The organism is Novosphingobium sp. fls2-241-R2A-195 (genome assembly GCF_030209485.1).
Lineage (GTDB): Bacteria > Pseudomonadota > Alphaproteobacteria > Sphingomonadales > Sphingomonadaceae > Novosphingobium > Novosphingobium resinovorum.
Genome location: NZ_JARVRY010000023.1, coordinates 1 through 221482, shown reverse-complemented (window position 1 = coordinate 221482; position 221482 = coordinate 1). Strand labels below are relative to the sequence as shown.

Sequence of the window (221482 nt, the reverse complement as noted above, 5' to 3'; positions counted from 1 at the left end):
GGCTGCACCGTGAGTTACCCGGCCGCTCGCCAGAGCTTCACGGAAAACAAAACCCTGCGTCCCAGCTTGGACGCTCCCGACGCCGACCAGATGTTACCGGTCTTCGCGTTGACTTCCCCGGCGTAATGGCCCGCACTTGCCAGCGGGTACTTCCGCACATCCTCGTCATTGCGAGCCTAGCGAAGCAATCCAGGGCGGTTGATGCCGCCCTGGATTGCTTCGCTACGCTCGCAATGACGAACGGTGGATGCCAGTTCCTCCCCGGAACGGGGAAGAATGGGCCGAAGACGAAAACGGCCCGCTAGCGACTCGGCGGCGCTAGCGGACCGTTTTCAACCGGCGATCCCTCGAAGGGGCCGGATCGGCTTATTGCGCCGCCGCTTCGGAGGCTTCCGGTGCGGCTTCACCCGCCGCAGGCGCTGCCGCGGCGTCGGCTGCCGGAGCCACGTCTGCGGCAGGCAGCGGCAGGTTCGAGCCCTGCGAATTCAGATAGGCGATGACGTTGGCGCGGTCTTCCGGCTTGGACAGACCGGCGAAGGTCATCTTCGTGCCGGGCGCGAAGGCCTTGGGGCTCTTGAGCCAGTCGTTCAGGCTGTCGAAGCTCCAATTGCCGCCCTTGCTCTTGAGCGCATCGGAGAACGCGAAGCCGCCGACGCCCTGGCCGATCGCCTCGCCCACCACGCCGTGGAGGTTCGGGCCGATGCCGTTGGCGCCGCCTGCATTGATCGTGTGGCACGAGGTGCACTTGGCGAAAGTCGCCTCGCCCTTGGCCACGTCGGCGGCGGCGAGGAGCGTCGCGATCGGCGGATCGCCGCCGCCCGCGCCTTCCTCGGCCACGCCTTCGACGGCATAGCCCGCAGTCTCCGGCGCGTGATGCTTGTCAGCCTGAAAATACATCGAACTGGCGATCGTCAGTCCCAGGCCGACGATGCCCGAAAAAAGAGTCCAACCGGCGATAGTATTGAAACGATCGTCCATTCAGCATGCCCCGCGGTGATTATTCACTCATCCTGTTGGCTTCGGGCATTAATGTCCGCCTTGATCCAGCGCAAGTGCCGATACGGAATTCGGCCATTGCGCTTGTTCGCCGCGCCGCCTAATCGCGCGCACGTCATGCATGCTTATCCCCAGCCCGCCATCGCCCTCGTCGCCGAGATGGAAGCCGCCGCCCAGGCACAGCCGGCGCGCGCCGTCGCGTTTCAGGGCGCGCCGGGCTGCAACGGCCACCGCGCCGCGCTCGAATACGATGCCGGTTGCCTGCCGCTGCCGTGCTTTTCGTTCGAGGATGCGCTGGACGCGGTGAAGGAGGGGCGGGCCGACCGCGCGATCATCCCGATCGAGAATTCGCAGCACGGCCGCGTCGCCGACATCCACTTCCTGCTGCCCGAAAGCGGCTTGTCGATCGTGGGCGAGCATTTCACCCCGATCAGCCACGCACTGATGGCGCTGCCCGGCGCGAAAGGCCCGTTTTCGGCGGCCTACAGCCACCCGCAGGCGCTCGGCCAGTCGCGCCATTACCTGCGTGAGCGGGGCATCGTGCCGATGGCCTATGCCGACACCGCGGGCGCTGCGGCACTGGTGCGCGAGCAGGGCGACCCCGACGCCTGCGCCATCGCACCCCGGCTGGCGGCCGAACTCTACGGGCTCGACATCGTCGAGGACCGGGTGGAGGACGCCTCGGACAACACCACCCGCTTCGTGGTGCTGGCGCGCGAGCCGCTCGACCCGTTCGACCTCAAGGGCACGCAGGCGATGACGACCTTCATCTTCGAGGTGAAGAACATCGCGGCGGCGCTCTACAAGGCGCTGGGCGGTTTCGCGACCAACGGCGTCAACATGACCAAGCTGGAGAGCTACCAGATCGGCGCCAGCTTCGCGGCGACGACCTTCTACGCCGATATCGAAGGCGCCCCCGGCGAGGCGCGCATCGATTCGGCGCTGCAGGAGCTGGCGTTCCACTGCAAGTACGTGCGACCGCTGGGGACGTACGAGCAGGCGCGCAAGCGGGGCTGACCCCTCCACCACCCGCTACGCGTGCGGTCCCCCTCCCCATTCCTGCGGAACGGGGAGGATTTGCCTGATCCTCCCTGTCGCGCAGCGATGGGGAGGTGGCAGTCGCGCAGCGACTGACGGAGGGGGCCTTTCCCCGACACGACGAACGCTTTCAACCGCTTGCGCCGCACTTCCCGCCATGCAATCGTGCCAGGCGTGACGATTGGCGGGGGCACTGAAGCGGGTTCGGCCGCAGACGCGGCGCGGGACTGGAAGGCCGTGCGCGACGCGGCGGACATCCAGTTCACGCCGCTCCCGGACCCCAAGCCCGTTCCCCCCACCGACATTCCCGAATGGCTGAAAGCGCTCGGCCGGTTGCTGGAGGCGATCTTCACGCCGGTCGGCAAGCTGCTCGGCATGTCGTGGCCGGTGTTCCAGTGGATTCTCATCGCCGGAGCGGCAGCGCTGGCGCTGTTCATCCTCTGGCGCCTGCTGATCGAACCGAGCCTCGATGCCTGGCGTAGCCGCCGTCCGAAGCTGGAGGAGGTCCACTGGACTCCGACGCAGGCCGAGGCGGTGGCGCTTTTGGAAGACGCCGACACCCTCGCCGCGCAGGGCCGCTATGGAGAGGCCGCGCATCTGCTGCTCCGGCGCAGCGTGCGCCAGATTTCCGACGCGCGGCCCGACTGGCTCCATCCCGCCAGCACCGCGCGCGAGATCGCCGTGCTGCCGATGCTGCCCGAGAGCGGCCGCAGCGCCTTCGCCGTGATCGCCGGGCGGGTCGAGCGTGCCCTCTTCGCGCTCCGCGACCTCGACGCGCAGGACTGGACCGCCGCCCGCACCGCTTATGCGCAGTTCGCGCAAGTCGAGCTTCGGGCATGAACGTGAAGACGAAAGGCGTTGCCGTGGGCGCCAATCCGTTCTCGCTCTGGGCGGTGCTGGCGATCGTGGTGCTCGGCGCGCTGCTGTTCGTGGCGCTGCTGTGGATGATCGGCACCGGCATCGGCATGGGCACCGCCAACGACGGCAAGGCGCATGCGGAGGGCAAGGGCCTCAACGGCTATGCGGCGATGGCCGACTACCTCGAACGGCGCGGCTTCGCGGTCGAGGCGACGCGCAATCCTGCGGCACTCAAAAGGCCGGGACTTCTGGTGCTCACCCCGCCCGCGATCATCAAGGGCAAGGAGATCGATAAGATCGTCAGCGCCCGGCGCTCGATCGGGCCGACGCTGGTGATCGCGCCCAAGTGGCAGCCGATGCCGCCGATCCGCGAGCAGCGCGACAAGGCGAAGAAAGGCTGGGTGCGCCTCGGCGGCGAAAGCACGCTGGACTGGCCGGGCTTCCTCGACGAACTGACGCTGAGCGACGAGACCTTGCCGAAAGCGCAGGCGGGCTGGCGGGCCAACGGGATTTCCGGGACGCTGCCGACCGGCACCGTGCAGACGGGCAAGGGCGAGGGGCTGGTGCCGCTTGCCGTCAGCCGCGACGGCAAGCTGGTGCTGGCGGGCTTCATGGACGACGGTGGCCGCTACGACGGCCTCGACGCGATGGCGCAGGACGGCCAGCACTATATCGAGGGCGAGGACTACGACGAGGGCCGCTATCCGGTGGTCATGGTGTTCGAGCCGGACCTCCTCGACAACTACGGGATGGCCCGGATCGAGAGCGCGCAGCTGGCCGAGGCTCTGGTGCGCGCCACCGGGGTCAGGCCGGGCGGCGCTGTCGTGTTCGACATGACCCTGCCCGGCTACGGCCATGCGCAGAACCTGCTGACGCTCGCCTTCACGCCGCCGTTCCTTGCCGCGACGCTGTGCCTGTTGCTGGCGGCGGTGGCGGTGGGCTGGCGCGCGTTCCTGCGCTTCGGGCCGCCGCTGGTGCCCGAGCGGGCCATCGCCTTCGGCAAGCGCGCGCTGGTGAGCAATGCCGCCGGGCTGGTGCGCCGTACGCGCCGTTTCCACCTGCTCGGCCCGCCTTACGCCGACCGCGCGCGGGAACGGCTGGTCGCGGCGCTGGCCCTGCCGCGCGGCGTGGATGCCGAGCACACCGACGCCGCCATCGACCGGGCGCTTGCCACGCGCGGGGCTGATGGTGAGCCCTTCTCCGTGATCGCCGCCCGCCTCCATGCGGCCGGGCGTTCGCACGATCTCCTCAAGGCCGCGCGCGATCTCCACGCGCTCGAAAGGACGCTGACCCGATGACCGAGACTGCACCCGATATCGCACAAGTAGGCGCGCTCGCGCAGGCGATCCGCGCCGAAGTGGGCAAGGGCGTGATCGGGCAGGCCGAGACGATCGAGCACTTGCTGATCGCGCTGATGGCGCGCGGCCATGTGCTGCTGGAGGGACCTCCGGGGACCGCCAAGACATTCCTCGCGCAGTGCTTCGCCGCCACCCTCGGCCTTGATTTCGGGCGCATCCAGTTCACGCCGGACCTGATGCCGGGCGACATTCTCGGCTCCAACCTGTTCAACTTCCAGACCAGCCAGTTCACACTGACGCACGGCCCGATCTTCTGCGACCTGTTGCTGGCGGACGAGATCAACCGCACCCCGCCCAAGACGCAGGCGGCGCTGCTCGAAGCGATGCAGGAGCGCCGCGTGACGCTGGACGGCACCGCGCATCCGCTGCCGCCGCACTTCACCGTGGTCGCGACGCAGAACCCGATCGAGAGCCAGGGCGTCTACCCGCTGCCCGAGGCGCAGCTCGATCGCTTCCTGTTCAAGGTTCTGGTCGATTATCCCAGCGCCGAGGAGGAGCGCCGCATCGTCGCGCGCTATGGCGAGAATCGCGGTGCGCCGACACCGGCGGAGGTGGGCATCGTCACGGTCACGACCCCTGCGCAGCTGGAAGCGGTGACGCGGGCGGTGGCCTCGGTGAAGCTGGCGGACAGTGTCACCGACTACATCGTGCGCCTCGTTCGCGCGACGCGCGAGTCTGCGGACCTGTCGAGCGGTGCCTCCCCCCGCGCCGCCGTGCTGCTGGCCGGTGCCGCCCGCGCCCGCGCCGCGCTCGATGGGCGCGACTACGTGGTGCCCGATGATGTGAAGGCACTGGCGACTTCGGTGCTGCGCCATCGCCTGCTGCTCAGCCCGGCGGCCGAGATCGAGGGCAAGCAGGTCGAGGCGCTGGTCGCCCACCTGGTCGAGCAGACCGACGCGCCGCGCTGATCCGGTGAAGTTTGCCTTCGCCCCGATAGTCCCGACGGCCCGCGCGGCGGTGACGCTGGCGGCGATCGCCCCGGTCGCGCTGGTGATCGCGGCGGCGAGCCCGGACTTGTGGGTGATCGCGCCGGTCGCGGGGCTCGCCGTGCTGGTGCTGGTGGTGATCGATGCACTGCTTGGCGGCCGGGTCGCGGACCTTCGGGTTACGGTGCCCGGCGACGTCGAAGTCGGCGCCGAGGGCCGGATGGAGGCCGATGTCGCGCTGCGCTCCGGCAGCCCCTCGCGCGCGGAACTGGCGCTGGAGTGCGACCCGCGCCTCGCACCGGGCGGGCGGCTGGTGTTTCCGCTGATCGCCGGTGATGGCGGCTGTCGCGGCTCCGGCACTTTCACGCCCTCGCGTCGCGGCACCGGCAAGGTCACCCGCGCATGGCTGCGCTGGACCGGGCCGCTGGGCCTCGGCGCGCGGCAGTTGGCGGGGACTCTGGATGAGACGGTGCGGGTCTGGCCCAACGTCGCCGCCGTGCGCTCCCCCACGCTGCAGACGTTCCTCAAAGATGCTCAGTACGGCCTGCTCGCCCGCCGCATCCGGGGTGAGGGTACGCAGTTCGAATCGCTCGCCGAGTACCAGCCCGGCATGGATCGCCGCCGGATCGACTGGAAATCGTCGGCCCGCCACGTGCACCTCTATGCCAAGGAATACGAGGTCGAGCGCAACAACCAGATCGTCTTCGCCTTCGACTGCGGGCAGGCGATGTGCGAGCCGATCGCCGGGATGCCCCGCCTCGATCGCGCGGTCTCGGCGGCCCTGGCGACCGCTTTCGTGGCGCTCAAGGGCGGCGACCGGGTCTCGCTGTTCGGCTTCGCTTCGCGGCCCGAGGTGGCGACGCCCTTCGTCACCGCCAGCAGCGAGTTCCACCGCCTACAGCGCGCGGCGGCGGGGCTGGAGTACCGCATGGAAGAGCCCAACTTCACCCTTGCGCTGGCGACGCTCGCGGGAAGGCTGCAGCGCCGCTCGCTGATCGTGATCTTCTCCGACTTCTCCGACCCCACCAGCGCCGAACTGATGATCGAAAGCATCGGGCGGCTGGTGTCGCGCCATGTCGTCCTGTTCGTGACGATGGCGGACGAGGAACTGGAGACGCTGTCCACCGCCGAGCCCGACGACATGGAAGTGCTGTCGATGGCGGTCGCCGCCGATGGCCTGCTGCGCCAGCGCGCGCTCGTCACCCGGCGGCTGCGGCAGATCGGCGTCGATGTGATCGAGGCGCCGTGGCGGCAGGTCGGCACCCGGCTGATCGATGCCTACCTGGCCATCAAGCGTTCGGGAGCGATCGGATGAACGCGATATCGAATGCCGCCATCGAAAGCGCCGCGCTGCGCTCCGACCGCTTCCGGCTGGAGCGCGAGGCGGACTGGCAGCGCCTTGAAAACATCGTCGTGCGCATGGAGAAGGGGCGCCTGCGCGGCATCTCGGACGAGGACCTGCTGGCGCTGCCCGGCCTCTATCGCACCGTCGCCTCCAGCCTCTCCATCGCGCGCGAGACTTCGCTCGACGCGGCGACGCTGGGCTATCTGGAATCGCTGGTGCAGCGGGCGTGGTTCGTGGTCTACGGCCCGCGCTCGTCGTTGTGGGAGTGGTTGCGCGGGTTCCTCGGCGGCGGCTGGAGCCGGGCGGTGCGCGGCATCGGCTTCGAGATCGGGATCGCCCTGCTCGTCATGGTGGCGGGCGCGGTGGTCGGCTGGCTGCTCGTTTCGCACGATCCCGAATGGTACTTCGCCCTGATGGGCCGCGAGATGGCGGGCGAGCGCGTCCCCGGCGCCAGCGCCGAAGCGCTGCGCGGCACGATCTTCGGCAATACCGAGAAGACGGGCATGAGCATTTTCGCTGCCCAACTGTTCAGCAATAATGCGCAAGTCTCGATCCTCGCCTTTGCGCTCGGTTTCGCGCTCGGAATTCCGTCGCTGTTGCTGCTGGTTCACAATCTGGCCGGGCTGGGGGCGATGGGGTGGGTCTACTGGAAGGCGGGGCTGCTGCTCGACTTCGCGGGGTGGATCAGCATCCACGGCACGACCGAGCTGTTCGCGATCCTGCTCTCGGGCGCGGCGGGGCTGCATGTCGGGCGCGCGATCGCCTTTCCCGGGAACCGCCCGGTGCTGACCGCGACCGCCGAGGCTGGGCGCCGCGCGGCGGTGGTGATGGTCGGGGTGGTGCTGATGCTCGTCGTCGCCGCGCTGCTGGAAGGCTTCGCGCGCCAGCTGGTCGACCAGACGCCCGCGCGCCTTGCGGTCGGCGGGTTCATGCTGCTGGCGTGGAGCGCCTACTTCTTCGCCTATCGCGGGAGGGCCGGGCGATGAAGCGCCGGGTCAACCGTGCGCGCACCAGCAAGCAGCGCGTGCTCGTGACGCCGGAGGGCATCGCGTTGCCGGTCACCGTGGCGGGGCGCGGCGCGCGCGTGGGGGCGCTGATCCTCGACCTGCTCATCATCGTCATGCTGATAATCGGCACCTCGATCGCGCTGATGCAGATCGCGGGCGGGGCGGCGCAGATCGCGCAGGCGGTCGACGGCAAGGGCGCGGGCGCGCAGGCGCTGCAGTTCCTTATCGTCGTGTGGATCGTGGCGATGTTCCTGTTCCGCAACGCCTACTTCCTCTACTTCGAACTAGGGCCAAGGGGCGCGACGCCGGGCAAGCGCATGACCGGCATCCGCATCGCCGCGCGCGACGGCGGCCGCCTCACCGCCGAGATGGTGATCGCCCGCAACCTCCTGCGCGACATCGAGATGTTCCTGCCGATCCCGCTCATCGCCATGGCGGGGCCAGACAACGGCATGGCCTGGCTGGCGGCGGCGGGGTGGCTGGCGATCTTCCTGCTGTTCCCGCTGTTCAACCGCGACGCCCTGCGCGCGGGCGACGTGATTGCGGGAAGCTGGGTGCTCGAACGCCCGAAGCAGAAGCTGGAGGCGGCGATGACGACCTCCGAAGCGCCGGTGGCCGAGCGCTTTCAGTTCCGCTTCGAGGATCACGAACTGGCGGTCTACGGCGAATTCGAGCTGCAGGCGCTGGAGCGCGTGCTGCGCGAGGACCGGACCGACGCGGTCGAGACGGTCTACCAGACCATCGCCGAGAAGATCGGCCGCAACGACGGCTGGGGCGCGGAGCGGCGCTTCCTCTCGGACTACTACACCCAGTTGCGGGCGCGGCTGGAAGCAGGCATGCGCATGGGACGCCGCAAAGCCGACAAGCATTCTGGCGGATAGGGTTCTTGTCTCTCTTCCTTCGCCCCCATACGCCGTCATTGCGAGCGTAGCGAAGAAATCCAAGGCGGACTTGAACTGCCCTGGATTGCTTCGCTACGCTCGCAATGACGAATGAGAAGATGGAACCCGTGACAATCGACCTGCGCATCGTCCCCGACGACCTCAGCTCAGAGGCGGTGCTGGCGCTGCTCCAGTTCCACCTCGACGAGATGCACCGCTGGTCCCCGCCCGAGAGCGTCCACGCCATGCCCGCAGCGCGCCTGCGCCAGCCGGACGTCACGTTCTTCTCCGCATGGGACGGCGATGTGCTGGCGGGCTGCGGCGCGATCAAGCACCTTTCCGAAAGCCACGGCGAACTCAAGTCGATGCGCGCCGCGCCCGAGTATCGCGGCCGGGGCGTGGGCAAGGCGCTGCTGCTGAGGCTGCTGGAAGAGGCGAGAGCGCGCGGCTACGCCCGTGTCAGCCTCGAGACCGGGCGGCCCGAGCCGTTCCATCCGGCCCACGGCCTCTACCGCGCGCACGGCTTCGTCGAGTGCGCGCCTTTCGGGGACTACGTCTCCGATGATTTTTCGATCTGCATGACCAAGGAACTGTAATGGAGCTTCGTACCGCCACCCCCGCCGATGCCGCCGCGCTGGCGCGTCTGGGCACCGACAGCTTCGTCGCCAAGTTCGGCCACCTCTACGTGCCGGACGACCTGGCGAACTTCCTTGCCGGCTCGCACAGCGAGGCCAAGGTGGCGAAGGAGATCGCCGACCCCGCGATGCGGGTGATGCTGGCGGAGCGGGACGCGCACCTGCTCGGCTACTGCAAGCTGGTGATGGCCTGCGGCTGGCCCGAACATGCGCGGTCAGGGAACGTGATCGAACTCAAGCAACTCTACACCGCGCCCGAGGCGACCGGGCAGGGCATCGGCGCGGCGCTGATGGACTGGGCGCTGACGGAAGCGGCGGCCTTCGGGGCGGGCGAGGTCCAGCTCTCGGTCTATTCCGACAACCCCGGGGCGCAGAAATTCTACGCGCGCTACGGGTTCGAGAAAGTCGCCGACATTCATTTCATGGTCGGCGAGCAGCGGGACGAGGAGTTCCTGTTCGCGAAGGTTCTTTAAGGCTCCTCCCTGTCGCGAAGCGATGGGGAGGGGGACCGCCCGCGTAGCGGGTGGTGGAGGGGGCGAACCCCTCCGTCAGCGCTTCGCGCTGCCACCTCCCCATTCCTGCGGAACAGGGAGGATCAAAACCACTTCAACCGCCTGAGCAGCGCGATCTCCACGCCCAGGATCGCCGCGCAGATGCCGACGATGATCCAGAAGCCGTGCGATCCCTGCTCCGCCAGCGGAATGTCGCCGACGTTGATCCCCAGCAAGCCGGTGATGAAGGTCAGCGGCAGGAACACCCCAGCCACCACCGCCAGCACATACTGCGTGCGCTGGCTGTTCGCGGCGGCTCGGGCGCGGATGTCGTCCTGCAGCACGACCGCCGATTCCTTGCTGATGTCGAGGTCGTCGAGATAGCGGCGCAGGCGGGCGATCGATTCGGCGATCTCGCGCCGGTCGTGGTCCTCGAACCAGCCGGGCGCGCCGTTGGCGATGGCGGTCAGCGCCTCGTGCTGCGGCGACATGTGGCGCTTGAGGGCAAGGCTCTGGCGGCGGATCATGGCGATCTTGTCGAGGGTCTGGTCGGTATAAGTATCGGCCGTCTCGTCCTCGAGGTCGTCGATCATGGCGTTCATGTCGACGATGGCGTGGCTCATGCGGTCGATCAGGTGCTCGGTGAGCGCGGTGACGAGCGCGCCCGCGTCATGCGGCCCGCTGCCCGCGTCGAGATCGTCGGCGACGAGGCGGGGTGTCTGCAGCGGCGCGCGGCGCAGGGTGACGACGCGGCTGCCGTCGCTCCACAACTGCAGCGAGAGCATGTCCTCGGGCGCGGCGCCGGGGTTGAAGTTGATCCCGCGCAGCGTGGCCACCAGCGTCTGTCCTTCGCGGAAGGCGCGGGGGCGGTTGGCGTCGCTGGTGAGCAGTTCGGCGGTCGGCTCGGGGATCGCGCAGTGCGCCTCCAGCCACTCCTGCATGCCGGGATGGGTGCGCAGGAGATGGATCCACAGCACTTCGCCCTCGACGCCGGGCTTCCAGCGCTGTGCCTCTTTCCATCCGACCACGCGCGCACCGCCCCGGCCGTCGAGCACGCGCCCGAACAGCAGCGGGAGTTCGGAGGCCTCGTCGTCGGTGAGGGGTTTGTCGGAAGCATGCACAGTCATGGACGCGTGAATGCCCGAAATCGCGCGAAGTCGCCAGCACACCGGAATGCGTCTTCAATCCGCAAGGCAGAGCGCCTATAGAGGCTTCATGTCCTCCATCCGACCCTGGCGCGATATCGAGCGCCGCAAGAGCCGCCAGATCATGGTCGGCAGCGTCCCCGTAGGCGGCGATGCGCCGATCACGGTCCAGACCATGACCAACACCCTGACATCCGACGCGAAGGCGACGATCGAGCAGATCCGCCGCTGCGAGGATGCCGGGGCCGACCTCATCCGCGTCTCCTGCCCCGATGTCGAATCGACGGCGGCGTTCCGGGAGATCGTGCGCGGCGCGCGCGTGCCGCTGATCGCGGACATCCATTTCCACTACAAGCGCGCTCTGGAAGCCGCCGACGCGGGCGCGGCGTGCCTGCGCATCAACCCCGGCAACATCGGCTCGTCCGACCGCGTCGCGGAAGTGGTGCGCGCCGCCAAGGCCAACGGCTGCGCGATCCGCATCGGCGTGAACGCGGGCAGCCTCGAGAAGCACCTCCTCGAAAAGTACGGCGAGCCTTGCCCCGATGCCCTCGTCGAATCGGCGATGGACCACATCAAGCTGCTGCAGGACCACGACTTCCACGAGTACAAGGTGGCGGTGAAGGCCAGCGACGTGTTCCTCGCCGTCGCCGCCTATCAGGGGCTGGCGGACGCGGTGGACTGCCCGCTGCACCTCGGCATCACCGAGGCGGGCGGGCTGATCGGCGGCACCGTCAAGTCCTCGATCGGCATGGGCATGCTGCTGTGGTCGGGCATCGGCGACACTCTGCGCGTCTCGCTCTCGGCCGAGCCGGAAGAGGAAGTGCGCGTCGGTTTCGAAATGCTGAAGGCGCTCGGCCTGCGCACGCGCGGCGTTCGCGTGGTTTCGTGCCCCAGCTGCGCCCGGCAGGGCTTCGACGTGATCCGCACCGTCGAGGCGCTGGAAGAACGCCTGCAGCACATCAAGACGCCGCTCTCGCTCTCGGTGCTGGGCTGCGTCGTCAACGGCCCCGGCGAAGCGCGAGAGACCGACATCGGCCTGACCGGCGGCGGCAACGGCAAGCACATGGTCTACCTTTCGGGCGTGACCGACCACACCGTGCAGAGCGAATCCATGCTCGACCACATCGTCAGCCTGGTGGAAGCCAAGGCAGCGGAGATCGAGGCCGCCAACGCCGCACAGGAAGCCGTCGCGGCGGAGTGATCCTCCATTTCGTCATTGCGAGCGCAGCGAAGCAAGCCAGAGCGGTTTACGCGGCGCTGGATTGCTTCGCTGCGCTCGCAATGACGATCAGGTGGACGCCAGTTCCGCCAACAGCCACGTCTCGAACGCCCGGATGATCGGACGGTCCGCGTGGATTAGCGGATAGACCAGCGAATGCAGCGTCTCGCGAATCGTGCATCCCGGTAGCGGCGTGACCAGCCGCCCTTCCGCCAGTTCGCGCTGGGCGAGGCGGGTCGATTCGAGCGCTACGCCCAGCCCGTTGGCAGCAGTGGCGATCACCATGAAACTGCGGTCGAAGCGCATCGCGTAAGCCTTCGGCGCCGGGACGCCGGCAAGTTCCGCCCAGCGCGCCCAGGTCACGCGGTTGCGGTCGCCGTTGATCAGCGGCAGCGCCATGACGTCCGCCGCGCAGGTGATCGAGGCGGCCATCTGCGGTGTGCAGAGCACCGTCACCTCCTCCTCCCCCAGCGGGATTGCCTTGACCGGGCCGGGCAGCGGCGGGCCGTTGACGATGTCGGCATCGACCTCGTCGGCGGCGAAGCGCGAATAGTCGGTGCTGGCGGTGATGCGGATGTCCATGCCGGGGTGGCTTTCGAGGAACGCGGGCAGGCGCGGGGTCAGCCACAGGGCCGCGAAGCTGGGCGCGGCGTGCAGGCGCAGGAACCGGGCGCGGCGGGCCGAGACTTCCTCCAGCCCGCGCCGGATCTCCACGAACCCGGCGGCGACGTGGCGGTACAGGGCCTCGCCGTCCGCGCTCAGTTTTATCTGCCGGAGGGATCGGTCGAACAGGCGGGTGCCGAGGCTGTTCTCCAGCTTGGTGACCGCGTGGCTCACCGCGCTCGGCGTCAGGCCGAGTTCGTCGGCGGCCTGACGGAACGAGCCCTGACGGGCGGCGGCTTCGAAGACGCTGAGAGGCTGTAACGCGATCGGCATGGGTGAATATCAGTCACCATATAGTGAGAAACGTCCATTTGTCATAGATGCATGTGCAATTGATAAAGCGGCAACAGATCAGAAAAACTGACGCCGAGAGGATCGCACCAAACGCCCGCAGACCGGGCAGAAGGCCATCTCCTCGCGTCGTGAGGAGAATTGATGACCGTTTCCGCAACCAACATGCCGGTCGCCGAGCTTTCGCGCCGCGCCTACAATATCCGTCGCCATGCGCTGAAGATGGGTCAGGTTCAGGGTCAGGGCTATGTCGGACAGGCTCTCGGCGTGGCCGATGTGCTCGCCGTCTCGTACTTCCGCGCACTGACCTACCGTCCCGGTGAGCCAGAATGGGAAGGCCGCGACCGGTTCCTGCTTTCCATCGGCCACTACGCCATCGGGCTTTACGCCGCGCTGATTGAGGCGGGCGTGATCCCGCTCGAGGAACTGGAAACGTACGGTTCGGACGACAGCCGACTGCCGATGTCGGGCATGGCGTCGTACACGCCGGGCATGGAGATTTCGGGCGGTTCGCTGGGGCAGGGCCTCGGCATCGCCGTGGGCATGGGGCTTGGCCTCAAGCGCAAGGGCACCGGGCAGTTCGTCTACAACCTTATGTCGGACGGAGAACTGGGCGAAGGTTCGACCTGGGAAGCCGCCGCTTCGGCCGCGCACTGGAAGCTCGACAACCTCATCACGATCGTCGATTTCAACAACCAGCAGGCCGACGGTCCCTCCACGCAGGTACTGGGCATGGGCGACATCGCCGCCAAGTTCGCCGCCTTCGGCTGGCATGCGCAGTTCGTGGACGGCAACGACATGGAAGCGCTCGTCGAAGCCTTCGACAAGGCCCGCGAACTCGACGATCCGCGCCCCCGCGTGATCGTCGCCGACACCCTGATGGGCAGGGGCGTGCCGTTCCTGGAAGAGCGCGAGAAGACGCACTTCATCCGCGTCGACGAGGACGAGTGGGACAAGGCCATCGAAGTGCTCGACGCCGGCTACGCCGCCGCAGCCGCCTGACCTTCCCGATATTCGAAAGAGATTTCCATGTCCGTTGAAGCACCCGCTAAACCGCGCCTGAAGACGTCCGCGATGATCGCCTCGATCGCCGCCGAGGGCCAGCGCACCGTCGCTGCCCCGTTCGGCCACGCGCTCTCGAAGCTGGCCGAGACGAAACAGAACATCGTCGGCATGTCCGCCGACCTTGCCAAGTACACCGACCTGCACATCTTCCAGCAGAATCACCCCGATCGGTTCTACCAGATGGGCATGGCCGAACAGCTCCTCATGATGTCGGGCGCAGGCATGGCGCGCGAAGGCTTCCAGCCCTGGCTGACGACTTATGCCGTCTTCGCCGCCCGCCGCGCCTACGACTTCCTGTGCCTCGCCATCGCCGAGGAAGGGCTGGACGTGAAGGTGTGCTGCGCGCTGCCCGGCCTCACCACCGGCTACGGCCCCTCGCATCAGGCGACCGAGGATCTCGCGATCTTCCGCGGCATGCCCGACCTCACCATCGTCGATCCGTGCGACGCGATCGACATCGAGCAGGCCGTGCCGCAGATTTCCGACCACAAGGGCGCGGTCTACATGCGCCTGCTGCGCGGCAAGGTGCCCGCCGTCCTCGACGAATACGACTACAAATTCGAACTCGGCAAGGCGAAGATGCTGCGTGACGGCGCCGACGTGCTGTTCATCTCCTCGGGCCTGATGACCATGCGCACCCTCGAAGCCGCCGACCGCCTGCGCGCCGACAAGGTCGAGGCCGCCGTGCTCCACTGCCCGACGATCAAGCCGCTCGACGAGAAGACCATCATCGAGGCCGTCGCCGCAAAGCCCGGGCGCCTCGTCGTGGTGGCCGAGAACCATTCGGTGATCGGCGGCCTGGGCGAAGCGGTCGCGGCCTGCTTGCTGGGCAGCGGCACGGTGCCTTCGGGCTTCCGCCAGATCGGCCTGCCCGACAAGTTCCTCGACGCGGGCGCTCTGCCCACGCTGCACGACCGCTACGGCATCTCAACCGACCAGGTCGTTGCCCGCACGCTTTCCTGGCTGGGTTAACCCTTCCGGGTCGCAACGGGAGCGCTTCCCGGCCGTTCTCAACGGGCCCGTGAAGCGCTCCTTCGAAAACCGTATCAAAGAACATAAAAGGAGAGAGGCGTTGAGTCTCGCAACCGAGATGCCGCGCGACGTCGCCGCGCCCAAGGACGAACACCGCGAACGCCTGTACGCCAAGGTGACCTGGCGGCTGATGCCGTTCCTGTTCTTCTGCTTCTTCGCGGCCTACCTCGACCGCGTGAACGTCGGCTTCGCCAAGCTGCAGATGGCGAGCGAGCTGGGCCTCAGCGAATATGTCTACGGCCTTGGCGCGGGCATCTTCTTCATCGGCTACGCGCTGTTCGAGGTGCCCAGCAACCTCATCATGCACAAGGTCGGCGCGCGGCTGTGGATCGCGCGGATCATGATTACCTGGGGCATCATCTCAGGGCTTTTCGCCTTCGCGCAGACGCCGATGCACTTCTACATCCTGCGCTTCCTGCTGGGCCTTGCCGAAGCCGGGTTCGCGCCGGGCGTGCTGCTCTACATCACCTACTGGTTCCCCTCGGCCCGCCGGTCGCGCGCGATGTCGATCTTCTTCATCGCCATTCCGATCTCGGGCGTGCTCGGCTCGCCGCTGTCGGGCTGGATCATGGACACCTTCCACGGCTCGTCGGGCTGGGGCGGCTGGCGCTGGCTGTTCCTGCTCGAAGCGATCCCCGCGCTGATCGCCGGCATCGCCACCTTCTGGATGCTGCCCAACCGCCCGGCCGACGTCGACTGGCTGTCGGCTGACGACAAAAAGATGATCGAGGCCGATCTCGCCGAGGACAACCGCGAGAAGACCGCGCACATGTCGCTCCGCCAGTTCCTGGCCGACAAGCGCCTGTGGCTGCTCAGCCTGCTCTATTTCTGCATCGTCATGGGTCAGTACGCGATCTCGTTCTGGCTGCCGACGATGGTGAAGGCGGCGGGCGTCACCGATCCGCTGGAGAACGGCCTGATCAGCGCGATCCCCTTCCTGTTCGCGGTCGTCGTCATCCTCGTCCTTGCCCGCAGCGCCGACCTTCGCCGCGAGCGCCGCTTCCACCTGATGCTGCCGATGGCGATGGGTGCGATCGCCCTTGCGCTCTCGCCGCTGGCGATCGGCAACCTGCCACTCTCGGTGCTGATCCTCTCGTTCGCGACGGCGGGCCTGCTGACCCAGACCGCGCAGTTCTGGTCGATCCCGCCCGCCTTCCTCGGCGGCGTGTGGGCGGCGGCAGGCATCGGCGCGATCAACGCGATCGGCAATGTCGCGGGCTTCGTCTCGCCCTTCGTCATCGGCTGGGTGGTGGACGCCACCAAGTCGCTGTCGGCCGGGCTCTACACCATCACCGCGGTCGAACTGATCGGCGTGGCCCTCGTGCTGCTGATCCCCGCCCGCCAGGTCAATCGCTGATCCATGGGAATTTCTGAAATGAGCAAGGTAGCATTCGTCGGCCTGGGTGCCATGGGCATGCCGATGGCCCTCAATCTCCTGAAGGCGGGCCACGCCGTCACCGGTTTCGACCTTCGCACCGAGCCGATAGAGGCTCTGGTCAAGGCAGGCGGCTCCTCCGCCACCAGCGCCGCCGGCGCGGCCGAGGAAGCCGACGTGCTGATGCTGATGGTGGTCAACGCCGTGCAGGCCCGCTCGGTCCTGTTCGACGGCGGCGCGCTGGCGGCGTTGCCCGAGGGCGCCGTGGTGCTGCTGACCGCGACCTGCCCGCCGATGGAAGTCGCCGCGATCGCATCCGAGGTCGAGGCCGCAGGCCGCCGCTTCGTCGATGCGCCGGTTTCGGGCGGCACGGCAGGCGCCAAGGCAGGCTCGCTGTCGATGATGGTGGCCTGTTCGGATGCGCTGTTCGCCGAACTCAATCCGGTGCTGTCGGGCGTCGGCGGCAAGCTGTTCCATGTCGGCCAGAACGCCGGGCAGGGTTCGGCGGTGAAGGTCGTCAACCAGTTGCTGTGCGGCGTCCACATCGCCGCCGCCGCCGAAGCGCTGGCACTGGCGAAGCAGGTGGGCGTCGAACCCGCGATGGCGCTGGAGATCCTCGGCGGATCGGCGGCGGCGAGCTGGATGCTCAACGATCGCGGCCCGCGCATGCTGGAGGCCGAACCCGAGGTGACGAGCGCGATCGACATCTTCGTCAAGGACCTCGGCCTCGTGCTGGAGGCCGGGCGCGGCGCCAGGGCGGCGACCCCGCTGGCGGCGCTGGCGCACCAGTTCTTCCTGAGCACCTCGGGACGCGGCGACGGCACCGTCGACGACAGCCAGGTGATCCGCGCCTACGACCTGCTCAACGGGGCCTGACGCATATGCCCATTCGTCATTGCGAGCGAAGCGAAGCAATCCAGGGCGGCGTGGTGCTGCCCTGGATCGCCGCGGACCTTCGGTCCTCGCGATGGCGAGGCGAGTGAACACAAGCACTCGCTGACGACCAACCCACGCTGAGACGGGCTGCCGGACCCACCGGCACGCCGCCGGGCGCGCGCATGCGTCCCGGCGAGCGGCCCGCTGCGTCCATCCGAGAGGACACCGAAATGCCCGCAGCCACGCTTCCCCCGCCGCCGCCCTCGATCGAGGTCGTGCAGGTCGCCGCACGCGATACCAAGGACCAGACCTGGTCCACGGAGACCACGCCCAAGCAGTCGGAGCCGCTGGAGCGCTCTGGCCCGAAGACCACCGCCGCTTCCGCCCCGGCAGAACAGTCGCACCTGCTGGGCGACTGGGCGGGCATCCGCACTTCGCTGGAGGACATCGGCATCAAGCCGACCGTCAGCTACATCGGCTTCGTCGCGGGCAATCTCAATTCGGGCACCAGCAAGCAGGCGCAGTACGCCGGGCAGCTGGGCGCCAGCCTCGATTTCGACATGGGCAAGATCGCCGGGATCGAGGGCGGCACCTTCCGCGCCGCCGTCACCAACCGCCACGGCAACAATATCAACGACACCAACCACCTCGACCTGCTGCAGTACCCGCAGGGCGTGTTCGGCGCCGGGCAGATCTGGCGTCTGGCGGGGCTGTGGTATCAGCAGAAGATCGGCCCGGCCGAAATCAAGCTGGGCAAGATGTCGATGGGCGAGGACTTCGGCTCCACCACCTGCCACTTCCAGAGCCTGTATTTCTGCGGCGTCGTGCCGGGGCACACCAGCTTCAACTACTGGTACAACTTCCCCGTCACCACATGGGGCGGCCGGGTGAAGGTGAAGGACAAGCTGGGCTACACGATGGTCGGCGTCTACCAGCGTAACGACAATAACTTCCCGCAGAACAAGGGCTTCTACATGGGTTTCAAGGGCCAGGGCGCCTTCGTTGCCGTGGAGCGCGGGTTCGACGTGAAGCTGGGCGGCAACCCGAAGCTGGCGGGCGCCTACAAGGTCGGCGCGTTCTTCGACACCTCCAAGAGTGACAACCTGGTCTATGACGACAACGGCGGCTTCGCGCAGCTGACCGGTGATCCGCTCGCCCGGGAAAGGGGACGCGCCAGCATCTACGCCGTTGCGCGCCAGCAAGTTACTCCCGCCGATGCCGACGGCGCGGGCGCTCTGGAAGCCTTCTTCAACTTCGTGAGCGCCGACCACCGGACCAACAAGCTGGTCAATGTCATCACGGCGGGCGTCACGTATTCGGGCCTGATCCCGGGACGCCCGAAGGACCAGATCGGCCTCGCCGTCGGCCGCTCGCGCGTGAACCGCAACTTGCGAGACCTGCAGGCCGCCCGCAACGCCGCGCTGGGCGAGGACATCGAGCCACAGAGCGACGAATACGCGATCGAGGCGAACTATTCGATCGCCCTGATGCCGGGGCTCAGCCTGCGCCCGAACCTGCAGTGGTACATTAATCCGGACGGTCGTCAGGGCGCGAAGAACGTGCTCGTCGCGGGAACGGGCGTATTCGCCAACTTCTGACAGATGGCAAAGGCCCCGCCGGATCGCTCCGGCGGGGCCTTCTTCACGGTAAGGACGATGTCCTGTCCCGATGGATCAGAAGTGCGCGACGACACCGGCCATCGGGCGGATGCTGTCGAAGTCATACGTGTCGACTTCGAAGCGCAGGCGCAAACCGCTGTTGCCGGTCACGCCGCCCAGGCCGATGTCCTTGGGGCCGACTTCGACGCCGACGCCGTAGATCCAGTCCTTCTGGTCCGAATAGGCGCGCTTTCCGTTGACCCACTCGTGTCCGGCCGAGGCGTAGATCATGCCGCTGTCACCGGCGCGGGCACCGACGCGGCCCTTCACGCCGTATTCCCAGTCGATGTCGCCGAAGCCCTTGGCGACGTTGCCCTCAGCACCGACGAAGACCGGGCCGAGCGGCACGTTCACACCTGCGACGCCCTGGATCAGCGCGCCGTTCATCTTGCCCCCGCGCGGAGAGCCGAACTCGCTGCGCTTATCGTAGCTGTCGTAGCCGCCCATGATGCCGAAATAGGGCTCGATGCCGAAGGCGGGCGTGCCATCAGGCGCGGTGGCCTCGGTGGTCGGCGCCGTGTCGGCATCCTGCGCGAAGGCGGCGGCGGGGGCGACGGCGATCAGGGCGGCCGCGCAGAGTGCAATCTTCTTCATAACTCAAACTCCATCATGGCAGCCGGGGGGTAGGCGCCGCCAGTTTTGCGAGGGATCGAGGGGCGCGGCATCGCTGCCATGTCCGTGCAGGAACACGGCAAACGACACCGCCGTGCGGGGGTAACGAGGTCTGTTCGCGTGAGGGTGACGGGATGGACCGGCAGCTATTGCGCTGCGCCACCGCCGTGGCGGGTAAGGTCCATGTACCTGATCAACAACAGTTCGTGTGTCTTAGCTACCTTCGATCATCTCAGGAGGGGAAACTCGAGGGTGCACGGGGGGTTCCGCTCAACTCGTCGATGGCGACAGATGTGTGACATTCATGCAACGAGTATTTGGGCGATCGACTGGAGCGTGATCGACTTCAATTGTATCGTCGTCATACCGTCGACGGCGGGAACCCATTTCCTGACGGCGCCCGTTGCACGGTCATCGGATGGGTCCCCGCCTTCGCGGGGATGACTAGGGGCGGAGGCGAAATTCTCCCGTCCCGTCCTATCCCGAATGCAAAAAGCCCCGCCGGATCGCTCCAGCGGGGCTCTTCAATTTGCCCTTAGGGGAGAGGCTTATTCGGCCTCGTCGCCCTTGATCAGGTAATCGCCGGCATCGGCGTCGGTGCCGTGGGTTTCGCCCTCGACTGCCGCGAGCGGGCTGTCGCCCAGGTCGTCCGCCGCGTTGCGCAGCAGTTCGGCCTTGTGCTCTTCCTCGGCGGTGTTGGCGAGGATCATGGCTTCCTGCACGCGGCGGGTGGCCGCGCGGAGCGCTGCGTCACGGCTGGAGGCCGCCACGCGAACGCGGTTCATGCCCGCACCCGTACCGGCCGGGATCAGACGGCCGACGATGACGTTCTCCTTGAGACCGATCAGCGAGTCCTTCTTACCCTCGACCGCCGCCTGCGTCAGCACGCGGGTAGTTTCCTGGAACGACGCCGCCGAGATGAACGAGCGGGTCTGCAACGAGGCCTTGGTGATGCCCAGCAGCACCGGCTTGCCCACTGCAGGGCGCTTGCCCTCGGGAAGCTTGCTGTTGATCTCGGCCATTTCTTCGTAGTCGACCTGCTCGGCCGCCAGCAGCGTGGTGTCGCCCCCGTCGGTGATCTCGACCTTCTGCAGCATCTGGCGAACGATCACCTCGATGTGCTTGTCGTTGATCTTCACGCCCTGCAGTCGGTAGACTTCCTGGATTTCCGCAACCAGGTATTCCGCCAGCGCTTCCACGCCGAGGACTTCCAGGATGTCGTGCGGATCGGGCGAGCCCGAAACCAGGTTGTCGCCCTTCTTGACCCAGTCACCTTCCTGAACGTCGACGACCTTCGACTTCGGGATCAGGTACTCCACCGGTTCACCCTCTTCCGGGATGATCGCGATCTTGCGCTTGGCCTTGTAGTCGCGGACGAACTCGATGCGGCCGGAGACCTTGGCGATGACCGCGTTGTCCTTCGGCTTGCGGGCCTCGAACAGTTCGGCGACGCGCGGCAGACCACCGGTGATGTCGCGGGTCTTGGCGGCTTCGCGGCTGGCACGGGCGATGATGTCGCCCGCTTCGACCGTCTGGCCGTCCTCGACCGAGAGCGTGGTGCCCGGCGCCATCATGTAGCGGGCCGATTCGCCGCTCGCATCGTCGAGAAGGGTGATGCGCGGACGCAGATCTTCCTTCTTCTTGGCGCGGGCGGTCGAACGGTCCTCGGTGACGACGCGGCTGGTCATGCCGGTGGCGTCATCGACGTGCTCGGTCAGCGTGCGGGTGTCGATCAGGTCCTGATACTTGATGATACCCGACGTCTCGGTGATGATCGGCAGGGTGAACGGATCCCACTCGGCCAGGCGTTCGCCCTGCTCGACCTTGGCGCCGTTCTTGTGCAGCAGCACCGTACCGTAAGGCACGCGGTGCAGTGCGCGTTCACGGCCTTCGGTGTCGAACAGCACGATCTCGCCGTTACGGGCCAGCGACAGCATGCGGCCGCGCTTGTCCACGATCGTCGGGATGTCGCGATATTCGACATGGCCCGCGCTGATCGCTTCGAGGTGCGAGGTTTCGTTCAGCTGCGCCGCACCGCCGATGTGGAAGGTACGCATGGTCAGCTGCGTGCCCGGCTCACCGATCGACTGCGCCGCGATGACGCCGACGGCTTCACCGATGTTCACCGGCGTACCGCGAGCGAGGTCGCGCCCGTAGCAGGTGCCGCAGACACCCTGCGTCGCTTCGCAGATCAGCGGCGAGCGGATGCGCGCCGACTGCAGGCCGGTCACTTCGATGGCAGCCACGGCGGCTTCGTCGAGGAGCTGGCCCTTGGTCGCGATGACGTTGCCTTCCTTGTCGACGATGTCCTCGGCCAGGGTACGGCCCAGGATACGCTCGGCAAGCGAGGCGATCACCGAACCGCCCTGCACGATCGAACGCATTTCCAGCGCGCGCTCGGTGCCGCAGTCATCGACGACGACAACGCAGTCCTGCGAAACGTCGACCAGACGGCGGGTCAGGTAACCCGAGTTCGCCGTCTTGAGCGCCGTGTCCGCGAGGCCCTTACGAGCACCGTGGGTCGAGTTGAAGTATTCAAGAACGGTCAGACCTTCCTTGAAGTTCGAGATGATCGGCGTTTCGATGATCTCGCCCGACGGCTTGGCCATGAGGCCGCGCATACCGGCAAGCTGCTTCATCTGCGCCGGGCTACCACGCGCACCCGAGTGGCTCATCATGTAGATCGAGTTGATCTGTGCCATGCGGCCGGTTTCCGGGTCGATCGGCTGGGCCTTGATCTCGTCCATCATGGCGTTCGCCACCTGGTCGCCGCAGCGGCTCCAGGCGTCGATCACCTTGTTGTACTTCTCCTGCTGGGTGATGAGACCGTCCTGGTACTGCTGCTCGTAGTCGGCAACCAGTTCCTTGGTCTCGGCCACCAGCGCCACCTTCGAGTCCGGGATGATCATGTCATCCTTGCCGAAGGAGATGCCCGCCTTGAACGCGTTGCGGAAGCCGAGCGACATGATCGCGTCGGCGAACAGAACCGTGTCCTTCTGGCCGGTGTGACGGTAGACCTGATCGATGACGTCCCCGATTTCCTTCTTGGTGAGAAGGCGGTTGACGACGTCGAAGGGCACCGTGTGCGACTTCGGCAGGCATTCACCCAGGAGCATGCGGCCCGGCGTGGTCTGGAAGCGCTTCATGTACTGCTGACCGTTCTCGTCGGTCTGCGGCACGCGGGCCTCGATCTTCGAGTGCAGGGTCACGGCACCGATGTGCAGCGCTTGGTGCACTTCAGCCATATCGGCAAACTTCATGCCTTCGCCCGGCTCGCCGTCGCGGTCGAGCGACAGGTAGTACAGGCCGAGAATCATGTCCTGCGAAGGCACGATGATCGGCTTGCCGTTGGCGGGCGAGAGGATGTTGTTGGTCGACATCATCAGCACGCGCGCTTCGAGCTGGGCTTCCAGCGAGAGCGGCACGTGGACGGCCATCTGGTCACCGTCGAAGTCGGCGTTGAAGGCCGAGCAGACGAGCGGGTGCAGCTGGATCGCCTTGCCTTCGATGAGGACCGGCTCGAACGCCTGGATGCCCAGACGGTGGAGCGTCGGCGCGCGGTTCAGCATGACCGGGTGCTCGCGAATGACTTCGTCGAGGATGTCCCAGACTTCCTTGCGCTCCTTCTCGACCCACTTCTTGGCCTGCTTCAGGGTCATCGACAGACCCTTGGCGTCCAGACGGGCGTAGATGAACGGCTTGAACAGCTCGAGCGCCATCTTCTTGGGCAGGCCGCACTGGTGCAGCTTGAGTTCCGGCCCGGTCACGATGACCGAACGGCCCGAGTAGTCGACGCGCTTGCCGAGCAGGTTCTGACGGAAGCGGCCCTGCTTGCCCTTGAGCATGTCGGACAGCGACTTCAGCGGACGCTTGTTGGCGCCGGTGATCACGCGGCCGCGGCGGCCGTTGTCGAACAGGGCGTCGACCGCTTCCTGCAGCATGCGCTTTTCGTTGCGCACGATGATGTCCGGTGCGCGCAGTTCGATCAGGCGCTTCAGACGGTTGTTGCGGTTGATGACGCGGCGATACAGATCGTTGAGGTCCGAGGTCGCGAAGCGGCCACCGTCCAGCGGCACCAGCGGGCGCAGTTCGGGCGGGATGACCGGCACGACGTCGAGGATCATCCACTCTGGACGGTTGCCCGAATCGATGAACGATTCCACGACCTTGAGGCGCTTGATGATCTTCTTGGGCTTGAGTTCCGACTTGGTCGTCTCAAGCTCCTGCAGCAGATCCGCGCGCTCCTGCTCGAGGTCGAGGTTCATCAGCATGTGCTTAACGGCCTCGGCGCCGATGCCGGCCGAGAAGGCGTCTTCGCCATACTCGTCCTGGGCATCGAGCATCTCGTCTTCGGTCAGGAGCTGGTACTTCTCGAGCGGGGTCAGGCCCGGCTCGATGACGATGTAGCTTTCGAAGTACAGGACGCGCTCAAGCAGCTTGAGCTGCATGTCGAGCAGCAGGCCGATGCGCGAAGGCAGCGACTTGAGGAACCAGATGTGCGCGACCGGGGCGGCCAGCTCGATGTGGCCCATGCGCTCGCGGCGCACCTTGGTTACGGTGACTTCGACGCCGCACTTTTCGCAGACGACGCCCTTGTACTTCATGCGCTTGTACTTGCCGCACAGGCACTCGTAGTCCTTCACGGGACCGAAGATGCGGGCGCAGAACAGGCCGTCACGCTCGGGCTTGAACGTGCGGTAGTTGATGGTTTCCGGCTTCTTGATCTCGCCGAAAGACCAGGAGCGGATGCGCTCGGGGCTCGCCAGTCCGATCTGGATCTGGTCGAACGTCTCGGGCTTCGCCATCTGGTTCGTGAACTTGGTCAGGTCGTTCATAGTTTTATCCCTCTAGAGGGTGAAATCTTGTCTGGGCGGGAGAGGGTAGGGGCGAGGCCGAAGCCCCGCCCGAAATCCTTACTCCGCCGCCAGGGCGACGCCGTCGTCGTCTTCGGCATCGTCGTGGCTGGTCAGCTCGACGTTGAGACCCAGCGAGCGCATTTCCTTGACGAGAACGTTGAAGCTCTCGGGAATGCCGGCCTCGAAGGTGTCGTCGCCCTTGACGATCGCTTCGTAAACCTTGGTGCGGCCGACAACGTCGTCGGACTTCACCGTCAGCATTTCCTGCAGGGTATATGCGGCGCCGTAGGCCTGGAGAGCCCAGACCTCCATCTCACCGAAGCGCTGGCCGCCGAACTGCGCCTTACCGCCCAGCGGCTGCTGGGTGACGAGCGAGTAGGGACCGATCGAACGGGCGTGGATCTTGTCGTCGACAAGGTGGTGCAGCTTGAGCACGTACTTCATGCCCACGGTGACCTTGCGGTCGAAGCGGTCGCCGGTGCGGCCGTCGAACAGGTCCACCTGGCCGGACTCGTCCAGCCCGGCGAGACGGAGCATGTCGGTGACGTCCTTCTCGACCGCACCGTCGAACACCGGCGAGCCCATCGGCACGCCCTTGCGGACGGAGTCGGCGAACTCGACGATCTGGTCGTCCGTGCGCGTCGCGATGTCTTCTGCGTAGTTGTCGCCGTAGATTTCGGTCAGCAGTTCACGGACGGCCTCGGGCGGCTGCCCTGCGACCGGGTTGGGGTTAGCCACGCGCCATGCGTCCAGAGCATCGCCGATGCGCTTGCCCAGACCGCGTGCGGCCCAGCCAAGGTGCGTCTCGAAGATCTGGCCCACGTTCATGCGCGAAGGCACACCCAGCGGGTTCATGACGAAGTCGACGGGGGTGCCGTCTTCGAGGAAGGGCATGTCTTCCAGCGGCAGGATGCGGCTGATGATACCCTTGTTGCCGTGACGGCCGGCCATCTTGTCGCCCGGCTGCAGCTTGCGCTTCACCGCGACGAAGACCTTGACCATCTTCAGGACGCCCGGAGCCAGCTCGTCGCCGCGCTCCAGCTTTTCCTTGCGGTCCTCGAACTTCTCCTGGATCGCCTTGACGGTGAGGTCGTACTGGGTCTTGACCGCTTCGAGCTGCGACTGGACGTGGTCGTCGGCAACGCCGAACTTCCACCACTCGTGACGCTCGACTTCGGCCAGCACCTCGTCGGTGATGTCCACGCCCTTCTTGAGGCCCTTGGGCGCCGAAGTGGCGACCTGGCCGAGGAGCATGTCCTTCAGACGGTTGTAGGTGGCGCGGTTGAGGATCGCACGCTCGTCCTCGCGGTCCTTCGCGAGGCGTTCGATTTCCTCGTTTTGGATCGCGCGGGTACGGTCGTCGACCTCGATGCCGTGGCGGTTAAAGACGCGCACGTCGACGATGGTGCCCGAAACGCCGGGCGGCAGACGCAGCGAGGTGTCACGCACGTCCGAAGCCTTTTCACCGAAGATGGCGCGCAGGAGCTTTTCTTCCGGCGTCATCGGGCTTTCGCCCTTCGGGGTGATCTTGCCGACGAGGATGTCACCGGGATGCACTTCGGCGCCCACGTAGACGATGCCCGCTTCGTCGAGGTTGCGCAGGGCTTCCTCGCCGACGTTCGGGATATCGCGGGTGATGTCTTCCGGACCCAGCTTGGTGTCGCGGGCCATCACTTCGAACTCGTCGATGTGGATCGACGTGAACACGTCGTCCTTCACGATACGCTCGGAGATGAGGATGGAGTCCTCGTAGTTGTAGCCGTTCCAGGGCATGAACGCAACGAGCACGTTGCGGCCCAGCGCCAGCTCGCCGAACTCGGTCGACGGGCCGTCGGCGATGATCGTGCCGGTCTCGACCAGCTCGCCCACCTTCACCAGCGGGCGCTGGTTGATGCAGGTCGACTGGTTGGAACGCTCGAACTTCTGCAGGCGGTAGATGTCGACGCCCGACTTGCCGGCTTCGATGTCGCCCGAGACGCGGATGACGATACGGGTCGCATCGACCTGGTCAACGATGCCTGCACGTAGGGCCGAGATCGCGGCGCCCGAGTCACGGGCGACGGTCTCTTCCATGCCGGTGCCGACGTAAGGCGCATCGGCCTTCACGAGCGGCACGGCCTGACGCTGCATGTTCGAGCCCATGAGAGCGCGGTTGGCGTCGTCGTTTTCCAGGAACGGAATGAGCGAGGCGGCGACCGAAACAAGCTGCTTGGGCGAAACGTCCATCAGCGTGATCTGGTCGCGCGGGCTCATCACGAATTCGCCGTTCTGGCGAGCCGAGACGAGTTCCTCGACGAACGAGCCGTCACCGGTCAGTTCGGCCGAAGCCTGCGCGACGGTGTGCTTCTGCTCTTCCATCGCCGAGAGGTAGACGACGTCCTTGGTCACCTTGCCGTCGAGCACCTTGCGGTACGGCGTCTCGATGAAGCCGTACTTGTTGACGCGCGCGAAGGTCGACAGCGAGTTGATCAGACCGATGTTCGGGCCTTCCGGCGTTTCGATCGGGCAGATGCGGCCGTAGTGGGTCGGGTGAACGTCGCGGACTTCGAAGCCGGCGCGCTCACGGGTCAGACCGCCCGGGCCCAAGGCCGAAACACGGCGCTTGTGGGTGACTTCCGAAAGCGGGTTGGTCTGGTCCATGAACTGCGAGAGCTGCGAGGAACCGAAGAACTCGCGTACGGCGGCCACGGCGGGCTTGGCGTTGATGAGGTCGTTCGGCATGACCGTCGACACGTCCACCGACGACATGCGCTCCTTGACGGCGCGCTCCATGCGCAGCAGGCCGACGCGGTACTGGTTTTCCAGCAGCTCGCCCACCGAACGCACGCGGCGGTTGCCGAGGTTGTCGATGTCGTCGATCTCGCCCTTGCCGTCCTTCAGGCCGACAAGCTCCTTCACCACGGCGAGGATGTCCTCGACGCGCAGGGTGGTGACGGTGTCCTCGGCATCGAGGCCGAGGCGCATGTTCATCTTCACGCGGCCAACGGCCGAGAGGTCGTAGCGGTCGGCGTCGAAGAACAGGCCGTCGAAGAGGGCTTCGGCGGTTTCCTTCGTCGGCGGCTCGCCCGGACGCATGACCTTGTAGATCGCTTCCAGACCCATATCGCGATTCTCGGCCTTGTCGGCCTTCATCGTGTTGCGGATCCAGGGACCGGTATTGACTTCGTCGATGTCGAGCAGGTCGATCTGGTCGAAGCCCGCCGCGTCGAGCGCGTCGAGGTTTTCCGGCGTCACTTCGTCACCGGCTTCGATGTAGATGCGGCCGGTCGACTCGTCGATCAGGTCCTTGGCGGAATAGCGGCCAAAGATTTCCTCGGTCGGCAGCAGCAGCTCTTCCAGACCGTCCTTCTGCGCCTTGTTGGCGGCGCGCGGGGAGATCTTGGTGCCGGCGGCGAACACGACTTCGCCCGACTTCGCATCGACGATGTCGAAGGTCGGCTTCGCGCCGCGCCATGCCTCGGGAGTGTAGGGCAGCTGCCACCCGCCCGAGCCGCGCTTCCACGACATGGTGGCGTAGAAGTGGTTCAGCACTTGCTCGCCGTCGAGACCCAGTGCGTAGAGCAGCGAGGTGACGGGCAGCTTGCGCTTGCGGTCGATGCGGACGTTGACGATGTCCTTGGCGTCGAACTCGAAGTCGAGCCACGAACCGCGGTACGGGATCACGCGGGCGGCGAAGAGGAACTTGCCCGAAGCGTGGGTCTTGCCGCGGTCATGGTCGAACAGGACGCCCGGCGAACGGTGCATCTGCGAGACGATGACGCGCTCGGTGCCGTTGATGAAGAAGGTGCCGTTCTCCGTCATCAGGGGCATGTCGCCCATGTAGACGTCCTGCTCCTTGATATCGAGGACCGAGCGGGTCTCGGTCTCGGCGTCGACCTCGAACACGATGAGGCGCAGCGTGACCTTCATCGGCGCGGCGTAGGTGATGCCGCGCTGGCGGCACTCGGTCACGTCGTACTTGGGATCTTCCAGCTCGTAGTGGACGAAGTCCAGCTCGCTGGTGCCCGCGAAGTCGCGGATCGGGAACACCGAGCGCAGGGTCTTCTCGAGGCCCGAGACATACCCGACCGACGGGTCGGAGCGCAGGAACTGCTCGTAGCTCTCGCGCTGGACTTCGATCAGGTTGGGCATCTGGACGACTTCGTGGATGTCGCCGAAGATCTTGCGGATGCGCTTCTTCGCAGTGCGCACCAGCGGCGTGGTGTCGATGGGCTTGGTGGCCATGAGCTGGTCTTTGCCTCTTCGTGTGAGGACCGAGTCGCAAGGGACACGGCCTTCGTAAAAAATCGTCGTCGCGAGTGACGTCGCCTGCCCGCAAGCAGACCATCCGGAACGCAAGAAAGGCCGCTTGGCACGCGGATTCCCGGGGTTCGGGTCTCCATGCGGCCTGCAGCCTTCCACGTCGGATGAAATCCCGATCGCCTCCTTCCCGGGCATGTCCCCGCGCATGGACATGCCTTGCTCGAAGCGATCGAGCGAGGCCGTCCTATAGGAGCCGGGGTGCGGGGTGTCAAACGGCGTGAGAGGACGAATGCCATTAATCTGGCGTAAATCCGCAAAAAACCGTGTTCTCGCCGATAGCTTCAACTCATCGCAGGGTACGGGTCGGCCCGTCCCGTATTCCGCACTTGCGAAAGGACTTTTGCACAGGGCGCGCATTGTTTCTGGTATGATACACTTTGCCGTCCCCCGCTCGCCCAGCGCACTGACCGCGATCGCCGCTGTCCTCGCGCTTTCCGCAATCCCCGCCGCTGCGCAGGAAGTGCAGGCCCCCGTGACGACGCCTTCTCTGTCGCTGCCGCAGGAGGCTACTGCCACGCCGCCAGCCAGCGCACCGGCGACGGCGCCCACCGTCGCGCTGCCGCCCGAAGCGTCCGCGCCGCTCAATGTGCCCACCGACACGGCGACCACGGCGGGTACGGCACCGACCTCGGTGACGCCGCCCCAGCAGCAGACTGTCGTCTTGCCGGACGTGCCGCCGCCCGCCGCTCCCGATGAGGCGGCAGCCGAACCGTCGAGCGCGGCGGCGCAGACGCGCAGCACGAACCGCGCTTCCGCCGCCCCGCGCGCCGAACGTGCCGCGCCGGTGCAGCCAACTGTCCCGACCGCTCAGGATAACGGCACTGCAGGCGATGGCACGCTGGCTCAAGGTTCCGTTCCGCCTGCATCTCCGGCTCCCGCGCGCGCTGAAGTTCCGCCGCCTGCCGCCCAGCCAGCGTCGCCGACTACCGACGGCGATGGCTTCCCGGTGGCCGAAGTCGCCGGCATTCTTGCCGCGCTTGGCGTGGCGGGCGTGGGCATCGCCGCGATGCGCCGCCGTCGCTCCGATCCTATCTACGAGGAGGTTGAGAATGTGCCCGAGCCGCTTGAGCCGGTGGGCGCGCTCGAACCGGTTCCCGCCCCCGCGCCGGCGGTCGAAGCGGTGAAGCCTGCAGTCGCCGAGCCCATCGTTGCCGAACCCGCTCCGGTGCAGCGTGATCGCGTGATCGCGGGCAATTCGGCCACGGCGATCCTTGCAGCCTCGCCGCTGCCGCAGACGGCAGAGGAGCGCTACGAACTGCTCGACGCCATGGCCGCCGCCGAGCCTGACGAGGGGAACCCGTTCACCTCGCGCAAGGGCCGCCTGCGCCGCGCGCGTCTTCAGTTGCAGCATCGCGAGAGCCTGGAAGCCGAGGGCAAGGCTGGAAACCGCTTCGACTTCCGCACCTACAGGCCGTCGATCAAGACTCCCGGGGCCTCCACCCCTGCAACCAACCGGGAGCTTACCGACGCCTGACCGGCCCGGCCCGCCGGTTGTCACGCCCGGCGACATGGTCGAGCCCCAACGGGGGCGGCTCCAGACCGGAGCCGCCCCTTTTTTGCGCGCCAACGGCAACATATCGTTTTTCGATATTATTGATTGACGATATGCAGAATTGGATTTATTGAATTTCGATATCAAGCATATCGGAGAACGAACAATGATCCGTCCTGACACGCCCCGGATGGCACCGCCTCTGCTCTCGCTGCTCCTTGCCACGCTCTTCCTGGCAGGCTTCTGGCTCCCCACCGTCACGGCCCCCGCGGAAGCATCGGCCCACGGGCAAGTGATCGTCATCGGAGCGCGGGTCGTCCCCGCGCTCATGTGATCCGGACGGGAAGGAAACCAGACGATGAACACGATCACCCGTGACCCGCTCCTCGCCATCGCCAAGGGCGTTCTATGGTTCCTCATGGCGGTCTTGGCGCTCGGCATGGGCGCGAGCCTGCTGGCGGCGCCTCTGCTGGCGATCTTCCACGGACCCGCAAGCACCGCGCTGGCAGAGCATCTGGAGGGCGTGCCGACTGGACCGTTCCTCTGGGCAATCGCGGGCATCCTGCTGCTGGCGGCACTGCTCTGCGCCTTGCTGCTGCGCCTGTTCCAGCTCCTCAAGCGCATCGTCGATACGGTTGGCGAAGGCGATCCCTTCGTGCCCGACAACGCCTCGCGCCTCACGCAGATGGCCTGGCTGACGCTCGCGGTGCAGTTGGTCGGCCTGCCGATGTCCGGCATCGGCGCGTGGATCAACGCGCTCACCAAGGGCCAGGGCCATACCGACCTGGAAGTGATCGGCGGCGTCGACGGCAACGGCCTGCTGCTCATGCTGATCCTGTTCATTCTCGCCCGCGTCTTCCGCAAGGGCGCCCAGATGCGTGCCGACCTCGAAGGGATGGTGTGATGGGCGACGAAACGGAAGGCACGAACATCGTGGTCAAGCTCGACGACCTGCTCCACGCCCGCCGGATGACGCTGACCGAACTGGCCGAGCGGATCGGCATCACCCTCGCCAACCTCTCGATCCTCAAGACCGGCAAAGCCAAGGCGATCCGCTTCTCCACGCTGGAGGCGATCTGCCGCGAACTCGGCTGCCAGCCGGGCGATCTGCTGGGCTACGATGCGCCCTGAACCCGGGGCCACGGCGGGCCTTGCCGCCCCGGTGGTCTCGCCTCTAAGGTCATCGACCAAACAGCAGGGGCCCCGCCGCACAGATGACCAAGACCCGTAGCTGGCGCCCTTTCGGCGCCCGCGACCCGCACGAGGCGCACCGCGTCTCCACGCCGCTCGAACTGCTGTTCGACCTCGTCATTGTCATCGCCGTGGCCAGCGCCGCCGAGGGGCTGCACCATGCGGTGGCTGCAGGCCACGCGGCGATGGGCTTGACGACGTTTGCGATGACCTTCTTCGCGACGTGGTGGGCCTGGATGAATTTCACTTGGTTCGCCTCGGCCTACGACAGCGACGGGCCGGTCTATCGCCTCATTACTTGCGTCATCATGGCGGGGGCACTGGCCGTGGCGGCCGGGGTTCCACGCGTCTTCGCGGGCGGCAGCCTGACGCTGGTGATCGTCGGCTACATCGTCATGCGCGCGGCGATGGTGGCATTCTGGCTGATCGCCGCGCGCTCCGACCCGCGTCACCGGGCAACGGCGGTGAGCTATGCGTTCGGGATCGCGGTGACGCAGCTGTACTGGACGCTCGCGCTGCTGGTGCTGCGCCCGGGCGAGTTCGGCGCGGTGGCGGGGCTGTTCGCGCTAGGGGCGCTGATGGAGATGGCCGTTCCCGTCATCGCCGAAGCGCGCGGCAAGACGCCCTGGCACCACCACCACGTTGCCGAGCGGCATGGGCTGTTCGTCATCATCGTGCTGGGCGAGGTGCTCCTTTCCAGCGCGGCGGCCTTCACATACGCGGATGCTCCGGGAGGGCATCCCGCCGAACTCATCGTCCTCGCCCTGTCGGCCTTGGCGATCACGTTCGCGATGTGGTGGCTCTATTTCTCGCAGGAAGGCCCGCTCGATCAGGAGCGCTTTTCCAGTTCGTTCAACTGGAGCTACGCTCATGCGCTGATATACGCAGGCGGCGCCGCAACTGGGGCGGGCTTTGCGGTCGCCATCGACAATGCCGCAGGGCAGGGCCACCACGCCCCCATGCTGGCGAGCAACCTTGCCGTCGCAGTACCGTTGGCGGTCTACATGGTGGCGCTGTGGTTCGTGCGCGACCGGCTGGTGTTGACGGGACCTTGGCGTCACGGCTTGCTCGCCTTCGCGGCTGCGGCGATCGCGGCGGGGCACCTCGGGCACGGGGCGCTGCCCGCGATGGCGCTCATCACCATCCTCGCCGTCGTCGCCCGCAGCCAGGTACAATGCCGCCAATCCTGACCGTCCGGCCTTGACTCAGAACCGCCAATCCGCCATTGGCCCGCTCCGACTGATGGGGTGATTCCCGTCTGTCATCCGTCCGAGACCGCTGCTGAGGGTTCCCCTCTTAATTCGCAGCCTAGACGGGGACAAGGAAATCACCCGGCCCCACTCCTTCAAGCGTGGTGTCAATATCGTGTTTCGACCAAAGGTCATGCACGAGAACTCCTTCCCCTTCGACGGACTCGCCCGAGGTGCTGCAAGCGCCCCGGACAATACGTAGCCGGCTACGAGGGGTTCGCCTTTCGTGGCCATTGTGAAGGAGTATGGCATGGATCGTTCGCAGAAAGCCGAATCGGTCGCCTCGCTCAACGCGGTTTTCGCAGAGGCCGGCGCGGTGGTAGTCACCCGCAACCTCGGCATGTCGGTGGCCCAGTCCACTGCCCTGCGCGGAAAGATGCGTGATGCGGGCGCGACCTACAAGGTTGCGAAGAACCGTCTTGCCAAGCTTGCCATCGCGGACACCGACTACGTCGGTATCGGCGACTTCCTGACCGGCCCCACGGGTATCTCCTCTTCGGTGGACCCCGTTGCAGCCGCCAAGGCCGTCGTTGAATTCGCCAAGACGACCGACAAGATCGAGATCGTCGGCGGCGCGATGGGTTCGCAGGTTCTGACCCCCGAAGGTGTCAAGGCTCTCGCCTCGATGCCCTCGCTCGACGAACTGCGCGCCAAGCTCATCGGCCTCGTTCAGGCTCCGGCGACGAAGATCGCCCAGCTGCAGACCGCTCCGGCGGCCAAGCTGGCTCGCGTTTTCGCTGCCTACGCCGACAAGGCTGCCTGAGCGCTCGCCCCAAGCGATTTCCAGCCGGGCCCGCCCGGCGACTCGGAAATCGCGTAAGGCCAAGCTTAAGCAGAACGTTTCTTACGATTTATTCCGCCGCCGGGCATGAGGCCCACGGTGGACCACAGATCAGGAGTTATAATCATGGCCGATATCGCCAAGCTTGTTGAAGAACTGTCGCAGCTCACCGTTCTGGAAGCCGCCGACCTCGCCAAGGCTCTCGAAGAAGCATGGGGCGTCAGCGCCGCTGCTGCTGTCGCAGTTGCCCCGGCTGCTGGTGGCGCCGCTGCCGAAGCCGTTGAAGAGAAGACCGAATTCGACGTGATCCTCACCGGCGACGGTGGCAAGAAGATCAACGTCATCAAGGAAGTCCGCGCGATCACCGGTCTGGGCCTGGCTGAAGCCAAGGCTCTCGTCGAAGGCGCTCCCAAGGCCGTCAAGGAAGGCGCGACCAAGGCTGAAGCCGAAGAAATCAAGAAGAAGATCGAAGAAGCCGGCGGCACCGTCGAGCTCAAGTAATCTTCTTCCTGGTTCGTCCGGGCAGATAACGGAAAGGGCGGTGCCGCAAGGCGCCGCCCTTTTTGCGTTCCGGTTCCGTAATCCTGCGTTCAGCTTCGGGAAGGCAGCTTCGCATCCGCAAAGGGTCGAGTCACGAAGGAGAACATCCCCAATGCGAATGCCCCCCAGGAAATATCTCGTCGGCGCTGCCGTGCTCGCCCTGCTTGGCGCCGGAGTGGCGGAGGCCGCCAGCGCGCAGTTGCATACGATGAAGGTCGATGCGCCCGACGGCACCGTCGTCCACGTCCAGTACACCGGCGACGTTGCGCCCAAGGTGCAGTTCGTGCCCGCCGATGTCATGCAGCAGGCGGACATGCCGGTCATGGCCGATCCTTTTGCGCACATGGACCAGATCTCCGCGATGATGGACGCGCAGATGAACGCCATGATGCAGCGCGCGGCACTCATGCAGCAGCAGGCGGCCCGTATGCAGCAGCAAGTGACGGCGGCGAGCGCGGACGGTGCTGCGACGCCGGGTCTCACGATGGTCGGCGACATGCCCAAGGGCGCGCATGTGACGTATTATTCGTCGAGCACCGATGCCAGCGGTTGCACGCGCTCGGTTTCCTACAGCTCGGACGGATCGGGCGCACAGCCGAAGATGACGCAGGCCGCGTCCGATGGCTGCGATGCGGCGAAGGCACCCTCACAGGCCATTCCGGCCAAGGCGGAGGCTCCGGCCGAGCAGGCCCCGCCGCCCGGACGCAAGGTCTGACCTGATCTCGTACCCCCGCGACGTTCCGGTCCCTGGACGTCGACCGACAGGCCCTTGCGCAACTATACGCGCAAGGGCTCTTTCGTTGGCAATCGGTCGGTCAGCGCCGGTGGAGTACGCTCGCCGGGCTGATCCACAGCGTGCGCGGGCGGCGACGGGCGATGCGCCAGCATCCGTCTTCGCGGCGCAGGTCATCGCGGTAGAAGCCGTTGTGATCGAGCCCGGCGGCGCTCGTCACCAGCCAGTAGGTCCGCGCAGCCGCTTCTTTGGAGGTGGTGAATTCGACGTGGCAGGTCGTCAGATGGTGGCTGACGAAACCCGGCGTGCCGTCTGCCGGAGCGGGGATCACTGATGGTCCGCTCATCCACGCGCGAATCGCCTCGCGCCCGCAGATCGTCTCATGCGCCAGTTCCAGAACGCCGTCCGTCGTGAAGCAATCCGCGTAAGCGTCCGCTTTGCACGCATCTCCGGCCTGCGTGCAGCGAGCCAGATGGTGCTGGATTTTTGCAAGGGCAAGAGCTTCGTCGGGCGTCACTTCAGCGTTTCGAGATAGTCGATGATTGCCTTGCGCTTCTGCGCATCGGCGACGGGCAGCACCATCTTCGTGCCGGGGACCATCTTCATCGGCCCCTGCAGCCAGGTATCAAGGCTCTGGCGATCCCAGGTGATCCCCGCGTTCTTCAGCGCCGGGCTGAAGGCATAGCCTTCCACCGCACCTGCCTTCGATCCGACGATGCCATGCAGCGTCGGTCCGATTCCGTTTTGGCCCGGCTCAGTCGAATGGCACGAACGGCAGGTGGCGAAAGCCATCGGCGCCGGGTCGGTCACGGCGGCTGACGCAGCGGTCGGTGATGCCGTTGCGGCCGGGGAGGCGCTGACGGAGGACTGTTCCGGGGCCTTGTCGCCGCACCCCGCGAGTGCGCCGACCAGCGCGAAGGCGCCGAGGATTACGATCTGCTTCATGGGCCTGGGTCATACATCGGCGCCAGCCCGTAAGGCTACCGAGGAAATCGCTTCCCCTTATCCCGACCAGCATCTATCGCCCGCCGCGATGCGGGAGAGAAGCGACAACCACCCCTTGCGCGAGGAATTGCGCGCGACCTTGCGGCTGGCCGGGCCGCTGGCGCTTGCCAATATGTTGCAAATGGCGGTCTTCGCCGTCGACGTGATCTTCGTGGCGCGGCTGGGGCAGGAGGCGCTGGCGGCATCGAGCCTCGCAGTCGCTATTGTCGCAGTGGTGATGATGGGTCTTAACGGCGTGACCGGCGCGGTAGCCCCGCTGATCGCCGCCGAGATCGGACGTCGCCGCAACTCGGTGCGCGAGGTGCGGCGCTCCGCCCGCATGGCATTGTGGCTGGCGCTCGGGCTCGGGCTGGTGGCGGTGGGCATCTGCTTCTTCGGTGAGCAGATTATGCTGCTGACCGGCCAGAATGTTCGTGTCTCGGCGATTTCCGGGCACTTCATCCGCGTGATCTCGCTGGCATTGGTCCCGATGGCGGTGGCCAACGTCTTGCGTACGTTCGTATCCGCCTTGGGGAGGCCGGTCTTCGCGACGGTGATCACCGCGCTGTCGATAGGGGTGAACGCTCTGGGCAACTATGCACTGGTGTTCGGCAACCTCGGCATGCCTGCGCTCGGCCTCACCGGCTCGGCGCTGGCCAGCACGATCACGGCCTGCGTCACCGTACTGGCGTACGTGGTCGCCATCCGGAGTGACCGTAATTTGCGCCGCTTCCATGTGTTCGGGCGTTTCTGGCGGCCGGAATGGCAGCGCCTGCGCCAGATGCTGCGGCTGGGCCTGCCGATCTCGGCGACCCTGATCGCGGAGGGCGGGCTGTTTTCCGGCGCCGCCTTCCTGATGGGACTGGTCGGCGAGGTCGAACTGGCCGCGCACACCGTCGCGCTGCAAATCGCCGCCTTCGCCTTCCAGGTGCCTTTCGGCATCGGCCAGGCCGCGACGATCCGCGTCGGCTATCACTACGGCGCCGGCGACCGTGACGCGATCGCGCGCGCGGGATGGGTGGCGATCGCGATCGGCCTCGGCTTCGTCGGGCTGTCCGCGCTGGCGATGCTGCTGATTCCGCGTACGATCATCTCCGCCTATGTCGACGTGTCCGCACCTGCCAATGCGGCACTGGTCGCGCTGGCGGTGCAGTATCTCTTCATCGCCGCGATATTCCAGTTGACCGACGGCGTGCAGGCGATCGCCGCTGGCGTGCTGCGCGGTGTGCAGGACACACGGATTCCCGCGCTTATCGCCATCGTCGGCTATTGGCTGGCAGGCTTCGCGACCTCGGTTGTGCTGGGCCTCTTCACGCCGCTCAAGGGCGTGGGCGTGTGGATCGGCCTCGCGGTCGGGCTGACGGTCGCGGCGATCCTGCTGCTCGGTCGCTGGCACTGGCGCGATCGATTCGGCCTTGTGCCCGAACGGTCGATGCCTATCTCTGCACCGACTGTCGCACTGTCATAGAGCGATCATCTGCCAGGCGCACCAGTTCGCCGCGAAGTTGAACGGCAGATAAATTTTTCTGCGAAATCCCCATTGACGGCCCCACGGCACCGGACCATATCTCCGCCGTTGGCACTCTCCTTCACCGAGTGCCAAGCCCAGTTTTATATTTCGTTGGATCTAGGGAGACACCCAATGACTTTCCGCCCGCTGCACGACCGTGTTCTCGTGCGCCGCGTTGAAGCCGAGGAAAAGACCGCCGGCGGCATCATCATCCCCGATAGCGCCAAGGAAAAGCCCGCTGAAGGCGAAATCGTCTCGGTCGGTTCGGGCGCTCGCGCCGAGAACGGCACGATCACCCCGCTCGACGTCAAGATCGGCGACCGCGTCCTGTTCGGCAAGTGGTCGGGCACCGAAGTCAAGGTCGGCGGCGAAGACCTGCTGATCATGAAGGAATCGGACATCCTCGGCGTCATCGCCTGAGCATCCGACCTACCATCTGTTTTTTGAAGGAATTCTAAAATGGCAGCCAAGGACGTAAAGTTCGGCCGTGACGCCCGCGAGCGCATTCTCGCCGGTGTCGACACCCTCGCCAACGCCGTCAAGGTGACCCTGGGCCCCAAGGGCCGCAATGTTGTCATCGAGAAGAGCTTCGGCGCGCCCCGCATCACCAAGGACGGTGTGTCGGTCGCCAAGGAGATCGAACTCAAGGACAAGTACGAGAACATGGGCGCGCAGATGCTGCGCGAAGTGGCCTCGAAGGCGAACGACAAGGCCGGTGACGGCACCACCACCGCGACCGTTCTCGCCCAGGCGATCGTGCGCGAAGGCATGAAGTCGGTTGCCGCCGGCACCAACCCGATGGACCTGAAGCGCGGCATCGACCTCGCCGTCCTCAAGGTCGTCGAAAACCTCAAGGCGCGTTCGACCCCGGTTGCCGGTTCGTCGGAAATCGCCCAGGTCGGCATCATCTCCGCCAACGGTGACGTGGAAGTCGGCGAGAAGATCGCCGAAGCCATGGAGCGCGTCGGCAAGGAAGGCGTGATTACGGTCGAAGAGGCTAAGGGTCTCGAATTCGAACTCGACGTCGTCGAAGGCATGCAGTTCGACCGTGGCTACCTCTCGCCCTACTTCGTCACCAACCCCGAGAAGATGACGGTCGAACTCGAAAACCCGTACATCCTCATCCACGAGAAGAAGCTGTCGTCGCTGCAGGCGCTGCTTCCGATCCTGGAAGCCGTGGTGCAGTCGGGCCGTCCGCTCCTCATCATCGCCGAGGACATCGAGGGTGAGGCTCTGGCCACGCTGGTCGTCAACAAGCTGCGCGGCGGCCTGAAGATCGCTGCCGTCAAGGCTCCGGGCTTCGGCGATCGCCGCAAGGCCATGCTGGGCGACATCGCCACGCTGACCGCCGGCGAGATGATCTCGGAAGACCTCGGCATCAAGCTCGAGACCGTGACCCTGGGGATGCTGGGCCAAGCCAAGAAGGTCACCATCGACAAGGACAACACCACGATCGTCGACGGCGCCGGTTCGGCCGAAGACATCAAGGGCCGCGTCGAGCAGATCCGCGCGCAGATCGAAGTCACCACTTCGGACTACGACCGCGAGAAGCTGCAGGAGCGCCTTGCAAAGCTGGCCGGCGGCGTCGCCGTCATCAAGGTTGGCGGTGCGACCGAAGTCGAGGTGAAGGAGCGCAAGGACCGCGTCGACGACGCGCTGCACGCGACTCGCGCTGCCGTTGAAGAAGGTATCGTCCCCGGTGGCGGCACCGCGCTGCTCTACGCAACCCGCGCGCTCGAAGGCCTCAAGGGTGCCAACGAAGACCAGACCCGCGGCGTCGACATCGTCCGCAAGGCGATCACCGCGCCGGTCAAGCAGATCGCCGAGAACGCTGGTAGCGACGGCGCCGTCGTCGCTGGCAAGCTGCTCGACCAGACGGACGAAGGCATCGGCTTCAACGCCGCCACCGACGTTTACGAGAACCTGAAGGCCGCCGGCGTCATCGACCCCACCAAGGTCGTGCGCACCGCGCTGCAGGATGCCTCGTCGGTTGCTGGTCTGCTCATCACGACCGAAGCCGGTATCGTCGAGCGCGCCGACGACAAGCCTGCAATGCCTGCCATGCCCGGCGGCATGGGCGGCATGGGTGACATGGGCTTCTGATGAAGCCCTGACCCAGCGTCAGCACATCGAACGGGCCGGGAGAGCGATCTCCCGGCCCTTTTGTTTGTCTGGCGAGGCTTCGCCGCGCCCGGCCTTGCGAAAAGCGCAGGGTGAGCGGACGTCGCGTAAACTTCTCATCCGGCTCAGGCTGAGCTTGTCGAAGCCGCCGAAGGCCTAGGCTGCGTAAACTTCGTTCATCTGCGTGAAAGGAAAGTGCGCATTTGGGAAATCGCCGCACGTCCAATGCAACTCATCGCTGGACTCTGGCGTTTCGTCGCTGGAACGTTAACCGTTTGGGAATATGGACGAAGGTAGGGTGTGGGCTGCATGACCGGGGCAGACCGACTTTTCGCGCGGTGCCGTAAGGGCGCCGGACGCTTTTTCGCTGCTGCGACGATGCTCGCGGCCGTAACATCGCCGCATGGCGCGCAGGCAGAGCAGATCGATCCGCTCACCCGTCCGACCGAGCAGGTGGTGCAGGTCCAGAACAGCTTCGACGATATTTTCGGCACCGACCAGCGCGGGCCGCGTACCTACAATTCGCCGTTCGGCCAGCAGCTTGCAGCCGTCGCCAATGCCTCGCAGGGCCGCATCGGCGTCGCCGCGATGGACCTCGCCAGCGGCCGCATGGTCGACGTGCTGGGCGACCAGCGCTTCCCGATGGCCAGCACCAGCAAGATCGCCATCGCCGCGACTTTCCTGGAAGGGGTGGACAAGGGCAAGTGGAGCCTGTCGAGCGAGTTTCCGCTGATGGTTCCGGTCGGCTCGGCGCCGTTCTCCAGCGCGATCGCACCGGTGCGGCCGGGTGAGTACATGTCTGCCACGCGCCTGATCGAGCTGATGATCACGCGCTCCAACAACTACGCGACCGACGCACTGCTGAAGGTCATCGGCGGTCCCAAGGCGGTCAACGCCTGGATTCAGCGCGCCGGGATCGACGACTGGCACATCGACCGCGACATCGCGACGCTGGTGCGCGACGACGGCGCTATCGATCCCGCCCGCGTCGTCGACAAGCGCGACAGCGCCACGCCCAAGGCCATGGTGAACCTGCTTTCGGGCATCTACCAGGGCAAGTGGCTGAGCCCGTCGAGCCGCAACGTCCTGCTCGGCGCGATGAGCCGCTGCCTGACCGGCAAGCGCCGCATTCCGGCCGGACTGCCTGCGGGGGTGGAGGTGTCCCACAAGACCGGCTCGCTCAACAATACCTCGAGCGATGTCGGCATCATCCAGACGCCCGATGGCCGGGTCTTCGCGGTTGCGATCTACGTGACCGGGCAGGGCGGTCGCCCCGGCCGCGAGACGCGCATCGCCAACATCGCGCGCACGATCTACAACGGCTATCAGGCCGAAGGCCCGAACTACCCGCGCAGCGCCTCGGCGCGCTGAGACCGTTCACGGCGTCATTGCTTCGCTAGGCTTGTAATGACCGGCTATGGGCGCGACCGATGTGTCCACAGCGAAGGACACAAAAAAGGGGCCGTGAGGCCCCTTTTCCGTTTCGGTGATCTCAAAGGATCAGTTGGTATGCGGATTGCCGTCGGTGTGATCGTCGAGTTCCTTGGCGACGTCGTTCGCGGCCTTCTCGGCGTCGGCGGCGATGTCGTCGGTGGTCTTCTCGGCGCTCTTGGCTGCGTCCTTGGCGGCGTCGGCGGTGTCGTTGGCCGCCTGCGATGCGGTGGCGCCAGCATTGCTGAGCGCATCACCCACGTCCGAGGCGGTGTCGGAGAGGTCGTCGCCGGCCGACGAAGCGGCTTCGCTGGCGGCGTCCTGGGTCTTTTCCGAGCAGGCGGCCAGCGACATGGCGGCCACTGCTGCTGCAGCAACGAAAACGATCTTGCGCATATTCAATCCCTCTTTCTGCGAGTTACCCCGTCGGCGAAAACGCCGCGTGAGCCTCTTCGACGGGCTCAGACCCGTGGTTACGAGGCACACTGCGGCGTTTCAAGCGCTCGGCGAAAACACCTGCGGACATGAACGGTTCCTGTGCGGAGAAGAAATGAGCGTTGCCGGATCATCATCCGATCAGGTTGACTCAGCTGATGGTCCATATGCTCTTGTTTGCCGCATTCTGCGAGCTGTCGGCTGTTCCAGCCGACTTCAGAATGCTCTAGGGGTTGCGGCATGGATTCCAAGCAGCACCTCTATCTCGTCGATGGCTCGGCGTACATCTTCCGCGCCTATCACCGCCTGCCGCCGCTCACTAACCCGGTGGGCACGCCTGTGGGCGCGGTCTACGGCTACACGACGATGCTGTGGAAGCTGGCCGAGGATCTTAACAAGGCCGATGGCCCGACGCATCTGGCGGTGATTCTCGACGCGGGCAGCCATTCGTTCCGCAACGACATCTACGTGGATTACAAGGCCAACCGCCCGCCGCCACCCGAAGATCTGGTCCCGCAGTTTCCGCTGATCCGCGACGCGACGCGCGCCTTCTCGCTGCCTTGCATCGAGGAGCCGGGCCTTGAGGCAGACGACCTCATCGCCTCCTACGCACGCGCCGCCACGGCGAAGGGCTGGGACGTGACGATCGTGTCCTCGGACAAGGATCTCATGCAGCTGGTTGGCAAATGCGGCATCGGCGGCGGCTGCGTCGACATGCTCGACACGATGAAGAACCAGCGCATCGACATTCCCGAAGTGATCGAGAAGTTCGGCGTTCCCCCCGAGAAGGTGGGCGACGTCCTCGCGCTGATGGGTGACGCGGTTGACAATGTCCCCGGCGTCTACGGCGTCGGCCCCAAGACCGCGACCAAGCTGATCCAAGACTACGGCGATCTCGAAAGCGCGCTCGCCGCCGCGCCGGAGATGAAGAAGTCCAAGCTTCAGGAACGCCTGATCGAGCAGGCCGAGCAGGCGCGCCTGTCCAAGGTGCTGGTGACGCTGAAGGAAGACTGCACCCTCCCGATGGCGCTTGACGACTTCAAGCTCGATGCGATCCCGCCCGAGCCGCTGGCGGCATTCCTCTCCACCCACGGCTTCACCAGCCTCCTGAAGCGCCTCGACACCGGCCACGGCAGCCCCGAGCGCGCGACGCAGCTGAACCCGGCGAAGGCGACGATCATAGCCGCCGCCCGCCCGACCGAAGGCGCTGCGCGCCAATCGCTGCCCCAGTGGCCCGCGATCGATCGCGATGCCTACGCGTGCGTGACGACGGAGGCGCAGCTCGACGAGTGGATCGCCAAGGCCTTCGCCGCGCGGCTTGTCGCGGTGGACACCGAGACCTCGATGCTGGACTCGATGCGGGCTGACCTGGCGGGCATCAGCCTCGCGGTCGGGCCGAACGAGGCGTGTTACATCCCGCTTGGCCACGGTGGCAGCGATATGTTCGCGGAGAAGCCCGTTCAGGTATCGCTAGGTGCCGCTGTGTCCCGCCTGAAGCCGCTGCTGGAGAGCGATGCGGTGCTCAAGGTCGGCCAGAACATCAAGTACGACCTCAACGTCTTGGCGCGCCACGGCATCGCGGTGGCGCCGATCGACGATACGATGATCGTCAGCTTCTGCCTCGATGCCGGCCGTCAGATCGAGGGTATTGGCGGCGGCCACGGCATGGACGAGCTTTCGCAGCGCCACCTTGGCCACACCACGATGACTTTCAAGGAAATCTGCGGTACCGGCAAGAAGGCGATCCCCTTCGGCGAAGTTCCGCTCGACCGCGCCACGCAGTACGCCGCCGAGGACGCCGACGTCACCTGGCGGCTGCACTCTGCGCTGAAACCGCGCCTGTCCTATGAAGGCGGAACCCGCATCTACGAGCGCGTCGACCGCCCGCTGATCCCGGTCGTGGCGCAAATGGAGCGCCACGGGGTCAAGGTCGACCGTGAGAAACTGTCCGGTCTTTCCAGCCAGTTCGCCGAGGCGATTGGCGCGCTGGAAAAGGAGATCTTCGAGAAGGTCGGCCAGGGATTCACCATCGGCAGCCCCAAGCAGCTCGGCGACATCCTGTTCGACAAGCTCGGCTACAGGGGCGGCAAGAAGGGCAAGAGCGGCCAGTATTCCACCGACCAGTCGGTGCTCGAAAAGCTGGCCGCCGAGGGCGAGATCGTCGCCACCAAGGTGCTGGAATGGCGCCAACTTTCCAAGCTGCGCTCGACTTACACCGAGGCGCTGCAGGCCGCGATCAACCCGGAGACGGGCCGCGTCCACACCAGCTACAGCCTCGTCGGCGCGCAGACCGGGCGCCTGTCCTCGACGGACCCGAACTTGCAGAACATCCCGATCCGCACCGAGATCGGCCGCCAGATCCGTCACTGCTTCGTCGCCGAGCCGGGCAATGTCCTGCTCGCCGCCGACTATTCGCAGATCGAGCTGCGCCTCGCCGCGCACATGGCCGACGTGCCCAGCCTCAAGGAAGCGTTCGCGGCGAACGAGGACATTCACTCGCGCACGGCGATGGAGATGTTCGGCACGGTCGATCGCGACACGCGCGGGCGGGCCAAGACAATCAACTTTGCGATCCTCTACGGTATCTCGCGCTGGGGCCTCGCGGGGCGTCTGGGCACGTCATCGGACGAGGCGCAGGCGATGATCGACCGTTATTTTGAGCGCTTCCCGGGCATCCAGCGCTACATTCACGAGACGCTGGAGAGCGTGCGCGCCAAGGGTTATTCCGAGACGCTGTTCGGTCGCAAGACGTGGTTCCCGCGCGTCAATTCCAAGAACCAGGCCGAGCGCCAGGGTTCCGAGCGCGCGGCGATCAACGCGCCGATCCAGGGCACCAGCGCCGACATCATCAAGCGGGCGATGGCGCGCATGACCCCGGCGCTGGTCGAGGCGGGCCTGCCGAACGTGCGCATGCTGCTGCAGGTGCACGACGAACTCGTCTTCGAACTGCCCGAGGGCGACGTCGCGGCGGCCTCGCCGGTGATCGAGCGGGTGATGGCGGATGCGGCGCTGCCCGCCGTGACGCTCGACGTGCCGCTGGGGATCGAGATCGGTCACGGCGAGAGCTGGGGCGCGGCGCACTGAGCCTTGCGCCCCGCCTCGGGACCTTCGATAGGCTCAGGCTGAGCGGGTTCAGGGGACGTCCCGTGTCTCGCTCACTCGGGGATAGCCCTTAAACCCCGCTCACCCTGAGCTTCTCGAAGGGCGGGTTCTCGGCGCAACGCCCGCCTGATGCGACCGCCTGCGAAACTGCTGCACTGCAGCATCGTTTGCTCCCCATGATCGACTTCATCGAGAGCCACATCGCGGGCCTTCCGAACTGGGCCGAAAGACCCGTGGTCGCCATCCTCGCCGGGCTGATCGGCGTGGTGCTTGCACTGGTGATCCACGCCGTGCTGTTCCGCGTCCTCGTCCGGGTGGCTCGGGGGAGCACCAGCGATGCGGACGGCCTCGTCGTCAACCGGCTCGAACGGCCTACCCGCTGGGCCTTCGTCTCCATCGGCGTGGTCTTCGCCGCGCGTGAGGCCCCGGCGCTCGATGCGGTGTGGGAGCGCTTCGCCCCCTTCGTCATGCCGCTCCTCACCGGCTGGGTGGCCATCGCGATCTTCCGCGCCTTCATCGAGGCGATGATCCTGCGGGCCGACATCACCGTCGAGAACAACCGCAACGCCCGCCGCCGCCGCACGCGTCTTGGTATCATGAGCCGCCTCGGCACGTTCCTGATCGTGTTCCTGACGATCTCGGGCATGCTCGCCTCGATCCCCGGGGTGAAGGAGATCGGCGTTACCCTGATGGCCTCGGCCGGCCTTGCCGCGCTGGCCGTCGGCGCCGCTGCGCAGCCTGCGCTGAAGGCCCTCATCGCGGGCATCCAGATGGCGATGACCGAGCCGATCTCGATCGACGACGTCATCATCCTCGACGGCGAATGGGGCCGTATCGAGGACATCCGCACGACTTACGTCGTCGTGCGCCTGTGGGACGACCGCCGCCTTGTCGTCCCCTCCAATCGCTTCCTCGAGGATACCTTCCAGAACTGGACCAAGACCACCTCGCAGTTGCTCGGCACCGTGTTCCTGTACCTGGACCAGGGCGTGGACATCGGCCCGATCCGTGAGGAATACACCCGCCAGATCAAGGCCCACCGCCTGTGGGACCAGCGCGCACAGATCCTGCAGGTCACAGACTGCCGCGATGCCACCCTCGAGGTACGCCTGCTGATGAGCGCGCGTGACGGCCCCACCCTGTTTGACCTGCGCTGCGAGATCCGCGAGGGCATGATGGACTGGATCCGCCGTGAGCAGCCCGAGGCCATCGCCCGCCGCCGCCAATTGCACGTCGCGCCAATGGAACTCAGCCCGGCGCCCGCCATGGTCGAGGCGCTGACCGGCAGCATGGCGAACGGCAACGGTAGCGAGTCACGATCGCCCCATTGACCACACCAAAGCGATTCGAACCGAGGCGCTGGGCGGCACGGTGCTCCTTCGTTTGTCGCGCTGTGTAGGCCTTATCGATATATTTCAGCTGTATATCAGCACGCCTGCAACAAATGTGGCGAGCGCGCCACAGCGGTGCCCGCGCGATGCTTTCGCGCACCAGTGTGTCTTGAAACCGTCACATAGCTTTGATTATGCCGGTCCCGGCAGCGGATTACGGGCTGCCATCGAAGACAGCCGTTGGCGGACGATTGTGCTTCCTCAACCGGGATGATCCCGCGCCATTGACGCCCCGCGAGGGGCCAGCTTGAGGTCGTGTTTCACATGCAGAAGTATCGCCTGCTCGCCGCCACCGCAGCGAGCGCCGCCGTCGCTTGCGCGCTCGGCTCCGCCCCCGCGCGTGCACAGTCGACCGGCTCGCTCGACTTCGAGAATTCCGACATCGTCGTCACCGGCAAGGTCGACAACTCCATCGCGGGCCTCAAGATTCCCGACACCCCCAAGGCCAAGCAGGTCATGACGCAGGAGCTGATCGCCCGCCAGACCCCCGGGCAGTCGGTGGACGACATCATCAACATGATGCCTGGCGTCAGCTTCCAGAACAACGACGGCTACGGCTCCTCGGGCGGCACGCTGATGATCCGCGGCTTCGACGACAGCCGCATCTCGCAGACCTTCGACGGCATCCCGCTCAACGACACCGGCAACTACGCGATCTACTCGAACCAGATGCTCGACCCCGAGCTGATCGAGCAGGTCAACGTCAACCTTGGCACCACCGACGTCGATTCGCCCACCGCTTCGGCCTCGGGATCGACGGTGAACTATCGCTCGATCGTGCCCGAACACGAATTCGGCGCGCGCATGGTCGGCACGCTGGGCGATTACAACAAGATGCGCATATTCGGGATGATCAACACCGGCGACCTCAACTCGTCCGGTACCCGCGCCTGGTTCGCGGCCTCGAAGGACACCTATGACGTCGCCTACGGCGGCATCGGCAAGATCGACAAGACCCAGCTCAACGCCAAGATCTACCAGCCGCTGGGCGACAATGGCGACTTCATCTCGATCGCCGGGCATTACAACGTCAACCACAACAACTACTATCCTTCGGTCCGCCTCGTCACCGACGATTACCCGAACAACACCGGCGTCAATTCCAGCAGCTCGGGCCGCTTCCCGACCAGCAAGGCCGAGCGTGACGACTACTCGCTCGACTCCTGCTCGGCGGCCGACGGCGTAACCGGCGTGGCCGATGCGGCGACCACCTGCGGCGCTTCGTGGGAGTGGCGCTACAACCCGTCGCGCACCTGGAACATCCGTATGAACTCCAAGTTCACGCTGAGCGACCGCCTGACCCTGACCGTCGATCCCTACCTCCAGTACACCTCGGCCAACGGCGGCGGCACCGCTTCGGCCAAGGAAGGTTCGTTCAATGCGGGCGGCACTGCCATCAGCGGCTACATCGGCGGCACCCCGTACTTCGGCGGCGTCGACCTCAACGGCGACGGCGACACGCTCGACACCGTGCTCCTCTCTGCCCCCAGCCAGACCGAGACCTGGCGCCTCGGCGTCCTCGCCTCGCTGATCTACGACCTCAGCGACACGCAGCGCTTCCGCGTCTCCTACGCCTGGGATCGCGGCCGCCACCACCAGACCGGCGAACTGGGCTACGTGAACAGCAACGGCTTCGCCTCTTCCTACTTCAATGACGACAACCCGCTCGTCGATGCCAGCGGCAACGTCCTGCAGAAGCGTGATCGCCTGTCCTATGCGATCCTGCACCAGATCTCGGGCGAGTACTCGGGCGAGTTCGGCGCGCTGCATATCAACGCGGGCCTTGCGCTCAAGAACCTGCGGCGCAACCTCACGCAGAACTGCCTGACCACCAGCGCCAGCGGCAGCGTCTCGTGCTTCAGCACCAATACCGAGGACCAGGCGACTTACGAGGCCTACCTGACCTCGCTCGGCACCAATTACGTTGGCGCCATGCAGAAGACCTTCTCGTATACCCGCGCCCTGCCGAACATCGGCGCTACCTTCGATATCGCCCCGGCCGTCACCGCCTTCGCCAACTATTCGAAGGGCATCCAGGTGCCGGGCACCGATAACCTCTATAACGCGTTCTACTCGGGCGGGGCATCGGCGGCGAAGCCCGAGACCACCGACAACTTCGACGTCGGCGTGCGCTACCAGAGCGGCATGTTGCAGGGATCGTTGGGCGGCTGGTACACGATCTTCAGCAACCGCCTGTCCTCGGCCTATGACCCGGACTCGCAGACCTCGATCTACACCAATCTCGGCAAGGTCGAGCGCTACGGCATCGACGCCAGCCTTGCGGTGCGGCCGGACAGCCACTTCTCGGCCTCGGTGTTCTATTCGTACCTGTGGTCGAAGATCAAGGAGGACGTCGCCGGCGGCACCTGCGGCAGCACCACCAATGCGGTGACCGGAACGCTCAACCCGATCGGCGCCTACGGCTGCTCGGCGGCGGGCGACACCTACTACTACGCCACCAAGGGCAACATGGAGGGCGCCGTCCCCCAGTACACCCTGGGCGGCCGCGTGCAGGGCGAGTTCGGCCCGCTGTCGGTCGGGCTCGAGGCCAAGCGCACCGGCGCGCGGTACTACAACGACTCCAATTCGGCGGTCTACACCACCGCCGGGGTCGAAGTGTACGGTGCCAAGGTTCCGGCCTACACCACCGTCAACCTCGACGCGCGCCTCAACGCCGGGTTTCTGGGGCTGGGCGAGAAGACCTACCTGCAGTTCAACGTCACCAACCTGTTCGACAAGTTCTACGTCGGCGGTTTCGATGATGCGGGCATCAATCCGACTTCGACCATCTACGCCTATATCGGCGCACCGCGCACAATCTCGGGCTCGATCAACATGCAGTTCTGATACCCGCTCTCATTGGCGCGGATAGGTGGAGAGGGGGCGTCCCGGTTTCGGCCGGGGCGCCCTTCTTCATGGCTGTGCCCGGACTTCGCGCCGGACTTCGCGGACGCGGCCGGCGATCTGGTCGAGGTGCTTGTCCCAGGTTCCGCAGCAGCCGCCGAAGATGTCCACCTGAGGATGGCGCGCGGCGAAAGCCGCGATGCGGTCGCCGAGATCGACGGGATCGCCTTCCTCCAGATGGCCGATCGAGCACAGTTCGATCTTGTCCCGGGCGCTGGCGTTGGGCCGCAGGCTGCGCACACGAGAAGCCCAGTTGCCGGCCTCGAAGGCAGGCTCGAACTCGATCGGGTGCGAGCAGTTGATGCCGTAATAGTCCGGCCGCGCACTCCCGGCCTCGGCATCTACCGTCTCGATCGCGTCCTTCAGGCTGACGCCCGACTTGAGTCGGTGATCGCCGTCCAGCATGAACGAGATGCCCAGCGGCAAGCCGATGCGGGCGGCGGCGCGGGCGACGCCGATGGCCTCGGGCACGCCGTTGAAGGTCGCGGCCCAGACGAAATCCACCCCGGCGCGCTTCAGGACCTCCAGCTGAAAGGCGTGGTAGTCCTCGGCTTCCTCGGCCGTGATCGTGCGGTTGAGGGCATAGGCATCGCCGCGCGGGCCGACCTGGCCGCCGATGAGCAGGCCGGGAAGCCGGTCCCGGTAAGGTTCGGCAACATCGCGCAGGAAGGCGATGGACCGTTCGAGCGCATCGGCGAGGCCATCGCGCGAGTATCCCAGTTTCTCGCCCCAGTCGGGGCTGCCGCGATAGTCGAGGCCGGAGAGCATCGCCACGAAGCCATGGCGCGCCGCGACCTCGAGCACGGCTTCGTACATCGCCTTCAGGTCCGCCATTGCCGCCGGATCGTCGAGCAGCGGGTACATGGCGAACTCGGGCAGGTCGTGCCCGTGACGGTACTGGATCTCGGTCTCCTGTCCGCCTTCGGTCAGGTAGAAGATACCCTGCTGCTGCGGAGCAAACCCGGCCATTCGGCGAACTCCCCCTCACTGGTGGTGTGAACATATCTGATCGCGGTGGGGACCAGAAGCGTAATCCGGTGGAGGCGCAAGGTGACAAGGCGGTGCCCCGCGCTGCAAGCTAATGCCTGTCTCGGGTCTTGATCGTCTGGTGATGCTGGATACGCGCGACTTCGGCGAAGGAGTGTTCGAAGCCTGGATCAGCGGCTCTCCAAACTCCACGGCTAGCGCCACGGCGCGAGGCTTTGTGGGCATGGCATTGCGGGTACAGGATGAAGAAAAGCTGGAGGCAATTTATCTACGTCCGACAAACGGACGGGCTGACGATCAGGTGCGCCGCAACCACGCTGTCCAGTACATTTCTCCCCCCGAACATTCATGGGAGAGATTGCGCGCCGAGACACCCGGTAAGTACGAGACATATGTAGATCTCGAAGCCGGTCGGTGGATGCACGTGCGGATTGTGATAGCGGGCGCTTCCGCCCGGTTACATGTCGATGGCGCCTTACAGCCGACACTGATCGTGAACGACCTCAAGCACGGCGCGGAAGCCAAACGGAGTGTAATGGGTCGGCGCCTTGTCTGAAGCGTTCTATCTATGGCCGTGTGGGCCACAGGAGATGTGTCGTGGGATTATCAGAGTTTGATCCCGCTGCTCGCGCCATACGATCGGGTATCGTGGAACATCGGACGCAAGGTTGGAGCGAAGCGGGCGCTCAAACCCCGCCAGATTTGAGCGATCCGTTTCTTTCTCGATCAGCATGGGAGGGGCCGCAGCCGGGCCCTCTTTGACCTCGCTATCGACAGCAAGCTTCGCGGATGCGATCTGGCAAAGGTCAGGGTCAGTGGTATCGTTTGCGATCGGAAAATTCGGACACGGGCTACGGTCGCACAGCAAAAGACCGGTAAACCGATTCAGTTTGAACTGATGACCGATGCTCGCGCCAGCCTAATCAAATCGCTCGAACTTCGAGGTGGCTCCTCGGAGGACTTCGCTTTCCCTACCCGCTCAGAGAACACACTCTGGATCCGATAACACCAGATCGTCCGCGAGACGTCTGGCGAGATCAGGCATCGACCAGCTTGGTCAGCTCCCGATATCCCTTACTTCTTTCGAGCTTTGCGCGCAGCGTATCGTGCGTCCCGTGCTGCTTTCATTTCGGCGGCGCCGGCGGGTGTCAGCCTGGCGGCTTTGAGCGCTGCGGCGGCTTCCTCAGCGGCTTTGCGTTCTGCTTTTTCCGCCTTGGCTAAAGCCAGCGCCTCAGCTTTGGCGGCTCGCTTCTTTGCATCTGCCTCATCCCGAACTTCCTGCGCCCGGCGTCGCTCCGCTATCAGTGCCGCGTCAACTGGCGGCTTAGCTCTGAGTGCATCCAGAGCCTTTTGTCTGGCCGATCCGGCTGCGGCAATACGGTCTTGAAAAGAGGGCGCTTTGTAGGAAGACAATGTTTATCCTTGGACGTTGAATTTAGATAGGGCGCCGCCAATCGAAGTGCAGCGCTTTACGTCGAGGTGAAGGTCGATAGCAGAAAGCCCCTTTGTTCTCAATGATGCCGAATTGCCGGGTACGGATACGCGTGGCAGTTTAACATCGGCGATCTCATGTGCAGGAATCCGGAATGGGATTGCTCTCAACTCGCATGGGCGCTCTCATCGACGATGCCGCGCAGATCGACCAGATACTCGCTACCGGAACCGAGCAGTATCCTCGCCCGTTTGCCAGCCAGTTGCGCTGTAGGATCGTAACCGGGGCAAATTTCCGGGCGTTCAGGCTGGAGCTGCTTTGACGAGGTCGGGGAGCCAGGGGATTTGGTGGGCGCCGGGAACAGCGAACCTTGGCGTACCCGTGATGGCTACGCTCCGTGGACTCTCCCCACGTCCCGCTAATAGCGAATGAGCTTTATCGACGCTCGCTTCGCAGCCGCGACCAGTTTGGGCGGCAACCCTGGTTGGGGTGTCAGTGAGCATTCGCGCGCTTGAAGCTGATTGTAACGCGCATGCCCTCGCCCGGCGCCGATTGAACGTTCAGATCCGCCTTCGCATTCTGGCGAAGAGACTGGACAATCAGGGAGCTAAGCTTCCCGCGTGGAGGCCAGTCCTCAGGAGACTGCAAACCAACGCCATCATCCGCAACAATCACATGGCAGCCTGTATCATCAATCAGGCTGTGTACCGTGATCGTCCCGGAATCTCGACCTACGAACGCGTGCTTGAGCGCATTCGTGAGCAGTTCGTTGACTACCAGGCCCGTGGGCATCGCGACGTCGATAGACACGGGCCAGGTGTCCACCTTCAGGTCTAACCTAACCCCTTCGTTCGCGTGCGCTGCAACCACTGAGCTGGTAATCTGCGAAAGAAAGATGCCGAGGTCGACCTCGTCGCCAACGTCTTGTCCCGACAGGGTGCGATACAGCAAAGCAAGGGTTTCAACCCTGCCCGCCAGCGTCTCAAACCGCTCGGTGGTTGCATCTTTGGGAACATTGCGCGCTTCGAGCCGGATTAGCGCTGTGACCATCTGCAGGTTATTTTTGATCCGGTGCTGCAACTCTTGAAGCAATACATCCTTCTCGGCCAGCTGCTCCTGAAGGGTGGTATCCGCGTAGGCGTCCCCCGTGGACGCGGGAGCGAGAGCCACTAGGCGGAATGCCGGTCCCGCATCACCCTCGATCACATTTGACCAGATGTTTACGCGCGCGCACTCGCCATTGCTAAACACAAACGTTCCGAGATGGTCATGACCTGCGATCACTGCGATACCCAGAGGAAGGCCATCTTCTACCGCTGATCCGACGTCATTTAAGACGTCCCAGCGATTGCCTGTGATACGCTCAGCGCTCACGCCAGCTATACGCTCGAACTCGAGATTTGCGTAGACCAGCCGTTCTTCCGGCTCCAGCTCCGCCACTGCTATCGCGATCGGCACCTGATCGAGAAACTGCTTGAATTGATCGCTTTCCAGCGCATCAGCTAGGTTTGGATTATCAATCAGATCATCAAGCTTATCTTCGACTTGCGATTGCTTGTCCTGATGTTCGCCCACGATGTATCGACCGCCGATCCGTAAAGAATTTACCTCTAAACGGTTGATGGTCGCTTTGCTAGCTCATTGAGTGGCATCGAGGGGGCGCAAAGTGTGGCATTTATCGCTTTTGGGTCCGGACGGTTGTTTCGAGACGTTCAGCATGCGGCGCAAGTTGACAGGCAGCTATCTGATCCTCTCGCCCGGTTAGCCGTCATTCCGAAATCGGCCAAAGTTGTCTGCGGGCGCAACGTCGCCGAGTCCCGGGAGCGCGGAGGCGATGGCCCTCGCATTTTCTCTCCGTCCTTCTCCCCTGCCTGAAACAGAAAAGCCCGGGCGCAATCGACCGGGCTTTTCCTATCGGCGCTTAGGCCGGGCCGGAAAGCGATGCTCTCCGCGATCCCACCTAGTGCCTGTTGGAAGGGCATCAGATGGGTCCCCGCCTTCGCGGGGATGAGGGTGGGGGGGCGGGGGCATCCGCGATCGGGCGGTGGCGCGCCACCGATGCCCCCGACCCTCAGTGCTTCCGTTCTCGCGTGCTTTCCAGCATACCCGGGGCGATGAAGCCGATCGGCGTCACTTCCATGGCGCGCTTTTTCAGTTCGCTTTTCATGCGCTGGTATTCGTCTTCCATGGCTTCGGTCACTGTGGCGCGGCTGTCTTCGAGGGCTTCCTCGAAGTCCTGCATCGTCACCTCTTCCACGCTCGCGCCGCGTTTGCGGATGGCGATGAGGCCGGCGCGGCGGACGACGTCCTCCAGGTCCGCGCCGGTGAAGCGTTCGGTGCGCTCGGCGATCTCGCCCAGGCGTACGTCTTCGGCCAGCGGCATCTTGCCGGTGTGGATGCCGAGGATGTGTTCGCGGCCCGGGGCGTCGGGGGTGCCGACGTAGACCAGTTCATCGAATCGGCCGGGGCGAAGGAGGGCGGGATCGACCAGTGCCGGGCGGTTGGTGGCGCCGACGAGGACGACCGATTGCAGTTCCTCCATCCCGTCCATCTCGGCGAGGATGGTGTTGACCACGCGGGCGGTGACTTGCGGTTCGCTGCCGCCGCCGCCCATGCCGCGGGCGGGGACGAGGCTGTCGATCTCGTCGATGAAGATCACGCAGGGGGCCACCTGACGGGCGCGGGCGAACAGCTTGGCGATCTGCTGTTCGCTTTCGCCGTACCACTTGCTGAGCAGGTCGGAGGACTTGATCGAGATGAAGTTCGCCTCGGCCTCTCTCGCCACGGCCTTGGCCAGAAGGGTCTTGCCGGTGCCGGGCGGGCCGTAGAGGAGGAAGCCCTTCGCCGGGCGGATGCCCAGCTTGTGGAACGCCTCCGGGTTCTTCAGCGGCAGTTCGATGCCTTCCTTCAGCTTGATCTGCGCCTCGTCCAGGCCGCCGATGTCGGCCCACCCGATGTTCGGCACCTGCACCATGACTTCGCGCATGGCGGAGGGCTGGACGCGCTTGAGGGCGGCGAGGAAGTCCTCGCGGTAGACCTGCAGGTTGTCGAGCACTTCGGCGGGGATGGTGCGCGCTTCGAGGTCGAGCTTGGGCATGATGCGGCGCACCGCCTCGATCGCGGCTTCGCGGGCGAGGGCGGCAAGGTCGGCACCGACGAAGCCGTGGGTGGTGCGGGCCAGCTCGTTCAGATCCACGCGCTCGCTCAGCGGCATGCCGCGCGTGTGGATGCCGAGGATCTCGCGGCGGCCCTTCTCGTCGGGCACGCCGATGACGATCTCGCGGTCGAAGCGGCCTGGGCGGCGCAGGGCCTCATCGATGGCGTCGGGGCGGTTGGTGGCGGCGATGACGACCACGTGGGCGCGGCTGTTGAGGCCGTCCATCAGCGTGAGCAGCTGGGCGACGAGGCGCTTTTCCGCTTCGCCGTGAACTTGGTCGCGCTTGGGGGCGATCGAGTCGATCTCGTCGATGAAGACGATCGCGGGGGCGGACTTGGTCGCCTCCTCGAAGATCTCGCGAAGGTGCTTCTCGCTTTCGCCGTAGCCGGAGCCCATGATCTCTGGGCCGTTGATCGAGAAGAAGCTGGCCTCGCTCTCGTTGGCGACGGCCTGTGCCAGGCGCGTCTTGCCGGTCCCCGGCGGGCCGTGGAGCAGCACGCCCTTGGGCGGTGCGACGCCCAGGCGGGTGAACAGTTCGGGGTAGCGCAGGGGCAGTTCCACCATCTCGCGCAGCTGGCGGATGGTGTCGCTCATGCCGCCGACGTCGTCGTAGTTGACGTCGCCGCGCGCGTCGTGGGCTTCCTCGAAGACCTCGCGCAGTTCGACTTCGGTGTTCTCGTCGATGTGGACGATGCCGCGCGGGGTCGTGGAGACGACGTTGAGGCGGATCTGCGTCAGCGCATAGGCGGGCGCGTTGAACATGCGGCGCAGCTGGGGCGGGATGTCCGCGACTTGCTGCTGGCCGGTGGTGGCGACGAGGTCTCCCTGCACCATGGGGCGCTGGAAGAAGTTGCGCTTGAGCGCGGCGGACGGGCCCTGCAGGCGCATGTCTTTCTGCGCGGGCGCGAAGACGACGCGCTGGGCCGAGCGCGATTCGGCCTTGCGGATGGTGACGTGGTCGCCGGAGCCGACTTCGGCATTGCCGCGCTGGAGGCCGTCGAGACGGATGACGCTGAGCCCCTCGTCCTCGTCGTAGGCGAGCACGGCGCGGGCCACGGTCACGGTCTTGCCGGTGATTTCGAGCACGTCGCCTTCCATGGCGCCGATCTCGCCCAATGCGGCGCGAGACAGGCGGGCGATGCCCTGGCCGCTCTCTTCCTGACGAGCGGCGGCGACCTGCAGCTTTATGGTGCGGTCTTCGGTCTTGGTTTCGGTATCCGCCATGTGCGGGGTGTTCCTTCCTCGATCCCGATCCCGGTCATCTGCTGATCGACCAGTCGGTGGAGGATAGCTGGGTATCGCCACCGGGGAATGCAATTCGAACCAACACGATGCGCGCGTGTTCCCTTTGCGAGTGGCGGGATTCGCCCATTACCTGGACAAGAAAAAAGGCCTGATCGTTTCCGACCAGGCCGTAGAAGTTTTGGGAGAGGATGCCTGAAAGGCACTGTCTGTATGTCGCCGAATCGGATTTTGTGCAAGTGCGAAAAGGATAGGTTGCGTTGCAAAAATGTGAACCAAGGTTGCGTATTGCTGCACAACGGGCGCTTTCCTGAACGAAATGTCAGGGTTTTCGCAATGTATGATAATGAACCTACTTTCAGATTCACCTTTACGCTTAGGTGAGCGTGCAACGCTGGGGCGATGCGGTGCAATCCTTTGCCTGCTGCAATGCGTCAAGTGCTTGCCAAGGTCAGCATATCACTCGGCACCGCCATAAAACTGCGGCGCCGCACCCTTGCGGGGCGGCGCCGTACGGTATTATGTCGGGCGCTGATCAGTGCGCGAGGAGCAGGGCAGGCGCGGTTTCCTCCTTGAGGAAGAATTCGGTCACACCGCCGAACAGGAACTCGCGCACGCGATTCTTGCCGTAGGCGCCCATAACGAGGAGGTCCGCCCCTTGCGCAGCGGTCGCCAGCGTCTCCTGAGTCGAGTGGACGCGCTCATGCTCTTCCAGTTCGGCGTTGACGCCATGGCGCGAGAGGTAGCGCAGGGCGTCTGTGGCGGGGAAGCCGCCTTCCTTCTCGACCACGCAAATCAGCTTCACGCTGGAGCACTGCGCCAGCAGCGGCGCGGCGGCGCGCAGCGCTGCGGCGGCCTGTTCCCCGCCGTCCCAGCCGATGCAGGCGGTTCCGACCGGCACCTTGAGCGGCGTCTCGGCAAGCGCCAGCACCGGCGCGCGGGCACGCAGGGCAAGGTCTCCGGCAAGCCCGCCCGAGCGCGAGACGATGATGAGGTCAGCGAGGCGCGCGGCATAGGCGAAGGCGGTCACGGGGTCGTCCTCGCAGCGGATCACCTCGAAGGGCACCCCCGCGTCCGCGAGGCGGGCCTCGGCGGCGGCGGCAACTTCGTCGTCTGCCTCCAGCGCCTTGTCGAGCGCTTCGGAGATCACGTAGCTGCCGCCCATCGGGTCCATCGCGATGTAGCGCGAAACGGGGGTGTCGACGAGCACGGTGACGTGGCCGTTCTCGCGTCGGGCAATGTCCACGGCGGTCTGGAGGCGGGCATCGCTGCCGGGCTTGCGGTCGGCGTTGACGAGTATCGAGCGCATGGTCGTTCTCCCTCTTAGGCATCCTCAGGCTAACCCGTGGCGGTGGGATTTCCATGACCGGGATCAAACATGGGGTTTTGGTAAAACGAATGGCGGGGCGCGGAGTTGCGGGAAAGGCGCGAGGGAAATGGTTTGAAACGAAGGTGTGTCAGGCGCCGGGCTCGATCTGCAGTTCGCTCGCCCGCGCGAAGAGGTCGAGGATCACCGGGTCGCGCTCGCGGGTGCGGATCGCGGCCTCGAAGTGCACATGATGGCGGGGGCGCGGGAGAATTTCATGCAAGTGTCCGGCGGTGAGGCGATCGCGCACCATGGTCTCGGGCAGCACGGCGGCGCCCTGGCCGCTGGCAACGATCTCGATGAGGGTGCGCACATTGTTGCAGGTGTGCAGCGCGCGCGGGACGATGCCGCGGGCCTCCAGCGTCTCGTGCGTCACTGCGTGGAGCGGCGAGTGATCGGGCAGCGACCAGACCGGCAGCGCCTTAGCGAAGCCACCGACTTGCGCCACTTCGGCGCCTGCGCACCATACCAGTTCCACCGAGCCAATCGAGGCCGTGCGCATCCCCGGGCTTGCGACCGGCCCGGCGAGGAACACGATGTCGCGGGTTCCCGCCAGCAATTGCTGGAGCAGCGGCGCGGTGAGGTCGATCTCGATCTCCATGGCGACGCCGGGACGGTCGCGCTCGATGGCCTGGATAAAGGCGGGCAAGCAACTGGCCGCGGCGATCTCGCCCGAGCCGATGCGCACGGCGGCGGTGGCGCCCGCGAAGTCGCTCGCCTCCAGCAGCACCTGTTCGAGGCCGTGGTACAGCGGCTCGCTCGCCTGCACCAGCCGCCGTCCGCGCGCGGAGAGCACCATGCGCCGTCCCTCGCGTTGGAATAGCGGCACTCCGAGTTGCTCCTCGATCTCGCGCACACGCGCGGAAATCGCGGGCTGCGTGGTGTTCAGCCGCTGCGCGGCCGCCGCGAATGTGCCGAGGCGATCGATCCACATCAGTGTTTCGAGATGGAACAGGGCAATGCGTTTCATAATAGTTACATATCAGAATTGATAAAAAACAATCGCTATTCGTGATGGGAGAAGGTGTCTAGCCTCCCGCCTGAAACGGAGAAGAGGATCTACCTCAATGAACAAGATCTACCCCAGTGCGGAGGCCGCGCTGGAAGGCGTGCTCAAGGACGGCCTGCTGATCGCCAGTGGCGGTTTCGGGCTTTGCGGCATCCCTGAAAGGCTGCTCGATGCGATCCGCGATGCGGGCGTGAAGGACCTGACGTTCGCCTCGAACAATGCCGGCATTGACAACGAAGGCATCGGCAAGCTGCTGCGCACCAAGCAGGTGAAGAAGATGATCTCGTCCTACGTGGGCGAGAACAAGGAGTTCGAACGCCAGTTCCTCGCCGGTGAACTCGAGGTCGAGTTCTGCCCGCAAGGCACCCTGGCCGAGCGCATGCGCGCCGGTGGTGCAGGCATTCCGGGCTTCTACACCAAGACCGGTGTGGGCACCCAGGTCGCCGAGGGCAAGGAAGTGAAGCAGTTCCGCGGCGAGGACTATATCCTCGAGGAAGGCATCTTCGCCGACCTGTCGATCGTCAAGGCTTGGAAGGCGGACGCAACCGGCAACGTCGTGTTCCGCAAGACCGCGCGCAACTTCAACGTGCCTGCCGCCACGTGCGGCAAGGTCTGCGTGGTCGAGGTTGAGGAGATCGTCCCCACCGGCTCGCTCGATCCGGACGCGATTCACCTGCCGGGCGTCTTCGTCCAGCGCATCGTCGTGGGCGCACCTTACGACAAGAAGATCGAGTTCACGACGACGCGCGAGAGGGAGGCCGTCTGATGCCCTGGAATCGTAACGAAATGGCCGCGCGCGCGGCGAAGGAACTGCAGGACGGGTTCTACGTGAACCTCGGCATCGGCATTCCGACGCTAGTGGCGAACTACGTGCCCGAGGACATCACCGTCACCCTGCAGAGTGAGAACGGGATGCTCGGCATCGGGCCGTTCCCCTACCCGGACGAGGTCGATCCCGATCTCATCAATGCGGGCAAGCAGACCATCAGCGAACTGCCGCACTCGGCCTATTTCGACAGCGCCACCAGCTTCGGCATGATCCGTGGTGGGCACATCGACCTGACCGTGCTGGGCGCGATGGAAGTGGCCGAGAACGGCGACATCGCCAACTGGATGATCCCCGGCAAGATGATCAAGGGCATGGGCGGCGCCATGGACCTCGTCGCGGGTGTGAAGAAGATCATCGTCGTCATGGAGCACACCTCCAAGAACGGCGATCCCAAGCTCATCCCCGCCTGCACCCTGCCGCTGACGGGCGTGGGCGTGGTGGACATGGTGATCACCGACCTCGCGGTGTTCCAGCGCCCGGACCACGACAGTCCGTTCAAGTTGATCGAACTCGCGCCCGGCGTGACGGCCGAGGAAGTCGCCGCGAAGACGACCGCGCATTACGTGAGCTGACCTGGCCAGTTCCTCCCCGAGCTTGTCTTGGGGAGGAATTTCACCCCTCTCGCCACGCTGCCAACTTCACGCTATCCCTCGCGCACTCTTCGCAAGGGACCATCCATGACTTACACCCTCATCACCGCGAACCGGAACTATTCGAGCTGGTCGCTGCGCCCGTGGGTGCTGATGAAGGCGCTCGCCATCCCGTTCGAGGATGAGCTTGAGCCCTTCACCATGCCGGTGAACTACGACGCGTTCCGCAGCTTTTCCCCCACCGGCCAGGTGCCTGCGCTGATCGACGAGGAGCGTACCGTCTGGGATTCGCTCGGCATCACGCTCTATCTCGCCGACCGCCATCCCGCCGTCTGGCCCAAGGCCTCGGACGCCCGCGCCTTCGCCCAGAGCGCGGTATGCGAGATGCACGCGGGCTTCTCCGCCTTGCGCAATGTGTGCACGATGAACGTGGGCGTGCGCGTGAAGCTGCGGCCGATGAGCGGCGCGCTGGTCCGCGAGATCCACCGCCTGCGTGAGATGTTCGAGGAAGGGCTGGGTCGCTTCGGCGGACCCTGGCTGGCAGGCGCGGAGTTCACCGCCATTGATGCCTTCTACGCGCCGGTTGCCTTCCGCATCCGCACGTATGGCCTCGACGTCGGCGGCGGGCAGGCCTGGGTCGATGCGATGCTCGCCCACCCCGCCATGCGCCAGTGGGAGGAGGAAGCCCTCGCCGAGACCTGGCGCGAGGAGAGCCACGAGGCCGAACTTGCCGAAGCCGGCGCGATCATCGCCGACTACCGCGCCCCCGCCTGATGCCATGCGCCTCCTGCTGACGGGCTCGTCCGGCTGGCTGGGTCGGCATCTGGCACCGCTGCTGGTCTCGCGCGGGCACGAGGTGATCGGCCTCGACGTGGCGACGGGCGCGGCGACGACGGTGCTGGGTTCGGTGGCGGACCGCTCGCTGGTGTTCCGCACCGTCGCCGAGCATGGGATCGAGGCGGTGATCCACTCGGGCGCGCTGCACAAGCCGGACATCGCGCGCTTCGGGCGGCAGGCCTTCGTCGACGTCAATGTGACGGGCACGCTCAACCTGCTGGAAGCGGCGGTGGATGCGGGACACGCACGCTTCGTGTTCACTTCGACCACCTCGCTGATGGTTCGCGATGACGTCCGCGCCGGGGCGGGAGAGCACGGCGCGTGGTGGATGGACGAGGCGTTCGGCCCGCTAGCCCCGCGCAACGTTTACGGCGTGACCAAGCGCACGGCCGAGGACCTTTGCCGCCTTGTCGTGCGCGAAAGCGGCATAGCGGCGGCGATCCTGCGCACCGGGCGCTTCTTCCCGGAGGACGACGATACGCACGTGGTCCCCTCCGGCCCCAACCTCAAGGCGAACGAATTCCTGAACCGCCGCCTGACCGTTGGCGACGCCGCGCTCGCTCACCTTGCCGCGCTGGAGCGGATCGAGGGGTGCGAGACTTTCGTGCTCTCCGCCCCGCCGTCTTTCGTGCGCGAGGATGCAGCGGAACTGGCCCGCGATGCGCGCGCCGTGATCGCCCGTTACCATCCCGATGCCGCGGACCTCTACGCCCGCGCGGGCTGGGTTCTGCCCGAGCGGATCGAGCGCGTCTACGATCCCGCCAAGGCCGCTCGCCTGCTCGGCTGGCGTGCCGAAACCGATTTCGCCGCGATCCTCACTGCCTTGCGCGGCGGCGCGCAGATGCCCTTCGCGCATGATCCGGGGTGGATTTCTCCGGTCCTCGGCGGTTTGCCTGCATAGTCTTGCGGCGGTCATCCAGTCGTGCGCATAACCCGCTCGAACTCTAATGGGAGAACATCCAATGGCCGACCTCGCCTCCATCCCGCTCACCCGCATCGACGGCAAGCCCGACACCCTCGGCGATCACGCCGGCAAGGTGCTGCTGGTGGTCAACGTAGCCTCCAAGTGCGGCCTCACCCCGCAATACGAGGGCCTTGAGGCGATCTACGGCGAATACAAGGACAAGGGCTTCGAGGTGCTGGGCTTTCCGGCCAACGACTTCGGCGCGCAGGAGCCCGGCACGCATGAGGAAATCGCCGAGTTCTGCTCGATCAACTACGGGGTCTCGTTCCCGCTCTTCGCCAAGGCCGATGTTACCGGCGAAGCCAAGCAGCCGCTTTACGCCGCGCTGACCGAGGCGGTGCCCACCAAGCAAGGCGACGTCGAGGGCATGAAGGAGAAGTTCAAGGGCTACGGCATGACCCCGAACGACGACCCCGAAGTGCTGTGGAACTTCGAGAAGTTCCTGATCGCGCGCGACGGTTCGGTCGCCGGTCGCTTCGCACCGGGCACCGCGCCGCAGGACCCGCTGCTGATCGGCGCGATCGAGGCTGAACTGGCGAAGTAAGCGGAAGGAAGCCCACCCCCGTCCCCTCCCGCAAGCGGGAAGGGAGAGGCAAGGTTCGCCCTCCCGCAAGCGGGAGGGGCCGGAAGGCTTGCGAGCGAAGCGAATTAGCCGAACGGGGCGGGCCAAATGCCCGCCCTCATCTCTCACCGGCCCGACGATCGGCGCTCAGGTCGCGCGATGTGCACCGCCGGGCACGTCGCGTGTTTCCACCCCCTTGACTAGCGCGCGGAGTGAGGGTGGCGCGTCGCTGCCCGAGACGTTCAATCGGACCCCGTCGCCACCGGGCGCGCCGGATCGGCGATCCACTCGCTCCACGATCCGGGATAGAGCCGTCCGGCCGGCATTCCCGCCACGGCCATGGCCAGGGCGTTATGGCAGGCAGTGACGCCCGAGCCGCACTGGAGGATCGCCGGGGCCTCGCCCAGCAAGGCGGAGAAATCGGCGGCAAGGTCTTCGGCCGGGCGGAAACGGCCATCGACGCCGAGATTGTCGCGAAAGAAGCGGTTGCGGGCGCCCGGGATATGTCCGGCGACCGGGTCGAGCGGGTTGGGCGTGCCCGCGAAGCGCGAGGGATCGCGCGCATCCAGCACTTGCGCGGCGCCGGTTTGAATATTGGTGAGCACTTGCGCGGCGGTCACCGGGGCAGGCACGAGTTGGGCGCCGGGCTCGAAATCCCCCGATGCGGCGGCCGGCGGAGTGCCGGTCTCCAGCGGCAGTCCGGCATCGACCCATGCGGGCTTACCACCGTCGAGGACGGCGACAGGGGCGTGGCCGAGCCAGCGCAGCAGCCACCACAGCCGCGCGGCCCAGGCGCCGCCGTTGCTGTCGTAGGCGACGACCTGCTGGTCCTTGCGCAGCCCCTGCGCACGCAGCCAGGCGGCCATCGCCACCGGCGCGGGCAGGGGGTGACGCCCGTTGCTGCCGTCGGACGGGGAGGCCAGGTCTTCGTCGAGATGGGCGTAGCGGGCGCCGGGGATGTGGCCCTTCGCGTAAATCTCCTGCCCCTTGTCGGGTGCGCCGAGTTCGAATTCGCAGTCGAAGATCAGTACGTCCGCGCCTGACGCGATCATGTTCTTGAGCGCGTCGACGGCGATCAACGTTTCGTAAGTCATCGTTGTCCTTGCCCTGGAGGCTGATGGAAATGTGTTGTGGTGAACGCAAAGACAATAGCCAGGACAGCGACTATATGTCGATTGCTTAGGTGTTACTTCTCATGTCGTTCGTCGAAACACACCACGTCCCGAACAGATGGATGCGTTCCCAAAACAGGGTGCGGGTTCCGGCCATGTTGTGAACGTGGCCCATGCGCGGACAGACGAACAGGTCGATGCTGCGGGCGCAGGGATAAGCGCGTGGTTCGGCGCGGGGATCGGGAACGAGGTCGCGCTCGCCCATCGCGGCGAGAACGGGAACGGTGATCGCGGCAGCTTCGGAGGCGACGATGCCCGGGGTCAGCGTCGAGCGCGCGGCGCGCTGCGGTGTGCGGTGAGCATACCATGGCGGGTACGGAGCCCCGGCATCCTCGCCGCGCGCGATGCCTTCGTAATGGGCGAGGTCCTGCTCTACCACGCCGAGGGGGACATCGTCGTAATGGAAGCCCCAGGCAAGCGCCTCCCACGCAGCCTGCGCGGCGGCCCCTCCGGCCTGGGCCAGCAGGGCGGTGTTGAGTGGCTCACGGCATTCCTCGAGCCGGGCGTCGCGCGGATACCAGGCCACGGCGACCGGGATACCGCCGGGCGGGGTGGCCGGGTGCGCGTGGATGGCGCTGAAGCCGAGCACGGCGATGCCGTCGAAGCTGCGATGACGGGCCTGCTGATAGATCAGCAGCGCGGCACCCAGAGACTGGCCGATGCCGATCGTGCAGGCGGCGCTTACCGGCGGATAGTCGGGTGAAAGCACGCCATTGGCCAGGCGTGTCACGATCTCTCTCTGTGCGGCGTCGGCGGCGGCGGTAAGGGCCGCGTAGCCGAGATCCTCCGGGTCGATGCGGCTCTCGTCATCACAGCCCAGCCAATCGAGCGCAATCACGATCCATCCGCGCGCGGCGTGGAATGCGGCTTGTGATCCGGCCTCGTGCGACGGTCCGGGCAGTTCGCAGCTATAATAGCCGCGCGCGTAGCTGCTGCTCGGCAGCGCGAAGCAGATCACGGGACGATCGGGCAGTTCGGCGGGATCGGGCAGCACCACGGTGGCCGGGATCGACGCGGGGATGCCGAGACCTGCCGCATCGCTGACATCAATGGTGACTTCGACCTGCCGCACGCCTCTCGCCCTCTCGTTCAGCCCCGTTCTCGCCTCGATTGACGGACGGGCGCAATCCCATATCCTTCCGGCACATGACCGATCGTCCACGGGATCGGCGGGAGGATGCGATGCCTGAAACCGGAGAGAGGCGTGCCCGCGTCGCGAACTTGTCCGAACTTCTGGGGGAAGTGCGCCTTTCCGGGCGCACTTGGAGCTATGGGGACTTCGCCGAGCACGCGGGCTGCGCGGTGGCGGGTGGTGATGCTGTATTCGTGCATGCGGTGATCCATGGCACGGTGCGAATCGCCTGCGCCGGCGGGGCGATGGCCCGAGTGGGCGCGGGCGAAGTCATCATGGTGCTTTCCGGCGAGGCGCATGCGCTGCGCACCGATGCGGGAGCCATGACGGTCGCGCACGGCGCTTTGCGACGTGATGAGGGCGCCGACCTGCCGCTGGCCCGAAACTTTGGGAAAGGGCGTACGGCCGCGCGGGTGCTGAGCGCACGGTTGCGGGCGGCCTGGCCCGACGGAGTCGAGCGGGCGGGGCTTCCGGCGCTGCTTTATGGTGGAGATGACCTTTTGCGTGCCGATGCACTGGCGCGGGTTGGCCTGGGAGCGGGCGCTACGGCACTGCTCACCCGGCTGGCCGAGATGCTGCTTGTCGCCGGGCTACGCGCGGACCCGGCCTGCCGGCGCATCCTCTCGGGCGAGAAGCGGGATGCGGTCGAAGCGGCCATCCAGCGCATCGCCGCGAGCCCGGCACATCCCTGGACAGTCGAATCGCTGGCGCGGGCGGTGGGGATGGGACGCTCAAACTTCGCGGCGCAGTTCTCCTTGGCGGTGGGCAAGGCGCCCATGGAGGTCGTGGCGGAACATCGCATGGAACACGCCGCCGCGCTGCTGCGGCAGGGGCGGATGAAGATCGCCGAGATCGCCGAACTGGCGGGCTACGGCTCGGAAGCGGCGTTCAGTCGCCGGTTCAGCCGGTATTTCGGCACCACGCCCAGCCGGATGCGCGAGGCGGCGCGGCAGGCCAGACTCGAGGCGGCGCCGACCCCCTCGTTCCGCGCCCTGCTGGCGGGCGCGCGGGAGAAAGTTGCGCGCGCCGCCTTGCCCGCTGCTTCTCTTATTGCCGGGCGAATCGCGCCAGGGCACGTGCTTGCGGCGCGGGTCCGGCCCGGCTGACTGTTCGGTCTCGAAGCGCGAGGAACTCCGGATGTGGGTGTGCCGCGTCGCGGGGGCGGATTCTGCCGCCGCCACCTCGCCCCGCCCTTCTGCCGGGCGCGTTTCGGGGTAAGCCTGCGCGCAAAGCTTCAGGAGAGAATGCATGACTTACCGAGTTGCCATCGTCACCGGGGCCGCAGCCGGGATCGGCGCGGCCTGTTCCAGGCGGCTGGCGCAGGACGGCATCGCGGTGGGCGTGCTCGATCTCGACGAGGCGCGCTGCGCGGATACCGTGAAGGCGATCAGGGATGCGGGCGGCACCGCCATCGCGCTGGGCGCCGACATCTCCAACCGCGAACAGGCTGCCGCTGCCGTGGAGAAGTGCCGCGATGCGCTGGGGCCGATCTCGATCCTCGTCAACAATGCGGGCGTGACCGATTTCACGCCGTTCGAGGAACTGACTGACGAGCGTTGGGACTTCGTCTACGCGATCAACGTGCGCGGGCCGATGGTGATGACGCAGCTGGTCATCAAGGACATGAAGCATGCCGGCTGGGGGCGGATCGTCAACGTCTCGTCCTCGTCGGCGCAGACGGGGGCACTCAACATGATCTGCTATTCCTCGTCGAAGGGCGCGGTGGTGACGATGACGCGCTCGATGGCGCAGGAATTCGGGCCTTACGGGATCACCGTGAACAACATCCCGCCCGGTTCGGTGATGGGCACGATCATGTCCGAGGCCAACCGCGAGCGCTTCCAGGTCCCGACCGAAGTGCTGCTCCAGTCCATCCCGGTACGCCGCATGGGCGAACCCGCCGATATCGCGAATGCCTGCGCATGGCTGTGCCACGAGGCTTCGGGCTACGTCACCGGCCAGACCATCGGCGTCAACGGCGGCCGCGTGGTGAGCTGAGTCCTCGTCATTGCGAGCGCAGCGACGCAATCCAGTGCGGTTTACGCGGCCCTGGATTGCTTCGCTGCCCTTGCAATGACGGAGAGTTTTTTCGCTCCGTTCGAGCGATTCGAGCCTCCCCATAAGCCAAGGGGCCGGACAGCTTGCGCTGCCGGCCCCCGTCCACATGGGAAGTGAACTCTATAGCGTTTTCTAATCAGGTGGGATCACCTTATGACTCGGAAAACGCGGTAAATCGTTCTGGCTCAGGCTTCGGTCTTCGAGGCCTCGTAGCGCTCGATCGCCTCTTCGACGATGCGGGCGGCATCGGCGGCGTTGCCCCAGGTGCCGACGCGAACCCACTTTTCCTTTTCCAGGTCCTTGTAGTGGGTGAAGAAGTGCTCGACCTGCTGGTAGACGATGTCGGGCAGATCTTCCTTCTCGTTTACGTGCGAATAGTAAGGGAAGGTCGAGTTGATCGGCACGCAGAGCAGCTTCTCGTCGCCGCCATGCTCGTCCTCGAGGTTGAGGACGGCGATCGGGCGCACCTTGACCACGCAGCCCGGGATAAACGGCGAGCGAGCGACGACCAGCGCGTCGAGCGGGTCACCATCGGGCGAGAGGGTGTGCGGCACGAAGCCGTAGTTCGCCGGGTAGCGCATCGGCGTGTGCAGGATGCGGTCGACGAAGAGCGCGCCGGAGGCCTTGTCGAACTCGTACTTGACCGGCTCGCCGCCGACGGGAACTTCGATGATGACGTTCAGGCTCTTCGGCGCGTTGTCGCCGACGGGGATCATGTCGATGCGCATAATGGTCCTTCTTTATTTTCGCACTGTTCGTCTGCGTGGCGGGCCACACGTTGGGCGCGGGCTTAGCGTCGCGTTTATTGCGTCGCAACAGCCATTTCGGACGATACTGCGATGATTGCGCGAATAAGGACGTAATCGCCCCGGACGAGCCGGGGCGACAATCGTTTTAAGACAGGTTCGTTACTTGGCGCGCGCGGTGAGCAGCTTGTCGAAGCCGTTGACCTTGCCCGGTGTGGTGCTCTCCAGCCAGGGGTGGCGCAGGCCGCCGTGGTAGTCGATCGCGACCGTCTGATACCGCTCGCCGCGCTTGATCAGCAGGCTGATAGGCGCCTTCGCGGTCTTCGCGGCGGTGATCGCATCCTTCATCACGTCGGACGAATAGGCACGGCCGCCCACCGCGACGATCTTCGTCGAGTTGACGATGCCCGCATTGTAGGCCGGGCCGTCCCACAAGGTCGCGGTGACGTCGCCGTCCTTGTTCAGCGTCACGCCGAGCGAGTAGGTGAGGTCGAGCGTCTTGCGCTCCTCGGCGATTCCCTTTTCGTAGGCGTTGGGCTTGTCCTTCCACACCAGTTTGTAGCCGGCCATCTGCACGCCGTTCAGCGGTGCGGGCTGGTTGGTGTAGTAGAGGCGCGTGCGCAGGAAGCCGGCCCAGTCGTAGGCGTATACGCCGTTCAGCACCTTCACGACTTCGTCGAAGTCGTAAGTCACTTCGCCCCAGTCGCCGTCGCGCACGCCAAAGAAGGCCTTGGCGAAATCGTCGAGCCCCTTGGCGCCGCCCGTGCCCTTGCGGATGATCTGGTCGGCTTCAAGCCAAGTCAGCGCGCCCTCGACGTAGTAGTCTTCCGAGCGGGTGAGCGAGGTGTAGGGCAGCGGGCGGCGGCGCATCAGCTGCGGCGCGTTGACGGTGTCCTCGACCGAGCGCCACGACCGGCCGGGAGTGCCTTCGGCATACTTGCCCGCAGCGGTAGCGAACATCGCCATGACCATATCGCGCGACTGCACGCCCGAGCGGGCGGCGAGGACATAGCCCCAGAACTGGGTCTGACCCTCGTAGACCCACAGCATCGTGTTCTGCATCGGCTGTTGGTAGTCCGGCGTCCAGGCATCGGCGCCGCGGCGGAACTTGCCGTTCCAGCTGTGCACGAATTCATGCGCGATGACGTTGCGGTCCCAGTCCATCCCGGCCCAGTCGGTCCACGATTTGGGCTCCTGCTGGTTCTCGCTGGAGCGGTGATGTTCGAGGCCGATACCGCCCATGCGGTCGGTGAGGGCGAGCAGGAAGTCGTAATGGTCGAAGTGCTTCGAGCCGAAGGTGGTCGTCGCCTCCTTCACGAGGTTGCGGTAAGTCTGCAGGTTCTCGGGCTTGATCGCGAGGAGGTCCGGCTCGTCGGCGACGACGTCCATGAAGACGTTCTGGCCCAGGTCCCAGCGCTGCGAATGGATGCCGGCGAAGATCGGCGAATCGACGAGGCGCTCGAAATCGATGGTGTTCCAGGTGACGGTGTCGCCGGTCCGCTGGAAGCCGTCGAGCGCGGTGAACACCTGCCAGCCCCGGGGGAAGGTGACCGTCGGCTTGTACGGGATGCCGCGCGTGTAGTAGCCCGCCGGGTAGAGGCTCATCTTCTCCCACTGCAGGTTGAGCATCTCCTGCGTCATCGTGATGCGCCCCTCGCTGGTCTGCAGCGGGGAGGTGTGGACGAACTTCGCGGTGACGGTCTTCGTCCCCTCCGGCAGCGCGAGGTGGAAGGCGTTGACCGCGACGGTGTCACGCACCCAGGCGATTTCCCGAGTGCCATTGGGGCCGTCCGCATAGAAGTGGATGTCGGCGAGGAGGCCGTAAGGTCCGGTTTCCGAGTGGTTGCCCGGCAGCCAGCCCGCCTGCAGCAGGATCAGATCTCGCGCGCCGGGTGCGACCGGGATCGTCTGGGTGACGCGGTAGACGCCGCGCGAAATGTCACTCGCGTCGATGTTCAGGCCGATCGTGCCGGCATAAGGCACGTCCTTCGCGGCGGGCATTTCCGGCGGAAGCGGCGGGGCCATCGGCGTGGAGCGGTTAGCATCCTGCGCGAAAACGGAAGTCGCCAGCAGCAGGGAGGTGAGGAGGGTCGCGCCCTTAAGCAGATTCTTCATTGCGTAGGTCTTTGCGCTTGTTACCGCATTTGGCAACCATTGATGCCGTCGTTTTGGCCTCTCAAAATGGCGGGGCCACTTCACGAAGTGCGCCATTGCGGCTAGACGCGCGCGTCATGAACACCACACCACAGGCCATTCGCGGAACCCAAGACATCTTCGGCGCCGATGCCGAGTCTTTCGCCCACGTCGTCGAGACCTTCGAGCGCGTGCGCAAGCTCTACCGCTTTCGCCGCGTGGAAATGCCGGTGTTCGAGAAGACCGCCGTGTTCTCGCGCTCGCTCGGCGAGACGACCGACGTGGTCTCCAAGGAGATGTATTCGTTCGAGGATCGCGGCGGCGAATCGCTGACGCTGCGCCCCGAATTCACCGCCGGCATCGCCCGCGCCTACCTGACCGACGGCTGGAAGCAGTTCGCGCCGCTCAAGGTCGCGACGCACGGGCCGCTATTCCGCTACGAGCGTCCGCAGAAGGGCCGCTACCGCCAGTTCCACCAGATCGACGCCGAAGTGATCGGCGCGGCAGAGCCGATGGCCGACGTGGAACTGCTGGTCATGGCCGACCAACTGCTCAAGGAACTGGGCATTGCGGACGGCGTGACGCTGCAGCTTAACACCTTGGGCGACGGCGAGAGCCGCGAGGCCTGGCGCGCGGCGCTGGTCGAATACTTCCGCGGCCACAAGGATGTATTGTCCGAGGATTCGCAAGACCGCCTCGAGCGCAACCCGCTGCGCATCCTCGATTCCAAGGACCCGCGCGACAAGCCCTTCACCGCCGATGCCCCCAAGATCGACGACTTCCTCTCGGCCGAGGCGCAGGACTTCTTCGGCGCGGTCACTTCGGGTCTCGATGCGGCGGGCGTCGCGTGGACCCGCGCCGAGGCGCTGGTGCGTGGGCTGGATTACTATCGCCACACCGCCTTCGAGTTCGTGACCGACCGGCTGGGCGCGCAAGGCACCGTACTGGGCGGCGGCCGCTACGATGGCCTGATGGCCGCGCTCGGCGGTCCCGAGACCCCGGCGGTCGGCTGGGCGGCGGGGATCGAGCGCCTTGCCATGCTGGTGGCCGACGCTGGCCAGACCACCGAAGCGCCGCTGACGGCGATGCTCGCGGTCGAGGACGATGCGGCGCTGCACTTCGCGCTCAAGACGCTGACCGCGCTGCGCCACCAGGGCATCGATGCCGAGATCATCGCCACCGGAAGCCCGCGCAAGCGCTTCGACAAGGCGGTGAAGTCGAACGCGAAGGCGATCGTCTCGTTCGTGGTCAAGGACGGCGTGCCGACGGCCAACTTGCGTGCCGGTGAAACCACCCCTGCACGGCTGGCGGTGGAGCAGGTGCTGGTGACCATCCAGCCGTGATGGAAGTATGGTCACAACTTTGCGGAGGGCTTCGACAGGCTCAGCCTGAGCGGGGTTGGAGTTTTACGCTGCGTCCGCCCACCCTGAGCTCGTCGAAGGGGCAGGCGCAGCCTCTCGAAGCCCTTGAAGGCGCACGCTGATGGCGATTTCCGACATCCGCCTCGCCCAGCTCGGCGGCCGTCTGGCCGAACTGGAGGCGCGCCTTGCCTCGGGTACGCTTGAGGGGGAAGCCTTCGTCGCTGCAAGCCGCGACTACGCCGAGCTTGAACCCATCGCGCGCGCCGCTGCCGAAGTCGTTGCGATGCGCGGCGAACTCGAATCGCTGCTGGGCTTAGAAGACCCCGACCCCGAGATGCGCGCCCTCGCAGCGGAGGAAGCCGCGCGCCTCAAGGCCGAGCTGCCCGAGGCCGAGCGCCGCCTCGCCATCGCCATGCTCCCACGGGATGCCGCCGACGTGCGCCCGGCGATGCTGGAAATCCGCGCCGGCACCGGCGGCGACGAGGCCGCACTGTTCGCCGCCGACCTCTACCGCATGTACGAGAAATACGCCGCCGAGCAGGGCTGGCGGGTCGAGATGGTCAGCGCCAATGCCAGCGATGTTGGCGGCTTCAAGGAAGTCGTCGCCAACGTCACCGGCTCGGGCGTCTTCGCCAAGCTGAAGTTCGAAAGCGGCGTCCACCGCGTCCAGCGCGTGCCCGTCACCGAATCGGGCGGGCGCATCCACACATCGGCGGCCACCGTCGCGGTCCTGCCCGAACCCACCGAGGTCGACGTGGCGATCGAGGACAAGGATCTCAAGATCGACATCTACCGCGCCTCGGGCGCGGGCGGGCAGCACGTCAACACGACCGATTCGGCGGTGCGCATCACGCACCTGCCATCGGGCATCGTCGTCACCTGCCAGGACGAGCGCAGTCAGCACAAGAACAAGGCCAAGGCGATGCAGGTCCTGCGCGCACGGCTCTACGAGAAGATGCGCGACGAGGCGCAAGGCGCCGAGGCCGAGGCGCGCAAGGCCATGGTCGGTTCCGGCGACCGCTCGGAGCGCATCCGCACCTACAACTTCCCGCAAGGGCGCGTCACCGACCACCGCATCAACCTGACCTTGCACCGCCTGCCCGAAGTGCTCGAAGGGCCGGGCCTGGCGGAACTGGTCGATGCGCTGATCGCCGAGGACGAGGCGAAGCGGCTGGCAGCCCTAAGTGGATAAAGGGGGAATGCCTGATACCGTCGCAGAGGCCATCCGCGATGCCACCCTGCGTCTCGCCGAAACCAGCGATACTGCCCGCCTCGACGCCGAAGTCCTGATGGCCCATGCGCTGGGCGTCACCCGTTCGCAGCTTTTGCTTGGCCGCATGCGCGATCCGGCGCCCGAGGGCTTCGCCGCGCTGGTCGAGCGGCGTGCCGCGCATGAGCCGGCCGCCTACATCACCGGCACGGCCGAGTTCTACGGCCTCGAACTCGCGGTCACCCCGGCGACGCTGATCCCGCGCGGCGATACCGAAACACTGATCGAGGCCGCCCGCGAGGCTTTGCCCGCGCGCTCGCCCACCCGCATCCTCGATCTCGGCACCGGGACCGGCGCGCTGCTGCTGGCGGCGCTGTCGGTATGGCCGGAGGCGCAAGGTGTCGCGATCGACCGTTCGGCCGAGACGCTGGCGGTGGCGCAGGTCAATGCCGATCGCCATGCCCCGACCGCCCGGCTGCTGGTGGCTGACTGGACAAAGCCCGGCTGGTCGGCTGATCTCGGCCGCTTCGACCTGATCCTCACCAACCCGCCTTACGTCGAGGATGCGGCCGAACTCGACACTTCGGTCCGTGCCTTCGAGCCTGCGGGCGCGCTGTTCTCGGGGCCGGAGGGGCTGGACGACTACCGCGTCCTCGTGCCCCAGCTTCCCGGCCTCATGGCCCCAGGCGGCGTGGCGATGGTCGAGATCGGCTGGCGACAAGCCGACGCCGTGGCGGCGATCGGCGCGGCTGCCGGGCTGTCGTCCCGGGTTCATCGTGATCTGGGCGGGCGCGACCGGGTCGTCGCGTTTTCGGGGACAAACGTACTTGGGGCGTAAGTTTCCGCTTGGAATCGTCCTCTACAATCCCTAATGATTACCGCGAACCGGCCGATGGACGATGATTTCCCATACCCGGTTCGCCTCCAGCATTTGCAAGCGGTCGGCGGCGTCAACGCAACCGACAGGGCAGATGGGGAAAATCGCGGCGGCCGGGGGGCCGGTCGGGATCATGTGACGTACGGCAGTCCGGTTGATCGGGACCGGAGCGTGCCAGGGTTTTAAAGCCCGGGGTTTTGAGGAAAGTCATCCCTTGAATAACAACAATCGTGGTAACAACCGTCGGCGCGGCCGCGGTAACAACCGTCAGCAGGGCGGCCAGCAGACCAACCGGATCGACAGCAGGGCACGTGGCAATGCGCCGCAGCTTCTGGAAAAGTATCGGAAGATGGCGCACGACGCCCACCTTAATGGCGACCGCGTGACGGAGGAATACTACCTCCAGTTCGCGGATCACTACTTCCGTGTCATCGCCGACCAGAAGCAGCGCCAGGAAGACGCTCGCCAGCCGAATCAGCCGCGCCGCGACGATCATCGCCAGAACGATTACGGCGACGATTACGGTTCGTACGACGATCCCTACGGCGAAGCGCCGCCAGCTCCCGTCGAACGCGCTCCCGTCGAACGCGCTCCGCGCCCTGAGCGTGAACAGCGTCAGTATGAGCCCCGGAACGAACACCGCAACGATCAGCGCCAGTACGAGCCGCGCAATGAGCCGCGCCACGAACAGCGCGCTCCCGAGCAGGCTGCGCCGCCCGCCGTCGAGGCTACCGACGAGGTGGCCGAAGTGGGGTCCAACCTCTACGAACCGCCCGAGAACCCCTTCGTGCGCGACAACCGCGCTTCGCGTGGCCTGAAGCAGCGCAAGCCGCGCGGCTCCCGTCGCGACGAAGGCGACGAGGCGCAGGGCGAGGCCGAAGAGGCTCCCGTCGAAGCTGCTTCTGCTCCGGTTGCTCAGGAAGAGCCCGCCGGTTTCGACGCAGCGGCCCTCCCGCCCGCGATCTCGGCCAAGCCGACCCGCAAGCGCGCCCCCAAGGCTGCCCCGGCCGAAGCTCCGGCCGCTGAGGCCGAACCTGCCGCCGAGGAAAAGCCCCGCCGTCGCCGCACCCGCAAGGCTGCCGCCGGAGACGAAGCTGCTCCCGAGGCCGTCGAAGGCTGATCCTCCTTCCCCGGCGCGCGTGCACGGGATCGTAACTGGTCCCTTGCGTCGCGCCGGTCCGGGCTTACAAGCCCATGGCGATGCAGTCCGACCGGTACGCTTCGCCTTTCCTCAGAACCCTCACCCTGGCCGTGCCCCCGCGGCCGGGTGCGCGCGCACTGGCGGCCATTGCCGCCGGTGCCCTCGCGGCCTGCGGCTTCCAGCCCCTCGCGCTCTGGCCGCTGACCCTGATCGCCGTCGCCTGGCTGCTCGAACTGGTGGTTCGGGCAAGGACGGGGCGGCAGGTCTTCCTGCTGGGCTGGTGTTTCGGGCTCGGGCACTTCACTCTCGGCAACAACTGGATCGCGACCGCCTTCACTTATCAGGCGAACATGCCCGCCTGGCTGGGCATGATCGCGGTGGTACTGCTGGCGCTCTACCTTGCGCTGTTCCCCGCAGCGGCGGCGTTGGCGGCCTGGCTGGTGGCCCGGCCCGACCGCCGCGAAGGTTCGCGCGGTTTCGCCGCGCTCGCCCTCGCTTTCGCCGCGACCTGGATCGTCACGGAGTGGATTCGCGCCTGGCTGTTCTCCGGCTTCGCCTGGAATCCGCTGGGCATCGCCCTGCTGGGCGGGTTTGAAAGCCGGGGGCTTGGCATTCTGGCGCCGTGGATCGGGACGTATGGCCTCTCGGGCGTGCTGGTCGTGGTGTCCGGCGTGCCCGGCATCATGGCCCGGCTGCCCTCCGGGAAGGTGCTTGCGCCCATAGCCGTCGCGGTGCTGGCGGGCGGGCTTGGTTTCGCCATGCAAGCGCCCGCTCCGGCTGCGCAGCCCGGCCCGGTGCGCTACACGCTGGTCCAGCCCGACATCCGGCAGGAGTTCATCGACGACCCGCGCTATTTCGAGCGCAATTTCCAGCGCCTCGCGTCGCTGTCGCTGCCGCGCACGCCGGGGGACCGGCGCGCTGTGTTCTGGCCTGAATCGGGGCTCGGCGATTTCCTGCGCGACGGCTATCCGAGCTATCTCTACCGCATCTATACGTATGCCGGTGATCCGGAGATCGCCCGACGCCGCCTGGGCCGTGTGGTCGGGCCTTACGGACTGCTGATGACCGGCGCCGTCGACCTCGTCATGGAGGGCGAGGAGGAGAAGGCGGCGCGCAATTCGGTTACGGCAATCGATGGAAACGGGGCGATCCTGGCAGGGTATTCCAAGGCCCACCTCGTGCCTTTTGGCGAGTATCTGCCGATGCGCTCTCTGCTCGGGCCGATCGGGCTCAGCCGTCTGGTCGCGGGGCAACTCGACTTCCTGCCGGGACCGGGGCCGCGCACCGTCGACTTCGGCGCCTATGGCAAGGCCGGAATCCAGATCTGCTACGAGATCGTCTTCAGCGGCGAGGTCGTCGATCCCGCCAACCGGCCCGACTATATCTTCAACCCCTCGAACGATGGCTGGTTCGGCGCCTGGGGGCCGCCCCAGCATCTTGCTCAGGCGCGGCTGCGCGCGATCGAGGAGGGCCTGCCGGTGCTGCGCTCGACAACTACGGGAATCAGTGCGGTGATCGATGCCGACGGGATCGTGCGGGCCTTCGTGCCGCGCCACCGTGCCGGTCGTCTCGATGGCCTGATCCCGCAGGCCCATGAGCCGACGCTCTTTGCCCTACTGGGCAATGCGCTGCCGCTCGCGCTTGCCGCACTGCTGATGGCGGTTGCGCTTTGCGTGGTTGCACTCGGTCGCCGTCGGGTCTAGACCCCGCACTCACATAAAGCTTCCTTTATATCCCAAGGGATCACATGCGCAGCAACTACGTCTTCACGTCCGAAAGCGTCTCCGAAGGCCATCCGGACAAGGTTTCCGACCAGATTTCCGACGCCATCGTCGATCTGTTCCTGTCGAAGGACCCCGAAGCGCGCGTCGCGTGCGAGACGTTGACGACCACCCAACTCGTTGTCCTCGCAGGCGAAATCCGCTGCAAAGGCGTGTTCGAGAACGGCGAGTGGGCCGAAGGCGCGCTCGAGGAAATCGAGAAGACCGTTCGCGCCGTCGTCAAGAAGATCGGTTACGCGCAGGACGGCTTCCACTGGGAGACGTTCGAATTCATCAACCGCCTGCATGCCCAGTCCGCGCACATTGCGCAGGGCGTCGATGCGGCGGGCAACAAGGATGAAGGCGCGGGCGACCAGGGCATCATGTTCGGTTTCGCCTGCGACGAAACGCCCGACCTGATGCCCGCGACGCTCGATTACAGCCACAAGATCCTGCACAAGCTGGCCGAAGACCGCCATTCGGGCGCGGCCCCGTTCCTTGAGCCCGACGCCAAGAGCCAGGTGACCCTGCGCTTCGAGAACGGCGTGCCGGTGGAAGCCACCGCCGTCGTCGTCTCGACCCAGCACGCGCCGGGCTACGACAAGGGCGAGAAAGAAGCCGAACTCAAAGGCTACGTGAAGGCGGTCGTGACCGAGCTTCTCCCCGAGGGCTTCGTCACCGACAAGACGGTCTTCCACATCAACCCGACCGGCTCGTTCGAGATCGGCGGCCCTGATGGCGACGCGGGCCTCACCGGCCGCAAGATCATCGTCGACACGTACGGCGGTGCCTCGCCGCATGGCGGCGGTGCGTTCTCGGGCAAGGATCCGACCAAGGTGGACCGTTCCGCCGCCTACGTGACGCGCTATCTGGCGAAGAACGTGGTCGCCGCCGGCCTCGCCACGCGCTGCACCATCCAGGTGTCCTACGCGATCGGTGTCTCCGCCCCTCTCTCGCTTTACGTCGATACCCATGGCACCGGCAGCGTCGATGACGCCGTGCTGGAAGCCGCGATCGCCAAGGTCTCGGCCGAGAAGCTGGGCGGCCTGACCCCGCGCGGCATCCGTGTCGGCCTTGGCCTCAACAAGCCGATCTACGGCCCGACCGCCGCTTATGGCCACTTTGGCCGCAAGCCCGAGGGTGACCTGTTCCCCTGGGAGCGCACCGATCTCGCCGATGCGCTGAAGGCGGCGCTGGGCTGATCTGAAAGAGCACTGCATTCCTGTCGGGTGCTTACATTCTTCCTCCGTCATTCCCGCGAAGGCGGGAACCCATCTCCTGAATTTTCGTGTTGCACGGTCAGCAGATGGGCCCCGCCTTCGCGGGGATGACGGAGGAAGAAGGAGCGGTCATACGCACCCTTCGACCAACCGCCGACGCTGTTCGATCAGCGTCGGCGTTTCTCTTGCAACGATGGGCCAAGCCGATAGCTTCGGCCGATCGACCCCAGCGCTTTTCCGGGCGTGGGATGCAAGGGACACATCCATGATCGAAACCGACCGTCGCGGCGCACTGGGCATCGCCGCCGCGCTTCCTCTCGCTTCGGCGCTACCCTCTTTGCTCGCAGGTACGGCGCATGCGGCCGAAGCAGCAGCCGCGCAGTGGGACCTCACTGACCTTTATCCCGGCCTCGACGCCTGGGACGCCGCGCGCAAGCAGGTCGCCGCCGCGCTGCCTCGCCTCGCCGCCTACAAGGACAGCTTCGGCGCCGACGCGCCCTCCATGCTCAAGGCGCTGGAGGATATCTCCGAAGTCTCGAAGACCTTCGCACGCGTCTACGTCTATGCCTCGCTGAAGGCCGACGAGGACGTGCGCGTCTCCGCCAACCAGGAGCGCAACGCGCAGGTCATGGACCTCTACGCCGCCTTCGGCGAGGCGACCGCGTGGACCGCGCCGGAAACGCTGAAGCTGGGCAAGGACAAGGTCGAAAGCTTCATCGCCGCCGACAAGACGCTTTCCACTCGCTTCGCCTTCGGCCTGCGCAAGACCCTGCGCGAGGCCCAGCACACGCTCGACGCCAGGGGTGAGGCGCTGCTGGCGGCGGTGTCCTCGCCGCTGTCCGGCCCGCAGACGATCCGCGAGCAGTTGTTCTCCTCCGACATTCCCTGGCCCGAAGTGACGCTGTCGGACGGGCGCAAGACGACGCTCGATGCGCAAGGGTACACCCTGACCCGTGACGCGCCGAACCGCGACGACCGCAAGAACGTCATGGACGGCTTCTTCGGCGAGATGGGCAAGTTCGAAAGCTCGCTCGGCGCGGCGATGGCGGCCAAGCTCAAGGGCGACGTGTTCGAGGCCCGCGCCCGCAGCTACAAGAGCTGCCTTGCCATGGCGCTCGCCCCCGGTGCGGTGCCCGAGGGCGTCTACCGCACGCTGGTGGCCGAGACGAACGCCGGTCTGCCGCAGCTCCACCGCTCGTTCGAACTGCGCCGCAAGATGCTGAAGCTGCCGGACATGCACTATTACGACATCTATCCGCCGCTGGTCAGCATGGAGCGCAAGTTCACGCTGACTGACATGCGCAACATCACCCTCAAGGCCGTCGAGCCGCTGGGCCCCGACTACGTCAAGCGCCTCGGCGCGGCGACGGCGGCGAAGTGGATGGATCCCTGGCCGCGCCCCGGCAAGCGTCCGGGCGCCTACATGAACGGCTCGGCCTATGGCGTGCATCCCTACCTGCTGCTGAACCTCGGCGAGAACTACGAGGGGTTGTCCACGTATGCGCATGAATGGGGCCACGCGATGCATTCGCTGCTGGCTGATTCGGTGCAGCCTTACGAGCTGTCCGACTACCCGATCTTCACCGCCGAGATTGCCTCGACCTGCAACGAGGTGCTGCTGACCGAGTACATGCTGAAGCAGGCGAAGACCAAGGAAGAGAAGATCTACTACCTTGGCATGCGGCTGGAGGGCATGCGCGGCACCTTCTTCCGGCAGGCCATGTTCGCCGAGTTTGAACTGAAGATGCACGAGATGGCCGAAGCGGGAGAGGGCCTGTCGGGCGAGAGCCTGACGCGCGTCTACCTCGACCTGCTCAAGCGCTACCATGGCCCGAATTTCGTGATCGACGCGCCCTACGCGATCGAGTGGGCCTATATCCCGCACTTCTACAGCACGTTCTACGTCTACCAGTACGCCACCTCTATCTCGGCGGGGACGTGGTTCGCGCACTCGATCCTGAACGGCGGCAAGGCCGAGCGCGAACGCTACCTCGATGTGCTGCGGGCAGGCGGCTCGGCCGATCCGGTGGATATCCTCAAGAAGGCCGGGCTCGATATGACCAGCGCCGATCCGTATCGCGGGCTGGTGGCGGACTTCAAGGTGACGATCGACGAGATCGAAGCGCTGATGGCGTGACGCCGTTTCCTCTCCGGGCAAGCTCGGGGAGGAGGGTGTTTCGGCGAGGAGGGATGCCGGAGTGCGGGTTCAGCTCGAAATGTGGTGCGTGCATTCGGAAATGTGCCACATTTTTAATTCGCTCTGGCGCGACTAACGGCTTGTCAGTCTTGCCTGCTTTCCGACCCTCAGCTAGGTCGGCCTCATGAAAGCTCATCTCGCTGCCGGTGTGACAGCTGCGAAACCGGCGCCGTCCTTTACATCGCAAATTCTTTCATCGACCCAGAAGCCGCTTTTGCCGCGGAGCGGGTTCTTGAAAGGTGCGCTCGTGGGTGCACTCGCATTCGTCGGTCTGTCCGGCTGCGCGGGCAATGCTATCATGGGGGGCGATGGACCTTCGCTTGGTCAGATCAAGCGGGCGACCAGAGATGATGGTCGCCCCGATGGCCGCGCTGCATTGTTGTTGGGTGTCGATGCCCCGCTTGCACGCAAGCTTGAGGGATTGGACGCACCTGAAACATTCGGGCCGACATTCGGGGCAGGCAGGCCTTACGGCTCGGTCATAGGTCCGGGTGACGCGCTGCAGATTACTCTCTACGAAGCACCTCCCGCCGTGCTATTCGCATCATCCGCACCGCTTACTTCGGCCGCTGCGACGGCCGGAGGACAGCGTGGCATGGCGCTGCCCGATATCGAGGTCGATGCGGAGGGACGCATCATGGTTCCGTTCGCGGGCCTCATCGACGTGTCAGGCAGCACGCCGCAGCAGGTCGCGGCGAAAATCGTCGCGCGATTGAGGGGCAAGGCGCATCAGCCGCAGGCTCTGGTCAGCCTGCGCGGTGCTGCGTCGGCGGTTACAGTGGTCGGCCAAGTGCGATCAAGCATCCGCATGCCGCTGACTTCACGGGGCGAACGTGTGCTCGACGCCATCGCCGCTGCGGGCGGCCCAAGTGAGCCGGTCGAAAAAGTCAGTCTGCAGATCACTCGTGACGGGCGGAGTGTCCAGATGCCGCTGGATCAGGTCATCGCCTCGCCCGGCGACAATATCTTCTTGCGCCCTGCCGACGTGCTCACGGTTAGTTATCAGCCTCGCAGCTTCACCGTGCTTGGTGCGACTGGTCGCAATGATGAGATCAAGTTCGAAGCGCGGGGCATCACTCTGGCGCAGGCCCTGGGCCGGATCGGCGGACTGCGCGACGATCGGGCCAATCCGGGTGGCATCTTCGTGTTTCGACTTGAGGATGCCGCAACGATGGTGACGGTACTGCCCGGCGCGGACCTTGCTGGTGTGACAGATGGTGATGGCAAGGTGCCGGTCATCTACCGTGCGGACCTGCGCGATCCGGCCACTTTCTTCGCGGCACAGCACTTTGCGATAAGGGATCGCGATATCGTCTACGTCACCAATGCACCGGTCGCCGATTTGCAGAAGTTCGTGAACATTATCGGCGCCGCCATTTATCCAGTCGTGACCGTCCAGGCCGCCGGGCTCTGAGCGTTACAGCCTTCGATTATTCCCCAGGCCTGAGGCGGCGGTCCGCCCGGCGATGTGAAAAGAATTGCGATGCAAAGCATGTTCAAGCGCCTTTTGAAGAAGTCCGCCGGAGTAGGTGTCCTTTTTCACGTGTGCGTATCGGTGCCGACGTTGCTCGCGATCCTTTATTTCGGACTGCTGGCCAGCGATGTCTATATTTCCGAGTCGCGCTTTGTCGTACGTAGCCCCAACAAGCCGGAAACAACCGGCTTCGGCGTATTGCTCAAGTCAGTAGGCTATTCCAGCGCAGGTGAAGAGATCTACGTTGCTAACGACTATCTGCAGTCTCGTGACGCACTGCGTGACATCAATCGGGGCGGTATTGTCGCCAGGGCGTACGGTTCGTCCGCGATCTCAGCGTTCAATCGTTTCAATGCGCTGGGCCTGGATGGCTCCTTCGAAGCCCTGTATCAATATTTTTCGAACAAGGTAACCGTTCAGCACGAGACCGCAACTTCGATCACGACCCTCGAGGTGCGGGCTTACACGGCGGCGGAGGCCAAGGCATTCAACGAAGCATTGCTGCATCAGGCAGAGCAGTTGGTGAATCGGCTCAATTCGAGGGCGCAGAAGGATTTGGTCGCGTCCGCTACCGAGGAAGTCAAGCGGTCCCGCGGCCAGGTCGACGAGACTGCGCGTGCTCTAGCGGAATACCGGAACCGGGCCGGCCTGGTCGACCCCGAGAAGCAGGCAGGTCTCCAGCTTCAGATGGTATCGAAGCTGCAGGACGAACTGATTGCCGCGCGCATCCAGCGAGACCAGATCCGCGCGTTGGCTTCCAACAGTTCGGAACTGAGCGCTTTCGATGCTCGCATCGCAGGGCTCGAGAAATCAATCGCAGACGAAACGGCCAAGGCTGCGGGGGGGCGTGGAAAAGATGGTTCGCTGTCCAGCGCTGCGGTGGAATACCAACGCCTTCAACTCGACAGCCAATTCGCCGACAAGCAGCTGGCCGCAACCCTGTCGGCGCTGGAGGAAGCTCGGCTCGATGCCCAGCGCAAGCAGGCTTACGTAGAGCGCATCGTCCAGCCCGGTCTGCCCGATGACGCCCTTGAGCCGCATCGCCTGCGCGGCATCTTTGCTACGCTCGTCATGGGACTGATGGCCTGGGGTATCTTCTCGATGCTGCTCGCCAGTGTGCGGGACCATATGGAATGAGCAGCCTGATCGGCTCCGCGCGCGTTCAGGGCAGGGTGATCCATGCTCTGCTGATGCGCGAGGTGCTGACCCGCTACGGCCGGCACAACATCGGTTTTCTGTGGCTGTTCGTGGAACCCATGATCTTCACCCTGGGCGTCGCAGCGCTGTGGTCGGCGTTTCATGCGGTGCACGGGTCATCGCTGCCGATCGTGGCCTTCGCCGTGACGGGGTACTCCAGCATCCTGTTGTGGCGCAACATGGGGTTCCGCACCATTGGCGCCATCGAGCCGAACCTGTCGTTGCTCTATCACCGCAACATCAAGCCAATCGACATCTACCTGTCGCGTCTGCTGCTGGAAGTTATCGGCGCGACGGCGTCCTTCGTGGTCGTGTCGTTCATCTTCGGCATGATGTCCGACGATATAACCTGGCCTGAAAATTTAGCGGAAGTTATTGCTGGCTGGACCCTGCTCGCCTGGTTTGGGGTCGGTCTGGCGATCCTGGCCGGCGCTGTGTCGGAAGAGCACGAATTCGTGGAGAAGCTGTGGCATCCGGCACAGTACCTCCTTGTGCCATTGTCGGGCGCCGCGTTCCAGGTCGATGCGCTGCCCACCGCATTGCAAAAGCTGGCCCTCTATCTTCCGATGGTGAACGGGGTCGAGATAGTGCGAGAGGGTTTCTTTGGCTCGAAGTTCCACGCCCATTACGACGTCGGTTATCTAGTGACCGTGAACACCGTTCTGACGGTACTCGGGCTGGCGCAATTGCGCAAGATCGCGCGGGAGATCACCCCGGAATGACCCCCGGCCCGATCACTCTTGAAAACATTACGAAGATCTACCGCACCCGTGCGGGACCACATCGTGTGCTCGACGATGTCTCGCTAACGATCCGGCCGGGGGACAAGATCGGCGTGCTCGGCCCTAATGGCGCGGGCAAATCGACCTTGGTGCGTATCGTGAGCGGTGCCGAGGAACCGACGCGCGGCAAGGTCACACGAGGAATGAGCATCTCGTGGCCGATGGGCTTCGTGGGCGGGTTTCAGTCGAGCCTGACGGGATACGACAACTTCAAGTTCATCTGCCGCGTCTATGGGCAGGATCCCAAGGCGCTGTATGGCTTCGTGCAGGATTTTTCCGAATTGGGGCATTTCCTGCGCGAACCCGTACGCACATATTCCTCAGGCATGCGTGCCAGACTTGCCTTCGCCATATCCATGGCGATCGATTTCGACTGCCTAATCATCGACGAGGTGATCGCGGTCGGAGACAAGCATTTCCAAGAAAAGAGCCGCACTGAACTGCTCGACAAGCGGCGGCACAAGACGATGGTGATCATCACTCACGAGATGCATTTCATCCGTGAGAACTGCAATCTTGTTTATGTCGTACGGGGAGGGGAACTCCACCGGTTTGAAGACATCGAGGAAGGAATTCACTTCCACGAGAGCTGGTTCGGATAACTATTCCGGCTGGCCGCCTCGCCCGGTCATCTGTCTGTTCAGCCATCAGGAGGCTGCTATGCCAAGGATCGCTCACTTCTGCACCGCCATCCTGATGATGGCAGCTCCTGCGACTCTAGCTGCCGCTCAGGACAATCCTGAGCGGACCGCGGAGGCCGATGGCAAAGGCCAGGCCGCGGACATTTCCGCCTATGGAGCTGATGGCAAGGGAGAGGCCGACAGTGCTCCTGCCCTCGCCCGAGCAATCGCGGCAGCGGGTGTCGGTGGAGAGGTCGTGATCCCGGCAGGTCGTTATCATTTATCCCGCAACCCTCTGCGAGGTGTGGCGGGGTCGATCACTATCCGCAGTTCGGCGCAGGCCATTTTTGCCGGTCCAGGGGCAGCGGGAGTGAATGGCTTCAATCATACCTTGACCAACGGCTACAACACCAGTGCTGGCTCCTGGCAGGTGTGGCGTGACTTGCCGGCGCCACAGGCGGGGGCGGATACCACTCAGGGCTGGGCGCAGGAATTGATCGGGCCGGCGCGCGGGGCGATGTCCCAAGTGCTGGGCTATATGGGGGCGGACAGCAACGGCAACACCGCAGATGGCAATGTCCAGGAGGTGCTCAACCTGGTGCAGAACGTTCATGCAGCAGATCGGATAGGGACAGGCATCTACAAGCCATTCGAAATCGATCTGAACGTGGATGTATCCGCTCCGGGCGCCGTGACATCCGCGAACGGCGCAGGTCTTATCGGGATGTTGCTGACGGGGGGAGGCGCGGGAGGTCCCCATCAGGGCTCGGGGATGCAGGGGGTGCTGTTGCAGCGGACCACGGGCGCCTGGGGCAAGGCTCTCGTCGTGCAAAACGCTGCCAAGGGCCTTGAAGTCAACGCATCGCGCATCCCGATCGATATCCAGACCACTTATTACGGGGCGGTGGGGGATCCCGCCTGTCCGCGCGACAGCAATCCGCAAGGCTGCACGGTCGGTGCGGGCATAGTCTTTTCCAACGCCCCTGCATTTGCGGGTACGGTGTTCGCGGCGGGACAACTTGCGAATGGGAACGATACGGTAACGCTACGCAGGGCCAGCGACAAGGCGCCTGCGGGAACTCTGCTGAGGCTGCGCAACGCGGCGGATGATGCGGACCTCGCGAGCATCGATGCGCAGGGCCATCTAACTTCGACACTAGTGCAGATCACTGGGACTGCCCTCGCGGCCCTGCCCCGATGCGACGGCACCAGCGCAGGGTCCATAGCTTTTGTCACCGATCTTGCCGAGCCCGTCACACGCTGGCGGCAGGAAGTCACACGGGGTGGCGGCCACGAAAGCGCATTCGTGGCCTGTGACGGAACAGCGTGGCGGGCCCATTAGGCGGCAGGAGCGAGAGAGAGAGAGAGAGAGAGAGAGAGGAGGGCGGCTCGAGCCGCCCCGCCCTTCATTCAGTCGAAACTGGCAATCAACTGGGACCAGTATTCTCGAGAGGTGATGTCGTCGTAGGCACCGGCCCACTGGGCGCCTGCCTGCTCGCTTTCGCGGGCATATCGCTTGATCACCTTGTCGAAGTGCTTGCCGATCTCGGCATAGACGTCCGGAGCGAAGCCGAAGTAGTGCAGGGCGCCATTGTCGGGATCGCTATAGGCGAAATCGGACTGCATGGGCATCGCCGTCCAGCTGATGTCCATACGCTGGGGAAACACCACGAGACGGCGGAACGGATTCGAGGCCAGCGTAGGTAGTTTGTGGCCATTGAAGCTGTGTCGCTGCAGGAAGCGATAGACCTTGCCCCTGGCGTTGCCCGGCCCGATTGCCATGCGCCCGACCGGCAGCCGGTCCAGCTTGCGATAATTGGCGTTGAAGCGCTTGTACTGCGCCATCACCCCCTGATGTACGGCATCGAAATCCTCGTCCCGGAACGCCGCGGGGCCATCGAGGAAGCGTTCCACCGCCATGCTTAGGAGGTAAGCCGAACCGTACTGATTCGTGCTGACGAAATTGCGGAAGCGTGCTCGCAGCTGCTTCTCCACGCGCTTAAGGCGCTTGGCGAGCATGCGTTGCGGCTTAGCCTGCAGCACGAAGCCGTCGTTCATCATGCGGTCAATCATGCGGGGCAGGTGGCCGCTGAGGCGGATCAGTTCGTTGCGGATATTGTAGAATGCGAACCAGCCTTCGACTTTGGCGTAATACGGTTCGTGCCACACCGCGATGCCGGGCACGGTCCATGTTCTGCGACCGGCAATGTCGGCGCGGACGCCGTAGTCCACGTCGTCGAGATGGACAAAGATCGGCAATGGCATGCCATTGCGGGAGAATGCGGCCTTGCTCCCGCCGAACAGCCACCAACCGTTGAAGTTCGTGTACATGTTGCGGGCGAGAGCGTTCTTGGCCTCCGGTGTGTCGAGACGTGACGGCGGCATACGCGCCTCCACGGTCTCGAAGCGGTCGGCTCGCCAGTAGGCGCTTGCATCAGCCAGCTTTACCGGGTCGTAGACGTCCATCTGCACGCCGCCTACAAAATCCTCGTCTTCGACCTGGAAGCGGAACAGATTCAGCATCCTCGCGATCGAAACCGCATCGATGTCGGCATCGTCATCAAGGAGGATGATGTGGCTTGACGAGGAATCGTCCAGCGCCACGTGAATCCCGCGTCCGAAACCGCCTGCCCCGCCGACGTTCTTCTGAGCGATCACCTGGATGCGCTCGGTCGAAAGGCCCGGTTGGACAGAAAATGTGCGGGCGTTATCGACGACGATCACCCGCCAGTTTGCAGTTTCGGCATCGAGAATGTGCTTCAGGGTTGCGAGGTTGTTCTGCAACTGAGAGACACGATTGAAGGTGCAGATGACGAAGGCCGGGGTGACTTCGCGCTGCGGCGTGGCGCCGATCTCCCAGTCGGCCGAGAGCACTTCCACTGCGCCAAACAGCGGCGTCACGGTGAAGCTCCAGCGCCCTGATACGCCATCGGCGGTGACGATCTCGAACGGCATCACAATCTCGTGCTCATGCCGGTAGGGGTCGACCGTCGTTTCGGAGATCAGATAGTTGCCGACATAGCGGTAGACGTCCTTGCCGCCGCCGCTGTGAGCGGTCGATGCAACGCGACGGTGACCATTCTGGTCAGTATGCAGCAAGCCGACTTCGGCCGCCCCCTTGAGGCGCAAGCGCAATCGGAAGCGTTCGACCCGCGTCGTGCCGAAAACCTCACGGTCATAGAGCGAACTCATCGCCCCATCGACCGTGAGGGAATGTCCTCCCAGGACCAGCGGGCAGCCGTTTGCGGTCGAGGGGGGCTCGCCTTCAAAGTACAACGGATAGCGTACTTCGAGCGGGCGCATGTTGATCGGGAAGAACGGCGCGTAGCTGGCTGCCTCGGCAGAGTGTGGCATCGGCGTTAGACCTCCACCGCTTGGCGGTCGGCGAGATAGGCCTCGGCCACGTCCATGGCCCGGTCAATCGTCACGTCCATGTCGAGGTACTGGTAGGTTCCCAGGCGCCCGACGAACGTGACGCCCTTTTCCTGCGCTGCGCGGGCTTCGTACTGCTCTAGCAGCTGTGTTTCGGCCACCATGCGGATCGGATAATAGGGGATGTCGTCAGGGCCGCACAGCCGGCTGTACTCGCGGAACACAATCGTCTTTTCGAAGTCCGCAGCTTCCCAGGGTGCAAAATGCTTGTGTTCGGAGATGCGTGTGAAGGGTACGGTTTCGTCCGGGTAGTTGATGACCGCGGTTCCCTGATAATCGCCCTCGGCGCGCTCGGGGACGAAGTCCAGGGTGCGATAGCCGAGGCGGCCCAGGTCGTAATTGAAATAGCGATCTAGCGGCCCAGAATAGAACGTGTGCGCGAAATCTTCCGTCAGGTCCTCATGGCGCGCGCCCAGACGGACCTCGATACCCGGATGGTCGAGGATGCTGGCCACGATCGCGGTGTAGCCGTCGCGCGGCATGCCCTGGTATGGGTGGTTGAAGTAGTTGTCGTCGTAGTTGAAGCGCAGCGGCAGGCGCTTGAGGATCGACGCAGGAAGCTCGCTCGGCTCACAGCCCCACTGCTTGCGGGTATAGCCCTTGAAGAATGCTTCGTAGAGGTCGTTCCCTACAAAGCGCAGCGCCTGCTCCTCGAAGGTCTGCGGATCGCTGATGTCCATGCGTGCCTTGGATTCGACGAAAGCGCGTGCCTCGGCGGGAGAGAATGCCTCGCCGAAGAACTGGTTGATCGTGTGTAGGTTGACCGGCAGCGAATAGACCTTGTTGGCGACGTTCGCCTTCACGCGGTTGACGTAGGGCATCATCACGCCGTGACGGTTGATGAATTCCCAGACGCGCTCGATTCCGGTGTGGAAGATATGCGGGCCGTACTTGTGAACCATCACCCCGGTTTCCGGATCACGTTCGGTGTGACAATTGCCGGCGAGATGATCCCGCTCGTCCAGGACTAGGCTGGTGATGCCCTTTTCGGCGAGCATCCGCGCGATCACCGCACCGGAGAATCCGGCACCTACAATACAAATTCGCATGATTCACAAGCCTCGTCAGAAAGTCAGTAGCGGTGTGGTCGGCAACAGAAGACCCACTGGATGACCGCAGGAAGAAAGGAGAGTCGATTGGCGGCGGTAATGGCGAATTTTCTCAAAGCAACAGAATAACTCGTCATAAAATCAACGGATGACAATCTGTTAATGTGCCGATGTGGCAGTCACGCCGAGCGTAGTTCCAAGCGCGGCCTGAGGGACGTCCTGATGAAAGCGCACCAGCATGCCTGTCATGGCCCTGAGGCAGCGCAGCATGGCACGGCGGCTCTCTGCCGGGTCGCGGCGATAAACCCGCGCAGTGCCGCCATTACCATCCTGTTCGATCACCAGCGACGGGCGCTGCGTATAGTCCGGTCGCCAGTGATCGCCATGCGGGAGCACGTAGGGTGTCGCTCTGCCGACTGGAAGGCCACACAGATCCAGCACCAGCCGTCCCACCATGCGAAGAGAGCGTGCGAAGCCGGAAAGCCGGATGGGGTGCAGGGTGAGTGCACTCGAGGCTTTTCCGCCGTCCGCCTCATCGCTTGCCAAAGCCATCGCCGAGGTCGCAGCTATGAGTTGGGCATGTTCCCGATGCGTCCAGCACGCCATCGCGGCAGGACCGGCATTGAAGGCGGCGATGCCGAACGTCATCGCTCGCACACGGTCGTAATCGTAGCGCAGCAGATGATGAGTAAAGCCGCCAACCAACTTGCCGACGGCTTTCAGCCTGCCGATCCGGCGATGGAGGGCATTGGCAAAGAGGCTGTTACGCCGATCGTAGAACATGTGCCACGGGGCGGATTTGCCAGCGAAGGGCATGTGCCATACCGCCAGACCGGGCCATCCCAGGGTCGGCATTCCCGCACGCTTCAGGCGATAGCCGAATTCCACGTCGTCGCCGCGGATGAAGCAGGGCATCGGTAGCCCGACCTGTTCCAGCGCCTCGATCGGGAAAGCAAAGCACCACCAGCCGTTGAAGTCGGGGCGATGCACGCGGGCCAGGAAGTCCACTCCTGCCGCTGTCGCGATGTCACAGCCGTCGGGTGGTACGACATGGCCGATGCCGAAGCTGCCGGGAAGCAGCATGTCGCCGGCGCTGAACAACTGCGTACGCGCATGATAGTCGAACATGGCTCCGCCCAGACAGATTTCTGGGCGAGCGAAGGAGAGGATCGCGGCTGTCCGTTCGACGAGATCGTCAGGCATGTCGATGTCATCGTCCATCAGCAGGACGTGAGTGATGTCGCCTGCGGCGTGATGTTCGACCATTCCGCGCGTGAAGCCACCGGCACCGCCGCTGTTTTCCTGGTCGATCCAGCGGATCGCGGGATCGGTCGGAACTTGCCCGCGCAGCCGTTGTTCAAGCCCGGGTTCGCCGTGGTTGACCACCACCGCGCAGCCGCCGGCCATGTGCCGGTGCAGGCGGACGAGGTTGGACACGAGGAACGGCTCGCGGTTGAAAGTGGTGATCACCACGCCGATGCGTGGCGTGCGTTCGGGCGCCTGCGCGCTTTCCCAGGCAGCAGAAATTACTGGATCAGTATGAGGGCCGGTCGGTATGATCTCCAGCAGCAGACAACTGTCCGGTCCGTCCGCCGGGGCCAACGATGCCGACAATTCCACCTCGTCCGTTTCGGTCCCCGGGCTCCAGGAGGTTTCAGCCAGTAGCGCTTCTCCTCCGACGTCATCCAGCCGACGGCGAAGCAGCCGCAGCCGGGCCGGTGCACGTAGATGACAGCGCAGCGAAACGCTTTCGAGCGCAGTGAAGCGCGCCCAGTAACTTTCCGGAAAGATGTCGAACAGGCCATCGTGCCGGATCACCGGCGTCGTGGCTCGATTCGGCTCCCGGGACAGGCGATGCAGAACGAAAGGGGGGCGGCCGTGCCGCTGGCGAATAGTCACACTCATCGCAGGGTTTGCGTCTTGGCGTCGCTGGTCTCGGTAGGGCTTGGGAGGATTCTCCACTCGTTATGCATTATAGGACGTCCGGGCAAGGTTGCGGGCAGGCAATCGCATCAATCCTCCAGTTCTTTGCGACGAATGCGACGATGACGGAGAGAAAGTACGAGAGCCTTTGCCCATCTTGTCCCTCACGATCGCAAGATTTCGACCCTAGCTCCCGTCATCGACGGGTGCACGCCTGCCTACCGGACGCCACGGTTGTCCCACGTACTTCTCAAATCTGTCGCGCACGCTCCAGAGCCAATTCACCCGCCGTTCCGCAATACCCGGGAGGCTGAGAACGTCTCCGCCCAGCCACGGCAGGAAAGGATTGCGGCGCGCATATGACCAGATTTCCACTCGTTCGCCCGGGCGAGCCGAGGCGCCGCGCGCGTGAAACCCCACCGTGTCGGCAACTATCAGCGTGTTGCCCGGGACGGCCAGTCCCTCGGGCAGGGGAAGGTTCATCGCGGTGCGTTCATGTTCCGGCACACGGGGGGACCCTCGCGCGGAGAGGCGGTCGGTCGTCTGCGGGCAGGCCAGGGAGCGCTGGTGTTCCCAGGCGAGGCGCTCCGGGGTGAAGCGATGCGATCCCCGAACGAACGTGAACGGTCCTTCGTCTTGGGCTACGGGATTCAGGAACAGCCAGGCCTTGAGCGAGGAGTGGAAGCTGTCGGCGTGAATTGTCTCTTGGGGATCGGTCTCGTTCGACCCGTCATGGCTCAAGATGGTCTGGACGTAGTGAAGCGGGGTGGTCCGAAAACTGGCCACATAGTGAAACAGTGCCACCAGATCCTTGCGCTCCAGCATCGCGCGCAAGGCTGGAATCGCCGTGAGCATTGCAGGATCGATCGCCAGCCTGCGGGTTACGGCATCGCCCTGCCGCATTTCCCGGGCGGGGCCTTCGTAAGCAAGCACAGCGGCGCGAAGTTCGGCGAACTCTCCGGGAGGAACAATCTCCTGAATGACCACGAAACCGTCGCGATCAAACGCCGCGCGCCAGTCGGCACGCACCATGGGGGCAAGGCGGCGCCTGCGCCAGGCACACATCGCCGCCGCCAGCCTGACCCGCGCGACGTGAAGGCCAAGTGTGTTCAGTCTCCGCGACCCGATCAATGGATTGTCCAGAAAGCTCTTGGCACCCGTCAGCAGCTGCAGGGCCGAAAACGGCAAGAGCAGCAAAGTCCTGATCGTCGATTTTCTGTCAATAGCAGGCATACTTGGCCGATTGCGCCCGGCGAATGTCCGATGCAACCGGAAATACGGCAGCTTGGACAGAGGCCGGGGCGAAATGGCGCTATGCTTTCACCACCTCGTCGATGGCCATAAGCCGGGCGAGAAGAGGTTCGAAATGGGCGAGAGGCAGTGCATTCGGGCCGTCGGAAAGCGCGTTTTCCGGATCCGGATGCGTTTCCATGAACACGCCCGCGACCCCTGCCGCGACCGCGGCGCGTGCGAGAAGCGGGACATATTCGCGCTGGCCGCCGGATCGTTCGCCAAGGCCGCCGGGCTGCTGGACCGAATGTGTGGCGTCGAAGACGACGGGACAGCCGGTCTCGGCCATGATCGACAGCCCGCGCATGTCGGAAACCAGCGTATTGTAGCCGAATGACGTGCCGCGCTCGCACAGCAAGAAGGCGTCGGCCTCCTTTCCGGCGGCGGTGGCGGCGTTGCGGGCCTTGGCGACGACCTGTTTCATGTCGGCTGGCGCCATGAACTGGGCCTTCTTGATGTTGACCGGCTTGCCGGAGGTGGCCACCGAAGCGATGAAGTCGGTCTGCCGGGCGAGAAACGCGGGGGTCTGCAGCACGTCCACGACTCCGGCCACAGCGGAAACCTGCGCAGTTTCGTGGACATCGGTAATCACCGGCAAACCGGTTTCGGCACGCACCTTCTCCAGGATGCGCAGGCCTTCTTCCATGCCTAATCCCCGAAAGGACTTGTCCGAACTCCGGTTGGCCTTGTCGAAGGAACTTTTGAAAATAAGGAAAATTCCCAGCCGCTGCGCCACTGCGGCAAGCGTTTCGGCGATGGAAAGCGTCAACTCCTCGCTTTCGATGACGCATGGCCCGGCAATTGCGAATAGAGGCGTTTTCGGAGCAATCAGATGTCCGCAAAGAATCATGGTGTGAGCCTTGGTCAGCCGATGGGTAGTTATGGGTAGCGCAAATCCGGCAGGTTAAAATTTTGAAGTCCCCGGGCTTGCCGGATGTTCCCGGTCAGACCGGCGATGACATCGGGCAAGGATCGCGATACGGCGTTTCCCTTGGCCCGGAAAAAACTGGCTGGCAATCCCCGCGCGCTACGATCGGATTGATTCACGGGAGCGTCATCAGTCGCCAATTAATGATTGCAAGCAACCAGTTATGACGAGAATCAAGGCGGTATGACAAAAGCACTTTTCCAGACACGGTCTTCCGCATCCGCGTTGAAAACACTGGACATCGAACTCGAAGCGCTCGAAGCGCTCAGGACCGCTCTGCAGTCGCCTGCCCTCGGCAACGAGGTTGATCGCGCTATCCAGACCCTCGCCGCGACGCGAGGGCGAGTTATTGTAACCGGCATGGGCAAAAGCGGGCACATCGCACGCAAGATTGCCGCGACGATGCGTTCCACTGGAACGTCCGCCCTCTATCTGCATCCCGGCGAGGCGAGTCATGGTGACCTCGGTGTCATCACTCCGCAGGACGTGGTCCTCGCGATCACGTGGTCGGGCGAGACGGCAGAGTTGGGTGACATCTTCCACTATTGCCGGATCTACGGCGTGACGCTGATCGTCGCCACTTCGCATGCGCACAGCACGGCGGGCCGGGCGGCTGACATTTGCCTTGCGATGCCCCCCGTTCGTGAGGCTTGCCCGAACGAACTGGCGCCCACGTCGTCCACCACGCTGCAGCTTGTGCTGGGCGATGCGCTAGCGGTGGCCCTCATAGAAGCCCGCGGCTTCACCTCCTCCGACTTCAGGGTCTTCCATCCGGGCGGCCAGCTTGGGGCGAAGCTCTGCACGGTGGGGGAAATTATGGGCGTCGGCGAAGCGGTCCCGCGTGTGGGTCGGGATGCCACGCTCATCAGTGCGACCCTGGAGATGAGCCGCAAGCGGTACGGCTGCACCGCCGTAGTTGATGCGGATGGGCGCCTGGTGGGAGCGTTTACGGACGGCGACCTGCGGCGCTGCATAGCGGTGCATTCGCTCGAAGATAACATCGGCCTGCACATGTCGGAAAATCCTCTCACCGTCGCTCCCGACATCCTGGCTTCCGAAGCGCTGCGCATACTCAACGAGAACGCCGTCTCCGTACTGTTCGTCGAGCAGCAGGGCACGCTTGCCGGCATCGTTCATATACATGACATCGTCAGGACTGGGGTTGCCTGACGTTGCCTGATCTCATCGTTGTTCCGGCGCGCTATGGTTCCACGCGGATGCCGGGAAAGCCGCTGATGCAGATAGGGGGCCGCACCATGCTGGAGCGTGTGATTGCGGTCGCCCGGCAGGCGGCCGATCTCGTGGGCAACTGCGAAGTCGTTGCCGCTACCGACGACGATCGCATTGCCGCGCATGCGCAGGCGCTTGGCGTCGAAGCGGTCATGACTTCGCGGGAATGCGATTCGGGCTCGTCACGCGCCTTCGCGGCAGCGGCGGAACGGTCCGAACGACCGGAACTGGTGGTGAATCTTCAGGGTGACGCACCCTTTGTGCCGCCCGCCGTGTTGGCCGGGCTGGTTGCGGCCTTGCGTCGGGGCGGGGCGGACGTGGCTACACCCGTCTTCCAGCTCGACTGGGCAAGGCTCGACCGGCTGCGCGCGCACAAGCTGGCGGCACCTTTCAGCGGGACCACCTGCATCCGGGACGCACGCGGGCAGGCGGTGTGGTTTTCCAAGGCGATCCTGCCCGCCATACGCTCTGAAGAGGAGCTGCGCATGTCGGTTCCCAAATCGCCGGTCTGGCAGCACCTGGGCCTCTATGGATACCGCATGGCTGCGCTGGAGTGGTTTGCCGCCGCGCCGCAAGGTACGTACGAAGTCCTTGAGGGCCTTGAGCAACTGCGTTTCCTCGAGGCTGGCCGGACCATCGCAACCGTCGAAGTCGATCCTCCTTCGCACGCAATGTCCGGTATCGATACGCCAGCGGATCTCGCGATGGCGGAAGAAGCGATCGCGCGACTAGGCGATCCTTTCCCGGGCTGATAGCGCGCTCTGATGCCAGAGTCCGCATTCGTCATCGTTCGTCATGGGAATACCTTTGAGGCCGCAGAGGCGCCGCGCAGGATCGGTGCGGCCACCGACCTGCCGCTGACGGCGGCAGGGCACGAGCAAGGCGAGGCGCTCGGACGGCATTTTGCCGCTCTGGACTGGAATTTCGCGCAAGTGCTGGTGTCCCCGCTGGCTCGCACGCGACAGACGGCACAGGCGATCCTGCGGCATCTGCCCGAAGTTTCGCAACCGCAGCCCTGCGAATGGCTGCGCGAAATCGATCACGGCCCGGACGAGAACAGGCCGGAAGCCGATGTTCTGGCCCGTATCGGATACGATGCGCTGGCGGCATGGGATGAACACGCCGTGCCACCTCCGGATTGGCACGTCGATGCCCCGGCACGCATTGCTGCCTGGCGCGATCTCTTTTCTACAGCCCTGGGCGAAGTGCTGATTGTGACGAGCAATGGTGCTGCCCGTTTCGGGTTGGTCGCGGCAGGGCTGACGGAGACAGGACCGGCGGGGCTGAAACTGCGAACCGGTTCTTACGGCATAATCCGCAGGGAAAGGGACGGCGTATTGCGATTGGCGGACTGGGGGCGCCGGCCGTGACCGGCAATCTTCCCGTGCTGCGCGCGCCCCCGTTTCCCTGGGCCGACGCCACCGTATCGGTCTCGGGGGAGACGGGCGGGACGTCCGCCGATGCCGCGTCCTTGTTCGCGCTCGTCAGAGATGCGCGCGTAGGGGGCCGGTTCTGGGCCGCGCCCTCGGGGCTGGTACGTCCCGCCGGCGTCGTGCTCAAGCCCCGCGATCCTTCGGAAATCGATGCCATGCGTTGCCGGGATGCGGTGTGGATCCTGCCGTCTCGCAACAGGCGCTGGTCACGCAAGCTCATCGATGAAGAGTGGCGCGAAGATGTCGATCCCTGGACGGTCCTGCCGGGAGCGGGACGGCTCGTCGCGCATGGCGACGATGAATGGATAGTTCTTGCGCGGACCCTGGGAGTGCCGGTGGAAGTGCTGTCTTCCGGCCGGTTCGGCAGACCGCATGACGACGATGCCACGCTCGATCGACTGGCCGCGCTGGCCTTGTCCGGTGCAAGCTGGCGCGATCCCTTTACCGGCTTGGCCTCGAATGTTGAGGCGGTAGTCGGCCTGCTGGCAACATGGCGCCGGAGCCTCGATACTAATCGCGCCATCGTCGCGGCTTGCGGCATGGCGTGGTGGAAGCGGAAGGAAATTCGCCGGTTTCTCTGGCATCCCGGGCGCAGCCTCGCGATCGTATCCTCGGCGATGAAGGCCCTGCGGATCGCCCGCAAGGCCCGTCGCGGCGGGGACGGGGCGGTTGCGATCTGGCCTTCGCGCGTCTCGCCCGCGCTGTTGGCCGCGGCCGACAGAGACGCCGTGCCGCTGGTCCGGGTGGAAGACGGTTTCGTTCGATCGGTCGGGCTTGGTGTCGATCTCGTGCCGCCGTCATCGATCGTGGTGGATGTCTCGGGCATCCATTTCGACCCGCGCACGCCCAGCGATCTCGAAAGCATTCTTGATGATGCGGAGATTGCCCCCCCGCTGATCGAGCGCGCGGCGATGCTGCGCAAGGCCATCATTTCGGCCGGGATCAGCAAGTATTCCGCCGAAACCGGGCTTGCAATATTACCCGCCCGCCTTCCCGGAAAACGCCTCGTCCTGGTTCCCGGTCAGGTGGAGGATGATATGTCGGTGCTTGCGGGCGGGGGCGGGCTAACCTCTAACCTTGAACTGGTGCGCCGAGCGCGCACGCTGGAACCCGATGCCGAGATATGGTTTCGTCCGCATCCCGACGTGGACGCCGGCCATCGCCGGGGCGCTGTCCCCGATTCCGAAATCCTCAAGCATGCCGACCGCATCGCGCGCGGGGGCGGAATGGCGCCATTGCTCGATGCGGTCGATGCGGTGCACGTGTTGACCTCCCTCACCGGGTTCGAGGCCCTGATGCGGGGGCGGGAGGTCACCTGCCACGGCACTCCGTTCTATGCCGGCTGGGGCTTGACCCGCGATCTGGGCGAAGTGCCCGCCCGAAGGACCCGAAAACTGCCGCTCGATGCACTCGTAGCGGGGGTGCTGATCCTTTACCCGCGTTACCTCGACCCGGTGACAGGATTGCCCTGCCCGCCCGAGGTGCTGGTGGGGCGCATGGCTGCAAGAAAGGCGACCAACCGCCTGCGATGGATAATGCCGCTGCGCCGTTGGCAGGGCAAATTGATGGGTATTTTTCGATGAGCGTCATTCTCGATATCTCCCGTCTGATCTCGCGAATCCGCTATTCGACTCCCTCGGGAGTCGATCGGGTGGAGATGGCCTATGCGCGCGGGCTGCTGTCGCATTACGGGCAGGAAATGGCCTTTTCCGCCGTACACCCGCTGGGATGCTACGGCCGCGTGCCGCACCGGGCCGCGCTGGATTACCTGGACGAGCTCGAACGCCGGTGGTCCAGCCGGGAGGATGGTCCCCGGCAGCGTTCGCTGCATTCCGTGCTGCCGCAACTGGCGGCACTGCTGCCGATGGGAAAAGCGGCCGCTTCGCAAGGCGTGTATGTGCAGGCATCCCCGCATCACCTCACCAACATGGCCAAGGTGCGACGGATACTGCAGCGGGAACAGGCCAGGTTCCTGTGCCTCGTGCACGATCTCATTCCCATCGAGTTTCCCGAATACGCACGCCCGTCCGGTGCAGCGCTTCACAAGCGCCGGATGGAGACCGTGGCCATGGCGACTGCGCAAGGCAGGGGGGCGGCCGTCGTCAATTCTGCCGCGACGGGGCGTGCCTTGCAACCCTGGCTGGAGCCCGGCACGCCGATCCACGTCGCGCTGTTGGGCACCGAGGCATTGCCGCCCGCAGTGCCGGATACCGGTGATGGTCGCCCATACTTCGTCTGTCTTGGCACGATAGAGCCGCGCAAGAACCATCTGCTATTGCTTCATCTTTGGCGACACCTGGCGGAGACCTTGCCTGTTCAGGAAGTCCCGCGTCTCATTGTCATCGGCCGGCGTGGCTGGGAGAACGAGCAGGTGATCGACATGCTCGAGCGCTGTCCGGCGCTTTCCGGTCATGTCGAGGAATTGGGCGGTTGTCCGGATATGCGTCTGTCTTCGTTGCTGCGCGGTGCCCGTGCGTTGCTCATGCCTTCGTTTGCGGAAGGGTACGGCATGCCGGTAGCCGAAGCGCTATCCGTCGGTACGCCGGTCATCTGCAGCGATCTGTCTGCATTGCGTGAAGTGGGTGGCGCAGTGCCCGATTATCTCGATCCCCTCGATGGACCGGGCTGGAAGGCGGCGATCCTCGACCATACCTTGCGAGGCGATCTGCACCAAGCGCAACTGGCTCGCCTGCCGGGGTGGCATAACCCGAGCTGGCCGGAGCATATGGCGGTCGTGACCCGGGCTATCGAACTGCTTCAGTCGGGCTGATTACCGTCGCCGGTCGCTTGCGAAGCGGATGCTTCATTCGATGCGTCGAGATCGCTGGGTTTCAGCATCAATTCGTGCCGTTCGCCCCGCGCTCGATGGCCTTGCGAATGTCCTTCACAAAGCGCGAGTGGCGCACGGCCTGGAGGAACAGGTTCTGAAGCAGATTGCCCCAGAAGCGACAGGGGCGCTTGATTTGGATAAGCAGGATGTAGCGATCGTCTTCGCTCTCGTTCCACACTTCATGGTTGTACATGTCATCGAAAAGGAACGAGTTTCCATCCTTCCAGTGCATGACGTGGAGGGTTTCACCTTCTTCGATATGCATGCGGCATTTCTCGCGCTCGCGCGGGGCCTTGAGCGCCAGATGGTAGGTGAGCATGCCCTTGGTCATGCCCCAGTGGCGCGGGATATGACCGCCCGCTTCCATGACCGAGAAGTTGGCGGTCACCAGCCCGGGCACCTTTTCGATCAGCGCCGCCGTCACCGGTGCGCGGGCGGCGTTTCCGGGCATGCGATAGCCATAGCCCTTGAGGAAGAAAGCCCGCCAGCGCCGGTCGGCCGCGATGCGACCGTGATCGAATGAGAGGTCGCCGAGCGAAGGAATGTCCTCGGCGCGAATGCGCACGGCTTCGTCGCGAATTGCTTGCCAGTTATGCTCCAGCTCCGCGATCCAGGGAAAGAATGCCTTGTCATGGATCGCGGCGTCGGGGATCCGCGAGTTTCGCATGATCACCGCATCGATCCTGGGGCGCAGATCCTTGCCGATCTGGAACAGCGATTTGTTGACGAATGGGACCTTCCAGCCTCGTGCGTTGACGGTCTGCTGCCAGTTCATCCGGTATTCTCACGCTTGAGCGAGCGGATGTGCGTTCCGAATATACGGTCCCAGAACAGCGCCGATATGGCGAAGTTCGCATCCTCGTCGACGTAGTGATGGCGCATGTGGTGGCGCTTGAACAAGCCGCCGATCCGGCCGCGCATGGGCCACTGGTGGCATGCGAAGTGCACGGCGTCGTACGTCACGTACCCCGTCATGAACCCAAGCAGCAGCCACGTGCCGCTTGCGCCCCGAACGGCCAGACATGCAAGCCAGACCAACCCTCCCACCGATACGCTGACCGGCAAGGGCATCAGGCCGCGCAGGGGATCGTTGGGGCTGGCATGGTGATTGCCGTGGATCAGATAGACGAACCACTTCACGACAGGCCGGTCGCTTTCCAAATGGAACAGGTAGCGGTGCATGACATACTCGAAAAGCGTCCATGCGATGACGCCGGCAGCGATCAGTCCGGCAAAGGCCGCAGTGTCCGGATGCCGACCGGCATTGATCCATCCGACCAAGGCGATCAGGGGTAGCATGAATCCCCAGCTCAGCGCGAAAGTTCTCGGCGAGATGAGTGTAAGCTTTTCCAGACGTTCACTTTTGAACAGTCGGATGCGAGGGGAGTTGGAAACCGGAGCGGGCATCGGCTTCGATGCTGGACAGTAGGAGGGTTTGCCTGTCAAGTCGAAACGCCTCCAGTCGAGATGAACATATGACAAGAATTGGACGAGTGTGCCGTGGAGTACTTCGGCGATGACGGAGTCGTTTGCCGATACCCTTGGCGATCGGACGAGTCGCATTCTCGTGACCGGCGCGTCGGGCGGCCTCGGGGGAGCGCTGGCGCGATTCTATGCCGCACCGGGTATTCTGCTGGACTTGTGGGGGCGGGATCACGCGCGGCTGGAGATGGTGGCGCGCGATTGCCGCGCGGCGGGCGCCAAGGTGGCGACGCGCAGCCTCGACATAACCGACGTTCCGGCCGCCATAGTCGCACTGGAGGGAGAGGACTCGGCCGCGTCGTTCGACATCGCGATATTCTGCTCAGGCAGAGGGGACATCCGCGTCCCGGGCGAGCGGATCGAGCGTGCGATGCAGGTAGCCCACCTGGGTGCCGTCAACTTCACGGCACCCGCAGCGATGGCGACCGCCATGGCCGAGCGCATGGTCTCGCGCGGCCGTGGTCGCATCGTGCTGATAGGTAGTGCGGCGGCTTTCCATGCGCTTCCATTCGCCACAGCCTATTCAGGGACGAAAGCAGGCCTCGCGCGTTTTGCCGATGCACTGCGGCTTGCCGTGAAGCCTTACGGGGTAAGCGTGACGCTGGTTTCTCCAGGGTTCATCGATACCGCGGCGGGCCGCAAGGTGCCTGGACCCCGGCCGATGCTACTGGCGCCCGAAGTCGTGGCGGCTCGCATCGGCAAGGCGGCGGCTTCGGGCAAGGCGCATCTGGTGCTGCCATGGCCTTTCGTTGTCCTGCGCTGGGTAGACCGGCTGTTGCCCCGGCCATTGCGCGACCGGGTGCTGGCGGGGTTGTCTCCTCCCGACAAGGCCACCTGAAGCGCGACCCCAGAGTCAGGCAGATGGACCCAGTACCGTGTCGAGCACAGCATGGTGCAACTGGGCCGGGGTCAGGTCCGCGCGCCGATTCTCGCCGGTCAGGAGGTTGCCCGTGCCGTCCAATCGCACCATCACGTAAGGTGTATGCCTGGGGCCGCCGGGGACGGAGGCGCCCGGAATGCTCGGCCGATGGTCGCCGAAGAATACCAGCAGTGCCGGGCGGCCCAGCGTTGCAAGCTGCTCCGTCAGTGTCGTGAGCATGGCGTCACCGTGACGTACCAGACGCATATAGCCGTCCACAAGGTCCGGATTGCCGCCGCCGCGGGCATCGGGCGCCCAGGGGCCGTGGTTCTGGATGGTGACGGCGTAGATCAGGCTTGGTCCGGCCGCAGCTGCTGCCCTCGAAAGAATCACCTCGGTCATCGCCGCATCCGTGACGTAGCGCCCTTCGTCCGGTGTCGGTGGGGCGAAGGCGTCTTCGCCCACCAGTTCGGCAAAGCCGCCGGAGGGCATGATGGCGTCGCGTCCGTAGAAGCGCATGTCGTGCGGGTGGACGAACAGCGAGCGCCATCCGCCTAACCTTGAGGGGAGCGCGTAACTGCCCTCCATTCTCGCTGTCAGAAAAGGATCGTAGCGCCGAAACCCCAGTGCCTCCTCGTCCCGGCCGAACAGCACGCCGTATTCCGTGCGCATGGTATAGGCGCCGAAACCGCTGACGTTCAGGTTGCCCCATTGCATCGCGTGCTCGCGGGCCTTCGCCAGCCCGGGCAGGGCAAGGTGGCCATCGTCGAACAGTTCGACCGGGTCGGCGAAACTTTCACACTGGATGATGACGACGAGTTCGGTCGCATGTGTCGCAGGCCTGCGCGCCAGCTGCGTACATGGCGGCGGATCGGCGATGGCCTTCCAGCGCCGCCAGTAGAGGAGCACCGTCGGGAGAAGCCCTAGAGCGAGCGTATCCCCGGCAGCGTCAGGTATCGATGCCAGCTTGCGCCAGGCAGGCAGGCGCAAAGCGAGTGATAGCGCTCCCGATCCCGCGAAGAGCAGGATGAAGCCGGTCGCATGGGCGACCGGATCGGCATGTGAAAGTCGGATTACCGTACCGCACAGTACGATGGCGACCAGTCCGGCCGCCGTGCGTTGCCACAGGCGCACCGCTGATAGATAAAACTGTGGATGGCGGAAGACCGCGCCGACCAACGCGAGGTCCGAGAACAGCAAAGGCTCGCCGAGCATCGCGTACTTGGCGTTGGAGGCGAGCACGAGCAGTGACTGCACCGCCAGCGTCAGCACCATCGCCACCGCGCCGTTGCCGCACAGCGTCAGGAACAGACCATAGAGCGTCGTTGCCATGCACGTCAGCAATGCTAGGCCGGACATGCGACGCAGCTTCGCGGGGCGCGGTCGTACCAGCGCGTCGATCAGAAGCGAGCCGATCAGTGCGCCCGCGAATGTCAGGATACCTGCCGTCACCTTCCTGCCGTGCCTTATCGCTTAGGGAACCGGTCCCGCATGCGTAGCGGCTGATAGCGGGCCATCGGGGCGGAGGAAAGAGCGGCCCGGGCGGCGAGGTGCAGCAAGCCCGTTCAAGGTCGCGGGGTGAGGTCTCCGTCTGAAGGAGATAACCGGGGGCAGGGTTGCCGCGTCCCGCAGTGCACAGTAACGTATTGAGAACAGAGTGGACGTGCGAACGGGCGAGGCATCGTTCTCGTATTTGAACCACTTCGGAGCTTGTTTTTCGCGAATGTCGAAGATTTCTACCTTACTCCCTCCAATGCCTGTCGAGGGTCCGCGAACCGTACTGTTGCTGCAAGGCCTGATGGGGCCGCTGTTCCGTCGTCTTGGACAGGAACTGATCCGTGCCGGGCACCGCGTCCACAAGGTAAACTTCAATGGCGGCGACCGTGCGTTCTGGCGCCTTCCGAACGGTATCGAATATCGCGGAACGCTTGACGAATGGCCCGCGTTTTTCGCCCAACTTCTCCGGGACAAGGGTATTACAGACGTTACCCTGTTTGGTGACTGCCGGGACTATCACATGCCCGCGATCCGCCTCTGCCGCGAGATGAGCGTGCCGGTTCACGTCTTCGAGGAAGGGTATATCCGCCCCGACTGGGTGACGCTGGAACTGGGAGGGGTCAACGGCCATTCCTCGCTGCCGCGCGATCCGCAGTGGTATCGCGAGACTGCGGCCGCCTTGCCCCCGGTTCCGCCACACGCTCGGGTAACCGCCTCGTTCCGCCGCCGCGCGGTGGAAGGGTTGCTGTACAATGCCGCCGACGTGCTGACTCGCCGCTGGTATCCCGGTTGGAGCAACCATCGACCTTGGCATCCGGTGGTCGAGGGCATGGGCTGGTGGCGCAAGCTGCGTCGCCGCAAGGAACGCGAGGTTGACGCCGTCGAACTCCTGGCCAGACTGGAGGCTGCGGATGAACCCTATTTTCTCTTCCCGCTGCAACTTGATTCCGATGCGCAGATCCGGCTCCATTCTCCCTTCGCCGGAATAGCCGACGCGCTCAGGCTGGTGATCTGCTCGTTCGCCGCTCACGCCCCGGCGGGAACCCGGCTGGTCGTCAAGGAGCATCCACTCGACAACGGCGTGCGCGACTGGCGACAGGTCACCGCAGACATGGCGGCCTTGTTCGGGGTCAGCGAACGGGTCGATTATCTGGGCTGGGGCGACATCGTCGCGGTAACGCAGGGTTCACGGGGTGTCGTTACAATCAACAGCACCAGCGGGACGTTCGCGCTGGCCGCCGGTGTTCCGGTGGTCGTGCTGGGCCATGCCGTCTACGACGTGCCCGACCTCACCTGCCAGAACGGGCTCGACGATTTCTGGTGCAGCCCAGTGGCGCCTGATGCGGGGACGTTCGCAGCCTTTCGCCGGGTACTGATCGAGCAGTGCCTGATTCCGGGTGGTTTCTTCTCGGAAGAAGCACTGGAAAAGGTCGTTCGTCACGCCGTTGCACGGCTTGAAGGCAGGCCGATCGCACCGGAGTGATCAACGGGGGGTATTATTCACCTCATCCCGTCCAGTGGCGTCTTGCGTCCCGGACCGCCGGTGACCGCGACGGTCATTTCGCCAAGTCCTTCCGCCCACGCATACATGGTGTCCCCGGGTACGACCGGCCCTATCGAACGTGGCGGCGTGCCTGAGAAGATCACGTCGCCCGGATGCAGCGTCATCACCGAGGCGGCATGCTCGACCAGATCGGCGATGCCGAGGACCAGACGACGAGTATTGTCGACCTGCCGGTCCTCGCCATTGACGGTGAGACGGAAGTCGAGGGTATCCGGATCGGCGATTTCGTCGCGCGTGGTGAGCCACGGACCCATCACGCCGTAGGTATCGAAGCTCTTGCCGAAGCTGGGAAACTCGCTGCCCTGCATCGTCATGTCGAGGCCGATGCAGTAGCCTGCGACATGGTCGAGTGCCTTGGAAGCCGGGATTTCGGTACCCGCCTTGCCGATGACGATTGCGATTTCCATCTCGTGGAATGTGGTGCGCTCGGGCCAGCGCAGGACCACGCCGTCGGATGGCCCGGCAGCGGCGCTGGTCATCTTGAAGAGCAGGCCGAGGCGGCGGGGATGGCCGCCGGCCGCCAGCACTTCCTCGAAGTTACCCGCGCCGCAGACGAACTTTCCCGGATTGGCGACGGGATTCCGCAAAAGGACATGGGCGATGGGGGTTCCCTCGACGCTGTCGGCCAGCGCTTTCATCTGCGGACGCAGCGCATCGAGATGGGCGATGATCTGATCGCCCGGCGGAAAGGGCCAGCGCAATGCGGGAAGGTCTTCGGTGACGGCGGTGACGTCATGGACCGCATCGCCGCGCACGACGCCGAGACGGACCGGCTCACCATCTCGCAGCTGATAGCGGCAGATCTTCATTGCTTCCCTTTCACGCCTTTCCCGTTGGTACGAGCTTTGGCAGGCGCCTTGGCACGCAGGGCGCAGGGGACAATTGCCGGGAGTCCGGGGAGCCATCGCGATCGTCCAGAAATGCCCTTGGGAGTATTCCGGATGACAGCCGTCCGCCGCCGGGGAATGATGGCCGCAGGTTTTCGTGTCGTGAAGGGGATTCGTCGATGCTGCGCCGTTCGTCCGTCTTGGTCGCATTGCTGCTCGCCACGCCGGCGCTGAGCCAGTCGATGCCGGTTCCCAAGGACCTCTATGGCAGGTACGCGCGGGGCGGCGACTGTACCCGGCAGCCGCGCGTGATCGCGAGCCCGGCGGGGGTCTTCCTCGAAACGGCCGCGGGCAAGGCGGGGCCGCTCCCGGTCGATGTCTGCTACAGTTGCGCGGGCGGCGCGCGCTACGAAGGCATCCAGGTCTGGGTTATGGTAAAGTACGGCAGGGACAAGTGGGGCGGGGACAACATGCCCGTGACCATGATGTTCAATGACGGCGAGCGGCGCGGTTCTCTTCTGGTCGACCACGACAATACCCTGCGTACGCCGCTCGGCATGCCGATGACGCAAGTCGTCCAAGCGCGCTCTTTCCGGTTGTGCAAAGAGGCGAAGGCTGGAGCCTGACCCTTCGACAAGCTCAGGGTGAGCGAAAGTCGTGTAAACTTCCGATACCGCTCAGGCTGAGTTTGTCGAAGTCGTTCAGGTCGGCTTGGTACCGCCCGCTGGCCTCAGGCCGGCGTGATGCCCATGCAGAGGTACTTGACCTCCATGTAGTCATCGAGACCGTAGTGTGATCCCTCGCGGCCGAGTCCCGACTGCTTGACGCCGCCGAACGGCGCAACCTCGGTGGAGATGAGGCCGGTGTTGATGCCGACCATGCCAGCTTCCAGCGCCTCTGCGACGCGCCACACGCGCGACAGGTCGCGGGCATAGAAGTAGCTGGCGAGGCCGAATTCGGTGTCGTTGGCCATACGGATGGCGTCGGCCTCGTCGGTGAAGCGGATCACGCCTGCGAGCGGTCCGAAGGTCTCCTCGCGGGCGAGCTTCATGTCGGGCTTAACGCCTGCCACCACTGTCGGGTTGAAGAAGCTGCCGCCAAGCGCGTTGCGCTGGCCGCCCGCGAGTACCTTGGCGCCGCCGTCGACCGCGTCCTTGAGGTGTTCCTCGACCTTCTCAACGGCCTTCTCGTCGATCAGCGGACCGACTTCGGTGCCTGCGTCGAGGCCGTAGCCGACCTTCATGCCGCTGACACGCGCGGCCAGCTTAGTCACGAACTCGTCGTAGACGCCGTCCTGTACGTAGAAGCGGTTTGTGCACACGCAGGTCTGGCCGCCGTTGCGGAACTTGGAGATCATCGCGCCTTCGATCGCGGCATCCACGTCGGCATCGTCGAAGACCAGGAACGGGGCGTTGCCGCCAAGTTCCATCGAGCACTTCTTGATCGTCTCGGCGCATTCGCGCAGCAGGTCGCGGCCGATCTCGGTTGAGCCGGTGAAAGTGAGCTTGGCGACCTTGGGGCTGGCGGTCAGGGTCGAGCCGATCTGGCCCGCGCTGCCGGTCACGACGTTGACGACGCCCTTGGGGATGCCCGCCATCTCGCACAGCTGCGCGATCGCTAGCGCCGAGTACGGCGTTGCCGAGGCGGGCTTGATGACGATGGTGCAGCCTGCCGCCAGCGCGGGCCCGAGCTTGCGGGTGATCATCGCATTGGGGAAGTTCCAGGGCGTGATCGCGGCGACGACGCCGACGCCCTGCTTGATCACGACAATGCGGCGGTCGGCGGCATGGCCGGGGATCACGTCGCCGTAAGCGCGCTTGCCCTCTTCGGCGAACCACTCGATGAAGCTGGCGCCATAGGCGATCTCGCCCTTGCCTTCGGCCAGCGGCTTGCCCTGTTCGCGGCTGAGCAGTTCGCCGAGGTCGTCCTGGTGCTGGAGCATCAGTTCGAACAGCTTGCGCATCAGCTTGGCGCGCTCACCAGCCGTCTTGGCGCGCCAGGCGGGGAGAGCGGCCTCGGCGGCGTCGATCGCGCGGGCGGTTTCGTCGGTGCCCATCTTCGGCACCGTGCCCAGAACCTTGCCCGAACCGGGATCGGTGACCTCGAAAGATGCACCCGAATCCGCGTCGACCCACTCGCCGTCGATGTAGCACTGCTGCTTCAAGAAATCGGTGTAGGCCATTTCGCGCGGGTTCCTCAGTTGTTTGCCGGTGGAGCGTCTCGGATGGGCGCTCGCGGGTTCCGGCATGGTCTAGGGACGACCCCTAGCGGTTACAAGCCGCCCCCGCCTCCTGCGACAAGCGCGAGGGTGGCGCGATTGACGCCTCTCCACGTGTCGGCTAGTCTCTGATGCGAACAATAATTCGCTAATGCGAATAAGTTCGGGAGAGTGGGCTTGGAATACGCAGGGTATATCGGCGGCAGGTTCGTGCGCGGCGAAGGCGAGCGGTTCGAGGTCCAGAACCCGTCCGACGAATCGGTGGTGGCCGAAGTGGTCGGCGTTTCGGCAGCGCAGGCCGACGCGGCGATCGGTGCCGCGCGGCAGGCCTTCGATTCCGGCGCATGGTCGGGCCTATCGATGAAGGAGCGCGCAAAAATCATGACGCGCTTCGGGGAGGCGATGCGCAAACGGGCGGATTTCCTAAAGAAATGCGCGATCGAGGAAGCAGGATGCCCGGTCTCGGCGACGGTCATGGGCGCGCAGGTCCACGTGCCGCTGCGCATGACCGACGAGATCATCGACCTGTTCCTGCGCCTTCCGCAGCAGGAGGAAAACCCTCTGCCGATCCGCGAGCGGGTCAATCCGCACTTCGTCGTGCAGAGCCTCAAGCGCTGGTCGCCGCTCGGCGTGGTCTCGGCGATTTCGGCCTACAACGTGCCGTTCTATACCGCGTTCTGGAAAGTCGTTCCCGCCCTCATGGCGGGTGACACGGTGGTCCTGCGACCCAATCCGCTGACCCCCATCTCATCCATGATTTTCGCAGAAGCGGCCGAAGAAGCGGGCCTTCCGCCCGGGGTCATGAACGTGGTCGTCGAGCCGGGCCTCGCGGGCGGGCTTGCGATGACCACCGATCCGCGCGTCGATATGGTCTCTTTCACCGGCTCGTGCACCGTGGGGGCCAAGGTGGCCGAGCAGGCAGCGCCGACGCTCAAGCGGCTGGTGCTGGAACTGGGCGGCAAGTCGGCGCAGATCTACCTGCCCGACGCTGTGGGACGGGCGGCTTCGGCTGCATTTTCGGTCTGCACTTCGCACGCGGGACAGGGCTGTGTGCTGGGGACGCGGGTTTTCGTGCCGCAGGAGACCAAGGCCGAAGTCCTCGACGCCATGGCCAAATTGCTTGCTAACGTGAAGATCGGGCCGGCGAGCGATCCGGCAACCCAGCTCGGCCCGGTCATCAGCGCCGCCCAGCGCGACCGCTGCGCGCACTTCACCCAGGCTGCGGTGGAAGCGGGCGGCCGCGTGGTGTGCGGCGGCAAGCGGCCGGAGGGTATCGCCAGGGGCTTCTACTGGGAGCCAACGGTGCTCGACCTGCCGGACAATTCCAACCCCGCCGCGCAGGAGGAGATCTTCGGGCCGGTGGTCGGCGTGATCGGCTACCGTGATCTCGATCACGCGGTGGAGATGGCCAACGACAGCCGCTTCGGCCTCTCCGGCTGGGTCCACGGGACGGACAAGGTCAAGGCGCTGGAGGTCGGGCTGAAAATCCGTAGCGGGGCGGTCAACGTCAACGGCGCGGTGATGTCGAGCTACGCCAGCGGCGGCGGCATCAAGATGAGCGGCCTCGGCCGCGAACGCGGGGTCGAGGGCCTGCGCGAATTCCAGATGATGACCACCTTAAACATCGGTGGCTGAGGGAACGGGAGCAAGGACGATGGAAGGACTGGTCCAGGGCAAGGTCGCCCTCATCACCGGCGCGGGCTCGGGTCTCGGCCGCGCGGCGGTGCTGCTGTTCTGCGAGCATGGCGCGAAGGTCGTCGCCGCCGACATCGACGGCGACAACGCCGAGGAAACCGCGGCGCTTGCGAAAGCGGCGGGCGGCGAGGCGCTGGCGGTCACCTGCAATGTCGCCGATCCGGCCAGCGTCGATGCCGCCGTGGCGCAGGCCGTGGAGCGCTTCGGGCGGCTCGACATCATCTACAACAACGCCGGCGTGACCATCAGCCCAATCCCCGGCAAGGGCCTGCGTTCACTCGTCGAATGCGAACCCGAGGAAATGAAGCGGGTCGAGGACGTCAACATCAACGGCGTCGTCTACGGCTGTCAGGCGGCTATCCGGCAGTTCGATAAGCAGCGGGAAGCGGGGTTGGGCGAGGGCGGCGTGATCGTTTCCACCGCATCCGTCGCCGGGCTGATGGGGTATGGCGGCGTGCTTTACGGCGCGACCAAGGGCGCGATCGTCCAGCTGACCCGGGCGCTCGCCATCGAGGTGGCGGACAAGGGTATTCGCGTCAACGCCGTGTGCCCGGCTGGGATGCTGACCCATTACGCCGGCATGGACCCCGACAGCCAGCATCGCGACCGCATCCTCGAAGGGATGGGCAGGGCGCACCCGCTGGGCAAGGCGATCGACCCGCGCGATACCGCCTCGGCCGCGCTGTTCCTTGCCTCCGACCTCGCCTCCAACATCACCGGCGTGAACCTTCCCGTCGACGGTGGGCTATCCGCCGGGCGCAAGGCGGGTGGTTGAGATGGCGGCCACGATGAAGCAGGTGGTGCTGGCCGCTTACGCGAGGGGCAATCCCCGGCCGTCCGACTTCCGTGTCGAGGAAGTTCCGGTGCCTCGGCCGGGCGAGCGGGAGATCCTGCTGAAGACGCTTTACATCGCGGTGGACCCGCTGCTGCGCTTCTCGGTCGACGACACGGTGCTGACGGGAGCGGGGCGCATGGAGCTGGGACAGCCCATGGTCGGACCGGTGGTGAGTGAGGTCGCCGCCTCGAACCATCCTGACTACGCGCCGGGCGATGTGGTGGAGGGCCGCTCGGGCTGGCAGGAATATGCGGTGCTGGCGCCGGACCAGAGTGACTATCGCGGGCCGCCGCGCAAGCTCGATCCCGCACTGGCGCCGGTATCGACCGCGCTCGGTGCACTCGGCGGGCCGGGGCAGACCGCTTACGAGGGGATCGTCAATGTCGGCCGGGTCAGGGCGGGCGAGACGGTGGTGATCTCGGCGGCGGCGGGCGCTGTGGGCTCGATAGCGGGGCAGATCGTCAAAGTGCTCGGCGGCCGGGCGGTGGGCATCGCGGGCGGCGCAGCGAAGTGCGCGGCGCTGCTCGACCTCGGCTTCGACGCGGTAGCCGACTACAAGGCACCGGATTTTGCCCGGCAGCTTCAGGCGGCGATGCCGGAGGGGGCGGAGGTCTATCTCGACAATGTCGGCGGCGATGTGACGATGACGGTCCTGCCGCTCCTCAAGCGCGGCGCGCGCATGCCGATGTGCGGGTTCATCGCCTATTACGGGGTCGGCATGGAAGGACCCGGCCCCGACCGCCTGCCTGGCTTCTATCGCCTGATCATGAACAAGGGGCTCGAGATCAGGGGCTTTGCCGGAATGCTGGCCGGACAGAAGGGGCTGGAGGATATCGCCCGGTGGATGAAGGAGGGCCGCATCCGCTTTGCGCAGGCCATCGAGGAAGGGATCGAGGCGGCGCCTGCGGCCTTTTCCAGCGTGTTTTCGGGGCATGACCATGTCGGCAAGCTGCTGGTGCGGGTGGCGCCGGAGCGTGCTCCCGGGGCTTGATCGCGGGCCCGGTAGGGTGCAGCGTTCCCTGTGATGGATACGATCACGCTTCCGCCGCCGCCGCGCCGCACGGCCAATCCCGCCCCGCTGCGCACGGCGGGCTCGGTCCGGCGCACTACTAGTATCGACGTCTCGTGGCCCGATGGTCTTGACGGCCAGCGCCGTTTCATCGGCGCCGCGCGTGACTTGTGGACGCCGCTTGCCGGAGAGGACGGGCTGACCCTTGCCGAGGGGCGCTACGAAGCGCGCATGACCGAGGACAAGACGATCACCGCGATCACCGCGCAGCCCTCCAGCGATGCGATCAGGCAACTCGTCGGTGCGCGGGCGGGCGGGCATCTGCGCGGACTGCTGCGCGAGATCATGCCCGGGATGGTCGCGGCCGCGCATCCGCTCTACATCGTCCTCGACGATCTGTCGGGCACGGCGCTGGTCAGCGCCTTCGCGTGGTCGCAGTGGCATCCCGACTGGGCGGATCGCCTGCGCGACAAGCTGGGCGAGGAAAGTCACGCACAGATGATGGCGCAGCGCGTCAACGTGTGCTGGGGCTTGCAGGAGGGCAACAGCGGCATGACGGACGACGTCGATCCGGAAAAAGTCGCCAACGCGGATGCAGGCGACTTGCGCAATCCGGGCGACCCGCTCGGCTGGCACGATCTGGCCGAGGACGAAGGGCCGGGCTTTCGCCGCGCCCGGCGCATCGACGTGACACGGGACGCCGATGCGGGCGTGATCGTCATCGATTCGGCTTTCCAGGACAGCGCCAGCCGGCGCGACGGCAGCCGCGTGGCGATTCACGAGTACCGTCTTACCGCTCGCGCCGATGCAGCCACGCTGGAACTGCTCTCGCTCGAGCCGGAGGCGCGCATCCTGCCGTTCTCCGAGTGCCCCGGGGCGATCGCGAACACGCAGCGACTGGTCGGCCGCAACCTTGCACAGATCCGCGAGGAGGTCCTGGCCCAGCTAAGAGGGCCGCAAGGCTGCACGCACCTGAACGATGCTCTGCGTGCGCTTGCCGACGTGCCTGCGCTTGCGGCGCGGATCGAGGCCGGCGCCGGCGCCGGGGGCTGACGCGGCCCGCCTACCGCACGAGCGTTGCGGCTTCCTCGGTTCGAGCCGGCTGCGCATCGCTGACCACATGCTCGATCGCCTCGCGCATCGCTGTATAGAATGCACCGATGCGCGCAAAGCGTTCGGCGACCGGTCCGGCAATGTCGCGCTCGCGTTGATCGGCGAACAGGCGCACCTGCCGATCGAGCAACTGCGCCTTGGCGACGAAAGGCCCGCTGAACTCCGGCGGCACCGAATAGTAGATGCGGCGACTTCCCGGCTCGCCCTGCCTTCGCGCGTTGCCGCAATGCTCGAGCGTGCGTGCGGCGACGCTGGCATTGCTCTTGCTCATACCGAGATCGGCGGCGATCTCGTCGAGCGTTGCGGGTTCCTCGCGCAGAAGCAGATAGGCGTAGATGCGCCCGACCGGCCGGGGCCAGCCCCAGGGGGCCATTAACATCGCCATGGCGTCAAGAAAGGCTTCGTCCTGCTGTGACAGCTTGATGTTCGGCATATTCTGTATTTACTGAATTTGATTGTCGGGCGCCAGCGCAAATGCGCAGGCTCGCGCAAGGGAGACGATGGCATGGAGCAGGCGACGTTCACCGCGCGTTATGGTCCCTGGGCACTCATTGCCGGGGCATCGGAAGGGACCGGCGCGGCCTTTGCGCGCCAACTGGCGGACAAAGGGATGAACCTCATCCTCGTCGCCCGGCGCGCAAGGCCGCTGGAGGCGCTGGCGGATGAACTGCGCGCAAGGGTGGAATGCGTGACCGCCTCGATCGACTTGGCCGCCGTGGATGCGGCCGAGCAGTTGCAGGGGATCGCTGCCGGACGCGAGGTGGGCTTGCTGATCCTCAATGCGGGCGCCGATCCCAACGGCGCGATGTTCCTCGATGTCGAGGTCGCCAGCTGGGATGCCCTGGTCGCGCGCAATGTGGTGACGGTGACCCGCGCGCTCCACGCCTTCGCCGCTCCTATGCGCGCACGCGAACGGGGCGGGCTGATGGTGGTGGGCTCGGGCGCCTGCTACGGCGGGCTGCCCGGCATCGGCGTCTATGCGGCGACCAAGGCGTTCGACCTCGTGCTGTGCGAGGCGCTCTGGGCCGAACTGGAGCCGCACGGTGTCGATGTGCTCAGCTTCGTGCTTGGCCGGACGGATACCCCGGCGCATCGCGAACTCATGGCGGCACGCGGCATAGCTGTGCCCGACGGCCTTGCCGATGCCGACGAGGTGGCCCGGCTCGGCCTCGCGCGCCTGCCGTTCGGCCCCGTCTGCAACTGGGGCGAGGCGGACGACGTGGCGGGCATGTCAGCGTCATCGGCCGCTCAGCGGCGCGAGCGGATTCGCCGGATTTCCGCGACGTTTTCCACGGATGCGAAAGGGTGAGCGACGTGCGCCAACTGGCTGACAAGCAGGCCATCACCGAACAGCTCTACCGCTATTGTCGCAGCGTCGATCGCCTCGATACGGCGCTGGGCCATGCGGTGTTCCACGAGGATGCGACCGTGGATTACGGGGAGCGCGGCTTCAAGGGCAGCGGGCACGCGGCGATCGACTGGATTTGCGCTGCGCACGCCGGCCTGCTTGCGCATTCGCACCAGGTCACCAACGTGTTGATCGAGGTGGATGGTGACCGGGCCGGAAGCGAGGCCTACGTCACCGCGACGCTGCGCATGGAGCGCGACGGCAGGCTTGTGCAGATGGAAGTGTGGTCGCGCTATTGCGACCGCTGGTCGCGGCGCGACGGGGTCTGGCGCATCGACCGCCGCGATACCGTCACCGACTACGATTGCGTGCGCGACGTCACCGAGATGTACCACCATGACCGCGCGCGCCGGGACGGGTCCGACCCTTCCTACGCGGCGCTCGCCCATGGCCTGCAGGGAGAGGCGTGATGAAGGACTTCACGATTTCGGTGTCGTTCGACATGCGCTCGCCGCAATGGGCGAGCTCGACGCCGCAGCTTTACCGCGCCGCGATCGAGATGGCCGCCTTTGCCGACGAGATCGGCGCCGACCAGATCGGCCTGATGCAGCATCACGGCTCGCAGGACGGCTATCTGCCGCAGCCTTTCGTCCTCGCGGGCGGCATGGCGGCGGTGACCAGGCGCATCCGCTTTCTGCTCGGCGCGGTGATCCTGCCGCTGCACGATCCGCTCGAACTGGCCGAGCAGATCGCGGTGCTCGACAACATGTCGAACGGTCGGCTGGGGGTGATCTTCGGCGCGGGCTACGTGTCGCACGAATTCGCGATGTTCCGCCAGTCGCTCAAGGACCGGGCGAAGCGGATGGACGAGGGGCTGGAGATCATCCTGCGCGCGCTGAAGGGCGAGCGCTTCGAGCATGACGACGGCAACGGCGCGCGGCCGATCTTCGTGCGCCCGCAGCCGGTGCAGGAGCCGGAGGACATCATCCTCGTCGGTGGCGGCGTGCCGGCGTCGGCCAGGCGGGCGGCGAAGTTCGGGGTCGGGTTCGGGCCGATGAAGGGTGACCTCGTCGACATCTACCTCGCCGAGTGCGCGCGGCTCGGCCATGCCCCGCGCCGGTATTTCCGCCCGCGTCCCGGCATGCCGATGGCAATCCACTTGTGCGAGGACCCGGACCAGGGCTGGGACGCCATCGCGCCGCATGCCGTTCACGTGATCACCGAATACGCGAAGTGGGCCGAAGCCGAGGGCGACGGCTCCAACTCGCCCTTCAAGGGTCTCACCGATCCCGCCAAGCTGCGGCACGCCGGGCTCTTCGCGGCGTGGACGCCGCAGATGCTGCTCGACAAGGTGGGCGCGGCAGAAGGTGGCAACATCGGCTTCCAGCCCCTGCTTGGCGGCCTCGCGCCTGAGGAGGGGTGGAAGAACCTGAGGCTGCTTGCCGCGACGATGCCGGCGCTGCGCGAGGCGATGGCGGCATGAAGGCGGCCTGTATCGAGAACGGCGCGGTGCATGTGCGCGAATTGCCCGACCCGGAACCGGGCCGGGGGCAGGCGCTGGTACGCACGCATTCCTGCGGATTGTGCGCATCGGATGCCCACTTCCTGACCGGTGGTCGTCACGTCATCGAGCTGTCGCGCCGCATGGGCGGGCCCTATGCGGGGCTCGACGAGACGCGTCCCTTCGTGCCGGGTCACGAGTTCGTCGGCGAGGTCATCGACTACGGCGCCGGTAGCCGCCGCCCGGTCGCGCCTGGACGGCGGGTGACGTCGGTGCCGATCATGCGGCAGGGCGGAGCGCACGCCGTTGTCGGTTTCAGCCACGATTGTCCGGGCGGGTGCGGAGAACTGATGCTGCTCGACGAGGACTTCCTGCTCGAGGTGCCCGAGGGTCTGCCGGATGATCATGCCGCCTTGATCGAACCGCTTGCCGTGGGCCTCGAACATGCGCGGCGCGGCCGCCCCGGAAAGGACGACGTGGCGCTGGTGCTGGGCTGCGGGGCGATCGGGCTCGGCGTTGTCGCGGGTCTTGCTCTGGCGGGAGCGGCGCCGATCGTCGCGGCCGACTTCCACGCCGACCGGCGCGACCTGGCCCTGAAGGCGGGCGCGCACATCGCCATCGACCCGCGCGAAGTCGATCCCTACGGGCCGCTGCCCGATCTCGGCGGGCGGCGCGTCAATCTCGTCTACGAGAACGTCGGCGTGCCCGGCATGTTGCAGCGGATCATCGAGAGCATGCCGTTCGACGGCCGCCTCGTCATGGGCGGCTACTGCATGGAGCCCGAGCCGCTCTACGTCTTCGCCGCCCAGAACAAGCGGCTCAACATCCAGTTCGCCGGCGGCGAGGAGCCGCAGGACATGGACCTCGCGATGCGCAGAATAGCCGAGGGCCGGATCGACGTGGCACCGTGGCTTGGCGAGCGTATCGGGCTCGGCTCCGTGGCCGCAGCGATCGCCAATCTCTCCGGCCCTGGAACGTCGGTACGGACTGTCGTAGATCCGCGCCTACAGCTTTCGTAGAGGAGCCTGGCAGAGCTTTTTGGCAAGGTGGCGGTATCCGGCGGTACAGCCCAAAGGTGGTGGTCTGTGCCGTGCGGCAGACGGTCGATAGCTGGCGATCAGATTGACCTCCTCAGATCAGTTGTGCCGTAATGGGCTCTGACCATCGCAATGAGCGGGCTTGCTCTGCCTTGTTCCACGCATGCCGCTGCGGCGTGCAGCAGTCCGATCTCGCGGACAAGTTTGAAGTCGCGCACCGGCACGAAGCGCTCGGGACCCGCGGCGAAGCTTTCGGGCATCATGCCGATCCCGGCACCGCTACGCACAACGGCCAGCACTCGCTCGTCGCTTGTGGTCTTGAGGACGAAACGCGGTCTCACGCCGCGCTCCACGAAGAAGCGGTTGATCTCGGGCAGGGCCTCGCAGTGGCGTCGCAGGACCATGCGGTCGCGGGCGAGCTGTTCGGCCTGCACTTCACTCTCGTCCGCCAGCGGATGATCGGGCGGCAGGACCATCATGTAGCGTTCGCGGGAAAGCACTTCGGGTGCGAATCGGGGGTGGTGCGGGCGGATCACGCTTAGCGCCAGGTCGATGCGGCCGCGCTCTAGCCGCTCGGCGATGTCGCGCTCAGACCCGTCGAGTATCTCTAGCGTCTCGCCTGAACCTAGCGCGCGGTGCGCGGTGAGCCAGCCTTCAACGAGGCGCGTGGGAATCGTGTTGAGCACGCCAATGCGCAGCAAGGTGGGATCGGTGACTTCACTGAGTTCGACAAGAGCATGCTCGTACTCGGCGGCGATGCGGCGGGCGCGTACGAGAAAGCGGCTGCCGGCGGGGGTCAGGGCCACGCGCTGGCGGTCGCGGTCAAACAGCCTCGCGCCCAGTTCGCGTTCCAGCTTGGCGATCCCTACAGACAAGGTAGGCTGAGTCACGCTCACGCGCCTGGCCGCGCGGCTGAAGTTGCCGGTCTCTGCCACGGCCAGGAAGTAGCGCAGGAGATACTGATCAATCATAGATACTGTCTATGACGAGGTGCGGAAACTTTCAATTTCCGCTTTTCTTTACGGCTGTCTAGATAGATGCGGCAAATCGACAAGGCAGGCCCAAGGCAAACTGGCGCCGCCCGCACGGAAGGAAGAGGCATGAGCGCGCCGGTCCTGCAGACCACCCTGAATCTCGACAGCCCTGAGGCCCGGGCACGCGACGCGCACAATCGCGCGCTCGCCGCCGAGTTGCACGAACGGGTGGCGAAAGCGGCACTTGGGGGTGACGCAAGGGCACGTGAGCGGCACCTGAGCCGGGGCAAGCTGCTGCCGCGCGACCGTGTCGAGCGGCTCCTCGATCCCGGCTCGCCCTTTCTCGAAATCGGCCAGCTTGCCGCCAATGGTCTTTATGGGGACGAGGTGCCCGGCGCCGGGATCATTGCCGGAATCGGCCGTGTGTCGGGACGGCAATGCATGATCTTCGCCAACGACGCGACGGTGAAAGGCGGCACCTATTTTCCGCTGACCGTCAAGAAGCACATCCGCGCGCAGGAGATCGCGGCGACCAATCGTCTGCCCTGCATTTACCTCGTCGACAGCGGCGGCGCCAACTTGCCCAACCAGGCAGAGGTCTTCCCCGACCGCGACCACTTCGGGCGCTTCTTCTTCAACCAGGCGCAGATGAGCGCGCGGGGCATCCCGCAGATCGCCAGCGTCATGGGCAGTTGCACCGCAGGCGGTGCCTATGTCCCTGCGATGAGCGACGAGAGCGTGATTGTGAAGGATCAGGGAACGATCTTCCTCGCCGGACCGCCGCTGGTGCAGGCCGCGACGGGAGAGGTCATCACTGCCGAGGATTTGGGCGGCGGTGATCTCCATTCGCGCAAGTCGGGCGTCACCGATCATCTGGCGCAGGATGACGAGCATGCGCTGACCATCGTGCGAGACATCGCCAGCCACCTTGGACCCGCGCATCGCCATGGCCTTGCGGTGCAGGACCCCCGGCCGCCCAGATACGCGGCCGAGGAACTCTATTCGATCGTTCCCGAGGACGTGCGCGCGCCGTACGATGTCCACGAGGTTATCGCCCGCATCGTCGACGGCTCCGAGTTCCACGAGTTCAAGGCGCTCTACGGCTCCACGCTGGTCTGCGGTTTCGCGCACATCCACGGGCTGCCCGTGGCGATCCTCGCCAACAACGGCGTGCTGTTCTCCGAGAGCGCGCAGAAGGGCGCGCATTTCATTGAACTGGCCTGCCAGCGCGGCATCCCGCTGCTGTTCCTGCAGAACATCTCGGGCTTCATGGTCGGCGGCAAGTACGAGGCTGAGGGCATCGCCAAGCACGGCGCCAAGCTGGTCACCGCTGTCGCCACCGCGCAAGTGCCCAAGCTGACGGTCTTGATCGGCGGCTCGTTCGGAGCAGGCAATTACGGGATGTGCGGGCGCGCCTACGACCCGCGTTTCCTGTTTACCTGGCCCAATGCGCGCATCTCGGTGATGGGCGGCGAGCAGGCGGCGTCGGTACTGGCGACGGTCCATCGCGATGCCGCCAACTGGAGCCCCGAGGATGCCGAGGCCTTCAAGGCCCCGATCCGCCAGAAGTACGAGGACGAAGGCAACCCCTACTACGCCACGGCGCGGCTGTGGGACGACGGGGTGATCGACCCCGTGCAAACCCGTGACGTGCTGGGCCTGGCGCTGTCGGTCTGTCTCGAAGCCCCGATCGAGGAGGCGCCCCGCTTCGGGGTGTTCCGGATGTGAGCAGGGATACCCTGTTCGTGCTCGACTTCGACTGGCCGGATCCGGCCTACGAAGGGCGCCGCTTCTACTGCAAGGACAGCGTCACGGTGGAGGGCCTGCTTTCGCTGTTCCCTGATCGCGCCGCGAACATCGAGGTCGTGCGCGTCGGATGGGCGCGCCCCCGCAGCGAAGTCGTCGCGGTACTGGGCAAAGACAACCAAAACCTGCCTGCGCTGGCCTTTGCCGAAGGCGGCTTCGTCAACGCAATCGAGCCGCTGTTGGCAGCGCTCCATACCCGCCACGGCTTCCCGGAGCGTCACCCATGATCACTTCTCTGCTCATCGCCAATCGCGGCGAGATCGCCTGCCGCATCATCCGTACCGCGCGGGCCATGGGCATCCGCACCATCGCGGTTTTTTCCGACGCCGATGCACAGGCGCTCCATGTTCGCGAGGCCGACGAGGCCGTCCACATCGGTCCCTCACCCACGCGCGAGAGCTATCTTGTGGGCGAGAAAATTCTCGCCGCCGCGAAGGCGACCGGGGCCGAGGCCATTCACCCGGGTTACGGCTTCCTGTCCGAGAACGCAGAGTTCGCGCAGGCCGTCATCGACGCTGGGCTGGTCTGGGTCGGGCCGAACCCGTCCTCGATCACGGCTATGGGCCTCAAGGACGCCGCCAAGACGCTCATGGCCGAGGCCGGAGTTCCGGTGACGCCGGGCTACATGGGCGCGAACCAGGAACCCGACTTGCTACGCCAGGAGGCCGACAAGGTTGGCTACCCGGTGCTCATCAAGGCGGTCGCTGGCGGCGGCGGCAAGGGCATGCGTCTCGTCGAGAGTGCCGACGCATTCGCCGATGCGCTCGCCTCTTGCAAGCGCGAGGCGGCCGCTTCGTTCGGCAATGACCGCGTGCTGATCGAGAAATACATCGCCTCGCCCCGCCACATCGAGGTGCAGGTCTTCGGCGACCGGCACGGCAACGTCGTCCACTTGTTCGAGCGCGACTGTTCGCTCCAGCGCCGCCACCAGAAGGTTATCGAGGAAGCCCCCGCTCCCGGAATGGACGCAGCCACGCGCGAGGCGCTGTGCGCCGCCGCCGTGCGCGCTGCAAAGGCGGTCGACTATGTCGGCGCCGGGACCATCGAGTTCATTGCCGACGGCTCTGGCGCACTCTCGGCCGACCGCATCTGGTTCATGGAGATGAACACCCGACTGCAGGTGGAGCATCCGGTCACCGAGGCGATCACCGGGGTCGATCTCGTCGAATGGCAATTGCGGGTGGCGAGCGGCGAACCGCTGCCGCTGGCGCAGCATGACCTGACGATCGACGGCTGGGCGATGGAAGCGCGGCTCTACGCCGAAGACCCCGCCAAGGGCTTCCTCCCCAGCATCGGCCGCCTCGAATTGCTGCAGTTCGGCGAGGTCGAGGGAGCCAAGGAAACAGGGCGTATCGATACCGGCGTCACGCAAGGCGCCGAAGTCTCGCCCTTCTACGATCCCATGATTGCCAAGATCATCGCCTGGGGCGACGACCGCGACGAGGCGCGGGAACGGCTCGGCGCGATGCTCGAGGACACTGCCGTCTGGCCGGTACGTACCAATGCCTCGTTCCTCGTCAAAGCACTGCAGCACCCCGACTTCGCGGCGGGCAAAGTCGATACCGGTCTGATCGGGCGCGACGGCGAGGCTCTGGCGCAGCCGCCGGTGCCTTCGGCCGATACCCTTCGTGCGGCCGCTTCGTCACTCGTTCCGGCCGGCATCGCGCCGGGCCTGCGGCTGAACGCGCCGCCGCGGCGAACCGCGTGGTTCCTGCTCGATGGCGAGAAGATCGAGCTCGAGATTGACGATGGGAGCGACGAGCCTGCCAGCAGCGTCCTCGTCACCGAACAGGGGCAGGCCTGGCTGCTGGCGCCATGGCGACGCGACGGCGCGCATGGCGCGGCAGACAGTTCCGGCGCGATCGTTGCACCCATGCCGGGCAAGGTCATCGCCGTCGAGGTGAAACAGGGCCAGACGGTGACCAAGGGACAGAAACTCCTGACCCTCGAAGCCATGAAGATGGAGCACACCTTGACCGCGCCGTTCGATGGCATCGTCAGGGCGCTCGCGGCGAGCCCCGGCCAGCAGGTGCAGGTCGATGCCCTACTCGTGCAGATCGAGGAGGCCGAATAAGATGGCCGGACGTTTTTTCGATGAATGGCAGGTCGGTGACCGCCTGACGCATCAGCCGAGCCGTACCGTCACCGAGACCGACAACCTGCTGTTCTCGGCGATGACCCACAACATGCAGCCCCTGCACCTCGACGCTGAGGCCGCGAAAGCCAGCGAGTTCGGGCAGATCCTGGTCAATTCGACCTTCACCTTCAGCCTGGCGGTGGGCCTGTCGATCGCGGACACGACAGTCGGCACGCTCGTCGCCAACCTGGGCTTCGACAAAGTGGTTACGCCCAAGCCGACCTTCATCGGCGATACCCTGACCTGCGCGAGCGAAGTGGTCGAGATGCGCGAGAGCAGGTCGCGGCCCGGACAAGGGATCGTCGTGTTCCGGCACGAGTTGACCAACCAGCGCGGGGAAGTGGCTCTATCGATGCTCCGAACCGTGCTGCTGAAAAAAAGGGGTGTGATTGCGAAGCAAACCTGAGGATGCGCGAGCCCTACGCCCGCGTTCACGTCACGGACCCGGGCAAGCAGTTTACTGCTCGAGGTAGCCGAGGCAAGGTTTGCGTTCTTCATGAACGGCTCAAGCGTTGGTATCGTGCCGATCAGGCAAGCACTTCACCGATAACGAAAAGGCGTTGGCTATCCGGCGGCGGCGTCGTCGGGCAATGCACCATCGCCGATCAAGTTGGCGAGGCGCGTTCCGGAAGGGTCGTGTCCGAACCGGGACGACAGAATCATGCCACCGTGAAAGCTTGCCTGGTTGAACGTCGCTGGCACAGGTTCGGCAAAACCTGATGCAAAAATCGTGCGATGCCATGCGGCCTCGACACTACGGGAACGCGCCGGGGCACGGCAAACTCGGACATTTCGCCAGTCTCGCCAAATATGCTTGCTGCAGTGCGGTCGCGGGAAGCCTTAACCTCTTTAACGAAGTCCGTGATAACCTCTTTAACCTTTGCTGACGCTCCGGTTTCTTGGTGAACCCGCAAGCCCCCTTTGCGCGCGACTCCGAGCCTGGTTGCCATGTTGCGTTGCAAAATTGCCGCGCCATTTTTCGCAACGCGCTGTGCGGTTCATTGCTGTTGAATGACAGCGCTGGTCAGCTTATCGGCCCCCCATCCCAAAACATGGCTACCTCAGGGGGTAATTTTGAATTCTGCTCGTTCGCGCCGTTTTACGGCGGTTTCGGTCCTCGCGATTTCGGCTTCGTTCGCCGCGCCTGCCCTTGCGCAGAGCGGCGCTCCGGTGGCCGAAGAGGGAGACAACGCAATCGTCGTGACCGCGCTGCGCCGCGAAGAGCGTGCGCTGGACGTGCCGGTCGCGGTTTCGACGCTTTCGGGTGAGAAGCTCGACGTGCTGAACTCCAGCGGTCAGGACATCCGATTCCTCGCTGCGCGCGTGCCCAGCCTTCAGATCGAATCTTCGTTCGGCCGTACCTTCCCGCGCTTCTACATTCGCGGCCTGGGCAACACCGACTTCAGCGCTGACGCCGCGCAGCCGGTTTCGGTGGTGTACGACAACGTTGCGCTCGAAAGCCCGATGCTCAAGGCTTTCCCGGCCTTCGACCTCGAGAATGTCGAAGTCCTCAAGGGACCGCAGGGCACGCTGTTCGGCCGCAACACCCCGGCAGGCGTGGTCAAGCTGACCTCCAAGCGTCCGACCGAGGAAGTGGACGGTCACGTCAGCGCTTCGTGGGCAACCTACAACACCGTCAACCTGGAAGCCGCCGTCGGCGCGCCGCTGACCGACAAGCTGCGCTTCCGCGTCGCGGGACTCGTCCAGCGCCGTGACGATTGGGTTAAGAACGACAACGCCGCGACCATCAACGAGAAGAAGTTCGAGGGCTACCAGGACTACGCCGGTCGCTTCCAGCTGGAGTACGAGGACGGTCCCCTCGACATCCTCGTCAACGCTCATGCCCGCTCGCTGAAGGGTACCGCGCGCCTGTTCCGCGCCAATGCGATCCAGAAGGGCACCAACGACCTCGTCGCCGGCTACGACATCGAGCATGCCAACCAGAACGGCTCGAACCCGCAGGAGCTGGAGAGCTGGGGCGCCAACGTCCAGGCCAGCTACGAGTTCGACGGCGCCGGTTCGCTCTACTCGATCACCGCCTGGGAGCGCGCCAGCGTCTTCTCGCGCGGTGATATCGACGGCGGAACACCCGCGAACACCCCGTTCCAGGTCCAGACCGGCGGCGACACCACGCCGAAGGAATTCAGCCAGGAACTGCGCTTCGCCTCCAAGAAGTTCGGCGACGTCAGCTTCCAGGCGGGCGCCTACTACTTCAACCAGAACCTCGAGAGCGAGAGCGGTTCGTGGTCCAACACCAACGTCTACTCGCCGACCAGCATCTCGCACCTCGACAACGAGACCTACGCGTTCTTCGGCTCGGTCGAATACACCCCGGTGGACGCGCTGATCCTGCGCGGCGGCCTGCGCTGGTCGCATGATAAGCGCTATGCCATCCTTGTGAACGGCGACGATATCGATGCCACCACCGGCCGTTCGACCGGCAGCACCAACGGCTCCAAGTGGTCGTGGGATGGCAGCGCGACGTTCAAGCTCTCCTCGTCGAGCAGCATCTACGCCCGCGTGGCGTCGGGCTACCTTGGCGCGGCGCTGAAGAACGACACCACTGCCGGTGTCGCGACGATGGCCCGCCCGCAGACGACCACCTCGTACGAAGTCGGTTTCAAGACCGAGCAGCCGGGCCTGTTCAACTTCTCGGTCGACGGCTACTACTTCGACACGAAGAACATCCAGCTGACGGCGGTGGGCGGCAACTCCAACGTCACGCAGCTGATGAACGCGAAGAAGGCGATCGGCTACGGCGTCGAGGCGGAATTCTCGGCGACCCCGATCGAAAACCTCGTGCTGACGCTGGGCGGCAGCTACAACTACACCGAGCTGAAGGACAAGGACCTCTACGTCGCACCTTGCGGCGGCGGCTGCACCGTGACCGACCCGCTGGTGACCGTTAACGGCACCACCTTGGCCTCGATCGATGGCAACAGCCTGCCGCAGGCTCCGCGCTGGATCGGCAACGCGACGCTGCGCTACGCCGTGCCGCTGGGCAACGACAACGAGATCTTCGCCTACACCGACTGGTCTTACCGCTCGAAGATCAACCTGTTCCTGTACGACTCGATCGAGTTCACGGGTAAGGCCTACCTCGAGGGCGGCGCGCGCGTCGGCTACCGCGACAACAAGCGCGGCTACGAAGTTGCGGCATTCGCCCGCAACATCACAAACCAGATCCGCGTCGTCGGCGCGATCGACTTCAACAACCTGACGGCGATGCTCAACGAACCGCGCATCATCGGCGGCGAGATCCGCTTCAACTTCTGATGAAGCGAAGGGCGCCGGGTCAAACCGGCGCCCTTTTTATTTGGCCCCCATGCCTGTTCATCCGCGAGAGGGCAGGGGGCCGCTCCCTTCGTTCGTCACCCGCGAGCGTAGCGAAGCAACCCAAGGCGGTTGCGCACTGCCCTGGATTGCTTCGTCGGCCCAAAGCGCACTTGGGCCTCCTCGCAATGACGAAGTGAGTTGTGTTCCAACAAGGACAACAGATGACCCCCCTGAATGCCGTGACCCGTCTCGTCTCCTCGCTGCTGACGGCGGCGGCGGTCTTCCTTGCCCTGCCTGCTCAGGCTGAGGACAAGCCCGCCCCGCAGAAAGTCCTCATCGATGACGAGGGTTTCTCGCTCATGCACATGATGCTGCTCAATTCGCCGCAGATCGACGTGGTGGGCGTGACCAGCGTGACCGGCAACTGGTGGGCGCCGCGCGGGGCGGCGATGCAGCTGCGCGGCCTTGAGATCATGGGCCGCACCGACGTTCCGGTGGCACAGGGCGCGATCGATCCGCTGATGAATACCGAGAAGGCGACCGAGCGCTGGGAAGCGCTCTACGGCAAGCTGACGTGGAAGGGCGCGTGGATGAAGCAGTGGGTTGAGCCCACGCAGCAGTCGACGCCGCCCTATTACACGCCCTACGACCTCTCGAACCTGCCCTGGGGCGCGCCCAGCACCAAGGTCGCCTCGAAGATGGCGGCGGTGTTCATGATCGAGATGGTCCACAAGTACCCTGGCCAGATCACCATCGTCGAGGGCGGACCGATGACCAACCTCGCGCTGGCGCAGCGCCTCGACCCCGAATTTGCCAGCCTTGCCAAAGGCTTGATCTACATGGGCGGCAGCTTCAACCCGCACCGCGTCCTCGATGACCGCTCGGCCGTGGAGTTCGCGCGCGAGTTCGCCAATTCGCCGCGCCGCGAATTCAACATCCGCCTCGACCCCGAGGCCGCCAGCATCGTCAGCCGCGCGCCGTGGAAGCAGATCACCGTGATCCCGGTCGATCCCTCGACCGCGACGCAGCTGAGCCGCAAGCTGCTCGACCGCGCCGCGAAGGGCGCGAAGCCGGAACTGGGCAAGGCGATCGCCGGCTTCGAACCGGGCTTCCCGCTGTGGGACGAGATCGTCGCCGCCGTGCTGCTCGATCCCTCGATCGTGACCGGGGCCGAAGACCTCTACGTGGATTACGACGCGGCGTTCGGCGCGACTTACGGCGATACGCTCAGCTGGCGCGAGCACTACCAGCCCGGCCTCGGCGAGCAGAAGGCCCGGGTGGTCATGTCGATCGACCCGCGCAAGCTGGACGAGATAATCGTGAAGTCCGTCGCGGCGAGGTGAGTATTTCACCCCGAGCCTGCTCGGGGAGGCATTTGCTGAGGATTCCCCCAAAAAGAAAGGCCGGGGCGGCGAACCGTCCCGGCCTTTCGAAATGGTCCCCTCCCGAAATCGGAAGGAGCCTGGCGCCGTCCTTAGCGGAACAGCGACAGGAGCGTTTGCGGCGACTGGTTGGCGATCGACAGAGCCTGCACGCCCAGCTGCTGCTGGACCTGAAGGGCTTGAAGGTTCGCCGACTCCTTGGCGAGGTCTGCATCGACGAGGCTGCCGATGCCGGTCGTGATCACGTCGCTCAGATTGCTGTTGAAGCTGAGCTGGCCTTCGATCTGACGCGAACCGGCGCCGAGGTCGGACAGGCTGGTCTTGACCGTGTCGAACATGGTGTCGAGCTTGGTCAAGAGCGCATCCGCCGCACCCGAACCGGTGTCCGCCGTACCGTCATCGGCGATGCCGACATTGGTGATGTCGTCATCCGTCGTAGAGTCGCCGAAAGCGGTCTCCGCAGCCTCACTCAGTGCCTGGTTGGCGACCGTCAGTGTATCACCGTTGATCGACTGCAGTGCACTGACCTTGCCATCGTCATCGACGGTGGCAGCCGAGCCCTTAAGCAGGTTCGTGCCGTTGAAGCTCGAACCTTCGATCACCGTATTGATCTGCTTCTTGAGGGTCAGCAGGTCGTTGGAGATCGCCTTGCGGCTTTCGTCGTCGAGACCGGCATCCGATGCTTCGAGAGCCTTCGACTTCATCTGGTTGACGAGGTCGGAGATCTGTTCGGCACCGGCGACGGCGACGTCCGTGACCGACTTGGCGTTGTTGAGCGAGGTGGTGACCGCGCCCAGCTTGCCAAGGTCGCCGCGGAGCGTCTGGGCGACCGTGTACTTCGCCGAGTCGTCCTTGGTCGAGGCAACATTCAGACCCGTGGTGATACGGCTCTGGGTGGTTTCCATCGACTTGTTGGTCGCGTTGAGGCTCTGGAGAGCTGCCATCGCGCCGCTGTTGGTGTTGACCGAAAACGCCATTTCTTGTTTCCCTTCTAGGTTACCGGCCGATTCTGCGGCCTCTCGCAATCCCGAAAGATACGGGTGCGTCTTTATTCTAGGAGGAGTCGTTAAAGGACGGTTGCGGCCTGTGGAAAAACTATAGGAATGCTTCCTGGGCTCTCTGACAAAAGCCCGTCATCCCAGCGAAGGCTGGGACCGCTCGCTGCGAACAGCGCACTTCGCGTCAGGGTGGCTGTCGGCGGACTCTCGCCTAAACACCGACAGCGGTCCCAGCCTTCGCTGGGATGATGGTGTTGGCATGTTAGCACCTCCTTGTGGCACCCCTGAGTGCCGTTGAGTGCCGCTATATGTACCGCTCAGAACGGGAACAGCGCGTCGTAGATTTGCTGGCCCCAGCGGGCCTGCTGCGCGTCGGTCAACTGGCCACGGCCGCCGTAGCTGATGCGCGCCTCGGCGATCTGGCTGTGGCGGATGGAGTTGTCGCGGGCGATGTCCTCGGGCCGGATCACGCCGGAAACCACCAGTTCGCGCAGTTCGAAGTTCACCCGCACTTCCTGCTTGCCCCGAATGGCGAGGTTGCCGTTGGGCAGGACGCTGGTGACGGTGGCCGCCACCGTCATGTTGATCTGCTCCGATCGGGCGGTGTTCCCCACGCCGACCGCACTCGACTTCGAATTGGTGCTGACCAGGTTGCCCGGGTCCGGGTTGCCGGGGAGGACTTTGCCGATCTGGCTCTCGAGGCCCAGAAGTGCCGCGATTCCGCCGCCTTCGCTGCCGTTGCGGGTGCGCGTGGTGCTGTTGGCGACCTGTGCATTATCGGCGATGTTGATGCGGATCGTGACGATGTCGCCCACGCGCGAGGCGCGCTGGTCGCGGAAGAACGCGCCGCCGCCGGTGCGGAAGAGGGAGGCGCCGCGATCGGCCTCGGCGACCTTGGGGTCGCTGCCGTCCGGCGCGCGATCGGCGCTGGCGTGGTTGCCCAGCGAGGGTTCGATGCGCGGGGCCACCGGGGCGCCGGGATCGCTCATCTTCGGCGCTTTTCCGACGTTCTTGAGGCGGCCGACCGAGCCGCAGCCCGCCAGCAGGCTGGCCGAGAGAAGGGCGCAGGTGAGGGCAGCAAAACGCTTGTTCATGAGGGTTCCTACGGAAGCGCGATGCGCACTTCGCCCGTCGCGGCAGCCGTGCCTTCGAGCGTGCGGTTGGTGGCAAGGTTGAGCACGCGCACCGGCTCGCCGCGCCCCGCATCGGCGAGCGCACGGCCGGGCGAGGTGATGCGCAAGGCCCAGGAAACGAGCGCGATCGTCACGTTCTCCCCCCGCCGCACGAGGCGCGGCGCGGCGACGTCGGCGGCGCGCACGGCGGAGCCTGCCATGATGCGGCGGGTCGCTTCCTGCCCCGCGGCATCGGCCGGGGAGAGGGCGCCGCGCGCGACGGCGGCGGGGAGGCGCTGTGTCTCGAAATCGGCGCGCGCCAGCACCTCGCCGCGCTCCACCGTGCGGGCGAGCACGGCGGCGGGTTCCCCCGCAGGCGCGGCGGCGACGGCGAGGAGAAGCGCGGCTGCCAACATCAGACGGTCTGCGTCGAGGTCTGGAGCATCTCGTCGGCGGTCTTGAGCACGCGGCTGTTCATCTCGTAGGCGCGCTGGGCGGTGATCAGCGCGGTGATCTCCGAGACCGGGTTGACGTTCGAGGCCTCGATGAAGCCCTGGCTCAGCGTGCCGTAGCCGGGCTGGCCGGGGGTCGAGACGATGGGCTGGCCCGAGGAGCCGGTTTCCTTGAACAGGTTGTCGCCAATGGCTTCGAGGCCCGCCTGATTGATGAACGTGGCGAGTTCCAGCTGCCCCACGGTCTGCATTTCGACCTGTCCGTCCAGCTTTACCTGCACTTCGCCGGTCTTCGACACCGAAACGCTGACCGCCCCTTGCGGGATCGTGATGTCGGGCTGCACGCGGTAGCCGTCGGTGGTCACCAGCTCGCCCTGATCGGAGAGCTGGAACGAGCCCGCGCGGGTATAGGCGAGGTCGCCCGAGGGAAGCATGACCTGGAAATAGCCCTCGCCGTCGACGGCCATGTCGTACTGGTTGCCGGTGTTGGTCAGGGCGCCCTGTTCGGTGATGCGGTAGACGCCGCCGGTCTTCACGCCCGCGCCGATCTGGATGCCGGTGGGCACTTTGGTCCCGTCCGAACTGGTCGCGGCGCCGGGGCGGGCTTCCTGCTGGTAGAGCAGGTCCTGGAACTCCGCCCGCTGCCGCTTGAAGCCGGTGGTGTTCATGTTGGCGATGTTGTTCGAGATGACATCGACGTTGGTCTGCTGGGCTAGCATGCCGGTCGAGGCGATGGAGAGCGAACGCATGGGCGGTTTCCTCGGGGCTTTTAGGGGTTTCAGCCGATCTTGCTGAGGCGGTCGATCGCCTTGCGGCGCATGTCGGAAAGGTCGGCCGAAAGGCGCTGGCTGACCTGATAGGAGCGCAGCACCTCGACCATGCGGGTGGTCTCGGAAATCGGCTCGACGTTGGAGGCCTCGACGCCGCCGCTGCGCAGGCGGGTCTGGGCGGCGGTCATCACGGTGCCGCCGGTGCCGGTGAGGACGCCGTCGCCGCGCGCCTCCAGCATGTTCTCGTCGGCGAAGCCGGTCACCGCGAGGCGGCCGACCGGGTCCTGCCCCGCCATGACGGTGCCGTCGGCGGTGATCGAGACTTGCGCCAGCTGGTCGGCGGGGATGGCGATCGGGCGGCCGCTCTCGTCGAGCAGGCGCTGGCCGCCGGAGGTCGCCAGCTCGCCGCTTTCCAGCACTTTCACGAAGCCCGCGCGGGTGTAGCCGGTGGAGCCGTCGGGCATCTCGACGTTGAGATAGCCCGGCCCCTCGATCATCACGTCGAGCGGGTTGCCGGTGGACTGGAACGCGCCCTGGGCGATGTCGTGAACCTGCCCGTAATCGAGCACGTAGGAGGTTTTCCGCGCGTCCTGCACCGGGGCTTCCTGCGCGTTCTCGACGTACTCGTGGAACACCGCCTGCTCGCGCTTGTAGCCCGCGGTCGAGACGTTCGCCATGTTGTTTGCGGCCACGTCCAGCTGGCGGCGCAGGGCCTGCTCGTGGCTGAGGAGGACGAAGGAAGAAACGTCCATCGGCGGACCTTTTCGCAAAAATCTTGGGCGAACCCGGAAAGGGCTCTTAATCCCCTATATAGGATTGAAACCGCGCGCGCGGACGCACATGGACACGCTCGCGGGAATTTTCGAACGGGGTAGGCGGAACGTGAGCGACGAAAAGACCGACGATACGCCGGTCGATGAAGCCGGAGCGAAGAAGAAGGGCGGCAAGGTCCGCCTGATCGCGATCGCCGTCGTTGCGGTCGGCATGCTCGCGGGCGCCGGCGGCGTGTACTGGTACATGCAGAAGGGCGGCTCGGAGCACGCCGAGGAAAAGCAGGCTGAGGCGGCGCCGGAAGAAGGCAGCGAAGGCGGGGAGGGCCATGGAGCCGCCGACGCCGACCCGTCCGCCTCTTACATCGAAGTCGCGCCGATGATGGTGAACCTTCGCGGCGGAGGGGCGCAGGCCAAGTTCGTCAAGCTGCGCTTCGTCGTCGTCGCGGCCGAGGGCAAGACCGATGCGGTCAAGGCGCGCCTGCCGGTGATCCTCGACGCGCTGCAGCCCTTCCTGCGCGAACTGCGCCCCGACGACCTCAACGGTTCGGCCGCCGTGTTCCGCATCAAGGAGGAGATGATCCGCCGTTCCACCGAGGCGCTCGGTAAGGGCATGGTGCGCGACATCCTCATTCAGGACCTGATCCAGCAGTGAGCGACGACCCGATCCGTCTCGCCGCCGTCGATGGCGAGGCGGTGCCGCGCAAGGGCCTGAAGGCGGTCCTCGAATCCAACGTCATCAACCACGAGCGCCTGCCGATGCTCGAGGTGGTATGCGAGCGCATGGTGCGGATTTTCGCGACCTCGATGCGCAATCTCACCTCCGACGCGATCGAGGTGAACCTGGAGCGGATCACCTCGGTTCGCTTCGGCGACTTCATGGACAACATCGCGCTGCCCGCGATGTTCGGCGTGTTCCAGGTCAAGCCCTGGGAAAGCTACGGTGTCGTCACGGTGGACGCCGGGCTGATCTACGGCATCGTCGATGCGCTGCTCGGCGGGCGAGGCGGCACGCGCTCGCTGCCGCCGGAGGGGCGAACCTTCACGACCATCGAATCCAGCCTCGTCTCACGCGTGGTGCAGATGGCGCTGGACGACTTCGCCAGCGCCTTCGAGGAGATCGCGCCGGTCGCCATGGCGCTGGAGCGCATGGAATTGAGTCCGCGCTTCGCCGCCATCGCCGAGCCGAGCAACGTCGCCGCCGTCGCGACCTATTCGGTCAACATGGAAGGGCGCGGCGGGGTGTTCTCGGTCCTGCTGCCCTATGCCACGCTGGAGCCGGTGCGCGAAAAGCTGCTGCAGCGCTTCATGGGCGAGAAGGCGGGCCGCGACCGCATCTGGGCCGACCACATGGCGAGCGAACTCTACAATACGCAAGTCGTCGTCGATGTGGTGCTGGGCGAGAAGATGATGCCCTTGCGCGACGTGCGCGGGCTAAAGGTGGGCGATACCATCTCGCTCAGCAACAGCCCGGACGACGCGCTGCAGGTCCATTGCGGCGGGGTGCCGCTGGGCCGCGCGCATATCGGCCAGCGTTCCAGCAACATCGCCATCCGCATGGCCACCGACATCGCCAAGGGGTATCCGAAATGACGCTTGCTACCGGGATCAACCTCGCCCTCGTGCTGATGTGCCTTATCGTCATGGTGCAGGCGATCCGCATGGACCGCCGCATCCGGGCGCTGCGTGACGGTCATCTCGACCAGGCGGTGGAGAAGCTCGACAACGCCACGCATCAGGCGCGTCTGGTGCTGGCGGAGCTGAAGCGGGTGCTCTCCACCGACGCGGCGGCGCAGGGCGAGATCCTGTATGCCGCGCGTGAATTGCGGGACGAGCTGTCGGTGATGGTTGGCGTCGGCAATTCGGTGGCCGAGCGTATCGTCGATGCCGCCGACAAGGCCCGCGCGGCCGAGGCGGGCGTGCGCCGCCGCTCCGCCCGTTGGCGCGACGAGGCCGATGCGGTGCTGCGCGCCGAGGCGGAGACGCGGCCTGCCGCGCCTGCTCCGGTAGCGGATGAGGCGCGCGAACTCAGCCGCATCGTGTTCGACCTGACCTCGAAGCGCGGTAATCGGGTAGCATGACTGGGCGCGTGGCATGATAAGAGCGCTGACCAAGCCTACCCGGTTGATGCTGGGCGTCGCGGCGGCGGCGGCGGTGGCCAACGCCATCGCCTTTGCCGCTTCGGCAGACATTGCCGGGGGGGCGCCGACGAGCCGCCTCGGAGCCTCGCTGCAGGATTCGGCGGCGCGGCGTGACAGCACTTCGGCCGCCGAGAAGCGCAGGCTGGAAATGCGCGAGCAGGCGGTGAAGGCCAGCGAGGCGCGGCTTGCCGGGCAGGTGCGCCAGCAGCAGGAACAGCAGGCCGCCGCCGCGAAGGCCGGGGCCCAAGGCGGTGCGGGGGGTGGGGCAGGGGCGCCCTCGGTGCCTTACGACAACCTCGCGCGGATCTACCAGACGATGAAGCCGAACCGCGCCGGGCCGATCTTCGAGAAGCTCGACATCGAGGTCCAGCGCGAAGTCGCCACCCGCATGCGCGAGCGGGCGACGGCGCAGATCATGGCGAACATGTCGCCACAGGGCGCCGTCGCGCTGTCGATGGCGCTGGCCGGACGCAAGGTGGTGCCTGCGGTGGCGAAGGCGGGGAAGTAACCCCGCCCCTCGTCATTGCGAGCGCAGCGAAGCAATCCACCCCGGTTTGCGCGGCCCTGGATTGCTTCGCTGCGCTCGCGACGACGAATGGGGCAGTAGCGGTTCCCGACCTCACCGCTCCGTCGCGGAAACCTTCACGATCAGGACCTTGTCGATGGCCGGGTCCACCCGCTTCACTGACGGCGCGATCATCCCCGCCAGACGTTCCACATCCACCGGGGAGAAGCGCGAGGCGCGCAGGCGGGCGAACTCGATCGCCGCGGGGAGCGCGGCGGCGCGCAGTTCCGGCATCCGCTTGGCGAGCGCGGCGGCATCGTCGGCGGTCTTCGCCTGCAGCGTGATCGCAACGTGGAGCACCCCGTCCACCCGTCCGCCATCAACGATCGGCGCGTCGATCTGCTCCATCGGCAGGAACGTGGGATCGGGCGGCGGCAGTTCCACCGCCTTGCGCGGTTCGGTGTTCGCGGCAAACGCCGGTGCCGCGCAGAGTAGCAGTGCCGGAACAAAGAAACGGAAGCGGGGCATGCGAACTCCGGTGGGCGGGCGACGCCTCTATAATAGGATGAAATTCGAGGAGTCCCGTTGAGATGAGCAGCGATCGGCGTCCAGCCAAGGTCCGCGTGGTATGTGCGAGCCAGGGCGAGGGTGCGTCCGCACAGGAAAATCCCGGCGTGAACCCGGGGCGCCGTCGCGGCGATCGGCCGGATGAGGACGCCGAGGCGGTGGCTGCCGCTGTGCTCGCGGCTCCGACCCGGCAGGGCGGGAGCCTCTTGTGGGTGTTTGGCGCGATGGTGCTGTTCCTCGTCGGCTGTGCGATCGGCGGGGCCTTGCTGGTGATCTCGGGCATCGCATCGGCGGAATCGCTGTGAGGCGCATGCGGCTGCTCCCGGGCGCGGCGCTGGTGCTGGGCGCCTCGCTGTTGTGCGGTACGACCGTCGCGCCGCCGCTGCCCTACGGCACGCTCGACCCCGGCGTGGGCGCGCGGTTGCCGGGCTTCGCGGCCGAACTTGCGCAGCGCCCGCCGCTTACCGGTGTCGGTGCCTGGACGCCGCTGGCCGAGGCCGAGGCATGGCGCCGTCTCTCCGCCGCGCCCAACCCGCAGCGACAGGCGGTGCGGTGGGACTATGCCCGCAGCCTGATCGCCGCCGAGCGCGGGCCGGAAGCGCTCGGCGTGCTCGAAGTCATGCGGCAGGACGACCCCGACCTCGGCATGGTCGATGCGTGGAGGCTGGCTCACGGCGCCGCGCTGACGCAACTCGGCCGGTCAGAGGATGCCATGGGCGAACTCGACATGCCGGGCCTGCGCGCCAATCCCGAGGCATGCCTCTGGCGCCTGCGCGCGCTGGCGCAGGAAGGTCTGGCCGAACAGGCGCTGGCGCAGCTGGACTGTGCCGGACCCGCACTCGCCAGCCCGCGCGGCGCGCCGTTCGTCCTCGCCGCTGCGCGCGCCGGAGTGGAGGGCGGTGCGCCGGACAAGGCGCTGCACTGGTTGTCATGGCTGCCCGACCGCGACCCCGCCGCCAACCTGCTGCGTGCCCGCGCTGGGCAGGCCTTGGGCCATCCGGACGAGGCCCGCCTGCGCTATGCCCGCGTGGTGCAGTCCGGAGACCCGGTCGAGCGCATGGAAGCCCGGCTCAGCAAGCTGGAGGGCGACGTTGCCCGAGGTGCGATCCGGCCTGAGGCGGCGCTCAAGGAACTCGACGCCATCCGCTATTCGTGGCGCGGTGACGGTATCGAGGAATGCGCGCTGCGCTTGTCCTACCGCCTTGCCGACGCGCGCGGGGACTTGTCCGGGACGCTGTCCGCCGGAGCGGCTCTGGTGCGCTTCCACGATGTCGCCGACCTCGGGCCGGAGTTCCTTCCCGGCCTGCGCGCGAAGCTGACTGCGGCGCTCGACCCGGCGCGCAAGCTGGCGCTGGACAAGGCGGCCGGGCTCTACTGGGACTATCGCGACCTCGCTCCGAACGGCGCCGAGGGCGACCTCATGGCGAGCCAGCTTGCCGCGCGGCTGCAGCAGGCGGGCCTCTATGAGCGCGCGGCGGACCTCCTCTCCTATCAGCTGACGCAGCGTGCCGGCGACCTCGCGCGCGGACCGCTTTCGGCGCGGGTGGCGGGGCTCTACATCCTCGCCGGCAGGCCCGAGCGGGCCTTGCGCACCTTGCGCGAAACCGACGATCCCGGCCTGCCCGACGCGATGATCGCCGAACGCAAGCGCGTCGAGGCGGCCGCACTCACGCAAGTCGGCCGCGCCGAGGAGGCCATGGCGGTGCTGCAGGACTTGCCCGGAACCTCGGCGCTGCAGGCGGAAATCCTGTGGCAGCGGCGCGAGTGGGCGCGCTATGCGACGCTCTCGGCGGGCGCTCTACCGAAGGGGCGTGTCCTCGATCCGGTGGCGCAGGCGCAAGTGCTGCGTCACGCGATCTCGCAGGCGATGCTGGGGCGGGAAGACGCGCTCTCCGGGCTTCACGCGCGCTATGCGGGGGCGTTCAAGGGTCTGTCGTCGGCGCCGGTCTTCGAGATGCTGACCGGGACTGCCGGGGCGGTCGATCCGGGGAAGCTGGCGCAGGCCATGGCGGCTATTCCCTCGGCCAGTCCGGCAGGGGATTTTGCGGATTTGCTGGAAGCGGGGAAGAAGTGAAGTCCTGGGTCCCCAAAGAGCTTTGGCGCCCCAGACACCCATACTGTCGTCGTTTCCCGCGCAGCAGGTTCAAGACCGCATTGCGCGGCAGGCTTTCATCGTCATTCCCGCGAAGGCAGGGGCCCCTCTGATGACCTGGCAATAGGCACCGTCAGAAGATGGGTTCCCGCCTTCGCGGGAATGACGAAAAGTAAGAGATAATACGCAGCTACCTCGCCAAGTGCGCCTGACGAAGCTGCGCGCGTGCGCTCGACGGTATACCGGGTGCAGGGGTGGTAAACCCCCGCGAACCTTAATCGAGGAAGTTCACCAGCGACATCGAGTTCAACTGCGAGAACACCGAATAGCTCGCCTGCAGGATCGTCTGCCGCTGCGAGATGTCGATCGCGACCTGCCCCAGGTCCGCGTCCTCCACTGAACCGATCACGTTCGTCAGCAGCGTCACGCGGTCGTCGGCGCGGGTGCTCAGGGTTTCGACTTTGGCCTGCATCCGGCCGTTGCGGGCGTTGGCCGACTGGACTTGCGTGATCCCCTTATCGAGCAGGCCGAGGGCGTCGTTGATCGCCTGCGTCTGTTCCTCGGTCAGCGTATCGCCGAAGGGACCTGCGGCGGCGAGGGCCTGGAATGCGGGGATGAGCGAACTGCCGATGTCGCTGGCGCCGATCCCGTAGTCCACGTCGAGCCCGTCGCCCGCGCGGGTGGAAAGGCGCACGGAATCGTTGGTGAAGGCCGTGGTGGAATCGTAGTTGGCCAGATCGCCGAGCGAAGCCGGGGCGAACGGCGTGCTGGAGGTCTGCGATCCGGCGAACAGCGGCACGCCCGCCACCTTGGCATTGAGCGCGTTGCGCAGATCGCCGAAGGCGTCCTCGATGATGGACTGCAGGCCCGGCGAGTTGCCGGTGCCGACGGCGCTGAACAGTTCGTCGCGCAGGCTGCCCATCGAACTGTCCACCGCCTCGATGTTCGCCTGATAGAGCGAGAGCGTGGTGGAGACGCGGCTGATGTTGGTCTTGTAGCTCTCCTGCGTCGCCAGCATCGACTTGGCCGACAGCGTGCGCACCGCGTCGAGGCCGAGCCCGGCGTAGTCGTTGACCTTCTTCTCGGTCGCCAGTTGCAGCTGGCTGGTGGCGAGGCTCTGCTGCGAGCGCTGGATGGCGCTGGAGAGGGTCTGCTGGAGCGGGATTGTGGCTACACGGGTCATCTCGGGGCCGGTCCTCAGAGCATGTTCAGCAGGGTGTCGTACATCTGCGAGGCGGTGGTCATCACCCGCGCGGCGGCGGAGTAGCTGTTCTGCAGCACGACCATCTGCGCCAGTTCCTCGTCGATGTTGACGCCGGAGTAGGAATCGCGCCGTGTCGCCGCGTCGGTCAGGCGAGCGGAGGCATCCTCGTACGTCGTCTGGGCCAGCGAGGCCTGTGCGCCGATATTGCCGAGCAGGCGGTTGGCGAAGGCGCTGATGGTGGCCTTGCCGTCCTTGCCGAAGTCGGCCGTCCCCGAGAGCGCATCGACGAACGCGGTGGCGTTGCGGATATCGCCTGCGCCGATCGCCTTCTCGCCCACCGCCGCGCGTGCCTGCAACTGGGCGAGCGGCACGCGCGAGGTGTCGTTGAGCATGTCGGCGGAGAGTTGCGCGGTCGCAAGCCCGCTTGCCGCGCCGGTGAGGCCCGAGAGAGCGGAGAAAGTCAGCCCGGTGCCGTAGCGGTTGGTGCTGTCCACCGGCACTTCGATCGTCGCGCCGGAGTTGCCGACCTTGGGCGTGAAGGCGACGCGGCCGGTATCGTCGAGCGCGAAGCTGCCGTATTTCGCCAGCTCTCCGCCGTTCAGCTGCGTTATGACGTCGCCCCAAGTGTCGCCGTCGGCAGCGGTCAGGGTCTGGCTGGTGAGGATCTTGCCCGAGGAATCGCGCAGGACCAGCTTGGTCGTTTCGCCTGCGGTGAACCCGGTCGGGTCGCTCGCGGTGAAGCCCGAAGGCACGAGCCCGCTGGTGCCCGAGCGCACCAGATTGTTGAGCCCGAAGAACTGCGAGAACCCCACGCCCGCGCGGTCGCTGGGTGCGTCTGCGTCCTGCGCGATGGCGATGCCGTTGGCGCTCGATGCGGCGCTGATCGACAGCACGCCGTCCGTGAAGCTGGCGGTGGCGGCGGGGGAGAGCCCGGCGTTGATCGCCGCAACCGCGTCGTCCACGGTGGCATTTGCGGGAAGTGCGTCGAAGTCCACGGTGGTCTTGGCCACCATGGTCCCGTCGCTCGATACGACCGCGAACGTCGCCTTGCCGGTGAAGCCGAGGCGGTCGCTGCCGATGAGGCCGTTGGCCTGCCCGGTCAGGGTTTGCGGCGCGGGGAGGGAGGTGCCCCCGTTCGACACCGCGTTCAGGGTCTGGGCAAGGCCGGTGAACAGCTGGCCCAGCTGCTCGGAAAAGCCCGGCAGCACGCGGTCGCGCATGTCGAGCAGGCCGCCGAGCTTGCCGCCGACGGCGGTGGAAGAAATCGTCTCCCCGGTCGAAGCCTGCATCGTGCCGTTGTCGCTGGCGAAGCGGATGTCGATGGCGGAATAGCTGGTCTGCGCCGCGCCAGCGCCCTGGTCGGCATAGCTCAGCTGGCGCAGGCGCTTGTCTAGCAGTACCTGGCCCGAGGCGGTGTCGATGGTGACGCGCCCGTCGGGCTGTTCGCGCACGCTGACTTCGACGAGGCCGCTCAGTTCCTCCAGCGCGCTCATCCGCTCGTCCGCCGGGCCGGAGGTGCTGAGGCCAAGGCCCTGCAGGCGCGAGACATCGGAGTTGAGGCCGTGAATCTTTTGCAGGAGCCCGTTCACCCGGTCGACGGTGTCGGAGACTTCGCTTTCCACGTCGGCGCGCAAGTTGGTGACGTCGGACTGCAGGCCCTGCAGGGTGTCGATCGTGTCGTCCACGTTGCCGGTGAACAGCGCGACGGACTCCGCCGAGCCTTGCAGGCCGGTGACCTGCGACACCGAACTGGAGATCGCCGAAAGCCGTGCGGTCAGGCCGCTGTCCGAACTCGGCGATCCCAGCAGCGCCTGCAGGCGGTCGAGGTAGCTCGCGGCCGCCTCGGCCCGTCCGGCAGTGCCCGCACGCTTGTAGACCGCGTTCTCGAGGAACTTGTCGGCCACGCGCGAAGGCTCGCCCACGACCACGCCGTTAACCGTGCCGCCCGCCACCGACGCGCTCTGCGACACCGTCTGGCGGGCATAGCCGACGGTGCCGACATTGGCGACGTTGGTCGAGACGACCTGCATCCCCGCCTGCGAGGCGGAAAGCCCCGAGATCGCGGAACTGAGGATCGAGTTGATGGACACGGGCTAGCCGGGCAGCTGCGTGATCAGCGCTTCAGGTTGCTCACTTCCTGCAGCATGTCATCGACCGTGGTGATGATCTTGGACGAGGCGCTGTAGGCGCGCTGGAACAGGATCATGTTGGAAAATTCCGACGCCAGATCGACGTTGGAGGCTTCCAGCATGCTCGCCGAGATCTTGCCGCCGCCCACGGTGCCGGGCTCGTTCAGCGCGAAGTTGCCCGAATCTTCCGAGACGATGTAGGCGTTGCCGCCGATGCGGGTCAGGCCGTCCGGGTTCTGGAAGGTGGCGATCGGCAGCTGATAAATCGCGCGTGAGGTGCCGTCGTCGAACACCGCGCTGACGACGCCAGTGTCGGAGATCTTCACCGAAGCTACCGTGCCCAGCATGCCGCCATCGACGGTTGAGGAGAGCAGCGCCGAGGTGCTGCCGAACTGGGTCAGCCCGTCGAGCCCGGCGTTGCCGCCGAGGTCGAGGCTGATCGGCATCGCGGCGGCGCCATTGTTGTATTCAAGCTGCAGGCTGCCGAACAGCGCCGTCGCGGGGGTGCCGAGGTCGAGGCTGCCGTCGGCGTTGAAGCTGACGGTGGTGCTGGCGATCATGCCGTTCGCACCCACGGGGTCGCCGTTGACGCTGGAGATGTCGGTGGGGTCGCCGGTGATCTCGGCTGCCCACTGGTTCGCGCCGGTCTTCACGAAGTTGAACGTCAGCGTATGCGCGGTGCCCTGCGAATCGTAGATTTCGACAGAGCGCGAGAACTGCGGATCGACGTCGCCGCTCGACATGTCGCCGGCGTCGTAGTCCGCCACCGCCTCAGAGGTGGAATCGAGGTTGGCGCGCAGTTCGATCGAGGTCGTGGGCGCTGCTGCCCCGGTCAGTGCGGTCGGGCGGATCGGTTCAAGCGAGGAGATCGCGCCGTTGTTCGCATAGTTGCCCTGCGTGTCGAGCGGCCAGCCCATCAGGTAATAGCCCGAGGTGTTGCGAAGGTAGCCCGAGCTGTCGGTGGTGAAAGATCCCGCGCGGGTAAAGGCGGTCGCGCCGCTGGCGTCGGCGCTTGAGCGCACGACGAAGAAGCCAGCGCCGTCGATGGCGATGTCGGTCAGGCTGGACGATGCCTGCAACAGGCCCTGCTTGGAGATCAGCGACTTTGCCGTCGCGGTCACGCCGCCCGCCGAATAGGTCGAGGAGACGCTGCCCCCGTTTACCAGTGATTCGAACTGCGCCGAGGTGCCCTTGTAGCCCACGGTGTTCACGTTGGTGATGTTGTCCGCGACGGTCGCCATGGCGCTCGACTGCGCACTGAGGCCCGAAACGCCGGCATAGAGAGCGGAATAGAGGCTCATTGCATGTCTCCTGTGCCGTCCATGCGGCAATATTGGCGTCGCGGGGCGGCGCACCCACGCACCGGACACAGGCATTGTAGGATGAATTGGGGAGGGTTGGTTGTCCGGTCGGAAAAATGCTCCTTGTTCCGCAGGAACGGGGGGGCGACGCCGCAGGCGTTGGTGGAGGGGGAGGCGCAGGAAAAACCCCTCTGTCACCGACATCGTCGGCGCCACCTCACCATTCCTGCGGAACAGGGAGGATAAGTCGGCCTGCTTGACCCCCCCCCGGCAAAAATTGCCTGCCTTGACCGGATCGCAGCACTGCCATCCTATAATGTCAGTCTCAAAGGGACATTCTGGGACATGACGCTTCGTATTTCGCTCCGCAACGGCGAGCCGGTCATCGTGAACGGCGCGGTTCTGCGCGCGGTCGGTCGCACCGATCTGGTGCTGGAAAACGACGCTACGATCCTGCGCGGGCGCGACGTCATGAAGCCGCAGGACGCGACCTCGCCCGCCAAGCAGCTCTACTTCGCGTGCATGATGGCCTACATCGACCCGGCCGATCTCGAACGCCACCAGCAGACCCTGCTGGAGAAGCTGGAAATCCTGCTCGGCGCGCTCGAGGCGCCCGAGGCCAAGGCGGTCTGCGTCGCTTTCGCCAACAAGGTTTCTGTCGGCCAGTTCTACCAGGCCTTGGCCGACTGCCGCTGGCTGATCGCCTACGAAGCCGAGGCGCTGGCCCGCGTGGTTCCGGAGTAGCGCGTCGATGCTACCTTCCCCGTTCGACATTGCGAGCGCAGCGAAGCAATTCAGGACGGTTTGCGCTGCCCTGGATTGCTTCGCTGCGCTCGCAATGACGAGGGATGGGGCAGCCCCGTGCCCCTAGCTGCCGCCGCATCCGGCCTGCGCATGCTCGCGCCCGACCAGCGCTACGGCCGCGTCGTCGCGGTGCGCGGTGCGCTTATCGAGGTGGACGGGCTTGCCGGGGCGGCGCGGATCGGCTCGCGGATCACCTTGCGCTCGCCTGTAGGGGCGATCGAGGCGGAAGTGGTCGGCCTCGATCACGGCATCGCCCACTGCATGCCCTTCAACGAGCCGGAAGGCATCGCCTCCGGTTCGCGCGCGGATCTGTCGGCCGGGCAACTGGGCCTGCGCGTCTCCTCGGGCTGGCTGGGCCGGGTAGTGGATGGGCTCGGCCGTCCGGTCGACGGCAAGGGTCCGCTGCCGCAAGGACGCGAGCAGCGCCGCATCAAGTCCGCGCCTCCGCCCGCCTCCGCGCGCGCCCGCGTCGGTGCGCGGATCGAGACCGGGGTGCGCGCGCTGGACCTTTTCGCGCCGTTGTGCCGGGGCCAGCGCCTCGGCCTTTTCGCGGGATCGGGCGTGGGCAAGTCCACGCTCCTGTCGATGCTGGCGCGCTGGACCGAGTGCGACGTCGCCGTCATCGGCCTCATCGGCGAGCGTGGCCGCGAAGTGCAGGAATTCATCCAGGACGATCTCGGTGAGGAGGGCCTCGCGCGCAGTGTCGTCGTCGTCGCCACCTCGGACGAGCCCGCGCTGCTGCGCCGCCAGGCCGCCTGGACCACGCTGGCCGTCGCCGAACATTTTCGCGACGAGGGGCTGGACGTGCTGTGCCTGATGGACTCGGTCACCCGTTTCGCCATGGCCCAGCGCGAGATCGGCCTCGCCGCCGGAGAGCCGCCCGCGACCAAGGGCTATACCCCCACCGTCTTCGCCGAACTGCCGCGCCTGCTGGAGCGTGCCGGGCCGGGAACTGCGGGGCAGGGGGCGATAACCGGCCTGTTCACTGTCCTCGTAGACGGCGACGACCATAACGAGCCGGTGGCGGACGCAGTGCGCGGCATTCTCGACGGGCACGTCGTCATCACCCGCAAGATCGCCGAGCGCGGGCGCTATCCCGCCATCGACGTCCTGCGTTCGGTCTCGCGTACTTTGCCGCAGTGTCTCGAACCGCAGGACAACGCCACCCGCCTTGCCGCGCGCGCCGAACTGGCGACGTGGAAGGACATGGAGGAGATGGTGCGCCTTGGCGCCTATCGCGCCGGGGCCAATGCGGAAGTCGACCGCGCCGTCGCACTCGCCCCGCGCATCGAGGCGCTGCTCAGTCAGGACAAGCGCGTCCGCAGCTTCGCCGCCGAAGACTTCGCGGCGCTCTCGGGTATTCTGGAGGAAATTCATGAAAACGCCCTATGACGCCGCGTTGCGCGTGCGGCAGCGCGAACTGGACGAAGTGAGCAGCGCCATCCGCACCGAGGCGGGCGCCTTGGGCGCGGTCGAGCAGGAGCGGATGCGCGTCGCCGCCGCGCTGGTGCACGAGGCGGACCTTGCCGCCACCGACCTCACTCTCGTCTCGCCGGGCTGGCAGCGGCGCATGCGCGGCGAGCGGCAGGCGCTTTCGGCCCGTGAGACGCAGCTGCAGGCGCGGCTCGACGCCCTGCGCGAAGTCGCAGTGGACGCCTACGGCGTGCTGCGCGGGATCGAGAACGCCGCTGACGACTACCGCGCCGAAGCCCTGCGCGACGAAGCCGCCGCCGAGCAGTCCGCCACCGACGACATCAGTGCCGCCGCCTTCCTGCGGACCCTGCGCGCGCGATGATCGACAAGACCGCCTCTTCGGACCTGACGGCAGCGAATCTGTCGGCGTCGCAGAAGGCGCGGTTGATCTACGATACGGCGCGTTCGGAGATGTCCGGTCGCCTGTGGCGCGCGGCGCTGGGTTCGGCCGATGAGGCGAAAGGCGAGAGTAAGCCCTCGGTGACGGGCCTGCACCAGAGCGATCCGATCGGGCTCGACCGGCTGCTGGCGATCCTCGATCCGGCCTCGAAGGCGGCGCTGGACACGGCTGTGCCGCAGGTCGAGGTTCCGGCTAAGACGAGCGGCGATGCGGTGTCCGCCATGGGCGACGGCGCGAATGCGCGCTATGCCGGGATGCTCGGCGCGGCGGCGGAGCGGACCGGCCTCCCGGCCTCGGCGCTGGCCGCAATCGTCGATGCCGAGGCGGCGAAGGGCCCGGGCGGGACGTGGCAGCCCTATTCGCGCAACCCGCGTTCCAGCGCGGCGGGGCTCGGCCAGTTCCTCAACGGAACGTGGGAAGGCGAGGCGGTGCGCTCCGGCACCTGGCTCAACAGCACGGCAGAGGCCAACGGCTGGCTCGACGCACGCGGGCAGGTCAAGGCGGAGAGCCGGGGCGCCCTGCTGGCGCTGCGCTACGATCCGCGCGCCTCGATCGAGGCGGTGGCGGACTATGCCAGGGCCAATGTCGCGGCGCTGCGCCGCTCGGGCGCGACAATCGGCGCGGGCACCACCGAGGTCGCGCAGGCGGCGTACCTTGGCCATCACCTCGGCGTCGGCGATGCCAGGCGGTTTCTTGCGGGCGGCCTCTCACCCGACCGCGCGCGCAAGCTGCTGGGCGCGCAAGTCGGTTCGGCGGCGGCGGAACGGCGGATCGCACAGGCCGGAGGCGCGGTTGCGGCGCACCGGTCGTGGCTGATGGACTATGTCGGCAAGCACGTCCGGCCGGAAAGATTTGCCTGATCCTATATTGGCGGGGGCAGTGTGTGCCATCCTTCGGCAAGCTCAGGATGAGCGGAGGGATGGGATGAAAGTGAAATTTGGTCAGATTTCGTTAAATTACGCCCCAATCCCGCTCAGGCTGAGCTTGTCGAAGCCCGTGAGGCGTGGCGCAAAGTGCGAATAGGTAGGAAAATCACTCCACCGCTACGGCAAATTTTGCCGCATCAGTGGATAACTCTCGTATAGGATTGCTGGTTCCCGATTTATAGGAATAGATTCCGAGCCCATGGACGCGTCGCAAGGGGCTTCGCGTGCCATCGGGGTTCGCCATGTCGAAGATCACTGTCGCGCTCGAGGCTGCGGTTGCTGCGGTCAGCGCCAATATGCCGCCGGAAGGCACCGAGCAGACCCGGCGGCAGCGGGCCGAGGTTGACCGCGCTTTCGCCCGCATCCTCAAGTTGATCGCGCCGCGCATCCGCCATTTCATCCGGCAGTATGGCCTCGTCGGCCACTGGGACGATGCGGAGCAGTGCTGCGCCATCGCCGTCCACCGCGCGATCCTGGCTTACGAGCCGGAGAAGGCGCAGTTCACGACGTTCGTGAACTGGCAGATTCGCGGTGAACTGCAGAGCCTGCGCTTCCGCGTCATGACCGACCAGCGCCCCTCCGCCCGCAAGGTGGAAGCCACCACCGTCTCGCTCGACGCCATCACCGGCGGCGAGGACGGGGAGGGGCTGTCGATCCTGGCGGCCATCGCCGACGAGGATGCGCTCGGCCGCACCGAGGCCGGGGCCAGCGACTACCTCGCCCATTCGGCGATGAGCGCGCTGACCGACAGCTACGTCGAGCACATGCGCAATTCCGGCCTCGACCGCATCCGCCGCCGCGCCCAGCCCCGCAAGCTGACCCGCGCCGAGCGCGCTGCCGGGGCGGTGGCGCAGCGCCGTCCGGTGCTCGACACCGGGGAAGTCGGAGAGCTGGAACAGCGCCTCCAGCACAACCGCCAGGTCGTCGAGGGCCGCCTGTTCGAGACTTCGGCGCTCGATGGGGCCGAGGACGAGACCGTCCGCGAACGCATGCGCCAGATCGCCAAGCGCGCCGCCAAGACCATGGGCGATCTTGCCGTCGCCGATCCGCGCTTCGCGCTCATGGCCGAGTACCGCCAGGCGATGGTGGCGGCGCACTGAGTGATATTCTGTGTCGTCATTTTCCGCGACCCGGAGGGCAGCGCGAAGCGCTAATGCGCGAACCCATCTCCTGAGGGTGCCTGTTGCACCGGCGTCAGTTGGGTCCCCGCCTTCGCGGGGATGACTTCGCAGGGATGGGGGGATGTATTTCAATCGGGCGCATCGTGCTCACACGCTACGTCCTCACCCCACCGGCACCGCGCCGTTCTCGTTCGCCAGCCCGGCCATCACGGTGCGGTTGACGGTGATCAGTTCGTCCACGCTTTCGCGCCCGGTGATCACCTGCGAGGTGTACTTGTCCACCCACAGGCTGAGCGAGACGATCCCGGCGCGCAGTTCGTCAGGCAGGGCGTTGGCGGAATCGATGCACAGCGTGCGGAAGGCGCCCCAGACCTCGCGGTTGCGGTGAAGTGCGGGGGCCAGCTGTACGCCCGAAAACCCGGCATCGCGCGCGGCGATCATTTGGGCGGTGATCTCGGTCATCAGCCGGAATTCGGTGCTACGGGGCGTCTCGGCGACCTTGCGGGCGCGGACGTAGGCGTTAACGGACATCGGGGCTCCCGGACGGGGTGGGGCAAATAGCGTCGCCTGTCTCATATAGAGCGTCACGCCCCCGCCCGGTCGCGCCCGCGAAAAATGCGCGAGCCGCCACCGCGATGCAGCACGCCGTCCTATAATTCAGCAAAGGTCCCGTCTCTCACGGGCAAAGCTTTCTCGGAAATTTCCATGCTCAATATCGTCGGCCTCGTCGTCATTCTGGTGTGCGTCTTCGGCAGCTTCCTGATGTCGGGCGGCAGCATGGGCGTCATTTTCCACGCCCTGCCGCACGAGATGATGGCGATCGGCGGTGCCGCTTTGGGTGCGTTCGCGCTGGGCAATTCAATGACGACCCTGAAGAAGGCGGGCAAGGGCATCGCCCGCGTGTTCAAGGGCGAGCGCTGGAAGGAGGCGGATTACCGTGACCTCCTCGCGCTGCTGTTCGCGCTGCTCGCCACCTTCCGCAAGGGCGGCGCCAACGCCATCGAGCCACACCTCGACCGGCCCGAGGAAAGCGCTCTGTTCGCCCGCTATCCGCGCCTGGTGGCGGACCACGAGCTGATCGAGTTCATCTGCGACTACCTGCGCATGATGACCGTCAACTTCGAGGACCCGCACCAGCTGGCCGAGGCGATGGAGGGCGATATGGAACGCCACCACCACGAGGAACTCGGCCCCCAGCACGCGATCCAGATGATGGCCGACGGCCTGCCCGCGATCGGCATCGTCGCGGCGGTTCTGGGCGTGATCAAGACCATGAGTTCGATTGACCAGCCCACCGAGATCCTCGGCGCGATGATCGGCGGCGCGCTGGTCGGCACGTTCCTCGGCGTTTTGCTGGCTTACTGCCTCGTCGGCCCGATCGCGCAGAAGCTGCAGCAGATCATCGACGCCGATTTCAAGCCCTACACGCTGGTCAAGACCGCCATCGTCGGCCACGCGCAGGAGCAGCCCACCGAGATCGCCATCGAGCTGGCGCGCCGCATGACGCCGTCGAACTACGCCCCCAGCTTCCAGGAGATGGAGACGGCGCTGGAGGCGGTGAAGGAACAGCTCAATGCCGCTCCGGCCTGAGGCGCGCTGACCCATGGCCACCAAGGGCAACGAAAAGCGCCCCATCGTCATCCGCAAGGTCAAGAAGGTGGTCGGCGGCGGCCACCATGGCGGCGCGTGGAAGGTCGCCTATGCCGACTTCGTGACCGCGATGATGGCCTTCTTCATGCTGCTGTGGCTGCTTGCCAATCCGGACGAAGTGCAGCTCAAGGGCCTTGCCGAGTACTTCTCCGCCGATTCCGAGAAGGCCAACCCGGCGACCACGCTGACCAAGGACCCCGGCATGCAGCCGGGATCGGGCGGCCACGGGCGCAACAATCAGGGCGACAAGGAAGAGCCCGAAGGCCAGCCCGCCTCGGAGGCCGGGACCGTGGGCACCGCGCGCGGGGGTACGGCGGAAGTGCCCGCGGCTTCGCTGCGCGTCATGGCGCAGGAGATGCAGGTGGCGCTGCAGCCGCCGATGGACAGCCAGGGACGCGCCAATGTCGACGTGCGGCCGAGCCGCGAGGGGATGCGCATCCACCTCGTCGACAATGCGCAGCGCTCGATGTTCAAGGGTAGCACCGCACAGCTCAACGACTTCGCGCGGGCGCTGCTGACGCGGGCGGCGAAGCAGCTTGCCGGGATCGACGCGCGCATCGCCATCGAGGGCCATACCGACGGCGCGGGCGGGAACAGCGATGCCAACTGGCAGCTTTCGGCCGATCGCGCCCTTGCCGCGCGGGCGGCGCTTGTGGCGGCAGGGCTGCCGGCGGACCGCTTCGCCGAGGTCGTCGGCAAGGCGGGCACCGAGCCGGTCTATCCCGACCAGCCCGATCGCCCCGAAAACCGCCGCATCACCATCGTCGTCATGGCCGAGGCAGGCGCGCTGCCGCATGACGCCAGCTTCAAGTTCTGAGCGGAGGGCACCATGATCAAGCGCATCGTGATGGGCCTGCTCGCCACCGTGGCGGGGCTCGGCGTCGGCGGGGCGGGGGCCTGGGGCGTGCTCCACTTCGCGCCGCAGCTGGTGACGGGGCATGCGAAGAAGCCGACCAAAGGCCCGACCGAGTTCGTGCCGCCGGTGGAAGTGCTGGCGCCGCTGGTCTTCGCCGACGGGCGGCTTTCGGGCTACGAGACGTTCGAGATCCAGCTCGAGGTGCCGCAGGGGACGACCGAGGAAGTGGGCGCGAAGCTGCCGCTATTGATGAACGCGGTGAACCTGCGGACGTATCGCACGCCGATGGCCAGCGGGCCGGACGGAATGCTGCCAGGGCTCGATGCCTTCCGCAAGGTGGTGATGGACGCCGCGCTGGAGGTCTACGGCAAGGACGCGGTACGCTCCGTGGCGGTGACGAAGGCGTCGCCGGGGTAGGGGCTGCGCTGGAACCCGATCCTTCGACAAGCTCAGGATGAGCGAAGTGTTGGGGGCGAGCGCAGCTTTCAAATAAAAAAGCCCGTCATCCCAGCGAAGGCTGGGACCGCTGGCCTGTTACTGCGGGCTTTCGTTCGAATGCCCTGCCGAGGGTTGGGCTTCATGCGGCCAGCGGTCCCAGCTTTCGCTGGGATGACGGGCGCGCGCAGGGAGACAAACGCCCTCAACCCGCTCAGGCTGAGCTAGTCGAAGCCCCCTGCGGCAAGGCGCTACCCGAAACTCTTCACCAGCGACCCCGCCACCAGCGCCCAGCCATCGACCAGCACGAAGAAAATGATCTTCATCGGCAGCGACACGGTCGCGGGCGGCAGCATCATCATGCCCATCGCCATCAGCACCGCCGCCACCGCAAGATCGATCACCAGGAACGGCAGCAGCAGCAGGAAGCCGATCTCGAACGCGCGGCGCAGTTCGGAGATCATGAAGGCGGGCATCAGCGTCGTCATCGGCAGTTCCGCCCGGCTCTTCGGCACTTTGCCCGAGAGGCTGACGAACAGCTTCACGTCATCGTCGCGCACTTGTTTCAGCATGAAGGCGTGGAACGGCTTGCTGGCGCGGGACAGCGCCTCGGTCTCGTTGATCTGCCCGGCGTTGTAGGGCTCCATGCCCTGCTTCCACGCCGCGTCGAACGTCGGTGCCATGACGAAGAAGCTGAGGAACAGCGCCAGCGAAATGACGATCGGGTTGGGCGGCACGCCCTGTACGCCCATTCCCGAGCGCAGCAGCGAGAGCGCCACGACGATGCGGGTGAACGAGGTGATCGTCATCAGGATGCCCGGCGCCAAGCTGAGCACCGTGAGCACCATCACCAGCTGCAGCACCCGGCCCGACATCGTGCCGCCGCCGGTCAGGGCGCTCGCTGCGCCTGCGGCGCCAGCACTCTGGGCCATCGCCGCGACGGGCAGGACGAGGACCACCAGAACCGCGAGAACGGCCAGAATGCGCCGAAGCACGGTTTCCCCGGGGAAACCGGCAGGGGTGGCAGGGGCGCTCATCAGTGCAGTTCCGTCTTCACGTCCTGCGTGAACCAGACGTCCGGGAGCACTGGAATGCGGTCCGCGAAGGAGGCTTTGTGTGCTTCCGGTTCCTTATCAAATATCTGATTTTCATAATTTTGTTTGACGATCTCGACCGCCTTTGGGGCCGCCGTGCTGTCCAGCACCGTCACGCCTTCCGGGCCGATCAGGACGCTGAATTCGGTATCGTCACGGCGCAGCAGCACCAGCGAGCGGCGTTGGTCCACGGCAAGCCGCTCGACTACCTGCAAGCGCTTGTCATTCCCGGTATTACCCAGCTTTTCCAGCCACTTGCGCGGCATGGTCAGGTCGTAGCGCTTGACGGCCCACAACAGGCACACAAGGGCACCCAACACGACCATAAGGGCACCCAGCATGCGCACAAGCGAGAACAGGTCCACCTTTCAGCGCTCGGCCTGGACCACGCGGGTGATCTCCAGCGACATGGCCTCGCCGTTGACGAGGATGCGGCCCTCGGCGACGAGGCGGTCATTGACGTAGAGGCGCGTCGGATCGTCCTGCCCGCAGTCGAGCTGGATCATCGCGCCGCGGCTCATCTTGAGCACCTGGCGGACCGGGATGCTGGTGGAGCCCAGCACGATCTGCAAGTCGATGGGAATGCCTTCGAGGACGGACACCGCGCGTCTCCTTTCACTCGCAGCTTTATAGGGGAAAAATTTATAGGAGTAGTGCGCCACTAGGAAAAAGTTGCCTATAAGGTCGAGGTAAGGGCGTACAGGGGCATCTGGGGACCAAGCGTGGCGGAACTGGGCAATTCGATCGACGTCTCGGCATCGGGTCTGCGCGCGCAGGCGCTGCGGATGCGCGTCATCGCCGAGAATCTCGCCAACTCGGACTCCATCGCCACCACGGCCGAGGGCGATCCCTATCGCCGCCGCGTCGCCAGTTTCGCAAGCGAGGTCGATCGGGATACTGGCGCCACGCAAGTTACCGTGAAGTCCATCGAAGCGGACAAGAGTGCCTTCGGTCGGATCTACCAGCCCGGCAATCCCGTCGCCGACGCGCAAGGGTATGTCGAGCAGCCCAACGTCAATCCGCTGATCGAGGCCGCCGATATGAAGGCGGCGCAGCGCTCCTACGAAGCCAACCTCAACGCCATCGAGGCGGCGCGCGGCATGACCATGCGCACCGTCGATCTGCTGAAGTAAGGACGAGGCAATGTCGATCGGCTCCCTCGACGGGCTTTCCGCTTACGCCCGGGCGGCCCGGGCCACCAATCCGCTCTCGGATACCGGCCAGAAGAGTGGCGGCCTAGCGCCCTCCGGTGGTCTTGCTCCGAGCGGCGGCGGGTTCGGCTCGATGGTTGAGAGCATGGTCTCGCAGACCGGCGACGCCTTGCGCGGGGCCGAGGCGCAGAGCATCAAGCAGATCGGCGGCAAGGGCGACCTGATCGACGTCGTCACCGCCATCGGCGCGGCGGAAACCGCGCTCGATACGGTAGTGGCGGTGCGCGACCGGGTGGTCTCGGCCTACTCCGACATCATGAAGATGCAGATCTAGGGATGAGCGGGTGCGCTGAACGGGGACCAAATCCCCGTCATCCTGAACTTGATTCAGGATCTATCGGGCGGTCGTACCCGATGGCTTATGTCACCATCGGCGCTTGCGGTTTGCTGCGGCAAAGCACCGGGCTTGAGGCGCGATGGACCCTGAAACAAGTTCAGGGTGACGAAGCAAAGGGGCGGCATCGCGCCATCCCGTGACCCCGGACGCCGCCATCGAACTCGCCCGCGCCGCGCTGGTGCTGATGCTGACCATCTGCGGGCCGATGCTGATCGCCGCGCTGATCGTCGGCGTGCTCATCGGCCTGTTGCAAGCCTTGACGCAAGTGCAGGAAATGACGCTGACTTTCGTGCCCAAGCTGCTGGTGCTGGGCGTGGTGATGCTGCTCAGCCTGCCGATGATCGGCCATGCCCTGAGCAATTTCATGGACCGCGTGGCCGACGCCATCGTCGCGCATTAGGCCGCCGATCGTGCTTGATCGAAGCTCGCATGGGCGAGAGTTGGGGTATCAAAACCCGATCCGTCATCCCCGCGATTGCGCGTGCGCGTCGATTTACCGCGCGGGCGCAGCCGCATGAACGCCATCGACCTCGCGACCCTGCTGCGTCTGCCGATCGACACGGCGGCGTTCCTGCTGCTGTTCTGCCGCGTCGGCAGCGTCATCATGCTGCTGCCCGCCTTCTCCGACGACGGATTGCCGATGCAGATCCGCCTCGTCATGGCGCTGGCCTTCACCTTCGGCATGTATGGCATGCTGGAGCCGCACGTCACGCCTGCGCTGCAGTCCGGCCTGTCGATGCCGCTGCTGGTGATCGGCGAGGTCATGGTCGGCCTCGCGCTCGGCATGATCGTGCGCATCCTGTTCAGTGCCGCCGCCATTGCCGGGGCGCTGGCCTCGCAGCAGGTGGGCCTGTCCTCCGCGCTGGTGGTCGATGCGGCGATGGGCGGGCAGGTGCCGCTGCTCGCGCGGTTCGTCGGCGTCGCGGCGATCGTGGTGTGCCTTTCGACGGGCCTGCATCACTTGTGGATCGCCTCGATCTTCAAGTCCTACGCCAGCTTTCCGGTCGGCGGGATGCCGCCTGCCGCTGACTTTGCGCATCTCGCCGTCGCGGTCATGGGGCAGGCGACGGCGCTGGGGCTGAGCCTGTGCGCGCCGCTGATCCTCTACGGCATGCTGTTCAATCTGGGGCAGGGGCTGGCGGCGCGGGTGGCGCCCTCGATCCAGGTGTTCTTCATCATGCAGCCCGCGAACCTGCTGCTCGGTCTCTCGGTCCTGGCGATGACGATGGGGGCGATGCTCACTGCTTTCGCGAACGCCATGGCCACGTTCATGCAGAGCGGGTGGAACCTCTGACATGGCCGATGACGCCCCCGACAAGGACCAGCGCACACACGAGCCTACGCAGAAGAAGCTCGACGACGCCCGCAAGCGCGGCGAAGTCGCCATCGCGCCGGAAGTTCGCCACGCCACGATGATGGCGGGCGCTCTGGCGGTGACGGGGTGGCTGGGGCTCTCGGCGATGGAAAGCCTGGGCACCATGCTCAAGCGGCTCTGGGGCCATGCGGAGGATTTCAGCCTCGATCCGGACGGCGCGCAGGGCCTGGCCACCGGGGTCGCGTGGCACACGCTGGTGTCGCTGCTGCCGGTCTTCGCGGTGCTGATGGCCGCGGCGGTGAGCACGATATTCCTGCAGGGCCGCGCGGTGATGAGCTGGTCGCGTCTTTCGCCGAAATGGTCCAAGCTCTCGCCCGCGAGCGGGTTCTCGCGCCTGTTCGGCACCCGCGCGCTGGTGGAATTCGCCAAGACGCTGGCCAAGATGAGCGCAATCGGCCTCGTGGTGTGGATGGTGCTGGCGCCGCGCCTGCAGGGCGTGGACGGGCTGGTCGGCCGCTCTCCCGGCGCGATCGGTGCGGCGGCGGGGGGGCTCGCGTTCGAGGCCCTGCGCGCGGTGGCGATGCTGGTCGCGGGTCTCGCGCTGTTCGACTTCCTGTGGCAGCGCCGCAGCTTCCTGCAGCGCATGCGCATGACCCTTCAGGAAGTGAAGGACGAGCACAAGCAGAACGACGGCGATCCCAAGATCAAGGCCAAGATCCGCCAGATCCAGATGCAGCGCTCGCGAAAGCGGATGATGTCGGCAGTGCCGACCGCCAGCGTGATCGTGACCAACCCAACGCACTACGCCGTCGCGCTCAAATACGAGCATGGCGTGACCGCCGCGCCGACGGTGGTAGCGAAAGGCGTGGACGCGGTGGCCCTGCGCATCCGCGAGGTCGCAGCGGAGGCCGGGGTGCCGATCCTGGAGAACCCGCCGCTGGCCCGCGCGCTCTTCGCGGCGGTGGAGATCGACCACCCCATCCCGATCGAGCACTATCAGGCAGTGGCGGAGATCATCGGCTACGTGCTGAAGCTGGCGAAGAAGGCGGGGCGCTGATGTTCCTCACCGAGCTTGTCTTGGGGAGGTGGCGCCGACGAAGTCGGCGACGGAGGGAGAATCTGCACGCCTTCTTCTCCTCCACCACCCGCTTCGCGGGCGGTCCCCCTTCCCCGAGACAAGCTCGGGGAGGAATTGCGTCGGTCACACCCGACCCTCCCAACTCCATCCTATAAAGCACACGATGCCCCGGCTGCCGTTCCTCCTCGCGCTTCTCGCCCTGTTGTCGCCCTCGGTGGCACAGGCAGGCCCGCAGCCGCGCATCAAGGACATCGTCGACGTCGAGAACGTGCGCACCAACCAGCTGGTCGGCTACGGCCTGGTGGTCGGTCTCCAAGGCACCGGCGACCGCATCCGCAACGTCCCCTTCACCGAGGAGACCTTGCAGGCGATGCTGGAGCGCATGGGCGTCAACATCCGGGGCACCCAGATGCTCACCCAGAACGTCGCCGCCGTAACCGTCACCGCGACGATGCCGCCCTTCGCGCGCGCGGGATCGACGGTGGACGTGCAGGTTTCGGCGCTCGGCGACGCCAGCAGCCTGCAGGGCGGCATTCTCCTCGTCTCCTCGCTGCGGGCGCTGGACGGCGAGATCTACGCGGTGGCGCAAGGGCCCGTCGCCGTCTCCGGCTTCAAGGCGCAAGGGGCGGGCGCGAAGCTCAGCCGGGGCGTGATGACCACTGCGCGCATCGCCGGCGGCGCCATCATCGAGCGCGAGGTGCCTTATGACCTGCGCAATGCCCACTCGCTGAAACTGGCGCTGAAGAACCCCGATTTCACCACCGCGCGCCAGATCGCCCAGACCATCAACCGGCAGGCGCCCGGCTCGGCCGAAGTGCTCGATCCCGGCACGGTGGAGCTGCGCCCCTATGGCAGCGGCTCGTTGATCGACCTCGTCACCCAGGTCGAGAACCTGACCGTCGCGGTCGACCAGCCCGCGCGGATCGTCATCAACGAGGCGGCGGGCACCGTGGTCATGGGCGCGGACGTGCGCGTCAGTCCGGTGGCCATCGCGCAAGGGGGGCTGACGATCAGCGTCACCGAGACCCCGGTGGCCTCGCAGCCCGCGCCGTTCTCGGGCGGGCAGACGGCGGTATTGCCGCGCACCACCATCCAGGCCAACGACGGAAACGGCGCGGCGCTGGCGATGCTGACCAGCGGCACTTCGCTGCAGACGCTGGTGGGCGGCCTCAATGCGCTGGGCGTCAGCCCGCGCGATCTCATCACCATCCTGCAGGCGCTCAAGACGGCGGGCGCGCTGCAGGCCGAAATAGCGGTGCAGTAGGATGAGCGATCCGATCAATACCTATCCCACGCGGCCGCCGGTTCAGGCGCCGACGATCTCGCAGGATCGCAGCCCGGCGGCGGTGGCGCGCCAGTTCGAAGGCGTCTTCGCAGGCCAGATCACCAAGATCATGATGGAAACCGTGGAGCAGGACGAGCAGTTCTCCGGCGGCCACGGCGAGGAGATGTTCCGCGGCATCCTGGCCGAGCAGATCGGCAACTCCATCGCGTCCGGCAAGGGCCTCGGCATTGCCTCGGCGGTCGAGGCGCAGATCATCCGCCTGCAGGGCGCGACCAATGCCGAATGACAACGAGACCGCCGCCGCCATCGTCGGGGTCATGACCTCGCTCTCCTCGGTCATGCGCGAGGAGACGCGCGCGCTGGAGAGCGGCATCCGCGCGCTCGACCTGGCCGAACTGGCCTCGGCCAAGGCGCGGCTCGTGGGCACGCTGGAGGAACACCTCGCCCGCGTGACGCGGCAGGAGCCGGGCTGGACCGCGCAGCTGGACGCCCCCTTGCGCGAGAGCTTCACCGAAGCGCTGGGCGAGCTGCGCGCCGCCTCGATGGTCAACGCCGCGCTGCTGGAACGGCACATCGAGCTGTCCGCCGACCTGATGGGCGCGATTGCGTCCGAGGCCAAGCGCCTGACCGGCAACCGCGCCTACGCCTACGGGGCGCGCGGCACCCTTGCCCGCGCGGACCTGACGACGCCGATTTCGCTCAACGGGGAGTTCTGAGCGGGTAATTTTCGGGAGCCCCGCCGCCCTCCGGCGTGCTAAGGCCGCAGTCTGTTTCGGGAAGGAGCGGCCTGATGGGCGGTATCTGCGGGAAACCGGTTCTGCTGCTGGCGGCGGCCATGGCATTCACCGCTTCGACGGCGCGGGCGCAGTCTGCGGGCACGCTGATCGCGGCCGATCCGGTCGCCACCGCGCCTGCCGGCATGAAGGCCTGGCGCATCCGCTACTGGACCCGTGACGAGAAAGACCGGCCCCTCGCGGTGACCGGCATGGTCGTCGCCCCCGCTGCCCCCGCTCCCGCTGCTCCCGCCCGGCCGGTCATCGCCTGGACGCACGGGCTGGTCGGCATCGCGCGCCGCTGCGCGCCGTCGCTGGGGGACGACAACTTCACCGTGATCCCCGGCCTGAAGGATGCCCTCGCCCGCGGTTATACCGTGGTCGCGCCCGACTATCCGGGGCTGGGGTCGGAAGGCGTGCATCCGGTGCTGATCGGCGTGAGCGAGGGCCGTTCCACCCTCGATGCGGTGCGCGCCGCGCGTCGCATCCCGGCGGCGGCGAGCGGCACCCGCTTCGCGCTCTGGGGGGAATCGCAAGGCGGCCACGCAGCCTTGTGGTCCGGCCAGATCCAGGCACGCTACGCGCCCGAGCTGCAGCTGTCGGGGATCGTCGCGGTGGTGCCGCCGACCGACCTTCCCCGCAACTTGACGGAAGGCAGCGACCCGCGCGTGCGCGCCCTGTTGATCGCCTATACGGCGACCAGCTGGTCGCGGCTCTACGGCGCGCCCATGGCGACGTTCGGGTCGCCCTCGGTCCAGCGCGTGATGATGCGGCTCGCCGACAACAACTGCGTGCGCTTCGACGCCCGGCCCAAGCTGGGCACCATCGCCGGCATCGCCATTGCCCAGCGGGCGATCGCCAGGCTCGATTTATCCCGGCAGCAGCCCTGGGGCCGCATGATGCGCGCAAACAATCCCTCCGCGGCGGCGATCCCGGTCCCCGCCCTGATCGCGACCGGAACGGCGGACACGATCGTCGCCCCGGCCGTGGTGCGCGACTTCGCCCGCCTCGCCTGCAGGCGGGGCAGGACCGTGCGCTTCATGTCGATACAGGGGGGCCGGCACGAGACCGTCGCGCGCAGCGAGGCGGCGGCGATGCTGGACTGGATCGACGCCCGCTTCGCCGGCCGCAAGGCACCGGGCAACTGCGGCACGTTCTGAAAGACGATTCCCGGTCAGCCCTTCCCGGCCTAAATTCCGAGCCATTGCTCGGTGTGTGTGCGCAAGTCGATCCCCGCGTTGTGGTCATATGCGATCCACGCGCTCGTCGCCAGCATCGTCCACAAGATGCTGAACAGCGATCCGACCAGGAAGTATTCGGCGAAATTGCGCTCGTCCATGTCCTTGAAGCGCGCGACGGTCTTGAGCGCGATCACAGCGGCAAGGATCTCCCAGCTATGGACGATGATCCCCGTGGCCAGGATCAGCCGTTCGAATACGCCGATCCAGCGGCCCGCGTTGTGCGCCGCAGTAGGAAGATGCGCGATGGAATCCTTCAGGCCGCTGAGGTGGAAGATCCCCCGGCAGATCAGGTTGCCCTCCCAGGTCAGCAGTATCAGGGCTACTGCGGTGTAAAGGAATGCGCACCCCATTTGTCGGCCCCCGGCAATCGGTATCGATGGTCGAGCTCGGCGAGCGCCTTGTGAATGGCGGCCCACTGGATGACATACAGCTCGAAGTCGCCTGCGCTTCGCACTTTGTAGACGTTGTGTACGCTGACATTGCGGGCGTTCGCCACTTCGGCGACCGAGGCCCCGGCCAGCAGCTTGACGATATCGCCGCGCTGGGCCTGCGACCACCCGCGCTCGATGGCGGTCAGGCTTGCGCCGCTTGCTTCCAGCAGGGTTTCGAGAAGCTCGTACTGCGGGAAGGAGAAGCGGTAACGGCTCGCAGAGCGCTTTTCCCCCAGACGTTCCCGCGCGTCGGCGAAGCCCGGCCCCATCATGTTCCAGGCGCGCCGGGAATTGACCGATGTTCTAAGATCGATGCTGCCGATCACGAAACGGCAGTCGATGTCCTTGCCCAGCAACTCGAAGCGGATCTCGCGCGCGGCTTGCGCGGCAGCCACCAGCGAGGTGAACGGGCCCTGGAATTCGTCACCAAGCGTTATCGTCAATGGCGAGGCCATGTCGGCGGCAAGGGCCTTGTTCTGGCGGTCGATCGCGGCATTGAACCGGGCGTGCAGGTCCCGGGGATCCGCATGCCGCTCGCTCCCCACGAGATCGCCCATGAGGACGGCATGGAAGGAGGGAGAGGAAGCCATGAACGCGGTGACGGCATCAACCCAAAAAAGGGTCACTTCAATTTTTAACCCAAATTCGGTGTAATCGAAGAATTATCCCAAAAACGGGTTACAACTCCCGGGGGCGAGCGCCGCGAGTGGCGTCGCCCTTACTCGAACACCGCGGAGAGCACCGCCGCGACGTCGGCCGGGGCGAGGGTGTCGAGCATCACTTCCAGATCAGGGCTTTGCGAATAGCCGAGCATGCGGCCGTGCCGGTCGGCGGCGACGGAAAGGACGCGCAGCGCCTCACCCTCGCGCACGACGGCGAGACCGCCGGTGGCGGGGTAGCGGTCGGGGTCCACCACCAAGGTAGCGCGGCCGGGCAGTCCCGCGCCCAGCGTCGGGCGGCCGAGGCGCAGGCCATAGGCGCGCGGGCCCGCGCTGCGCGGCGCCTCGACCTCGGCGCCGGTCGGGGTTGGCGCGATCAGGCCGCCGGGCAGGGGGGTGCCGAGGACGGGAAGCAGGCGCAGGGTAGCGGCGTTGTCGGGAGCCATAGGCTCGGTCTTCGGCGCCGGAGCTGGAATCGTTGCCCGTGCTGCTACAGGAGCAGCAACCTCAGGCGCGCCGCCGCTCAGTTCGTCCTTCAGCGCTGCGATGCGCGTGCGCGACTTGGTGAGGCGGATCTCGGGGTTGGCGACCATCGGCAGCACCGCGTCGAGGTCCCCGGCGGCGTGGAGCGCCTCGACCTCGGCCATCAGCGCCTTGTCGTCGGGCGCGCCGAACAGGCGGCGCAGGGCGGCCCGCACGTCCTCGTTCCAGCGTTCCAGCGGCTTGAGCGCATTCTCGATCCGCGACAGTACCACCGGGGCAATGCCGTATTCGCTTTCGAGCACCGCGATCGTCAGCGCCGGATCGCCGCCGCGCCGCGCGCGCAGGGCGGCGGCGAGCAGCACCGCGCGCAGTTCGCCCTCAGGGTCGGCAGGGGCGGGGCCGTGGAGAGGTTCCGCCCATGCGGCGATGTCGAAACCTGGGGCATCGACGTCGATCAGCAGTTCCACGGGGTCCACGCCGAGCGCGCGGCCGAGATCACGCAGTTCGTCGGGCCGGGCGAAAATCTCTCCCCGCTCGATCTTGGAGAGGCGGATATAGGTTATTCCCGAAAGCCGCTCCGACAATTCTAGCAGGCTGCCGATATTGAGTTGCTTGCGAAACTTACGGATGCGGTTCGGGAATACGAGCATGCGATGGTAATCGATTGTCGTCATCGCCGCCTCCATTACTTGCCGGGGACCGGCCCGACCGCTTAATCCGGGCGACTTGTCGTTCATCGCAGATCTTGTTCCATTCTGGGGATGGCCGGGACTTTTCATGTCCGACCTTCCCGGTCAATGCGCCCATTCGGAGTGTTCTGCCGAATCGGGTCTTTTTCGCGACCGCCGCTTGATTGGCGGAACTTGGGAATTGGCGCTTACTGCCTTGCGATATCCTTAAAATTTCGCATTTCTTACGCAATCCGGCCAGTCGCCCTCCGCAAAACCGGAGTGTGGATGCGCGAAACGGCGGAATCTGTGGGTTTGCAGGATAACGCTGCAAGGTCCGAAATGGATGCGAAATTGGGGATGAAGGGGCGAATTTTCTGCTCGCCAAGGCTCATCCTTTAAGTGTCGGCTCAATCCGCCCTGTCGCGTAGCGATGGGGAGGTGGCAGTCGCGCAGCGACTGACGGAGGGGGCTTTGAGCGCGCTATCCCTCCACCACCGACTGCGTCGGCGGTCCCCCTCCCCATTGCTGCGCAACGGGGAGGATGCCGGTCACCCCTTGCCCACCGCCGTCTTCATCAGCGCCATCTGCTTGCGATAGAGGTTGGTCATCGCTGCATAGTCCTGCTGCACCTGGCCCAGCGACAGGAGCTGGTCTTCCAGCGTCACGTTGTTGCCGTCGGGCTTGGTCTCGCTGGTATTGCCGTCGAGGACGATGCGCCCGCCTGCCTGCGGGGCCCTGGCGCCCAGCGCGGTCATGCTGCTCGAGAGTTCGACGTGCGGGCGAGCCACGTGCGGCGTGCCGCTCGAGCCCAGCTGGCCGTCCACCAGTGCGGAGAAGTCCGGAGCCTCGACCGTCCGGGCCTTGTAACCCGGTGTCTCGGAGTTGGCGACGTTCTCGGCGATGACGCGCTGGCGCTCGGCCATGGACTTCATGGCGCGGCCCATGCCGTCGAACAGGGGGGGGAGGGTGGACATCGGGTGCCTCCTTAGGAACCGGTGAGGCGCGAAAGCGCGGCCTGATAGCTGGCGAGCTTGGCCTGCTGGTAGGCGCTGCCGCCGCTGCCGGAAATGGTGCCGTCGACGATCGCCGCCTTGCCCGAATCCCAGTAGAGCGAGCGATAGGCCGACTGGATCATCGACAGCGCGCTCTTGACCCGGGAAAGCGCAGTGCCTGCCGTGGTGGCGTCGGTCAGCGTCAGCGCGCTGGACAAGTTCAGGTTGAAGCGCCCTCCCGGCATCACCTTGGCGGCTTTCGGATCGAGCACCTTGGAGGGCACGAGGCGGATAGGATCGAGGCCCAGCTTGCCCAGGGCGTCCTTGCCGTCCGCGCCCGCGATCAGTTCCAGCGTGTGCCCGGACTTGACGTCGATCTTGAGGCTGGAGGCGCCGTCGGTGAAGGGCGTGGTGATGGTCGCGTCGGTGCCGGCGATCTTGCGGATCTTGGCGGCGAGGCTGGTCATCGTCTCGCCCTTCTCGATGGTGACGGTGCGCGCGGTCTCGCCGTCGACGCTGATCTTGAAGCTGTCGCCCAACCGCAGCGAGGTCTCGGCCACGAGGTCGCCGGTGCTCTGCTGGTTGAGCACGCCGCGGTGCAGGCCAAGCGCGCCGAGGCCGCTGGTCGCCCCGCCCGCGACGGCGGTAATGCGCACCGGCTCCACGGCGCTGCTGCGCTGGCCCCATTGCGAGACCGTCTGCACCGAGCCATCGGCGGGATCGATCCGCGCGACGAAGCCGTCCACGCTGCCCTTTTTCGCATCGCCCAGCGTCCCCGCCGTGCGTCCGCCGACGTAGAGTGCGCCGTTCAGATAGGCGACGCTGTCCGCCTGATCGGCGCTGTCGGTGCCGATGTAGCTGGTGAGGGTGGCGGAGAAATCCGGCTCGATCAGGGTGACGAAAGCGTCGGTCCCGCCGGAGAGGCCATTGACCTGCGCGCCGTTCAGCGCCGTGCTGGTGGCGCCGACGACGGCGATCTGGCCGCTGTCCGACACCGCGATCGCCTTGGCTGAGGCATTGCCCAGCGCCACCGAGCCGAGCTCCGTGCTCAGCGATCCGGCGGCGGTCTTGCGCAAGGTGGCGACGCCCTTCTCGTTGGTCAGCGCCAGCAGGTTGCCGTCCCCATCGATGGCGAGGGCCGAGATCGAGTCCGACCCGCCGCTGTCGATGGTGCGCCGCTCCTGCATTTTGCCCGCCGCGTCGAGCCGCACGATCACGGCGTCCCCGCCTCCGCCCCCTGCCCCGACTGCGGCGCGCCCGGCGACGTAGATCGAACCATCGTTGCCGACTGTCACCGCGCTTGCGGTCTCGTTGCCGACCTGGCGGATCGCGGTGCTCGAAAGCTCCTCGCCCTTGGCGTTGAAGCGGCTGACGAGGAGGTCGGTCTGGGTATCGTCGCTGCCGTTGAACGCGCCCGAGACGGTGCCCGCGACGACGATCTCTCCGTTGGGCGCGATCGTCACCGCCGCGCCCGAGGCGGTGCCTGCCGCGCCGAGATTGCGCTGCCAGACCACCGTGCCCTCGCTGTCGACTTTGGTGAGGAACAAGTCGTCGGTGCCGTCGCCGGTCTGCGTGCCCATGTCGCCTGCGGTGGTGCCGACGATGTAACTATAGCCGTCCGCGTCGGTGGCGATGGCATTGGCGGCGGTCGCCGAAACGACGGTGTACTCGGCGTTCTCGGCCAGCTCGGTCTTGGTGGATTTGGCGGTGGCGGCCGCGCTTGCGGCGGCGCGGGCGGTGGCGTCGGTATCCACGGCGTTGATCTTGCTCAGCCGCTCCCAGGTTAGCGATCCGGCAAGGTCCTCGATGCGGTAGACATTGGCCGAAGTGGGTGATTTGGTGCCGGAGATCGTCGCCGTCTCGCCGCTCGCCACCATCAACGCATCGCCCGCCGCGACCTGATCGATCGAGACTTTCTCTATGCCCGAGGGGTTGAAGGTGAGGCCCCACTTGCCGTCGGTCTTCTCGACGGTGAAGTGCGACTTCCACTGCGAGGTCGTATTGCCCTCGGCATCGAGGATCGGAGTGCCGCTGGCGTTCGTGGCGATCTTCGCGCCGATCGCGGCATTGAGCGCGGCGGCGACCGAATCAAGCGTCGGGGGCTGGGTGCTCGTCTGCGAAAGATCGACGCTGACGACCTCGCTGGTGGTGCCGCGGGTCAGGGTCACCTGAAAAATTTCACTGCCCGTCAGACCCTCGACCGGGGCCGCGCGGGTGGTCGAAACGCCGGTGCCGGCAACCGCGCCGGTGGCGTAGCGAGCCTCGACGCCCAGGGTACGGGTGCTGCTCGTCACCGATCCGAAACCAAGTTCGAGAAGGTCGGTATCGGCGCTCGAAAGGTAGCCCTGAAGGTCCGCCAGACCTAGCGCGAAACTCTTCTGCAAGGCCGCCCGCTCGGTCGCGGAAATCGACTTGGAGGTGCCTGCCTGCGCCAGAATACGCAGGTTTTCCAGCGCCTTGTAAGCAGTAAAGGCGGTCTGGACGTCGGGCAGGTCCTCCAGCGAACTGTCGCCATTGGCATCGATGATCGAGGCGAGCCGCTTGACCGCCGCGACTTGCGCGCTGGTCGCGGTATCGGTGCCCAGAGCATCGAGCCACGGCGCCGCCGTGGTGGGCGTCGTGAACGCCTTCTTGGCCGCCGTCACCGCCACGCTGTCGGACGAGGCGAGGCTGCTTTGATAGGATGAATAGGCCGAGGTTCCTCCCAGAACCGACAGGCCGATCAACCCATTATTCAGACTTATCGTCAATTGTGCCTCGTGAGCCGGTTGCGTGGGCGTCCTTCCTATAAATAGAAGGAAGACCTTGCGATCGGATGAAATTGCGCATTTTTCAAGGAATCTCGCAGTGAACATGATGACCGCGGTGGGCGAGCCGCCGGAGCTCAAGAAATATTCGGGCACCCAGCGGGCGGCTGCGCTGCTGCTGGCGCTCGGTCAGGAGCACGGAATCCCCATCTGGCAGCAGCTGAACGACGACGAGATCAAGGAGCTGTCTTCCTCGATCGCGTCGCTCGGCCGCGTGCCTGCCGTCGTCGTCGAATACCTGCTCGGCCAGTTTTCGGGCGAGGTGTCCTCGATTACGACGCTGCACGGCTCCTACGAGACGACCGAACGGCTGCTCGAAGGCGTGCTCGCGCCCGAGCGCGTCAAAGACATTATGGAGGACATTCGTGGTCCCTCCGGCCGGACGATGTGGGACAAGCTCTCGAACGTCAGCGAAGGCGTGCTGGCGGGCTACCTCAAGAGCGAGCACCCGCAGACCGTCGCGGTGATCCTCCAGAAGCTCAAGCCCGACCACGCGGCGCGCGTGCTGGCGGCGCTGCCGCGCGATTTCGGCACCGAGGTCGTCATGCGCATGCTCAAGACCGAGACCGTCCAAAAGGACGTGATCGTGCAGGTCGAGCAGACGCTCAAGACGGAGTTCATGACCAACCTCTCGCGCGCGCAGCGCCGCGATCCGCACGAGACGATGGCCGAACTGTTCAACGCGCTCGACCGCTCGACCGAGGAGGCGATGCTCGGCGCGCTCGACGAGAAGGCGCCCGAGGAAGCCGAGCGCATCCGTGCGCTCATGTTCACCTTCGAGGATCTGTCGAACCTGCTGCCGAGCGCGATCCAGGTCATAGTGCGCAACTGCAACAAGCGCGAACTGGCGCTGGCGCTCAAGGGCGCGCCGGAAGAGATGCGCCGCCTGTTCTTCGGCGCCATGACTGAGCGCGCCGCCAAGCTGCTGCGCGACGACATGGCCGCGATGGGGCCGGTGCGCGCCCGCGAATGCGAGGCCGCGCAGGGCAACCTCGTCACGCTCGCCAAGGATCTGGGCGAGCGCGGCGAAATCGTCCTCGCCGACCCCAAGAGCGACGATGCGATGATCTATTGATGACGACTGATGGCAACTAACCCGAAGGCACCCGCCGACGGCGCGGGAACGATACAACCTTTCGGCTTCGACCGGGTGTTCTTCCACCCCGTCGATACGCCGTTTGTCCCCGTGCCCGGCGAGCCCGAGCCTGCGTCCGCCGCGGAAACCCTGCCCGAATCCTTGCGTGACCGGATCGAGGACCTTGAATCCCGCATCGAGCGCATGCAGGCCGAGCACCGCGCCGAACTCGCCCGCGCCCGCGCCGACGGCTTCGAGGCGGGCGCCGCGCAGGCCCGTTCGGAACGCGGCGAGGCGCTGCTGGCGGCGACGGACGCGCTTCACGCCGCGCTCGACGGGATCGAGGGACAGGTCGAAGCCGTCGCCCGCCGCATGATCGGCGAGGCGGGCGCGGTCGCCCTCCACGCGGCAGAAATGCTGGCCGGCCACGCCATCGAAACCTCTCCCGCGCGCGCCGTGGACGAGGCACTGGCCCGCGCGCTGGAGCAAGTGGCGCAAGGCACCGCGCTGGTGGTCCGCGTGAACCCGGAAATGCGCGACGAAGTGGACGTCCTCGTCGAGGCGCGCGAGGCGAAATGCGGCCGCCCGCTGGCGATCACCGTGATCGACGACGAGGCCGTGCCGCAGGGCGACGCGCGCATCGAATGGACTTCGGGCGGCCTCAACGTCGATGCCGAGGCGCGCCGCGCCGCGGTGATGGCGGAACTCGCGGGGGTTTTGCTCTGACGCCAAATCCTCCCCGACGCGTAGCGATGGGGAGGGGGACCGCCGACACAACAGGTGGTGGAGGGGGAGAAACCCCGCCGTCAGCGCTGCGGGCTGCCACCTCCCCATTCCTGCGGAACAGGGATGATAAAGAGACCAGACATTTTTGCGCATCCCGGCAAGTCTTGCCTAGTCTCATCCTATAATGCCCTCTGGGCGCGCGACAGGGGCGGCGCCGGGATCTCGGAAGGCCGGACTTGGAAGCGTTGCGCAATTTCATCGGGCAGATTGGAGTGCGCCGCGCCGCGATGATGGGCGGCGTCGCGCTGGCGCTGCTGCTCGGCCTCGGCTGGATGGCCACGCGTACGCCTGACAGCGCGATGGGCTATCTCTATACCGACCTCGATCCCTCGGCCGCATCGACCATCACCGAGAAGCTCAAGGGGCAGGGCGTGCCCTTCCAGCTGTCGGCCGACGGAACCGCTATCCTCGCGCCTGCCGACAAGCTGCCCGAACTGCGCATGGCGATGGCCTCCGAGCAGTTGGGCGGCAAGATCGGCTACGAAGTGCTCGACCAGGAGGAGCCCTTCGGCATCTCCTCCTCGCGCGCGAAGCTGAACGAGACGCGCGCGATCGAGGGTGAACTGACCCGTTCGATCGAAAGCCTGGACCGTGTCAGCCGCGCCCGCGTCCACGTCGTCATGCCCGAGCGCGCCATGTTCGAAACCGAGCCGCGCAAGGCCAGCGCCTCGGTCACGGTCAAGACCACCGGGCGGCTTCCGGCCGAGGCGGTTCAGGCGATCCGCTACCTGGTGTCCTCGGCGGTGCCCGACCTCTCGCCCGAGGCGGTGTCGGTGGTGGACCAGACCGGTGCGCTGCTGGCGCGGGCGGGCGAAGGGCAAGGCAGTTCCGGCGACATCGAGGAACGCCAGGCCGCCGTCGAAGCCCGCCTGCGCGACCAGATCGAGACCATGGTGGAGCCGATCGTCGGCCACGGCAAAGTCCGCGCCGAAGTGTCTGCCGTGCTCGAACGCGATCAGGTGCGTGAGGAATCCGAGACCTTCGACCCCGACAAGCAGGTTATCCAGCATCAGGTCAGCGTCGAATCCAGCAACCAGAGCACCGAGAAGACCCCCGGCGCGCAAGGCGCGACCGTCGCCACCCAGTTGCCCGAGAACGCGGCCGCCGCGCAGAACGGCGCGAACGGCGACAGCCGCAACGCAGCGCAGAACGAGACGTCCGAGGACACCACGTACCAGAACAGCCGCGTCCAGAAGGTCGCCGTGCGCACGCCGGGGCAGGTCAAGCGCCTGACCGTGGCGGTCATGGTGGACGGCGGCGAGAAGGGCCTGCCGCAGCCGCAGCTCGATCGCCTGCAGCGCCTCGTGGAGAACGCCGTCGGCTTCGACAGCGATCGCGGCGACAGCGTGGTGGTGGAGAACATGCCCTTCGCCGCGCAAGACGTGGACGGCATCGACGGCGGCCTGCCGTTCGGCCTGACCGTCGATCGCATCCTCGACGTGCTGAAGATCGTGCTGGTGGGCGGTATCGTCCTCTTCGCCATCCGCATGCTGCGCCGCCAGAACGCGCCCGCGCTGCTGCCGCCGCCCTCCGGTGATCTTCCCGAGGGCGAGGACCGCCGCCAGCCTGCGGGCAGCCTCTCAATGGCGCAGCTTGAACCGATGGGAGGGGCTGCGGACGATACCCCGCTGCTCGATCAGGAAGTGGCGCTCGCCCATGTCGATGGGCGGGTGAAGCTCTCCGCGATCAAGCGTATCGGCGACACCATCGCTTCCAACCCGGCGGAATCCGCCTCCGTCATCCGCCAGTGGATGAACACGTGAAAGGTATCCGATGAGCGACGAGCTCGACACCCGGCACCAGCTGACCCCGGCGCATCTGCCTGAGGAACCGGCCCCGGTCCTGAGCGGCGAAACCGCGCTGCCGCCGCGTCCCTCCACGCCGCCGACGCCCGACGACCTGCACGCCGTGTTCGACGTGCCGGTGAAAGTGCAGGCAGTGCTCGGCCGATCGAAGATGGACATCGGCGACCTGCTGCGGCTCAAGCCCGGCATGGTCGTGGAGCTGGACCGCCGCGTCGGCGAGCCGGTCGACATCTTCGTCAACAACCGCATCATCGCGCGCGGCGAAGTCGTGCTGATCGACGCCACGCTGGGCGTCACGCTGACCGAAATCGTCCGCAAGGAAGCATGATGGGTTCGCGTGATCATGATGCCACCCGGCTGATGCTGGTCGGCGAACTGGGCGACGCGGTGGGCCTTGCCAACGAGATGGTGCGCGGCTCGGCCACCCGTATCGGCGTGGAATCCGCGCCTGCGGCCTTTGAAGGCTGGACCGGATCCGAAGCCGACATGGTGGTGGTGGACCTTGCGGTGAACCTCAAGGACGTGCTCGCGCGGCTGCGCGGCGGGCGTTCGGAGGGGTCCGTCACGGCATCGGTCTCCGGCCTCGTCGGACAGAACATCGCCGATGTCGAGCGCGAACTGATTCTCCAGACCCTGCGCCACTGCGGCGGCAACCGCAGCGCGGCGGCAGCAATGCTGGGCATTTCGGTGCGGACCATGCGCAACAAGTTGCGCTCGTTCCAGGCGGACGGGATGGCGGTGCCCCCGGCTCTTGCGGGCGTGGTGCGGGCCGAGATGGCAGCCGGGGTGTGATGAACGGTGCGCCCAGCCTCGGGGGCTTCGACACGCTCAGCCTGAGCGGGATTGGAAAGTCTACTTTTCCCCCGCTCACGCTGAGCGTGTCGAAGGGTCAGGCGCAGCCTTTCGCAACCCTGCCGCAACCGGCGGCCTGACCCGATGGCCACCGCTCCCACCAAGTCCGCGCTCCCGCCGCAGGTCACGCAGTTCCTCGTCCGCCTCGGACCGGGGCGCGACCTGGCGTTGGCGCTGGGTGTGGGCGCGATCATCGCGATGCTCATCCTGCCGATGCCGGCGTGGATGCTCGACATGGGCCTCGCGCTCTCGATCACTGCTTCCGTCCTCATCCTGATGACGGCGCTGTTCATCGAGAAGCCGCTGCAGCTTTCCAGCTTTCCGACGATCCTGCTCATCACCACGATGCTGCGCCTTGGCCTGAACCTTGCCTCCACCCGCCTGATCCTCGGCCACGGGCATGAGGGGCATCAGGCGGCGGGCGGCGTGATCGCCGCCTTCGGCGAGTTCCTGATGGGCGGCGAGACCGTCATCGGCCTCACCATTTTCGCGATCCTGATCGTCATCAACTTCGTGGTAATCACCAAGGGCGCGGGCCGCATCGCCGAAGTGGCGGCGCGCTTCAGCCTCGACGCGATGCCGGGCAAGCAGATGGCGATCGACGCCGACCTCAACGCCGGGACCATCACCGAGGACGTCGCCCGCGAACGCCGTTCCGAGATCGAGCAGGAGAGCGGCTTTTACGGCGCCATGGACGGTGCCTCGAAGTTCGTGAAGGGCGATGCCGTCGCCGCGCTGCTGATCACCGCGATCAATATCATCGTCGGGCTGATCGTCGGCGTCGCGATCCACGGTGTGCCGTTCGGACAGGCGTTCACGACTTATACCATCCTCACCGTGGGCGACGGCCTCGTCAGCCAGATCCCGGCGCTGATCGTCTCGACGGCGGCGGGCCTGCTGGTGTCAAAGGGCGGCGTCGTCGGCAAGACCGGCGCGGCGCTGGGCGATCAGCTGGGCCGTTATCCCAAGGCGTTCGGCATCGCGGGCGCGCTGATGGGCATGCTGGCGCTGATGCCGGGCCTGCCGTTCTTGCCCTTCGCGATCCTCGGCGGGCTCTGCGGATGGCTCGCGTGGACGATGACGAAGAAGGCGGAAGGGGCGGTGGCCGCCGCCCGCGTCGAGGAGGCCGCCGCTCAGGCCCGCCAGAAGGCCGCGCAGGCCGAGGAGCCGATCGCCCGCACCCTCGCGATCGACGCGCTGCGCATCGAGTTGGGCTATGGCCTGCTCCCGCTGATCAACGACGCCAGCGCGGAGCCGCGCCTCGACGATCAGGTCCGCGCGCTGCGCCGCCAGATGGCGACCGACTACGGCTTCGTCCTGCCTTCGGTGCGCATCATCGACAACATGGCGCTGCAAGCGAACGAGTACGTCGTCTACGTCAAGGAAACCGAGACCGCGCGGGGTGAACTGCGCATCGGCAAGCTGCTGGTGATCAACGCCGGCGGGGGCGAGACCGGCCTCTCGGGCGAGGCCACGCAGGAGCCCGTGTTCAAGCTTCCGGCCCAGTGGATCGACCGCGAACTGCGCCAGGAAGCGGGCTTCCGCGGCCTGACAGTAGTGGACTGCGGCACTGTCGTTACCACCCACCTGACAGAGATCGTCAAGGACAACATCGCCGATCTTCTTTCCTATGCCGAGACGCAGAAGCTGCTTGACGAGGTCCACAAGGATTCGGCCAAGCTGATCGCCGACATCGTGCCCTCGCGCATCTCCGTCTCGGGAGTGCAACGGGTGCTGCAGAACCTGCTGGCCGAGGGCGTCTCGATCCGCGACCTACCGACGATCATGGAAGGCGTAGCCGAGGCGAGCCCGCTGACCTCCAACCTCACGCAAGTCACCGAGCACGTTCGTGCGCGGCTTGCGCGGCAGATCTCGGCGCAGCACACGCTGGACGGAACCATCCCCATCGTCGCGCTCGGTGCGGTGTGGGACGAGGCGTTCTCCGAGGCGATCATCGGGCAGGGCGACGACCGCCACCTCGCCATGGCGCCCTCGCAGTTGCAGGCTTTCATCGCCTCGGTGCGCGAGACGTACGACCGCCTCGCCGGGCAGGGAGAAATCCCGTGCCTGCTGACGAGCCCGAGCCTGCGGCCTTTCGTGCGCTCGATCATCGAGCGGGTGAGGCCCGCGACGGTGGTGCTCTCGCAGAACGAGATCCATCCGAGGGCGCGCCTGCGCAGTCTGGGCGCGATCGGGTAGGGGCTGACACGGATGGGGCAAATAAACCCCGTCATCCCAGCGAAGGCTGGGACCCTTCGACAAGCTCAGGGTGAGCGGGAGTGGCGTAAACCTCACAATTCCGCTCAGGCTGAGCTTGTCGAAGCCCTTGCGCCGCGCGCCGCGAGGTGGGCTGTTCACGGCCATCTGTCCCAGCTATCGCCGGGATGACGGGGCCATCTGCTATCACACCCCGCCGTCGCTGCTCGCAATCCGCGGATGATAGCGCGCATAGCGCCGCTCCCCCACCCGCTCCAGCGCGCCCAGTTCGACAAGCTCGGCCAGATCGCGCGTCGCGGTGGCGGCGTCGGTGATCGTGCGATAGGTGTGCGCGCTCAAGCCCCCCGCGAAGCCGTCCGACCCTTCGGCCATCATGCGGATCAGCGATAAGATACCTTTCTATCGATCACCATAGGGCGCGATCGTGATTTAGGGAAGGCAAGCCCATCGATCAGCCCTGCGCATAAGATCGCAGCCGCGACCGCCCGGTGCACGAGCATCCTATGATGAACCGATGCCCGTTCCCGTGACGACCCTCTTCCCGACCGTTACTGGCTCGGGCACTCCCACGCCGAGCGTCGGGGATGCGGAACCCGGCGCTTTCCTTGCCGCGCTGGCGAGCGTCGGCGCCAAAGTCGATGGGGCCGCGCAGGCGGGCGAAGCGCCGCCTGTCGCGGCTCAGGCTCTTCCGCTCTCCAGCCGGATCGCGCCGCAAGTGGCGGCGGCGAGCGTCACGGCGCCGCAGGCCCCGGCCGAGCCGGTCGGGGCGACTGCAGCTTTGTCTCTGACGTTGACGGATGCGACCGCTGTGTCGGTTCCGTCTCTCCCCGAACCCAAGGTGCCGGAAATCCCCGCAGCCGCGTCTGCTCCGACCCTTGCGGCTGCATCGCCAGCGGCAAACCCGACCGCCGGGGCGACCGTGGATGTCCCCGAGGTTCCGGCACTCGCGGCCACGTCCGCAGAGGTTATGGCTCCACCTGTCGAACCGGTCCGGGCACGCCCGGAAGCCCTCGAGACCGTGGTGCCCGGGGAAGACACGCCGCCACTCCCGAGGAAGGGGGAGGAGGTCGGGAACCTGCCGACCGCCGCGCCGGCGCAGCAGGAGCGACTCGTCGGAGCGGAGGTATCCATCGACGTTCCGCCGGTTACGCTCGCAGCGGCCGGGCTGGTCGAAGACGCGCTGCCATCCGAGACCCCCGCCGTCGAACCGAAGGCAGAAACGTCCGAGGCCGCCCGTCCGGTAAAGCGCAAGGCCGCGAAAACCACCGCTCCTTCAGAGCCCCCCGCCGCCGCTTCGACCACCTCCGAGGCCACTGGCGTGCCGATTGTGGCGACCGCTCCTTCCGCTTCCCCGTCGTCCGCCGCAGCCGAGACGCCTGAACCTGCGGCCGCCCGCACCGCCGCTCCCGTCGCCCACGCCGCGCCGCAAGCCGCCGAGGACACCGCCACCCCGGAGCCCGAGGCTCGCGTGTCCGCCCCGCTGTTCACCCAGACGCTGGAAGCGGCGACCACGCGACCCCCAGCACTTCCCTATGAAATCGCGCGCAATGCTCCCGCCCTCGCCCCCGCCGAGGCGAGCGTATCCATGCGCGAGGGGCACTTCGGCGCGGACGTCGGCATCGCCATCGCGCGGGCGCTGGACGGCGGGCCGGAGGGTCTGCGCGATACCTTGCTGATCCGCCTCGACCCGCGCCACATGGGCCGGATCGACGTGCGCATGGGCTTCGACGACGACGGCACCCTGCGCGCCGTGGTCTCGGCCGACCAGCCCGCCGCGCTCGACCTGCTGCGGCGCGAAAGCATGCATCTCGACCGCGCGCTCAGCGATGCGGGCGTGCGCGCCGATGCCCAGTCGCTGCGGTTCGACAGTTCCGGCGGCAGCCTTGGCAGCGGCAACGGCAGCGCGGGTCAGCACCGTCCGTCCGCGCGGTCGCAGGGCGCAAGCAGCGAATTCACCGGCGCCCCGGAAGAGGCCGCCCCCCTTCTCCGCTCGCTGCGCGGCAGCGGCAATCTCGACCTCATGGCATAAGGCAGCACCAGCATGGCAACCGTTACCGACACTGCCTCGACGTCCAGCACCTCCAGCACCAAGGCGGCATCCACGACCAGCCTGCTGGCCGACTACAACCTGTTTCTCAAGCTGCTGACCACGCAGATGACCAACCAGGACCCGCTCGACCCGATGGACACCTCGGAATACACCCAGCAGCTGGTGCAGTATTCGCAGGTGGAGCAGTCGATCCAGCAGACCGGCAAGCTCGACGACATCCTCGGCCAGCTCCTGTCGCAGCAGATGGCGCAGGCATCGAGCTACATCGGCCGTGAAGCGCGCTTCGACAGCGCCGTGGCGGGGCTGGGCGACAATCCCGCCAAGTGGACTTACTATGTCGATGGCACCCCCTCCACCGTCACCGCGACGATCAAGGACGCGCTGGGCGGCACCGTGGCGACCGTCAGCCTCGACCCCAGCGAGACCCAAGGCACCTATAAATGGGACGGCCTCCAGACCGACGGCACCAAAGCCGCCGCAGGCGCCTATACCCTCTCGATCAAGGCGCAGGCGTCGGACGGATCGAACCTCAACACGACGATCAACTCGGTAGGCGTGGTGGACGACGTGGTCACCGACGGGACCAGCATCATGCTTGGCGTCAACGGCATCCGCCTGTCCGCGACCGGGCTGGTTGCGCTGACTACACCGACGACCGCGACGAAGGAGTGAGCGCATCCTCGCTGTTCCGCAGGGAGGGGGAGGTCGCAGTCGGCAGGGCAGACGGAGGGGTTATCCCCCTCTTCACCACCGACTGTCTCGGCGGTCCCCTCCCAATCGCTGCGCCACAGGGAGGACTATCTCATTCCATCGCGTCGCTGCGTTCGCGTGCGGCTGCAGGCGCTCCCGCCGCGCTTTGCTGCAGGGTCGTATCGAGCCGGGTGCAGCCGGGAATCCGCTCGGGCAGGGCGAGCATCATCAGGCAGTCAGTGATCGAGGGATCCTCGATCGGGCCGATCAGGTCCTCGACCTCGTCCTGCGTCAGGTCGGACTGGCTGAGGCAGCGCAAAGCGGCCGCCTGCCATAGCTGCGCGGGTGCATCGACCCGGAGCCTGAGCGAGAACCAGTATTCCTGCTGCGCCCCTGAAGTCCGGGTGCTGCCGTCACCCAGGCCCCAACTTGAATTATCCGCCATCCGCGCTCTCAAAGTACCGCACCGAATTGCATCGGTGCGCTGCCCCTGACCCGAGAAATAAGGTCGACCCCCGCTTGCCGATGGTAAACGCAATATTCACCAGTGACCCGCAATTTCCGACACTATACTATGCAATCGATCTTAAAAGCCGCGCCGCGGCAATAAGGCGTTGATAAATCCTCCGTCCGGCTTGCTCCGCATGGCGGAGATTCACGCTCCCCGCTGCGGCGCGGGATCGATGTCGAGCGAGGCGGGCCGCGTCGTTGGCGCCTTGTGCGGCGTGAGGTGGACGGTGCTGGTCGGGAAGGCGATGCCGACTTCAGCCTGCTCCAGCGCAGCGAAGATTAGCAGCAGAAGGTCCTGCCGGATCACCAGGCTCTGGTCGAGATCCGCCGCCTCGATGTATGAGAACACCTCGATGTCGAGCGAACTGGCGCCGAAGTTCTTGAACCGCGCCCGGGCGCCGGGCTTGATGATCCGGTCGTGCGCGTCCAGCACGCTCTCGATCAGCTCCACTGCCTCCAGCAGCTTGGCCGAGCCGATGCCGTATTCCACCCCGATTGTGGGATTGAACAAGAAGCGGTCACGCTGCGCGTAATTCTCGATCTGGCGCGACGAGAAATCGCCGTTGGGGATGGTGACGACGGTGCGTTCAAGTGTGCGGATGCGGGTGGAGCGGATGCCGATGTCTTCCACCGTCCCGGTCACCTCACCGACCTTGCAGAAATCGCCCACCTGTACCGGCTTGTCGGCGATCAGGGTGACGGAGCCGACAAGGTTCTCGACCGTCTTCTGCGCGCCCAGCGCCAAGGCGATACCGCCGATGCCGAGCGCTGCCACGCCCGTTGTCACGTCGATGCCGAAGGTATCGAGGACCGCGACCATGGCGATGAACAGCAGCAGGATCTTGGCCGCGCGTCTGATCAGCGTGACGACCGAGACCGCCTGCCGCCGCTCTTGCCCGGCCATGCGGCTGATCAGCAGGGCCGAAACGGAATCGACCATGCGGAACAGGAACCAGGCCAGCGCCACCCACGCGAATATCCCGATGTAGCGCAGCAACAGCTGCCGCGCGACGATCGAGACCGGCATCGATCCCGCCCAGAACATGAAAACTACGGTAGCGAAGAACAGGCTGAGCGGCGGCATCGCCGCCTGGGTCAGCCGGTAGACGCGGCTGTTCTCCTTGTCGGCGATGATCCGCCCCATCGTGAAGAGCAACCCGGCGTTGACCAGCTGGAAGCCCAAGAACACCAGTGCGGCTATGCCCAGCAGGCGCACCCAGTCCTCCAGCGACGCGCCGGCGATCTCTGGGCCTTCGTCCTCGGCCTGCTTCGTCCTAGGCTGCAGGGTATGCGCGGCGGCACTCGTTTGGCGGGCGATGCGCCAAATCCGGGTGCCCGCGCGGTTGGTGCCGTGCGTCAGCAGGATCGGGGTCTTGCCGGCGTCGCCGAGGTCGCCCACGCGCTCCTGCGCGGGCTTGAGCCCGTCGTCGAGCACACCCGCCGGATCGTTCGACAGCGCCCCGAAGGGCAACAGCGATCCGCCCGCGTCGAGTACCGCCTGCATCTCCTTCGCGAGTTGCTCCCCGTTGGAGCGGGCCTCGAAATAGTTGGCGGCCAAAGGATAGTCCCGCTCTGCCAACGCCGCGAGCAGCCCTGACACGGCATCGCGCGGCGTCTCGCGCCCTAACGGATCGTTCGGGGGCGCGGCGGCGGGCGCCGGAGTGGCTGTGGCCGCGTCCGTCCCGGTCGTCTTGGATTCCTCGGCCTTGGGCGTCGGCAGCAGCTGCGCATGGGCCTGCGAGGCGATCAGGACGAGAAGGAATAACGCCCAAAGCCGGGCCAGTTTGCGCAACATTGGGAAACGGTCTCCTGAAGCTCGGTGTGAGCGGGCGCTCCAGACGCGAAAGCTCCGCGCATTTCCAGCGAATATGCGCAGACGAGAGCCTCACGCGCGGCAACCCGTGCTTGTGTCCTCGCAATGCCGGTGGAATGCGACAGTCGCAAGACGGGAGGATTGGACTGCCAACGCGCGATGATTGGCAGCCTCATTACGCGAGCCGCCAGGCATGCATCAGAAACGGATATAGCGCCGCAGCGCAGCGCCGCAGGCACCTCCTGCGCTGGCAACGAGTGCAAGATCGGAAAAAATCCTTGTGTTTCAAGTTCCTGCTTGTGCCAGGACCGCTTTCCAGCGTGCATCGAGCAGGCTCTTTCCTGCAGACTTGCGGGTGCGGGCCACCAGTGAGACGCCGCGAAGCGTGATGCTGTGGCCGCCCAGCCAGCGACCCGCGATGCTGTAACCGATGTCGTAGATCGCCAACTCCTCATGGAGTTTGCCGTCAGCCAGGAAACGGGTAGTGACGAGGATTGGCAGCTTCTCGTCACCGCGGCTGCTGTCAGGCAGTCTGGCTCGGCTGCGGGCCTTCTTGAGCGCGTTCTCAAACCATCGCGCCTCAATCCTAGGCTCTCCCGTGGTTTCCGCGGCAGCAAGAGCGAGTGCGCTGGGAAAGGCGATACTCTGGCTCTGAACCGATTGCTCGGGCGATGCGGGCTTCAGGACCAGTTCGTCATCATCCGTCCGGGCTGCCACAAGAGTGAGCGTCGCCGCCTTGGTGGAAGCACGCTGGGCATCGGCGTTCTTTCCGGCTTCAGTCTCGCTGCGCTGGCTCCAGCTATTCCACAAGGTCAAGCCGGAGATGGTGACCGCGATCACCGTAAGGACTTCGCCCAGCGTAATCCAGCGGCGGCGGATCGCCGCCGCTTCATCCGCGCGGGCCTCTGCCCTGGTTATTGACGGAGGGGACTTGGCGGCGGAATTGGGGGAATCGTCAGTCACGAGCAGGTTCGAACATCTGTCGCTCCGAGCGTCAAGGTGCAGATGTCCCTTCGTGATGTCTTACATGAACCCTTTGTGGTCGAGAGCGCCCTGTGCCTTTTCGCAAGTCGGAGGCAGCTGATATCTGTCGAGGGCCAAGGTCACCACCGATCCCCGCCGATCCCCGCCGATCCGCGACGTCAGCGGGGACAACACGCGGGCCGGCTCGCTCAATTGCTGACTAGGCTGCGATCTGCCCGCTGAGCGCGCTGGCCGCAGCCTTGAGGGCCTCCTTCAGCCGCGGCAGTTCGTTGCGTAAGGCTGCGCCGATCCCTATCGCCACAAGCGCATGGCTCGGCCTGCCCCCCTTCCATACAGGCGCGGCTACCACCGTGACCCCTGACAGGTAGTGCCCTGCATCCACCGCGACACCCGAAACGCGCGCGTCGTCTACCTGCGCAAGCCAGTCTTCCCAGCTTGGCGGCTCGTCCCAGCGCAGCTGGTCAAATCGCGGTTTCAGTTCGCTTTGCGGGTACCCTCCGAAAGCGGCGATGCATCGTCCGGTTGCTGACACCAACGCCGGGAAACGGCTGCCGACTTGCGTCGAGAGCTGGAAGTTCTGCCCCGATTGCGACATCGCGGTGACGATGATGTGGTCCAGGCCGAAAACCTGGACCCCCATGGCTGTCGTTCCGAACTCGCGGGCGATTCGGTCCAGAGCCGGCTGGGCAAGGTCGTTGAACTGATCCTTGCGCAACCAGGCACGAGCCAGTGTCAGCACGCCGGCGTCGAGCGAATAGCGTTTGGTGTCGGCATCGAAGGCCACCAGATCCTCTGCCACCAGGGCGCGCAGCACATACAGACACGTGCTGGGTACGAGGCCGAGTTCACGGGCGATCGCCTGAACGCCGAGAGGCGCACCATGCTTGCCCAGCAGGCGCAGCACCGCTGCCGCCCGGGCGATGGCTGGGGCCTTGCTGGCCTTAGCTGTGTCAACACCGCTTTTCATTCAATATATAGAATAACATTCAATATTTACAAAAACAAGGCCGCTGTGGCAGCAGTGCTGAACACAAGGACAACCTCCGTCGCGGCGATTCGACCCGGCGGAAATGAGCCAGGGGACAGGACGGTTGATGGCCAAAATGATTTCAGGGCTGACCGACTACACGCGCTATGCTGATGCACAGGCCCATGCTTCGTCGGCGGCGCTGTGGGAGTTGTTCGACGGCGACCGAGAGTACTTCAACATCGCGCATGAATGCGTGACCCGCCATGCCGACGGTTCGGAGCGCGACGCGGTGCGGATCGCCCATGCCGATGGCGCGCACGAAGTCCTGAGCTTCGACACGATCGCGAAGGGCGCGGCGCAGTTCGCGCACTGGCTCGATGCGCGAGGCGTGCGGCCCGGCGAGCGGATCGCCTTCATGCTCGAGCCCTCGCTCCCCTTCTACGCGTGCCTGTTCGGGGCGATGCAGACCGGGGCGATCTCGGTTCCGCTGTTCACTCTGTTCGGGCCCGACGCGCTGCGTTTGCGCATCGGCGACTGCGAGCCCGAGATCCTGGTCACGAATTCCGAAAAAGCGGAGCTTGCACGCTCGGTCGCGGTAGACGGCAAGCCGAAGGTGATCGTGGCGGACGAGGCTTTTCTCGCCTCGCTTGAAGATCTTCCAACCAGCTACGAGCCCAGAACACGCGCCAATGACATGGCCGTGTTCCAGTACACCAGCGGTACGACGCGCGAATTGCCTGAGGCGGTGAAGCACTCGCACCGCACGCTGGTGACGCTGATGTTCGCCGCGCTCTACGGCACCGGCATCCGGCCCGGGGACGCATTCTTCTGTCCCTCGAGCCCGGCCTGGGGGCATGGCCTGTGGCACGGAACGCTCGCCCCGCTGGCGCTGGGGGTGACGACGGGGACGTTCGCCGGCCGCTTCGACCCGGTGCGGCTGATGCAGGCACTAGACGACTTTGGCATCACCAACATGTCGGCGGCCGCGACGCACTACCGCATGATGAAGAACAGCGGCCGGGCGGCGGACTTCACGTTCCGCTTCGACAAGCTGTCGTTCACGGGAGAGCCGATCGATCCGGCGACGCTGGAGTGGATCGACCAGTGGTTCAAGGTGCCGGCCTGTTCGATGTACGGCACCACCGAGATCGGCGTGGTGCTGGTGAACTACCCCGGCGCGGACGACTTCCCGGTCAAGCCCGGCGCGCTCGGCAAGGCGGTGCCGGGGCAGCGGCTGGAAGTCCAGCGCCCGGACGGCTCGGTCTGCGATCCCGGTGAGATCGGCGAGCTGATGCTGTTCCGCGGCGGCGGCTGGATGACCACCAAGGACCGCGCCAAGACCGACGCGGACGGCTATTTCTACCATTGCGGCCGCGCCGACGACGTCATCATCTCGGCTGGCTGGACAATGAGCGCGGTCGAGATCGAGAACACCATGCTGCGCCATGACGACGTCCTCGAATGCGGCGTGATCGGCGTGCCCGACGAGCAGCGCGGGCAGGTGGTGAAGGCCTTCGTCGTCGCCAACCGCGCCGCCGACGACGCCTTCGTGCGCGAGCTTCAGGACTTCACCCGCGAACGCCTCGCCCAGCATGAATTTCCGCGTCTCGTCGAATTCGTCGACGAGCTTCCCAAAAACCCCGCAGGCAAGGTCCACCGCAAGATGCTGCGCGACCGTGAAGCCGCGAAAGCCGCCGAAGCGGTCGGCTGAGACATCCAGGAGAGCAGAGAAATGGCCACCACAGCAGAACCGAAGAACAAGTTCCCCAAGATCACCGAGGAGGGGCTCGACGACTTGCGCCAGCGCATCGGCGTGAAAATCGAGAACACCGTAGAGCCCTGGAACTACGAGGCCACCCGTGACGCGATCCGTCACTACGCCCACGGCATCGGCGACGACAATCCGCTGTGGTGCGATCCGGAATACGCCGCGAAGACCAAGTACGGCTCGCTCGTCGCGCTGCCCTCGTTCCTCTTCACCACCAGCCGTATCATCTCGGGCTATTGCGGTGGTCTCTCGGGCGTCCACGCGATGTGGGCGGGTGCCGACTGGACCTGGCACAAGCCGGTGCTGCGCAACGACACCATCAGGGTCGAGGCCTACCTGAAGGACCTGGTCGAGCACCAGACCAAGTTCGCGGGCCGCTCGTTCCAGCAGATCTACCATGTCGATTTCTACAACCAGCACGGCGACCACGTCGCGGGCGCGGACAGCTGGGTGTTCCGCACCGACCGTGACGAGGCGCGCGAACGCGGCACCAAGTACACCGAGGCGCGCGGCCGCGTAGAGCCCTTCACCCAGGAGCAGCTGGACGAGTTCTACGAGATCTACGACCAGGAAGAGCAGCGCGGCGCGGTGCCACGCTACTTCGAGGACGTGAATGTCGGCGACAAGCTGCCGCCGATGATGAAGGGCCCGATGACCGTCACCGGCTTCATCTGCTACGCACAAGGCTGGGGCGGCCTCTACATCCGCGCCAACAAGCTCGCCTACAAGATGCAGAAGGCGCACCCAGGCCTCGGCATCCGCAACCGCTTCAACGTGCCCGACTGCCCCGAGCGCGTGCACTGGGACGAAGCCTTCGCGCTCGAGGTCGGGGCGCCGGGCGCCTACGACTACGGCCCGGAGCGCTGCTCGTGGCTGACCCACCACATGACCGACTGGATCGGCGACGACGGCTTCCTCCACAAGTCGAGCTGCCAGATCCGCCGCCACAACCCGGACGGCGACGCCATCGTCATCACCGGCGAAGTGACCCGCAAGTTCGAGGAGAACGGCAGGAAGTACGTCGAGGTGGCGCAAAAGGCGACCACGCATCGCGGCGAGCTTTCGGCCTTCGGCACCGCCGTGGCGGAATTGCCTAGCAAGGCGTGAAGCGGGGGTGATCTTGACCGTCGCCGGGCCTAGGCTCGGCGACGAATACCCGCAAAGGCGCGACGCCGGCGGATTGGGAGAGGCCATGGACACGATGACCCGCGCGATGCCGGCGTTTCTTCCCGACGGTAGCGTTCAGGTGCCGGCCTTTACCCTGCCGGTCTCCGATCTGGTCAGCGAGGAAGCGGCGGCTTTGCAGCGGTTGCGCGCGGCGATGCCGGTGTTCGATGCGTCGGGCCAAGAGGATGACATCGCCGTCCGCCGCGCACAGATCAACGCTTACATGGCGCCGCAGATCGAGCGGCTGCGGGCGACGTTCCCGGTCATTGTCACGCGAGGCGAGATCGGCGGCGTCGAGGTGCTCGATGTCACGCCGGTCGAAGGTGGGCACGACCCGCAGCGCGTCCTCATCAATCTGCACGGCGGTGCGTTCTGCGTCGGCTGGGATGGGGTCGCCCTCGTCGAAGCCATCCCGATCGCCGCGCTCGGCCGCATCCGCGTCGTCAGCGTCAATTACCGTATGGCGCCCGAGCATCGCCATCCGGCGGGCGTGGAGGACGTCGCTGCAGTCTATCGCGCACTCCTTGCCGACTATGCGCCGGGACGCATCGGAATTTATGGCGGCTCTGCAGGCGGTGCCCTCACGGCGCAGGCGGCTGCCTGGCTGGTGAGCCATGACCTGCCCCAGGCGGGTGCCATCGGCGTGTTCGGAGCGGGGGCAGTGCCCTTCGGCACGGGCGAATCGGCTTACGTCACGGGTTACATCGATGCCTCGTTTCCCCCGCCCCCTGCCGATGGAAGCGCCCCTGTCGACATCACGCGCGGATACTTCGCAGGTTGCGATCTTCGCGATCCGAGTGCCTGGCCCGGCTGGCATCCGGAGATTCTGGCAGCCTTCCCTCCGGCGCTGATCGTGACCGGGACCCGGGCAATGGACCTCAGTCCGGCCATCTTCACGCATTCGCAGCTGCTCAAGGCGAGCATCCGCTCCAGCCTGATTGTCGCGGAAGGCATGGGGCATTGCTACCACTACCAGGTCGCGTTGCCCGAAGGGCGTGATGCGATCGAGGCGATCTTGCGCTTCTTCCGGGAGGCACTGGCGTGACCGTGCGAGGGACGGCCGGCTGGTCCGGTCCCCTGGCGGGCGTTCGCGTGATCGACTTCACGCGCGTCCTGGCCGGCCCCGCCGCGAGCCTGGCGCTGGCCGACCTCGGCGCCGAGGTGTTCAAGATCGAGCCGCCCGGCACCGGGGACGAAACCCGCAGCTTTCCTCCCATCCGGGATGGCGAGAGCCACTATTACCTCGCGGTCAACCGGGGCAAGAAGTCGATCGTCGTCGATCTCAAGACCCCCGAGGGGCTGGCACTCGTCAAGGACCTTGCCGCGCGGTGCGATGTGCTGGTCGAGAACTACCGTCCGGGCGTGATGGAGCGGCTGGGGCTCGGCTGGGAGGAACTGCACGCGGCCAATCCCCGACTGATCTACTGTTCGATCTCTGGCTATGGCCAGACCGGTCCGCTCAGGGACCGGCCGAGCTTCGACATCGTGCTCCAGGCGATGTCCGGCGCGCTGTCGATGAACGGCGAGGCGGGTGGGCTGCCGACCAAGCTGGGCATCCCGCTCGGTGATCTCGTCGGCGGCATCAACGGGCCGATCGGCGTGCTGTCGGCGCTCTACGAGCGGGAACGTACCGGAGAGGGGCGTCATATCGACATCAGCCTGATGGATGGCCTGATGGGCATGCTCGGCTACATTGCGCAGCTGGCCTTCTTCACCGGTTCGGACCCGCAGCGGGTCGGCTCGCAGCATCCCAACCTCGTGCCTTACGGAATTTTCCCGGCGCGCGAGGGATCCATCGTCATCGCCTGCCTGACACCCGGCTTCTGGGCACGCATCTGCCGCTCGATCGGACGCGAGGAACTCGCTGAGGACCCGCGCTACGACACTCTGGAAAAGCGCCGCGACGCCCGCGAGGAGGTCAACGCGATCATCGCGGATTTCACCGCGCGCCACTGCGTCGATGAACTGGCCGCAATCTTCACTGCCCACGAGGTGCCGCATGCGCCGATCCTGGGTGTGAGCGAGGCCTTGGCCCAACCCCAGGCGCAGGCGCGCGGCATGGTCGTCGAGACCGAGCACGCCGTCCTGGGCACCATCCCCATCGTCAATCGGTCGATCCGTTTCACCGACGCGGAGCAGCCGGTGCCCGAGGCGCCGCCGGTGCTGGGCCAGCATACCGATGCGATTCTGGCCGAAGTGCTCGATCTATCGCCCGAGCGGATCGCGATGCTGCGCAGCGCCGGGATCGTTGCCTGACGGCAGCGCGCCGGTAAGCTTGGCGCGATCGAGGAGAGGACAGGTCATGGCCGAATTGCGTTTCGACGATCGCGTCGCAGTGATTACCGGCGGCGGCCGGGGCCTCGGCCGCGCACATGCGCTGCTGCTGGCGAGGCGGGGATGCAAGGTCGTCGTCAACGATCCGGGTGTCTCGATGGCAGGTGATGCGACCGGGGAAGGACCCGCCGAGGCTCTTGTCGCCGAGATACGCGCTGCCGGCGGTCAAGCGGTCGCCAGTCTCGACAGTGTCGCGACGCCCGAAGGGGGCAAGGCGATCATCGATACCGCGCTGGATGCCTTCGGGCGGGTCGACATTCTGATCCATTCGGCAGGCAACGTGCGGCGCGGCTCGCTCTCGAACCTTGGCTACGAGGACTTCAGCGCGGTGCTCGATGTGCACTTGAAGGGCGCTTACCACGTCATGCGCGAGGCGTTTCCCCGTATGATGGCGCAAGGCTACGGCCGGATCGTCCTCACAAGTTCGATAAATGGACTTTACGGCAAGGCCGACAATGTCACGTATTCGTTGTGCAAGGCGGCTTTCATGGGCCTGTCGAACACGGCCGCGATCGAGGGGCAGCACAGCAATGTGCGCTCCAATCTCATTGTGCCGGCGGCTGTCACGCGCATGTCCCAAGGGATCGACACGAGCGGGTTCCCGCCGATGGAACCCGAGATGGTGGCGCCGATGGTCGCCTACCTTTGTCACGATCAATGCGCGGTGAGCGGCGAGATGTACGTTGCCATGGGGGGCCGTCTGGCGCGCGCCTGGGTTGCGGAAAATGCGGGAGTATTTCGGCCGCAATGGAGCCTTGAGGAGGTGGCCGGGCAGATCGGGTCGATCCGGCAGGGCGGCGAGGAGCTGGCATTTGCGCCGGTGCCGGATGGCCAACTCGACCACCTGCTGCATGGCTTCGCGATGATCCGCGAAAGAACGGGAACCTGAACCGGCAATTAAATTTCAGGAACTTCGCGTGCAGGGCGCTGTTTCACTACTGAGAGGTTGCCACATGCGACGCTGAACAACAGGTCTGTGATGATCAACACCTACAATACTTATATCGAGGTGCCGCCCTTTGATCTCGGCACGATAGTGAAATTCAACGCGATGCTTTGGGTGATGATTGCCATTGTTGCAGCGTTGATCTGGTGAGATTCCAGCTTTCGCCAGGATGCGCTGTCACACGCCGGTGTAACTCCGGAACCAATCGACGAAACGCGGCACGCCGGTTTCGATCGGCGTACTCGGCATATAGCCGGTATCGCGGGTCAGCGCGGTAATGTCGGCGTAAGTCGCGGTGACGTCCCCGGGCTGCATCGGCAGGAGGTTGCGCCTCGCCTTGCGGCCGCAGGCATCCTCCAGCACTTCGATGAGGCGCAGCAGGTGCTCGGACTTGTTGTTGCCGATGTTATAAAGCGCGTGCGGCTTGACGCTGCCGCCTGCTTTTTGCACGCCGTCGTCGGCCGGCGGGCAGTCGAGGCAGGCGAGGACGCCGCCGACGATGTCGTCGATGTAAGTGAAGTCGCGGCTCATCTCGCCTTGATTGTAGACATCGATCGGTCGGTCACTGAGAATCCGTTCGGCGAACTTCCACATCGCCATGTCGGGTCTGCCCCAAGGGCCGTAGACGGTGAAGAATCTCAGCCCGGTGAGAGGCAGGCGGAAGAGATGAGCGTATGTCTCGCTCATCAGTTCATCGGCTTTCTTCGTCGCCGCGTACAGCGAGACGGGATGATCCGCGCGGTCTTCCACCGCGAAGGGGAGCTTCGCATTTCCGCCGTAGACTGAACTTGAACTGGCGTAGACCATGTGGGCCACCTGCCGGGCGCGGGCGACTTCCAACATGTTGACGTGCCCAGCAAGGTTGGAGGCGACGTAGGCCTGCGGGTTTTCCAGTGAGTACCGTACGCCGGCCTGCGCCCCGAGGTGGACGATAGTTTCGAACGTGAAAGACGCCAACGCTGCGGTGAGCGCAGACATGTCGGCGAAGTCGAGTTCCCGAAACTGAAACAGGCTGCCATGACGCGCGGCGAGCCCATCGAGGCGCGCGCGCTTGAGCGAGACTGCATAATAGTCGTTGAGGTTATCGATTCCGATCACCGACTGACCGCGGGCCATCAGGGCCTCGGCAACGGCGGCACCGATAAATCCTGCTGCACCGGTCACGAGGACACTTGCTTCCGCCACCTTCGAAACTTTCCCTGTCATCATTTCGCGCGCTCTGCCGCCTGTCCGTTTCAATTCGATTGCGAACGCGGATGCTAAGGCAAAATGGTGGAGCAGAAGATAACCTGCCGCCACTTTTTGAGGGGGCAGGTCAGAACGAGCGCCGCAAGGTGGCTCCTGCGGACGTTACATTCCCAGCTTTCACGCCGAAACTGCGCGTGGTGAACAAATCGAGGTACAGGCTGCGTCCCAGCTTCATATTGGTCGTAGCGCCTATTTCGAACCAGCTGTCCGCATAGTGCTTGCTGTCGAGCCGGAATGGCAATTGTGCGTCGGGGTTCCGATTGGGCCGAATCTGCAATGCGGAAAGGCCGTTGCTGGTCCAGTTCCGCGATAAGGACAGTCCGGCATAGTGCTCCCGAGCACTGCCGAATGCATAATCGATGCGCATCGTAGCATTGGCCGACCAGGTCGGCTCGTCGGTTTCCTGATCGCGCAGGCCTGTGACTTCGGGCGCCGGGCGCAGCAGCTTTCCATCGGCAAACGATGCGGCCACCGTCGGAGTGAGAAAGAAGCGCGAGCCCAGTGGCAGTACACGGCCGAAATCGCCACCGACGGCGTAATAGTCGCTGCCCTTGGCGCCGGTACTGGCGCGGCTGCCCAGCGAGGTGCTGATCCGGCCGTAATCCTGCCTGCCGAAGCTGACCCAGCCGTCGATCACCCAGTTGTCGAAATTTCCCCCCGCTCCGAGTGTCCCGACGTAATAGTCCGAGGGCAGCGCGACGTCCGACTGTTGCAGCGTACCGTGGTAGCGCATCGCGCTGGCGCGCAAGTAGCCGCGGCCAACGGTGCGCGTCAGGCTGAGCGACTGCCAACTGCCGTCCGGACCATCGTCGCGTGCGCTGATGCCGCCGGATGCCGTCGCCGTCCATCGCAGGGGAGCGACTTGCGCGGCGCTCGTGTCACCGACTGTGCCAGTCTCGGCCTCGCGGGATGAAGGCGCGGCCGTCGTGGTTTCGGCGGCGCCCTCGGTCTCTTGCGCGGCAGCAGGCTGAAGGGATAGCGAGAGCGCCAGTGACGCACCAAGGGCGTGCAAATGTCTGAGCATGGCTCTGCCGTTCGCTCAGGCGGCTTTGCGCAGGGTCGGGACGAACGCGGCAGGCACTGTCACGCGCGCCACGAAGCCATCCTGACCGTGTGCGAACGAGACGTCGCCGCCGTGCGCCCGCGCGATCGAGCGGCAGACGGCGAGGCCGAGCCCGCTGCCGTTGCGGCCCGACTTGCGCGCGGCTTCACTGCGGTAGAACGGCTCGAAGGCACGATCGAACTCGTCCTCGGGGATACCCGGGCCGGCATCGACGATCTCCGCGACGGCCTCGTTGCCGCTGAGGGAGACACGCACGCGGGCGCTGTCGCCATACTTGACCGCGTTTTCCAGCAGGTTGCCGAGCAGGCGGCGGATGCCGACCGGATCGACCTCGACCGGGATGTGGGCATTGCGCTCGATCTCGACATTGGCCCCGACAAGCTGCCAGTCGGCGACACTGCCGGCGATGAGTTCTGCGAAGTCGAGCCGCTGGCGCGGACCGGGTGTCGAGGCGTCGCGGATGAAGGCGATGACCTGGCTGATCATCGCTTCCATCTCGGTCACTTCCTTCAGCAGACCCTCGCGCTGGTCATCGGGCACGTCCTCGATGCGGAAGCGCAGCCGCGTCAGCGGCGTGCGCAAGTCGTGGCTGATTGCCCCGACCATGGCGGTGCGATCGTCGACGAAAGCACGAAGGCGGTGGCGCATCTGGTTGAAGGCGTTCGCCGCGCGGCCGATCTCCGCCGGGCCGGAGAGCGGAAGGATGGTCGCCGAGGGATCGCGGCCGAGTTGCTCGGCGGCCCTGGCAAAATCGCGCAAGGGCACGACGATACGGCGTACGAACAGCCAGGCCAGCGGGCTGACGATCGCCAGAGACAGCGCGAACCACAGCATTACCCTGGTCTGCCAGGCATTGGGAAAAGGCTCGGCGCGGGGGGCCACCGCGAGCCAGCTGCCATCCGCCTGCCGCGCGGCGGCAACGAAATCCCCTTCGATGAACGGGGGCGAGGTGACATCGAACAGCGAACTCGTCACACGGCGGAACGGGATGGGCTGCGGAGAGGAAGCCGTCTGCGGGCGCACATCCGGTGCGCGTATGGCCGCGGCTGCTGCAACCGGGTGGGCAGAGGCGACGGGCTGCGGTTGAATGGCCGCAGTCGGGATGGCGGCTGTCGTGGTGGACCGGGCGGCCGGACGAGCGGGTGCTCGCTGGGTCTCGGCGATCGGCTCGGCCGCCGCGCTCGGCTGGGCGATCGGCGGTGCGATGGCGATGACGGGACTGGGCGGAGCCAAGCCGATCCCGGGCGTCAGCCCGGGCTGGGCGAAAGCGCCGGGGCCGCGGGTGGCGCCAGGGCTGCCAATCGGTCGCCCGCCTTCACCGGCTCCGATCCCCGCGGTATTGCCAGCGGCATTTCCGGGGCTGCTTGCGCTGCCTGCACCAGGGCGTCCGCCCCCGGCCTGGCCGGGGGTAGCGCCTCTCGTCCCGCCGCCGATTTGACCGCCTGGCAGGTTGGGACGGGGCATGGACGAACCGGGCTGTGCAGGTACGCGCGGGCCTCCGCTGCCCGGAAAGCCGCCGCCGGGAAAGTTTCCGCCCGGCATGCGGCCGCCGGGAAATCCGCCGCCCGGCATGCCGGTGGGACCGGCGGATCCGCTCGCAGGCGGTCCGCCGGGAATGGCCTGGGCCTGGGCCTCGTCGATCAGCAGCGAGGATAGGCTGCCCGAACCAGAGGATTTCACGGCGAGCGGCGATCGCCCGCTGCTCGGCACTGCGACGCCGCCGACGGGAAGCTGGGTGTAGAAGGCGAGGACCACCTCGTTCGCGGGCTGGCCGATGCGCCGGGCCAGCGCATCGCGCGAGGATTCCGAGACCAGCCAGCCTTGTCCGCTGACATCGGGCGGGCCGCGCATGGCTTTGCGTTCGAGGCGCTTGGGGGCGGGGCCGCCGCCGAGCGCGCCGGCGACTTCGTCCATGTTCCATCGTTCGGCCGGGCGCGGCGGCAGGATGACGGTCAGTGCGAGCGTCACCGCCTGCGCTGCCAGCAGGGCGCACACGAGGATCGCGACCATCTGCATGGCCAGCGGCATGCCGAGTCGGCGTGGAATCTCGGGAAGGGTCATGGCTTGTGCTTTGCCATGGGAGGTTGGCAAATTCGAGACGGAGGATTGTCGCAGGCAAGCCGCCTGCGGGTGATATGCGAAGCGGGGACAGGAGAGAGGGACACGTCCCTCCTGTCCCCGCTCCGCGTTCCCGCCGCCCACCGAAGCGGGTGGCGGGAACGGTCACCACGGACCGGGCCGGACATGAATCGCCAAAAGAGGCGGGTCCGGCTGGAAACTTTCTGGCTGTAAGCGCGTTTAAGGCGCCCAATCAGCTGCTGGCGCGGCAAGTACCACGCACTTGTGTCGTTTTGCAGACTATCAATCAAGAAATTATCCGACGCGTGGAGAGCCTTTTGGGTAATTTCTTTTCGATTTGTTCCGGGGCCACCGGCGAACGGGACGGGTGCGACTACAGAACCCGCTCGGTCGATGGCCCCGGCACCGCGAGACCCCTTGGCGGAGGGATCCCGGACGGTGGCCTTGAACGCAGCGGAACCGCATGTCGCGGGAAAGGGCGCGGGGGGCGCACTAAGATCCGCGAACACGGCTGGCCGATACGTATCGCGGCAAGCTCGACTGTCCATGACCCAGCTTTTCGGGGGGCGAGGTTGCCTGTGGATTTCACTGCTTTGCAGCGACATTTCAGGGGTGTCGCAGGGTGTAACGACGGCTGAAATCCGCCCGGAACACGCACTATCCATCAGCGCACAATGATCCTAGAACCGCATGCAATGGACCTGCACACCCGCATTCTCATCGTGGACGACGACGAGGGCATTCGCTCGCTGATCGGCGATTTCCTCGCCAAGCACGGCTACGACGCCACTACGGCGGCCGATCCGCTTGAGATGCGCAAGCTGCTGGCGAGCGAGAGTTTCGACCTGATCGTGCTCGACGTCATGATGCCGCGCGAGGATGGACTCACCGCCCTGCGCCAACTGGGGCCCGATGCGCCGCCGGTGATCATGCTTTCTGCGGTCGGCAGCGACGTAGACCGGATCGTCGGGCTGGAGATGGGCGCCGACGACTATCTCGCCAAGCCGTGCAATCCGCGCGAGCTTCTGGCCCGCATCCGCACCGTTCTGCGCCGCAGGGCCGGGGCCGCGCCCGCCGGAGCATTGGCCGAGGTGGCCACGCCCCGCACGATCGAGGCCGATTCGGGTGACTGTCTGCATTTCGCGGGATGGCGCATGGATCTGGGCCTGCGCCTGCTGTTCGATCCGACCAATGCGCTTATCTCGCTGTCGGATGGCGAATTCCGCCTGCTGCGGGCCTTCGCCGAGCATCCGCGCCGCGTGCTGACGCGCGACCAGCTGCTCGACTGGTCGCGCGGTGAGGATTCGGATCATTACGACCGGGCCATCGACGTCCAGCTTTCGCGTCTGAGGCGCAAGCTCTCCGACGGCGAGGGCGGCAGCGATATCATCCGCACCGTTCGTAACGAGGGTTACCTGTTCGTCCCGGCGGTAGCGGACGATCGCCCGGCCGGTTAGCGCGCTGCCTGTACTTCGTTGGCGCGATAGCAAACTGATCGCAATTCTCGTGCAATTCGCCTGAAATCCCCGGGCAAAGCCCGCAGCACAGTCCTCGCCGCTCAGGTCCAGCGATCACGCCGGACGCGAAGGAGGACGGTGATGGGAACTCGGGAGCGGGGCGCCTCTGGCGGGGAGCCGCACGGCCATGGGCTGGCCGAAGACCTTCAGGCGATAGGACGCGAGATGTTCGCCCGGCGCCGGGCACTGGCTTTCATGGCCAGCGCGGGCACGGCAGCGGCGCTGGCCGCGTGCGGCGGGGACGATTCCTCCAGTTCGTCGAGCTCGGGCGCCACCAGTTCCTCTTCGACCTCGTCGTCATCCACGTCCAGTTCGTCCTCCTCGACGTCGAGCACCTCCTCATCGTCCACTTCGGGGGGCACCTCGGATGCAAGCTGCATCGCCGATCCCACCGAGACCAATGGTCCTTACCCGGCCGACGGCACCAACACGGCCAGCGGTTCCACCTCGAACGTGCTCACCCAGAGCGGCGTGGTACGCTCCGATATCCGTTCCAGCTTCATCGGCTCGACCAATACCGCCGATGGCGTGCAACTCACGATCGAACTGCAGCTCGTCGACGTCAGCAATGGCTGCACGCCGATCGAGGGCGCTGCGATCTACGTGTGGCACTGCGATGCGGCGGGCCTCTATTCGCTTTACTCCAGCGGGGTCACGACCGAGAGCTATCTGCGCGGGGTGCAGGTGACCGACAGTGACGGCAAGGTCACCTTCACCACGATCTACCCGGCCTGCTATTCGGGCCGCTGGCCGCACATCCATTTCGAGGTGTTCACGGGCGGCCTGACTTCGGCCAGCACCGGGCGCACGGCGACGCTGATCTCGCAGCTCGCCATGCCGGCCGCCAACAACACGGCCGTGTTCACCGGCGACACCCGCTACACCGCCAGCATCGCCAACTACAACGCGATCTCGCTTTCGTCCGACAACGTGTTCGGCGACAACACGTCTGCCCAGATCGCCCAGCAGACGCCGAGCCTCAGTGGCAGCGTGAGCGCCGGATACACCGGTACGGCTCTCATCGGCATCGCGACCTGAGGCCGCCCGGCCTTCCACCAAGACCAGTTGAAATTCATCCTTTTCGGGACACCCTCGCCATGCGTTCGTTCAAGAATACCGCCAGCCTCGGAGCGCTCGCGCTCGCGCTCGTCTCCACGCCCTCGCTTGCCGATACCTCGGTGACCAAGGATACTACGAGCGCGCTCTCCACCTCGAGTGCCGGCAACGTGACGGTGGGCGAGAACGGCACGATCGCGCTGGCCAGCGGCAGCGGCATCACCATCAACAGCGATTCGACCGTGACCATGGGCGGCACCCTGGAAATGGGCGGCGCCAGCAACACCTCGGGCATCACCGTCAATTCCGGGACGACCTCGAGCCTCGACATCGGCGAAGACGGCGTGATCACCGTGCTGGAGGACTACGTCGTCGATGATGAGGATTCGGACGGCATCGTCACCGACAACATCGCCTCGGCCAGCAACCGCTATGGCGTCCATGTGACCGGCGATGCGGCAGGCACGATCCTCAATGAAGGTTCGATTACGGTAGAGGGCCAGAACTCGGGCGGCATCGTGCTCGACGGTGACTGGACCGGCTCGATCACCAATATCGGCACGATCAAGGTAATCGGTGACAACGCGGTGGGCATCTCGGCGCAAGGGATCGATGGCGATCTGACCGTTGAGGGCACCGTCTCGGTCGTCGGCTCGGGATCGAGCGCGATCAACGTGGCCGGCGACGTCAGCGGAACGGTGACGATCCAGGGCACGGTGACCAAGGGCTACTCCTACACCGACGATGATGGCACGACCGAAGTGCTCGCGCGCGCGGCGCTGCGTACGGGGACCGCGGCAGTTTCGATCACTGGCAACGTCGATGGCGGCATCTATGTGGCGGCCGCGCCGATCGACCGCGATGATGACAATGACGACGAGGATGGAGACGGCGTCGACGACAGCGACGAAGCCACCGGCGTCATCACCACATATGGCAATGGGCCCGCGATCCAGGTCGGCGGAACCAGCGACATCACCGTCGGTTCGGTCACCGGCAACATGGGCACCTACTCGATCGTCATCGACGGGTCGGTGACTGCCAACTCCTACTACAGCAATACCGATGCCTACGGCCTGGTGATCGGCGGCGAGGGCGGCAACGTCACCCTGACTGACGGCATCGGCGTCTCGGGCACGCTCAGCGCGATCTCCTACGATCAATCGGCGACGGCGCTGCTCATCAACGAAGGCAGCACGGTCACGAACCTTTACAACAGCGGGACGATCTCGGCTTCGCTCACCTCCAGCGGTGAAGGCTCGACGACCGCGATCCGCGACCTGTCCGGCACGCTGACCTCGATCGAGAACACCGGCTTCATCACCGCCGGCGGCTCGAGCACCGACACGCGCACCGCGATCGACCTGTCGGCGAACACCACCGGGGTCACCATCACCCAGTACCTCAACGACGATGATGCCGAGACGAGCGCCGAGTACGTCGAGGACAATGACGAGGAAGATCCCTCCATCTATGCCCAGATCAGCGGCAACATCCTGCTGGGGTCGGGCAACGATAGCCTTTCGGCTTCGACCGGTCAGATCATCGGCGACACGTATTTCGGGGCGGGTGACGATACTCTGGCCTTGTCCGAGGATGCTCTGTACTCGGGTGACATCTATTTCGGCAGCGGCACGGCGATCGCGACGCTCTCGGGCGAATCGAGCTATTCGGGCACGATGGACTTCGCCGGGGAGACCGGCACCGTCACCATCAACGACACCGCCACGTACTCGGGCCAGTTCGCCAATGCGGACAACGTCGCGGTGACCGTCAACGGCGGCACGCTCATTCCCGATGAGGCGACGACAGTCAGCTTCGGCACTCTTACGGTCGGATCGAGCGGGACGATCGGCGTCTACGTCGACGGGGACGAGAGCTCGACGATCGTGGTCAAGAGCGCGACATTGGCCGATGGCACCAGCGTAACGGCGACGGTCAATAGCCTCGCGACCGCCGAGGGCACCTATACCGTGCTCACCTCGGACAATCTCGCAATCGAGGGTTCGCTCAACGCGTCGGTCGACACGCCGTTCATCTACAACGGTGCGGTTACAAGCGATGAGGACAACGTCTACCTGACCCTTTCGCGCAAGACGACCGGCGAACTCGGCCTTACCAAGTCGCAGGCTTCGGCCTGGGACGCGGTCTACGCGACCGCGCAGAACGATGACGACATCACCGACAGCCTGCTGCAGGTCGAGGATTCGGCAACGCTGCGCGACCAGGTCGGCGGGCTGCTGCCCGATCATGCCGGCGGCGTGTTCAAGGCCGTAACCACAGCCGATCGTCTCGCCGCCCGTCACATCAGCGATGATACGACCCTGTTCGATATCTCCGACATCGGCGGCTGGTTCGAGCCGATCTACTGGCGCGCGAGCAAGGACGCCGCCGGCTCGGCTGGTTACAAGGCCAATGGCTGGGGCCTCTCGGGCGGTGTCGAGCGGCATACCGATCTTGGCAACTTCGGCGTCTCCTACGCCTGGATGCAAGGCAAGGTGAAGAACAACGGTGGTACCGGCAAGCTCGATATCGGCCAGCATGACCTCGGCCTGTTCTGGCGCACCCAGAACGGTCCGCTGCTCGCGTGGGCACGCATCGGCGCCTCGCGCATTTCGATCGATTCGACCCGGACCTACACCGGCACGATCGACGATACCGACTTCTCGTACTCGGCCGACGGCAACTGGAAGGGCTGGCTGTTCTCGGGCCTGGCCGGCGCCTCGTATCGGTTCGACATGTCGCGCCGCTTCAGCCTCAAGCCCAAGCTGGAGCTGGAGCAGATGTGGCTGAGGGAAGACGGTTACGCCGAAACCGCCGACAGCGACGCGATGGCGCTCACCGTCGCGAGCCGCACCAGCAAGATGCTGACCGCCACTCCGACGGTCACGGCCTCCTACTCGCTGGGCACGATCTCGCCGGACTGGCGTCCGCTGACCTTCCAGCTCGAAGCCGGGCGGCGCGAGGTCCTGACCGGAAAGCTCGGCAGCACGACGGCCTACTTCAACGGCGGTGACAGCTACGATGCAGGCGATGCCTTCACGATCGCCGGCGACAGCCTCAAAGGCGCATGGATCGGCGAAGTGAGCATGCTGGCAGGCGGCTATGATTTCACCTGGAAAATCTCGGCACGAACCGAGCAGACCAGCACCGGCACGGACTTTTCGGCGCGCGCGGGGCTGAGCGTGGCGTTCTGAAATCTGCCGCCGCATGATGACCCCTCCCGACATGCACGCTTGGCGCGGGGACACTTCACGCGCCAAGCGTTGCCGCCTCGCCACGCGGGCGGACAGCCTTTTCATCCGGACTGGATCTATTTTCATGCGACAGGCATCGTAGCGCCAGTTACATCGCTGCGATGTCCCTCCTACTGGCGATCGCCGCAGCGTCTGCCTCCGCTTCCGGCATTTGCGTCTCGTCGATCCATGATGGCGATACCATCCGTCTCTGCAGCGGGGAGCGGGTGCGCCTGGCGGATATCGATGCCCCAGAACTTGATGGCTCTGCGCGCTGCGAGAAGGCGCAGCGCAAGAAGCTGGCGGCTTCCAAAAACCCGCCATGGTGCGACTTCCAGCTTGGGAACGAGAGCCGCGATGCCCTGAAGAACCTGATCGGTCAGGGGCATGTGACGATCGAACGCCTCGGCAAGGATGCCTATGGCCGCACGCTCGCCCACATCTATGTCAATGAGCGTGATGCGGGAAAATATCTGATCACATGGGGACTTGCCCGGCAGTGGGTCAAGTAGCCTGGACCGTCCCGTGGGTCGGCCGGCTGAACGTTTGACCTTCACCGGCTACACCGTGCCAGCAAGATGGCGGCCTGCTGGCAGTTCACCGATCGATCGTGAGAGGGTCCGAACACGGGACGCTAGCGCCGCTGGCGAGCTTCTCGGGTTGGGGCATGATGAATGCGGCCCAGGCTTCCATCAGCGTTCGCCGCATGGCGGTGAGGTCGCTTCGCAGATAGGCTCTCTCGGTTTGCGAAAGCACGCCGTGCGAGAGTATCAATTCGGCGACCATTGCGGGTATGGCGGGCATCTCTTCTGCGGCCCAATCCCGAAAACTTGAACGAAGTCCGTGGACCGTCGCATGGCCCCATCCTTGTGCGAGCATTGAGTTGCGAAGGGCTCCGTTATTGAGCAAAGCACCGCTGCGCCCTGGGAATACCACGTGCGATTTGCCTCTCAGCACTGCGGCCCGGCGCAAGATGACGAGCGCTGCTTCACTTAGCGGTACGCTGCTCGCTCTACGCGATTTCATGATGTGCGCAGGCTTAGACCAAATTTTTGTGTCGAGGTCGATCTGGTCCCAGGTTGCCTGACGCACTTCCCCGCTGCGTGAAGCGGTCAGCGCTGCAAAGGCAAGTGCGAGCCGTCCGGAGCTTTCTGTCCCGCCAAGCAGGTCATGCATGAACACGGGCACCTGTCGGAATGGGACAGCCGGATGGTGCTGACTTTGTGATTGGCGCGCGAGGCCGCGGCGAACGACCTGTTTTTGCGGGACGTCCTGCGTGCGCAAGCCGGTCGCATGGCAGTAGGCCAGCACCTGATTGATGCGGGTGAATACCTTCTTTGCGGTAGACGGTTTGTCTGTCCACACCGGAGCCAGAGTGGCCCGGATCATGGCGTGGTCGATAATGTCGACGCTGTGGCTACCAAGTGTGGGTATAGCATAGCTGAGCATGGTCGATTTGAAATCGGCCGCATGCTTGGCGGTCCACCCCCTTGAGAGCTCCGCGTGCGCCAGATCGGCGGCTTGTGCGAAAGTGGGAATACGCCGCACCTCGCGGTCGCGCTCGGCCACCGGATCGAGTCCAGCGAGCGTCAGCCGGCGCAGGATTGCGGCTTTGTCGCGAGCCTCGGCAAGGGTGAGCACTTTCCTGCGCAAGATTTCTACCGCATGGACCGGATCATCCTGGCGGCGGCGACCAAGGTCGACTGACCCCAGGCCGATATCGCGCCGCCGTCCCTGATGCTGAATGCGCAGCACCCACGAGCGTGCGCGATTTCCATTGACCATAAGGTAGAGGCCGTCGCCATCGCAGTGACGCCCGTTCTTGGCGGCGCGGACGTGAAAAACGGTCAATTTTCCCATCTCGATGTTCCCTTCCTTGTTCCCTCACGAAGCAGCCCTTGCTGAGGACTGCGGGCTGCAGCCGGAAAAGCCGCCGCCGTGAGGGCCACGGACACTGCACTTCGCCTAGTGATGAACAGTGCAAGCAGCCGCTTGCCGGAGCGGAATGGTGCAAATCCCTGCGAACTCGCCGCCCCATCACGGTTCTCCCAGTAGAAGCCGGGGTATTGTCGAGCAGTGCGCAGAATTCAGCGAGATCCTGTCTGGTGACAGGAGGGGCCATCCCTCACGCGTTCCTGCGACAGGCAAGCGGCCGGCGATAGTAGCGGTTCCGTAAATCAGGCGTAGCGGCCCCGCAAATGGAGTCACAATGGCTTTCGCAATTGTAACTTCAGATAGATATGCATTCGCCCCTACGCTGAACGCCGATGGTATCCGGAGGCGGTTTGCAAATGGACAATGACAGCGATTGCGTGGAAATCGCGCAGGTCAATCGTGCGCTAGACAATGCATTCTTCAGCGGCTGGCCGCAGGATGAATTCGAGCTGCTGGAGTTCTTCGTCCAGCTTAGAAAATTGACTACGGCAAACGCTTTGGCGCAGGAGCCGATCGAACTCCCGTTGACCCGGCAGTAAGTCCCGTCCGTGTGAGCCCGCCTGCTTCGGGGCTGACACTACACCGCGTCATCAGGCAAAAATGCCGACGCACGCGCTTTCCTTCTCCCATCCGCGGCGCCGAAGCTTAGCAGGGGCGCCCCCGGCCCCACGGCCGGGCCAGGCTCTGCTTTCGCTGACGCTCCAGTCGAGCCGCCTGGCGGCGTCTCGCCGGCAAGGCCGCAACGATCCCTGGCGCGAAAGTCTCGTCCCGCATCGCGGTTCGCTCGGGATGCCCTGGGCATCCCGGATGCGGGCGCCGCGCGGGCGCGCGGCGGCGCTGGGCCTTGTCGGCTCCAAAGTGGCGGGGGGCGTCGCTGCCCTGTAGCCCCGCCTCGCCGGGCCGCAACCCGTCCGCTTCGCGCCCGGCTCCTCCATTTCATTTCGGCCTTTGCAGGTGCGCCCCGCCTTAGGCCGGCGGGGCTGTCGAGCATGCTCCTGCCGCCCCCCGCCACCCTGGCGCCGGTCAATGGCGGTTGAGAAAGGAGCAGAGAAGATGAGCCATCACAGCCTCTATGGTGAGGTCACCGCGCGGATCATCGCCGAGCTGGAAGACGGGCGCCTGCCTTGGGTGAAGCCGTGGGATCCTTCGCGTTGTCCCTGCATGATGCCGAGAAATGCGGCGTCGGGCCGCTACTATTCCGGGATAAATGTGCTCATTTTATGGGCAGCGGGAGCGGGTAACGGGTTCTCCTCGCAGCGATGGCTTACATACCGGCAGGCCGAGGCGGCTGGTGGCAACGTCCGGCGCGGCGAGAAGGGCACCACTGTGTGCTACGCTGACAGGTTCGTCCCCAGGGATGAGGCAGCACGGGCCGAGAGCGAGGGCGCACAGGCGAAGACGATTGCGTTTCTGAAACGGTTTGTGGTTTTCAATCTGGACCAGTGCGAGGGTCTTTGCGATGATCTGACGGCACCGGGTGAACTGCCCGATCCGGTTCTGGCGATCGGGCAGGCGGACCGGCTCATTGCCGACACGGGCGCGGATTTCCGGGTGGGCGGCGTCGATGCTTTCTATGCGCCGGGCTTCGATTATGTGCAGGTGCCTCCTCAGGCAGCCTTTCCCGAGCCCGCCGACTGGTACCGGACGGCACTTCACGAACTGGGCCACTGGGTCGGCGGCAAGGGACGCCTGGAGCGCGATCAGACCGGTCACTTCGGATCTGAGGCTTACGCCCGGGAAGAATTGACGGCCGAACTCACATCAGCGTTCACTTGCGCAGCGCTGGGTATCGAGCCCAGCGTCCGGCATTCCGATTGCATTGCGACGTGGCTTCACCTGATTCGCGCTGACGAAAAGGCGATTTTCCGCGCCGCGAGCGCAGCAAGTAAGGCTGCGGACTATCTCCTTTCATTCGGGGAGGATCGGTCATGATCCAGCGCATCGCTGTGTGGTGCCTGCGAAGAAAGGAGGCGCGCCTGCGTGACGCATTCCCAGAGATCGAGGATCAGAGGATGCGCCGTATGCACCGGGCGGTGGCATCGCTGCCGGCCCTGCATCGCGAGGTGTTCCTGTTGGCACGCTTCGAAGACCTGACGACGGACGAGATCGCCGTTCGCCTTGGCCTTTCCAGGCGGCAGGCCCGCAAGCATTTCGTGTACGCCCTTGTCATGCTCGTGCGCTCGATGGACCGTCAAGACCGCGAGGGATGGTGACAGACGGCACTGCCGCCCGGTCAGCCGGGCGGCAGCATCATTTTTTCCCGGGACAGATTTGGTCTGGGCGGCTCAGGCGTGGTGATCGACAGAACAGAAGAACGGGTTGGCAAGCCACTGCTCGATAGCGCTCCGGCGCCAGCCGACGCATCGCTGCGCGACGCGGACCTGTCGGGGCAAGGTCCCATCCTGGACCTAGCGATAGAGTGTCGCGCGCGACAGCCCGGTTTCCTTGAGTACCTGAGGCAGACGCACGAACGCATTGGGAGAGGCGGTATTCGTGTGGCGCATCCTTCCTTTTTCGAGGGTTGGACTGGCCGGCCACGAGTATAATTGGGGCATCCCTGGAAAAGCGCAACTGCCTGAGAACACACGCACGCGCCGGTTTGCACCGAAAGACATGGCCCGGTGTATTCTCATGAACTCTGGTGCCCTCCACCGGATGACATAAATTTTTTTGCCGCGCGGCGCTGCGGCGGTCGTCGAACTGCCCGCATCCCGGCCCATTCGCGAACTTGCCCGGATTTTGAGCGATTGGCGAGCCGATTCGGCCCGCAGCCACGCCGCTTGATCAGGATCGAGCGCCGCGCCGTGCCTGGCAGGTGTGCCCTGTCACCTCCGCGACATGGTCAACGAGTGTGGAGATGATCTCGCGGACTTCGTCGGCGGCGAAGCCACCATCGTCGGGCTCTATCCCCTGCGCGCGGCTGAGGCTGTTCCATTTCCAGTAGGGCGACAGTACGTCCAGCAGCCGTTCGGTCGCAGCATCCTCATAGCCGAATCCCGTGGCGTTGGCGTACGCCAGTGAGCGATCGACATGAAGGCCGATGTACTTCGCACACCACATGTCGGGAAAGCCCACGTCGAGCAGGTGCGAGGACATTGCCAGCTGCGCGACGATCCCCGCCGAGTAGAAGAAATAGGCGGTGTCGTCGGCAGTGCCAGACGTCAGCGATCCCATGAACTCGCCGGCGCGCAAATACCGCTCCAAGCTGAGCGCGCGCCCTTCCCGGGTACGCAAGAGCCGGACGGGCCGCGCATTGTAGCGGCGCCAGAGCGCTCCGAGCTCGGAATTCTCGCTCGGCAAAGTGACGATGGCAGCGCTCGGCGAAGCAGCGCCAAGGGTATGTGAAGTAGCCGGAACGATCGTGTTCATATGTACCTCCGGTCCGCGTCAGGGCGGTAGCGGAAGGTTTCAGAGCATTACGCGGACTGGCCCCGAACTCCCGCACGCTAACGCGCGGGAGCCGCCGGAGCTGGTAACATGTCAGTAACATGCGTCGCCGCCTTTCACCCGAAGGTTTGGACATACGCGACGACACCCCGGAAAACCATGTTTTCCGAGCTGGATTTACTGACGGGATTACCAGTCCCGGCGCCGCCTTTTGCGCAGCGCATCATTATGCTACCAGACCGGAGTCCGCGCGCCAAGTTTTGCGTTAACTGCAGGGGAGCTTTTGGGCTGATCGCTCAGCGCTTGGATGAGAATGCCGGGATAACCTTCGAACGGCGGTGGTCTCGCCCGCCCGCGTCGCCCTTGGGTACGAAGATGAGAAAACCCCTACGGACCGTCAGGGTTCCCTTTGCACTACTATAACGCTTTTTGAGCGCGAAAGGTTTGCGCTGACGGTTCAACTAGCGGGTGCTGATCTGGATCCGTGTGCCGTCGGCACTCGTTCGCAGCAGGAAGTGCCTCCCCGCCCGCGCAGGTCATGCGCTCGACCGATGTGAGCGGTTGGACCAAGTATTGCACCTGTGAGTAGGGCAGGGCTTGTCCTGACGAGCGCGATTCTTCCCAAGCCGCGTCTGGTGTGGAATGCAAGTCCCAGCGCGCCGCGCGGGCTCTATGGTATTTAGCCGGGAGAGGCTGTCCGAATCGGTGCGGGTAAGGCCCAGAGCGAGCTTCTCTCGAACGCCGTCTGGAAGGCTTTCGCCGGGCGGGCCTGATCGGCCAAAGAGATGTTTCGGGCGCCTGGAGATCCTCGGTGACTTTCTCAAGCGGGTCGGAGCGCTTGAGGAGCGGCGATTGCGTGATTATCCGGTCAAGGTTGAGGCTCTGGCGAAGCGACCGCTCGCGTAGCTGGCGACCTTCAACGGCGCGACATGGCTCGATCACGAGCTTTCCGATCCCCATGTATCCGGCGCGCGTGACCAGGGATTCGGACGCGAGCTGCGCGGTGCTCTCGCCGTCCAGCGGCAATGGCCGGTGGAGCAGGGTTTCGCGCACGAAGATGCGCACGCGTTCCGACTGCGGCGCGGTGTACTCACAAAGGTGCAGCGCCGCGATCTTTTGCGGTTGGCTGCGCAAGTATCGGGCGATCTGGTAAGACTTATGTTTAAGCTGCATCCGTTGCGTGGATAAAGGAACGCATCGCGGGCAGGATCGACGTGGAGGCGGGCAGTTATGCCGTGATCGAGAAAGCACGTGACTTCACGCTCTCCCGTTGGACCGTGACTTCGCGAAGCACTCCCCGATGCCAAGGTTTACGGGCTTTGCCACGAGGCAGTAGGCACTGCTGCTAAAATCGTGGACCCGCAGGGCTGATCAGCTGCGTGGTTGCACCGCACCATAGGGCCATCGTACTTGGGGCCATCGCCGCGTGGCAATCTCTCGTTCTTGCTGATTAAGTTGTGGTGGAAAATCATTGCAAGCATACATGTCTACAATATGCCAGGTATACATGTATGCTATCTGCCGAGACCCGTGATGCGGTTAAGGCAACGCCGAGGAAAAGCCGTGTGGATGGAGTGGACATCGCGAGGCCTATCGCGCGCTCACCCGCAATCTGTTCAGTTCGATAAATTTCGTAACAGGATCGAGACATTGCGCATTTAGTGCGTTAGCTCTGGGTCTTCGGTCACGCTCTCAACGACCCCGCTTTATCAAGGATTTTCATGACGACCAAGCATCCTGTCCTCGTTACCGGCGGCGCCGGTTATATCGGCAGCCATGCAGTGCTGGCGCTGAAGGACGCAGGGTGGTCCGTGGCGGTCATCGATAATCTGGTCACCGGTTTCCGCTTCGCCATTCCCGAAGACGTCGCCTTCTATGAAGGCGATATCGAAGACGCAGACCTGCTCGCCCGCATCTTTGCTGACCAGGGCATGGGTGACGGCAAAGGTGCGATCATGCACTTCGCTGGTTCGGTGGTGGTGCCGGAATCGGTCGAGAATCCCCTCAAGTACTATCACAACAACACGGCCAAGAGCCGCGCCCTGATCGAAGCGGCGATAACGGCGGGCGTACCGCACTTCATCTTCAGCTCGACAGCGGCGACTTATGGTATCCCCAAAGTGTCGCCCGTGACCGAGGATGCGCCGAAGGAACCGATCAACCCCTACGGCATGTCCAAGTTGATGACCGAAGCGATGCTGGGTGACGTCAGCCGCGCTCACCCGTTCAATTATTGCGTGCTACGCTATTTCAACGTGGCCGGAGCCGACCCGAAGGGCCGCACCGGTCAGTCGACCGCAGGTGCCACGCATTTGATCAAGGTGGCGGTGGAAGCGGCGCTGGGCAAACGCAGTCATGTCGGCGTATTCGGCATCGATTTCGATACACCCGATGGCACCGGTGTACGCGACTACATCCACGTCTCGGATCTCGCCAGTGCGCACGTTCTGGCGCTCGAGGCGATCATCGCCCAGCCGTTGCAGTCGCTGACCATGAACTGCGGGTATGGTCGCGGCTTCTCAGTGCTTGAAGTGCTGGATGCAGTAGACCGCGTGACCAACCTCACCATCGACCGCCGCTTCGAGGGGCGCCGGGCGGGCGATCCCGATGCGCTGATCTCCAACAACGAGCGCATCAAGTCGATGCTTCCGTGGACGCCCCAGTACGACGATCTGGGCATGATCGTGGAACATGCGTTGGCGTGGGAACGCAAACTGAGCGAAATCCGCCCGGTGTAAGGGAGACATGCGCTTCGCTATCTGCCTACTTTCTGCGTATCCCAAACCCCTTCCGTTGCTTCTGCCTTCACAGGGTCGACAGAGATGGCGGTTGCGAGGGGGGACGTGCCGCGCCATGCCAATTCCTGTCAAATCAAGGCCCGGAGGTCTGCGGGCTTGCGTCTGGCGTGATCCACCCCTCGCAGACGTTTTAGAGTTTGCGATAGTCGCACCGATCAGACTTCGAGATTGGCGTCGAAGGTATCGGGCGACCTTCAATGCTCACGTCGGGACCTCATCAGAGGTGCCCGGGGCGCGCGGGGTATCGCGCACAGGATCGAAGCGGAGGGGGCAATCATGCCCTGGTCGAGAAAATCCACGCCTTCACGCTCGTCCCCTGGCGCTCAGACTTTGCGAGCCAGATCGGCACCGAGAAAGGGGCGGGGATCGTTTGTGACGGCGCCGGACACGGAAACCTTTCGGGGGGAAGGCGGGGGCCGCAGATCAGCGAGCGTGCGTGGTGCCGAAACGCCGCAAGTCACGGGCTTTGTCATGCCCCTCGCAGGGCGGCGATTGAACGCACTTGCAGCATTGTGTTAAATCCCTCCCGTATTTTATGGAAAGGATTGGCTGTGATCCGCCAATGGCTGAAGCGACTGCAGTTCGTTCTGCAGACACCGTGGTTCTGTAACTCTAGAACTGAGGGGTGCACCTTCAAAAAGCGGTGTTCTAACTGCCAGATCGAACATGGGCCGGTGACAAATTAGCCTAGGCGAATCGGCCGCAGGCGCAAGAGGCGTTGCGTTCAAAATGATGGGACGTGGCCTTTGTGCGGACAAGTATTGTGACGGAAACGTCACAGCGTTGCGATAATCGCGACCTTAGTGGTGGCGGCACCCGCGGGCGCATTCGTCTCGCCCTCCTCGATGCACCTCACCAAGCGGACGGATAGTGCGGGTATTGCGTGGTTTCACGTAGCGAAAGTCGTCCCTGCAGAGAACGGCCGCTGCTCGGGCGGCAGACCGGCGCGCTTGACGTGCATGCCGAAGCGTTGGATTGCACAATGCAACCATCTCGGATCAAATACTTTCAGCGGTCTGGGGCTGAGATGGTAAGCGCCCCCCAGATGGCTACGATGAAGGAGGTCACATGAAGCTGAAGCAGACCATGCTCGCACTCGGCGCCGCCGCAGTGCTGGCTGCCCCGGTCGCGGCTCAGGCCGGTACCACGGCTGCAGCCTCGGTTGGCAAGATCAGCAGCCTGAGCGGTGTTGGCGAGCGTCGCTCGGCCGCCGTGAAGGCGAAGAACAAGGCTGACGGCGGCGTCGTCGTCCTTGGCCTGCTCGCAGCCGGCGCCGCCGGTTTCGGCGTGTACAAGGCGGTTGACGACAACAAGTCGAACGGATCCTGATCCGCTCGCTTGCGCAGCAGCGAATGACGACGGCCGCGGCAGGGACCTCCTGCTGCGGCCGTCTGATTTTTTGGCTCAGCATTTCACAGGCTGCGGAAAAAAGGCGGCGCAGTGGCCGCCACCGCGCCGATTTCCAAGGTGCGGGGCGAGGACCTCGCTCATTCGAGGCTGAAATTCGGAGTTGCCTGCGGTGTTGGCGCGGTCTTGGTGATGTGAGCGGCACGATTAGGCCGCAGCCAGCAGTTTCGGCAGTCTGATGAGGTTGTAGGCGGCAGCGGTGAGCGTGAAGGACCATCCGACGCGATGTTGCCCACGGTGTCGGGTTTTTCGCATGGTGCCGCAGGTCTTGGCCCATCCAAACACTTCCTCGATCCGCTTGCGGATTTTCTGGGAGAGGCCGTAGCCGGGATGGCGTGTCGTGCGCCCGTCGATGGCAGAACGCCGGTTGGTGTTGTTCTGGGCCACGTGCCGGGTGACGCCCATCTCGCGCAGCGCCGCGACGAAGGCGGCGGTGTCATAGTTCTTGTCCGCGCCCAGGGTAATCCGATGGCGCCCGTCCATGCGCCCCAGCATGGTCAGCGCCGCCTCGCGTTCGGCGGTGCCGGTGGCATGGGTCAGGATCGTATCGACAACGAGGCCGTTGAGGTTCTCCATGAGGACATGGGCCATGTGGCACAGCTTCGCAGCCTGGCCACGCGCCTTCTTGAACAGCCGGGCATCGGGATCGGTGGTCGATGCATGGGTTGCATTGCTGCGCTTCTCTCCGCGAAAATCGCGTCCGGCATTACGGTCGGTCGGCGTTGCTGCCTGCTCGCCCTGGCTGGCGACCGCCCCACCGTCATCATCATCCCCGGGGCCGCCTTCATCCTTGGGCCTGAAGCTCTTCACGCTGGCCCAGGCTTCGATCAACGTGCCGTCCACCGAGAAATGATCGTCCGAGAGAAGAGACTGTACGCGCGCCTGGCTGATGATGGCCCAAAGGAACTTGGCGGCAACGTCGCCTGCCAGCAGCGTCTCCCGGTTCTTGGTGAAGACCGTGACATCCCAGATCGGAGCATCCATCGCCAGGCCGACAAACCAGCGAAAGAGTAGGTTGTAGTCCATCTGCTCCATCAACTGGCGCTCCGAGCGGATCGAATAGAACGCCTGCAGGAGCAAGGCCCGAAGGAGCTTCTCGGGCGGGATCGAGGGCCTCCCGATACGAGAATACAGGCCGTCGAAGTCCGCAGACAGCACTTCGAGCGCTTCATCGACAATCGCCCGGATCGCGCGAAGGGGATGGTTCGCCGGCACCCGAGCCTCGCAACTCACGTACGAGAACAGGCTCTCGCTCCGTTCATCACCGCCGCGCATCCCGATCCCTTCAACATCGCTTCTCGCGATCCTGGAATCAGCAATGTCACCTCGAGGCAAGCGCCTTTTTCCGCAGCCTGATAAGCTGATTTCGTCCGCTGATCCTTCGGTGCCGATGGCCGCGCCCCGTCAAAATCTTCCCGCAAGCCGATCGCTGAACCCATGGTGCCACACCCCAAAGTCGCAGCCCCATTGATTCAGATTTTCACCGCCTTGGGAATCCCCCGTGAGTCAGACAATGCGCAGGTTGGTATAACTCTTCGGAGGCAACTATGCTTGCAACTGATCGACCTGATCCGCCCGCCGCAATCCGAATTGATCTTCGTGCGATCTTCGTCTCGCTGGAACTGAGTAAATCTACATGGTTGGTAACGTCTTTATCGCCTGGTTCTGGCGAACGGATGTCGAAGCACGTTCTGCGCGCTGGTGATGTTGCTGGATTGATGGCGCGCTTCGCCTGCCTTCAAGAGCCTCCCAGCGCACCCACTTCCCGCGATTTAGAGCAAGGCATTTACAACCTCGCACATGTCCATCGTCCGACGACGGCCTCCACGCTTGGCCGGCGGGATAAACGGCGCCGTCAATAACCATTCACGATCCGTCATATCTCTGGAGTACCGCAATCTTTTCCGGCTCCTGCCGGGCAATACCAGTTCATGCCATTAGCCACTCTATCTCTCGCATGACGTCGTAAATCACAACATGCTGGTATTGCTCAACAACTTTGAAGCGAGCGCTAACAGCAAACCGGGTCGATGCGGCCAGCTGAGAATGGCGACCGCTTCGCCATATCTCAAGATTGCCTTGGGCAATTGCGCATCTGTAATACACGCGCTAGACATTGCCGCAGCGCAACATGGAAGGCGGATATGAACAGGCCGATCTACGATCTCAGCGGCAAGAAAGTGTACGTCGCCGGTCACAACGGTATGGTCGGTTCGGCGATCACGCGGCGCCTGGCTGCCGAGAATTGCGAAGTGATTTCTCCCGAGGCGCGGATTGATCTTCGCGAACAGTCAACTGTCCGAGACTGGGTGGCTGCTAATCGACCGGATGTTGTCGTCGTCGCTGCGGCAAAGGTCGGCGGAATTCTCGCCAACAACAGCTTTCCAGGCCAGTTTCTTTACGACAACCTTATGATCGAGGCTAATGTAATTGAGGCGTCGCGCAAGGCTGGCGTGGAAAAGCTGCTCTTCCTGGGCTCCTCGTGCATTTATCCGAAATTTGCAGAACAGCCTATCGTCGAGCAGTCGCTGCTCACCGGGCCCCTTGAGCCTACGAACGAATGGTACGCTATCGCCAAGATCGCGGGCATCAAATTGTGCCAAGCCTATCGGCGCCAATACGGGCTGGACTATATTTCCGCGATGCCGACCAATCTGTATGGCCCGGGCGACAACTTCGACCTTCAGTCGAGCCACGTCCTGCCCGCCCTGATCCGAAAGGCACATGAGGCCAAGCTAAATGGCAAGAAAACCCTAGAAATCTGGGGCACGGGAAGCCCGCGCCGCGAATTCCTCCACGTCGATGACCTCGCAGATGCCTGTGTGATGCTGATCAAACTCTACTCCGGCGAGGAACATGTTAACGTCGGCTCCGGAGAAGACGTAACCATTCTAGAACTCACCGAAATGGTCAAGGAGGCGGTCGACTTTGCAGGAGAGATCGTCAAAGATGAAACCAAGCCGGACGGTACTCCGCGCAAATTGATGAGCGCCGACAAATTGCGAGCGCTGGGCTGGTCTCCGTCGATTAGCCTTCCGGTTGGTATTCGATCTACGTACGACTGGTTCTTGACCAATAGGGCGCTGCTTGCCTGATGAAAATTCTGTTTCTGGGCCTCAACTACGCGCCCGAAGAAATCGGCATTGGTCTCTACAGCGGAGACATGACCAAGGCTTGGGCCGAAAGCGGGCATGATGTGTGTGCCGTAGTCGCGACGCCTTATTATCCGGCGTGGAAAGTTTTTGACGGCTATGCTGGAAAAGGCTGGCGGCACACCAAGGAGGCAGGTGTCGAGATAACCCGCTGCCCCATCTACATCCCCTCAAATCCCAGTGGTGCCAAGCGTATTGTGCATCACCTCAGCTTCTTTGTCTCCACCCTTTTCCCGTTGCTCAAGGCCGCGCTCCGAGACAAGCCGGACGTTGTTTTCACTGTGGCGCCTTCGCTGATCGGTGCACCTGTCGCTTGGCTCGCTGCCCGCCTCTGCGGCGCCCAATGCTGGTTGCATGTTCAGGACTTTGAAATGGAGGCAGCTTTCGCGACAGGCCTCGTCGATGAAGGTAGCCTCGCAAGTCGGATCGGGCCATGGGTAGAGCGGACAGTAATCCGGCTCTTTGACTGGACAAGCTCCATTTCGCCGCAAATGTGCGCGAAGTTGGCGGAGAAAGGCGTTCCCAAGGACCGTATCTATCAATTCCGCAATTGGGCTGACATCAACGCGGTTCGCCCATTGAACGGGATTTCGCCGTACCGAGCCGAATGGGGCGTTAAAGCACCTCACGTAGCCTTGTACTCAGGCAACATCGCGAACAAGCAGGGCATCGAAGTCGTCCTCAAAGCCGCCAGACTGTTGCGTCACCGGAAGGATCTGATTTTCGTGATCTGCGGAGAAGGTCCGAATCGAGAGAATTTGGAAGCTGCAGCCACGGATTTGGACAACATCCAGTTCCATGATCTGCAGCCTCGCGAAAGGCTCAACGACCTCTTGGGCATGGCCACTGTCCATCTCATGCCTCAGCTCGCCGGAGCCGCCGACCTGGTACTACCGTCTAAGCTTACGAACATGCTGGCGTCGGGCCGCCCGATCGTGGCTACGGCAGAACCGGGGACAGGCCTTGCCGACGAAGTCGAAGGATGCGGTGTCCTCACTCCTCCGGGTTCAGCAGAAGACTTCGCTGAAGGCATCGAAACCCTGATAGACGCTCCGGCAATGGCTGCAAATTACGGCAAGGCAGCGCGCGCACGAGCAGAAGAAAGATGGGCAAAGGAACCGATCCTTTCGCGTCTTGCTGCCCGCATGGCATTACAGAGCAAGGTTCCGGCGACCGGCGTGGAATCGCGCGCATAATTAGCTACGCATGGTCCACGCCGTCACGAGGCCTCTGAAGCCGCGGACGATCCTCATTTGAATAGGTAGTGGGATGAGTCATCGTCGTATCCTGAATGGAGCTGCTGCCAATATTTACGGGCAGATCGTAACGATCGGGACGCAGCTTCTGGGAGTTCCGATTCTCATTGCCGGATGGGGCCTAGGCGGTTTCGGCCTATGGACACTGGTATCGGCCGTTCCGATTATGCTCATCTCGCTGGATTTCGGGTATAGCGCTGCAGCGGCCGGAATGATGAGCCGAGCAATTGCTCGTGAGGACGAGTTTGATGCACTGGTTAGCCTGCAAAGCGCGGCCCTCGTCATCTTCGGCATTGTGGCTGCTCTGCTTGGCATGGCGGTCAGTACGCAATTCTTGCCTGGAGGAGGCCAATTTCACGCCTTTGCAGGTTTGGCAGCCGAAGACGTGGCAACTGCCGTCCATATGCTGCCATTCATGTTGGCCTATATCGCGATCTCGCTTGTGTCTGGGCTCGTCAACGCCGTCTATCGCGTAAACGGTCACTACGTGACCGGCGTCATGATATTCGAGACTGGGCGTCTCATCGAGCAGATGCTTATAATGGCATGCGCATTCTCGGGTGGATCGCTAGTCATGGCATCGATCTTAATGGTCGGCTCGCGGCTCACCTTCACTATGCTTTCAACATTGCGCATGCTGCACGTCACCCCTTGGGTCAGACTTTCACTTTCGCACGCGAGTCGGGAGAGGTTGAGGCAATTGTTCCGCCCAGCGATGGGAGCCATGTTCATCCCGCTGTGCATTCTTGCAGGTGTACAGGGTGTCACTTTTGCTGTCGGCCTCTTTCTTTCTCCTGCGATAGCTGGCGGCTTTGCTACGATTCGCGTACTTTATAGAATGGTAGTTCAGATCGTGGGCACTCTAACCCGCGCAACTGTGCCAGATTTTGCCATCGTCTATGCAAAAGGCGACATCGAAACCCAACGGAAAATTGCGCGCTTCACTGTCGCAGCCCTGTTCCTCGGTGCGGCGACCGGAACCGGAGGAGTATTGCTTTTGGGTCCGACCTTCATCCATTCTTGGACTCATGGTCATGTTCAGATTCCTTATCTGATCTACATCATCTTGGCTTCTCATGCATTCTTCGGCTGCCTCTGGAACGGTCTCTCTAATCTTCTTGCCGGATTGAACCTGCACCCGCGTTACGTCCCGCAATTGATCTTGTGGAACCTGCTTGGCATCGGATCGATATTCTTCCTCATCGATAGCGGCGGGCTAACCGTGGCCGCACTGTCGTTGGCTTTCATAGACATATGTTCCTTCGCTTCGGTATGGCGAATATGGCGTACCGTGGCCACGTCTCCGCCACACTCGCCAGCAAAGCTGAGCCCTGTCAGCCCGTGAAAGGCCAGATGAACGGATGTGGCCCTCTCGCGTTGCGCCGCCCCCCCGGATTGTCTAAAGATGCGCCACCGTCGAGCGGCAGTGCGCCGTACGTCGGATCTCGCGCATGTCGGGTCGAACGATAGGTTTTCAGATGTCCAGCACGATCGTCTTCTCCGGCCTGATCATTGCCGTCGTATGCTTTCTAGCTACCGCCGCATTTGGCGAGGTTCGTAGCGCACGTGGAATCTTCATCACTTTCCTGCTGGCGGGCTCGATCCTGCCGTTCTCGCTCGATTACCTTACTGGGATTCAGAATCCCACGCTGGTCTATCCGCTTGTCAGCCCGGACGGTATTAAGGCGGCGTTCCTTTGCGTGCTGGCCCTTTCCATCGTCGTATATGTCTCTTTGTTCGTCGAAAAGCGAGGCATCGCCGCTGCCAAAGTCAAGGTATATGGAGCAAACCCTAGCGTAGCTGGCATCTTCTCGGCGTTGTCGATCTTTTTCTCAGTCACTTACATTGGTGCGATGGCTATCCGCCTAGGCGGTCTGACTGAAATGGTTGTACGTTTGTATCAACGCGTTTCCCTCAATGACTCCGTCGCAAATACCCTGACTGCACTGTATTTCGCCAGCGCCGCCTTTGCGATCTTTGCGTTCACTTTCTCGCGCGACTGCGGCAGTGGGAAAATTCGACGCTTCGCGATTGCTGCAGTTGCGATCTGCGTCGCGCAAACCTTATTGCTGGGCGGCCGGTCTCTCGTTGTGCTGCTTGGCATCGGACTTTTCTACGTTGCGCTCGTCAATATGAAGCTCAAGCGGTTCGTCATTGCGGGGATAATCGCAATGAGCATGATCGCGACCGTCTCCTACGTCATGACGAACTTGCGATTTGAGGCGCAGAATGCCCGCGTGTTGACTGAGCGTGCAGACGAATCCTTTATCAGCCGTGCAACAACCGGCCTGACTTTCATGGATCACTTCGCCGCGTCGATCCATTATGTCCAACTGCGCGGGCACGATTACGGCCAACTTTACGTCAATGCCCTTTTGTTGCCGATCCCTAGAGATCTATGGCCCGGAAAACCGCTGCAAATCAGCGTCCGCTTTCGAGACTTTCTATTCGGCGATACTTTGGGGGGCGCCCCTCCTGGCCTTCTCGGCGAAGGCTATATCGCCTTCGGCACGATCGGAGTGATCCTTGCGTCCATCGTGATGGGCTGGATGATAGGCCGTATCGACGTCACTACGGTAATCGCCTCCCGGTCGCGTTGCAGAATGCGCGAAGCCGCTGCCGGCATTCTGGCTCCTCAAGTCGCTTACGCGATCGTACGCGGTGGCTTCGACATTGGCGTTTTGAGAGTGGGCATCCCGGCTTTTTGGTGCTTGGTCTGCTGGCAACTGGCCGCTTATCTCATCAAGCGCCAGCCGCGTATCACGTTCTCAGATGGTTCGAGCATTTTGCAGCATGTGCGCAGCATTGTGAGTTAGCTGTTTGTAGTCAACCCGCTTTAATGCCCATTCTGGTAGGTATTCAAGCATGGGCTTGCTCGGCTAACCCGCTTTGAACAAACTTCCACATACAATCACCTTGTCTTTCGCAAGCGCAGCATGATAGACGCTGCTCTTGCGGCCACGCACAATTGACTTCGTTCGACATCGGCCAACGAAGAGTTGGCAACTGAAGATCGCTTGTTGTACTCGCGCTAACACGCAAAGGTTTGCATGACTGGCAAGACTCCCCAGAACATCGTTATTTTCAATGTCTTCGGCCATCTTAACATGGGCGACGCAATGCTGGTCGAATCACTTGTGGACATCATCCGCGAGCGATATCCGCAAGCCCAGCTAAGTGGGCTTGCATTCGACGTGGAATCGCAACGCCTCTGGATGCCGGATATTGCCTGGACTGAACGTGTCGCGACAAAAGTTGGCGGACGTGGACTGCCAGCAAAGGCACGACAAGCATTCACCTTGTTCGTTGCGTTGGCCATAGCCTCAAACAAGAATCTATTTTTTCTGCGATACCTGCTCCCCAGCCGCCAGCGAGAAGGGCTGGAAGCGCTAGCTCGTGCAGACATTGCGTTCTCTTGCCCAGGTGGCTACCTGGAAGATTCAAATCGCGCATACCTTCTTAACATGCTGCAAGTCATGCTAGCTGCGCGCTTGTCCAAAAAGGTGATCTTCGCGCCGCAGAGCGTCGGCCCTGTGCGCAGCAGCTTTGGCCGCCGCGTCATTGCGTCCGTGCTGAAACATATCGACAAGGTTTTTGTTCGGGAACAGAGCTCCATGGCTTTTGTTACCGAGCTGCATGGATCGAAACCGCGCAACGTCGAGGAATCCGGCGATCTCGCGTTCTGGTACCATCGAGCGCCCGAAGGTATCGACGAAGAATGGATCAAAATCGGCGTGGATCCGTCCAAGCCAATCTTGGGCATGACGATCCTTTACTGGAATTTCCCGCACGCCTCGGACCCGGAATCCGCAGAACAGGCATATCTTAGCTCCCTTAGCAGTTTGGCCGATAAAGCTATTTCCGATGGATATCAGGTCGTAATATTCAATCAGGTCGCGTCAGACCTTCCTACCATTGGCAAGTTCGAAGCGATCAACGACCGGGCAATCATCGACCGTGGAGAACGTAGCTGCGGCAAGCTGGCCGCGATGATCGCTCAATGCGAAATCTTCATCGGATCGCGCTTCCACTCCTGCATCTTCGGATTGATCGGCGGTGTGCCTACTGGCGCGATCGCTTACCTACCGAAAACTAGCGGTATCATGAAAGACCTCGGCCTTTCCCGATATGTAACCGCGATCGACGACCTCACGCCGGAGAGGGTTTTTAGCCTTTACGACACTTTGCGGAAGAATCCACAGGGCATTGCGAAACAAATAAGAACAGCCGTGGCCCATTACCGCGAAGAGAACAACGCGTTCGTGGCCTATCTCGCAAACGACGGTACGCCGGCATCCTGAGATGTCGGCGACCATCGAAAATTTGCCATAGGGGGCCAGATGAAGATCGTTCACTACACTGCATCATTGAACAGGTCTGCCGGTGGAGTACCTTACGCAGCCGCAGGCCTGGCGCTTGCGCAGCAAAAGCTCGGAGCAGATGTGGAGGTCCACGGCGGCGTCGATGGCTTTGACGACGACGACCGACTTATCTGGCGCGATGTGCGCTTGATTACGACAGCCATGCCCAATGGCTCCTATGGACTGTCCCGCAAAGCGATAAGGAAGGTATTTGCAGCCCGCCCCGACATAGTTCACATCCATGGGATATGGTGCGCGACATCAATTGTAGGTCGTTTAGTAGCAGCGCGCGGCATCCCTACAATTGTTGCCCCACATGGGATGCTGGATCCGTGGATTCTGCAGCGAAGTAAGGCCAAAAAAGCAGTCCACTCGCTGCTGTTTGAAAAACCGCTCCTGAAGCGCGGTGGAGTCCATGCCCTCAATAAGGCGGAGGCGGATGCTGTTCGAGCATTCATGCCTGGTCAGGAGCTGACGATATTCACCTTGCCCAACGGCGTCGAACTGCCACAACTGGATGCGAATCGCAAACGAGATGGCGTCCTCTTCCTCGGCCGAATGCATGAGAAGAAGCAAGTCGCCGAACTGATCCATAGTTGGGTGGCCGAACCGTCGCTAAACGATACCATGCTCAGAATTGCAGGCGGTGGAACGCCGGCTTATTGCCAGAAGATCGAAGAACTCGCGAAAGCCGCGCGGAACGTCGAGTATCTCGGCGCAGTTTATGGCGCTGCAAAGGATGATCTCCTAGCCCGCTCTGCCTGGTTTATCCTACCGTCACAAAGCGAAGGCCTTCCCATGGCTGTGCTCGAAGCGATTGGAGCGGGCTGTGTTCCAATCATCACGCCCGAATGCAATCTTGGAACCTTGGTGGATCAGGGATGTGCATTCCACATGCGCATGGATTTTTCCGACTTTCCTGTAATTGCAAAGATGCTGGCCACGATGGCGCCTGATGAAACAGAGTATTTTTCACGCCAGGCCAAGAAAGTAGCCAGCAGTTTCGCTTGGCCAAGCATCGCTGCTCAAATGCTGAGAAGCTACGAACAGTTAGCATCATCACAACATAATGGATGAAGCTAGACCGAACGTTGGTCAAGAAAAGTGGGCAGAAGGCCTCATTGAAATGAAAGGAAGTCTGCAATCATGAGCAGTCCGATACTGCCCGGCAGCAAATTCGGCACGGACGGACGCACCCGCAGCTTTGCTTGGTCCCATCTGATGTTCAGGGCGGTGTGGAACGTGACGTGGTTGCTACTCGCCGCATGGACGCCGCCGCCGATGCACCCTTGGCGACGATTGCTTCTAAATCTCTTCGGCGCCAGTATTTCAAAAGGTGCCCGGGTCTATGGATCGGCGCGGATTTGGTATCCACCGAATCTGGAGATGGGCAAGGGAGCGGTGCTTGGATGGCACGTACATTGTTACACTATGGATAAAATCATCCTGGAAGACTTCGCCGAAGTTGCACAGTTCAATCATCTGGTGACCGGCACCCACGATACCGAAAGTGACAAGTTCCAGTTGTACACCAAGCCGATCCGTATATGCAGCCATGCGTGGATCGCATCCGGATGCTTCATCGGGCCAGGTGTAGTTGTTAACGAAGGGGCCGTGCTTGGGGCTCGCGGTGTCACTTTCAAAGATTTAGAGCCTTGGACAATTTACGGCGGGAACCCTGCCCGGCCCATTCGTCCGCGACGCAACTTCACGCTGGGATCTGTAAACTCATGAGCAAAATCTTCCTGACGGGCGCATCGGGGTTTATCGGTGCAGAAATCATACGCATCGCTCTTGCTGACGGTCACCAAGTGGCAAATTTCGACATCGCCGAGCCGCACTATCCCGGGCAGCTGCAATTCTGGCAGCATGGCGATGTGCGAGACGCAGCTGCTGTCAAAGCAGCTATCAGTCAATTTGCTCCGGATTATGTCATCCACTTAGCCAGCGACACAGACGTTTCAATCACCGAGCTTGATCAATTCAAGACGACCATTGACGGTACGAGAAATGTTACAAACGCCGTAGCTGAACTCCCGATGCTTGCACGTTTCGTGCACATCTCAACCCAGTTCACCGTCCGGCCAGGCATTACGCCACGTGACGAGCAACATCTTGAACCCTATACAATTTATGGCGAAGCAAAGGCAGAAACTGAACGGATCGTTCGCGGAGCGGCACTTCCGGTGCCGTGGATAATCATCAGACCGACGATCATTTGGGGGCCTCACCATCCCTCTTTCGCCGATAACATTTTCCGACATATTCGTACCCGAGCCTATCTCCACCCTACGGGATCGGGGAAGATCATCCGAGCATTTGGTTACGTCGAGAACACGGCCGACCAAATCTATCGGCTTGCTCTCGACACACAAGGAAAAGTCACAAAATCGGTATATTATGTCGGTGACGAGGCGCTCGATTATGACCTCTGGGCCGATGCATTTTCTATCGGCCTTTCCGGCAAAAAGGCTCGGCGTATTCCAGTCGCTTTCCTCACGCTGATGGGTAAAGTGGGAGACATCTTTCACAAAATCGGGCTTCCGGCCCCCATTGATTCGGGGAGAGCGTTCAGGATGTCTACATCAAGCGCGATTGATCTTTCGCCCACCTTGGACGTCACCGGCGCCCCCCCGGTATCATTCGATGACGGCGTCAAGGCGACCTTGTCATGGCTTGCCGATAAGAGGTAGGACACGACGGGGCAGCAAGGAGCGAAGTCTACAATGCCCGACCTACTCGACTCCCAGTGTCTTCTCACTCGACGCAGTCTTATCGCTGCCGCCCTACTCACAACCCAGGTTCGCCCAGTTTGGGCCGCTGCAGGACCTATACTAAGTGTTACGGACTTTGGCGCAAAGGGACTGGGTGACGGACACGATGACACACAAGCGATACAGTCGGCAATAGATAGCGTCGCGGCTCGCGGCGGCGGAACCGTTCGTTTCGATGCGCCTCGGCGATATTATGCGCTTGGTGATAGTCTGATTATGCGGCCAGGCGTGTCACTTGTAGGAGACGGCAGCTACCCCACCCTCAGATCTACTCGCAGTGACCGTCAATTGCTCTTTCCGGGAAACTTTCATCCTGCATTCCTCGAAAAACTACGATATGATTTCCTAGCGCCATACTCTTCTGGGACGAAAGTCGTTCGTTTGGCCAATCGTAGTGATGCAATGCGCTACTGCGTTGGTGACCAAGTCGTTGTTGCAGATCGCCGATTGGGACGCACCGGCACATTCGGTCTCGCAAAGCATAGCTGGCTCAACGTAGTAACTGCTATAAGGGGGGATACGATTTCGTTGAGCCAACCAATAGACGTGTCCGTCCCAGCGCAGATGACCAGATTGGCAGATGGTGAGGGCCGACGAGGCATCCCTCTGTTTTTCTACTCCGACGCCGAAATCTCGGGCTTAAGCTTTGAGACACTCTACCATTTCACAATGGACAGTGCGGCACTTAACGTTCGTTTCCTAAATAATAAGGTGCGTTCGAAATCGGGCTTATACGGCAATGCCTTCCAGAACGTCGAGTGGGCGAGAAATAACTTCGAGTTCACCCACATGCTTGGGGAGACCTCGCAGAATAGTTTCGGATGCATCATTAGGGACAACACGTTCCGATACGTCGGAGGGCATCGAAATAAATACGATAAGACACAGTATTTTGGGATGTATTTCCAAGAGTATGCGAGAAATATGCGAGCACTTCGAAACCGCTTTATTCTAGATGACTTCAATTCCCAGAATTTTTGCGTTTCAATCGCCCTAGCACAGAACGTAATCGTCGATGGCCTGGCGGTTACGGGCAACGCGGTCCCTGAATTAATCTACATGGGGGCGCCTTCCGACCCTGACTTTCCAGTGACTGGAAATTTTGTCAAGAATTGCATCTTCGATACCGGTCAAAGCGACCGCTTTGTTATGATTAACGGCCATGATTCCCAAGTTATGCGTGACAACGGGATCATCGGCTGCAAATTCCTAGGGACTACTACCGCCAAGGACGCAATTCGAATATTCCGGCTGGCAGGTAATTTCCAATTCAAAGGCAATCGCTGGAATGGGAGTGGCGCCTGTATGACCATGGGAAAATCCAGAACCATTGACGCATTGGACAACACTTCTGAAAATTTTGCCAAGGCCGTTTGCCAAGCTATAAATTGAACGCTGGCAGGCCGCCTGAAAATGCAGCCCAGTGGCCACACCCGATTTTACACCACATTGACGGACGCGACCTCACCAAATGGCTGATTTGCGGTGATCAGCGTCGATCTGCGTTCGTAGCGTGCGCTGATCAGCTCGAACAGGACCGAGGTTTCGGCCTGATCTTTGGTGACGTAGGCGAGGTCATCCAGGATCAGCAGGTGGTATTTGTCGAGCTTGGCCAAGGCGGCCTCGAGCCCAAGTTCCCGCCGGGCGACCTGGAGTTTTTGCACGAGGTCGGACGTGCGGGTGAACAGTACGCGCCACCCATTTTCGATCAGGGCGAGACCAATTGCCGCAGCCAGGTGCGTTTTGCCCCCGCCCGGCGGCCCGAACAGGATCAGGTTTGCGCCCTTTTCGAGCCAGGCGTCGCCCGAACACATCGCAGTGACCTGTGCGCGGGAGATCATGGGCACGGCATCGAAGGCGAAGCTGTCGAGCGTCTTGCCTGGGGGCAAGCGGGCTTCGCTGAGATGCCGCTCGATACGGCGGCGATCGCGTTCTGCCACCTCGTGTTCGGCCAGGGCTGCAATCAGGCGGGCACCCGGCCAGCCCTCCTTGTCGGCGCGAGCGGCGAAGTCTGCCCAGACCAGCTTGATTGCGGGCAAGCGCAGCTCGTTGAGAACGAGGCTGACGCGCTGGGCGTCGACGGCGGCATGGGTGGGGGTTACGCATTTGCTCATGCCGCTTCTCCCTCCAACAGCACATCGTAATCGGTAAGCGGGGTCAGTTCGACGACCACCTCGGGCAAGGCCGCAGGGTCGGGTGCGAAGCGCAACCGCAATGCCGCCATGTCGGGCAAGCGACCGCCAGCAAGGCCCTCGGTCAGCAGTTCGGCCAGTTCCGCCTCACAGGCGCGCTCGTGCGCCATGCTGAGCAGCTCGACCGCCTGTCGGCAGGCAGCACGCTCGCCCACCGCTTCAAGCAACCGCTCGAAGGTTTGCCGGTAAGCATCGCGCGGGAACAGCTGGTTGCGGTAAACCAGCTTCAGCAATGCCATGGGTTTGCGCCGCAGGCTGTGGATGACATGCCGATAATCGACGACATGGGCATGCGTGGCATGATCGGCCGACCGACCGCGCGGCAGTGTCATCAGCCGGGTGCCGCCAATGAACAGGTCAAGCCGATCGTCATAAAGCCGGACCCGTAACCGGTGCCCGATCAGCCGCGAAGGCACTGTGTAGAACACTTTTCTGAGCGTGAAGCTGCTGGTCGACGTAACGGTGACGATCACTTCCTCATAATCGCCGGTGCGCGCCTGCGGCAGGGGCTGCAACACCGCGCGCTCGCTGTCGATGCGGGCACCGTTGCGGCGGTTCTTGCGTGCAACGATCTCGTCGATGAAGTGGCGATAGGCGGCCAGATCATCGAAGTCGCATGTCCCGCGCAAAAGTAGCGCGTCCCGCACAGCAGCTTTGAGATGGCCGTGCGAACTCTCGATCGAACCATTCTCGTGCGCAACGCCGCGATTGTTGCGTGTCGGCACCATGCCATAATGCTCGCACAATGCGTCATAGCGCGTGGTCAAGTCCGTGCGCGCGTCGGCATCCAGGTTGCGGAACGCGGCCGACAGACTGTCGCTGCGATGCTCGGTCGGTGCGCCACCCACAGCCCACAGGGCATTTTGCAGCCCTTCGGCCAGCGCGACATAGCTCTCGCCCCCCAGGATGACATGGGCATGTTCAAAGCCCGACCAGATCAGGCGGAAGTGATAAAGCCGGTGGTCGAGCAGCACTCCCGCGACCTTAACGGCCAGATCGCCCATATCGGTGAAGTCCGACAGGCCAAGCCGACCGGGCTCATGGACCTGCCGGAAGATGACCTCCTGATTAGGGCCATGCACCGCGCGCCACGATCGGACCCGGCGCTCCAGCGTCCGCCTGATCCCCGGGTCGATATCGGGATACCGCCGGCGGATCTCCTCAAAGATCGCGACCGCACGCACCCCCGGCGCCGCCTCCAGCAAAGGCACGATCTCGGCATCAAATATATCCGCCAGTGGGTCGGGTCGTCGTCGTTCGCGTGGTTTTCTGCGTTGCGAGGGCAGGCTTGGATCTGCGTTGATCCGGTACGCACTCGCCATGCTGATCCCGGCCTCGGCGGCGGCTACCGGCACCGAATTGGTCTGCTTGAGCTTCATATAAAGCCTCATCTGATGATCGTTGATATGGCAGCCCGGCACCCGCATCCCTTCCAAACGAAGCGATGCGCGTCTTACCGGGCCGACCACGACCCTCAGAACCCCATGGGAAAGAGGCCTCGACGCTTGCTGGAACGGCTACGGGCTACGCCCTACGCCGTTCCAGCAAGCGTCGATTCTCACCTTGATTGTCGCTGCGTTCTCATCCTGATCGTCGCGCGGCAGGCTTGCCGCCCAGCACGGCGTAATCCTCGCTCCAGTCGAACTGGAACGCTTCACCAGGCTGGAAGACCAAGGGCACGAATGTCCCACGCCCGCTGGTCTGATGCTCATACTGCAGTTCGGTTCGCCATCGTCGGGCAAAAGCCGCAACCCGGTTGTAAGAGCCATCATATCCCAGCTTTACCAGATCGGCGTGCAACTGCTTGGCGGTCCGCTTCTGTTTGCGGGATTTCTTGGATTCCACCCGCAGCCAAGCGGTTGGAGCGGTTTTCGACCGTTCTGAATCGGTCTGGGATTCCCTTCGGGCGCGATTTCTGATTCAGAATCCATGCTGGTGAAGGAGGCCGACATGGATGGCTCTTTCGATGGATTTGCGCACTCGGCTGTTGGCAGCGGTGGACAGTGGATCGAGTTGCCGTGCTGCGGCGGCCCGGTTCGGTGTTGCACCATCAACGGCGGTCCGTTGGCGGGCACAGCAGCGCGAGACGGGTGACATAGCCCCAAAGCCGCGCGGCGGGGATATGCGCTCGCGGCGGGTGGAAGAGCGGGCAGCGGACATTCTGGCCATTTGGGAGGAGCGCAGGGACATCACCCTCGAAGAACTACGTCTGGCGCTTGCGGACAAGGGAATGGCCGTTTCCGTGGCCGGGCTACATCGCTTTTTTGTTCGCCGTGGCCTGACGCGCAAAAAAAGACAGGCCATGCGATAGAGCAAGATCGACCAGACGTCCAGAAACAGCGTCAGGACTGGTTCGAGGGTCAACTCGATCTCGAACCGGAGCGCCTGGTCTTCATCGACGAAACCTGGACCTCGACCAATATGACCCGCAGCCACGGACGTTGCCCGAAAGGCGAGCGACTGCGGATGGGCTTCCCGCACGGCCACCGCAAAACCACCACTCTCGTCGCTGGCCTGCGCATGACTGGCATGGTCGCGCCCATGGTGCTCGATGGACCGATTAACGGTGACTGGTTCGAAGCCTACGTCGCTCAGGTCCTCGTCCCGGAACTGCGGCCCGGCGACGTCGTCATCATGGACAACCTGTCGAGCCACAAGCGCGCATCGGTGCAGGTGCTCATCGAGGCTGCAGGCGCAACCCTGCGCTTTCTCCCGCCCTACAGCCCAGACTTCAACCCGATCGAGAAAGCGTTCTCCCGCCTGAAGGCCATGCTCCGTAAAGCGGGCGAGCGAACGGTCAGCGGCCTGTGGAGCTTGATCGGCAAACTCGTCGATATCTTCCAGCCTCAGGAATGCGCCAACTACTTCAGATCGTGCGGCTATGAACCAGAATGATCGAAAACTGCTCTAGTAAGTTTCGGAAAGGAGCGCAAAAACACCGGCAATTCATTGTTTCGCGTCCCATATGCCGCTCGTGGGAGGCGCGCGCGATGCACGAAACCATCGGGCTGACAATGCGTGCAAGCAGTGAATCAACTTGGCAAATCGTTGTGCGCTGCGATAAGAGACCTCATACTTGCAAGGGACATACGGACGGAGCCAGAAGGCAAAGATGAATGAGTACGCATTCCTCGCGCTCCCCGCTGTTCGTGCTGCCTTTCTGCCGGCCGTTCCGCGGGCTCGTGCGAGGCCGTCTTACTCGGTTGCTATTAAGCTTGCTTCGTTCGGTGAGCGCAAGCCCGCCGCTGCGAAGAAGTCGCCGCATATGGACTCTGATGCGACTATCGCAGTCATTGCGGCATTAGCCGCTGCCGTTGATGACATTCATGCGGTGATCGGCGATGCCATAAGTTCAGCGGTGCCTGCAGATCAACACTTTAATCTCGCGGTACGGTTAGTGGAGTAGCGTTCTGCTATTTGGGGTCTTCTGAAGTCAGGCTCTTTCAAATCTGATCGTGCGCGCGTCTGAATTTCTTGCAGGTTGCAAGAGGCAGGCGGTTTAAATTATCGAGTTTTTGAGGCTAGCCATTGCAAAGCTTGAAACCACAATATTTCCAGATTGACGTTTTTTTTTCGTCCATGGTCCTTTGTGCCGTCGCTATACTTGTCGGCGGTGGAGGAGTTGGTGCGGCAATTCCTAATCTCGTCGTGCAACTAGCGTCGTTGGCTTGGTTTGCATTATTTCCCGGCGGCATACGCCAGTTGACGGTTCTGCGTAAATACACTGGCCTATTAATTCTCATATCCGTCACGTTTCTGGTGGTAATTTGCCAACTTGTGCCGCTTCCAGCCGAAATATGGCATTCCCTTCCAGGAAGAAATGTCGCTCAGAGTGCATTAAAATTGGTCGGGATGGATGGACAGGCAATGCCATTTTCTCTTGACCGTAATCGGACCTTTATCGCCTTACTGTCGCTGCTTCCGCCATTAGCCTTGCTGACAATTGTATTGAAGATGCGGTGGCGTGACATTGAGCGATTGATGATGGCGCTTGTTGGACTTGGTCTGCTGAACTTCATCATAGGGGGTGTGCAATTGGTTTCCGCTCAACGCCTTCTGAGCTTCTATCCGGGTGCGGTGGCGAGTCATTTGTATGGGTCTTTTGCTAATCACAATTCTGCTGGTTTATTCTTTGTTCTAGTGATCTGCATGTATTTGGGCTTTGCCAATCACCCATCAATCTCGTCGCGCCGTGTAATCGCTAGTGTCGCCGTCTTAATACTGTTTGGGAGCGCGGTAATTTTAACTCAATCCCGTTCGGCGACGGCATTGTTAATATTGCCCATAGTCGGAGTGTTGTTCGACGTCGTCTTAAGGGGGCGGGGGGGGCGCGGGCGTGGCGAAGTTGGCGATTATACTGCAAGAAGCCTTGTCATGGCTGCCATCGTATTAGTTGGTTGCATCGCATTTGCCTCGCAAAATGGTAAGGTCGCACAGACGGTACAGCGTTTCTATCTGCAGGACGAAATACGGCCCCGAGTATGGGGTGATACAGTCCATGCAATTGAACGCTTTTGGCCGATGGGCAGCGGAACGGGTACATTTGCCGACGTGTTCCAGCTTGATGAATCACTGGAAAACGTCCTGCCCAAGACCGCTGGAAGAGCACATAACGATTATCTCGAGATTGCTTTGGAAACAGGGGGTGCTGGCATCGCGATCATGGCCGGCTGGGCCGGGTGGTGCCTAGTCACATTGCTTCGGGCCTCGCGAGGAGCAGCCGCACGGCAGGGCTTCGCTGCTGGGCTCGGTCTTTGCTGCATTGCACTGCAGTCCATCGTCGATTACCCGTTGCGGAACCAAGCAATGTTGTGCCTATTCGCAATTCTGCTAGGTCTGCTCGCGCGCGCCGGTGCGGCGAGGGTTGATCAAGTGAGCGGTTCCGTTTGCGTTAAGAGCGGCAGTTCTCTGCCAATCAAGCGACGAAAGCCGGATAGCCGCCTCGCCCCGCCAAGGTGAGGGCGAAAGATGTTGAAAGGGATCAAGTTGCGTCAAAATGCTCGAGGGGCGGCTGCCCGGGTGAAGGCACCCGAGCGCAGCTATAATGTGCAGGCAACACGCATGAGCGGGAGCTAAGTGCAGGATATGACAAATTTCTCGGGTGCGCGGGATATGCTAGCGCCAGGGCAGGTCGCCGTATTCGAGCCTGGAGTCGGAACGCAAGACGAGGCTAGCACCGGCTTCAACCTTCGTCGAATATGGCAAATCGTAAACCGCAATCGCCTATTTATCGGGCTGATCATCGTTGGGATGCTCTGCGTCGGGTTTCTTGCTACCATTCTCATGGTCCCACAGTATGTGGGCACCGCTCGGGTGCTCGTTGAGCAGGAAACAGAGAAGATCATCGAGCAACAAGGTTCGTCGTCCAGCTCGTCTTATTTCGATGCGGATCGCTTTCTGCAGACGCAGGTTGGCATCATCCAAAGCCGTTCCCTTGCGCTGCGGGTCGTGGATTCTGGCAAGTTTGCCGCCAAAAGCGAATTTTACGCTGCGATGGGCGGCAAGATGCCTCAAGCCGAAGATGTCGAGGGTGTGAAAGATATTCAGGCGGCTCTGGCTGAGATGCGGCGTAATACTGCAACCGAGCTGTTGCAGAAGCATCTTAGTGTCGATCTGCCAGCAGAGAGCCGTCTCGTTGCCATCAATGTAAAAAGTTCCGATGCTGCACTTTCGGCGCGGCTTGCGAACATGTTTGCTAACGCTTTTATAGAGAGTAACCTCAACAGGCAAGTTGATAGCTCTGCATATGCTCGGCAATTTCTGCAGCAACAGCTGGCGGATGCGAGAGTACATCTTGAGAATTCTGAGCGAGGTTTGAATCAGTATTCTCGGGCTGCAGGACTCATTCGACTGACGGGCCAAGGCCAAAATGCCGATCAGGAAACGACGCTTTCGATAACCAACGACACCCTCGTACAGGTTAATAGTGCGGCGAGCCAGGCTACTGCAGATAAGATCGCAGCCAAGGATCGTTGGGATGCCGTGTCGGATGTGCCGGTATTGTCTATGTCGCAGGTGCTTCAGAATCCAGCCATTCAAGCGCTTATTGAACAACGAGGAAAACTCGAAGGCCAACTGGCCGACGAACGTGCCCGCCACCTTGATGACTTCCCAGGCGTGGTGGCGTTGAAGGCGCAACTCACAGAGACCAACAGGCAGATCGATGTCGTAGGCCGTTCCATCAAGAATTCAATGCGACTCGATTACGAGGCGGCGCGCCAAAAGGAGGAAACTCTCCTCGGACGCGTTCAGGAACTTCGCGATGCGGCCATGACAGAGCAGGATCGAGGTGTCCAATACAGTGTATTGAAGCGCGTCAGGGATACTAACCGTGCTTTGTATGATACGCTTCTCTCTCGTTATAATGAGTTGAATGCGACCTCTGGTTCTGCGTTCAACAACGTGTCGCTGGTCGATCAGGCTGAAATGCCAAAGCAGCCTTCTTCTCCCAATCTGGCTCTAAATCTTGTTCTCTCTCTTCTCGTAGGCGTTGGTCTGGCAGGCATCTTCATCACCCTCAGAGAGTTGTTAGATGACTCCATCCGGGTGCCGGACGACGTTGAGACCAAGCTCTCGCTGCCATTGTTGGGATTGATCCCCATGCCGGCCGACGCAGATGTCGATGAGGCCCTGACCGACCTCAAGTCGGGGGTCAGCGAAGCCTACAATTCTCTATCTGCAAACTTGCGGCTGCTTTCGGCCGAAGGAGCGCCCCGCACGATTGCCTTTACCAGTTCGCAATCCGGTGAAGGTAAGTCCACGACGGCGCGCGCCGTCAGTCAAAGGCTGTCTCAAAACGGGCGTCGGGTTCTGCTGGTCGATGCTGATCTCAGAAGGCCGACACTTCATGCGCGCATGTCGAGTAAAAACAAGCTCGGCTTGTCTGCCGTCATATCGGGCGACTTAAAGCTTGAAGACGCAATCGAGACCTCGCCGTTCGATAATCTGTATTATCTTAGTGCCTTGCCGCAGCCAGCGGACCCGTCAATGTTATTGGGCAGCACACGCTTTGATGCAGTGTTCGGGCAGATGAAGAATATGTTCGATATTATAATCGTCGACTGTCCGCCGGTGCTTGGACTTTCGGATACGCCGTTGTTGGCAAGTCGCACTGAAGCGGTAGTCTTCATTGTGGAAGCGGGGCAAAACCATCGGGGTGGTATCAAGGCGGCGTTACGCCGACTTGCAATGGCGAAAGCTCACTTGGTTGGCGCTGTTCTCACGAAATTTGATCCGAAGGATTCGGGATCAGCATATAAATACTATGGCTATAGCTATTACAATTACGAACAGCGTCACGACTAAATTACGGAGCAGCAAAATTGAGAGCGTCATGGTTGCCGCGCATCGCTTGGTGGATGCTTTTACTGATGTTTGCAGTGGCAGCCATTATTGTTCAACTTGATAGGCAGGCGAAGCGTTCTCCTGCATATACGCATTATGTCCCGGCATGGTTTCCTGGGAACGCTCAAGCCAACCGGGTGGTTCGCGGATTAAATACCGGTCATCCGGAAGAGGCGATGCGTGCTGCACGGTTGCTTTTAACGGCTCGGCCGGTTCCCTCCGAGAACATGTCTTTTGTTGCTATGGCAGCGGCGCAGATGGATGACTCTGCGCTCGCTAGCTCTGCCATATTAGAGGCAGCCGGACGAGGTTGGCGCGATGTAATCGCGCAGTCATCGATGCTGGATGCCGCGTTAAAGGCAGGGGAGCCGCAAATCGCGGCACAACGGCTCGACGCGCTGCTAAGGCTCGAGCAGTCAGGCGAGGTCGTCGATCATGGACTGCGCCGGATTGCCGAGACTGAGGCAGGTCGCGAGGCGTTGTTGGAAAGGCTCAAAGAAGGAGCTCCCTGGATTGATACGCTGTTGCGGCGAGGTTCGGTGATCATCGCTCCGGAAGCCTTTTCGACGCTGCTCGAAAACGGGGATCGCAAAAACATCGAATTTCCATGCGATGCACTGGCCCGTACTGCGATTTCGTTACTCCGCGTTGGGCAAGCCGCCGCCGCCGAGGCCGTCTGGCGACCACGGTGTGAAGCATCCACAGGCAATTCCGCCGATGACGTGAGCCTTTCAATTGATGAAGCGCCGACGGGATCCCCGTTTGCCTGGACATTTCCTGATCAAACCGGACTGTTTCGGGAGCAACAGGCAGGCTCCTCTGAGCAGCCGCTTCTCCATTGGAGCAATAGCGACGTCCTTTGGCGAGCGTTATCGATACGCTACACCGTGCTACCTCCTGGCAGGCACACAATGCGAGTTCTCAGCGCTTCTGGGGGCATGGATTGGTTGGTCGAGGGCAAAGTTCGCTTGGAAGCGATATGTTTCTATAAGACCGCGGAAAAGCCAAAAACGGAGACGCTCCCAGTGGTTGATCGGAACCATTTCGTGGTCCCACCCGATTGTGCTGTTCAGTTATTGTCTCTGGAAGTCGGACGGGGCGATGGTACCGTCGGACGGGTCGAGATTCAATGATACCCTGTGACCTGCTCCCCGAAAGGTCCCTCATTCTGATGTAGAGTCTGCCCACGAGGAAGGAGCAGACGCATGAGGAAGAGCCGCGCGCTCGAACGGATTGAGGCCCATCGACTGCTCGACCAAGATCGCAAGGCGGTTGATCCCACAGCGAAAGTCGATCGGATCCCGGTGAAGATAGACGCGCAGATCTTCAGCGAACCGGAACATTGCAGTGCCCCAGCGCATCGATCATCACCACCAGCAACTGCGCGTCACACCCCTCCAGCG

195 protein-coding genes and 4 pseudogenes are annotated in these 221482 nt (G+C 64.7%); 133 read left to right on the top strand and 66 right to left on the bottom strand.

The features are described 5' to 3' along the window. Positions 1-366: 366 nt before the first annotated feature. Positions 367-978 (bottom strand): c-type cytochrome, encoded by a 612-nt coding sequence (locus QRN25_RS17845; protein WP_285020529.1) that lies wholly within the window; start codon positions 976-978, stop codon positions 367-369. Between the two features lie 135 nt (positions 979-1113). Here QRN25_RS17845 and QRN25_RS17840 point away from each other — a divergent pair, with 135 nt between their 5' ends. The 9 genes from QRN25_RS17840 to QRN25_RS17800 all read left to right on the top strand — a co-directional run bounded on the left by QRN25_RS17840 (position 1114) and on the right by QRN25_RS17800 (position 9517). Continuing rightward, positions 1114-2013 carry a prephenate dehydratase gene (locus tag QRN25_RS17840; protein ID WP_008832975.1) on the top strand — a complete coding sequence of 300 codons (900 nt, stop codon included), beginning with the start codon at positions 1114-1116 and terminating at the stop codon, positions 2011-2013. A gap of 195 nt (positions 2014-2208) precedes the next feature. After that, a complete protein-coding gene (locus QRN25_RS17835) occupies positions 2209-2874 on the top strand; it encodes a hypothetical protein (protein WP_285020528.1) in 666 nt (221 codons plus the stop codon). Further along, positions 2871-4190: a DUF4350 domain-containing protein gene (locus QRN25_RS17830; RefSeq protein WP_285020527.1), complete on the top strand. Its 1320-nt coding sequence runs from the start codon at positions 2871-2873 to the stop codon at positions 4188-4190. Before QRN25_RS17835 ends, QRN25_RS17830 begins: the two co-directional genes overlap by 4 nt. Then, positions 4187-5158: an AAA family ATPase gene (locus tag QRN25_RS17825; protein ID WP_285020526.1), complete on the top strand. Its 972-nt coding sequence runs from the start codon at positions 4187-4189 to the stop codon at positions 5156-5158. The genes QRN25_RS17830 and QRN25_RS17825 overlap by 4 nt, the downstream gene beginning before the upstream one ends. Before the next feature lie 4 nt (positions 5159-5162). Further along, positions 5163-6491, top strand: a complete 1329-nt coding sequence (locus QRN25_RS17820) for a DUF58 domain-containing protein (protein WP_285020525.1) — start codon at positions 5163-5165, stop codon at positions 6489-6491. Continuing rightward, positions 6488-7507 carry a stage II sporulation protein M gene (locus QRN25_RS17815; RefSeq protein ID WP_285020524.1) on the top strand — a complete coding sequence of 340 codons (1020 nt, stop codon included), beginning with the start codon at positions 6488-6490 and terminating at the stop codon, positions 7505-7507. Before QRN25_RS17820 ends, QRN25_RS17815 begins: the two co-directional genes overlap by 4 nt. Next, positions 7504-8409 carry an RDD family protein gene (locus tag QRN25_RS17810; protein WP_285020523.1) on the top strand — a complete coding sequence of 302 codons (906 nt, stop codon included), beginning with the start codon at positions 7504-7506 and terminating at the stop codon, positions 8407-8409. Before QRN25_RS17815 ends, QRN25_RS17810 begins: the two co-directional genes overlap by 4 nt. A 119-nt stretch (positions 8410-8528) precedes the next feature. Then, positions 8529-9005: a GNAT family N-acetyltransferase gene (locus tag QRN25_RS17805; protein ID WP_285020522.1), complete on the top strand. Its 477-nt coding sequence runs from the start codon at positions 8529-8531 to the stop codon at positions 9003-9005. Then, positions 9005-9517, top strand: coding sequence for a GNAT family N-acetyltransferase (locus QRN25_RS17800; protein ID WP_285020521.1), 513 nt, complete (start codon positions 9005-9007; stop codon positions 9515-9517). The genes QRN25_RS17805 and QRN25_RS17800 overlap by 1 nt, the downstream gene beginning before the upstream one ends. Before the next feature lie 122 nt (positions 9518-9639). On the opposite strand, the gene QRN25_RS17795 is transcribed toward QRN25_RS17800, so the two are convergent. Continuing rightward, a complete protein-coding gene (locus QRN25_RS17795) occupies positions 9640-10662 on the bottom strand; it encodes a zinc transporter ZntB (RefSeq protein WP_285020520.1) in 1023 nt (340 codons plus the stop codon). 88 nt (positions 10663-10750) lie between these two features. On the opposite strand from QRN25_RS17795, the gene ispG reads away from it, so the two are divergent. Beyond that, the gene (ispG, locus tag QRN25_RS17790; protein WP_285020519.1) at positions 10751-11881 is read left to right on the top strand and encodes a flavodoxin-dependent (E)-4-hydroxy-3-methylbut-2-enyl-diphosphate synthase; all 1131 of its coding nucleotides are present in this window, start codon (positions 10751-10753) and stop codon (positions 11879-11881) included. Between the two features lie 87 nt (positions 11882-11968). Here ispG and QRN25_RS17785 read toward each other — a convergent pair whose 3' ends face one another. Further along, a complete protein-coding gene (locus QRN25_RS17785) occupies positions 11969-12835 on the bottom strand; it encodes a LysR substrate-binding domain-containing protein (RefSeq protein WP_285020518.1) in 867 nt (288 codons plus the stop codon). Positions 12836-12997: 162 nt separating this feature from the next. Here QRN25_RS17785 and QRN25_RS17780 point away from each other — a divergent pair, with 162 nt between their 5' ends. From QRN25_RS17780 to QRN25_RS17760, 5 genes are all read left to right on the top strand, one after another. Next, positions 12998-13855, top strand: coding sequence for a transketolase (locus tag QRN25_RS17780; protein WP_285020517.1), 858 nt, complete (start codon positions 12998-13000; stop codon positions 13853-13855). 27 nt (positions 13856-13882) lie between these two features. Next, positions 13883-14890, top strand: a complete 1008-nt coding sequence (locus tag QRN25_RS17775; RefSeq protein WP_036528476.1) for a transketolase family protein — start codon at positions 13883-13885, stop codon at positions 14888-14890. 100 nt (positions 14891-14990) lie between these two features. Next, positions 14991-16307 carry an MFS transporter gene (locus QRN25_RS17770; protein ID WP_285020516.1) on the top strand — a complete coding sequence of 439 codons (1317 nt, stop codon included), beginning with the start codon at positions 14991-14993 and terminating at the stop codon, positions 16305-16307. 18 nt (positions 16308-16325) lie between these two features. After that, a complete protein-coding gene (locus QRN25_RS17765; protein ID WP_285020515.1) occupies positions 16326-17201 on the top strand; it encodes an NAD(P)-dependent oxidoreductase in 876 nt (291 codons plus the stop codon). Between the two features lie 230 nt (positions 17202-17431). Continuing rightward, a complete protein-coding gene (locus QRN25_RS17760) occupies positions 17432-18799 on the top strand; it encodes a carbohydrate porin (RefSeq protein WP_285020514.1) in 1368 nt (455 codons plus the stop codon). Positions 18800-18874: 75 nt separating this feature from the next. On the opposite strand, the gene QRN25_RS17755 is transcribed toward QRN25_RS17760, so the two are convergent. The 3 genes from QRN25_RS17755 to rpoB all read right to left on the bottom strand — a co-directional run bounded on the left by QRN25_RS17755 (position 18875) and on the right by rpoB (position 28551). Beyond that, entirely contained in the window at positions 18875-19453 is a 579-nt protein-coding gene (locus QRN25_RS17755; protein ID WP_271182468.1) for an opacity protein, read from the bottom strand. A 566-nt stretch (positions 19454-20019) separates the two neighbouring features. Continuing rightward, positions 20020-24306, bottom strand: coding sequence for a DNA-directed RNA polymerase subunit beta' (rpoC, locus tag QRN25_RS17750; RefSeq protein ID WP_285020513.1), 4287 nt, complete (start codon positions 24304-24306; stop codon positions 20020-20022). Between the two features lie 78 nt (positions 24307-24384). Next, positions 24385-28551: a DNA-directed RNA polymerase subunit beta gene (rpoB, locus tag QRN25_RS17745; protein ID WP_285020512.1), complete on the bottom strand. Its 4167-nt coding sequence runs from the start codon at positions 28549-28551 to the stop codon at positions 24385-24387. A gap of 445 nt (positions 28552-28996) precedes the next feature. Between rpoB and QRN25_RS17740 the strand changes: the two genes are divergently transcribed. The 8 genes from QRN25_RS17740 (at position 28997) to QRN25_RS17705 (ending at position 34598) form a co-directional block, all read left to right on the top strand. Beyond that, complete coding sequence (locus QRN25_RS17740; RefSeq protein WP_285020511.1) at positions 28997-30103, top strand: hypothetical protein; 1107 nt, start codon at positions 28997-28999, stop codon at positions 30101-30103. Between the two features lie 184 nt (positions 30104-30287). Further along, positions 30288-30455: a hypothetical protein gene (locus tag QRN25_RS17735; protein WP_285020510.1), complete on the top strand. Its 168-nt coding sequence runs from the start codon at positions 30288-30290 to the stop codon at positions 30453-30455. A gap of 24 nt (positions 30456-30479) precedes the next feature. Beyond that, on the top strand, positions 30480-31025 hold the full coding sequence (locus QRN25_RS17730) for a DUF2975 domain-containing protein (protein WP_285020509.1): 546 nt from the start codon (positions 30480-30482) through the stop codon (positions 31023-31025). Continuing rightward, positions 31025-31252 (top strand): helix-turn-helix domain-containing protein, encoded by a 228-nt coding sequence (locus tag QRN25_RS17725; protein WP_285020508.1) that lies wholly within the window; start codon positions 31025-31027, stop codon positions 31250-31252. The genes QRN25_RS17730 and QRN25_RS17725 overlap by 1 nt, the downstream gene beginning before the upstream one ends. 83 nt (positions 31253-31335) lie before the next feature. Continuing rightward, complete coding sequence (locus QRN25_RS17720) at positions 31336-32502, top strand: low temperature requirement protein A (RefSeq protein ID WP_285020507.1); 1167 nt, start codon at positions 31336-31338, stop codon at positions 32500-32502. Between the two features lie 310 nt (positions 32503-32812). Next, positions 32813-33325, top strand: coding sequence for a 50S ribosomal protein L10 (gene rplJ / locus QRN25_RS17715; protein WP_008829398.1), 513 nt, complete (start codon positions 32813-32815; stop codon positions 33323-33325). Between the two features lie 144 nt (positions 33326-33469). Further along, entirely contained in the window at positions 33470-33844 is a 375-nt protein-coding gene (rplL, locus tag QRN25_RS17710) for a 50S ribosomal protein L7/L12 (protein ID WP_008829397.1), read from the top strand. A gap of 151 nt (positions 33845-33995) precedes the next feature. After that, positions 33996-34598: a hypothetical protein gene (locus QRN25_RS17705; RefSeq protein WP_285020506.1), complete on the top strand. Its 603-nt coding sequence runs from the start codon at positions 33996-33998 to the stop codon at positions 34596-34598. A gap of 100 nt (positions 34599-34698) precedes the next feature. Here the strand turns inward: QRN25_RS17705 and QRN25_RS17700 are convergent, their stop codons facing one another. Further along, entirely contained in the window at positions 34699-35133 is a 435-nt protein-coding gene (locus QRN25_RS17700; protein ID WP_285020505.1) for a nuclear transport factor 2 family protein, read from the bottom strand. Then, entirely contained in the window at positions 35130-35561 is a 432-nt protein-coding gene (locus QRN25_RS17695; RefSeq protein WP_285020504.1) for a c-type cytochrome, read from the bottom strand. The genes QRN25_RS17700 and QRN25_RS17695 overlap by 4 nt, the downstream gene beginning before the upstream one ends. Positions 35562-35649: 88 nt before the next feature. On the opposite strand from QRN25_RS17695, the gene QRN25_RS17690 reads away from it, so the two are divergent. The 4 genes from QRN25_RS17690 (at position 35650) to QRN25_RS17675 (ending at position 40602) form a co-directional block, all read left to right on the top strand. Beyond that, entirely contained in the window at positions 35650-37068 is a 1419-nt protein-coding gene (locus QRN25_RS17690; protein ID WP_285020536.1) for an MATE family efflux transporter, read from the top strand. A 174-nt stretch (positions 37069-37242) separates the two neighbouring features. Further along, positions 37243-37530 carry a co-chaperone GroES gene (groES, locus tag QRN25_RS17685; protein ID WP_285020503.1) on the top strand — a complete coding sequence of 96 codons (288 nt, stop codon included), beginning with the start codon at positions 37243-37245 and terminating at the stop codon, positions 37528-37530. 39 nt (positions 37531-37569) lie between these two features. Next, the gene (gene groL / locus QRN25_RS17680) at positions 37570-39213 is read left to right on the top strand and encodes a chaperonin GroEL (RefSeq protein WP_285020502.1); all 1644 of its coding nucleotides are present in this window, start codon (positions 37570-37572) and stop codon (positions 39211-39213) included. Between the two features lie 327 nt (positions 39214-39540). After that, positions 39541-40602: a serine hydrolase gene (locus QRN25_RS17675; RefSeq protein ID WP_285020501.1), complete on the top strand. Its 1062-nt coding sequence runs from the start codon at positions 39541-39543 to the stop codon at positions 40600-40602. 129 nt (positions 40603-40731) lie between these two features. On the opposite strand, the gene QRN25_RS17670 is transcribed toward QRN25_RS17675, so the two are convergent. Further along, positions 40732-41058, bottom strand: coding sequence for a hypothetical protein (locus QRN25_RS17670; RefSeq protein WP_285020500.1), 327 nt, complete (start codon positions 41056-41058; stop codon positions 40732-40734). A gap of 279 nt (positions 41059-41337) precedes the next feature. Between QRN25_RS17670 and polA the strand changes: the two genes are divergently transcribed. The 3 genes from polA (at position 41338) to QRN25_RS17655 (ending at position 48437) form a co-directional block, all read left to right on the top strand. Further along, positions 41338-44181, top strand: coding sequence for a DNA polymerase I (polA, locus tag QRN25_RS17665; RefSeq protein WP_285020499.1), 2844 nt, complete (start codon positions 41338-41340; stop codon positions 44179-44181). A gap of 194 nt (positions 44182-44375) precedes the next feature. Next, on the top strand, positions 44376-45530 hold the full coding sequence (locus tag QRN25_RS17660) for a mechanosensitive ion channel family protein (protein WP_271182453.1): 1155 nt from the start codon (positions 44376-44378) through the stop codon (positions 45528-45530). A 324-nt stretch (positions 45531-45854) separates the two neighbouring features. Next, positions 45855-48437, top strand: a complete 2583-nt coding sequence (locus QRN25_RS17655; RefSeq protein WP_285020498.1) for a TonB-dependent receptor — start codon at positions 45855-45857, stop codon at positions 48435-48437. 66 nt (positions 48438-48503) lie between these two features. Here the strand turns inward: QRN25_RS17655 and QRN25_RS17650 are convergent, their stop codons facing one another. Next, positions 48504-49463: a homocysteine S-methyltransferase family protein gene (locus tag QRN25_RS17650; RefSeq protein ID WP_285020497.1), complete on the bottom strand. Its 960-nt coding sequence runs from the start codon at positions 49461-49463 to the stop codon at positions 48504-48506. A 139-nt stretch (positions 49464-49602) separates the two neighbouring features. Here QRN25_RS17650 and QRN25_RS17645 point away from each other — a divergent pair, with 139 nt between their 5' ends. Next, positions 49603-50037, top strand: coding sequence for a hypothetical protein (locus QRN25_RS17645; protein ID WP_285020496.1), 435 nt, complete (start codon positions 49603-49605; stop codon positions 50035-50037). A gap of 518 nt (positions 50038-50555) precedes the next feature. Here the strand turns inward: QRN25_RS17645 and QRN25_RS17640 are convergent. The 5 genes from QRN25_RS17640 to QRN25_RS17620 form a co-directional block, all read right to left on the bottom strand. Beyond that, the gene (locus tag QRN25_RS17640) at positions 50556-50894 is read right to left on the bottom strand and encodes a DUF6481 family protein (RefSeq protein WP_271182449.1); all 339 of its coding nucleotides are present in this window, start codon (positions 50892-50894) and stop codon (positions 50556-50558) included. Positions 50895-51405: 511 nt separating this feature from the next. Further along, on the bottom strand, positions 51406-52488 hold the full coding sequence (locus QRN25_RS17635) for a sensor histidine kinase (protein WP_285020494.1): 1083 nt from the start codon (positions 52486-52488) through the stop codon (positions 51406-51408). A 496-nt stretch (positions 52489-52984) separates the two neighbouring features. Beyond that, complete coding sequence (locus QRN25_RS17630; protein WP_271182446.1) at positions 52985-55294, bottom strand: CDC48 family AAA ATPase; 2310 nt, start codon at positions 55292-55294, stop codon at positions 52985-52987. 553 nt (positions 55295-55847) lie between these two features. After that, entirely contained in the window at positions 55848-56621 is a 774-nt protein-coding gene (locus QRN25_RS17625; protein WP_271182445.1) for a universal stress protein, read from the bottom strand. 148 nt (positions 56622-56769) lie between these two features. Then, positions 56770-57648 carry a LysR family transcriptional regulator gene (locus tag QRN25_RS17620; protein ID WP_271182444.1) on the bottom strand — a complete coding sequence of 293 codons (879 nt, stop codon included), beginning with the start codon at positions 57646-57648 and terminating at the stop codon, positions 56770-56772. A gap of 97 nt (positions 57649-57745) precedes the next feature. Here QRN25_RS17620 and QRN25_RS17615 point away from each other — a divergent pair, with 97 nt between their 5' ends. The 5 genes from QRN25_RS17615 to QRN25_RS17595 all read left to right on the top strand — a co-directional run bounded on the left by QRN25_RS17615 (position 57746) and on the right by QRN25_RS17595 (position 61451). Next, complete coding sequence (locus QRN25_RS17615; RefSeq protein WP_008832454.1) at positions 57746-58453, top strand: CoA transferase subunit A; 708 nt, start codon at positions 57746-57748, stop codon at positions 58451-58453. Further along, positions 58453-59088 (top strand): CoA transferase subunit B, encoded by a 636-nt coding sequence (locus QRN25_RS17610; protein WP_271182442.1) that lies wholly within the window; start codon positions 58453-58455, stop codon positions 59086-59088. Before QRN25_RS17615 ends, QRN25_RS17610 begins: the two co-directional genes overlap by 1 nt. Before the next feature lie 105 nt (positions 59089-59193). Then, positions 59194-59880, top strand: a complete 687-nt coding sequence (locus QRN25_RS17605) for a glutathione S-transferase family protein (RefSeq protein WP_271182441.1) — start codon at positions 59194-59196, stop codon at positions 59878-59880. 4 nt (positions 59881-59884) lie between these two features. Continuing rightward, positions 59885-60844, top strand: a complete 960-nt coding sequence (locus tag QRN25_RS17600) for an NAD-dependent epimerase/dehydratase family protein (RefSeq protein WP_285020490.1) — start codon at positions 59885-59887, stop codon at positions 60842-60844. A gap of 61 nt (positions 60845-60905) precedes the next feature. Then, entirely contained in the window at positions 60906-61451 is a 546-nt protein-coding gene (locus QRN25_RS17595) for a glutathione peroxidase (protein ID WP_271182439.1), read from the top strand. Positions 61452-61711: 260 nt separating this feature from the next. Here the strand turns inward: QRN25_RS17595 and QRN25_RS17590 are convergent, their stop codons facing one another. Together QRN25_RS17590 and QRN25_RS17585 are read right to left on the bottom strand one after the other, a co-directional pair. Further along, positions 61712-62563, bottom strand: a complete 852-nt coding sequence (locus QRN25_RS17590; RefSeq protein ID WP_285020489.1) for a sulfurtransferase — start codon at positions 62561-62563, stop codon at positions 61712-61714. A gap of 85 nt (positions 62564-62648) precedes the next feature. Then, positions 62649-63713 carry a hypothetical protein gene (locus tag QRN25_RS17585; RefSeq protein ID WP_285020487.1) on the bottom strand — a complete coding sequence of 355 codons (1065 nt, stop codon included), beginning with the start codon at positions 63711-63713 and terminating at the stop codon, positions 62649-62651. Between the two features lie 110 nt (positions 63714-63823). Here QRN25_RS17585 and QRN25_RS17580 point away from each other — a divergent pair, with 110 nt between their 5' ends. Both QRN25_RS17580 and QRN25_RS17575 read left to right on the top strand, forming a co-directional pair. After that, positions 63824-64879, top strand: coding sequence for an AraC family transcriptional regulator (locus QRN25_RS17580; RefSeq protein WP_285020486.1), 1056 nt, complete (start codon positions 63824-63826; stop codon positions 64877-64879). A 142-nt stretch (positions 64880-65021) separates the two neighbouring features. Further along, positions 65022-65771, top strand: a complete 750-nt coding sequence (locus QRN25_RS17575; protein ID WP_271182435.1) for an SDR family NAD(P)-dependent oxidoreductase — start codon at positions 65022-65024, stop codon at positions 65769-65771. A 245-nt stretch (positions 65772-66016) separates the two neighbouring features. Here QRN25_RS17575 and ppa read toward each other — a convergent pair whose 3' ends face one another. Further along, entirely contained in the window at positions 66017-66559 is a 543-nt protein-coding gene (gene ppa, locus QRN25_RS17570) for an inorganic diphosphatase (RefSeq protein WP_008832446.1), read from the bottom strand. A gap of 180 nt (positions 66560-66739) precedes the next feature. After that, the gene (locus QRN25_RS17565) at positions 66740-68692 is read right to left on the bottom strand and encodes a M61 family metallopeptidase (RefSeq protein ID WP_285020485.1); all 1953 of its coding nucleotides are present in this window, start codon (positions 68690-68692) and stop codon (positions 66740-66742) included. A 116-nt stretch (positions 68693-68808) separates the two neighbouring features. Between QRN25_RS17565 and hisS the strand changes: the two genes are divergently transcribed. The 12 genes from hisS (at position 68809) to QRN25_RS17505 (ending at position 83891) form a co-directional block, all read left to right on the top strand. Next, positions 68809-70053, top strand: a complete 1245-nt coding sequence (hisS, locus tag QRN25_RS17560; protein ID WP_285020484.1) for a histidine--tRNA ligase — start codon at positions 68809-68811, stop codon at positions 70051-70053. A gap of 139 nt (positions 70054-70192) precedes the next feature. Next, positions 70193-71263 (top strand): peptide chain release factor 1, encoded by a 1071-nt coding sequence (gene prfA, locus QRN25_RS17555; protein ID WP_285020482.1) that lies wholly within the window; start codon positions 70193-70195, stop codon positions 71261-71263. A 7-nt stretch (positions 71264-71270) separates the two neighbouring features. Next, on the top strand, positions 71271-72119 hold the full coding sequence (gene prmC, locus QRN25_RS17550; RefSeq protein ID WP_285020480.1) for a peptide chain release factor N(5)-glutamine methyltransferase: 849 nt from the start codon (positions 71271-71273) through the stop codon (positions 72117-72119). Positions 72120-72372: 253 nt separating this feature from the next. Next, positions 72373-73278, top strand: a complete 906-nt coding sequence (locus QRN25_RS17545; RefSeq protein WP_285020478.1) for a DUF4167 domain-containing protein — start codon at positions 72373-72375, stop codon at positions 73276-73278. Positions 73279-73352: 74 nt separating this feature from the next. Beyond that, positions 73353-75002 carry an apolipoprotein N-acyltransferase gene (lnt, locus tag QRN25_RS17540; RefSeq protein ID WP_285020476.1) on the top strand — a complete coding sequence of 550 codons (1650 nt, stop codon included), beginning with the start codon at positions 73353-73355 and terminating at the stop codon, positions 75000-75002. Positions 75003-75046: 44 nt separating this feature from the next. Beyond that, a complete protein-coding gene (gene metK, locus QRN25_RS17535) occupies positions 75047-76261 on the top strand; it encodes a methionine adenosyltransferase (RefSeq protein ID WP_285020474.1) in 1215 nt (404 codons plus the stop codon). A gap of 283 nt (positions 76262-76544) precedes the next feature. Next, positions 76545-78416, top strand: coding sequence for an oligoendopeptidase F (gene pepF / locus QRN25_RS17530; protein ID WP_285020473.1), 1872 nt, complete (start codon positions 76545-76547; stop codon positions 78414-78416). Positions 78417-78600: 184 nt separating this feature from the next. Next, a complete protein-coding gene (locus tag QRN25_RS17525) occupies positions 78601-79890 on the top strand; it encodes a polysaccharide biosynthesis/export family protein (RefSeq protein WP_350224258.1) in 1290 nt (429 codons plus the stop codon). Between the two features lie 69 nt (positions 79891-79959). Beyond that, positions 79960-81087 carry a KpsE/RkpR family capsule polysaccharide export protein gene (locus QRN25_RS17520; RefSeq protein WP_285020472.1) on the top strand — a complete coding sequence of 376 codons (1128 nt, stop codon included), beginning with the start codon at positions 79960-79962 and terminating at the stop codon, positions 81085-81087. Then, positions 81084-81869, top strand: coding sequence for an ABC transporter permease (locus QRN25_RS17515; protein ID WP_271182424.1), 786 nt, complete (start codon positions 81084-81086; stop codon positions 81867-81869). Before QRN25_RS17520 ends, QRN25_RS17515 begins: the two co-directional genes overlap by 4 nt. After that, positions 81866-82531: an ABC transporter ATP-binding protein gene (locus tag QRN25_RS17510; protein WP_271182423.1), complete on the top strand. Its 666-nt coding sequence runs from the start codon at positions 81866-81868 to the stop codon at positions 82529-82531. Before QRN25_RS17515 ends, QRN25_RS17510 begins: the two co-directional genes overlap by 4 nt. Before the next feature lie 58 nt (positions 82532-82589). After that, positions 82590-83891, top strand: coding sequence for a hypothetical protein (locus tag QRN25_RS17505; RefSeq protein ID WP_285020471.1), 1302 nt, complete (start codon positions 82590-82592; stop codon positions 83889-83891). A gap of 68 nt (positions 83892-83959) precedes the next feature. On the opposite strand, the gene QRN25_RS17500 is transcribed toward QRN25_RS17505, so the two are convergent. The 5 genes from QRN25_RS17500 to kdsA all read right to left on the bottom strand — a co-directional run bounded on the left by QRN25_RS17500 (position 83960) and on the right by kdsA (position 91093). Next, entirely contained in the window at positions 83960-85852 is a 1893-nt protein-coding gene (locus tag QRN25_RS17500; RefSeq protein ID WP_271182421.1) for a glycosyltransferase family 2 protein, read from the bottom strand. Between the two features lie 56 nt (positions 85853-85908). Further along, entirely contained in the window at positions 85909-87030 is a 1122-nt protein-coding gene (gene glf / locus QRN25_RS17495) for a UDP-galactopyranose mutase (protein ID WP_271182420.1), read from the bottom strand. 159 nt (positions 87031-87189) lie between these two features. Then, positions 87190-88935: a glycosyltransferase family 2 protein gene (locus tag QRN25_RS17490; RefSeq protein ID WP_285020469.1), complete on the bottom strand. Its 1746-nt coding sequence runs from the start codon at positions 88933-88935 to the stop codon at positions 87190-87192. 204 nt (positions 88936-89139) lie between these two features. Further along, positions 89140-90186 carry a phytanoyl-CoA dioxygenase family protein gene (locus tag QRN25_RS17485; RefSeq protein WP_285020467.1) on the bottom strand — a complete coding sequence of 349 codons (1047 nt, stop codon included), beginning with the start codon at positions 90184-90186 and terminating at the stop codon, positions 89140-89142. A 79-nt stretch (positions 90187-90265) separates the two neighbouring features. Continuing rightward, the gene (gene kdsA / locus QRN25_RS17480) at positions 90266-91093 is read right to left on the bottom strand and encodes a 3-deoxy-8-phosphooctulonate synthase (RefSeq protein WP_285020465.1); all 828 of its coding nucleotides are present in this window, start codon (positions 91091-91093) and stop codon (positions 90266-90268) included. A 261-nt stretch (positions 91094-91354) separates the two neighbouring features. On the opposite strand from kdsA, the gene QRN25_RS17475 reads away from it, so the two are divergent. From QRN25_RS17475 to QRN25_RS17455, 5 genes are read left to right on the top strand one after another with little or no spacing between them, the layout of a single operon-like run. Beyond that, complete coding sequence (locus QRN25_RS17475; RefSeq protein WP_271182416.1) at positions 91355-92341, top strand: KpsF/GutQ family sugar-phosphate isomerase; 987 nt, start codon at positions 91355-91357, stop codon at positions 92339-92341. A 2-nt stretch (positions 92342-92343) separates the two neighbouring features. Next, positions 92344-93153 carry a 3-deoxy-manno-octulosonate cytidylyltransferase gene (locus tag QRN25_RS17470; protein WP_285020463.1) on the top strand — a complete coding sequence of 270 codons (810 nt, stop codon included), beginning with the start codon at positions 92344-92346 and terminating at the stop codon, positions 93151-93153. 12 nt (positions 93154-93165) lie between these two features. Continuing rightward, positions 93166-93771: a histidine phosphatase family protein gene (locus QRN25_RS17465; RefSeq protein WP_285020461.1), complete on the top strand. Its 606-nt coding sequence runs from the start codon at positions 93166-93168 to the stop codon at positions 93769-93771. Further along, complete coding sequence (locus QRN25_RS17460; RefSeq protein ID WP_285020460.1) at positions 93768-95417, top strand: capsular polysaccharide export protein, LipB/KpsS family; 1650 nt, start codon at positions 93768-93770, stop codon at positions 95415-95417. The genes QRN25_RS17465 and QRN25_RS17460 overlap by 4 nt, the downstream gene beginning before the upstream one ends. Then, complete coding sequence (locus tag QRN25_RS17455; protein ID WP_271182412.1) at positions 95414-96604, top strand: glycosyltransferase family 4 protein; 1191 nt, start codon at positions 95414-95416, stop codon at positions 96602-96604. The genes QRN25_RS17460 and QRN25_RS17455 overlap by 4 nt, the downstream gene beginning before the upstream one ends. A 67-nt stretch (positions 96605-96671) precedes the next feature. Here the strand turns inward: QRN25_RS17455 and QRN25_RS17450 are convergent, their stop codons facing one another. After that, the gene (locus tag QRN25_RS17450) at positions 96672-97439 is read right to left on the bottom strand and encodes an aspartyl/asparaginyl beta-hydroxylase domain-containing protein (RefSeq protein ID WP_271182411.1); all 768 of its coding nucleotides are present in this window, start codon (positions 97437-97439) and stop codon (positions 96672-96674) included. Continuing rightward, positions 97436-98110, bottom strand: a complete 675-nt coding sequence (locus QRN25_RS17445; protein ID WP_271182410.1) for a sterol desaturase family protein — start codon at positions 98108-98110, stop codon at positions 97436-97438. The genes QRN25_RS17450 and QRN25_RS17445 overlap by 4 nt, the downstream gene beginning before the upstream one ends. 70 nt (positions 98111-98180) lie before the next feature. On the opposite strand from QRN25_RS17445, the gene QRN25_RS17440 reads away from it, so the two are divergent. Beyond that, positions 98181-98984, top strand: a complete 804-nt coding sequence (locus QRN25_RS17440; protein ID WP_271182409.1) for an SDR family NAD(P)-dependent oxidoreductase — start codon at positions 98181-98183, stop codon at positions 98982-98984. A 15-nt stretch (positions 98985-98999) separates the two neighbouring features. Here the strand turns inward: QRN25_RS17440 and QRN25_RS17435 are convergent, their stop codons facing one another. Next, the gene (locus tag QRN25_RS17435; RefSeq protein WP_285020458.1) at positions 99000-100457 is read right to left on the bottom strand and encodes an LTA synthase family protein; all 1458 of its coding nucleotides are present in this window, start codon (positions 100455-100457) and stop codon (positions 99000-99002) included. A 331-nt stretch (positions 100458-100788) separates the two neighbouring features. Between QRN25_RS17435 and QRN25_RS17430 the strand changes: the two genes are divergently transcribed. Next, positions 100789-101985, top strand: a complete 1197-nt coding sequence (locus QRN25_RS17430) for a capsule polysaccharide biogenesis protein (protein ID WP_285020456.1) — start codon at positions 100789-100791, stop codon at positions 101983-101985. Positions 101986-102002: 17 nt separating this feature from the next. On the opposite strand, the gene QRN25_RS17425 is transcribed toward QRN25_RS17430, so the two are convergent. Beyond that, positions 102003-102875, bottom strand: coding sequence for a fumarylacetoacetate hydrolase family protein (locus tag QRN25_RS17425; RefSeq protein WP_271182406.1), 873 nt, complete (start codon positions 102873-102875; stop codon positions 102003-102005). Positions 102876-103072: 197 nt separating this feature from the next. On the opposite strand from QRN25_RS17425, the gene QRN25_RS17420 reads away from it, so the two are divergent. Next, on the top strand, positions 103073-103519 hold the full coding sequence (locus tag QRN25_RS17420; protein WP_285020453.1) for a hypothetical protein: 447 nt from the start codon (positions 103073-103075) through the stop codon (positions 103517-103519). A gap of 104 nt (positions 103520-103623) precedes the next feature. On the opposite strand, the gene QRN25_RS17415 is transcribed toward QRN25_RS17420, so the two are convergent. Beyond that, positions 103624-105075 carry an NAD-dependent succinate-semialdehyde dehydrogenase gene (locus tag QRN25_RS17415; protein WP_271182404.1) on the bottom strand — a complete coding sequence of 484 codons (1452 nt, stop codon included), beginning with the start codon at positions 105073-105075 and terminating at the stop codon, positions 103624-103626. 207 nt (positions 105076-105282) lie between these two features. Here QRN25_RS17415 and QRN25_RS17410 point away from each other — a divergent pair, with 207 nt between their 5' ends. Genes QRN25_RS17410 through QRN25_RS17395 form a run of 4 tightly spaced genes read left to right on the top strand, consistent with a single transcriptional unit; the run spans position 105283 to position 109703 of the window. Continuing rightward, positions 105283-106746 (top strand): aldehyde dehydrogenase family protein, encoded by a 1464-nt coding sequence (locus QRN25_RS17410; RefSeq protein WP_502910474.1) that lies wholly within the window; start codon positions 105283-105285, stop codon positions 106744-106746. 19 nt (positions 106747-106765) lie between these two features. Then, positions 106766-107581, top strand: coding sequence for an SDR family NAD(P)-dependent oxidoreductase (locus QRN25_RS17405; protein WP_285020451.1), 816 nt, complete (start codon positions 106766-106768; stop codon positions 107579-107581). Position 107582: 1 nt separating this feature from the next. Then, positions 107583-108632: an NADP-dependent oxidoreductase gene (locus QRN25_RS17400; protein WP_285020450.1), complete on the top strand. Its 1050-nt coding sequence runs from the start codon at positions 107583-107585 to the stop codon at positions 108630-108632. A gap of 33 nt (positions 108633-108665) precedes the next feature. Next, positions 108666-109703 (top strand): DUF2889 domain-containing protein, encoded by a 1038-nt coding sequence (locus QRN25_RS17395; RefSeq protein WP_285020449.1) that lies wholly within the window; start codon positions 108666-108668, stop codon positions 109701-109703. 10 nt (positions 109704-109713) lie between these two features. Here QRN25_RS17395 and QRN25_RS17390 read toward each other — a convergent pair whose 3' ends face one another. Beyond that, positions 109714-110196 (bottom strand): GbsR/MarR family transcriptional regulator, encoded by a 483-nt coding sequence (locus tag QRN25_RS17390; RefSeq protein ID WP_285020446.1) that lies wholly within the window; start codon positions 110194-110196, stop codon positions 109714-109716. A 72-nt stretch (positions 110197-110268) separates the two neighbouring features. On the opposite strand from QRN25_RS17390, the gene QRN25_RS17385 reads away from it, so the two are divergent. The 4 genes from QRN25_RS17385 to QRN25_RS17370 are packed head-to-tail and all read left to right on the top strand — an operon-like array spanning position 110269 to position 113631. Further along, the gene (locus QRN25_RS17385; protein WP_285020445.1) at positions 110269-111072 is read left to right on the top strand and encodes an SDR family NAD(P)-dependent oxidoreductase; all 804 of its coding nucleotides are present in this window, start codon (positions 110269-110271) and stop codon (positions 111070-111072) included. A gap of 5 nt (positions 111073-111077) precedes the next feature. Next, entirely contained in the window at positions 111078-111581 is a 504-nt protein-coding gene (locus QRN25_RS17380; protein WP_285020444.1) for a nuclear transport factor 2 family protein, read from the top strand. Then, the gene (locus QRN25_RS17375; RefSeq protein ID WP_285020443.1) at positions 111581-112594 is read left to right on the top strand and encodes an LLM class flavin-dependent oxidoreductase; all 1014 of its coding nucleotides are present in this window, start codon (positions 111581-111583) and stop codon (positions 112592-112594) included. Before QRN25_RS17380 ends, QRN25_RS17375 begins: the two co-directional genes overlap by 1 nt. Beyond that, positions 112591-113631, top strand: coding sequence for a zinc-binding dehydrogenase (locus tag QRN25_RS17370; RefSeq protein WP_211150628.1), 1041 nt, complete (start codon positions 112591-112593; stop codon positions 113629-113631). The genes QRN25_RS17375 and QRN25_RS17370 overlap by 4 nt, the downstream gene beginning before the upstream one ends. A 98-nt stretch (positions 113632-113729) precedes the next feature. On the opposite strand, the gene QRN25_RS17365 is transcribed toward QRN25_RS17370, so the two are convergent. Beyond that, positions 113730-114620, bottom strand: a complete 891-nt coding sequence (locus tag QRN25_RS17365) for a LysR family transcriptional regulator (protein ID WP_211150627.1) — start codon at positions 114618-114620, stop codon at positions 113730-113732. Positions 114621-114749: 129 nt separating this feature from the next. On the opposite strand from QRN25_RS17365, the gene QRN25_RS17360 reads away from it, so the two are divergent. The 6 genes from QRN25_RS17360 to QRN25_RS17335 all read left to right on the top strand — a co-directional run bounded on the left by QRN25_RS17360 (position 114750) and on the right by QRN25_RS17335 (position 123185). Then, positions 114750-116351, top strand: coding sequence for a carboxyl transferase domain-containing protein (locus QRN25_RS17360; protein ID WP_211150626.1), 1602 nt, complete (start codon positions 114750-114752; stop codon positions 116349-116351). Further along, complete coding sequence (locus tag QRN25_RS17355) at positions 116348-116656, top strand: DUF3088 family protein (RefSeq protein WP_271182394.1); 309 nt, start codon at positions 116348-116350, stop codon at positions 116654-116656. The genes QRN25_RS17360 and QRN25_RS17355 overlap by 4 nt, the downstream gene beginning before the upstream one ends. Then, positions 116653-118503: an acetyl/propionyl/methylcrotonyl-CoA carboxylase subunit alpha gene (locus QRN25_RS17350; protein ID WP_285020441.1), complete on the top strand. Its 1851-nt coding sequence runs from the start codon at positions 116653-116655 to the stop codon at positions 118501-118503. Before QRN25_RS17355 ends, QRN25_RS17350 begins: the two co-directional genes overlap by 4 nt. Before the next feature lies 1 nt (position 118504). Continuing rightward, positions 118505-118972 (top strand): MaoC family dehydratase, encoded by a 468-nt coding sequence (locus QRN25_RS17345; protein ID WP_211150624.1) that lies wholly within the window; start codon positions 118505-118507, stop codon positions 118970-118972. 668 nt (positions 118973-119640) lie between these two features. Next, positions 119641-121842, top strand: a complete 2202-nt coding sequence (locus tag QRN25_RS17340; protein WP_285020440.1) for a TonB-dependent receptor — start codon at positions 119641-119643, stop codon at positions 121840-121842. 221 nt (positions 121843-122063) lie between these two features. After that, positions 122064-123185 (top strand): nucleoside hydrolase, encoded by a 1122-nt coding sequence (locus tag QRN25_RS17335; protein ID WP_211150622.1) that lies wholly within the window; start codon positions 122064-122066, stop codon positions 123183-123185. A 131-nt stretch (positions 123186-123316) separates the two neighbouring features. On the opposite strand, the gene QRN25_RS17330 is transcribed toward QRN25_RS17335, so the two are convergent. From QRN25_RS17330 to QRN25_RS17310, 5 genes are all read right to left on the bottom strand, one after another. Continuing rightward, complete coding sequence (locus tag QRN25_RS17330) at positions 123317-124201, bottom strand: flagellin (RefSeq protein WP_211150621.1); 885 nt, start codon at positions 124199-124201, stop codon at positions 123317-123319. A 338-nt stretch (positions 124202-124539) separates the two neighbouring features. Further along, positions 124540-125316: a flagellar basal body L-ring protein FlgH gene (gene flgH / locus QRN25_RS17325; protein WP_036527348.1), complete on the bottom strand. Its 777-nt coding sequence runs from the start codon at positions 125314-125316 to the stop codon at positions 124540-124542. A gap of 8 nt (positions 125317-125324) precedes the next feature. Next, on the bottom strand, positions 125325-125750 hold the full coding sequence (gene flgA, locus QRN25_RS17320; RefSeq protein WP_285020439.1) for a flagellar basal body P-ring formation chaperone FlgA: 426 nt from the start codon (positions 125748-125750) through the stop codon (positions 125325-125327). Next, positions 125750-126535: a flagellar basal-body rod protein FlgG gene (flgG, locus tag QRN25_RS17315; RefSeq protein WP_285020438.1), complete on the bottom strand. Its 786-nt coding sequence runs from the start codon at positions 126533-126535 to the stop codon at positions 125750-125752. Before flgG ends, flgA begins: the two co-directional genes overlap by 1 nt. 29 nt (positions 126536-126564) lie before the next feature. Further along, positions 126565-127308, bottom strand: coding sequence for a flagellar hook-basal body protein (locus QRN25_RS17310; RefSeq protein WP_285020437.1), 744 nt, complete (start codon positions 127306-127308; stop codon positions 126565-126567). A gap of 130 nt (positions 127309-127438) precedes the next feature. Here QRN25_RS17310 and QRN25_RS17305 point away from each other — a divergent pair, with 130 nt between their 5' ends. Genes QRN25_RS17305 through QRN25_RS17290 form a run of 4 tightly spaced genes read left to right on the top strand, consistent with a single transcriptional unit; the run spans position 127439 to position 129975 of the window. Beyond that, positions 127439-127981, top strand: a complete 543-nt coding sequence (locus QRN25_RS17305; protein ID WP_285020435.1) for a flagellar basal body-associated FliL family protein — start codon at positions 127439-127441, stop codon at positions 127979-127981. After that, positions 127978-128919 carry a flagellar motor switch protein FliM gene (gene fliM, locus QRN25_RS17300; RefSeq protein ID WP_285020434.1) on the top strand — a complete coding sequence of 314 codons (942 nt, stop codon included), beginning with the start codon at positions 127978-127980 and terminating at the stop codon, positions 128917-128919. Before QRN25_RS17305 ends, fliM begins: the two co-directional genes overlap by 4 nt. Next, a complete protein-coding gene (locus QRN25_RS17295; RefSeq protein ID WP_285020433.1) occupies positions 128916-129407 on the top strand; it encodes a DUF6468 domain-containing protein in 492 nt (163 codons plus the stop codon). Before fliM ends, QRN25_RS17295 begins: the two co-directional genes overlap by 4 nt. A 13-nt stretch (positions 129408-129420) precedes the next feature. Continuing rightward, positions 129421-129975 carry a MotE family protein gene (locus QRN25_RS17290; RefSeq protein WP_036527360.1) on the top strand — a complete coding sequence of 185 codons (555 nt, stop codon included), beginning with the start codon at positions 129421-129423 and terminating at the stop codon, positions 129973-129975. A gap of 111 nt (positions 129976-130086) precedes the next feature. Here the strand turns inward: QRN25_RS17290 and QRN25_RS17285 are convergent, their stop codons facing one another. Continuing rightward, positions 130087-130500 carry a flagellar basal body-associated FliL family protein gene (locus QRN25_RS17285; RefSeq protein ID WP_285020432.1) on the bottom strand — a complete coding sequence of 138 codons (414 nt, stop codon included), beginning with the start codon at positions 130498-130500 and terminating at the stop codon, positions 130087-130089. A gap of 62 nt (positions 130501-130562) precedes the next feature. On the opposite strand from QRN25_RS17285, the gene QRN25_RS17280 reads away from it, so the two are divergent. Both QRN25_RS17280 and QRN25_RS17275 read left to right on the top strand, forming a co-directional pair. Then, entirely contained in the window at positions 130563-130844 is a 282-nt protein-coding gene (locus QRN25_RS17280) for a hypothetical protein (protein WP_285020430.1), read from the top strand. A gap of 5 nt (positions 130845-130849) precedes the next feature. Then, positions 130850-132613: a hypothetical protein gene (locus QRN25_RS17275; protein ID WP_285020429.1), complete on the top strand. Its 1764-nt coding sequence runs from the start codon at positions 130850-130852 to the stop codon at positions 132611-132613. A gap of 292 nt (positions 132614-132905) precedes the next feature. On the opposite strand, the gene QRN25_RS17270 is transcribed toward QRN25_RS17275, so the two are convergent. From QRN25_RS17270 to flgE, 3 genes are read right to left on the bottom strand one after another with little or no spacing between them, the layout of a single operon-like run. Next, positions 132906-133814, bottom strand: coding sequence for a flagellin (locus QRN25_RS17270; RefSeq protein WP_211150612.1), 909 nt, complete (start codon positions 133812-133814; stop codon positions 132906-132908). 14 nt (positions 133815-133828) lie between these two features. Then, positions 133829-135925, bottom strand: a complete 2097-nt coding sequence (gene flgK, locus QRN25_RS17265; protein WP_211150611.1) for a flagellar hook-associated protein FlgK — start codon at positions 135923-135925, stop codon at positions 133829-133831. A 23-nt stretch (positions 135926-135948) separates the two neighbouring features. Then, positions 135949-137265, bottom strand: coding sequence for a flagellar hook protein FlgE (flgE, locus tag QRN25_RS17260; RefSeq protein WP_271182383.1), 1317 nt, complete (start codon positions 137263-137265; stop codon positions 135949-135951). Between the two features lie 345 nt (positions 137266-137610). On the opposite strand from flgE, the gene QRN25_RS17255 reads away from it, so the two are divergent. The 5 genes from QRN25_RS17255 (at position 137611) to QRN25_RS17235 (ending at position 141968) form a co-directional block, all read left to right on the top strand. Further along, on the top strand, positions 137611-138009 hold the full coding sequence (locus QRN25_RS17255; RefSeq protein WP_036527376.1) for a flagellar biosynthesis repressor FlbT: 399 nt from the start codon (positions 137611-137613) through the stop codon (positions 138007-138009). 150 nt (positions 138010-138159) lie between these two features. After that, positions 138160-139461: a flagellar protein export ATPase FliI gene (gene fliI, locus QRN25_RS17250; RefSeq protein ID WP_051586963.1), complete on the top strand. Its 1302-nt coding sequence runs from the start codon at positions 138160-138162 to the stop codon at positions 139459-139461. Beyond that, a complete protein-coding gene (locus QRN25_RS17245; protein WP_036527383.1) occupies positions 139445-139864 on the top strand; it encodes a hypothetical protein in 420 nt (139 codons plus the stop codon). Before fliI ends, QRN25_RS17245 begins: the two co-directional genes overlap by 17 nt. Beyond that, positions 139861-140802 (top strand): peptidoglycan-binding protein, encoded by a 942-nt coding sequence (locus QRN25_RS17240; protein ID WP_271182382.1) that lies wholly within the window; start codon positions 139861-139863, stop codon positions 140800-140802. The genes QRN25_RS17245 and QRN25_RS17240 overlap by 4 nt, the downstream gene beginning before the upstream one ends. Positions 140803-141110: 308 nt before the next feature. Then, complete coding sequence (locus QRN25_RS17235) at positions 141111-141968, top strand: sigma-70 family RNA polymerase sigma factor (protein ID WP_211150608.1); 858 nt, start codon at positions 141111-141113, stop codon at positions 141966-141968. Positions 141969-142151: 183 nt separating this feature from the next. Here the strand turns inward: QRN25_RS17235 and flaF are convergent, their stop codons facing one another. Continuing rightward, positions 142152-142520, bottom strand: coding sequence for a flagellar biosynthesis regulator FlaF (flaF, locus tag QRN25_RS17230; protein ID WP_036527388.1), 369 nt, complete (start codon positions 142518-142520; stop codon positions 142152-142154). Positions 142521-142694: 174 nt separating this feature from the next. Between flaF and motA the strand changes: the two genes are divergently transcribed. Genes motA through QRN25_RS17215 form a run of 3 tightly spaced genes read left to right on the top strand, consistent with a single transcriptional unit; the run spans position 142695 to position 144912 of the window. Continuing rightward, positions 142695-143579: a flagellar motor stator protein MotA gene (gene motA, locus QRN25_RS17225; protein ID WP_285020427.1), complete on the top strand. Its 885-nt coding sequence runs from the start codon at positions 142695-142697 to the stop codon at positions 143577-143579. A gap of 13 nt (positions 143580-143592) precedes the next feature. Continuing rightward, entirely contained in the window at positions 143593-144456 is an 864-nt protein-coding gene (locus QRN25_RS17220) for a flagellar motor protein MotB (protein WP_211150607.1), read from the top strand. A 12-nt stretch (positions 144457-144468) separates the two neighbouring features. Further along, entirely contained in the window at positions 144469-144912 is a 444-nt protein-coding gene (locus tag QRN25_RS17215) for a hypothetical protein (protein WP_211150606.1), read from the top strand. A gap of 269 nt (positions 144913-145181) precedes the next feature. Here the strand turns inward: QRN25_RS17215 and fliP are convergent, their stop codons facing one another. Genes fliP through QRN25_RS17200 form a run of 3 tightly spaced genes read right to left on the bottom strand, consistent with a single transcriptional unit; the run spans position 145182 to position 146626 of the window. Beyond that, the gene (gene fliP, locus QRN25_RS17210; RefSeq protein WP_051586964.1) at positions 145182-145967 is read right to left on the bottom strand and encodes a flagellar type III secretion system pore protein FliP; all 786 of its coding nucleotides are present in this window, start codon (positions 145965-145967) and stop codon (positions 145182-145184) included. Beyond that, positions 145967-146389 (bottom strand): FliO/MopB family protein, encoded by a 423-nt coding sequence (locus tag QRN25_RS17205; protein ID WP_285020426.1) that lies wholly within the window; start codon positions 146387-146389, stop codon positions 145967-145969. The genes fliP and QRN25_RS17205 overlap by 1 nt, the downstream gene beginning before the upstream one ends. Before the next feature lie 3 nt (positions 146390-146392). After that, positions 146393-146626, bottom strand: coding sequence for a FliM/FliN family flagellar motor switch protein (locus QRN25_RS17200; RefSeq protein WP_008832790.1), 234 nt, complete (start codon positions 146624-146626; stop codon positions 146393-146395). A 120-nt stretch (positions 146627-146746) separates the two neighbouring features. Here QRN25_RS17200 and flgC point away from each other — a divergent pair, with 120 nt between their 5' ends. The 9 genes from flgC to QRN25_RS17155 all read left to right on the top strand — a co-directional run bounded on the left by flgC (position 146747) and on the right by QRN25_RS17155 (position 153183). Then, entirely contained in the window at positions 146747-147157 is a 411-nt protein-coding gene (flgC, locus tag QRN25_RS17195; protein ID WP_285020425.1) for a flagellar basal body rod protein FlgC, read from the top strand. Between the two features lie 10 nt (positions 147158-147167). After that, the gene (gene fliE / locus QRN25_RS17190) at positions 147168-147509 is read left to right on the top strand and encodes a flagellar hook-basal body complex protein FliE (protein WP_285020424.1); all 342 of its coding nucleotides are present in this window, start codon (positions 147168-147170) and stop codon (positions 147507-147509) included. Between the two features lie 199 nt (positions 147510-147708). Beyond that, positions 147709-147972: a flagellar biosynthetic protein FliQ gene (locus tag QRN25_RS17185; protein ID WP_008832787.1), complete on the top strand. Its 264-nt coding sequence runs from the start codon at positions 147709-147711 to the stop codon at positions 147970-147972. A 114-nt stretch (positions 147973-148086) separates the two neighbouring features. Then, positions 148087-148866: a flagellar biosynthetic protein FliR gene (locus QRN25_RS17180; RefSeq protein WP_285020423.1), complete on the top strand. Its 780-nt coding sequence runs from the start codon at positions 148087-148089 to the stop codon at positions 148864-148866. 1 nt (position 148867) lies between these two features. Next, entirely contained in the window at positions 148868-149944 is a 1077-nt protein-coding gene (gene flhB, locus QRN25_RS17175; protein ID WP_285020422.1) for a flagellar biosynthesis protein FlhB, read from the top strand. Positions 149945-150128: 184 nt separating this feature from the next. After that, a complete protein-coding gene (locus QRN25_RS17170; RefSeq protein WP_036527406.1) occupies positions 150129-151229 on the top strand; it encodes a flagellar basal body P-ring protein FlgI in 1101 nt (366 codons plus the stop codon). Between the two features lies 1 nt (position 151230). After that, on the top strand, positions 151231-151536 hold the full coding sequence (locus QRN25_RS17165; protein ID WP_036527407.1) for a rod-binding protein: 306 nt from the start codon (positions 151231-151233) through the stop codon (positions 151534-151536). Next, a complete protein-coding gene (locus QRN25_RS17160; protein ID WP_036527415.1) occupies positions 151526-151966 on the top strand; it encodes a flagellar biosynthesis protein FlgN in 441 nt (146 codons plus the stop codon). Before QRN25_RS17165 ends, QRN25_RS17160 begins: the two co-directional genes overlap by 11 nt. A 74-nt stretch (positions 151967-152040) precedes the next feature. Beyond that, a complete protein-coding gene (locus tag QRN25_RS17155) occupies positions 152041-153183 on the top strand; it encodes an alpha/beta fold hydrolase (protein WP_285020421.1) in 1143 nt (380 codons plus the stop codon). Between the two features lie 29 nt (positions 153184-153212). Here QRN25_RS17155 and QRN25_RS17150 read toward each other — a convergent pair whose 3' ends face one another. The 5 genes from QRN25_RS17150 to QRN25_RS17130 form a co-directional block, all read right to left on the bottom strand. Then, positions 153213-153614, bottom strand: coding sequence for a hypothetical protein (locus QRN25_RS17150; RefSeq protein WP_271182376.1), 402 nt, complete (start codon positions 153612-153614; stop codon positions 153213-153215). Then, complete coding sequence (locus QRN25_RS17145) at positions 153584-154321, bottom strand: SatD family protein (protein ID WP_285020420.1); 738 nt, start codon at positions 154319-154321, stop codon at positions 153584-153586. Before QRN25_RS17145 ends, QRN25_RS17150 begins: the two co-directional genes overlap by 31 nt. 92 nt (positions 154322-154413) lie before the next feature. Further along, entirely contained in the window at positions 154414-155511 is a 1098-nt protein-coding gene (locus QRN25_RS17140; protein ID WP_271182374.1) for a helix-turn-helix domain-containing protein, read from the bottom strand. A gap of 545 nt (positions 155512-156056) precedes the next feature. Then, on the bottom strand, positions 156057-156482 hold the full coding sequence (locus tag QRN25_RS17135; RefSeq protein ID WP_036527421.1) for a flagellar basal body protein: 426 nt from the start codon (positions 156480-156482) through the stop codon (positions 156057-156059). Positions 156483-156493: 11 nt separating this feature from the next. Continuing rightward, the gene (locus tag QRN25_RS17130; RefSeq protein ID WP_285020418.1) at positions 156494-159250 is read right to left on the bottom strand and encodes a hypothetical protein; all 2757 of its coding nucleotides are present in this window, start codon (positions 159248-159250) and stop codon (positions 156494-156496) included. A gap of 103 nt (positions 159251-159353) precedes the next feature. Here QRN25_RS17130 and QRN25_RS17125 point away from each other — a divergent pair, with 103 nt between their 5' ends. The 6 genes from QRN25_RS17125 to flhA all read left to right on the top strand — a co-directional run bounded on the left by QRN25_RS17125 (position 159354) and on the right by flhA (position 166024). After that, positions 159354-160382 (top strand): flagellar motor switch protein FliG, encoded by a 1029-nt coding sequence (locus tag QRN25_RS17125; RefSeq protein ID WP_036527424.1) that lies wholly within the window; start codon positions 159354-159356, stop codon positions 160380-160382. Between the two features lie 9 nt (positions 160383-160391). Continuing rightward, complete coding sequence (locus tag QRN25_RS17120; RefSeq protein ID WP_036527426.1) at positions 160392-161108, top strand: FliH/SctL family protein; 717 nt, start codon at positions 160392-160394, stop codon at positions 161106-161108. Positions 161109-161344: 236 nt separating this feature from the next. Further along, the gene (fliF, locus tag QRN25_RS17115) at positions 161345-162931 is read left to right on the top strand and encodes a flagellar basal-body MS-ring/collar protein FliF (protein ID WP_036527428.1); all 1587 of its coding nucleotides are present in this window, start codon (positions 161345-161347) and stop codon (positions 162929-162931) included. Positions 162932-162941: 10 nt separating this feature from the next. Then, on the top strand, positions 162942-163301 hold the full coding sequence (fliN, locus tag QRN25_RS17110; protein WP_008831931.1) for a flagellar motor switch protein FliN: 360 nt from the start codon (positions 162942-162944) through the stop codon (positions 163299-163301). Continuing rightward, positions 163301-163765 carry a helix-turn-helix domain-containing protein gene (locus QRN25_RS17105; RefSeq protein WP_036527430.1) on the top strand — a complete coding sequence of 155 codons (465 nt, stop codon included), beginning with the start codon at positions 163301-163303 and terminating at the stop codon, positions 163763-163765. Before fliN ends, QRN25_RS17105 begins: the two co-directional genes overlap by 1 nt. A 144-nt stretch (positions 163766-163909) precedes the next feature. Further along, positions 163910-166024, top strand: coding sequence for a flagellar biosynthesis protein FlhA (flhA, locus tag QRN25_RS17100; RefSeq protein WP_036527435.1), 2115 nt, complete (start codon positions 163910-163912; stop codon positions 166022-166024). 204 nt (positions 166025-166228) lie between these two features. On the opposite strand, the gene QRN25_RS17095 is transcribed toward flhA, so the two are convergent. After that, entirely contained in the window at positions 166229-166414 is a 186-nt protein-coding gene (locus QRN25_RS17095; protein ID WP_285020417.1) for a hypothetical protein, read from the bottom strand. Between the two features lie 142 nt (positions 166415-166556). Between QRN25_RS17095 and QRN25_RS17090 the strand changes: the two genes are divergently transcribed. Both QRN25_RS17090 and QRN25_RS17085 read left to right on the top strand, forming a co-directional pair. Beyond that, on the top strand, positions 166557-168071 hold the full coding sequence (locus QRN25_RS17090) for a flagellar hook-length control protein FliK (protein WP_285020416.1): 1515 nt from the start codon (positions 166557-166559) through the stop codon (positions 168069-168071). A gap of 12 nt (positions 168072-168083) precedes the next feature. Next, on the top strand, positions 168084-168764 hold the full coding sequence (locus tag QRN25_RS17085) for a flagellar hook assembly protein FlgD (RefSeq protein ID WP_285020415.1): 681 nt from the start codon (positions 168084-168086) through the stop codon (positions 168762-168764). 130 nt (positions 168765-168894) lie between these two features. On the opposite strand, the gene QRN25_RS17080 is transcribed toward QRN25_RS17085, so the two are convergent. The 4 genes from QRN25_RS17080 to QRN25_RS17065 form a co-directional block, all read right to left on the bottom strand. Then, complete coding sequence (locus QRN25_RS17080) at positions 168895-169227, bottom strand: hypothetical protein (protein ID WP_051586966.1); 333 nt, start codon at positions 169225-169227, stop codon at positions 168895-168897. A gap of 210 nt (positions 169228-169437) precedes the next feature. Continuing rightward, positions 169438-171087, bottom strand: coding sequence for a mechanosensitive ion channel family protein (locus tag QRN25_RS17075; RefSeq protein ID WP_285020413.1), 1650 nt, complete (start codon positions 171085-171087; stop codon positions 169438-169440). A 303-nt stretch (positions 171088-171390) separates the two neighbouring features. Beyond that, positions 171391-172068 carry a hypothetical protein gene (locus QRN25_RS17070; RefSeq protein WP_285020411.1) on the bottom strand — a complete coding sequence of 226 codons (678 nt, stop codon included), beginning with the start codon at positions 172066-172068 and terminating at the stop codon, positions 171391-171393. Positions 172069-172288: 220 nt separating this feature from the next. Beyond that, positions 172289-173056 carry an IclR family transcriptional regulator gene (locus tag QRN25_RS17065; protein ID WP_036527445.1) on the bottom strand — a complete coding sequence of 256 codons (768 nt, stop codon included), beginning with the start codon at positions 173054-173056 and terminating at the stop codon, positions 172289-172291. A 127-nt stretch (positions 173057-173183) separates the two neighbouring features. Between QRN25_RS17065 and QRN25_RS17060 the strand changes: the two genes are divergently transcribed. The 5 genes from QRN25_RS17060 to QRN25_RS17040 all read left to right on the top strand — a co-directional run bounded on the left by QRN25_RS17060 (position 173184) and on the right by QRN25_RS17040 (position 179217). Continuing rightward, a complete protein-coding gene (locus tag QRN25_RS17060; RefSeq protein ID WP_285020409.1) occupies positions 173184-174770 on the top strand; it encodes an acetate--CoA ligase in 1587 nt (528 codons plus the stop codon). Between the two features lie 21 nt (positions 174771-174791). Then, positions 174792-175934 carry an FAS1-like dehydratase domain-containing protein gene (locus tag QRN25_RS17055; RefSeq protein ID WP_285020407.1) on the top strand — a complete coding sequence of 381 codons (1143 nt, stop codon included), beginning with the start codon at positions 174792-174794 and terminating at the stop codon, positions 175932-175934. Positions 175935-176019: 85 nt separating this feature from the next. After that, positions 176020-177039, top strand: coding sequence for an alpha/beta hydrolase (locus QRN25_RS17050; RefSeq protein WP_285020405.1), 1020 nt, complete (start codon positions 176020-176022; stop codon positions 177037-177039). After that, positions 177036-178250, top strand: a complete 1215-nt coding sequence (locus tag QRN25_RS17045) for a CaiB/BaiF CoA transferase family protein (protein ID WP_285020402.1) — start codon at positions 177036-177038, stop codon at positions 178248-178250. Before QRN25_RS17050 ends, QRN25_RS17045 begins: the two co-directional genes overlap by 4 nt. A 46-nt stretch (positions 178251-178296) precedes the next feature. Beyond that, positions 178297-179217, top strand: a complete 921-nt coding sequence (locus tag QRN25_RS17040; protein WP_285020400.1) for an SDR family NAD(P)-dependent oxidoreductase — start codon at positions 178297-178299, stop codon at positions 179215-179217. A 234-nt stretch (positions 179218-179451) separates the two neighbouring features. Here QRN25_RS17040 and QRN25_RS17035 read toward each other — a convergent pair whose 3' ends face one another. The 3 genes from QRN25_RS17035 to QRN25_RS17025 all read right to left on the bottom strand — a co-directional run bounded on the left by QRN25_RS17035 (position 179452) and on the right by QRN25_RS17025 (position 183646). Next, positions 179452-180483: an NAD-dependent epimerase/dehydratase family protein gene (locus tag QRN25_RS17035; protein ID WP_285020532.1), complete on the bottom strand. Its 1032-nt coding sequence runs from the start codon at positions 180481-180483 to the stop codon at positions 179452-179454. 106 nt (positions 180484-180589) lie between these two features. After that, positions 180590-181546 carry an autotransporter outer membrane beta-barrel domain-containing protein gene (locus QRN25_RS17030; RefSeq protein ID WP_285020398.1) on the bottom strand — a complete coding sequence of 319 codons (957 nt, stop codon included), beginning with the start codon at positions 181544-181546 and terminating at the stop codon, positions 180590-180592. A gap of 15 nt (positions 181547-181561) precedes the next feature. After that, positions 181562-183646, bottom strand: coding sequence for an ATP-binding protein (locus tag QRN25_RS17025; protein ID WP_285020397.1), 2085 nt, complete (start codon positions 183644-183646; stop codon positions 181562-181564). Positions 183647-184359: 713 nt separating this feature from the next. On the opposite strand from QRN25_RS17025, the gene QRN25_RS17020 reads away from it, so the two are divergent. The 4 genes from QRN25_RS17020 to QRN25_RS17005 all read left to right on the top strand — a co-directional run bounded on the left by QRN25_RS17020 (position 184360) and on the right by QRN25_RS17005 (position 189985). Beyond that, entirely contained in the window at positions 184360-185121 is a 762-nt protein-coding gene (locus tag QRN25_RS17020; protein WP_285020396.1) for a response regulator, read from the top strand. Between the two features lie 141 nt (positions 185122-185262). Then, positions 185263-186219 carry a dioxygenase family protein gene (locus QRN25_RS17015; RefSeq protein WP_051586969.1) on the top strand — a complete coding sequence of 319 codons (957 nt, stop codon included), beginning with the start codon at positions 185263-185265 and terminating at the stop codon, positions 186217-186219. Positions 186220-186278: 59 nt separating this feature from the next. Continuing rightward, positions 186279-189434, top strand: coding sequence for an autotransporter outer membrane beta-barrel domain-containing protein (locus tag QRN25_RS17010; protein WP_285020394.1), 3156 nt, complete (start codon positions 186279-186281; stop codon positions 189432-189434). A 266-nt stretch (positions 189435-189700) separates the two neighbouring features. Further along, complete coding sequence (locus QRN25_RS17005; RefSeq protein WP_081799101.1) at positions 189701-189985, top strand: thermonuclease family protein; 285 nt, start codon at positions 189701-189703, stop codon at positions 189983-189985. A gap of 85 nt (positions 189986-190070) precedes the next feature. Here the strand turns inward: QRN25_RS17005 and QRN25_RS17000 are convergent, their stop codons facing one another. Continuing rightward, positions 190071-191333: a tyrosine-type recombinase/integrase gene (locus QRN25_RS17000; RefSeq protein ID WP_285020393.1), complete on the bottom strand. Its 1263-nt coding sequence runs from the start codon at positions 191331-191333 to the stop codon at positions 190071-190073. A gap of 431 nt (positions 191334-191764) precedes the next feature. On the opposite strand from QRN25_RS17000, the gene QRN25_RS16995 reads away from it, so the two are divergent. The 3 genes from QRN25_RS16995 (at position 191765) to QRN25_RS16985 (ending at position 193621) form a co-directional block, all read left to right on the top strand. Next, a complete protein-coding gene (locus QRN25_RS16995; protein WP_285020391.1) occupies positions 191765-191947 on the top strand; it encodes a hypothetical protein in 183 nt (60 codons plus the stop codon). A gap of 514 nt (positions 191948-192461) precedes the next feature. Further along, a complete protein-coding gene (locus tag QRN25_RS16990) occupies positions 192462-193340 on the top strand; it encodes an ArdC family protein (RefSeq protein WP_285020390.1) in 879 nt (292 codons plus the stop codon). Continuing rightward, positions 193337-193621, top strand: a complete 285-nt coding sequence (locus QRN25_RS16985; RefSeq protein WP_285020389.1) for an RNA polymerase sigma factor — start codon at positions 193337-193339, stop codon at positions 193619-193621. Before QRN25_RS16990 ends, QRN25_RS16985 begins: the two co-directional genes overlap by 4 nt. 72 nt (positions 193622-193693) lie before the next feature. Here the strand turns inward: QRN25_RS16985 and QRN25_RS26395 are convergent, their stop codons facing one another. Beyond that, positions 193694-193801, bottom strand: coding sequence for a helix-turn-helix transcriptional regulator (locus QRN25_RS26395; RefSeq protein WP_350224257.1), 108 nt, complete (start codon positions 193799-193801; stop codon positions 193694-193696). Positions 193802-194192: 391 nt separating this feature from the next. Further along, positions 194193-194777 carry a hypothetical protein gene (locus tag QRN25_RS16975; RefSeq protein ID WP_285020388.1) on the bottom strand — a complete coding sequence of 195 codons (585 nt, stop codon included), beginning with the start codon at positions 194775-194777 and terminating at the stop codon, positions 194193-194195. Positions 194778-195701: 924 nt separating this feature from the next. Between QRN25_RS16975 and QRN25_RS26390 the strand changes: the two genes are divergently transcribed. The 3 genes from QRN25_RS26390 to QRN25_RS16965 all read left to right on the top strand — a co-directional run bounded on the left by QRN25_RS26390 (position 195702) and on the right by QRN25_RS16965 (position 198922). Continuing rightward, on the top strand, positions 195702-195983 hold the full coding sequence (locus tag QRN25_RS26390; protein ID WP_350224260.1) for a DUF3363 domain-containing protein: 282 nt from the start codon (positions 195702-195704) through the stop codon (positions 195981-195983). Between the two features lie 533 nt (positions 195984-196516). After that, the gene (gene galE, locus QRN25_RS16970) at positions 196517-197533 is read left to right on the top strand and encodes a UDP-glucose 4-epimerase GalE (protein ID WP_285020387.1); all 1017 of its coding nucleotides are present in this window, start codon (positions 196517-196519) and stop codon (positions 197531-197533) included. A gap of 1128 nt (positions 197534-198661) precedes the next feature. Next, positions 198662-198922 (top strand): hypothetical protein, encoded by a 261-nt coding sequence (locus QRN25_RS16965; RefSeq protein WP_008828257.1) that lies wholly within the window; start codon positions 198662-198664, stop codon positions 198920-198922. A 225-nt stretch (positions 198923-199147) separates the two neighbouring features. Here QRN25_RS16965 and QRN25_RS16960 read toward each other — a convergent pair whose 3' ends face one another. Next, a complete protein-coding gene (locus QRN25_RS16960) occupies positions 199148-200275 on the bottom strand; it encodes an IS5 family transposase (RefSeq protein WP_285020386.1) in 1128 nt (375 codons plus the stop codon). A gap of 272 nt (positions 200276-200547) precedes the next feature. Here QRN25_RS16960 and QRN25_RS16955 point away from each other — a divergent pair. Then, positions 200548-200742: pseudogene (locus QRN25_RS16955) on the top strand (IS110 family transposase); the annotation flags it as partial. 33 nt (positions 200743-200775) lie between these two features. On the opposite strand, the pseudogene QRN25_RS16950 reads toward QRN25_RS16955, so the two are convergent. Continuing rightward, positions 200776-200928 (bottom strand): annotated as a pseudogene (locus QRN25_RS16950) (transposase); the annotation flags it as partial. Between the two features lie 216 nt (positions 200929-201144). Between QRN25_RS16950 and fcl the strand changes: the two are divergent. From fcl to QRN25_RS16905, 9 genes are all read left to right on the top strand, one after another. Further along, entirely contained in the window at positions 201145-202095 is a 951-nt protein-coding gene (gene fcl / locus QRN25_RS16945) for a GDP-L-fucose synthase (RefSeq protein WP_285020385.1), read from the top strand. Next, a complete protein-coding gene (locus tag QRN25_RS16940) occupies positions 202095-203348 on the top strand; it encodes a WcaI family glycosyltransferase (protein ID WP_285020384.1) in 1254 nt (417 codons plus the stop codon). The genes fcl and QRN25_RS16940 overlap by 1 nt, the downstream gene beginning before the upstream one ends. 73 nt (positions 203349-203421) lie before the next feature. Beyond that, entirely contained in the window at positions 203422-204753 is a 1332-nt protein-coding gene (locus tag QRN25_RS16935; RefSeq protein ID WP_285020383.1) for a polysaccharide biosynthesis protein, read from the top strand. 133 nt (positions 204754-204886) lie between these two features. After that, complete coding sequence (locus QRN25_RS16930) at positions 204887-206224, top strand: O-antigen polymerase (protein WP_285020382.1); 1338 nt, start codon at positions 204887-204889, stop codon at positions 206222-206224. A 234-nt stretch (positions 206225-206458) separates the two neighbouring features. Continuing rightward, on the top strand, positions 206459-207709 hold the full coding sequence (locus QRN25_RS16925) for a polysaccharide pyruvyl transferase family protein (protein ID WP_285020381.1): 1251 nt from the start codon (positions 206459-206461) through the stop codon (positions 207707-207709). 39 nt (positions 207710-207748) lie between these two features. After that, on the top strand, positions 207749-208846 hold the full coding sequence (locus QRN25_RS16920) for a glycosyltransferase (RefSeq protein WP_285020380.1): 1098 nt from the start codon (positions 207749-207751) through the stop codon (positions 208844-208846). 69 nt (positions 208847-208915) lie between these two features. Continuing rightward, positions 208916-209503 (top strand): LbetaH domain-containing protein, encoded by a 588-nt coding sequence (locus tag QRN25_RS16915; protein ID WP_285020379.1) that lies wholly within the window; start codon positions 208916-208918, stop codon positions 209501-209503. After that, positions 209500-210462, top strand: coding sequence for an NAD-dependent epimerase/dehydratase family protein (locus QRN25_RS16910; protein ID WP_285020378.1), 963 nt, complete (start codon positions 209500-209502; stop codon positions 210460-210462). The genes QRN25_RS16915 and QRN25_RS16910 overlap by 4 nt, the downstream gene beginning before the upstream one ends. Before the next feature lie 33 nt (positions 210463-210495). Beyond that, a complete protein-coding gene (locus tag QRN25_RS16905; RefSeq protein ID WP_285020377.1) occupies positions 210496-211935 on the top strand; it encodes a right-handed parallel beta-helix repeat-containing protein in 1440 nt (479 codons plus the stop codon). Positions 211936-212006: 71 nt separating this feature from the next. On the opposite strand, the pseudogene istB reads toward QRN25_RS16905, so the two are convergent. The 3 genes and pseudogenes from istB to QRN25_RS16890 form a co-directional block, all read right to left on the bottom strand. After that, positions 212007-212657: pseudogene (istB, locus tag QRN25_RS16900) on the bottom strand (IS21-like element helper ATPase IstB); the annotation flags it as partial. Then, positions 212654-214156 carry an IS21 family transposase gene (gene istA / locus QRN25_RS16895; RefSeq protein WP_502910475.1) on the bottom strand — a complete coding sequence of 501 codons (1503 nt, stop codon included), beginning with the start codon at positions 214154-214156 and terminating at the stop codon, positions 212654-212656. The pseudogene istB and the gene istA, both read right to left, overlap by 4 nt. Before the next feature lie 181 nt (positions 214157-214337). Then, positions 214338-214595 (bottom strand): annotated as a pseudogene (locus tag QRN25_RS16890) (IS21 family transposase); the annotation flags it as partial. Between the two features lie 94 nt (positions 214596-214689). On the opposite strand from QRN25_RS16890, the gene QRN25_RS16885 reads away from it, so the two are divergent. The 5 genes from QRN25_RS16885 (at position 214690) to QRN25_RS16865 (ending at position 221212) form a co-directional block, all read left to right on the top strand. Next, positions 214690-215630, top strand: a protein-coding gene (locus QRN25_RS16885) for an IS630 family transposase (RefSeq protein WP_285020376.1) whose coding sequence is annotated in 2 segments (ribosomal slippage) — positions 214690-215035 and positions 215035-215630 — 942 coding nt in all. Because the reading frame shifts where the segments join, the coding sequence is not laid out codon by codon here. A gap of 217 nt (positions 215631-215847) precedes the next feature. Next, positions 215848-216141 (top strand): hypothetical protein, encoded by a 294-nt coding sequence (locus QRN25_RS16880; RefSeq protein ID WP_285020375.1) that lies wholly within the window; start codon positions 215848-215850, stop codon positions 216139-216141. Between the two features lie 122 nt (positions 216142-216263). Continuing rightward, positions 216264-217694, top strand: a complete 1431-nt coding sequence (locus QRN25_RS16875; protein ID WP_285020374.1) for an O-antigen ligase family protein — start codon at positions 216264-216266, stop codon at positions 217692-217694. A gap of 126 nt (positions 217695-217820) precedes the next feature. After that, entirely contained in the window at positions 217821-220040 is a 2220-nt protein-coding gene (locus QRN25_RS16870; protein ID WP_285020530.1) for a GumC family protein, read from the top strand. Between the two features lie 32 nt (positions 220041-220072). Then, complete coding sequence (locus QRN25_RS16865) at positions 220073-221212, top strand: hypothetical protein (RefSeq protein WP_285020373.1); 1140 nt, start codon at positions 220073-220075, stop codon at positions 221210-221212. Positions 221213-221242: 30 nt separating this feature from the next. Here QRN25_RS16865 and tnpB read toward each other — a convergent pair whose 3' ends face one another. Continuing rightward, positions 221243-221422, bottom strand: a complete 180-nt coding sequence (gene tnpB, locus QRN25_RS26385; protein ID WP_350224259.1) for an IS66 family insertion sequence element accessory protein TnpB — start codon at positions 221420-221422, stop codon at positions 221243-221245. Between the last annotated feature and the right edge of the window lie 60 nt (positions 221423-221482).

Bases quoted from the DNA above. Each gene is read 5' to 3' on its own strand.
- QRN25_RS17845 (WP_285020529.1), bottom strand. From the start codon at position 978: ATGGACGATCGTTTCAATACTATCGCCGGTTGGACTCTTTTTTCGGGC.
- QRN25_RS17840 (WP_008832975.1), top strand. From the start codon at position 1,114: ATGCATGCTTATCCCCAGCCCGCCATCGCCCTCGTCGCCGAGATGGAA.
- QRN25_RS17830 (WP_285020527.1), top strand. From the start codon at position 2,871: ATGAACGTGAAGACGAAAGGCGTTGCCGTGGGCGCCAATCCGTTCTCG.
- QRN25_RS17825 (WP_285020526.1), top strand. From the start codon at position 4,187: ATGACCGAGACTGCACCCGATATCGCACAAGTAGGCGCGCTCGCGCAG.
- QRN25_RS17815 (WP_285020524.1), top strand. From the start codon at position 6,488: ATGAACGCGATATCGAATGCCGCCATCGAAAGCGCCGCGCTGCGCTCC.
- QRN25_RS17810 (WP_285020523.1), top strand. From the start codon at position 7,504: ATGAAGCGCCGGGTCAACCGTGCGCGCACCAGCAAGCAGCGCGTGCTC.
- QRN25_RS17805 (WP_285020522.1), top strand. From the start codon at position 8,529: ATGGAACCCGTGACAATCGACCTGCGCATCGTCCCCGACGACCTCAGC.
- QRN25_RS17800 (WP_285020521.1), top strand. From the start codon at position 9,005: ATGGAGCTTCGTACCGCCACCCCCGCCGATGCCGCCGCGCTGGCGCGT.
- QRN25_RS17795 (WP_285020520.1), bottom strand. From the start codon at position 10,662: ATGACTGTGCATGCTTCCGACAAACCCCTCACCGACGACGAGGCCTCC.
- ispG (WP_285020519.1), top strand. From the start codon at position 10,751: ATGTCCTCCATCCGACCCTGGCGCGATATCGAGCGCCGCAAGAGCCGC.
- QRN25_RS17785 (WP_285020518.1), bottom strand. From the start codon at position 12,835: ATGCCGATCGCGTTACAGCCTCTCAGCGTCTTCGAAGCCGCCGCCCGT.
- QRN25_RS17780 (WP_285020517.1), top strand. From the start codon at position 12,998: ATGACCGTTTCCGCAACCAACATGCCGGTCGCCGAGCTTTCGCGCCGC.
- QRN25_RS17775 (WP_036528476.1), top strand. From the start codon at position 13,883: ATGTCCGTTGAAGCACCCGCTAAACCGCGCCTGAAGACGTCCGCGATG.
- QRN25_RS17765 (WP_285020515.1), top strand. From the start codon at position 16,326: ATGAGCAAGGTAGCATTCGTCGGCCTGGGTGCCATGGGCATGCCGATG.
- QRN25_RS17760 (WP_285020514.1), top strand. From the start codon at position 17,432: ATGCCCGCAGCCACGCTTCCCCCGCCGCCGCCCTCGATCGAGGTCGTG.
- QRN25_RS17755 (WP_271182468.1), bottom strand. From the start codon at position 19,453: ATGAAGAAGATTGCACTCTGCGCGGCCGCCCTGATCGCCGTCGCCCCC.
- rpoC (WP_285020513.1), bottom strand. From the start codon at position 24,306: ATGAACGACCTGACCAAGTTCACGAACCAGATGGCGAAGCCCGAGACG.
- rpoB (WP_285020512.1), bottom strand. From the start codon at position 28,551: ATGGCCACCAAGCCCATCGACACCACGCCGCTGGTGCGCACTGCGAAG.
- QRN25_RS17740 (WP_285020511.1), top strand. From the start codon at position 28,997: ATGATACACTTTGCCGTCCCCCGCTCGCCCAGCGCACTGACCGCGATC.
- QRN25_RS17735 (WP_285020510.1), top strand. From the start codon at position 30,288: ATGATCCGTCCTGACACGCCCCGGATGGCACCGCCTCTGCTCTCGCTG.
- QRN25_RS17730 (WP_285020509.1), top strand. From the start codon at position 30,480: ATGAACACGATCACCCGTGACCCGCTCCTCGCCATCGCCAAGGGCGTT.
- QRN25_RS17725 (WP_285020508.1), top strand. From the start codon at position 31,025: ATGGGCGACGAAACGGAAGGCACGAACATCGTGGTCAAGCTCGACGAC.
- QRN25_RS17720 (WP_285020507.1), top strand. From the start codon at position 31,336: ATGACCAAGACCCGTAGCTGGCGCCCTTTCGGCGCCCGCGACCCGCAC.
- rplJ (WP_008829398.1), top strand. From the start codon at position 32,813: ATGGATCGTTCGCAGAAAGCCGAATCGGTCGCCTCGCTCAACGCGGTT.
- rplL (WP_008829397.1), top strand. From the start codon at position 33,470: ATGGCCGATATCGCCAAGCTTGTTGAAGAACTGTCGCAGCTCACCGTT.
- QRN25_RS17705 (WP_285020506.1), top strand. From the start codon at position 33,996: ATGCGAATGCCCCCCAGGAAATATCTCGTCGGCGCTGCCGTGCTCGCC.
- QRN25_RS17695 (WP_285020504.1), bottom strand. From the start codon at position 35,561: ATGAAGCAGATCGTAATCCTCGGCGCCTTCGCGCTGGTCGGCGCACTC.
- QRN25_RS17690 (WP_285020536.1), top strand. From the start codon at position 35,650: ATGCGGGAGAGAAGCGACAACCACCCCTTGCGCGAGGAATTGCGCGCG.
- groES (WP_285020503.1), top strand. From the start codon at position 37,243: ATGACTTTCCGCCCGCTGCACGACCGTGTTCTCGTGCGCCGCGTTGAA.
- groL (WP_285020502.1), top strand. From the start codon at position 37,570: ATGGCAGCCAAGGACGTAAAGTTCGGCCGTGACGCCCGCGAGCGCATT.
- QRN25_RS17675 (WP_285020501.1), top strand. From the start codon at position 39,541: ATGACCGGGGCAGACCGACTTTTCGCGCGGTGCCGTAAGGGCGCCGGA.
- QRN25_RS17670 (WP_285020500.1), bottom strand. From the start codon at position 41,058: ATGCGCAAGATCGTTTTCGTTGCTGCAGCAGCAGTGGCCGCCATGTCG.
- polA (WP_285020499.1), top strand. From the start codon at position 41,338: ATGGATTCCAAGCAGCACCTCTATCTCGTCGATGGCTCGGCGTACATC.
- QRN25_RS17660 (WP_271182453.1), top strand. From the start codon at position 44,376: ATGATCGACTTCATCGAGAGCCACATCGCGGGCCTTCCGAACTGGGCC.
- QRN25_RS17655 (WP_285020498.1), top strand. From the start codon at position 45,855: ATGCAGAAGTATCGCCTGCTCGCCGCCACCGCAGCGAGCGCCGCCGTC.
- QRN25_RS17650 (WP_285020497.1), bottom strand. From the start codon at position 49,463: ATGGCCGGGTTTGCTCCGCAGCAGCAGGGTATCTTCTACCTGACCGAA.
- QRN25_RS17630 (WP_271182446.1), bottom strand. From the start codon at position 55,294: ATGGCGGATACCGAAACCAAGACCGAAGACCGCACCATAAAGCTGCAG.
- QRN25_RS17625 (WP_271182445.1), bottom strand. From the start codon at position 56,621: ATGCGCTCGATACTCGTCAACGCCGACCGCAAGCCCGGCAGCGATGCC.
- QRN25_RS17620 (WP_271182444.1), bottom strand. From the start codon at position 57,648: ATGAAACGCATTGCCCTGTTCCATCTCGAAACACTGATGTGGATCGAT.
- QRN25_RS17615 (WP_008832454.1), top strand. From the start codon at position 57,746: ATGAACAAGATCTACCCCAGTGCGGAGGCCGCGCTGGAAGGCGTGCTC.
- QRN25_RS17610 (WP_271182442.1), top strand. From the start codon at position 58,453: ATGCCCTGGAATCGTAACGAAATGGCCGCGCGCGCGGCGAAGGAACTG.
- QRN25_RS17605 (WP_271182441.1), top strand. From the start codon at position 59,194: ATGACTTACACCCTCATCACCGCGAACCGGAACTATTCGAGCTGGTCG.
- QRN25_RS17600 (WP_285020490.1), top strand. From the start codon at position 59,885: ATGCGCCTCCTGCTGACGGGCTCGTCCGGCTGGCTGGGTCGGCATCTG.
- QRN25_RS17595 (WP_271182439.1), top strand. From the start codon at position 60,906: ATGGCCGACCTCGCCTCCATCCCGCTCACCCGCATCGACGGCAAGCCC.
- QRN25_RS17590 (WP_285020489.1), bottom strand. From the start codon at position 62,563: ATGACTTACGAAACGTTGATCGCCGTCGACGCGCTCAAGAACATGATC.
- QRN25_RS17580 (WP_285020486.1), top strand. From the start codon at position 63,824: ATGCCTGAAACCGGAGAGAGGCGTGCCCGCGTCGCGAACTTGTCCGAA.
- QRN25_RS17575 (WP_271182435.1), top strand. From the start codon at position 65,022: ATGACTTACCGAGTTGCCATCGTCACCGGGGCCGCAGCCGGGATCGGC.
- ppa (WP_008832446.1), bottom strand. From the start codon at position 66,559: ATGCGCATCGACATGATCCCCGTCGGCGACAACGCGCCGAAGAGCCTG.
- QRN25_RS17565 (WP_285020485.1), bottom strand. From the start codon at position 68,692: ATGAAGAATCTGCTTAAGGGCGCGACCCTCCTCACCTCCCTGCTGCTG.
- hisS (WP_285020484.1), top strand. From the start codon at position 68,809: ATGAACACCACACCACAGGCCATTCGCGGAACCCAAGACATCTTCGGC.
- prfA (WP_285020482.1), top strand. From the start codon at position 70,193: ATGGCGATTTCCGACATCCGCCTCGCCCAGCTCGGCGGCCGTCTGGCC.
- prmC (WP_285020480.1), top strand. From the start codon at position 71,271: ATGCCTGATACCGTCGCAGAGGCCATCCGCGATGCCACCCTGCGTCTC.
- lnt (WP_285020476.1), top strand. From the start codon at position 73,353: ATGGCGATGCAGTCCGACCGGTACGCTTCGCCTTTCCTCAGAACCCTC.
- metK (WP_285020474.1), top strand. From the start codon at position 75,047: ATGCGCAGCAACTACGTCTTCACGTCCGAAAGCGTCTCCGAAGGCCAT.
- pepF (WP_285020473.1), top strand. From the start codon at position 76,545: ATGATCGAAACCGACCGTCGCGGCGCACTGGGCATCGCCGCCGCGCTT.
- QRN25_RS17525 (WP_350224258.1), top strand. From the start codon at position 78,601: ATGAAAGCTCATCTCGCTGCCGGTGTGACAGCTGCGAAACCGGCGCCG.
- QRN25_RS17520 (WP_285020472.1), top strand. From the start codon at position 79,960: ATGCAAAGCATGTTCAAGCGCCTTTTGAAGAAGTCCGCCGGAGTAGGT.
- QRN25_RS17515 (WP_271182424.1), top strand. From the start codon at position 81,084: ATGAGCAGCCTGATCGGCTCCGCGCGCGTTCAGGGCAGGGTGATCCAT.
- QRN25_RS17510 (WP_271182423.1), top strand. From the start codon at position 81,866: ATGACCCCCGGCCCGATCACTCTTGAAAACATTACGAAGATCTACCGC.
- QRN25_RS17505 (WP_285020471.1), top strand. From the start codon at position 82,590: ATGCCAAGGATCGCTCACTTCTGCACCGCCATCCTGATGATGGCAGCT.
- QRN25_RS17500 (WP_271182421.1), bottom strand. From the start codon at position 85,852: ATGCGCCCGCTCGAAGTACGCTATCCGTTGTACTTTGAAGGCGAGCCC.
- glf (WP_271182420.1), bottom strand. From the start codon at position 87,030: ATGCGAATTTGTATTGTAGGTGCCGGATTCTCCGGTGCGGTGATCGCG.
- QRN25_RS17490 (WP_285020469.1), bottom strand. From the start codon at position 88,935: ATGAGTGTGACTATTCGCCAGCGGCACGGCCGCCCCCCTTTCGTTCTG.
- QRN25_RS17485 (WP_285020467.1), bottom strand. From the start codon at position 90,186: ATGCCTGCTATTGACAGAAAATCGACGATCAGGACTTTGCTGCTCTTG.
- kdsA (WP_285020465.1), bottom strand. From the start codon at position 91,093: ATGATTCTTTGCGGACATCTGATTGCTCCGAAAACGCCTCTATTCGCA.
- QRN25_RS17475 (WP_271182416.1), top strand. From the start codon at position 91,355: ATGACAAAAGCACTTTTCCAGACACGGTCTTCCGCATCCGCGTTGAAA.
- QRN25_RS17465 (WP_285020461.1), top strand. From the start codon at position 93,166: ATGCCAGAGTCCGCATTCGTCATCGTTCGTCATGGGAATACCTTTGAG.
- QRN25_RS17455 (WP_271182412.1), top strand. From the start codon at position 95,414: ATGAGCGTCATTCTCGATATCTCCCGTCTGATCTCGCGAATCCGCTAT.
- QRN25_RS17450 (WP_271182411.1), bottom strand. From the start codon at position 97,439: ATGAACTGGCAGCAGACCGTCAACGCACGAGGCTGGAAGGTCCCATTC.
- QRN25_RS17440 (WP_271182409.1), top strand. From the start codon at position 98,181: ATGACGGAGTCGTTTGCCGATACCCTTGGCGATCGGACGAGTCGCATT.
- QRN25_RS17425 (WP_271182406.1), bottom strand. From the start codon at position 102,875: ATGAAGATCTGCCGCTATCAGCTGCGAGATGGTGAGCCGGTCCGTCTC.
- QRN25_RS17420 (WP_285020453.1), top strand. From the start codon at position 103,073: ATGCTGCGCCGTTCGTCCGTCTTGGTCGCATTGCTGCTCGCCACGCCG.
- QRN25_RS17415 (WP_271182404.1), bottom strand. From the start codon at position 105,075: ATGGCCTACACCGATTTCTTGAAGCAGCAGTGCTACATCGACGGCGAG.
- QRN25_RS17405 (WP_285020451.1), top strand. From the start codon at position 106,766: ATGGAAGGACTGGTCCAGGGCAAGGTCGCCCTCATCACCGGCGCGGGC.
- QRN25_RS17400 (WP_285020450.1), top strand. From the start codon at position 107,583: ATGGCGGCCACGATGAAGCAGGTGGTGCTGGCCGCTTACGCGAGGGGC.
- QRN25_RS17395 (WP_285020449.1), top strand. From the start codon at position 108,666: ATGGATACGATCACGCTTCCGCCGCCGCCGCGCCGCACGGCCAATCCC.
- QRN25_RS17390 (WP_285020446.1), bottom strand. From the start codon at position 110,196: ATGCCGAACATCAAGCTGTCACAGCAGGACGAAGCCTTTCTTGACGCC.
- QRN25_RS17385 (WP_285020445.1), top strand. From the start codon at position 110,269: ATGGAGCAGGCGACGTTCACCGCGCGTTATGGTCCCTGGGCACTCATT.
- QRN25_RS17375 (WP_285020443.1), top strand. From the start codon at position 111,581: ATGAAGGACTTCACGATTTCGGTGTCGTTCGACATGCGCTCGCCGCAA.
- QRN25_RS17370 (WP_211150628.1), top strand. From the start codon at position 112,591: ATGAAGGCGGCCTGTATCGAGAACGGCGCGGTGCATGTGCGCGAATTG.
- QRN25_RS17365 (WP_211150627.1), bottom strand. From the start codon at position 114,620: ATGATTGATCAGTATCTCCTGCGCTACTTCCTGGCCGTGGCAGAGACC.
- QRN25_RS17360 (WP_211150626.1), top strand. From the start codon at position 114,750: ATGAGCGCGCCGGTCCTGCAGACCACCCTGAATCTCGACAGCCCTGAG.
- QRN25_RS17350 (WP_285020441.1), top strand. From the start codon at position 116,653: ATGATCACTTCTCTGCTCATCGCCAATCGCGGCGAGATCGCCTGCCGC.
- QRN25_RS17345 (WP_211150624.1), top strand. From the start codon at position 118,505: ATGGCCGGACGTTTTTTCGATGAATGGCAGGTCGGTGACCGCCTGACG.
- QRN25_RS17335 (WP_211150622.1), top strand. From the start codon at position 122,064: ATGACCCCCCTGAATGCCGTGACCCGTCTCGTCTCCTCGCTGCTGACG.
- QRN25_RS17330 (WP_211150621.1), bottom strand. From the start codon at position 124,201: ATGGCGTTTTCGGTCAACACCAACAGCGGCGCGATGGCAGCTCTCCAG.
- flgH (WP_036527348.1), bottom strand. From the start codon at position 125,316: ATGAACAAGCGTTTTGCTGCCCTCACCTGCGCCCTTCTCTCGGCCAGC.
- flgA (WP_285020439.1), bottom strand. From the start codon at position 125,750: ATGTTGGCAGCCGCGCTTCTCCTCGCCGTCGCCGCCGCGCCTGCGGGG.
- flgG (WP_285020438.1), bottom strand. From the start codon at position 126,535: ATGCGTTCGCTCTCCATCGCCTCGACCGGCATGCTAGCCCAGCAGACC.
- QRN25_RS17310 (WP_285020437.1), bottom strand. From the start codon at position 127,308: ATGGACGTTTCTTCCTTCGTCCTCCTCAGCCACGAGCAGGCCCTGCGC.
- QRN25_RS17295 (WP_285020433.1), top strand. From the start codon at position 128,916: ATGACGCTTGCTACCGGGATCAACCTCGCCCTCGTGCTGATGTGCCTT.
- QRN25_RS17290 (WP_036527360.1), top strand. From the start codon at position 129,421: ATGATAAGAGCGCTGACCAAGCCTACCCGGTTGATGCTGGGCGTCGCG.
- QRN25_RS17285 (WP_285020432.1), bottom strand. From the start codon at position 130,500: ATGCCCCGCTTCCGTTTCTTTGTTCCGGCACTGCTACTCTGCGCGGCA.
- QRN25_RS17280 (WP_285020430.1), top strand. From the start codon at position 130,563: ATGAGCAGCGATCGGCGTCCAGCCAAGGTCCGCGTGGTATGTGCGAGC.
- QRN25_RS17275 (WP_285020429.1), top strand. From the start codon at position 130,850: ATGCGGCTGCTCCCGGGCGCGGCGCTGGTGCTGGGCGCCTCGCTGTTG.
- QRN25_RS17270 (WP_211150612.1), bottom strand. From the start codon at position 133,814: ATGACCCGTGTAGCCACAATCCCGCTCCAGCAGACCCTCTCCAGCGCC.
- flgE (WP_271182383.1), bottom strand. From the start codon at position 137,265: ATGAGCCTCTATTCCGCTCTCTATGCCGGCGTTTCGGGCCTCAGTGCG.
- QRN25_RS17255 (WP_036527376.1), top strand. From the start codon at position 137,611: ATGACGCTTCGTATTTCGCTCCGCAACGGCGAGCCGGTCATCGTGAAC.
- fliI (WP_051586963.1), top strand. From the start codon at position 138,160: ATGCTCGCGCCCGACCAGCGCTACGGCCGCGTCGTCGCGGTGCGCGGT.
- QRN25_RS17245 (WP_036527383.1), top strand. From the start codon at position 139,445: ATGAAAACGCCCTATGACGCCGCGTTGCGCGTGCGGCAGCGCGAACTG.
- QRN25_RS17240 (WP_271182382.1), top strand. From the start codon at position 139,861: ATGATCGACAAGACCGCCTCTTCGGACCTGACGGCAGCGAATCTGTCG.
- QRN25_RS17235 (WP_211150608.1), top strand. From the start codon at position 141,111: ATGTCGAAGATCACTGTCGCGCTCGAGGCTGCGGTTGCTGCGGTCAGC.
- flaF (WP_036527388.1), bottom strand. From the start codon at position 142,520: ATGTCCGTTAACGCCTACGTCCGCGCCCGCAAGGTCGCCGAGACGCCC.
- motA (WP_285020427.1), top strand. From the start codon at position 142,695: ATGCTCAATATCGTCGGCCTCGTCGTCATTCTGGTGTGCGTCTTCGGC.
- QRN25_RS17220 (WP_211150607.1), top strand. From the start codon at position 143,593: ATGGCCACCAAGGGCAACGAAAAGCGCCCCATCGTCATCCGCAAGGTC.
- QRN25_RS17215 (WP_211150606.1), top strand. From the start codon at position 144,469: ATGATCAAGCGCATCGTGATGGGCCTGCTCGCCACCGTGGCGGGGCTC.
- fliP (WP_051586964.1), bottom strand. From the start codon at position 145,967: ATGAGCGCCCCTGCCACCCCTGCCGGTTTCCCCGGGGAAACCGTGCTT.
- fliE (WP_285020424.1), top strand. From the start codon at position 147,168: ATGTCGATCGGCTCCCTCGACGGGCTTTCCGCTTACGCCCGGGCGGCC.
- QRN25_RS17180 (WP_285020423.1), top strand. From the start codon at position 148,087: ATGAACGCCATCGACCTCGCGACCCTGCTGCGTCTGCCGATCGACACG.
- flhB (WP_285020422.1), top strand. From the start codon at position 148,868: ATGGCCGATGACGCCCCCGACAAGGACCAGCGCACACACGAGCCTACG.
- QRN25_RS17170 (WP_036527406.1), top strand. From the start codon at position 150,129: ATGCCCCGGCTGCCGTTCCTCCTCGCGCTTCTCGCCCTGTTGTCGCCC.
- QRN25_RS17165 (WP_036527407.1), top strand. From the start codon at position 151,231: ATGAGCGATCCGATCAATACCTATCCCACGCGGCCGCCGGTTCAGGCG.
- QRN25_RS17160 (WP_036527415.1), top strand. From the start codon at position 151,526: ATGCCGAATGACAACGAGACCGCCGCCGCCATCGTCGGGGTCATGACC.
- QRN25_RS17155 (WP_285020421.1), top strand. From the start codon at position 152,041: ATGGGCGGTATCTGCGGGAAACCGGTTCTGCTGCTGGCGGCGGCCATG.
- QRN25_RS17150 (WP_271182376.1), bottom strand. From the start codon at position 153,614: ATGGGGTGCGCATTCCTTTACACCGCAGTAGCCCTGATACTGCTGACC.
- QRN25_RS17140 (WP_271182374.1), bottom strand. From the start codon at position 155,511: ATGACGACAATCGATTACCATCGCATGCTCGTATTCCCGAACCGCATC.
- QRN25_RS17135 (WP_036527421.1), bottom strand. From the start codon at position 156,482: ATGTCCACCCTCCCCCCCCTGTTCGACGGCATGGGCCGCGCCATGAAG.
- QRN25_RS17125 (WP_036527424.1), top strand. From the start codon at position 159,354: ATGATGACCGCGGTGGGCGAGCCGCCGGAGCTCAAGAAATATTCGGGC.
- QRN25_RS17120 (WP_036527426.1), top strand. From the start codon at position 160,392: ATGGCAACTAACCCGAAGGCACCCGCCGACGGCGCGGGAACGATACAA.
- fliN (WP_008831931.1), top strand. From the start codon at position 162,942: ATGAGCGACGAGCTCGACACCCGGCACCAGCTGACCCCGGCGCATCTG.
- QRN25_RS17105 (WP_036527430.1), top strand. From the start codon at position 163,301: ATGGGTTCGCGTGATCATGATGCCACCCGGCTGATGCTGGTCGGCGAA.
- flhA (WP_036527435.1), top strand. From the start codon at position 163,910: ATGGCCACCGCTCCCACCAAGTCCGCGCTCCCGCCGCAGGTCACGCAG.
- QRN25_RS17095 (WP_285020417.1), bottom strand. From the start codon at position 166,414: ATGGCCGAAGGGTCGGACGGCTTCGCGGGGGGCTTGAGCGCGCACACC.
- QRN25_RS17090 (WP_285020416.1), top strand. From the start codon at position 166,557: ATGCCCGTTCCCGTGACGACCCTCTTCCCGACCGTTACTGGCTCGGGC.
- QRN25_RS17085 (WP_285020415.1), top strand. From the start codon at position 168,084: ATGGCAACCGTTACCGACACTGCCTCGACGTCCAGCACCTCCAGCACC.
- QRN25_RS17080 (WP_051586966.1), bottom strand. From the start codon at position 169,227: ATGGCGGATAATTCAAGTTGGGGCCTGGGTGACGGCAGCACCCGGACT.
- QRN25_RS17075 (WP_285020413.1), bottom strand. From the start codon at position 171,087: ATGTTGCGCAAACTGGCCCGGCTTTGGGCGTTATTCCTTCTCGTCCTG.
- QRN25_RS17065 (WP_036527445.1), bottom strand. From the start codon at position 173,056: ATGAAAAGCGGTGTTGACACAGCTAAGGCCAGCAAGGCCCCAGCCATC.
- QRN25_RS17060 (WP_285020409.1), top strand. From the start codon at position 173,184: ATGGCCAAAATGATTTCAGGGCTGACCGACTACACGCGCTATGCTGAT.
- QRN25_RS17055 (WP_285020407.1), top strand. From the start codon at position 174,792: ATGGCCACCACAGCAGAACCGAAGAACAAGTTCCCCAAGATCACCGAG.
- QRN25_RS17050 (WP_285020405.1), top strand. From the start codon at position 176,020: ATGGACACGATGACCCGCGCGATGCCGGCGTTTCTTCCCGACGGTAGC.
- QRN25_RS17040 (WP_285020400.1), top strand. From the start codon at position 178,297: ATGGCCGAATTGCGTTTCGACGATCGCGTCGCAGTGATTACCGGCGGC.
- QRN25_RS17035 (WP_285020532.1), bottom strand. From the start codon at position 180,483: ATGATGACAGGGAAAGTTTCGAAGGTGGCGGAAGCAAGTGTCCTCGTG.
- QRN25_RS17030 (WP_285020398.1), bottom strand. From the start codon at position 181,546: ATGCTCAGACATTTGCACGCCCTTGGTGCGTCACTGGCGCTCTCGCTA.
- QRN25_RS17025 (WP_285020397.1), bottom strand. From the start codon at position 183,646: ATGACCCTTCCCGAGATTCCACGCCGACTCGGCATGCCGCTGGCCATG.
- QRN25_RS17020 (WP_285020396.1), top strand. From the start codon at position 184,360: ATGGACCTGCACACCCGCATTCTCATCGTGGACGACGACGAGGGCATT.
- QRN25_RS17015 (WP_051586969.1), top strand. From the start codon at position 185,263: ATGGGAACTCGGGAGCGGGGCGCCTCTGGCGGGGAGCCGCACGGCCAT.
- QRN25_RS17010 (WP_285020394.1), top strand. From the start codon at position 186,279: ATGCGTTCGTTCAAGAATACCGCCAGCCTCGGAGCGCTCGCGCTCGCG.
- QRN25_RS17000 (WP_285020393.1), bottom strand. From the start codon at position 191,333: ATGGGAAAATTGACCGTTTTTCACGTCCGCGCCGCCAAGAACGGGCGT.
- QRN25_RS16995 (WP_285020391.1), top strand. From the start codon at position 191,765: ATGGACAATGACAGCGATTGCGTGGAAATCGCGCAGGTCAATCGTGCG.
- QRN25_RS16990 (WP_285020390.1), top strand. From the start codon at position 192,462: ATGAGCCATCACAGCCTCTATGGTGAGGTCACCGCGCGGATCATCGCC.
- QRN25_RS16985 (WP_285020389.1), top strand. From the start codon at position 193,337: ATGATCCAGCGCATCGCTGTGTGGTGCCTGCGAAGAAAGGAGGCGCGC.
- QRN25_RS16975 (WP_285020388.1), bottom strand. From the start codon at position 194,777: ATGAACACGATCGTTCCGGCTACTTCACATACCCTTGGCGCTGCTTCG.
- galE (WP_285020387.1), top strand. From the start codon at position 196,517: ATGACGACCAAGCATCCTGTCCTCGTTACCGGCGGCGCCGGTTATATC.
- QRN25_RS16965 (WP_008828257.1), top strand. From the start codon at position 198,662: ATGAAGCTGAAGCAGACCATGCTCGCACTCGGCGCCGCCGCAGTGCTG.
- QRN25_RS16960 (WP_285020386.1), bottom strand. From the start codon at position 200,275: ATGCGCGGCGGTGATGAACGGAGCGAGAGCCTGTTCTCGTACGTGAGT.
- fcl (WP_285020385.1), top strand. From the start codon at position 201,145: ATGAACAGGCCGATCTACGATCTCAGCGGCAAGAAAGTGTACGTCGCC.
- QRN25_RS16940 (WP_285020384.1), top strand. From the start codon at position 202,095: ATGAAAATTCTGTTTCTGGGCCTCAACTACGCGCCCGAAGAAATCGGC.
- QRN25_RS16935 (WP_285020383.1), top strand. From the start codon at position 203,422: ATGAGTCATCGTCGTATCCTGAATGGAGCTGCTGCCAATATTTACGGG.
- QRN25_RS16930 (WP_285020382.1), top strand. From the start codon at position 204,887: ATGTCCAGCACGATCGTCTTCTCCGGCCTGATCATTGCCGTCGTATGC.
- QRN25_RS16925 (WP_285020381.1), top strand. From the start codon at position 206,459: ATGACTGGCAAGACTCCCCAGAACATCGTTATTTTCAATGTCTTCGGC.
- QRN25_RS16920 (WP_285020380.1), top strand. From the start codon at position 207,749: ATGAAGATCGTTCACTACACTGCATCATTGAACAGGTCTGCCGGTGGA.
- QRN25_RS16915 (WP_285020379.1), top strand. From the start codon at position 208,916: ATGAGCAGTCCGATACTGCCCGGCAGCAAATTCGGCACGGACGGACGC.
- QRN25_RS16910 (WP_285020378.1), top strand. From the start codon at position 209,500: ATGAGCAAAATCTTCCTGACGGGCGCATCGGGGTTTATCGGTGCAGAA.
- QRN25_RS16905 (WP_285020377.1), top strand. From the start codon at position 210,496: ATGCCCGACCTACTCGACTCCCAGTGTCTTCTCACTCGACGCAGTCTT.
- QRN25_RS16880 (WP_285020375.1), top strand. From the start codon at position 215,848: ATGAATGAGTACGCATTCCTCGCGCTCCCCGCTGTTCGTGCTGCCTTT.
- QRN25_RS16870 (WP_285020530.1), top strand. From the start codon at position 217,821: ATGACAAATTTCTCGGGTGCGCGGGATATGCTAGCGCCAGGGCAGGTC.
- tnpB (WP_350224259.1), bottom strand. From the start codon at position 221,422: ATGTTCCGGTTCGCTGAAGATCTGCGCGTCTATCTTCACCGGGATCCG.